This is a genomic window from Paenibacillus sp. V4I3, from assembly GCF_030817215.1.
Taxonomy (GTDB): Bacteria; Bacillota; Bacilli; order Paenibacillales; family NBRC-103111; genus Paenibacillus_E.
Genome location: NZ_JAUSZA010000001.1, coordinates 1,067,571 through 1,298,256 on the forward strand (window position 1 = coordinate 1,067,571; position 230,686 = coordinate 1,298,256).

General features: G+C 46.2%; 191 protein-coding genes, 10 pseudogenes and 2 riboswitches (1 of these 203 running past the window's edge). Of the genes and pseudogenes, 142 read left to right on the plus strand and 59 right to left on the minus strand.

Going from position 1 to position 230,686, the window contains the following annotated elements; genetic code table 11:
• Positions 1-263 precede the first annotated feature (263 nt).
• Positions 264-422: pseudogene (locus QFZ77_RS05095) on the plus strand (EAL domain-containing protein); the annotation flags it as partial.
• Here the strand turns inward: QFZ77_RS05095 and QFZ77_RS05100 are convergent.
• The 3 genes from QFZ77_RS05100 to QFZ77_RS05110 all read right to left on the minus strand — a co-directional run bounded on the left by QFZ77_RS05100 (position 402) and on the right by QFZ77_RS05110 (position 4,232).
• On the minus strand, positions 402-2,138 hold the full coding sequence (locus QFZ77_RS05100) for a glycine betaine ABC transporter substrate-binding protein (protein WP_307436981.1): 1,737 nt from the start codon (positions 2,136-2,138) through the stop codon (positions 402-404). The pseudogene QFZ77_RS05095 and the gene QFZ77_RS05100 sit on opposite strands and share 21 nt — an antisense overlap.
• The gene (locus tag QFZ77_RS05105; RefSeq protein WP_307436983.1) at positions 2,138-3,340 is read right to left on the minus strand and encodes a quaternary amine ABC transporter ATP-binding protein; all 1,203 of its coding nucleotides are present in this window, start codon (positions 3,338-3,340) and stop codon (positions 2,138-2,140) included. Before QFZ77_RS05105 ends, QFZ77_RS05100 begins: the two co-directional genes overlap by 1 nt.
• Before the next feature lie 337 nt (positions 3,341-3,677).
• Complete coding sequence (locus tag QFZ77_RS05110) at positions 3,678-4,232, minus strand: DUF3231 family protein (protein ID WP_307436986.1); 555 nt, start codon at positions 4,230-4,232, stop codon at positions 3,678-3,680.
• Between the two features lie 275 nt (positions 4,233-4,507).
• Between QFZ77_RS05110 and QFZ77_RS05115 the strand changes: the two genes are divergently transcribed.
• The 6 genes from QFZ77_RS05115 to QFZ77_RS05140 all read left to right on the plus strand — a co-directional run bounded on the left by QFZ77_RS05115 (position 4,508) and on the right by QFZ77_RS05140 (position 10,371).
• Positions 4,508-5,821 (plus strand): ATP-binding protein, encoded by a 1,314-nt coding sequence (locus QFZ77_RS05115; RefSeq protein WP_307436991.1) that lies wholly within the window; start codon positions 4,508-4,510, stop codon positions 5,819-5,821.
• Positions 5,796-6,689: a response regulator gene (locus tag QFZ77_RS05120; RefSeq protein ID WP_307436994.1), complete on the plus strand. Its 894-nt coding sequence runs from the start codon at positions 5,796-5,798 to the stop codon at positions 6,687-6,689. The genes QFZ77_RS05115 and QFZ77_RS05120 overlap by 26 nt, the downstream gene beginning before the upstream one ends.
• Before the next feature lie 288 nt (positions 6,690-6,977).
• A complete protein-coding gene (locus tag QFZ77_RS05125; RefSeq protein ID WP_307436997.1) occupies positions 6,978-7,784 on the plus strand; it encodes a transporter substrate-binding domain-containing protein in 807 nt (268 codons plus the stop codon).
• Positions 7,785-7,881: 97 nt separating this feature from the next.
• Positions 7,882-8,538 carry an amino acid ABC transporter permease gene (locus QFZ77_RS05130; RefSeq protein WP_307436999.1) on the plus strand — a complete coding sequence of 219 codons (657 nt, stop codon included), beginning with the start codon at positions 7,882-7,884 and terminating at the stop codon, positions 8,536-8,538.
• Positions 8,535-9,257 carry an amino acid ABC transporter ATP-binding protein gene (locus QFZ77_RS05135; RefSeq protein WP_307437002.1) on the plus strand — a complete coding sequence of 241 codons (723 nt, stop codon included), beginning with the start codon at positions 8,535-8,537 and terminating at the stop codon, positions 9,255-9,257. Before QFZ77_RS05130 ends, QFZ77_RS05135 begins: the two co-directional genes overlap by 4 nt.
• Before the next feature lie 124 nt (positions 9,258-9,381).
• Positions 9,382-10,371: an asparaginase gene (locus QFZ77_RS05140; RefSeq protein ID WP_307437005.1), complete on the plus strand. Its 990-nt coding sequence runs from the start codon at positions 9,382-9,384 to the stop codon at positions 10,369-10,371.
• 30 nt (positions 10,372-10,401) lie between these two features.
• Here the strand turns inward: QFZ77_RS05140 and QFZ77_RS05145 are convergent, their stop codons facing one another.
• The 4 genes from QFZ77_RS05145 to QFZ77_RS05160 form a co-directional block, all read right to left on the minus strand.
• A complete protein-coding gene (locus tag QFZ77_RS05145) occupies positions 10,402-10,911 on the minus strand; it encodes a DinB family protein (protein ID WP_307437008.1) in 510 nt (169 codons plus the stop codon).
• Positions 10,912-10,915: 4 nt separating this feature from the next.
• On the minus strand, positions 10,916-11,311 hold the full coding sequence (locus QFZ77_RS05150; RefSeq protein ID WP_307437011.1) for a VOC family protein: 396 nt from the start codon (positions 11,309-11,311) through the stop codon (positions 10,916-10,918).
• 62 nt (positions 11,312-11,373) lie between these two features.
• A complete protein-coding gene (locus QFZ77_RS05155) occupies positions 11,374-12,348 on the minus strand; it encodes a helix-turn-helix transcriptional regulator (RefSeq protein WP_307437014.1) in 975 nt (324 codons plus the stop codon).
• A 118-nt stretch (positions 12,349-12,466) separates the two neighbouring features.
• A complete protein-coding gene (locus QFZ77_RS05160; RefSeq protein WP_307449259.1) occupies positions 12,467-14,218 on the minus strand; it encodes a sigma-54-dependent Fis family transcriptional regulator in 1,752 nt (583 codons plus the stop codon).
• Between the two features lie 239 nt (positions 14,219-14,457).
• Between QFZ77_RS05160 and adh the strand changes: the two genes are divergently transcribed.
• The 7 genes and pseudogenes from adh to QFZ77_RS05190 all read left to right on the plus strand — a co-directional run bounded on the left by adh (position 14,458) and on the right by QFZ77_RS05190 (position 25,422).
• Positions 14,458-15,978 carry an aldehyde dehydrogenase gene (adh, locus tag QFZ77_RS05165; protein WP_307437016.1) on the plus strand — a complete coding sequence of 507 codons (1,521 nt, stop codon included), beginning with the start codon at positions 14,458-14,460 and terminating at the stop codon, positions 15,976-15,978.
• 12 nt (positions 15,979-15,990) lie between these two features.
• Positions 15,991-16,356 (plus strand): DUF779 domain-containing protein, encoded by a 366-nt coding sequence (locus QFZ77_RS05170; RefSeq protein WP_307437019.1) that lies wholly within the window; start codon positions 15,991-15,993, stop codon positions 16,354-16,356.
• An 89-nt stretch (positions 16,357-16,445) separates the two neighbouring features.
• Positions 16,446-16,568: pseudogene (locus tag QFZ77_RS37720) on the plus strand (RNA polymerase factor sigma-54); the annotation flags it as partial.
• A 337-nt stretch (positions 16,569-16,905) separates the two neighbouring features.
• Positions 16,906-18,102 carry a ParM/StbA family protein gene (locus QFZ77_RS05175; RefSeq protein WP_307437021.1) on the plus strand — a complete coding sequence of 399 codons (1,197 nt, stop codon included), beginning with the start codon at positions 16,906-16,908 and terminating at the stop codon, positions 18,100-18,102.
• Positions 18,099-18,545, plus strand: coding sequence for a hypothetical protein (locus tag QFZ77_RS05180; RefSeq protein ID WP_307437023.1), 447 nt, complete (start codon positions 18,099-18,101; stop codon positions 18,543-18,545). The genes QFZ77_RS05175 and QFZ77_RS05180 overlap by 4 nt, the downstream gene beginning before the upstream one ends.
• Before the next feature lie 34 nt (positions 18,546-18,579).
• Positions 18,580-19,038 (plus strand): hypothetical protein, encoded by a 459-nt coding sequence (locus QFZ77_RS05185; RefSeq protein WP_307437027.1) that lies wholly within the window; start codon positions 18,580-18,582, stop codon positions 19,036-19,038.
• Between the two features lie 351 nt (positions 19,039-19,389).
• A riboswitch (cyclic di-GMP riboswitch) is annotated at positions 19,390-19,482 on the plus strand.
• A gap of 99 nt (positions 19,483-19,581) precedes the next feature.
• A complete protein-coding gene (locus QFZ77_RS05190; RefSeq protein ID WP_307437030.1) occupies positions 19,582-25,422 on the plus strand; it encodes an OmpL47-type beta-barrel domain-containing protein in 5,841 nt (1,946 codons plus the stop codon).
• 134 nt (positions 25,423-25,556) lie between these two features.
• Here QFZ77_RS05190 and QFZ77_RS05195 read toward each other — a convergent pair whose 3' ends face one another.
• The 3 genes from QFZ77_RS05195 to QFZ77_RS05205 all read right to left on the minus strand — a co-directional run bounded on the left by QFZ77_RS05195 (position 25,557) and on the right by QFZ77_RS05205 (position 29,270).
• Positions 25,557-26,471: a phosphotransferase gene (locus tag QFZ77_RS05195; RefSeq protein WP_307437033.1), complete on the minus strand. Its 915-nt coding sequence runs from the start codon at positions 26,469-26,471 to the stop codon at positions 25,557-25,559.
• Positions 26,431-27,489: a phosphotransferase gene (locus QFZ77_RS05200; RefSeq protein ID WP_307437035.1), complete on the minus strand. Its 1,059-nt coding sequence runs from the start codon at positions 27,487-27,489 to the stop codon at positions 26,431-26,433. The genes QFZ77_RS05195 and QFZ77_RS05200 overlap by 41 nt, the downstream gene beginning before the upstream one ends.
• 209 nt (positions 27,490-27,698) lie before the next feature.
• Positions 27,699-29,270: a catalase gene (locus QFZ77_RS05205; RefSeq protein ID WP_307437038.1), complete on the minus strand. Its 1,572-nt coding sequence runs from the start codon at positions 29,268-29,270 to the stop codon at positions 27,699-27,701.
• Between the two features lie 152 nt (positions 29,271-29,422).
• On the opposite strand from QFZ77_RS05205, the gene QFZ77_RS05210 reads away from it, so the two are divergent.
• The 4 genes from QFZ77_RS05210 (at position 29,423) to QFZ77_RS05225 (ending at position 34,919) form a co-directional block, all read left to right on the plus strand.
• Positions 29,423-30,412, plus strand: a complete 990-nt coding sequence (locus tag QFZ77_RS05210; RefSeq protein ID WP_307437041.1) for a substrate-binding domain-containing protein — start codon at positions 29,423-29,425, stop codon at positions 30,410-30,412.
• Positions 30,409-31,872, plus strand: a complete 1,464-nt coding sequence (locus tag QFZ77_RS05215) for a sensor histidine kinase (protein ID WP_307437043.1) — start codon at positions 30,409-30,411, stop codon at positions 31,870-31,872. Before QFZ77_RS05210 ends, QFZ77_RS05215 begins: the two co-directional genes overlap by 4 nt.
• Positions 31,847-33,214 carry an AraC family transcriptional regulator gene (locus QFZ77_RS05220; RefSeq protein ID WP_307437046.1) on the plus strand — a complete coding sequence of 456 codons (1,368 nt, stop codon included), beginning with the start codon at positions 31,847-31,849 and terminating at the stop codon, positions 33,212-33,214. Before QFZ77_RS05215 ends, QFZ77_RS05220 begins: the two co-directional genes overlap by 26 nt.
• 253 nt (positions 33,215-33,467) lie before the next feature.
• Complete coding sequence (locus QFZ77_RS05225; protein WP_307437052.1) at positions 33,468-34,919, plus strand: sugar porter family MFS transporter; 1,452 nt, start codon at positions 33,468-33,470, stop codon at positions 34,917-34,919.
• A gap of 384 nt (positions 34,920-35,303) precedes the next feature.
• On the opposite strand, the gene QFZ77_RS05230 is transcribed toward QFZ77_RS05225, so the two are convergent.
• Genes QFZ77_RS05230 through QFZ77_RS05240 form a run of 3 tightly spaced genes read right to left on the minus strand, consistent with a single transcriptional unit; the run spans position 35,304 to position 37,968 of the window.
• Positions 35,304-36,131, minus strand: a complete 828-nt coding sequence (locus QFZ77_RS05230; RefSeq protein ID WP_307437054.1) for an ABC transporter ATP-binding protein — start codon at positions 36,129-36,131, stop codon at positions 35,304-35,306.
• 2 nt (positions 36,132-36,133) lie between these two features.
• On the minus strand, positions 36,134-36,931 hold the full coding sequence (locus QFZ77_RS05235) for an ABC transporter permease (protein WP_307437057.1): 798 nt from the start codon (positions 36,929-36,931) through the stop codon (positions 36,134-36,136).
• A gap of 32 nt (positions 36,932-36,963) precedes the next feature.
• The gene (locus QFZ77_RS05240) at positions 36,964-37,968 is read right to left on the minus strand and encodes an ABC transporter substrate-binding protein (protein ID WP_307437060.1); all 1,005 of its coding nucleotides are present in this window, start codon (positions 37,966-37,968) and stop codon (positions 36,964-36,966) included.
• A gap of 267 nt (positions 37,969-38,235) precedes the next feature.
• On the opposite strand from QFZ77_RS05240, the gene QFZ77_RS05245 reads away from it, so the two are divergent.
• Positions 38,236-39,186 carry a D-2-hydroxyacid dehydrogenase gene (locus QFZ77_RS05245; protein ID WP_307437063.1) on the plus strand — a complete coding sequence of 317 codons (951 nt, stop codon included), beginning with the start codon at positions 38,236-38,238 and terminating at the stop codon, positions 39,184-39,186.
• A gap of 88 nt (positions 39,187-39,274) precedes the next feature.
• Complete coding sequence (gene speB / locus QFZ77_RS05250; protein WP_307437066.1) at positions 39,275-40,261, plus strand: agmatinase; 987 nt, start codon at positions 39,275-39,277, stop codon at positions 40,259-40,261.
• On the opposite strand, the gene QFZ77_RS05255 is transcribed toward speB, so the two are convergent.
• Positions 40,232-41,116 (minus strand): LysR family transcriptional regulator, encoded by an 885-nt coding sequence (locus tag QFZ77_RS05255; protein ID WP_307449261.1) that lies wholly within the window; start codon positions 41,114-41,116, stop codon positions 40,232-40,234. The two genes, speB and QFZ77_RS05255, sit on opposite strands and share 30 nt — an antisense overlap.
• Positions 41,117-41,214: 98 nt before the next feature.
• Between QFZ77_RS05255 and QFZ77_RS05260 the strand changes: the two genes are divergently transcribed.
• From QFZ77_RS05260 to QFZ77_RS05305, 10 genes are all read left to right on the plus strand, one after another.
• Positions 41,215-42,501, plus strand: coding sequence for an aspartate aminotransferase family protein (locus tag QFZ77_RS05260; RefSeq protein WP_307437070.1), 1,287 nt, complete (start codon positions 41,215-41,217; stop codon positions 42,499-42,501).
• A 22-nt stretch (positions 42,502-42,523) separates the two neighbouring features.
• Positions 42,524-43,957: an NAD-dependent succinate-semialdehyde dehydrogenase gene (locus QFZ77_RS05265; RefSeq protein ID WP_307437073.1), complete on the plus strand. Its 1,434-nt coding sequence runs from the start codon at positions 42,524-42,526 to the stop codon at positions 43,955-43,957.
• Positions 43,958-44,053: 96 nt separating this feature from the next.
• Positions 44,054-45,403 (plus strand): FAD-binding oxidoreductase, encoded by a 1,350-nt coding sequence (locus QFZ77_RS05270; protein WP_307449264.1) that lies wholly within the window; start codon positions 44,054-44,056, stop codon positions 45,401-45,403.
• A gap of 4 nt (positions 45,404-45,407) precedes the next feature.
• Positions 45,408-45,926: a (Fe-S)-binding protein gene (locus tag QFZ77_RS05275; protein ID WP_307437078.1), complete on the plus strand. Its 519-nt coding sequence runs from the start codon at positions 45,408-45,410 to the stop codon at positions 45,924-45,926.
• Positions 45,919-46,683 (plus strand): (Fe-S)-binding protein, encoded by a 765-nt coding sequence (locus QFZ77_RS05280; RefSeq protein ID WP_307437082.1) that lies wholly within the window; start codon positions 45,919-45,921, stop codon positions 46,681-46,683. Before QFZ77_RS05275 ends, QFZ77_RS05280 begins: the two co-directional genes overlap by 8 nt.
• Positions 46,684-46,741: 58 nt before the next feature.
• A complete protein-coding gene (locus tag QFZ77_RS05285) occupies positions 46,742-47,983 on the plus strand; it encodes a Glu/Leu/Phe/Val family dehydrogenase (protein ID WP_373462724.1) in 1,242 nt (413 codons plus the stop codon).
• Between the two features lie 19 nt (positions 47,984-48,002).
• Complete coding sequence (locus QFZ77_RS05290; protein ID WP_307437089.1) at positions 48,003-49,283, plus strand: NAD(P)-dependent malic enzyme; 1,281 nt, start codon at positions 48,003-48,005, stop codon at positions 49,281-49,283.
• A gap of 211 nt (positions 49,284-49,494) precedes the next feature.
• The gene (locus tag QFZ77_RS05295) at positions 49,495-50,334 is read left to right on the plus strand and encodes a transporter substrate-binding domain-containing protein (protein WP_307437094.1); all 840 of its coding nucleotides are present in this window, start codon (positions 49,495-49,497) and stop codon (positions 50,332-50,334) included.
• 11 nt (positions 50,335-50,345) lie between these two features.
• A complete protein-coding gene (locus QFZ77_RS05300) occupies positions 50,346-51,002 on the plus strand; it encodes an amino acid ABC transporter permease (RefSeq protein ID WP_307437097.1) in 657 nt (218 codons plus the stop codon).
• A 21-nt stretch (positions 51,003-51,023) separates the two neighbouring features.
• Positions 51,024-51,746 (plus strand): amino acid ABC transporter ATP-binding protein, encoded by a 723-nt coding sequence (locus tag QFZ77_RS05305; protein ID WP_307449267.1) that lies wholly within the window; start codon positions 51,024-51,026, stop codon positions 51,744-51,746.
• A 95-nt stretch (positions 51,747-51,841) separates the two neighbouring features.
• On the opposite strand, the gene QFZ77_RS05310 is transcribed toward QFZ77_RS05305, so the two are convergent.
• The 3 genes and pseudogenes from QFZ77_RS05310 to QFZ77_RS05320 form a co-directional block, all read right to left on the minus strand.
• The gene (locus tag QFZ77_RS05310; RefSeq protein WP_307437100.1) at positions 51,842-53,041 is read right to left on the minus strand and encodes an MFS transporter; all 1,200 of its coding nucleotides are present in this window, start codon (positions 53,039-53,041) and stop codon (positions 51,842-51,844) included.
• 264 nt (positions 53,042-53,305) lie between these two features.
• Positions 53,306-54,334, minus strand: coding sequence for an NADH:flavin oxidoreductase/NADH oxidase (locus QFZ77_RS05315; RefSeq protein WP_307437103.1), 1,029 nt, complete (start codon positions 54,332-54,334; stop codon positions 53,306-53,308).
• Between the two features lie 46 nt (positions 54,335-54,380).
• Positions 54,381-54,563: pseudogene (locus QFZ77_RS05320) on the minus strand (short chain dehydrogenase); the annotation flags it as partial.
• A gap of 192 nt (positions 54,564-54,755) precedes the next feature.
• Here QFZ77_RS05320 and QFZ77_RS05325 point away from each other — a divergent pair.
• Both QFZ77_RS05325 and QFZ77_RS05330 read left to right on the plus strand, forming a co-directional pair.
• Complete coding sequence (locus QFZ77_RS05325; protein WP_307437105.1) at positions 54,756-55,463, plus strand: DUF421 domain-containing protein; 708 nt, start codon at positions 54,756-54,758, stop codon at positions 55,461-55,463.
• A gap of 116 nt (positions 55,464-55,579) precedes the next feature.
• Positions 55,580-56,951: pseudogene (locus QFZ77_RS05330) on the plus strand (sodium-dependent transporter).
• A 131-nt stretch (positions 56,952-57,082) separates the two neighbouring features.
• On the opposite strand, the pseudogene QFZ77_RS05335 reads toward QFZ77_RS05330, so the two are convergent.
• Both QFZ77_RS05335 and QFZ77_RS05340 read right to left on the minus strand, forming a co-directional pair.
• Positions 57,083-57,256: pseudogene (locus QFZ77_RS05335) on the minus strand (small acid-soluble spore protein H); the annotation flags it as partial.
• Between the two features lie 107 nt (positions 57,257-57,363).
• The gene (locus QFZ77_RS05340) at positions 57,364-57,783 is read right to left on the minus strand and encodes a hypothetical protein (protein WP_307437108.1); all 420 of its coding nucleotides are present in this window, start codon (positions 57,781-57,783) and stop codon (positions 57,364-57,366) included.
• A gap of 245 nt (positions 57,784-58,028) precedes the next feature.
• Here QFZ77_RS05340 and rlmN point away from each other — a divergent pair, with 245 nt between their 5' ends.
• The 4 genes from rlmN to QFZ77_RS05360 all read left to right on the plus strand — a co-directional run bounded on the left by rlmN (position 58,029) and on the right by QFZ77_RS05360 (position 61,268).
• Entirely contained in the window at positions 58,029-59,126 is a 1,098-nt protein-coding gene (rlmN, locus tag QFZ77_RS05345; protein WP_307437111.1) for a dual-specificity RNA methyltransferase RlmN, read from the plus strand.
• A 119-nt stretch (positions 59,127-59,245) separates the two neighbouring features.
• Positions 59,246-59,821 carry a uracil-DNA glycosylase gene (locus QFZ77_RS05350; protein ID WP_307437116.1) on the plus strand — a complete coding sequence of 192 codons (576 nt, stop codon included), beginning with the start codon at positions 59,246-59,248 and terminating at the stop codon, positions 59,819-59,821.
• The gene (locus QFZ77_RS05355) at positions 59,822-60,424 is read left to right on the plus strand and encodes a DNA-3-methyladenine glycosylase (protein ID WP_307437119.1); all 603 of its coding nucleotides are present in this window, start codon (positions 59,822-59,824) and stop codon (positions 60,422-60,424) included. It abuts the gene before it with no gap.
• 136 nt (positions 60,425-60,560) lie between these two features.
• Positions 60,561-61,268: a dioxygenase family protein gene (locus tag QFZ77_RS05360; protein WP_307437121.1), complete on the plus strand. Its 708-nt coding sequence runs from the start codon at positions 60,561-60,563 to the stop codon at positions 61,266-61,268.
• Positions 61,269-61,507: 239 nt separating this feature from the next.
• Here the strand turns inward: QFZ77_RS05360 and QFZ77_RS05365 are convergent, their stop codons facing one another.
• The gene (locus QFZ77_RS05365) at positions 61,508-62,014 is read right to left on the minus strand and encodes a hypothetical protein (RefSeq protein ID WP_307449269.1); all 507 of its coding nucleotides are present in this window, start codon (positions 62,012-62,014) and stop codon (positions 61,508-61,510) included.
• Positions 62,015-62,138: 124 nt separating this feature from the next.
• Between QFZ77_RS05365 and QFZ77_RS05370 the strand changes: the two genes are divergently transcribed.
• A complete protein-coding gene (locus QFZ77_RS05370) occupies positions 62,139-62,375 on the plus strand; it encodes a hypothetical protein (RefSeq protein WP_373462564.1) in 237 nt (78 codons plus the stop codon).
• A gap of 134 nt (positions 62,376-62,509) precedes the next feature.
• Here QFZ77_RS05370 and thrC read toward each other — a convergent pair whose 3' ends face one another.
• Both thrC and QFZ77_RS05380 read right to left on the minus strand, forming a co-directional pair.
• Complete coding sequence (thrC, locus tag QFZ77_RS05375) at positions 62,510-63,898, minus strand: threonine synthase (RefSeq protein ID WP_307437124.1); 1,389 nt, start codon at positions 63,896-63,898, stop codon at positions 62,510-62,512.
• 255 nt (positions 63,899-64,153) lie between these two features.
• Complete coding sequence (locus QFZ77_RS05380) at positions 64,154-65,839, minus strand: hypothetical protein (RefSeq protein ID WP_307437127.1); 1,686 nt, start codon at positions 65,837-65,839, stop codon at positions 64,154-64,156.
• A 291-nt stretch (positions 65,840-66,130) separates the two neighbouring features.
• On the opposite strand from QFZ77_RS05380, the gene QFZ77_RS05385 reads away from it, so the two are divergent.
• From QFZ77_RS05385 to QFZ77_RS05420, 8 genes are all read left to right on the plus strand, one after another.
• Positions 66,131-67,861 carry an ABC transporter ATP-binding protein gene (locus QFZ77_RS05385; protein WP_307449272.1) on the plus strand — a complete coding sequence of 577 codons (1,731 nt, stop codon included), beginning with the start codon at positions 66,131-66,133 and terminating at the stop codon, positions 67,859-67,861.
• Positions 67,862-67,887: 26 nt separating this feature from the next.
• A complete protein-coding gene (locus QFZ77_RS05390) occupies positions 67,888-69,636 on the plus strand; it encodes an ABC transporter ATP-binding protein (RefSeq protein WP_307437129.1) in 1,749 nt (582 codons plus the stop codon).
• A 299-nt stretch (positions 69,637-69,935) separates the two neighbouring features.
• On the plus strand, positions 69,936-70,379 hold the full coding sequence (locus QFZ77_RS05395) for a MarR family winged helix-turn-helix transcriptional regulator (RefSeq protein ID WP_307437131.1): 444 nt from the start codon (positions 69,936-69,938) through the stop codon (positions 70,377-70,379).
• A gap of 85 nt (positions 70,380-70,464) precedes the next feature.
• On the plus strand, positions 70,465-70,866 hold the full coding sequence (locus QFZ77_RS05400; RefSeq protein WP_307437134.1) for a DoxX family protein: 402 nt from the start codon (positions 70,465-70,467) through the stop codon (positions 70,864-70,866).
• A gap of 64 nt (positions 70,867-70,930) precedes the next feature.
• The gene (locus QFZ77_RS05405; RefSeq protein WP_307437137.1) at positions 70,931-71,884 is read left to right on the plus strand and encodes a ring-cleaving dioxygenase; all 954 of its coding nucleotides are present in this window, start codon (positions 70,931-70,933) and stop codon (positions 71,882-71,884) included.
• On the plus strand, positions 71,881-72,489 hold the full coding sequence (locus tag QFZ77_RS05410) for an alpha/beta hydrolase (RefSeq protein ID WP_307437140.1): 609 nt from the start codon (positions 71,881-71,883) through the stop codon (positions 72,487-72,489). The genes QFZ77_RS05405 and QFZ77_RS05410 overlap by 4 nt, the downstream gene beginning before the upstream one ends.
• A gap of 31 nt (positions 72,490-72,520) precedes the next feature.
• Entirely contained in the window at positions 72,521-73,132 is a 612-nt protein-coding gene (locus tag QFZ77_RS05415; RefSeq protein ID WP_307437142.1) for a flavin reductase family protein, read from the plus strand.
• Positions 73,133-73,314: 182 nt separating this feature from the next.
• On the plus strand, positions 73,315-74,475 hold the full coding sequence (locus tag QFZ77_RS05420; protein ID WP_307437145.1) for an FtsW/RodA/SpoVE family cell cycle protein: 1,161 nt from the start codon (positions 73,315-73,317) through the stop codon (positions 74,473-74,475).
• Positions 74,476-74,528: 53 nt separating this feature from the next.
• Here the strand turns inward: QFZ77_RS05420 and QFZ77_RS05425 are convergent.
• Together QFZ77_RS05425 and QFZ77_RS05430 are read right to left on the minus strand one after the other, a co-directional pair.
• Positions 74,529-74,702 (minus strand): annotated as a pseudogene (locus tag QFZ77_RS05425) (MFS transporter); the annotation flags it as partial.
• A gap of 76 nt (positions 74,703-74,778) precedes the next feature.
• Positions 74,779-75,774 (minus strand): LLM class flavin-dependent oxidoreductase, encoded by a 996-nt coding sequence (locus tag QFZ77_RS05430; RefSeq protein WP_307437148.1) that lies wholly within the window; start codon positions 75,772-75,774, stop codon positions 74,779-74,781.
• Between the two features lie 492 nt (positions 75,775-76,266).
• Here QFZ77_RS05430 and desA point away from each other — a divergent pair, with 492 nt between their 5' ends.
• The 20 genes from desA to QFZ77_RS05530 all read left to right on the plus strand — a co-directional run bounded on the left by desA (position 76,267) and on the right by QFZ77_RS05530 (position 102,150).
• Positions 76,267-77,301, plus strand: a complete 1,035-nt coding sequence (gene desA, locus QFZ77_RS05435; RefSeq protein WP_307437152.1) for a Delta(5) desaturase DesA — start codon at positions 76,267-76,269, stop codon at positions 77,299-77,301.
• Between the two features lie 140 nt (positions 77,302-77,441).
• Positions 77,442-78,068 (plus strand): TetR/AcrR family transcriptional regulator, encoded by a 627-nt coding sequence (locus QFZ77_RS05440; RefSeq protein ID WP_307437153.1) that lies wholly within the window; start codon positions 77,442-77,444, stop codon positions 78,066-78,068.
• A 67-nt stretch (positions 78,069-78,135) separates the two neighbouring features.
• Positions 78,136-81,246, plus strand: coding sequence for an MMPL family transporter (locus tag QFZ77_RS05445; protein ID WP_307437158.1), 3,111 nt, complete (start codon positions 78,136-78,138; stop codon positions 81,244-81,246).
• A 259-nt stretch (positions 81,247-81,505) separates the two neighbouring features.
• Positions 81,506-82,468: an ABC transporter permease gene (locus QFZ77_RS05450; RefSeq protein WP_307437160.1), complete on the plus strand. Its 963-nt coding sequence runs from the start codon at positions 81,506-81,508 to the stop codon at positions 82,466-82,468.
• A gap of 18 nt (positions 82,469-82,486) precedes the next feature.
• Positions 82,487-83,368 (plus strand): carbohydrate ABC transporter permease, encoded by an 882-nt coding sequence (locus QFZ77_RS05455; protein WP_307437162.1) that lies wholly within the window; start codon positions 82,487-82,489, stop codon positions 83,366-83,368.
• Between the two features lie 153 nt (positions 83,369-83,521).
• Positions 83,522-85,105 (plus strand): extracellular solute-binding protein, encoded by a 1,584-nt coding sequence (locus QFZ77_RS05460; RefSeq protein ID WP_307437164.1) that lies wholly within the window; start codon positions 83,522-83,524, stop codon positions 85,103-85,105.
• A gap of 90 nt (positions 85,106-85,195) precedes the next feature.
• A complete protein-coding gene (locus QFZ77_RS05465; RefSeq protein WP_307437166.1) occupies positions 85,196-86,236 on the plus strand; it encodes a response regulator transcription factor in 1,041 nt (346 codons plus the stop codon).
• On the plus strand, positions 86,233-88,077 hold the full coding sequence (locus QFZ77_RS05470; protein ID WP_307437172.1) for a cache domain-containing sensor histidine kinase: 1,845 nt from the start codon (positions 86,233-86,235) through the stop codon (positions 88,075-88,077). The genes QFZ77_RS05465 and QFZ77_RS05470 overlap by 4 nt, the downstream gene beginning before the upstream one ends.
• A 352-nt stretch (positions 88,078-88,429) precedes the next feature.
• On the plus strand, positions 88,430-89,197 hold the full coding sequence (locus QFZ77_RS05475) for an SDR family NAD(P)-dependent oxidoreductase (RefSeq protein ID WP_307437176.1): 768 nt from the start codon (positions 88,430-88,432) through the stop codon (positions 89,195-89,197).
• Positions 89,194-91,281, plus strand: coding sequence for a heparinase II/III domain-containing protein (locus QFZ77_RS05480; RefSeq protein ID WP_307437180.1), 2,088 nt, complete (start codon positions 89,194-89,196; stop codon positions 91,279-91,281). The genes QFZ77_RS05475 and QFZ77_RS05480 overlap by 4 nt, the downstream gene beginning before the upstream one ends.
• Before the next feature lie 46 nt (positions 91,282-91,327).
• Complete coding sequence (locus tag QFZ77_RS05485; protein ID WP_307437182.1) at positions 91,328-93,631, plus strand: DUF4962 domain-containing protein; 2,304 nt, start codon at positions 91,328-91,330, stop codon at positions 93,629-93,631.
• Between the two features lie 251 nt (positions 93,632-93,882).
• Positions 93,883-95,235 carry an extracellular solute-binding protein gene (locus QFZ77_RS05490; protein ID WP_307437184.1) on the plus strand — a complete coding sequence of 451 codons (1,353 nt, stop codon included), beginning with the start codon at positions 93,883-93,885 and terminating at the stop codon, positions 95,233-95,235.
• 94 nt (positions 95,236-95,329) lie between these two features.
• Complete coding sequence (locus QFZ77_RS05495; RefSeq protein ID WP_171687942.1) at positions 95,330-96,220, plus strand: carbohydrate ABC transporter permease; 891 nt, start codon at positions 95,330-95,332, stop codon at positions 96,218-96,220.
• Between the two features lie 17 nt (positions 96,221-96,237).
• Positions 96,238-97,119, plus strand: coding sequence for a carbohydrate ABC transporter permease (locus QFZ77_RS05500; protein ID WP_307437187.1), 882 nt, complete (start codon positions 96,238-96,240; stop codon positions 97,117-97,119).
• 84 nt (positions 97,120-97,203) lie between these two features.
• Positions 97,204-99,051, plus strand: a complete 1,848-nt coding sequence (locus QFZ77_RS05505) for a sensor histidine kinase (RefSeq protein WP_373462565.1) — start codon at positions 97,204-97,206, stop codon at positions 99,049-99,051.
• Positions 99,052-99,054: 3 nt separating this feature from the next.
• On the plus strand, positions 99,055-100,251 hold the full coding sequence (locus QFZ77_RS05510) for a response regulator (protein ID WP_307437189.1): 1,197 nt from the start codon (positions 99,055-99,057) through the stop codon (positions 100,249-100,251).
• Between the two features lie 158 nt (positions 100,252-100,409).
• On the plus strand, positions 100,410-100,958 hold the full coding sequence (locus QFZ77_RS05515; RefSeq protein WP_307437193.1) for a C40 family peptidase: 549 nt from the start codon (positions 100,410-100,412) through the stop codon (positions 100,956-100,958).
• Between the two features lie 188 nt (positions 100,959-101,146).
• A complete protein-coding gene (locus QFZ77_RS05520; protein WP_307437197.1) occupies positions 101,147-101,548 on the plus strand; it encodes a pyrophosphohydrolase domain-containing protein in 402 nt (133 codons plus the stop codon).
• A gap of 13 nt (positions 101,549-101,561) precedes the next feature.
• Positions 101,562-101,774: a helix-turn-helix domain-containing protein gene (locus tag QFZ77_RS05525; protein WP_029196808.1), complete on the plus strand. Its 213-nt coding sequence runs from the start codon at positions 101,562-101,564 to the stop codon at positions 101,772-101,774.
• Positions 101,775-101,949: 175 nt separating this feature from the next.
• Positions 101,950-102,150, plus strand: a complete 201-nt coding sequence (locus tag QFZ77_RS05530) for a cold-shock protein (RefSeq protein ID WP_028555213.1) — start codon at positions 101,950-101,952, stop codon at positions 102,148-102,150.
• Positions 102,151-102,285: 135 nt separating this feature from the next.
• On the opposite strand, the gene QFZ77_RS05535 is transcribed toward QFZ77_RS05530, so the two are convergent.
• The 6 genes and pseudogenes from QFZ77_RS05535 to QFZ77_RS05560 all read right to left on the minus strand — a co-directional run bounded on the left by QFZ77_RS05535 (position 102,286) and on the right by QFZ77_RS05560 (position 109,992).
• Positions 102,286-103,566: an ABC transporter substrate-binding protein gene (locus QFZ77_RS05535; protein ID WP_307437215.1), complete on the minus strand. Its 1,281-nt coding sequence runs from the start codon at positions 103,564-103,566 to the stop codon at positions 102,286-102,288.
• A gap of 171 nt (positions 103,567-103,737) precedes the next feature.
• Positions 103,738-105,354, minus strand: coding sequence for a response regulator transcription factor (locus tag QFZ77_RS05540; protein ID WP_307437218.1), 1,617 nt, complete (start codon positions 105,352-105,354; stop codon positions 103,738-103,740).
• Positions 105,332-107,092: a sensor histidine kinase gene (locus QFZ77_RS05545; RefSeq protein WP_307437220.1), complete on the minus strand. Its 1,761-nt coding sequence runs from the start codon at positions 107,090-107,092 to the stop codon at positions 105,332-105,334. Before QFZ77_RS05545 ends, QFZ77_RS05540 begins: the two co-directional genes overlap by 23 nt.
• Before the next feature lie 79 nt (positions 107,093-107,171).
• Positions 107,172-108,023: a carbohydrate ABC transporter permease gene (locus QFZ77_RS05550; RefSeq protein ID WP_307437222.1), complete on the minus strand. Its 852-nt coding sequence runs from the start codon at positions 108,021-108,023 to the stop codon at positions 107,172-107,174.
• Complete coding sequence (locus tag QFZ77_RS05555) at positions 108,020-108,982, minus strand: carbohydrate ABC transporter permease (RefSeq protein ID WP_307437225.1); 963 nt, start codon at positions 108,980-108,982, stop codon at positions 108,020-108,022. Before QFZ77_RS05555 ends, QFZ77_RS05550 begins: the two co-directional genes overlap by 4 nt.
• A gap of 223 nt (positions 108,983-109,205) precedes the next feature.
• Positions 109,206-109,992: pseudogene (locus QFZ77_RS05560) on the minus strand (putative protein N(5)-glutamine methyltransferase).
• A gap of 276 nt (positions 109,993-110,268) precedes the next feature.
• Between QFZ77_RS05560 and QFZ77_RS05565 the strand changes: the two are divergent.
• The 8 genes from QFZ77_RS05565 to QFZ77_RS05600 all read left to right on the plus strand — a co-directional run bounded on the left by QFZ77_RS05565 (position 110,269) and on the right by QFZ77_RS05600 (position 119,446).
• Positions 110,269-111,237, plus strand: a complete 969-nt coding sequence (locus QFZ77_RS05565; protein WP_307437227.1) for a lysylphosphatidylglycerol synthase transmembrane domain-containing protein — start codon at positions 110,269-110,271, stop codon at positions 111,235-111,237.
• 1 nt (position 111,238) lies between these two features.
• Complete coding sequence (locus tag QFZ77_RS05570) at positions 111,239-112,699, plus strand: alkaline phosphatase family protein (protein ID WP_307437228.1); 1,461 nt, start codon at positions 111,239-111,241, stop codon at positions 112,697-112,699.
• Positions 112,692-113,438, plus strand: a complete 747-nt coding sequence (locus tag QFZ77_RS05575; RefSeq protein ID WP_307437231.1) for a glycosyltransferase family 2 protein — start codon at positions 112,692-112,694, stop codon at positions 113,436-113,438. The genes QFZ77_RS05570 and QFZ77_RS05575 overlap by 8 nt, the downstream gene beginning before the upstream one ends.
• Complete coding sequence (locus tag QFZ77_RS05580) at positions 113,435-114,961, plus strand: nucleoporin-interacting protein (protein WP_307437234.1); 1,527 nt, start codon at positions 113,435-113,437, stop codon at positions 114,959-114,961. The genes QFZ77_RS05575 and QFZ77_RS05580 overlap by 4 nt, the downstream gene beginning before the upstream one ends.
• Positions 114,962-115,072: 111 nt before the next feature.
• Positions 115,073-116,089 carry a hypothetical protein gene (locus QFZ77_RS05585; RefSeq protein ID WP_307437236.1) on the plus strand — a complete coding sequence of 339 codons (1,017 nt, stop codon included), beginning with the start codon at positions 115,073-115,075 and terminating at the stop codon, positions 116,087-116,089.
• Between the two features lie 43 nt (positions 116,090-116,132).
• Positions 116,133-117,614, plus strand: a complete 1,482-nt coding sequence (locus tag QFZ77_RS05590; RefSeq protein ID WP_307437239.1) for a copper amine oxidase N-terminal domain-containing protein — start codon at positions 116,133-116,135, stop codon at positions 117,612-117,614.
• An 88-nt stretch (positions 117,615-117,702) separates the two neighbouring features.
• Positions 117,703-118,626 (plus strand): FTR1 family iron permease, encoded by a 924-nt coding sequence (locus QFZ77_RS05595; protein WP_307437241.1) that lies wholly within the window; start codon positions 117,703-117,705, stop codon positions 118,624-118,626.
• 49 nt (positions 118,627-118,675) lie between these two features.
• Entirely contained in the window at positions 118,676-119,446 is a 771-nt protein-coding gene (locus tag QFZ77_RS05600) for a Rossmann-fold NAD(P)-binding domain-containing protein (protein ID WP_307437244.1), read from the plus strand.
• A gap of 280 nt (positions 119,447-119,726) precedes the next feature.
• Here the strand turns inward: QFZ77_RS05600 and QFZ77_RS05605 are convergent, their stop codons facing one another.
• Positions 119,727-121,061, minus strand: coding sequence for a 5'-deoxyadenosine deaminase (locus QFZ77_RS05605; RefSeq protein ID WP_307437246.1), 1,335 nt, complete (start codon positions 121,059-121,061; stop codon positions 119,727-119,729).
• Positions 121,062-121,133: 72 nt separating this feature from the next.
• Positions 121,134-121,233: riboswitch (purine riboswitch) on the minus strand.
• A 100-nt stretch (positions 121,234-121,333) separates the two neighbouring features.
• Positions 121,334-123,442: a multicopper oxidase family protein gene (locus tag QFZ77_RS05610; RefSeq protein ID WP_307437249.1), complete on the minus strand. Its 2,109-nt coding sequence runs from the start codon at positions 123,440-123,442 to the stop codon at positions 121,334-121,336.
• A 341-nt stretch (positions 123,443-123,783) separates the two neighbouring features.
• Between QFZ77_RS05610 and QFZ77_RS05615 the strand changes: the two genes are divergently transcribed.
• The 10 genes from QFZ77_RS05615 to QFZ77_RS05660 all read left to right on the plus strand — a co-directional run bounded on the left by QFZ77_RS05615 (position 123,784) and on the right by QFZ77_RS05660 (position 138,060).
• The gene (locus tag QFZ77_RS05615) at positions 123,784-123,984 is read left to right on the plus strand and encodes a cold-shock protein (RefSeq protein WP_029199448.1); all 201 of its coding nucleotides are present in this window, start codon (positions 123,784-123,786) and stop codon (positions 123,982-123,984) included.
• A 149-nt stretch (positions 123,985-124,133) separates the two neighbouring features.
• Positions 124,134-124,361 (plus strand): cold-shock protein, encoded by a 228-nt coding sequence (locus QFZ77_RS05620; RefSeq protein WP_029199449.1) that lies wholly within the window; start codon positions 124,134-124,136, stop codon positions 124,359-124,361.
• A 107-nt stretch (positions 124,362-124,468) separates the two neighbouring features.
• Positions 124,469-125,875, plus strand: a complete 1,407-nt coding sequence (locus QFZ77_RS05625; RefSeq protein ID WP_307437256.1) for a M23 family metallopeptidase — start codon at positions 124,469-124,471, stop codon at positions 125,873-125,875.
• 261 nt (positions 125,876-126,136) lie between these two features.
• The gene (locus tag QFZ77_RS05630) at positions 126,137-128,296 is read left to right on the plus strand and encodes a heparinase II/III domain-containing protein (protein ID WP_307437259.1); all 2,160 of its coding nucleotides are present in this window, start codon (positions 126,137-126,139) and stop codon (positions 128,294-128,296) included.
• Between the two features lie 122 nt (positions 128,297-128,418).
• Entirely contained in the window at positions 128,419-131,331 is a 2,913-nt protein-coding gene (locus QFZ77_RS05635) for a polysaccharide lyase family 8 super-sandwich domain-containing protein (RefSeq protein ID WP_307437264.1), read from the plus strand.
• Between the two features lie 105 nt (positions 131,332-131,436).
• Positions 131,437-132,834, plus strand: a complete 1,398-nt coding sequence (locus tag QFZ77_RS05640; protein WP_307437271.1) for an ABC transporter substrate-binding protein — start codon at positions 131,437-131,439, stop codon at positions 132,832-132,834.
• Positions 132,835-132,865: 31 nt separating this feature from the next.
• Entirely contained in the window at positions 132,866-133,762 is an 897-nt protein-coding gene (locus QFZ77_RS05645; RefSeq protein ID WP_307437275.1) for a carbohydrate ABC transporter permease, read from the plus strand.
• 23 nt (positions 133,763-133,785) lie between these two features.
• Positions 133,786-134,616: a carbohydrate ABC transporter permease gene (locus tag QFZ77_RS05650; protein WP_307437278.1), complete on the plus strand. Its 831-nt coding sequence runs from the start codon at positions 133,786-133,788 to the stop codon at positions 134,614-134,616.
• Between the two features lie 104 nt (positions 134,617-134,720).
• The gene (locus QFZ77_RS05655; protein ID WP_307437281.1) at positions 134,721-136,415 is read left to right on the plus strand and encodes a cache domain-containing sensor histidine kinase; all 1,695 of its coding nucleotides are present in this window, start codon (positions 134,721-134,723) and stop codon (positions 136,413-136,415) included.
• Positions 136,416-136,434: 19 nt separating this feature from the next.
• Entirely contained in the window at positions 136,435-138,060 is a 1,626-nt protein-coding gene (locus QFZ77_RS05660) for a response regulator (protein ID WP_307437284.1), read from the plus strand.
• A gap of 96 nt (positions 138,061-138,156) precedes the next feature.
• Here QFZ77_RS05660 and QFZ77_RS05665 read toward each other — a convergent pair whose 3' ends face one another.
• Positions 138,157-139,191: a potassium channel family protein gene (locus tag QFZ77_RS05665; protein WP_307437286.1), complete on the minus strand. Its 1,035-nt coding sequence runs from the start codon at positions 139,189-139,191 to the stop codon at positions 138,157-138,159.
• Between the two features lie 148 nt (positions 139,192-139,339).
• Between QFZ77_RS05665 and QFZ77_RS05670 the strand changes: the two genes are divergently transcribed.
• Positions 139,340-141,697, plus strand: a complete 2,358-nt coding sequence (locus tag QFZ77_RS05670) for an ATP-dependent DNA helicase (protein ID WP_307437289.1) — start codon at positions 139,340-139,342, stop codon at positions 141,695-141,697.
• 341 nt (positions 141,698-142,038) lie between these two features.
• Complete coding sequence (locus QFZ77_RS05675) at positions 142,039-142,413, plus strand: VOC family protein (RefSeq protein WP_307437293.1); 375 nt, start codon at positions 142,039-142,041, stop codon at positions 142,411-142,413.
• 15 nt (positions 142,414-142,428) lie between these two features.
• Here QFZ77_RS05675 and QFZ77_RS05680 read toward each other — a convergent pair whose 3' ends face one another.
• The 4 genes from QFZ77_RS05680 to QFZ77_RS05695 all read right to left on the minus strand — a co-directional run bounded on the left by QFZ77_RS05680 (position 142,429) and on the right by QFZ77_RS05695 (position 144,866).
• Positions 142,429-142,791, minus strand: coding sequence for a hypothetical protein (locus QFZ77_RS05680; RefSeq protein ID WP_307437296.1), 363 nt, complete (start codon positions 142,789-142,791; stop codon positions 142,429-142,431).
• The gene (locus QFZ77_RS05685) at positions 142,775-143,086 is read right to left on the minus strand and encodes a hypothetical protein (protein WP_307437301.1); all 312 of its coding nucleotides are present in this window, start codon (positions 143,084-143,086) and stop codon (positions 142,775-142,777) included. Before QFZ77_RS05685 ends, QFZ77_RS05680 begins: the two co-directional genes overlap by 17 nt.
• Positions 143,087-143,183: 97 nt before the next feature.
• Entirely contained in the window at positions 143,184-143,567 is a 384-nt protein-coding gene (locus QFZ77_RS05690) for a VOC family protein (protein WP_307437305.1), read from the minus strand.
• A 135-nt stretch (positions 143,568-143,702) separates the two neighbouring features.
• Positions 143,703-144,866 (minus strand): iron-containing alcohol dehydrogenase, encoded by a 1,164-nt coding sequence (locus QFZ77_RS05695; RefSeq protein WP_307437310.1) that lies wholly within the window; start codon positions 144,864-144,866, stop codon positions 143,703-143,705.
• Between the two features lie 383 nt (positions 144,867-145,249).
• Between QFZ77_RS05695 and QFZ77_RS05700 the strand changes: the two genes are divergently transcribed.
• The 14 genes and pseudogenes from QFZ77_RS05700 to QFZ77_RS05770 all read left to right on the plus strand — a co-directional run bounded on the left by QFZ77_RS05700 (position 145,250) and on the right by QFZ77_RS05770 (position 161,188).
• A complete protein-coding gene (locus QFZ77_RS05700) occupies positions 145,250-145,432 on the plus strand; it encodes a diguanylate cyclase domain-containing protein (RefSeq protein ID WP_307449278.1) in 183 nt (60 codons plus the stop codon).
• Positions 145,433-145,489: 57 nt separating this feature from the next.
• Positions 145,490-145,885 (plus strand): VOC family protein, encoded by a 396-nt coding sequence (locus QFZ77_RS05705; protein WP_307437312.1) that lies wholly within the window; start codon positions 145,490-145,492, stop codon positions 145,883-145,885.
• A 7-nt stretch (positions 145,886-145,892) separates the two neighbouring features.
• A complete protein-coding gene (locus tag QFZ77_RS05710) occupies positions 145,893-146,762 on the plus strand; it encodes a MerR family transcriptional regulator (RefSeq protein WP_307437315.1) in 870 nt (289 codons plus the stop codon).
• A gap of 79 nt (positions 146,763-146,841) precedes the next feature.
• Positions 146,842-147,774 carry an NAD-dependent epimerase/dehydratase family protein gene (locus QFZ77_RS05715; protein WP_307437318.1) on the plus strand — a complete coding sequence of 311 codons (933 nt, stop codon included), beginning with the start codon at positions 146,842-146,844 and terminating at the stop codon, positions 147,772-147,774.
• Between the two features lie 133 nt (positions 147,775-147,907).
• On the plus strand, positions 147,908-149,725 hold the full coding sequence (locus QFZ77_RS05720; RefSeq protein ID WP_307437320.1) for an ABC transporter ATP-binding protein: 1,818 nt from the start codon (positions 147,908-147,910) through the stop codon (positions 149,723-149,725).
• 610 nt (positions 149,726-150,335) lie between these two features.
• Positions 150,336-151,322, plus strand: a complete 987-nt coding sequence (locus tag QFZ77_RS05725) for a Gfo/Idh/MocA family protein (RefSeq protein ID WP_307437323.1) — start codon at positions 150,336-150,338, stop codon at positions 151,320-151,322.
• Positions 151,323-151,521: 199 nt separating this feature from the next.
• On the plus strand, positions 151,522-152,577 hold the full coding sequence (locus tag QFZ77_RS05730; RefSeq protein WP_373462566.1) for an ABC transporter substrate-binding protein: 1,056 nt from the start codon (positions 151,522-151,524) through the stop codon (positions 152,575-152,577).
• Between the two features lie 70 nt (positions 152,578-152,647).
• Positions 152,648-153,562, plus strand: a complete 915-nt coding sequence (locus QFZ77_RS05735; RefSeq protein WP_307437326.1) for an ABC transporter permease — start codon at positions 152,648-152,650, stop codon at positions 153,560-153,562.
• Entirely contained in the window at positions 153,562-154,356 is a 795-nt protein-coding gene (locus QFZ77_RS05740; protein ID WP_307437329.1) for an ABC transporter ATP-binding protein, read from the plus strand. Before QFZ77_RS05735 ends, QFZ77_RS05740 begins: the two co-directional genes overlap by 1 nt.
• A gap of 324 nt (positions 154,357-154,680) precedes the next feature.
• Positions 154,681-156,033 carry a response regulator gene (locus QFZ77_RS05745; RefSeq protein ID WP_307437332.1) on the plus strand — a complete coding sequence of 451 codons (1,353 nt, stop codon included), beginning with the start codon at positions 154,681-154,683 and terminating at the stop codon, positions 156,031-156,033.
• Positions 156,030-157,121, plus strand: a complete 1,092-nt coding sequence (locus QFZ77_RS05750) for a HEAT repeat domain-containing protein (protein WP_307437336.1) — start codon at positions 156,030-156,032, stop codon at positions 157,119-157,121. Before QFZ77_RS05745 ends, QFZ77_RS05750 begins: the two co-directional genes overlap by 4 nt.
• Positions 157,114-158,560 (plus strand): annotated as a pseudogene (locus tag QFZ77_RS05760) (glycosyltransferase family 2 protein). The gene QFZ77_RS05750 and the pseudogene QFZ77_RS05760 overlap by 8 nt, the downstream one beginning before the upstream one ends.
• Before the next feature lie 56 nt (positions 158,561-158,616).
• Positions 158,617-160,956, plus strand: coding sequence for a hypothetical protein (locus tag QFZ77_RS05765; protein WP_307437345.1), 2,340 nt, complete (start codon positions 158,617-158,619; stop codon positions 160,954-160,956).
• Positions 160,957-160,996: 40 nt separating this feature from the next.
• Positions 160,997-161,188, plus strand: coding sequence for a hypothetical protein (locus QFZ77_RS05770; protein WP_307437348.1), 192 nt, complete (start codon positions 160,997-160,999; stop codon positions 161,186-161,188).
• Here QFZ77_RS05770 and QFZ77_RS05775 read toward each other — a convergent pair.
• Entirely contained in the window at positions 161,167-161,745 is a 579-nt protein-coding gene (locus tag QFZ77_RS05775) for a hypothetical protein (RefSeq protein ID WP_307437351.1), read from the minus strand. The genes QFZ77_RS05770 and QFZ77_RS05775 overlap by 22 nt on opposite strands.
• A 374-nt stretch (positions 161,746-162,119) precedes the next feature.
• Here QFZ77_RS05775 and QFZ77_RS05780 point away from each other — a divergent pair, with 374 nt between their 5' ends.
• The 7 genes from QFZ77_RS05780 to QFZ77_RS05810 all read left to right on the plus strand — a co-directional run bounded on the left by QFZ77_RS05780 (position 162,120) and on the right by QFZ77_RS05810 (position 170,799).
• Positions 162,120-164,144, plus strand: coding sequence for an ABC transporter substrate-binding protein (locus tag QFZ77_RS05780; RefSeq protein ID WP_307437354.1), 2,025 nt, complete (start codon positions 162,120-162,122; stop codon positions 164,142-164,144).
• Positions 164,145-164,581: 437 nt separating this feature from the next.
• Complete coding sequence (locus tag QFZ77_RS05785; RefSeq protein WP_307437357.1) at positions 164,582-165,586, plus strand: asparaginase; 1,005 nt, start codon at positions 164,582-164,584, stop codon at positions 165,584-165,586.
• An 89-nt stretch (positions 165,587-165,675) separates the two neighbouring features.
• Positions 165,676-167,019 carry an ABC transporter substrate-binding protein gene (locus QFZ77_RS05790; RefSeq protein WP_307437360.1) on the plus strand — a complete coding sequence of 448 codons (1,344 nt, stop codon included), beginning with the start codon at positions 165,676-165,678 and terminating at the stop codon, positions 167,017-167,019.
• 79 nt (positions 167,020-167,098) lie between these two features.
• The gene (locus QFZ77_RS05795; protein WP_307437363.1) at positions 167,099-167,992 is read left to right on the plus strand and encodes a carbohydrate ABC transporter permease; all 894 of its coding nucleotides are present in this window, start codon (positions 167,099-167,101) and stop codon (positions 167,990-167,992) included.
• A 239-nt stretch (positions 167,993-168,231) separates the two neighbouring features.
• Positions 168,232-168,831, plus strand: a complete 600-nt coding sequence (locus QFZ77_RS05800; RefSeq protein ID WP_307437366.1) for a carbohydrate ABC transporter permease — start codon at positions 168,232-168,234, stop codon at positions 168,829-168,831.
• Positions 168,832-168,860: 29 nt separating this feature from the next.
• Complete coding sequence (locus QFZ77_RS05805; RefSeq protein WP_307437368.1) at positions 168,861-169,562, plus strand: copper homeostasis protein CutC; 702 nt, start codon at positions 168,861-168,863, stop codon at positions 169,560-169,562.
• Between the two features lie 70 nt (positions 169,563-169,632).
• Positions 169,633-170,799: an ROK family transcriptional regulator gene (locus QFZ77_RS05810; protein ID WP_307437369.1), complete on the plus strand. Its 1,167-nt coding sequence runs from the start codon at positions 169,633-169,635 to the stop codon at positions 170,797-170,799.
• 83 nt (positions 170,800-170,882) lie between these two features.
• Here QFZ77_RS05810 and QFZ77_RS05815 read toward each other — a convergent pair.
• Positions 170,883-171,335, minus strand: a pseudogene (locus tag QFZ77_RS05815) (PepSY-associated TM helix domain-containing protein); the annotation flags it as partial.
• 192 nt (positions 171,336-171,527) lie between these two features.
• On the opposite strand from QFZ77_RS05815, the gene QFZ77_RS05820 reads away from it, so the two are divergent.
• Positions 171,528-171,857 (plus strand): helix-turn-helix domain-containing protein, encoded by a 330-nt coding sequence (locus QFZ77_RS05820; RefSeq protein ID WP_307434631.1) that lies wholly within the window; start codon positions 171,528-171,530, stop codon positions 171,855-171,857.
• On the plus strand, positions 171,854-172,690 hold the full coding sequence (locus tag QFZ77_RS05825) for an IS3 family transposase (RefSeq protein WP_307434634.1): 837 nt from the start codon (positions 171,854-171,856) through the stop codon (positions 172,688-172,690). The genes QFZ77_RS05820 and QFZ77_RS05825 overlap by 4 nt, the downstream gene beginning before the upstream one ends.
• A gap of 99 nt (positions 172,691-172,789) precedes the next feature.
• On the opposite strand, the gene QFZ77_RS05830 is transcribed toward QFZ77_RS05825, so the two are convergent.
• Positions 172,790-174,274, minus strand: a complete 1,485-nt coding sequence (locus QFZ77_RS05830) for a DHA2 family efflux MFS transporter permease subunit (RefSeq protein ID WP_307437371.1) — start codon at positions 174,272-174,274, stop codon at positions 172,790-172,792.
• Between the two features lie 118 nt (positions 174,275-174,392).
• Here QFZ77_RS05830 and QFZ77_RS05835 point away from each other — a divergent pair, with 118 nt between their 5' ends.
• Positions 174,393-174,932 carry a PadR family transcriptional regulator gene (locus QFZ77_RS05835; RefSeq protein ID WP_307437373.1) on the plus strand — a complete coding sequence of 180 codons (540 nt, stop codon included), beginning with the start codon at positions 174,393-174,395 and terminating at the stop codon, positions 174,930-174,932.
• A gap of 100 nt (positions 174,933-175,032) precedes the next feature.
• Positions 175,033-175,671 (plus strand): DUF2306 domain-containing protein, encoded by a 639-nt coding sequence (locus QFZ77_RS05840; protein WP_307437376.1) that lies wholly within the window; start codon positions 175,033-175,035, stop codon positions 175,669-175,671.
• Here the strand turns inward: QFZ77_RS05840 and QFZ77_RS37725 are convergent.
• The 4 genes from QFZ77_RS37725 to QFZ77_RS05855 are packed head-to-tail and all read right to left on the minus strand — an operon-like array spanning position 175,625 to position 177,146.
• Positions 175,625-175,798 (minus strand): dihydrofolate reductase, encoded by a 174-nt coding sequence (locus tag QFZ77_RS37725; protein WP_373462725.1) that lies wholly within the window; start codon positions 175,796-175,798, stop codon positions 175,625-175,627. The genes QFZ77_RS05840 and QFZ77_RS37725 overlap by 47 nt on opposite strands.
• A gap of 7 nt (positions 175,799-175,805) precedes the next feature.
• Positions 175,806-176,072, minus strand: a complete 267-nt coding sequence (locus QFZ77_RS05845; protein WP_307437382.1) for a dihydrofolate reductase — start codon at positions 176,070-176,072, stop codon at positions 175,806-175,808.
• A 39-nt stretch (positions 176,073-176,111) separates the two neighbouring features.
• A complete protein-coding gene (locus QFZ77_RS05850) occupies positions 176,112-176,639 on the minus strand; it encodes an AAA family ATPase (RefSeq protein WP_307437385.1) in 528 nt (175 codons plus the stop codon).
• Positions 176,640-176,660: 21 nt separating this feature from the next.
• The gene (locus QFZ77_RS05855; RefSeq protein ID WP_307437387.1) at positions 176,661-177,146 is read right to left on the minus strand and encodes a hypothetical protein; all 486 of its coding nucleotides are present in this window, start codon (positions 177,144-177,146) and stop codon (positions 176,661-176,663) included.
• Positions 177,147-177,309: 163 nt separating this feature from the next.
• On the opposite strand from QFZ77_RS05855, the gene QFZ77_RS05860 reads away from it, so the two are divergent.
• From QFZ77_RS05860 to QFZ77_RS05870, 3 genes are read left to right on the plus strand one after another with little or no spacing between them, the layout of a single operon-like run.
• Positions 177,310-179,007, plus strand: coding sequence for an MDR family MFS transporter (locus QFZ77_RS05860; protein WP_307437389.1), 1,698 nt, complete (start codon positions 177,310-177,312; stop codon positions 179,005-179,007).
• Complete coding sequence (locus QFZ77_RS05865) at positions 178,992-179,669, plus strand: response regulator transcription factor (RefSeq protein ID WP_307437392.1); 678 nt, start codon at positions 178,992-178,994, stop codon at positions 179,667-179,669. Before QFZ77_RS05860 ends, QFZ77_RS05865 begins: the two co-directional genes overlap by 16 nt.
• Positions 179,666-180,751: a sensor histidine kinase gene (locus tag QFZ77_RS05870; RefSeq protein WP_307437398.1), complete on the plus strand. Its 1,086-nt coding sequence runs from the start codon at positions 179,666-179,668 to the stop codon at positions 180,749-180,751. The genes QFZ77_RS05865 and QFZ77_RS05870 overlap by 4 nt, the downstream gene beginning before the upstream one ends.
• A gap of 823 nt (positions 180,752-181,574) precedes the next feature.
• Here the strand turns inward: QFZ77_RS05870 and QFZ77_RS05875 are convergent.
• The 4 genes from QFZ77_RS05875 to QFZ77_RS05890 form a co-directional block, all read right to left on the minus strand.
• The gene (locus QFZ77_RS05875; RefSeq protein WP_307437401.1) at positions 181,575-181,955 is read right to left on the minus strand and encodes an MmcQ/YjbR family DNA-binding protein; all 381 of its coding nucleotides are present in this window, start codon (positions 181,953-181,955) and stop codon (positions 181,575-181,577) included.
• 21 nt (positions 181,956-181,976) lie between these two features.
• Complete coding sequence (locus QFZ77_RS05880) at positions 181,977-182,360, minus strand: DUF2500 domain-containing protein (RefSeq protein WP_307437404.1); 384 nt, start codon at positions 182,358-182,360, stop codon at positions 181,977-181,979.
• A 37-nt stretch (positions 182,361-182,397) separates the two neighbouring features.
• On the minus strand, positions 182,398-182,835 hold the full coding sequence (locus tag QFZ77_RS05885) for a GNAT family N-acetyltransferase (RefSeq protein WP_307437407.1): 438 nt from the start codon (positions 182,833-182,835) through the stop codon (positions 182,398-182,400).
• A gap of 193 nt (positions 182,836-183,028) precedes the next feature.
• Positions 183,029-184,105 carry a M42 family metallopeptidase gene (locus QFZ77_RS05890; RefSeq protein WP_307437410.1) on the minus strand — a complete coding sequence of 359 codons (1,077 nt, stop codon included), beginning with the start codon at positions 184,103-184,105 and terminating at the stop codon, positions 183,029-183,031.
• A 157-nt stretch (positions 184,106-184,262) separates the two neighbouring features.
• Between QFZ77_RS05890 and QFZ77_RS05895 the strand changes: the two genes are divergently transcribed.
• Complete coding sequence (locus tag QFZ77_RS05895; protein ID WP_307437413.1) at positions 184,263-184,988, plus strand: MBL fold metallo-hydrolase; 726 nt, start codon at positions 184,263-184,265, stop codon at positions 184,986-184,988.
• A gap of 21 nt (positions 184,989-185,009) precedes the next feature.
• A complete protein-coding gene (locus QFZ77_RS05900; protein ID WP_307437415.1) occupies positions 185,010-185,579 on the plus strand; it encodes a TetR/AcrR family transcriptional regulator in 570 nt (189 codons plus the stop codon).
• A gap of 611 nt (positions 185,580-186,190) precedes the next feature.
• On the opposite strand, the gene QFZ77_RS05905 is transcribed toward QFZ77_RS05900, so the two are convergent.
• The gene (locus tag QFZ77_RS05905; RefSeq protein WP_307437418.1) at positions 186,191-186,910 is read right to left on the minus strand and encodes a DNA-3-methyladenine glycosylase family protein; all 720 of its coding nucleotides are present in this window, start codon (positions 186,908-186,910) and stop codon (positions 186,191-186,193) included.
• A 165-nt stretch (positions 186,911-187,075) separates the two neighbouring features.
• On the opposite strand from QFZ77_RS05905, the gene QFZ77_RS05910 reads away from it, so the two are divergent.
• From QFZ77_RS05910 to QFZ77_RS05935, 6 genes are all read left to right on the plus strand, one after another.
• Positions 187,076-189,085, plus strand: coding sequence for a GTP-binding protein (locus QFZ77_RS05910; protein WP_307437421.1), 2,010 nt, complete (start codon positions 187,076-187,078; stop codon positions 189,083-189,085).
• A gap of 232 nt (positions 189,086-189,317) precedes the next feature.
• Positions 189,318-189,875 carry a glycerol-3-phosphate responsive antiterminator gene (locus tag QFZ77_RS05915; protein WP_307437424.1) on the plus strand — a complete coding sequence of 186 codons (558 nt, stop codon included), beginning with the start codon at positions 189,318-189,320 and terminating at the stop codon, positions 189,873-189,875.
• Positions 189,876-189,899: 24 nt separating this feature from the next.
• Positions 189,900-191,408 (plus strand): glycerol kinase GlpK, encoded by a 1,509-nt coding sequence (gene glpK, locus QFZ77_RS05920; RefSeq protein WP_307437427.1) that lies wholly within the window; start codon positions 189,900-189,902, stop codon positions 191,406-191,408.
• 133 nt (positions 191,409-191,541) lie between these two features.
• On the plus strand, positions 191,542-193,299 hold the full coding sequence (locus QFZ77_RS05925; RefSeq protein WP_373462567.1) for a glycerol-3-phosphate dehydrogenase/oxidase: 1,758 nt from the start codon (positions 191,542-191,544) through the stop codon (positions 193,297-193,299).
• A 406-nt stretch (positions 193,300-193,705) separates the two neighbouring features.
• Entirely contained in the window at positions 193,706-193,891 is a 186-nt protein-coding gene (locus QFZ77_RS05930; RefSeq protein ID WP_307437431.1) for a hypothetical protein, read from the plus strand.
• 1,000 nt (positions 193,892-194,891) lie between these two features.
• The gene (locus tag QFZ77_RS05935; protein WP_307437434.1) at positions 194,892-195,479 is read left to right on the plus strand and encodes a TVP38/TMEM64 family protein; all 588 of its coding nucleotides are present in this window, start codon (positions 194,892-194,894) and stop codon (positions 195,477-195,479) included.
• Here the strand turns inward: QFZ77_RS05935 and QFZ77_RS05940 are convergent, their stop codons facing one another.
• Positions 195,480-196,361: a LysR family transcriptional regulator gene (locus tag QFZ77_RS05940; RefSeq protein WP_307437437.1), complete on the minus strand. Its 882-nt coding sequence runs from the start codon at positions 196,359-196,361 to the stop codon at positions 195,480-195,482.
• Positions 196,362-196,470: 109 nt separating this feature from the next.
• Between QFZ77_RS05940 and aroA the strand changes: the two genes are divergently transcribed.
• Positions 196,471-197,826, plus strand: coding sequence for a 3-phosphoshikimate 1-carboxyvinyltransferase (gene aroA / locus QFZ77_RS05945; protein WP_307437440.1), 1,356 nt, complete (start codon positions 196,471-196,473; stop codon positions 197,824-197,826).
• On the opposite strand, the gene QFZ77_RS05950 is transcribed toward aroA, so the two are convergent.
• The 4 genes from QFZ77_RS05950 to QFZ77_RS05965 form a co-directional block, all read right to left on the minus strand.
• Complete coding sequence (locus QFZ77_RS05950; RefSeq protein WP_373462726.1) at positions 197,823-198,875, minus strand: ArsR family transcriptional regulator; 1,053 nt, start codon at positions 198,873-198,875, stop codon at positions 197,823-197,825. The genes aroA and QFZ77_RS05950 overlap by 4 nt on opposite strands.
• A gap of 353 nt (positions 198,876-199,228) precedes the next feature.
• Positions 199,229-199,963 (minus strand): DUF421 domain-containing protein, encoded by a 735-nt coding sequence (locus QFZ77_RS05955; protein ID WP_307437449.1) that lies wholly within the window; start codon positions 199,961-199,963, stop codon positions 199,229-199,231.
• A gap of 572 nt (positions 199,964-200,535) precedes the next feature.
• Positions 200,536-201,036, minus strand: a complete 501-nt coding sequence (locus QFZ77_RS05960) for a DinB family protein (protein WP_307437451.1) — start codon at positions 201,034-201,036, stop codon at positions 200,536-200,538.
• A 112-nt stretch (positions 201,037-201,148) separates the two neighbouring features.
• Positions 201,149-202,093, minus strand: coding sequence for a helix-turn-helix transcriptional regulator (locus QFZ77_RS05965; RefSeq protein WP_307437453.1), 945 nt, complete (start codon positions 202,091-202,093; stop codon positions 201,149-201,151).
• 140 nt (positions 202,094-202,233) lie between these two features.
• On the opposite strand from QFZ77_RS05965, the gene QFZ77_RS05970 reads away from it, so the two are divergent.
• Positions 202,234-203,049: a hypothetical protein gene (locus tag QFZ77_RS05970; protein WP_307437457.1), complete on the plus strand. Its 816-nt coding sequence runs from the start codon at positions 202,234-202,236 to the stop codon at positions 203,047-203,049.
• A 73-nt stretch (positions 203,050-203,122) separates the two neighbouring features.
• Here the strand turns inward: QFZ77_RS05970 and QFZ77_RS05975 are convergent, their stop codons facing one another.
• On the minus strand, positions 203,123-204,352 hold the full coding sequence (locus QFZ77_RS05975) for an aminopeptidase (RefSeq protein ID WP_307437460.1): 1,230 nt from the start codon (positions 204,350-204,352) through the stop codon (positions 203,123-203,125).
• 84 nt (positions 204,353-204,436) lie between these two features.
• Between QFZ77_RS05975 and QFZ77_RS05980 the strand changes: the two genes are divergently transcribed.
• The 4 genes from QFZ77_RS05980 to QFZ77_RS05995 all read left to right on the plus strand — a co-directional run bounded on the left by QFZ77_RS05980 (position 204,437) and on the right by QFZ77_RS05995 (position 209,199).
• Positions 204,437-206,101 (plus strand): glutamine--tRNA ligase/YqeY domain fusion protein, encoded by a 1,665-nt coding sequence (locus tag QFZ77_RS05980; protein WP_307437463.1) that lies wholly within the window; start codon positions 204,437-204,439, stop codon positions 206,099-206,101.
• Positions 206,102-206,277: 176 nt separating this feature from the next.
• Complete coding sequence (locus QFZ77_RS05985; RefSeq protein WP_307437465.1) at positions 206,278-206,982, plus strand: response regulator transcription factor; 705 nt, start codon at positions 206,278-206,280, stop codon at positions 206,980-206,982.
• Positions 206,976-208,376 (plus strand): sensor histidine kinase, encoded by a 1,401-nt coding sequence (locus tag QFZ77_RS05990; RefSeq protein WP_307437469.1) that lies wholly within the window; start codon positions 206,976-206,978, stop codon positions 208,374-208,376. Before QFZ77_RS05985 ends, QFZ77_RS05990 begins: the two co-directional genes overlap by 7 nt.
• A 79-nt stretch (positions 208,377-208,455) precedes the next feature.
• On the plus strand, positions 208,456-209,199 hold the full coding sequence (locus QFZ77_RS05995; protein WP_307437474.1) for a hypothetical protein: 744 nt from the start codon (positions 208,456-208,458) through the stop codon (positions 209,197-209,199).
• 523 nt (positions 209,200-209,722) lie between these two features.
• On the opposite strand, the gene QFZ77_RS06000 is transcribed toward QFZ77_RS05995, so the two are convergent.
• Positions 209,723-210,901 (minus strand): winged helix DNA-binding domain-containing protein, encoded by a 1,179-nt coding sequence (locus QFZ77_RS06000; protein WP_307437478.1) that lies wholly within the window; start codon positions 210,899-210,901, stop codon positions 209,723-209,725.
• A gap of 172 nt (positions 210,902-211,073) precedes the next feature.
• On the opposite strand from QFZ77_RS06000, the gene QFZ77_RS06005 reads away from it, so the two are divergent.
• The 9 genes and pseudogenes from QFZ77_RS06005 (at position 211,074) to QFZ77_RS06045 (ending at position 221,232) form a co-directional block, all read left to right on the plus strand.
• A complete protein-coding gene (locus QFZ77_RS06005; RefSeq protein WP_307449288.1) occupies positions 211,074-211,907 on the plus strand; it encodes a DUF72 domain-containing protein in 834 nt (277 codons plus the stop codon).
• A gap of 576 nt (positions 211,908-212,483) precedes the next feature.
• Positions 212,484-213,494, plus strand: a pseudogene (locus QFZ77_RS06010) (ABC transporter substrate-binding protein).
• 148 nt (positions 213,495-213,642) lie between these two features.
• Positions 213,643-214,002, plus strand: a complete 360-nt coding sequence (locus QFZ77_RS06015; protein WP_307437480.1) for a Na-translocating system protein MpsC family protein — start codon at positions 213,643-213,645, stop codon at positions 214,000-214,002.
• Between the two features lie 411 nt (positions 214,003-214,413).
• Entirely contained in the window at positions 214,414-214,554 is a 141-nt protein-coding gene (locus QFZ77_RS06020) for a hypothetical protein (RefSeq protein ID WP_307437482.1), read from the plus strand.
• Positions 214,555-214,717: 163 nt separating this feature from the next.
• A complete protein-coding gene (locus QFZ77_RS06025; protein ID WP_307437485.1) occupies positions 214,718-217,072 on the plus strand; it encodes an FdhF/YdeP family oxidoreductase in 2,355 nt (784 codons plus the stop codon).
• A gap of 5 nt (positions 217,073-217,077) precedes the next feature.
• Entirely contained in the window at positions 217,078-217,926 is an 849-nt protein-coding gene (fdhD, locus tag QFZ77_RS06030; RefSeq protein ID WP_307437487.1) for a formate dehydrogenase accessory sulfurtransferase FdhD, read from the plus strand.
• Between the two features lie 95 nt (positions 217,927-218,021).
• On the plus strand, positions 218,022-220,532 hold the full coding sequence (locus QFZ77_RS06035) for a S1C family serine protease (protein WP_307437490.1): 2,511 nt from the start codon (positions 218,022-218,024) through the stop codon (positions 220,530-220,532).
• A 99-nt stretch (positions 220,533-220,631) separates the two neighbouring features.
• Positions 220,632-220,796 carry a hypothetical protein gene (locus QFZ77_RS06040; protein WP_307437493.1) on the plus strand — a complete coding sequence of 55 codons (165 nt, stop codon included), beginning with the start codon at positions 220,632-220,634 and terminating at the stop codon, positions 220,794-220,796.
• A gap of 181 nt (positions 220,797-220,977) precedes the next feature.
• The gene (locus QFZ77_RS06045; RefSeq protein WP_307437496.1) at positions 220,978-221,232 is read left to right on the plus strand and encodes a hypothetical protein; all 255 of its coding nucleotides are present in this window, start codon (positions 220,978-220,980) and stop codon (positions 221,230-221,232) included.
• 63 nt (positions 221,233-221,295) lie between these two features.
• On the opposite strand, the gene QFZ77_RS06050 is transcribed toward QFZ77_RS06045, so the two are convergent.
• Positions 221,296-222,066, minus strand: coding sequence for a pirin family protein (locus QFZ77_RS06050; RefSeq protein WP_307437499.1), 771 nt, complete (start codon positions 222,064-222,066; stop codon positions 221,296-221,298).
• A gap of 164 nt (positions 222,067-222,230) precedes the next feature.
• On the opposite strand from QFZ77_RS06050, the gene QFZ77_RS06055 reads away from it, so the two are divergent.
• From QFZ77_RS06055 to QFZ77_RS06065, 3 genes are all read left to right on the plus strand, one after another.
• Positions 222,231-222,647, plus strand: a complete 417-nt coding sequence (locus QFZ77_RS06055; protein WP_307437502.1) for a BlaI/MecI/CopY family transcriptional regulator — start codon at positions 222,231-222,233, stop codon at positions 222,645-222,647.
• 2 nt (positions 222,648-222,649) lie between these two features.
• Positions 222,650-223,489, plus strand: coding sequence for a M56 family metallopeptidase (locus QFZ77_RS06060; protein WP_307437505.1), 840 nt, complete (start codon positions 222,650-222,652; stop codon positions 223,487-223,489).
• Between the two features lie 169 nt (positions 223,490-223,658).
• Positions 223,659-224,147: a DUF2231 domain-containing protein gene (locus QFZ77_RS06065; RefSeq protein ID WP_307437507.1), complete on the plus strand. Its 489-nt coding sequence runs from the start codon at positions 223,659-223,661 to the stop codon at positions 224,145-224,147.
• Positions 224,148-224,213: 66 nt separating this feature from the next.
• On the opposite strand, the gene QFZ77_RS06070 is transcribed toward QFZ77_RS06065, so the two are convergent.
• Positions 224,214-224,390 (minus strand): hypothetical protein, encoded by a 177-nt coding sequence (locus QFZ77_RS06070; RefSeq protein ID WP_307437509.1) that lies wholly within the window; start codon positions 224,388-224,390, stop codon positions 224,214-224,216.
• Between the two features lie 557 nt (positions 224,391-224,947).
• Here QFZ77_RS06070 and QFZ77_RS06075 point away from each other — a divergent pair.
• The 3 genes from QFZ77_RS06075 to QFZ77_RS06085 all read left to right on the plus strand — a co-directional run bounded on the left by QFZ77_RS06075 (position 224,948) and on the right by QFZ77_RS06085 (position 229,393).
• Positions 224,948-226,693, plus strand: coding sequence for an ABC transporter ATP-binding protein (locus tag QFZ77_RS06075; protein WP_307437511.1), 1,746 nt, complete (start codon positions 224,948-224,950; stop codon positions 226,691-226,693).
• Positions 226,694-226,727: 34 nt separating this feature from the next.
• A complete protein-coding gene (locus QFZ77_RS06080) occupies positions 226,728-228,782 on the plus strand; it encodes an ABC transporter ATP-binding protein (protein ID WP_307449291.1) in 2,055 nt (684 codons plus the stop codon).
• 296 nt (positions 228,783-229,078) lie between these two features.
• On the plus strand, positions 229,079-229,393 hold the full coding sequence (locus tag QFZ77_RS06085) for a hypothetical protein (RefSeq protein ID WP_307437512.1): 315 nt from the start codon (positions 229,079-229,081) through the stop codon (positions 229,391-229,393).
• A gap of 85 nt (positions 229,394-229,478) precedes the next feature.
• Here QFZ77_RS06085 and QFZ77_RS06090 read toward each other — a convergent pair whose 3' ends face one another.
• Positions 229,479-230,686, minus strand: partial view of an S-layer homology domain-containing protein gene (locus QFZ77_RS06090; RefSeq protein WP_307437515.1) — the 3' portion only. Its footprint extends 1,201 nt past the window's final position; only the last 1,208 of its 2,409 coding nucleotides appear in the window; the start codon falls outside the window, past its right edge; the stop codon is at positions 229,479-229,481.

A 230,686-nucleotide genomic window follows, 5' to 3' on the forward strand; every position in this document is an offset into this window, starting at 1 on the left:
TTATTCATCAGAAAGCGGTCAGGTACTAGGAGTATGTGATCAATGTAAACCACAAGCGGAGCGACGAGCTTTGATGAGAATATAACTAATTATGAAGGCATTCGTTGGTGACATATAATAGTCAAAGAACAGGTCGGGAGAACTTTTTCCTGGGCTGTTCTTTTTGTGTTGATTAAAGATAATTCCTCCCATAATGCTAGAATTATTCAAGCAGGTAATAGGAGGAATCTAGTTGAGTATAATTGGAAATTGTCGTTTTATGAGATTTTGGAACAGGATATTCTTCTTTAAGCTATTTGAAACTTTTTCCCATCGACAGTTTAAAAATCGATCGTTCTTTTGCAAGTAATATCTTTGCGGATTCAAAGGATGCAGCACTTGTTCAAATGCCGCTTCCGTTATTATTTAACCAGATCCTCAATGGAAGTAATGTTCATATATTTCGGAACGACTAGACCGAGCTTGGTTCCTATTAGGTTGGGTCCCAAGTCCTCGAAGTTACCTTTAAACTTCTCATAATAATCTTTATGCGTGGTTGGCAGCCAAGCAGCTACCATGGCATCAGCATCCCCGCTAGCGATGCCGGCCCACATAGGTCCAGCCTCAACCTGAAGCATATCCACTTGGTATCCCAGCTTGCTCTCCAGCACGTATTTAACCACATTTGTACTGGCAATTTCTGAATCCCATGCTACATAGGCAAGCTTTAACTTCTTCCCTTCCACCTTGGGGATACCGCTAATCCACGCATTTACCTTATCCGGGTTAGTCTCCACCCACTGGGCAGCGGATTCCTCTGGCTTCTGGCCATCTTGGATGTTCGCCATCACCATTTCCATATCGGCAGGTTTCCACTGAAATTTATCGAGGAATTGATAGGCCGAAGGTTGATCGGCTTGCAAATGGAGACGTACAATCGTATGAATCTCTTCATCTCCGCCGAATACGTTTTTCGGATCTGCCAAATATTTCAGATCATACTTAGAAAACATCCAGTGTGGTGTCCAGCCTGTCACAATGATGGGCTTGCCTTCCTTATAGGCTTTGTCCAAGGCAATAGTCATAGCTGTACTGGAACCTTCAACTAGCTTCCATGAGGAAAGATTATAGGCCTTAAGTGCTTTGTCCGCAGCATTCATTAAGCCGGAACCAGGGTCAATGCCAATAATGCTGTAATTTACCTGGTCTCCAACAAAAGTACTCGTTGAAACAGGAGATTTCTTCCCTATTCCTATAAAGATAGCAACGACACAGAAAGCGGCTATAGCCGCGATTACCAGGGGCTTCTTTAAGGCGAAAGACTTTTTCCCTGTTCTCTTCTTTCCAATGACGCTCTGTGTTAATCGGTCCAGTAGGATCGCCAAAACGACAACAGCAAGTCCTGCCTCAAACCCCTGTCCTGTCTTCAATTGAGTCACAGCTCGGTATACGTCTGCTCCGACGCCCTGTGCTCCGATCATTGAAGCAATGACTACCATCGACAGAGACAGCATAATGGTCTGGTTGATCCCGGCTAATATGGTTGGCAGTGCCAAAGGAAACTGTACTTTGAAAAGCTTCTGAGCCGGGGTTGACCCAAATGCATCAGCAGCTTCTACTAAATCGGCTGGTACCTGTAGAATACCAAGGTTCGTTAAGCGAATGGTCGGTGGGATCGAGAAAATAACCGAGGCGATAACGCCTGGAACCACGCCAAGACCGAAGAAAGTAACCGCAGGAATGAGGTATACAAACGCAGGCATTGTCTGCATAAAATCCAGCATCGGGGTCAGTGTACTCCTCACCGAGCGGTTTCTGGCACACCAGATCCCGAGTGGCAGTCCAAGAACGATGGAAATAAGGGCGGAGGTTAATACCAAAGCCAATGTGTCCATTGTGGAATCCCAGTATCCGAGATTAAGGATAAGCAGCAATCCGAGCACGGCAAATAGTGCCAGCCGCCACTTGCCGAAATAGTAAGCAAGGAGCGTTAGAAGTATGATAACAACGATAGCGGGGAAGGCATGAAATAAGAAAGTAAATCCGCCTACGATCCCACTAATGACGGATGAGAAGAAGTTAAACAGGAAGGCAAAGTGGGTATTGAACCAACTGATGATGGACTCGACCCAGCGGTCCAAAGGAATTTTCGTGAACATTAGGGGTTCACCTTCTTGTCAGTAGTATCATGGGTGCCTGCGATAGCAGCTAGGACTGCGCCACGAACTATAATGCCTAGTAAACGGCCTTTTTCATCGACCACTGTAACCGGAATTTTGGCACCGCTAATAAGCTCGAAGCATTCATTTAAATGGATATCAGGCGGGACTGTAAGCACATCACGAATGACGATATCCCCAATCGTTTTATGATCTTTGACTGCAAGAACTGCATCTTCTGCAGTAATGGCGCCAATGAGCCGTTTTGCTTTGTCCACAACGTACAGGTTTGAAATCCCACTATCCTGCATTAACTGCAAGGCAACCCTAGGTCCTCGTTCCAAAGTGATTGTTTCTGGCCTGCGCATCACGTGTGCAGCCGTTAATACTTTGGACAGATCGACATCCTCTACGAATCGTTCCACGTACTTGTTCGCTGGATTCATTAATATTTCTTCTGGAGTCCCAATCTGGACAACGGAACCCTCTCGCATAAGAGCGATTCTGTCACCAATTCGCAAGGCTTCATCCAAATCATGTGTAATAAAAATAATTGTCTTTTTCATTTTATCCTGGAGCTCCAGCAGTTCATCCTGCATATCCTTACGAATTAAAGGATCCAGTGCACTGAACGCTTCATCCATGAGCAAAACATCAGGATCGTTCGCTAAAGCGCGCGCTAGTCCAACCCGCTGCTGCATGCCTCCGCTCAGTTGGTCGGGATGGCTGTCCTCCAATCCTTTTAAACCGACAAGCTCCAAAGATTCCAGCGCCTTTTGCCGATTGGCCTGCTTGGAGCCGCCTTGAATCTCCAGTCCAAACTCCACATTCTCAATGATTGTTTTATGCGGAAACAAGGCGAATTTCTGGAAAACCATACTGATCTTGCGACGCCTAACTTGACGAAGCTGTTCATGGTTCATCGAAACAATGTTCTCGCCATCAATGAGAATTGTTCCAGAGGTGGGTTCAATCAGACGATTCAATAGACGGACCAGCGTAGATTTACCGCTTCCGGACAATCCCATAATCACGAAGATCTCGCCCGCCTGTATGGTTAAATTGACCTTATTTACACCAACGGTATGCTTCGTTTCTTCGTATATTTTCTTTTTGGACCATCCTTTATCAAGAAGTAAAAGGGCCTTCTTGGGATCTTGTCCGAATACCTTCGTCAAATTATTGACTTCAACAATATGCATAGCTACCTCCTGTTGTTTAGTTGAAATCAGACTATCCTTAAATCAGAAATTCCCTCTCCGATCAAAAAAGCCGTAATAAAAATATAAACATAATAGCGGGAATTGAAACACGAGGTCTAAAAAGGGATAACAAGTGCGAGAGGTTTTTTTGTTTCTGGATTCTTGGAAAGGCGAAACAGGCGAGCTATATACGAGTATGGTGTAATCATTGACGTACCAGAAAATGAGGAATTATTATTTCTCACAGAGTGAGGCTGATTGGCGAAACGGAGTTCTGCATTTTTATAAAAGGGGCTTTCCTAAGAGTCTAAGACTTAAAAGGTAGCCCCCTAAAGTTTTAAGTTGATGTTTGTTGGGAGCCAGGAGGAATGAAAAACGGCGGCATTTTAATCCACCCGCGTTTCATCATTAATTGTTTTAATTTTGCCCCCAACATGACTTTTTCCGCTTGGAATTGAAGAAACATTAAGCCAAAATCGGTCCGAATCGATTCTGCATTGGCACCTGCGGCACGGAGAATCAAACTAACGATTTTAAAAGATAATTCGTTGGCAAGTACTTCATCCGTCAATTTAACGCCAAGCGGAATACTATTAGGATCCGAGTGAGGCATATTTTCATGAGCAGGAGGTAAAGTAATTCCTTCCTTAAGCATGAATTCATAGAGGCGTTCACGTTGACTATGATTGAGTTCCAAATCATCCTTAAGCATGGCTTTCAGATCCTCATCACTCGTGGTGTTTATACCCGCTTGAACAGTTGCTTTGGCTATTTCAAGGCCTGCTAAGTAAATCCAACAAGCCATCACCTCTCCTACATGAAGAGGTTGGGGTTTTTCTTCATCAGTTAAAGATTTGATTGTAGTAATTGCTGCTTCCAATATGCCAACCATTGTGATTCCTCCCGACATTGTCATTTATTTGCATATTGTTTACTTGGCAATCTTTTTTATTCATACTAAAAGTGTGCCAAGGAGAGACTGATATGCAAACAATTATGATAGTAGAAGACAATCCTAAAATTGCTGAGTTCTTGCAGTCTTACATAAAAAAATACGGCTAAGCTTTTATTCAAATGAGGGATCATGTATGTTAGTATAAAGCATTAGAATTTTAGTTCATGGGTAGCGGATAAAATCTGACCCCCCAAGTAGGTGCGAATCGAAAGATGCAGAATTTGGTCAAAAACGAAAGATTGCAAATGATCGTCATCGCTATAGCTACGGCCACTGGCGCACAATTCAAGATAAATCCTTTTAGCAACGATTATTTTCGCATTGGTCTTGGGGTTAGTATCTTTTTGTTTTTTTTATTGCTCATGCCGCATCTACCCTATGTGAAGACGGGTTTCCTAACGGGGATCGTTAGCATGATCGTTCAGTCTGGAGATTGGATCTCTCACGTGCATTCATTTACGATCTTGGAGAGCTTACAGAATAATGCAGCAGCCGGTTGCTACTATGTTGTATTTGCATTTGGAATGAGTAAGCTTCGAAAAAGATTGAACGAATTTCACCCCCTCATGTTAGGTGGATATATCGCATTAATTGACTTCGTTTCTAATGAAACGGAGCTCTTATTGCGTGGGGTATTCCTTGGTACGAATACCTTTTATTTTAAAGAATGGTTCCTTATAATGGTCATAGCCGTAGTACGCAGTTATTTTGTTATCGGTCTGTACAACAGCATCGTTATTAGTCAGATGCGGTTTCTCCACGCTGAGCAGGAAAAGCGGATGGAGCAGATGCTAAACATCAACTCTGGTTTGTATGGAGAAGCCTTTTATTTAAAAAAAGCAATGGATACCATAGAGGGGATTACCGCGGATAGCTATGACCTCTATCGGAAATTAAATGAGGACAATCTTAAAAGCTATAGTCAGCGTACGCTAGGAATTGCTCAACAAATCCATGAAGTTAAGAAGGACTCCCAACGTATTTTGGCAGGTTTATTAAAATTATTCGATAGTGAAGTTGTCGTTCATATGAGTCTTTCGGAGATCATGCACTTTGTCGTAAAGGGAAATCAAGAATATAGCGAAATGTTAAGAAAAAAGGTTATCATTGAAAAAGAACTGGCATTTAATCTGAACACTACGCACTATGTGCCTTTGCTGACGATCATAAATAACTTAGTTGCCAATGCGGTAGAAGCTATAGATAAAAATGGAACCATACATATTCGGGTCTTTGAAAAAGAAGACGACGTATATGTTATCGTCATAGATTCAGGAAAAGGAATTCCTGATCATAAGAAGGAGCTTATTTTCGAACCAGGTTACACGACAAAATACAATGAAGAAGGGATAGCAGCAACCGGGATCGGTCTTTCTCATGTACGCGATATTGTTCATTCCTTTGGGGGGAGTATCACAGTAGCATCATCGGAGAAAGCAAGCGGTACTCAGTTTGTTGTTCGTCTCCCAATAACAAGTCTAAGTAAAGAGGGTAGAGTCGATGGCACTTTCAATTATGATCGTTGATGATGATGTCGTTTGCAGAAGTATGCTGCAAGATATTATTGATGAATGCGGCATTGGCGAGGTTATGGGGACAGCGGAAGGTGGAATTGAGGGGACTCGAATGATCCTTAAATCGAAACCGGATGTCGTGTTGATTGATTTGCTGATGCCTGATCAGGATGGTATTGAGACAATCACGCAATTAAAAAACAGTGGGTATGACGGAAAATTTATTATGATTTCACAAATTGAGAATAAGGACATGGTAGGAGAAGCTTATCAAAAAGGAATCGAGTTCTTTATTCATAAGCCAATTAATCGCGTGGAAGTAGAGCACGTATTGAGCAAAGTCAATGAGCAGTGGAAATACGAGCGGTATGTTTCAGAGATCAAGCAATCTTTAGCTAAATTAGATATCGCTGGACCGTCCTCTCCTCGTAAAGAACGAAAAGTTCGTGATGTGGTGAAGACAATTCTAATGGATTTGGGAATCATCGGTGAGATAGGCAGTAAAGACATTATAGCTTTAATGGAGAATGCCATCGAACATAGAGAAGCAACTAGTTTCCCTCCTTTAAAAGAATTGTATGAGTCTGTCGCCCACACCTATAAACAAAGCCAGAAAGATATTGAGAAAGAAAGTAAGGCGATTGAACAACGCATTCGACGGACGATCATGGCTGCATTAAATAATATGGCTTCCATTGGTTTAACCGATTATAGTAATCCTAAGTTCGAATATTATGCCCCGCTGTACTTTGATTTCCAGGATATTCGGATGAGGATGAAAGTCATGGACGAAGAACAGCATCCCGATAAAGGAAAAGTAAATATCAAAAAATTTTTACAAGTTTTTTATATGGAAATACTAGAAAAATTAAATAGTTGAGTAAGGAATTCAACCTCTCAAGTCTGGAGATAGTAAGGACTGAAGGTTTGGATTCCTTTTTTTATTTCGCTGTTATATATCATCACATGAGATAGATGCCGATACGAAATGTAATCGGATACAAATTTTTCAAGTAAATTTAATCGTCGCGCATGTAAACTTTATTTTCATGTCGTGTAATTGTTTTTGTAGGATTCTGTATGTTGCTGTAGAGCGGGAGGTAGTATGTAATTACAAACAGATCGAATCCATCGATCTCAATTTTAATAGAAGAAAAGGGGTTCTTACATGAAAAAAGGTTTATCAGTAGTACTGGGAACGGTTATAGCTTTAACACTTAGTGCTTGTGGAAATGGTGCAACTACGGATAATAAGACTACGCAGACTACGCAACCCGCACAAACAGCAACAGCTAAAAAATACACGTTTGGTACAGATGCGACGTATCCCCCTTTCGAGTTTCAAAAAGATGGCAAGTACATTGGAATAGATATTGATTTAATCAACGCAATAGCCAAAGAAGAAGGATTTGAAGTTGACTTAAAACCTATGGACTTCAAAGGAATTATACCTGCTATTACATCGAAACAATTGGATGGCGCTATCGCTGGTATCAGTATTACGGACGAACGTAAACAGGTTGTTAGCCTTTCGGACCCGTATTACCAAGCCGGACTTTCGCTAATCGTTCGAGAAGATAACACAACAATCAAAACTCCTGAAGATTTGAAGGGGAAAGTCATTGCTATTAAAAAAGGAACTTCCGGAGCAAAACTTGCCGATGAATATGGTAAAAAATATGGCGCGACAATTAAGTATTTCGATGATAGTCCGGCCATGTATCAGGAAGTCGCTAATAAAAATGCAGATGTAACGTTGGAAGACTTTCCGGTTATCTCTTATAAGATTGCAGTTGATCCCAATTCCAAACTGAAAATCGTAGGGGATCGTTTGAACGGCGATTACTATGGTATCGCGGTCAGAAAAGATAACGAAGAATTGATGAAAAAAGTTAATGATGGACTCAAGAAGATAAAAGCTAATGGAAAATACGATGAAATTATCAGCACTTATATGGGGAAATCCACAAAATAGATAACACAAGCGCTAACCTTTTGTCACCCAATGTTCGCTGGGCTTCAGAAGGTTAGCGTCATTATGAATTCCATTAAAAAGGAAGGGTTGGGATCCGGTGACTTCCTCGTTGCAGGTTATTTTAGATGCACTACCCATGTTGTTGAAAGGCGCTTTAATCACCTTTAAAATTGTTATCATCTCTTTACCGATCGCTTTTCTTATAGGTCTAATTACGGGTTTGATGAATGTTTCTTCTAGTAAAATTCTTCGGACTATTGCTACCTTTTATGTTGATATCATTAGGGGAACACCGCTATTAGTGCAGGTCTTCTTTGAATATTTTGGTATCCCTGCTTTCTTTGATATTCGAATACCGGCAGAGACCGCAGGTATTATTGCCATCAGTTTAAATGCGGGCGCTTATATATCGGAGATTTTCCGTGCAGGTATTGTCTCTATTAACAGGGGACAGATGGAAGCCGCGCGCTCGTTGGGATTAAGTAAATGGTTGACGATGCGATTGGTCATTTTACCACAAGCCATTCGCCGGATGGTGCCTGCTTTTGTCAACCAATTCATTGTAAGTATTAAGGATACTTCCCTTTTGTCCGTCATTGGAATTAGCGAGTTGACACAGAGCGGGGAGATTATTATCTCTGCGAACTATCGTGCTTTTGAGATATGGGGAGTCGTGGGTGTCATCTACTTTATTATCATCTATGCTTTATCCCGCTTAGCTCGCGTATTTGAGAGGAGGTATGCTTCCAAATGATCGTCGTACAAAACTTGAAAAAGAAATTCGGTACGAACGAAGTACTGAAAGATATTTCTACTACGATCCGAGAGAAAGAAGTGGTTTGCGTCATTGGACCCTCTGGATCAGGAAAGAGTACATTCCTACGTTGTCTGAATCTTCTTGAGGATGTGACGTCTGGAAAAGTTGTGATCGGCGATGTCGAAGTTACTTCACCTAACACGAATATCGATCAACTGCGCCAAAATGTAGGAATGGTATTTCAACTCTTTAACTTATTTCCTCATCTGACCGTATTGGAAAATATCATGCTAGCCCCGAAGCACATTAAAAAGGTAAATAAGCAGCAAAATGAACAAAAGGCCATGGAACTGCTGAACAAAGTGGGCTTGGCCGGGAAGCGGGATGCGTACCCTGACCAGTTGTCTGGTGGACAACAGCAGCGTGTAGCCATTGCCCGTGCGCTGGCTATGAATCCACGCGTGATGTTATTCGATGAACCGACTTCGGCCTTAGACCCCGAGATGGTAGGCGAAGTGCTGCAAGTGATGAAGGATTTAGCCCATGAAGGGATCACCATGATTGTCGTTACGCATGAAATGGGCTTCGCTCGCGAGGTGGCAGATCGTGTAATCTTCATGGATGGAGGGTATATCGTAGAAGAAGGAACACCTTCCGAGTTATTCGATTCCCCCAAACACGAACGTTCTCAAGCATTTCTTAGCAAAATCCTATAAATGGATTTATAATGGTTATAAAAACTCACCTCTAGCAGGTCGCTCATCTTTGAACGGCCTTGATAGAGGTTTTCTACATGTTGCTCTTTTATGTAAGCGGAAACCATGCGAAAGGAACGTTTCTATGAAAAAGATACTTTTGTTAGCTACGGGTGGAACCATTGCATCTGTGGTTGGGGAGGATGGATTGACCCCGGGGATGACGGCCGATGAACTGATAAGCTATTTGCCGGCACAAAATCACCTGTATCAGGTAGACAGTAACGTACTGATGGAAATTGACAGCACGAATATGCAGCCTGAATTTTGGGTCCGTATCGCGGAAGCCATTTATAAGAATTATGATGAGTATGATGGATTTGTGATCACGCATGGAACAGATACGATGAGTTATACATCGGCCGCGCTTTCCTATATGCTGCAAAATATGAGTAAGCCGGTTGTAATTACAGGTTCTCAGGTTCCAATCCACAACAACCACACAGATGCCATCCATAACATGCGCAATGCTGCCCAGTTTGCGTGTGAAGACATTGGTGGTGTATTTATTGTTTTTGATGGCAAGGTGATTAACGGGACAAGAGCCGTGAAAGTGAGAACCCGCAGTTACGATGCCTTTGAAAGCATTAATCATCCTTATGTGGCTTACTTTGAAGGCGATGAAATCAAGTACACTACGTCTGTTGTACCTGAACAAAATAAAGAGATAAAGCTGGATATATCGCTATGTCCCGATGTTTTTTTGTTAAAGCTGCATCCAGGTACGAAGCCTGAACTTTTTGACTATCTGAAACAAAACTATAGAGGCGTGATTATCGAAGGCTTTGGTTTAGGAGGGGTTCCTACCCAAGGTCGCAACCTTCTTCCGAAAATCATTGAGCTTATAGAAGCAGGAGTCGCTGTTGTCATTACGACACAATGTCTGGAAGAAGGCGGCGATCTGACGCTTTACGAAGTTGGGCGACGAGTAGGCAGAGAACAGATTATTTCGTCGAAGGATATGAATAAAGAAGCAATTGTTCCGAAATTAATGTGGGCTTTAGGCAAGAGCAATGACCTCAAAGAGATAAAGGAATTGATGGAAACGTCGATCGCCGATGATACCACTTTATAAAAAGCGACTTATCTCGATAGCGATCTTATTTCACTTATTTACATCATACAAGTAAAACACATAATCACTAGATACACCTGCATGTCCGAGCTGGCGGAGCATAGAAGTGATGTTGCCGCGGTGGTAAGTGCCGTGATTAACAACGTGCTGGATAAGCTCTTCGTTGCTGGCATGCAGGACGCCATAGGTTGGATGCGGAAAGTCTTTCATGGCTTGCCAATCGGCATCGCTATTCAGAAAGGTTTTGTAAGTCTCGGCTAATTCCGAGAAGGCGGCCTCTAGTTGTTTTAAGCTTTTCCCTTTGGTCTTTTCTTCAGCAGTGACGATCAGCTCTCTGGTCTGCTCATAGCTGCTTCCCCTCATGCCGGACAACCAGACAGTATCCACTCTGAAGATGTGCACAAGGCCGGCACAGATGGTTGGAAATACATTGCTCATCTCCTGCAGCAAAATCTCCTCCGGCAGTTCCTCTAAACGAGCGAAAACCCGCTTATTAGCCCATACATGATACTCGTAATTTTTGAGAATTTGAGTAGACATCGGATCAATCCTCCTTCTTATTTGCTTGATAGAGTTCTATTAATGTGCCATCCGCATCCCGAAAATGGGCAAGTCGTCCATTCCATGTCGGATGATTAAATGGTTCTTTGACGAATTCGATGCCTTTATCGGATAAACGATTGTAGGTATCATCTATATTTTCAACTTCAATATTGAGTACAAAATTCGTTGCATAGCTGCCGCTTTGCCCCAAATCTTCTCCCAGTGCTTCGCCCATGGCTTTGCGGGACAGCAGCTCGATACGAGCAGCTCCCGTGTTAAACAAGGCGTATTCCATCGACTCCTCATACCAGTCAGCTTTTAACTCTAATTGATCCCTATAAAAAGCTGCGCTTTTGTGAAAATCATTTACCAAAATACGAACTTGTAATAAATTCATGGTCGTTCCTCCTTAGGTTTCACCTAAGACCCATTGTAGCCCATCTTCACTGACAGAAACGGTCAGTCAAGCTGCGCCGCCGCATAATAATTGTGTAAATTTTTAGTTACCTCAATCATTTGGTTTTGGAGCAGCTGCGGTTCTTTAATGCGAAGGGTCCCCCCATAAGTCAGAAGAAAGTATGGAAGATCATACAGGATGTATCGCTCTTCCAGTTTAAAATGTGCTTCAAGCTGCGAACGTTCTACCAACGCATGGGCCAGAAACCAATGACCACATAGATCATCTAGTGCTTGCTCTCTTCCTGTAATTTTGACAGATATGAGCTCATCTAGCTTATCCGAATCAGGCAGCACACCTGAAAGGATAAATTTGCGTGCCGAGAAATCAGCAGGCCGTTCAAAAGTCTTCTCCGTCGTATCCAACTTTCGAATACGATCGATACGAAAGCTTCGAATTTCTTTGCGAAGATGACAATGCCCTACCACATACCATTTGCTTTTCCAGCAAACAAGCCCGTAAGGATCCAAATGACGAGATTCTGTTACAGATCCGTAGCCTTTTTGATAATGCATAAATATCATTACGCTCTGAGCCACCGCGATTTCCACTTCTTGAAGCAGGGATACTTGCGAGGCATCAGCTTGAGGAAGAATGACGTCAAGACCTTGCTCATGTAGATTGATTTGATGGCGTTGTTCTTCATTGGAATACATTTTGAGCTTAGCGACGGCCTGACTCAATTTCTCTCCAAACGGATACCCCGCCTCCTGGGCAAAAGCGGCCGCATGAATTAACGCTTTTTGTTCATCTAGATCAAATATAAGCGGAGCTTCATTGAACTGACCTAGCAAGCTATAACCGCCATGATGCCCGGAATCGGCAATAATCGGGACTCCGCTGGCACATAATGCATCGATGTATCGATAAACGGTTCGGATGTTAATCTCCAGCTTCTCAGCAAGCTGCTTAGCTGTTATTCGCTTCTGAGATTTGAGCAACCACAGGATAGTAAGCATATGATCTGCTTTTGACATAACCCATATTCCTTTCCGAGGAAATGCTTTCCATATGGGTTCATCATACCACTGACAGACCGATGAAAAAACACCCAATCTCATTGAGATAGGGCGCTGGGTTTATAAAAATATATCGTTAAAATAACGTTATGCCGTACTCCTCAATTTTACGATATAGCGTCGTTCTTCCTATTTTCAATTGTCCGGCGGCCTTACTAAGGTTCCATTCCGAGGCCTTCAGCGCCTTCTTGATCGCCGTGATTTCCGCGTCCTTCAACGTGAGTGTGTGATCTTTGCCTGATCCTGCTTGCACAGACCCATCGGATTCTTCGAACGATAGATGCTCAGCGTCAATCGCCTGGCCTCCAGCTAGGAAGACTGCTTGCATAAGAATGCCGCTAAGCTCTCTTATATTGCCCGGCCAGCTGTAGGTTAACAGCTTTTGCTGCGCTGCTTCCGTTATGAATGGACAGGGCGAAGCATGCTTCTGGAGTAAATGCACGGCTAATGTCAAAATATCGCTTCTTTCTCGTAATGACGGCAGCGTAATATGTATCCCTTTCAACCGGTAATACAGATCAGCCCGGAATCGGCCTGCCTTTATCTCCGTGGCCAAGTCCTTATTCGTTGCTGCAATGACTCTAATGTCAATTGCTTTGCTCTTCGCGCTGCCTACCGGAGTAATCATGCCTTCCTGTAGCACTCTTAATAAAGCAGCCTGCGCACGAAGAGGCATGTCGCCTATCTCATCGAGAAAAATAGTACCCTTGTGCGCGGCCTCGAATTTCCCGGCATTGCCGTCTTTGTTCGCTCCCGTGAAAGCGCCGCGAGCATATCCGAATAATTCACTCTCGACCAGGCTGTCCGGGATGGCGCTGCAATTCAATGCAATGAACGGCTCCGCCGACCGGGTGCTAGCGGTATGAATGGATTGCGCGAACAATTCCTTCCCCACGCCGCTTTCACCCAATAATAAGACGGGAAAATCAGTCGTAGCCGCCTTCTTGGCTAGTTCTTTCTTCTGTATGATGGTCGGACACGTGCCGACAATATCCCTAAACGCATACAAATGCTGCTCGTTTGCCGCTTGCTTCTGAATGGAGACGAACTGCCACAGCTTCTGATGCTCATTATGAATAGTTTTGACAGAAAAGCCTTCCAACTTCGTAAACACTTTGCCAATTGCGTCACTACCAACAATGCGGATGGCGGCATGATTAGCACGAAGGATGCGGTTATCCCGGCTTAGAGAGAGCAGTGGTAAAGGATGATTTTGTGAGGAATGCTCGAGTTCTTTGAGGGTAATGAGATGCTCCTTCTTCGACTCTTCCAGCAGAATTTTGTTCTGCAGGGAATGGGCTGCCATACAGGCAAGTGTAAACGTATAGGCGTGGTAATTCTCTTGTTTGCCGCTAATATTGATGATACCGATCAGCTCGCCGATTGAATTGAAGACGGGTGCTGAGGCGCAGGTCAAGAAGTGATTGGAGTTGAAATAATGCTCTTCGGCATGCACACGTACGGGTTTTTTCTCTGCGAGGGCGACACCAATGGCATTTGTTCCTTTTCTTCTCTCGGCCCAATTTGCTCCTACTTGCAGCTGAACCGCTAACGCCCGGCGGGAGAAATCGATATCTCCGACTGTGTGAATAATGGTTCCCTCCGAATCGATAAGCAGTGCCATCTGGCCGGATTGCTTGATGCTTGTGTGCATTTGCTCGAATATTTGCTCCGTGTAATGTATGGTTTGCTCGTTTTGCCTTAATAGAGATTGAATGTGGTTTCCGGTTAAGATGTCATCGTCAATGGGGTCGGTGGGCATTAAACCAAGTTCGTGACAGCGCTTCCAAGATGACGCCGCCGCTTCTGATAAAAAGTTATTTTCCACGGATAGCAAAAATAAACACCTCCATTGCAATCGGTTTCCTAATCCGATCATATCATAGATGCTTTTATTAATGGAGTACTGAAAGAAAGAATGTCCCAAAATGGAACACTTCCGTTGTTTCAGAGCGGAACAAAAACTAGTAAGCGCTCACCATATTGCCTTATTGGACGGCATTTAATATGTTGGCACGATCCTTGCTTATATATTTAACGTATTCCATTTTAAGGAGGCTGAGCTAGATGATTTATGCACAACCTGGACAAAACGGATCAAAGGTTACGTTTAAAAAACGGTACGAAAATTTTATCGGAGGAAAGTGGACAGCGCCTATTAAGGGCCAATACTTTGACAATCCATCACCTGTAAATAATCGCGTTTTCTGCGAGGTTCCTCGCTCATCTTCAGAGGATATCGAGCTGGCTTTAGATGCTGCGCATGCTGCAAAGGACGCGTGGGGGCGCACGTCCGTTGCGGAGCGTGCCGTCATTTTAAATAAAATTGCCGATCGCATGGAAGCGAATTTGGAAATGCTTGCGGTTGCCGAGACCTGGGATAACGGGAAGCCGGTTCGGGAAACGCTTGCGGCTGATCTGCCACTGGCGATCGATCATTTTCGCTATTTTGCAGGATGCATTCGCGCCCAGGAGGGTTCGCTCAGCCAATTGGATGACAATATGGTGGCTTACCATTTTAATGAGCCTCTTGGCGTCGTCGGTCAGATTATACCGTGGAACTTTCCACTGCTTATGGCGACATGGAAGCTTGCTCCGGCACTTGCGGCCGGAAATGCGGTCGTCCTGAAGCCCGCTGAGCAAACGCCGGCATCCATACTGGTGCTGATAGAGCTCATTCAAGATTTGCTGCCGCCGGGCGTACTTAATATCGTCAACGGTTTCGGACTTGAAGCCGGCAAACCGCTTGCTTCGAGCAGCCGGATCGCGAAAATCGCCTTTACCGGCGAGACGACGACAGGCCGCTTAATTATGCAGTATGCTTCGCAAAACCTGATACCGGTCACCTTGGAGCTGGGTGGCAAGTCGCCGAATATTTTCTTTGAGGATGTGGTCGCAAGTGATGACGCTTTCTTCAATAAAGCGCTCGAAGGCTTTGCGATGTTCGCCTTGAATCAAGGAGAAGTCTGCACCAGTCCGTCACGCGCATTAATTCAGGAATCGATTTATGATCAATTTATGGAAAGAGCCTTGAAGCGAGTCGCTGCCATCAAACAAGGCAACCCTCTGGATACGGAAACGATGATTGGCGCACAAGCCTCGACCGAGCAGGTTGAGAAAATTATGAGCTATATCCATATCGGTGCACAGGAAGGTGCCGAATGCCTGATCGGTGGAGATCGGGCAAAGGTGGATGGAGATATTTCCGAAGGCTACTACATTCAGCCGACAGTTCTGAAGGGGCATAACAAAATGAGAATCTTCCAAGAGGAGATTTTCGGACCGGTTCTTTCCGTTACGACGTTCAAGGATCAGGAAGAGGCGCTGGCGATCGCCAATGACACGCTCTATGGTCTTGGCTCCGGCGTATGGACGCGTGACATGAACACGGCCTACCGGATGGGGCGCAGCATTCAAGCCGGCCGCGTATGGACGAATTGCTACCATGCGTATCCTGCCCATGCGGCCTTCGGCGGCTATAAGAGCTCGGGCATTGGCCGTGAGAATCACAAAATGATGCTCTCCCATTACCAGCAAACCAAAAATCTACTCGTCAGCTACAGCCCCGACGCACTGGGCTTCTTCTAAGAGAGCTGTACGATGACGATAGAAGTGAGCAAGGTTGTTGCTACCGATGCCGCTCTAGAGCTAATCGAAATCGTAAAGGCCAAGCATGGCCCTGTCATGTTCCATCAATCCGGCGGCTGCTGCGATGGCAGCTCTCCGATGTGTTACGCGCAAGGGGAGTTTCTTATCGGCGACAGCGACGTATGGCTAGGGGATATAGGCGGCGCACCCTTCTATATGAGCAAGTCGCAATACGACTATTGGAAGAATACGATGCTCATCATCGACGTGGTGCCCGGCAGAGGCGGGATGTTCTCGCTTGAGGGGCCGGAAGGGCGGCGCTTTCTGACTCGTTCGAGGATGTTCTCGGATGAGGAGCGGCGTGTGTTGGGTCTCTAAGCTTTTTTATAGGATACGATGAAAACCCTGTTCTCTTCCTTGACGAAGGGAGCAGGGTTTTTTGAGCTGCAGCCAGAGTTTTACAGAAAGGCTCCTCTCATATTAGGCCTATGACTATGAAGCAAATCGCAGAAAGGCTGTATGTGCATGATTCAACGGTAAGCCGTACCGTAAATAATGGCAAGTTGTACAGCGTGCAACAATTTCCTTGATTTCTTCCAGGCAAGCTAAGGATGTTGTATGTTGTACAACAATTTAGCCTCTTTATATGAGTTAGAGCTACTTTTGGCAGGAATTGTTGTGTTTTTTGCAACATTCGCAAAGTTTAAACTTTACATTTAAATCCTAAACTTTAAAGCTTATATCTTAACGTTTAAATCGTACAAGTTAAAGCTTAAATCTTAAACTTCAAAGTTTAAACTTTAAACTTTAAACTTCATTCCAACTAGCTGCTAAAAATACCAATTTCTCCAAATACCCTCTCAATTGGCCCTTGTAACGCGAATCTTTATATAAACTCAAATAAGGCCACCGGAGAGGGGAATAGACTTGACAAAGAACGAAGTCTTAACCACTACCATCACGCTGTCTATTGATAATGGCAGCAGTCACGTTAAAGTGATTTACGACCATTTGGACAATAACTTTATTTTCCCTAATGTACTAGCGCAACCGTTTGGTGAACGATTTCTTTTGATGGAACAAGGTGATCCCCTGGATTTTCTTGACGTACAGATTACATCGCCTTCGATAGAGAGCGATCAGTACCGACATGTTTACGTGGGTAACTTAGCGATCGGTGACGAAGGGATTATTCATGAAATTGTAGGGGATAAAGCGGTGCAAAAGAAGGCCCAGAGACCCGAAACAATGGTGACACTCCTTACGGCTGCGGCGTATGCCATTGCCAAGAAACATGAGGATGCCATCAGGCGGGGGAAAAAGCGGATAAAAGCCGCTGTCAACTTGGGTACAGGTCTGCCGATTCGTGAAATAACGAAATTCCGCGAGGAATTTGCTCATAAGATTACAGGAGGCGTACATTCCGTTACATTCGGGACGACCCCCGTATTTAAAGGGATAACGGTGGAAATGGAATTTTCGCTTCCTACCGATATCAGCATAGACGATGTTTCCGGTGTTTACGACCTTGAGGCTACTTCCAAATCACATCTATCCCACAAAGGCTTCGGCATTGCGGATGTAGGCGGTGTCGACATGGATATCGCGTTCTTCAAACCCGGTCTCGATCTGGATCAACGGCACTCAACTGGCGCTAAGATCTACCTCAATGATGCTTTAGAGAGCATTCGCAACGAGGTTAATTCGCAAGGTGAGGAATTGATCGCAAGCACGGCGGAATTGACCCTCATGCTGGTCAACAAAGAGTATGAGATTTATGCGGAGGGTAAGGTTGTTTTTGACATGACAAGCCTTATTAACCGGCATATGCGCATATTAGCGGAAAAAGTGCTGAAATACGCCCGCAACTCTTGGAAGCATGTTCGTTACGCCAATGAGTTTTGGTTTATCGGTGGTGGAGCGGTCGTTTTGCAGCCTTGGATTGAGAAATTAAACGCCGAGCTGGGCCTGCCCATTAAGTTTGATACCGTGGAACACAGCCAATTCCGAAATGTGCGAGGCACCTTTCTTATGCTTGACCACGCACTGAAACATGCGGACGAATCCGCGGCGGCTAGTGCTGATTCTGAAGGAGTATCCGAGAGCGGGAGCGAATCGGATTGAAAAAGCGGAGATCCACCGTTTACGTTCGTTCAGGTAAGGATGTTACCCTGTATATTCCGTCAGACACACCGCCTGAGGTCATCGATTATTTAAACCAATTGAAAATGGAAGGCATTTTCAGTCAAGGAATCATGGATATTTTGACAAGGTATGTTCGAGAAGAGCAATCGGGTAGGAGACCGATTACGGAATTATTTCCCGGGAAAAAAATGGTCTCGGACATGGATGAGGCCGTTTCTCTAGCAGACAGCTATAGTGACATGGAGTCGGCAGAGCCTATTGAACCTGCTCATGAAGCGAATGATGATTTCAACCAGCCAAAGAAGGAGATCCCGGATGCCAATGATCAGAAAAAATTCAGTTTGGCGCAAATATTCCGGCAATCTCGGCACAATTCGGGAAAGCTAGTACAGCCCTCGGATCATGGCAACAATAATGAGTAGGTGAACTCCATGGTAATGAAAAGGAGGACATCAGATGGACAACGGACAAGCTAAGGACGCAGCGCGTCATTTTAATCTTTCAGATGAAGTTTTTCACCATCCCGGCATGGATATTTATACACAAATGACCTTTATCGTCTTGAAATGTTTTTCTTCGGAATCGAACATTCCAGGATTATCTGATATTGCTAAGCTCGGTCGCATGAATCTCAAGCAGGCGACTAAAGCTTTGCAGCAACTCGTAGAGCTGAGAATTGTCTCGCACAAAATATTCCGCCGTATGGTTGGAGATTTCCAAGACGATCGGCTTTCCTGGGCTGCTAAGGGCTTGCTTACGTTTTGCAAAGAGAACCCGAACATCAACCTAGACGATCTAGTGGAACTATCCAGTGAATCGGGCGAGGATGAACATAGCATACGCAAGGCACTTAAGGAATTGAACGAATATGGGTACTTGGAAGAGTACCCTGTATGGAGCAAAATTGCTAACTAAGGTATAGCAGAAGGACAGAATTAATTTTGTGAAACACTCTGGAAGTCTGAGGGTACTTAAAATAGACCATGCTATCTACGTTTGTAGAAGCATGGTCAATTTTTTGTTTGAAAGACTCTAAATAGTTCAATGTTTATCTTGTATACAACATTATATGTAAGGGGTATCAATTCAAATATTGTCGAATTTACAATGTTAGTTTCATAAATATAGGAAAATCATTGAATTTTAACTAATAAAGAAGATCAAAAGTACTAGAATATATGCGGATCATGAACCTTATAGTTAAATTTACCTATTCAAATTACTAGGAATATAGTATTATGGCAGAGATAGAAGTATCGAAATCTCAAGTGAAAAGGGCAAATTACAGGAAACTGTGAGACGCAAAGCCAAGGGCCTGAAACGCGTATTAAAAAACGTGCATGGTAGCCGGTTACCACAGGGAATCATAGTGTTTTTCTATGAACCTTGTTTAAGGTTCTTTTCTTTTTTTGAGATCTATCAATCCTTATTATAAGAAGGGAAGGGAGTCAGATGTCAATGAAGAAATCAAGACAAATGTCTATGGTTCTCACACTGCTTTTATTTGTTCAATTAATCTTTCCAGCCTTACATGCGTGGGGAGCAACAGACAACGGAACCATCTTACCTCCAAGCAATCTTGCTACTCAACTTCTAACGCCTGATGATGTGAAATTAACGTGGAGCCCGGTGTATGGAGCTACAGGATACACTGTATACAGCATCACCTATGGGCAGCTTATTAATGTCGGGACAACGACAACAGCTTCTTTTACCATAAATGACCTGACAGAGGGCTCATACAGTTATGTAGTGTCTACTTTAAGTTCAGGTGGCGAATCGGGCCCATGTGCTCCGGTGAATATCAATATTACTTATCCGGATATGATTGCCCCGGCTACATTAACGTACACCATACAAAATGGTAACAATATCGTTTTGAACTGGGGAACTGCTCCTAATGTACAAACATATAATTTGTATGTAAATCAAGAAGGCGGAAGAAAGTTAGTCTATTCGGGGACAGCGAGAACTTTTACCGTCAACAACGCCGCAGAGGGAATATATACATATACAGTAACAGCTAGCCATCCTTTGTATGGCGAATCTCCAAACTCAACAGCAGTAGAAGCTGCTATAGGATATCTGACGATGACGGCTCCTAGCGGTTTAACGTATACGGTGGCTACCGATGACGTTACACTAAAGTGGAATACTGCTGCTTATGCAACCGGCTATAACGTCTATCAAATTATTGATAATCAAAAAGTATTAAAAAGCAGTAAAATAACGGGAAAAACCGTATCCTACATGAATTTGCCCGCTGGAAATTATACATACATGGTTCACTCTTTCAGTGACCGTTTCGGAGAGTCTGTCGAGGGCAGCACGATTTCATTAACCGTAGGAACGATGGTGCCGCCAAGCAACCTGACTTTTAAACTTCAAAATGTGAACGACGTGGTACTTACTTGGAGTGCTGCGACCAACGCAACCTCTTATAAAGTTTATCAAGTAATCGATGGAGAAAAAGTGTTGAAAAACACAGTAACCGGTACGACGGTTACATTTACGAATATGCTGACCGGCGATTATGTATATGAGGTCCATTCGCTAAGCAACTTGTTCGGCGAGTCAACAGACGGTAGCACCGTTTCCTTGACTGTAGGATCGGTCACGATGACGCCTCCGGCAACGTTAGCTTCCAAATTACAAAACCTAACCGATATCGTGCTGACTTGGACGGTTGCACCGAATGCTACCTCCTACAAAATCTATCAAGTTATCGGTGATGAAAAAGTACTGAAAAGCACGGTAACAGGCACGACAGTTACCTACGTCAACCTGCCTGCGGGTGATTATTTATACGAAGTTCATTCTGTTAGTACCCGTTTTGGTGAGTCTGCCGAAGGAACCCAAGTTGCCTTAACGGTAGGGGAAGTAGTTATGGCTGCTCCTGGTAATTTCGCATACAAATTCCAGAATGTAAATGATGTTGTACTGACCTGGACGGTTGCACCCAATGCTACGGCTTATAAAGTGTATCAAATCGTAGATGGTTCGAAGGTACTTAAAAGTACAGTAGCCGGAACGACCGTGACCTATACGAATCTGGCATCAGGGAATTACACATATGAAATTCACTCCAATTCCACACGATATGGAGAATCGGCTGAAAGTGCCCAGGCAACTTTCTCTATCGTACTTCCAACAATGCTGCCGCCATCTAATTTGGTGCAGAGTGTAACATCGGCTACGGCGTTTTCATTAAACTGGGACGCAGCAGCAAACGGTAACAGCTATAAAGTGTATCAAATTGTTAACGGTCAAAAAGTATTGAAAAGTACAGTAGCGACAACAAAGGTATCTTATAGCAACATGGAGCCTGGTGATTATACGTATGAAGTTCATACGGTTTCAACACGGTTTGGAGAATCTCCAGAGGGAACGATATTGACATTCACTTTGAACGACCAAACGATGCAAGCTCCTGCTAGCCTGACTTACAGTTTGGCGAATGTGAATGATCTTACATTAAAGTGGACCTCTGTACCTAACGCAACAAGTTATAAAGTATACCAGGTTATTGATGGCCAAAAAGTCTTGAAAAGTACGCTGACAGGCTTAACGGTAACCTATGCAAACATTCCTGGTGGGGACTATCAATATGTAGTAGATTCCTATTCAACGATTTTAGGAGAATCCCCAGAGGGAGCAGAGGTTAGCTTCAATTTGATTCTGCCGACAATGGTAGGACCGGGTAATCTGGCAGCTAAGGCGCAGAATGGTAACGACGTGGTTTTAACATGGGTTGCAGCACCTTATGCTAACAGCTATAAAGTTTATGAAATTATTAATGGTGCTGAGGTTCTAAAAAGTACAATGACCACGTTAGCAGTAACGTACACGAATGTGACAGCAGGGGATCATACGTATGTTGTTCACTCTGTTAGTACTAAATTTGGAGAGTCGCTGGAAGGAAGCAAAGTGAGCCTATCCATAGTTTTCCCAGTGATGCAAGCGCCGGGAAGTCTGACCCAGACGATTGCAAATGGTAATGACATTACTTTAAAGTGGGGAACTTCAACTTACGCTACATCTTATAAAATTTATCAAGTAGTTGATGGTGAAAAGGTGTTGAAAAGCACACTGACAGGAACAACTGTAACATATACCAACATGCCAGCAGGTGACTATACCTATGAAGTGCACTCTTATAGCAGTCGCTTTGGTGAGTCTCCGGAGGGAGAAGAGCTCTTATTCAAGCTGGTACATCCGATCATGGAAGCACCGGGTAATGTGACGAAAAGTGTCACGAATGGCAATGATATTACTTTAAAATGGGGAACCGTAACTTACGCTACGGCTTATCGTGTCTACCAAATCGTAGATGGTCAAAGAGAATTGAAAAAAACACAAACGGGTACAACTGTAACGTTTACCAACATGCCAGAAGGTGACTACAATTATGAGGTTTACTCCTATAGTGATCGATTCGGTGAATCTCCGAAGGCAGGGATCTCAACTTTCACTTTAACTTGGCCGGTACTTCAGCCTTCGCAATTGAAAGGAACAGTCACGAATGCTAATAATCTAACATTAACTTGGACGACGGCAACTTGGGCAAATGAATATCGCGTTTATGAGGTGACAGGCGATACTCGCCAATTAATGTACAAAGGTGCGGCTTTAACAACCCAGCTATTCAACCTGACAGAAAAAACCCATTATTACGAATTAGTGATTTATAATACACGTTTTGGAGAGTCTGCACCTTCCAATCGGTTAAATTTTGATATTATTTTCCCTGACATGCAGTCCCCAGTGGCAAGTTCGAGGCTGCTAAGTCAAACGAGCGCTGTAATTACATGGAATTTTGTCACATACGCTAATGGTTATAACGTGTATGAAATTGTAAATGGACAACCGATATTGCTAGTTAAAAACTTAAACAACTTGTCCTATACAGTAAATAACCTATCTTATGCGAACCACCTATACTATGTATCTTCGTATAGTAATTCATTTGGTGAATCGGATCCTTCCAACACAGTTGAGGCAAAGCTGATTGTCGATACTGAAGCACCGGTAACGACAGCAACTGCACCAACGGATTGGACGAATCAAAGTGCTGCAGTAACATTGTCGGCAACCGATAATGAAACGGGAGTAGCAAATACGTTCTATTCATTGAACGACCAAGCTTTCGTACCGGGGACTGCCGTTACTGTTAGCCAAGAAGGATCGAATAAAGTATCTTTTTATTCTGTAGATAAAGTAGGTAACAAGGAAGCGACAAAAATCATTTATGTAAAGATTGACAAAACGGCTCCAGTAACAAAGGCAAGCAATATTCAAGGATGGTCTAAGGAAGCAATTGTGACGCTGGCGGCAACAGATGATCAAAGCGGCGTAGCCAAGACGTTGTACTCCGTGAACGGCGGAGACTATGCAGAAGGCACGAGCGTGACGGTGAGTCAAGAAGGCGTGAGCCAAGTGAGCTTCTACTCGGTTGACCAAGCGGGCAACGCAGAGAAGGCAAAGACCGTAGAAGTGAAGATTGACCGTACAGCACCAGTGACTACAGCAACGGCGACAGAAGGCTGGACGAAGTCCGATGCAATCGTGACGCTGGCAGCTGCGGATAGCCAAAGCAGCGTAGCCAAGACGTTGTACTCCGTGAACGGCGGAGACTATGCAGAAGGCACGAGCGTGACGGTGAGTCAAGAAGGCGTGAGCCAAGTGAGCTTCTACTCGGTTGACCAAGCGGGCAACGCAGAGAAGGCACAGACCGTAGAAGTGAAGATTGACCGTACAGCACCAATGACTACAGCGACGGCGACAGAAGGCTGGACGAAGTCCGATGCAATCGTGACGCTGGCAGCTGCGGATGGCCAAAGCGGCGTAGCCAAGACGTTGTACTCCGTGAATGGCGAAGGGTATGCAGAAGGCACGAGCGTGACGGTGAGTCAAGAAGGCGTAAGCCAAGTGAGCTTCTACTCGGTTGACCAAGCGGGCAACGCAGAGAAGGCACAGACCGTAGAAGTGAAGATTGACCGTACAGCACCAATGACTACAGCGACGGCGACAGAAGGCTGGACGAAGTCCGATGCAATCGTGACGCTGGCAGCTGCGGATGGCCAAAGCGGCGTAGCCAAGACGTTGTACTCCGTGAATGGCGAAGGGTATGCAGAAGGCACGAGCGTGACGGTGAGTCAAGAAGGCGTGAGCCAAGTGAGCTTCTACTCGGTTGACCAAGCAGGTAACGAAGAGAAGGCACAGACCGTAGAAGTGAAGATTGACCGCACAGCACCAGTGACTACAGCGACGGCGACAGAAGGCTGGACGAAGTCCGATGCAACCGTGACGCTGGCAGCTGCGGATGGCCAAAGTGGAGTAGCCAAGACGCTGTACTCCGTGAACGGCGGAGGGTATACAGAAGGCACAAGCGTGACGGTGAGTCAAGAAGGCGTGAGCCAAGTGAGCTTCTACTCGGTTGACCAAGCAGGTAACGAAGAGAAGGCACAGACCGTAGAAGTGAAGATTGACCGCACAGCACCAGTGACTACAGCGACGGCGACAGAAGGCTGGACGAAGTCCGATGCAACCGTGACGCTGGCAGCTGCGGATGGCCAAAGTGGAGTAGCCAAGACGCTGTACTCCGTGAACGGCGGAGGGTATACAGAAGGCACAAGCGTGACGGTGAGTCAAGAAGGCGTAAGCCAAGTGAGCTTCTACTCGGTTGACCAAGCAGGTAACGAAGAGAAGGCACAGACCGTAGAAGTGAAGATTGACCGCACAGCACCGGAAATCACAATGAATTTGAATAACGAGTACAAACTCAACACGATGTTAACAGTAAGTTATTCTACACGAGATATATTGTCAGGCGTTGTTTCCGATAGTGTGACAATTAAAGAGCCAGGCGAATCTGTGGGTAAACCAATTGCTAATGAAAGTGCAATTAAATTGGATAAGCCTGGGACCTATACAATCACAGTAAACGCAAGTAATGCTGCAGGCTTAAGTACTACGATTCAAAAACAGTTTGTTGTTTACATTGCGGGTTCCATTGAAGTAACACCAACAGTAATCAAAGGCAATAATGGTGTGTTTACCGTTCGTGTGAATTTACCGGAAGGGTTCAAAAGCGAAGGATTTGACCTTAATACGGTTACACTTAATGGTGTTAAAGCATTAACAAGCAACAATGGTTACTATAACCAAGCGAAGAACGGACAATTCAAATTCGAACGCTCCGATTTTACTTGGACAGGACCAAATGAAAACCTAGAATACCGAGGCTTTTTAAATGGATTTTTGGTAATCGGTCAGACCATCGTGAAAGTACAAAAGTAATGTGTAAAGAGGGCTGGCAGGTGAAAAGTTACCTGAAGAAGCACTAAAAGAAGCAGATAAGAAAACGAAATAAACGCAAAAATCCCCAAGTTCACTCTAATGTGAGCTTGGGGGTTTTTGCGTTTAAACTCCAATTACAGTAAAGCCCTAAGCTCACGCTGATACTTATTCAAATGCACGACTGTAGGAATAATCTCTTTGGCCGAACGAATACCGCCAATCCGAATGTTCCGGACCACATGATAAGGTGCAGATAAAAGTGCATGAAGAAGGCAGAGATCAGATGAGCTCAATGGACGATATCTCTGATAATAATCAATCCAACGAAGCATCTCCGAACCGTCCCAGAGGCAATTTCGATGAAGAATATGGGACAAATCCTTCATTCTGGTGTGTAGCGAAGTGTTGTCAAAATCGATCAAATGCAGCTTCCGCCGTTTGTCTTTCATGAGATTGGGATAATTGTAATCGCCATGAACAAAGGCAGAAGCTTTTTGTTCCGTATCGATGGCCTCTATCACTTTGGGCTGTTGTAAATGGGCAAGTACGTCTTCACTAAGTGCTGCTAAATGTGCTGTAATTTTGTGTGAACTGAGCAGGGTTTTATATTCGGTAATTTCGTGATCCAGCCCCATATATCGAATTCTTGCTTCCGGAGCTTCGACTGTAGGAAATCCTTCCGCTATGGAATGGAACTTAGCTAAAGTTCGAATGCCTCTCTTTAAGTCTTTCCTCCTCGTAAAGTCCGGCCTCTGTCCATCAACCCAATTCGTTAACGTGTAGAAAAGGCCATCATGAGTCATGTACGGGGAGTGCTCCACTGTAGGAGAAACCTTTTGACTGCGAGTAAAACCACGCTCATCCATATAGGATAGAATCCGGGTAATAAACCGGACCTCCTCTTCTGGGAAAGCGTAACTTTTTAAACAATAAGTCTCGTTCGTGGTCCGAATCTTATAAATATCTTTTATTTGAAAAGTTTCTTTAATTTTTATGCCATATATTTGTTCAACCTGTGACTTCATTGACGACTTCATGGACATCTTCATGCTCATTCTCCTTAGGGATTGATTTTGTCCATTCATCTAATAAATCCATTGCTTTTAACCGGGGATGCCAGGTTTTTTCCAAAATATCAAGCATTTCACGGCTTCTAGAGTGATTAGGGAACCGAGTAGCGTGCCAAGCTTCCCGTGGTAATCCATATAAGGACGAAATTAATTTGCGCTCGGTCTCGTTTAAAGGACGGCGTTCTTCGTACCCCTTTAACAACGCTAATATGAAATCGGGATTGAATTGTGTTGTGTTCATGAGCGCTTTCGCTAGATCCACATAGATGGAACCAACTTTAACACGGTCCCAATCGATAATGAAGAGCTGGCCGTTTTCAGAAATGATGACATTAGGGGAAGTAATATCGTTGTGTATCAATGCGGGATGCTTCGCTTCCTTATCCAAAAGAGTTTTGATCTCGGGGCTGCTTAAGTTAGCCCATGCCCGATTGGTAAGGCGCTTACAGTATTTTCCGTATTTTTTGTACCATTTGCGGTTCCGTTCATGCGTTTGGATAGCTGCTGCCATTCGTCTACGAAAGAGTCGATCTTGGATTTTCCATAATTCGATTTGTTTATACGTGAAGGGCCCTTTAGTGTCAAGGAGACCACTGGATGTAGTATGTAGAGTGGCAAGGGCCCGGCCAAGCTCTTCAAAATCTTCGTTCGTTGCCAGATTTTTTCCGTTTATCCATTCCGTCATATAGAAGGGGCGTCCGCGATGTAAAGTCCATAATTTCCCAGAATGGGTAGCGAGCCATTTGGGCATGTAACTGAATCCGCTATTCATCAAGAGTTCTATATACGCTGCCGTTGTTTTCATTTGATGAACGGTACTCGTGCGGAGGAGTGTATTTCGAAAAAAGGGTTTCATGGCATAGGTGCCAGTTTCCGTTTGTACTTGAATAATAGCGTTTTCTCGGTAAAAGGAAGCAACCATGCCTGATCTCAACGGCAGCAGGCCGAAGCGGCGAGTAATTTTGCGAATTCGGTGTTTCGTATAGGGATTTGCCATGTAGCAACCTCACTTTATTTAAGATGGGTAAGGAGTAGCTAATAGCTAGACTATTCATTAAGGGATACGTCTGTATGGTCTAATACCATGAGTGCAGCAAAAAACTTTCCGTTCGGACAGTGTGGGAAACGAAAAAATGACCGGAAGGCTGTGAGCCTTGCGCGGTCATTTCCTGAAACAAGTGTTTCGTCACTAATTTGTGCTAATCTTTAATATCCATCTGTACGCTTTCCTGAGTTCTCTGCAATTTCAGCTCCATCTCTTTCAGAAGCGGAACCGAGGTGTGCTGAATCGACGTTAGCTTGAGCAAGACCTTCAGAAACACGTCGACCGTAATCAGAATCGGCCTTTGTAAAATGCTCGATCATTGTATTCTGGATAATTGGCTTACATATCTTTAGTGCATTTACCAAATTCGCAATTAATTCATCACGTTCCCAATCTTCAAATTTGCGGTAGGTATCTCCGGCTTGTTTGAAGTCATTGGTTCGGCTAATTTTTTCACGGACTAATTTGTCATTATACATAGGCTGATGTTCTTTACCTGAAGGAGTCGCTTCTTTTAACCCGCCAAGCGAGGAGGGCTCGTAATTCACATGCGGATTCTGCCCGGGTGCCCGATCAACCATGATAGCCATTTGCCCATCCCGTTGGTTCGTGGCTACACGTGTTTTGGGGGCGTTAATCGGCAGCTGAAGATAGTTCGTTCCCACGCGGTATCGCTGGGTATCGGAGTAGGAGAATGTTCGGCCCTGCAGCAGCTTGTCATCGGAAAAATCAAGACCATCTACCAGAACCCCCGTACCGAAAGCTGCCTGCTCGACTTCAGCAAAGTAATTTTCGGGGTTTTTATTCAGCACCATTTTGCCCACAGGTAAAAAAGGAAATTGTTTATGATCCCAAAGCTTAGTCGGATCAAGCGGGTCGAAGTCGAGCTCAGGATGCTCGTCATCACTTAAGATTTGAACGCAGAGCTCCCACTCCGGGTACTCGCCTCGCTCAATTGCTTCATACAAATCCTGCGTGGCATGACTTACGTTTTTCCCCTGTATGCCTTCAGCTTCCTTTTGAGTCAGGTTCTTCATTCCTTGCTTCAGCGGTTCCCAATGATATTTGACTAATTCGGCTTGCCCCTCTTGGTTGACCCACTTGTAGGTATTCACACCAGAACCTTGCATTTGTCTATAGTTGGCTGGAATCCCCCATGGAGAGAAAAGGAATGTAATCATGTGAGTGGCTTCAGGAGAATTCGATACAAAATCGAACATTTTCTCTGGGTTTTGCAGGTTGGTAACAGGGTCTGGTTTGAAGGCATGAACCATGTCCGGGAACTTCAATGGATCGCGAATAAAAAATATCTTCAAGTTGTTGCCGACTAAGTCCCAGTTACCGTCTTCGGTATAAAACTTTGTGGCGAACCCACGGGGATCGCGAAATGTTTCCGGAGAGTAATTGCCGTGAACGACTGTAGAAAATCGGACAAATACAGGGGTCTGTTTACCTGCCTCTTGAAAAAGTTTGGCACGAGTATAGCTAGATATAGGATCATTACCGACTTTACCATAGGCCTCAAAATATCCATGGGCACCGGCACCGCGTGCATGTACAACACGCTCTGGAATTCTCTCCCGATCAAAATGGGATATTTTTTCGATATAGTGGTAGTTTTCGAGCGTTGAAGGCCCTCTATTTCCAATCGTTCGTATGTTTTGATTATCTGAAATCGGATGACCTTGTCGATTCGTTAAGGTCATCCCTTGGTTATCTTTGTCTTTGTCCATTGTCCCCAAATCATCCTTCCTTAAATTGTTAGTAGTACCTTTTGCTATGTATAGGAAAATTATTCATAATCGAATACTAAACGTAATTTCCGTTTTATCTGCAGGCTTTGTATAATAAGTCTATATTTTTTACTAAACCTCGGGGGTGCTCCATGGCAAATAACAAGTGGACTGTGGGGCTGATAGGCATATTTCTTGTTTTCTGTTATTTTTTATTCCAGTTTTTATCTTCCACGCTTAAGATTGATCACCTGGTCGGGCAAATGGAACAGAGCAAGGTAGAGGATAAACGTATCAAGCACGTTGTACTTATAGCCCAAGAGATTGATAATCCATTCTGGAGAACGGTGGAACTGGGAGCAAAAGAAGCCGCGGCGCAGCTGGGTATGAAGATTGATTACATGGGGCCGATTCGCATAAATCCTGCTGAACAAATGAATCTCCTGGAGAAATCGATTGCTGCCAAACCGGATGCCATTATCGTGCAAGGGATAAAGGAGCAGCACTACGATCAACTGATCAGCAAAGCAATAGATCAAGGTCTTCCTGTGATCACAGTAGATGCGGATGAGCCGGAGAGCCGGCGACTTGCCTACGTGGGAACAGATAATTGGGAAGCGGGCAAACGCATGGGAGAGCTTGTAGTGAAAGCTGCTGGCGGGAAAGGCCGTATCGGCGTCATGATCGGAAGCGAACTGGCGGACAATCAACAGCTGCGTCTAGAGGGTTTCCGTTCAATTATTCGAAGTACGCCAGGCTTTGAAATCGTAGCTGTCCACTCATCGAATATTTCACGGATTCAAGCCGCTAAGCAGACAGAAGCTATGTTAAACCAATACGCAAGTATTCAGACGATGGTCGGATTTAGCTCCTTAGATGCTGTTGGTATTGTGGAAGGACTGAAGGCAGCGAATCGAGCAGATGTAAGCGTGTACGGATTTGATGACCTGGAGGAAACCAAGCAGGGTATCTCCCAAGGAGCAATCCTAGCTTCCGTCGTTCAGCAGCCTAAAGAGATTGGATTCAAATCCGTTTATTTGCTGGCGGAAATTTTCAAAGGGAACTCCATTCCGGTCCAGCACTTCACCACTACGGAAATTCTGGATAGAGACCATTTGAAGGCAAGTGTGGGCAGCCCATGAATATACGTAGAATGCTATTTATTGTCATCCCGGTGCTTTTTATCTTGAATAACGCAGTCGCTTATTTCATCTTTGAAAGCGGAAGAACGGTGCAGCAAAGCTATAATGTGATGCTGGATCGGGTATTATTGTACAAGCAAATTGCCGGACAAACGCAGGGGAATCTTCATGCTCTGAATGTTTACTTAATGGATCGAACGGAGAACAGCCGCAAGACATATATAGGTCAGAGGGATGAGCTCAATCATCTGCGGGAAAGCTTGTCTGCACAGAAGACGACAAATACAACTACTGATCTTAGAGTCCGCAGCTATCGCAATATGATCGATACTTTTATAGGGCAAGAAGCGGGTGTAATAGAGGCTTTAAATAGCCAAGGCTCTTTGACATATGCGGCTTTCTACGAAGAGGCTGAGCAGACAGCAGCGTTCATCCAAGATGAAGGACATCATCTTATTGACTTGGAACTCAGTTATTATCAGCCCTTCTACAGACAAATTCTTATCCAAACGGAAGTTATGAATCATTGGGGAGTGGCTATCTTTATCTTGAATACGCTGATAAGCGTGTTGTTTGCTTATTGGATCTCCCTAGGTATTACCCGACCGATCAAGCAGTTGGCCTTAACGGCTCAACAAATTTCAGACGGGAATTTGCAAGCGCCCCCTCCGCAGATTAGCGAGCGTAATGAGTTTGGAATGTTATCTAAGGCTTTTGGGCGCATGCAGGATAATTTGAAAGAACTGATTATGAAAGAGAAAGAAAGCTTGGAAAAGGACAAGCTGGTCAAAGAGTTGGAGCTGGAAGTTTTGCAAAATCAGATAAATCCGCACTTTCTCTTTAATTCCTTGAATGTCATATCCAAGCTTGCTCTGCTTGAGGGTGCTGAGAAAACAAGCGATCTTACGGTATCCATGTCGAATCTTCTTCGGTATAATCTTCGGAAATTGGATCGTCCGGTGACGCTCAGGGATGAGGTCGAGCATGCCAAAGAGTACTTTACCATCCAACAGGCCCGCTTTCGCGACCGGATTCAGTTTGTAACGGATATTGACGAGAGCGGACTGGGTGTGTTTGTTCCCATGCTAACCCTTCAACCGATACTTGAGAACGTCTTTGTCCACGGTATTGAGGGAATGGAAGAAGGGGCTGAGATTAAGCTGGTTATTGCATGCGGACCTGGTGAGGTAAGGGTTGCCATATCGGATAATGGGATCGGTATGAGCGAGGAGGTCCGCGAGTCTCTGCTTCACTTCGAATCCGAACCGCTGCTTGGCCAAGAAAAGGGACAATCCACGGGTTTAGGGACGCGTAATGTGTTTAAAAGACTCGAATTATTCTATGGTAGGAGGAATCTTGTAGATATTCACAGTGAGCCGGGCCGAGGGACGACTGTTCTTATCCGGATGCCTGCTGCAGGAAAGGAGGATGGAGATGTATCGCCTACTGATCGCAGATGATGAAGCTTTAGAGAGAGAAGGCATTGAATGGATTGTTACCCGAATGATGCCGAATACCTTTGAAATTATTCATGCAGAGAATGGTCGCGTGGCTATTCAAAAGGCAGATGAATTTCGGCCGCATATCGTGCTGATGGATATCAGGATGCCGGGCATTCAAGGCCTTGAAGCGTTAAAGGAAATTAAGGCTCATAGTCCGCAGATCAAGATGGTTCTCGTTACGGCCTATGAACAATTTGAATACGCTAAAGAAGCCCTTTCCTTGGGGGTAAAGGAGTACTTGATTAAACCGGCAAAGCGTGATCAAGTCGTCGCACTCCTCCAGCGGATGGTAGCTGAAATAGATCAGGATCAAAGAAAACGCGATGAGGAGTTCGCAATGCGCGATAAGTACTTCCAGCTGCTTCCGCTGGCGGAAACGGAAATGGCTCTGGTCTTTATGTCAGATCAAGTGAATGAAACCGAGGTGGGGTATCTGGCTGATATCCTCGAGCTTGCCATAGACAAAGGATGTGCGCTTGTGCTCGCCTTGCCGGAATTCGGGCATACATCCGAGCAGGAATTAGGCATCGAAAAGAAAAAGGTTTACGAAACGGTAAAAAACTGCGCCAAAGGATTTATCAAGAATAGGGTCGGTTGTGTGGTCAGTTCTATGGTCCATCGGCATATGGTCATTTTTCTTCTCGAGAAGGCAGAAATCAAGGATGAGATACTGCAAGAAGAGGCTCACTTCCTAGGCGCTAAGCTGGTGGAGACACTTCATCAACAACGTAGTATAGACGCGAATGTAGGCATCGGATCCGTCCAAGTGGATATTGAAGGAATAAGGAGATCGTATTTTGAAGCCGTCTTCGCATCTACTTATCCTAAAAATTGGGGTAACCTTTGTTCTTTTGAGAATTTGAAAATGCTTTCCCTAGAAGGGGAGCGGGAAACGGCTGATAAGTTGATTGCAGACAATACTTCTGAACGTACTTACGTGGAATTGGCAATCAAACGAATCCGCGAGGAACGTGAACAGCGAACATGGAGTGTCCTAGACAACGCCATCACGTTCATTCAAGATAAATTCCGTGAGGAGCTTTCCCTCGAAGACGTGGCTGAGCATGTCCACTTGAACCCGTATTATTTCAGCAAAGTATTCAAGCAGCAAACGGGAGAAACCTTCATTGATTATGTGACAAGGCTGCGGATCGAAAGGGCCAAAGAATTCATAAGGGACGGGCAATTCAGCTTAAAGGAAGTCTGTTATAAGGTGGGTTATAAAGACCCGAATTATTTCAGCCGAGTATTTAAAAAGGTAACAGGGGTAACGCCTACCGAATACCGCAACCAACTTTAAAAGAGGGTTCATGCTGAGATGCATGGACTTTTTTGTTTTTACCGAACAAAAATGTGCTAGTCTGCTGCCCTATATCTGACGGTTAATTACAGGCATCAATATTATGCTTGTAAACAACAAATAAGTGAAGGGAATTGGCCCCTAACTTGAACAAAACGCATGGTATAATGAGTCTCGCATTAGACGATTTACGATTTGTTCATGATAAAAGACTCGCATGAAGGTGCGGATAAGTCAGGAGGGATAATCGCTTATGAGCTCACATATAAACAATCAAGACCAACAAGTAAGCATGAAGTTTGTAACGCTAGTTTCGATGGTTGCCGCTTTGGGCGGTTTATTATTTGGATTTGATACAGCTGTTGTGTCGGGTGCAATCGGTTTTATGAAAGAACGTTTCGGCCTCAGTGAGGTGGAAGTGGGTTGGGCGGTCTCCAGCTTAATCATCGGGTGTATCGTTGGAGCAGCAGGAGCTGGTGTGTTGGGGGACAGGTTCGGCCGGAAAAAAGTGCTGATTATGGCTGCGATCCTATTTATTATCGGTTCCATTGGTTCCGCCATTCCAGATACGTTCACCGGTTATATTATTGCCCGCATTATTGGCGGACTTGGGATTGGTATTACCTCAACGCTATGCCCTCTTTATAACGCAGAAATAGCGCCTGCCAAGTATCGCGGCCGTCTTGTAGCCCTCAATCAGTTCGCAACGGTGACCGGTATCTTCCTCGTATATTTCATTAATATGGGCATTGCGGGGTATGGCGACGATGCGTGGGATATTTCAACAGCTTGGCGGTGGATGTTCGGCTTCGGGGTTCTTCCGGGCTTACTCTTCTTAGTACTGCTTTTCTTTGTGCCTGAAAGTCCGAGATGGTTGATCAAGCAGGGGAGAGCAGCAGAGTCTCTTCCGATTTTGCTTAAGATTCACGGCGACGAACTGGCCAGACAGGAAGTATTGGATATCAAGGAATCGTTCATACAGGAAAGCGGATCGATCCGCCAACTGTTCAGCCCTGCTTTGCGGCTTGCATTAATCGTAGGTGTGGGGCTTGCTGTTCTACAGCAAGTTACGGGAATCAATGCGATTATGTACTATGCCCCAGAAATTTTTAAAGCAACGGGTGCTGGCACGAATGCTTCGCTGATTCAGACCATTTTGGTCGGTTTGATTAATTTCCTCTTCACCATTCTTGCTATCTGGCTCATCGATAAGGTAGGACGTAAGGCTCTTTTACTTGTAGGATCTGCCTCCATGACAGTGTGCCTAGTCGTTATAGGCGCCGCCTTTCAAACGGGACAACCTTCAGGGCCATTGGTGCTAATCTTTATTTTACTGTATGTGGCTTCCTTTGCTGTATCGCTTGGGCCTGTCGTGTGGGTGATTATGTCCGAAATTTTCCCGAACCGTATTCGTGGAAAAGCTACGGCGATAGCTTCCATGGTACTATGGACAGCGGATTATATCGTATCGCAGACCTTTCCTCCGATGCTTGGTTCTGCAGGGCCAGCGGTGACATTCTGGATATTCGGTTTCATGTCCTTGCTCACTTTCTTTTTCACTTGGCGTCTTGTGCCCGAGACAAAGGGGAAATCGCTGGAGGAAATCGAAGCCTTGTGGTCTTCCAGAAAAGCTTCTAATTGGAATAAAAGCAAAGAAGAAGAAGGCATCCCATATAGAACTTTTCCCAACACGACTGAATCCTGAGCCCTCGTCGTGGTGCGGTAGGGCGGTTGTCGAGCCCCTTTTACCATGAAAAGGAACGACGGATCGTTATTTTGAGCAAATGAGAGCTAAACAGGCATCTCACGGAACGTGAAGACCTTATTTGTTTAAAAAACACGCTGCAGACGCAAAAACGGCCAAATAACGAATCGTCGTTCCGCTTGAACCCAAATTTGAGCAGATCTCAGTGAAATAACGCCTCCTCGTTCCGTATAGATGGGTGGTATTAGGAACAGGTCACACCTATGATGTGAAAAGAACCTCGACTCCACAAAAGGAGCTTGAGGTTCTTTTTTTCACATCGCATCTAGGTTGAGCCAGGTAACAATTATGAAAATCCCTTGGTTGCTGCCAGTTACTACGGCTTCATAACACTTTAAAGCTTTCTTCCCGAATATAAGAGAGCAATTCCTGCGTCATATCAAAAAACGCTTTGGTATGTTTGATTTCATAGTTTCGGGGCCGATCAAAGGGTACAGCTACGGTTTGCTTAATTTTACCTGGTCTCGCTGTCATGACATGCACAATATCTCCAAGAAAAATCGCTTCGTCGACGTCATGTGTAATGAAGAGAATGGTCTTTTTGGTGCCTTCCCAAGCTTTGAGTAAGATTTCCTGCATAATCAAACGGGTTTGTGCATCCAATGCGCCGAATGGTTCGTCCATCAATAATATTTCGGGATCATTGGCAAGCGCTCGAGCGATGGCAACACGTTGTTTCATGCCTCCTGAAAGCTGGGCGGGAAAGTGATGCTCGAAACCGGTGAGTCCGATTAAGTTCAAATAATGACGGGCTATTTCTCTCCGTTCTGCTTGCCGAATTCCTTTTAACTCTAAGCCGAAGGAGATATTGTCCTCTACGGTCAGCCATGGAAATAGGGTATAGGTTTGAAACACCATGCCACGATCAATGCCGGGTTCCGTTATTTCTTTTCCTTTAAAAGTTACTTTTCCTGAGGAAGCTTGTTCTAGCCCTGCGACAATTCTAAGAATCGTTGATTTTCCACAGCCGGACGGACCAAGAATAGTAATGAACTCGCCTTCGTTGATGGTCAGGGACGTTTCTTGAAGAGCGATAACATCCCCAATTTTCGTAGGGAATACTTTTGATATTTTGTCGATGACGAGTTGATTCTTTTTGACCAAGTGCAGCGAGGCTGGCATCGTTTCTTGTTTTTTAGGTAGAGAAGACAAGTTTATTTCCCCCCTTTATTGAGGTAGGCGAAGGCTTTTTTATAAAATAATTTGAACAGCAAATCAGTGATTAAGCCCAACAAACCAATAATGATAATGCCCATGATGACTTTATCGGGACGCAGAAAGCGAGAGGATTGCATGATCATATAGCCTAAACCTGAGCTTGCACCAACAATTTCTGCCACGATTAGATACGTCCATGCCCATCCAAAGGTAATACGCAGTGTGTCGACAATGCCTGGTTTGGCTGCTGGATAAATGATTTTGCGGAAAATTTGCCAGTTAGTCGCACCTAAGGTATAAGAAATTTCGACTAAATCTTTGGATACATTTTTGGTGACATCCATAATCATTAGCGTTAGCTGGAAAAACGTTCCGAAGAAAATAATCGTCATTTTTTCCGATTCGCCGATTCCAATCCATAGAATGAATAAGGGGATGAAAGCAGAAGCCGGCATGTAACGAATAAAGCTGATCATGGGTTCAAAAAAGGATTGCACAGATCGCAAACATCCCATGAACAAACCTAAGGGAACGGCGATAATGGCCGCAAAGGCAAATCCTAAAACAACCCGCAATAGACTATCCCAGATGTCGCGGTTCAGGCTGCCTTCCTTCATCAGATTCACAAAAGTGTCCAATACTTTGCCTGGTGAAGGTAGAAATATAGGTTTGACCCAGCCGCCGAACGTCATTATTGACCAGAGCAGAATCAGCAGGATAAACGCGGAAACGCCTAACCGCATGGCGGCAGCTTTTGGGATTTCTTTCATAGGTGAGAACCACTTCTTTATCATGGGTTTGCCTCCTTCATCCGAGGGATTATCGATTATTTCAATTCACGAACGAAAGACGGAACAATTAGCTGATTCACATCAGGCGCTTTTTCAATTAACTTTTTGGAAAAGTAGAAATCAGCTGCTGATTTAGCCGTGCTGTAGATAGGACCTGGTTTATCGGCTGTCCCCATCTGTATTTTGTTATCTTCCAATCCATAGAATTTAAGTGATCCTACGGTTGCTTTGAATTCTTCCTCACTCATTTTCAAACCGTTCGCCATGATTTTGACGGATTCGCTATCATTTGCTTTCCAGTAAACCATCGCGTCATTCATAGCAGCTACGAACGCTTTCATTTTCTCTGGTTGATTCTTAATCACATCACTGGCAAAGCTGACCGAATCTACAATGATTCCGGTTAAATCTTTACTGGAAACCAGCACTTTCCCACCGGCAGCCGTCCCTTTGGATAACCATGGCTCCCAGGTTACAGCCGCATCTACCTTGCCTGCCACAAAGGCTGCGCCGGCATCTCCAGCGGACATTTGCACAATTTCCACATCTTTATCGGTCAATCCAGCCTTTTCAAGAACTTTTAATAAGAAAATATGACTGGTGGAACCCACTTCCAAGGCAACCTTTTTCCCTTTCAAATCAGCAGGAGATGCGATTTCTTTCTTAGCCAAGATGCCGTCCCCGCCATAAGAATCATCAAAAACCCAAACGATGCCGAGGGGAACCGAACTGGCAGCTACGGATACAGTAACATCCGTTGCGGTAGCCATTCCCTGAACTTTCCCGCCAGCTAATGCCTGCTTTCTTTCACCTAATCCATCAATAACCGTAAGATCGATGTTAACACCGCGCTGTTTGAAGAATCCTTTTTCTTTGGCCAAGAATAGCGGACCATATCCCGGCCAAGTAGGAAGCGTAACGGTTAAAGCTTTATCATCTGTAGCAACTTTCCCTGTGACTTTATCTGTAGCTGGTTTGGAACTGCAAGCGGTTGTCAATGTAATCATGGAAGCTAATGCAATAAGAAAAATCTTTTTCATGTAGACCCTCCTAATTAATTGTAGTTGTATGCGGTTACAAAGTCATTCGGCTTTTATTGGATTCATCATAACATTGAATGAAAATGTGAAACTAATTGAAAAACTGTATAGTTACCATTACAAATCTCAATGATTGGGCCTCGGTACATCAGCTTTACCAATGGTTACTATTAAGAATTGCAATTTTTTAAACGCTAAAGCCATGTGCTATCCTGAGAAAAACAGCAAACGATCTACGAAATGTTTCAGGCTGGAAAGGAGAGACATATGATTCTGTGCACAACGCTTGATTTTAGTGAGAAGCATTGTCTTCAGGTATTCGAGAAGACTGGAAAACAAATTCAAGTATCCAAAGACTTTCCTTCCATAACGAATAAAGATGAAATCAAAATACTCCTTACTTATGGCAACTACGATGACATCATTACGGAATCCGATCTGGAACAATTGCCTAACTTAGAGTGGATTCAACTATTTAGCGCTGGTTATGATAGTTTGCCGCTTGATGCGATGTTCAGAAGAAATATCAAACTGACGACAGCAAGCGGAGTTCACGCTAAACCGATCAGTGAATATGTGTTAAGTATGATTCTTTATTTCTATAAGGATATTTCGAAATATTTAAATAGTAAAGGCAATCGGCATTGGGACGGTACGGATGAAGCCGAAGAGTTGGAAGGAAAAACCATCGGCATTCTAGGAACTGGCCATATTGGAAGCGAGATTGCAAAGAAATCCAAAGCATTGGGTTTGAGAACCATCGGATTAAATAGGGATGGCAGAATGGTTCAGGATTTCGACGCTGTCTTCCCTTTTCAACAAATTGACGCTCTGCTTAGCGAATGCGATATTGTTTGTTCCGTGCTTCCATCTACTTCATCTACGATTGGACTAATGGACCAAGAACGCTTCCGTGCTATGAAGGACGACGCCATTTTCATTAATGCAGGGCGTGGGGATTTAGTAGTTGAAAGCGATTTTATTGCGGTTATGAAGCAAGGCAAATTGAAAGGGGCGGCTTTGGATGTGTTTGCAGAAGAACCGCTTCCTCCCGATCATAAGCTGTGGGGCATGGACAACTTGATGATTACACCGCATATCTCAGCAAGAACGAACCAATACATGAATCGATGTGTAGATCTATTTTTGAAAAATATGGTGTTATATGAATCCCAAGAATGGGATCAGATGATCAACATCATTGATATTAAACTGTAGAAGTGAGAGACTTTGCGCTACGCTCAAAGATCCCAAAGCGGAGAGACTTTGAGCTACGCTCAAAGATCCCTATATTAGGAGGCATATCATGATTAAATATAAGCCGGACGCATCATTTAAGCAACCTCGCTTTAGCGGGATTACCACATTTATGCGATTGCCGCATGTTCAGACACTAGAGGAAATTGATTTTTTGGTGGCAGGTGTACCTTTCGACACGGGGCAAACCTTTCGTACAGGGGCTCGATTTGGCCCGAAAGCCATTCGTGAATCTTCGGTTCTAACCCGAACATTCTCACCCTATCATCAATTGAACTTGTTTGATTACGTTTCAGGTGTAGATTATGGAGACATTTCGGTGATCCCAGGGTTCATTAAGGAAACCTATGACAAAATGGTAGAGGAATTAACGCCAATTTATGAAAAGGGGATTGTTCCGATTATCATCGGCGGAGATCATTCGATTACTTTGGGAGAGCTGCGTGCAGCCGCCAAAACCTATGGTCCGCTTGCGCTTCTCCAATTCGATTCACACTGTGATACGTGGGATACTTATTTCGGCCAAAAGTATACACATGGCACACCATTCCGTCGAGCAGTAGAAGAAGGACTTATTGATACCGCACATTCCATCCAAATTGGGATTAGGGGATCGTTAAACCATCCTAACGACGTGCAAGATGCTAAAGATCTTGGCTTTCAAGTCGTTACGACAGAAGAACTTGTGGAGATGGGGACGGACAAAATCGTCTCTATGATTCAAGAGAGAGTGCAAGATCGTCCTGTATTTATGACATTTGACATTGACTTTATTGATCCAGCTTTTGCTCCGGGAACAGGCACGCCCGAAGTTGGCGGTGTCATGTCCCGTGAAGCGTTGGCTATCCTGCGCAGGTTGAACGAAATCCGCTTTATCGGCTTTGATCTTGTGGAGACATTGCCTGCTTATGATCATGACCAAATTACTTCCGCTTTGGCGGCAAACCTCATTTTTGAAATGATTTCGCTGATCGCTCTGCAAAAAAGAAAGGAACAAGCACTTGCGTTAGCTTTGGATGTCCCAAACGCCTTGTAATAAATCCGAGAACGACTTAATTGCAGGTTCATGGGCTCGGCTTTTTAAATAAATAACGGATGTTTCCACTTGGTTCGGAAAGCGTTCAAGAACGGTGACTGCACCTGTATTGATCTCTGATTTCATCAAATCTTCACTAACTAAAGCGATTCCCATTTTATTGATAACCGCCTGTTTAATCGTTTCTTCGCTCCCTAGTTCAATGATGGAAGAAGGGGAGTAGGTCATATTGGATAAGCAGCTGTTGACCAATTCGGTAAAATTGCAGCTGTGTTGATAAGAAATAAACGGAAAATTTTTAAAAATAAAGGATAAATCGTTCTCTGGGGTCAAATTGCTTGCTGCGGTCAAGAGCAGATCTTCTTTTTTGAGCAGGATGGCCTCGATTTCTTTAGAGTCGCAAGCACCTGCAATGATGCCGATGTCCGCCGTACGGGAAGAAATCATTTTAATCGTGTCGTGACTGTTGCATGAAACGAGACGCAAATTGATCTGAGGATAAGCTTTCAAGAAATCACTGATGATGAAGGACAAATAATGACTGCAATAAAACTCTGGCGCAGCAATAACAAGGGATCCATGCGGAAGATCTAATTGCTTTAATCCTTCTTCCATTTCTTGAACAACGAGCATCAGCTTGTCCGTATATTGCTTCAGTAGATTTCCAGCGGGCGTTAAAAATGTTTGTTTACCGATACGATGGAATAATTTATGACCGATTTCTTTTTCGAGAAGTTGAATTTGTAAAGTGATAGTTGGCTGCGTATAGCCTAGGTGTTCGGCAGCTTTGGTTAAGTTCATATAGTCTGCAGCGACTTGAAACGATTTTAAGTTTTTGAGTTCGATCGCAAGCAGCCTCCTTCAACTTCAAACAATGTGACTAAATTATAAACGAACCAAGATTGAAAGAGCAATCTGCTGATTAATAAATTTAATGGAAAAGGTGATGGCACATGAACAAACTGCTTCAGAAAACGTTATTTGAACGAGCTGCAGAAGTATTGCCGCCAGCTGCGCTGCGCGCTACAAAATTAGGTGTGATTAAAGGGCAAGGTTCCTATGTGACAACCGAAGACGGCAAGCAATATTTGGACTTTGCAAGCGGTGTGGCTGTAACCAATGTAGGACATAACCACCCGTATGTAGTGGAAAAAGCGAAAGCCCAGATGGAGGAACTAATCCACGGCGGTCATAATGTGGTCTACTACCCAGCCTATGTCGAATTAGCGGAGAAATTGAATGAGTTAAATGGCGGAGGAAATAAAGTCTATTTCTCTAACAGCGGCGCGGAAGTCAATGAAGGAGCCATTAAGCTAGCGAAAAAGGTAACGAAAAGATCAGGCATTATTTCTTTTAAGCGCAGCTTCCATGGCCGTACGATTGCCACAACAACATTAACCGCATCGAACTCGCTTTACCGCAAGGATTATGAAGGTCTGCTGCCGAGCGTGTATTTTGCAGAATATCCTTACGCTTTCCGTACGGGATTGAAAGAGGAAGCTGAAACGAAGCGTTGTCTGGATCAATTGGATGAAGTTTTCCGTTTCTTGATTGCTCCGGATCAAGTAGCAGCCATCATTATGGAACCGATTCAAGGCGAAGGCGGGTACATCGTTCCTCCGAAAGCTTTCTTGAAATCGATTCGCGAAATTTGTGATCAACATGGCATCCTGCTTATCTATGATGAAATTCAAACCGCATTCGGACGTACAGGTAAAATGTTTGCATGGCAGAATTTTGATGTGAAACCGGATATTCTGACGCTGGCCAAAGGCATTGCTAATGGCTTTCCGCTAAGTGCTTTAGTGGCGCGAGCCGAATTGATGGATCAGTGGGCTCCTGGCACTCATGGCGGTACGTATGGCGGCAATCCGATTGCGTGTGCGGCCTCATTAGCCGTAATCGAACTGTTAGAAGGCGGCCTGCTTGATAACGCGGTAGCTATGGGACAGTACTTTATGGACCAATTAAAGGGACTTACGTCAAGCTTTGCGGCAATTAAAGATATCCGTGGTTTGGGTGTCATGATTGGCATGGAGCTTATGACGAAGGACGGCGAGCCTGATGCTCAGTCTGTTACGATGCTGAAAGATAAGGCACTCGAAAAAGGACTTATTCTCTTAACCTGCGGCACAGAAAGAAATGTCATCCGCTTTATGCCGTCGACGGCTGTTTCCAAAGCGGAGATCGATCAAGCCATGACGATTATCAGAGAAGCTCTAACGGTAATATTCGGCTAATCCAGATGAAGGGGGATTTCATATGCTTTATATAAACGGAAAATGGTGTGACGCACAATCGAATCAAACATTTGAGGTAAAAAACCCGGCGACGGGTAATATCGTAGCCTCCGTAGCCAAAGGGGACGCCGTTGATGCGGAAGCGGCAATAAAAGCTGCACAGGCTGCTCTCCAAGCATGGGGGAAGAAGACGGCAAAAGAGCGTTATGCGTATATGAAGAAGGCGGCGGATATTCTTCGCTCCCGAACCGATGAAATCGCGGAACTGGTCACACGTGAGATGGGTAAACCCGTAGCTGAAGCGAAGGGAGAGCTCGGGCTGGCCATTGATTATTTGGATTGGTACGCCGAAGAAGGCAAACGAATCTATGGAGATACGATTCCTGCGTCTGCACCTAATAAAAGAATTATCGTCATTCGACAGCCGATTGGTGTTGTCGGAGCCATTACACCTTGGAATTTCCCGCTGGCTATGATTACGCGTAAAGTTGCTCCTGCTATCGCAGCGGGCTGTACGATTGTGCTCAAAGCGGCATCCGCTACACCATTATCGGCGATTGAAATCTTCAAGGCATTTGATGAGGCTGGGTTGCCGCCCGGTGTTGTAAATCTTGTGAATGGTTCTGCATCAGCGGTTGTAGGGGCGATGATGAAAAGCCCAGTCGTACGCAAAATTACATTTACCGGTTCGACGGAGGTAGGCAAGGAGCTTGTCCGACAATCAGCGGATACGATGAAAAAGGTATCCATGGAGCTAGGCGGGAATGCACCATTTCTGGTCTTCGAAGATGCCGATTTGGAGAAAGCCGCGGAGGGCGCGATCGCAAGTAAATTCCGCAATGCCGGCCAAACCTGTGTGTGTACGAACCGCATTTATGTTCAGAAATCGGTCGCGAAGAAATTCGCCGAGATTATCGCAGAGAAAATGAAATTGTTGGTCGTCGGCAATGGGTTAGATGCGGGAGTAAACATCGGTCCCCTTATCGATAACCAGGCTATTGAGAAAGTAGAAGATCAAATTGCCGATGCTATGAGCAAAGGAGCAACATTGATCAGTGGTGGAAGCAGGCTTATGGAAGGCGAATTTGCCAAAGGGACCTTTTTCCAACCGACGGTGCTTCTGCATACCACACAGGAAATGAAAATTTCCAGAGAAGAAACATTTGGACCTGTGGCTCCGATTTTCGAATTTGAGACAGAGGAAGAAGTGATCCAGAAAGCCAACGATACGGAATTCGGCTTGGCTTCCTACGTATTTACCCAAAACCTATCCCGTATGTTCCGTGTTGCGGAAGCTTTGGAATACGGCATTGTCGGGATCAATGATCCCCTGCCAACCGTTGCTCAAGCGCCATTCGGCGGTGTGAAAGAATCCGGGGTTGGCCGCGAAGGCGGGAAATACGGCATCGAAGATTATTTGGATTATAAGTTCCTCTCGATTCAGCTTGAAATCTAAGTGCAGCAAGGGGTGAATAAAGTGGGCTACAGAAAAGTGGATGCGGCAATCGTACTTGAAATCCGCGAGATCATCCCAGAGCCAAAACGTATCTTCATGGATAAACAAGACTTGGCCAGCTATTCCTTCGACGCTTCATTCGGTATTCATTTTCCCGAAATTGTGATTCAACCTGTATCTACAGATGAAGTGGCTCGCATTGTTAAACTGGCCTATCAACATACAATTCCTATTTGTCCGAGGGGCCAGGCTACTTCGTTATCTGGAGGACCGCTCGCTGTTGAAGGCGGAATTGTACTGGATATGACCAAAATGAATCAGGTGCTGGACATTATGCCTGATGATCTCATTGCCATTGTGTCTCCTGGTATCATCACGGGTGACATTCATCGCGCAGCAGATAAATACGGATTGATGTATCCCCCTGACCCAAGCAGCTCGGCGATTTCTACGATAGGTGGAAATTTGGCGGAAAATGCGGGCGGTCCAAGAGGGTTGAAATATGGAGTAACCAAAGATTATGTGCTCGGTCTGGAAGTGGTCACGCCTCAGGGGGAAGTGATTCGAACTGGCAGTCGAACCGTCAAGAATGTGACTGGCTACGATCTAACAAAGCTAATCGTTGGAGCGGAAGGAACCTTAGGCATCATCACACAGGCGATTCTTCAGCTGATTCCAAAACCGCGTGCAACCGGGACGTTAATGGCGATTTTTGATGATATTGTCACGTCAGGCAAAGCCATTTCGCAAATTTTAACCTCAGGCATTCTGCCTGCAAAAATGGAAATTATGGACCAAGCCTGCATTCAGGCTGTTGAGTCCTATCAACCAAGCGGCTTGCCCATCGATGCGGAAGCGATTCTTCTCATCGAGATCGATGGTCATCCCCGCGCGGTTGAAAAAGAATTGGTTGAAGTTGCCGCCATTTTCGAGAAAATCGGTGCGCGGAAAGTCATTATAGCCAAGACGCAAGAGGAAAGCGACAGTCTGTGGAAAGCCCGGAAAATGGTATCCCCTGCGATCACAAGGGTGAAACCGACCAAAATATCCGAGGATGCAACCGTCCCCCGCAGTAAAATTCCGGATATGTTTGCAAGGCTGAAAGAGATTCGCGATAAGTACAACGTCAATCTTGTTGTGTTCGGGCATGCCGGAGACGGCAACCTTCACCCGAATATTATTGCAGATAAAAGGGACCAAGAGGAAATGAAGCGGGTGGAAATGGCGGTTGCGGAAATTTTCGAAACGGCTATTGCTTTAGGCGGTACACTTTCGGGTGAGCACGGCATTGGTACTATGAAATCGCCTTTCATGGAAATGGAACTAGGTGTAGTCGGACTGGACATGATGAAACGGATTAAAGAGAGCTGGGACCCCAAGAACATTATGAATCCAGGCAAAATATTTCCTAAACCAGGTCAAAAGCTCGTACTGACAGAGGGATGAAGAGATGACAAAACTTCCTTACGATGAAACCATTCAATGTGTGCAGTGCGGCTACTGCTTACCTGCTTGTCCAACCTATGTGTCGATGGGCAAAGAAACCCATTCCCCCCGCGGGCGAATTAATTTAGTAAAAATGGCGGCTGAAGGGCGCATCGCCGTCATGGATATGCAAGAATCGATCGACTTGTGTCTGGGCTGCCGGGCTTGTGAGACAGCATGTCCTTCGGGCGTTGAGTATGGCAAGATTCTAGAAGGAGCCAGAGAGGTTCTGCACGAGCAGAAAGCCCAAAGTGCACCTGTTAAATGGACACAAGATGCATTAATCAATAAATTAATGCCCAATTCTAAACGATTAAACCAAGTGTCGAATGTGCTGTGGTTATATCAATCCTCTGGCTTGCAAAAAATAGTCCGTAAGGGGAAGCTAAGCAGAATTTTGCCGGGCAATTTATCTGCGTTTGAAGAGATATTGCCTACAATCACATCACCGAAAAGCCCGCCGTCAGCGGCCGGATGTGTTTAAGCCGAGTGAAGGGGTTCCAACCAAATGGAAGGTTGCCTTCTTCACCGGTTGTATCATGGATGCGATGTTTGAGAAAATTAATCGACTTTCAATGGAATTGTTAGCGGCAGCAGGCTGTGAGGTCTATGTGATTAAGGAGCAAACCTGCTGTGGCGCGCTGCATGCCCATACTGGAAGAATGGATGAGGCCCGTAATCTGGCGAAGCAGAATATTATGGCTTTTGAATCACTGGATGTAGACTTTATTGTTAACAATGCCGGCGGATGTGGTGCTGCGTTGGTGGAGTATGACCATCTCCTTAAGGGTGATCCGGAATGGGAGGAGCGGGCCGCCGCTTTTGCCAAGAAGAATCGGGATATTAGCCAGCTCTTGGCCCAATGCGAACTCCCTTTCAAACATCCCATCGAAGCGGTCATCACCTATCAGCGGTCATGCCATATGACCAATGTGCAGAAAGTTGTGTCTGAACCTCTAGCGTTGATCAAAAGCGTTCCTGGTGCTGCCTACAAGGAAATGGAAAATCCTCATATGTGCTGCGGCTCTGCAGGCATATACAATATGGTGAACTATGAGGAGTCAATGGAAATTCTAGATGCCAAAATGATCGACTCCAAGAAAACGCAGGCGACTATTATTGTTACGACAAATCCTGGATGCCTCCTGCAAATGCAATTAGGAATTAGGCGAGAAGGATTATCCGGCACCGTTCGGGCCGTTCATGTCGTAGAGCTTTTAGCAGAATCCATGGGGTTATGAGGAGAGATACAAGATGGGGTTAACGACGACTGAAGCCATTACAGAGAAACAGCCGCTCATGGAAAATACAAATGTCTTGGAAAGAACACAAGAGGTGATTCGTGTTGCACTCGAGAAAATGGGGTGCAGCGAAGCCTTTTATGAATTGTTAAAGGAGCCGCTTCGGTTGTTAACGGTTCGTATTCCAGTAAAAATGGATGATGGTTCTGTTCGAATTTTTACGGGTTATCGAGCGCAGCATAATGATGCTGTTGGACCTACCAAGGGAGGCATTCGATTTCATCCTAGTGTAACTGCCGAAGAAGTGAAAGCGCTTTCTATGTGGATGACGATCAAATGCGGCATTGCCGATCTCCCTTATGGCGGTGGGAAAGGCGGCATTCAATGCGACCCGCGTTCCTTGTCGTTCCCAGAACTGGAGCGTTTAAGCCGAGGGTATGTGCGGGCCATTAGCCAAATTGTAGGGCCAACTAAAGATATCCCAGCTCCTGATGTCTATACCAATGCGCAAATTATGGCGTGGATGATGGATGAGTACAGCCGCATTCGGGAGTTTGACGCCCCGGGCTTCATTACCGGCAAGCCAATCGTCTTGGGCGGATCTGCTGGAAGAGAATCGTCGACAGCCATGGGTGTTACGATTTTGATTAGAGAAGCGGCTCAAGTTGCAGGCATTCAGTTAGAGGGTGCGCGGGTCATTATTCAGGGATTTGGCAATGCTGGCAGCTTCCTTGCTCAATTTCTGCATGATGCCGGAGCCCGAATTGTCGGGATTTCCGATGCCAATGGCGCCTTATACGATGCGGATGGATTAGATGTCCAATACCTCATAGACAGGCGCGACTCCTTTGGATCTGTGACCAATTTATTTTCAAATACAATCACGAATCAAGAACTGCTGATCAAAGATTGCGATATCCTCGTGCCAGCGGCGATCGAAAATCAAATCACAGAGGAAAATGCGCCGCATATCAAGGCGAAGATTGTTGTGGAGGCAGCGAATGGGCCTACAACCATGAAAGCAACGGAAATATTAACGGAAAGAGGCATCCTGCTCGTTCCAGATGTGCTCGCCAGCTCAGGCGGCGTGATCGTCTCTTATTTTGAATGGGTGCAAAACAATCAGGGTTACTACTGGCCAGAAGCAGAAGTGAACGAAAAGTTGACACATATCATGATTAAATCCTTCCATAGCGTCTATCAAACTTCTGTCCAGAAAAAGATAGATATGAGATTAGCAGCGTACATTGTCGGACTAAAGCGAGTCGTGGAAGCAACCAAATGGCGAGGGTGGATTTGAATAAAAGGGGGATTTGCCTGTGTCCAATATAGGAGAAGCTCTGATTATGCATAAGAAGTACCAAGGCAAGCTGGAGATGATTTCTAAGGTTCCTATATCGACATCCAAAGATTTAAGTCTTGCTTACTCTCCTGGCGTTGCCGAACCCTGCATGGAAATCTTCAAGGATGCAGACAAAGTTTACGATTATACGATAAAAGGAAATCTAGTCGCCGTTGTTACGAATGGGACGGCAGTTTTAGGTTTAGGCAATATTGGACCTAGTGCGGCAATGCCGGTAATGGAAGGGAAAGCCATTCTGTTTAAATCATTCGCCGGGGTAGATGCCTTTCCGATTTGCTTGGACTCGCTAGATGTGGAACAGATCATTACAACCGTTAAGCTGCTGGCACCTACCTTTGGAGGCATTAATCTTGAAGATATTGCTGCGCCGCAGTGTTTCGAAATTGAAGAGCGACTTGTCAAAGAGTGCGACATTCCTGTCTTTCATGATGATCAACACGGTACAGCAATCGTTACGGCTGCTGGATTAATTAACGCCCTGAAATTGGTTCATAAATCGATGGACCAAATTCGTATCGTTGTGAGTGGAGCGGGAGCTGCTGGGATTGCGATCGTAAAGCTTTTAGACCAAATGGGTGCGAAAAATATGATTCTCTGCGATACCAAGGGAATTATTTATGAAGGACGACTTGAAGGGATGAATCCCATGAAAGAAGTCGTTGCACGGATCACTAACAAGGCGCTAGAAAGAGGTGATTTGGCTGCTGCATTAAGAGGGGCAGATGTATTTATTGGGGTATCAGCAGCTGGGACAGTTACTCAGGAGATGATTAAAACTATGAAAAGCGATCCAATTATCTTCGCCATGGCAAATCCAGACCCTGAAATTATGCCTGCGGATGCAAAAGCTGCTGGTGCTAAGGTCGTAGGGACAGGTCGCTCTGATTATCCCAATCAAATCAACAATGTGCTGGCTTTCCCGGGGATATTCCGTGGGGCTTTGGACGTTCGGGCGAGAGAAATTAATGACGCTATGAAATTGGCTGCGGTATACGCTATTGCGAATTTGATTCCGGAAAATAAGCTGCATGAGAACTATGTGGTCCCTCATCCATTTGATCCCAGGGTTACTCCCCATGTTGCCATGGCTGTCGCCAAAGCGGCGATCACAACAGGCAGCGCAAGAGTATTCATCGATCCGAAGAAAGTGAAAGAAAGAACCGAGAAGCTTACCCGTAAACAGCATGCCGTGGCCTCGTATTATTCTTGGTATTTGGATACGGTGCCCAATGAATAGGTTGTTGAAATATGATAACATCATGTGAGATATTATAACGATGAAGAGCTGGAGTATGACCTTTTATCTCGGTATGTCATTAAAGTTTACAATGGTTACGATTGGATTTTTTAATTAGTTGGGCTTTTAGATACATGTTATGCTGTAGTAAGTGAAGTGAGTGTAAGATATTCTTACACGATTAAGCATAAACAAGGGGAGTGGGCATTTTATGAAAAAGATGACTCTATCAATGATCGTATTAATCACCGCAATTTCTTTAACGGCATGTGGTAAATCAACAGCACCTACGAATGCAACGTCAACAACGGCTACAACAGTTGCAACAAGCAAACCAAGCGAAATTCCTTCAGTGAGCGATGAACTAGCCAAGATCAAGAAAGCGGGGGTCATCAATGTTGGTATTGAAGGAGCCTATCCGCCATTTAACAGTTACGATAATGATAAAAAACTCGTAGGATTTGACGTTGATTTGACCAATGAATTTGCTAAAAGACTTGGTGTAAAGGTGAACTTTGTTGTAACTCCTTGGGACAGCATCATCGCAGGACTGCTTGCTAAGAAATTCGATATCCTTTTGTCGAGTATGGGAATTACGGAAGAACGGAAACAGAAAGTGGATTTCTCTAACCCGTATTATACGACTTATTCTGCATTATTTGTGCCGACGAACTCCGCTATAACAGATCCTAAACAGATGACTGGTAAAAAGATCGGTGCATTACTGGGCTCCAAATTTGCAGACGATGCTAAAGAATTAGGCGGAATCGTAAGCACATATAAAAATGACACACTTGCCCATCAGGATATGTCCCTGGGTCGTCTAGACGGCGTAATCACAGATAAAATCGTGGGTGCGGTTACTGCCAAAGCAAACAATTATCCAGAGAAAAGAATCGACAAGCCTCTGACTACCTACAAAATTGGTATTGCCGTAAATAAAGGCGAGCCCGCTCTTTTGAATGAAATTAATACCGTCTTAAAATCGATCATGGATGATGGCACCTACACCAAAATCAGCACAAAGTGGTTTAACGAAGACATTCGATAAAAGGTGGTTGTATGCTTAATTTCTCAGCGGTAGAGCAAGTATTTCCTTTTTTGTTGAAAGCAACCTTGGTTACCTTAGAACTTTCTATACTTTCGATAATGATTGGGTTAATTCTAGGCTTATTCGCTGCTTTGATGAAAATTTCCAATTCCAAGACCCTTCAATGGATAGCATCTTTTTATATCTGGATCATCCGAGGGACTCCCTTGATTGCGCAGTTACTACTCATTTACTTTGGACTACCGCAGCTCGGCATTCAGATCGGAGCCTTTGAATCTGCCGTCCTTGGTTTAGGAATTAATGCTGGAGCCTTTATTGCTGAGATTTTTAGGGGTGGCATTCTTTCTATCCCAAAGGGGCAAACGGAGGCTGCTGCATCGTTAGGAATGAATTACTTTAAGACGCTTTGGCGAATCATATTGCCGCAAGCGTTCCGGGTGAGTGTTCCTGCATTAGGAAATCAAGCGATTTCGATGTTAAAAGACACTTCACTAGCCTCCGTCATTACGGTTTCTGAATTAATGATGACGTCGCAACAATTTGCGGCTGGTAATTTTGCCTTTATCGAATTTTACATTGCTGCTTCTGCCATTTATTTGGCTCTAACGACCCTTGTGTACGCCGTTTTAAGGAACGTAGAGCACAGGCTATCCGCAAGCGATCAATAAGAGGTGAATACATTGGAATCGATCATTCGCATTGATAATCTTTGTAAAAGTTTTGCTGAATTAAACGTGCTGAAAGGGATTAATCTAACCGTCAACAAAGGTGAAGTGGTCGCTTTAATCGGTTCAAGCGGATCCGGTAAAAGCACATTGCTGCGATGCCTCAATAAACTGGAGTCCAAAACTTCAGGGGAGATCGTCATTAATGGAACGATGTTAGATGATTCAGTTAAGCACATTCATCAAATTCGCAAGGAAGTTGGCATGGTGTTTCAGCAGTTTAACTTGTTTCCGCACATGACCGTTCTCGGTAATATTATGGAAGCACTCGTGCACGTACTTAAAAAAAGCAAAGAAGAGGCAAGGAAAACGGCGCTTGAGCTTTTGCAGAAAGTCGGTTTGTCTGATAAAAAAGATGTCTACCCGAAGAAGCTTTCGGGCGGTCAACAACAGCGTGTTGCTATTGCCCGAGCACTAGCGATGAATCCTAAGATTATGCTGTTCGATGAACCAACCTCAGCGCTTGATCCCGAATTAGTCGGTGAAGTTCTGCAAGTTATCAAACAGCTTGCCAGAGAAGGAATGACGATGCTTATTGTGACGCATGAAATGGCCTTTGCTCGTGAAGTAGCAGATCGTGTGATTTATATGCACAATGGAGTCATTGAGGAACAAGGAGATCCCAAAGTGATCTTCCATCAGCCTACTAGCGAACGATTGAAAGCATTCTTACGCATCGTGCATTAAAAAGAATTACATGAACAGAGTGAATAAAGACCCCAATTAGCTTGTACTCAGGCTGATTGGGTCTTTATGTTTTCCTAGCGATTTGTTTGCTGTGATTACACGTTAGCGGGCTTGCGTTCTGCTAGATAGCATGCAAATCCTAAGATCAGCGCCAGTCCTACGAGTACGGCTCCGACCCAAGGAAGGGCTGTTATGGCCAGATGGGTAATGACCCATCCTCCAATGAAAGCGCCAGCTGCATTTCCTAGATTACCGGCGGAATGGCTAGAGGTAGAGGCAAGTGCTGGCGCCGCCTGTGCTAGGCTCATAATTCGTACCTGCAGCCCAGGGAACACAGCAAAGGAAGCAGCTCCCCACAGAAATATAGTCAATACGGCAGCGGTTGGACTATAAATAGTAAAGGTGAAGAGGGTAAGAAGGACACATATCGAAAGGTAAAGTCCCAGAATGGAAGGCATCAGCTTCCAGTCCGCAAGCTTCCCGCCAACGATATTGCCGATGGTTACTCCACAGCCGAAGAGGACTAGAATCCAAGTTACACTATGTTCAGCAAAACCGGTGACTTGTACAAGCAGTGGCGTAATATAAGTAAATACGGCGAATAGGCCGGCGTTGCCTAGTGCTCCGATCAGCAGATATAGAAGGAGCTTGGGCTTGGCGAGAGCGCTAATCTGCTTAACGATACTCGCTGGTTTGTCATGCCGAATTTGCGGTATGAAGATAAGAATGCCGATTAATGCAATGATTCCCATGATCGCAATCGCGCCAAATGAGGATCGCCACCCCATGTGTTGACCGATAAATGTCCCCAGAGGAACACCGATAATGTTCGCAATGGTTAGACCGGCCATCATAATGGATACGGCCCCGGCACGCTTGTCCGGGCGTACAAGATTGGAGGCGATAACAGCTCCGACGCCAAAGAATGTCCCGTGTGTCAATGCGGTTATCATACGGGCTCCCATCAGAATGGCAAAGCTTGGAGCGAAAACTGAGATTCCGTTACCTAGAATAAATAAAACCATTAGCAGACATAACAGTTTCTTTTGCGGGATTCGGTGGGTGAGAACCGTCAGGATTGGCGCACCGATAGCTACCCCGAGGGCATACATCGTAATGAGTTGTCCTGCGGATGAGATGCTGACATGCAAATCATTAGCGACATTAGGAAGAAGACCCATGATGACAAATTCAGTCATTCCAATGGCAAAGGCGCCAACTGTAAGAGAAAGTATAGAGATGGGGAACGGTTCTTTGGTTACTTGTTCCTTGGTAATACGGTGTGATAACTCCATGATGTCAGTGTCAACCTTTCTATTGTGTGTCCTAAAGCTCCAATCGTAATCAAGTCGTGCCCGATCAATAAGACCTTTTTCATATTATTTAGTTTTCTAAGCTTATAATCAAGAGATTTCTTTTTAAAAAATAGGTAAAGAGGTGCGGTTTTTTGTAAGTGTCAAGGTTTAGTGTCAAGGTTTAGTGGCAACCAGCTCAAAGAATACCAGAAGCAAACAGAAATGATCCACCCTCAGATAACTAGGGTGGATCATTTTTCCATATTAGTAAGCTCGAACATATTGTTTTGGAATATTATTTGGTTCACTTCGAAGCGTAATGGCTGCATGCGTAGCCCAATACGGATCACGCAGCATGCCCCGGGCAATCGCTACGAAGTCTGCGTCTTCACTGCCGATAACGGATTCAGCAAGCGCTGGATCTTCGAGCATACCTACTGCAATGACGGGTACACTCAGTGCCTCACGGATTTTACGTGCGAACGGAACCTGGTAGCCTGGGTAATTGCCGGGTTTTCTCTCTCCGGCTGGTCCTTCTCCGCCTGAACTCACATGAAAAGCATCTACACCTGCAGCTTGGTAGGCTTTGGACAGCTCGATGGCATGATCAATATCATATCCACCATCGGCATACTCCACTGCGGAGATACGGAAGATGAGCGGCATGTCAGAAGGCATTTCTTTTTTGACGGCTTGAATGACTTCTACGCCGAAACGGGCAAGGTCTTGACCATAAATATCATCTCGTTTATTGGTTAGAGGCGATTGGAACTGATGAATCAAATAGCCGTGGGCTCCGTGCAGCTCGATCGTATCCACACCAGCTTGTACAGCACGGCGGGCTGCATGACCGAATTTTTGAACCACGTCTTGAACCTCTTCGGTTGTAAGGGCGCGCGGCATTTTGTAAGCTGAACCAGGAAACTTAATCGCAGATGGGGCAATGGGGACTGCCGCGTCTTCTGCTTTGCGTCCAGCATGTGCGATCTGAATCCCGATTTTGCCATTATGCGCGTGTACACCGTCGATAATTTTGGCGAAGGCCGGAATGTGCTCGTCTGACCATATGCCTAGGTCCAAATCGGTAATGCGGCCATCGGGATCAACATCCGTCATTTCCATGATAATGAGCCCTGTGCCGCCAATAGCGCGGCTAAGATAGTGAACGTAGTGCCATTCATTCGGTTTCCCGTCTTTGGCTGTAACCGAATATTGACACATTGGCGCCATGACGATGCGATTATTTATGTGCAAACCTTTCAAATCATACGAAGCAAACAATTTCTGAGTCATTCTAGTAACCTCCAATGATATATTTATACGCCTGTCTAATTGGTGATTATTGTGGGTTCGTTGTCCAAATTCCAGCGGTTTTCAAGAAAACGCGTGGTGGCAATTTCAGTGCAGCCAGGATGAGCTCCGCTACATCTTCCGCTTGCATCATGCGATCCTCATCGCCTATGGGAAGACCAGCGTTCACAGCTAGCTCCGTATTCACGGTCGACGGTGTGAGCGCGGTCATCAACTGACAATTACTCCATTTATTATTAATGGTATTGCAACTAAAAGCAAGTACCTACTTTTAAGTACTATAGTATCAAAAAGTATACTAAGAGAGTCGTTTTAGCATGGGAAATGGTTCCATCGCGCAGAGGCTTTTTGGTTTTTTCTTTTCCGTTTAGGAGATAATGACAGGGGAGGAGGGGACATAAGTATGCATGCCTACATGGATATTCTAATTCGAACCGTTCTATCTATTTTAGTTCTTCTGTTGATAGCCAAAATGCTTGGTAAACAGACGATTTCCAATATGACGTTTCATGATTTTGTAACCGGTATAACATTAGGAGCTATTGCTGCTAACTTGGCATTCAATGAAACAATAAAGCTTTCGTATTTGATATTATCGCTCATTGTCATAACCGTAACGTCCTATTTGCTATCCGTCATTGCATTAAAGAGCCGCAAAATGAGAAATTGGATATCTGGTTCTCCAACCGTACTTATTGAAGGTGGGAAAATTCTTGAAGATAATATGAGAAAGGTAAGATATACATTGGATTCCTTGGACCAAGCCTTGAGGGAAAAAGGGGTTTTTGACATAGAGGAAGTGGACTATGCCGTTCTTGAAGATAACGGAGTGGTATCGGTATTAAAAAAAGACGAGTACAAATATGTAACTAAAAAGGATATGAAGCTTCTTCCAAACGCCCAAGTTTTTCCCATAGAATTAATTATGGATGGAAAAATGATGGAGAAAAACCTAGAGAATAACGGACTGACTAAGGAATGGTTGGAACTTGAGTTGAAACGCAAGGGGAAAAAGTTATCGGACGTGTTCTATGCGGCAAGAGGTACGAAACAACAGCTTGTCTTTGATTTTTATGAAGATGGTATCCATCAAACGATTGATAAAGAATAGAGGCACAACTCGCATTTCTGCAATTGGGAACTTTGTGAAATTTTACAAGGTGACGCGAGAAGGATTTTCCAGTAACATTATTTCATCTAAATAACGTTAGGAGATATTCATTCATCATGAGTAACGATCAGACATCAAGACAAACAGCAAGCAAGAAAACAGGAACGGTTGAACGATTTACGTCTACTGGTTTTATTTTGGCTGCAATCGGCAGCTCGGTAGGGCTTGGCAACATGTGGAAGTTTCCCTACATTACGGGTAAACATGGCGGTGCCGCCTTTTTCCTGTTGTTCATTATTTGTTTAATAATTGTAGGCTTACCTATTTTGCTTGCAGAGATGACGATTGGCCGCGGCGGCAGAGGGAATGCATCGGTATCCTTCTTTAATCTAACGGGCAAAAAATACTGGGGAGCATTCGGGTTATTATCAATTCTAACCGCTTTCATGATTATGTCCTACTACGCGGTAGTCGCAGGATGGACGCTCCATTATACGGTAGAATCGTTTACTGGCCTCTTGTTCCAAGAAGGCTCCGACTATAAAGAGAAGTTCCTATCATTTGCTTCGGGCTACTGGCCTATCTTCTGGCAGGCTGTTGTTATGTTGGTTACAGGGTGGGTTATTGCCAAGGGGGTTTCTGGTGGTATCGAGAAATTCAACAAAATTTTGATTCCTGGTTTTCTCATCATCCTACTCATTCTTATGTTCCGTTCGCTTACGCTTCCAGGGGCAGCAGCGGGGGTATCCTTCTTCTTGAAACCTGACTTCTCCAAGCTGGATGCGGAGTCTGCGCTAGTTGCTTTGGGACATGCGTTCTTTTCCTTATCGCTAGGGATGGGCTGTATGTTAACCTATGGGTCTTATGTGGAAAAAAGACAATCACTGGGCACGGCGACGCTCGCCATTGGTTTTGGTGATTTGGTATATGCTTTTCATCGCGGGTCTAGTCATTTTCCCTACGGTGTTCTCCTACGGGCTTCAGCCTGGTGAAGGCGTAGGTTTGGCGTTCATGGCGCTGCCTGCAGCGTTCTCGCAAATGCCATTTGGTTTCTTCTTTGGTGGTCTATTCTTCTTGCTTCTAGCCATTGCGGCGTTGACTTCAGCAATTTCCATCTTAGAAGTTCCAGTCGCTTATGCCATGCACAAATGGCAGTGGAGCCGCAAAAAATCTGCAGTTATCTTATCCATACTTTGCTTCTTGGTAGGTGTTCCTTCAGGGCTTTCTGTTGGAGGCGTGCTAGGGGATTTCCATCCTGGGGGTAAAAGCATTTTTGATTGGATGGACTTCATCACTTCTTATGTTCTGATGCCATTCGGCGGGTTAGTTGTTACCTTGTTCACCGGATACGCTTGGAAAAAGGCTGGAGAAGAAGCGGGCTTGAAAGGTTTTTGGTATAAAGCTTGGATGTTCTTGCTGCGCGTGGTAGCTCCAGTACTCATCGTTTGCGTGTTCTTGCATTCGGTAGGTTTAATTAAATTTTCATAGACATGTACCAAATATCATTAGTAAAGAGGATACCACGTGGGTATCCTCTTTCTTTTTCCTACTTCTTTTCAATCATTCGGAGGCAGCGGGCATATCATTTTAACATCTTCCATCTCCAGCATTTGAGAACGCTCGACTAGACTGTTCAAAGGGACACTTTGCTCATTTTCCGGTTGATCCAAAGGATAAATTCTGGCGGTTTCATTCTTTTCGTCGACATTTTGAATGTAGATTGGCGTCCCATTATAAGTGACATCAACCATGACAGGTGAAACAGCAATCTCTTGAGCGCGTTGATTGTTCATTGTTTGTCCTCCTTCACGTACTAGTTACATTATTTGTATATGTGAAAGGATATATTCATAAAAGGCACCCCCAGCTATTTGGAGGTGCCTTATATTTTATTTGATTCTCATACTAAGATGATAGCTCTAGCTACCCAGCTGAATTTATTCAGTTGAGCAGATGAGCCGTTACCAACGGTAATAAATGAACCGGTAAACGTGATCCCGCGGTTGATTGTAGACCTTTGAATATAGCCTTCATAAAGCTGGTTGTTTATTCCTGGGATGCTGCCACCCGGCACAAATCTTAGGAAAGTAATTTTACCAGAAGGAACGTCATACCACCCTCGAATGGTATTCCCGAATACCGTTCCTGTCACAAAGCCATTACGAGCGATAATAGTATTTAGCAGTCCTCTAAATCCATTTGCTTCGATAGACCATGTTGCTTGGATGATGGGGATCTGCTTAGGACGAATACGGCGTTTTTTAAGCAGGACCGCTTGTTTTTTAAAATAAACAGGGAGTTTCTGCGTTTTGGATGCCATGTTTTCTCACTTCCTTTTATCCTATTCTACGTAAAAGTGGTGGGAACTGTATGGATTAATAGATTAGGAGAATAGCGTATTTTTCGAAAAAGGATGGTAAAATAAGAGGTAGATAAAGGAACAGGTATGCCTTCTCACTCCCCTTGTGTTCATGAAGGATTTTTGGCACAATAATAAACAGATGGTACGCTTCGGCTGCTTAGTAGAATAGGACTGTATGTGAAAGTCTTGAAAAGAGGATAACGATGAATAAACAATCCATCTATGGATTAACGTTGGATCAATTGATTGCATGGCTTGAGGAAAATGGACACAAAAAATCGCGGGCATTACAAGTCTGGGATTGGCTATATCGGAAGCGGGTAACCGACTTCTCAGAGATGACGGATGTAAAGCAGGATTGTATTCAGAGTTTGGAAGAGCATTTCGTCATGCAGACATTGACTGAACATACGAGGCAAGAATCAGCGGACGGCACGATGAAGTTCCTTTTCAAGCTGCAGGATGGTAATTTGATCGAAACCGTGTTGATGAGACACAAATTTGGGTTATCCGTATGTGTAACAACGCAGGTCGGCTGTAACATTGGGTGCAGCTTCTGTGCGAGCGGGCTTTTGGCCAAAAGTCGTGATCTATCCAGCGCTGAAGTCGTGGAACAAATTATGAAGGTTCAGTTTCATTTGGACAAAGCGGCCAAAGGTGAACGTGTCAGCCACATTGTTGTGATGGGGATTGGCGAGCCATTTGATAATTTTGAAAATATGGTTGATTTCATCCGCGTTGTGAAAGATCAAAAAGGCCTAGACATTGCCGCTAGACATATTACAGTATCAACTAGTGGTCTTGCTAATAAAATTATCGAATTCGCGGACTCGGATCTGAAGGTAAATCTGGCGATTTCTCTGCATGCCCCGACGAATGAGCTTCGTACCCGGATCATGAAAATAAACAAAGCGATTCCGATTGAGAAATTAATGAAGGCGATCGAGTACTATTTGGAGAAAACGAACCGGAGAATTACATTGGAGTACATTCTACTGAAGGATGTTAACGACGGTAGAGAGCATGCGCTGCAATTAGCAGAGCTTATCCAGCATATTCGCCATCTTGCCAATGTGAACTTAATTCCTTACAATCCAGTGGATGAGCATAGTCAATATCAACGGAGCGAGCGGGAATCCGTACGGGCTTTCTATGATACGTTGAAAAAGCAGGGAATTAGCTGCAGTGTTCGTCTTGAGCATGGAACGGATATTGATGCCGCGTGTGGACAATTAAGAAGTAAACAGATCAAACAAACCACAGGGGATAACTTGGGTCAGGATAGTTTGGTTGTAGGATAATAAAGAAGGCGGGACCCCATCAGATACTGATCGGGTCTTTTTTTCGTAAAGAATAGCAGCTTTGATATAAAGGGAAAAATGACTTAAGACCCATCTGAGATAGGTATAGGAGGCGTAGAATGTCAGATTTCAAAGCCGTTATTTTAGAAGAGGAAACTGCACCTTCTCATGCCATCGCATGCCAGCAATGTGAGCTTTCCAAGCAGCGTCATCGTGTGATTTGGGGGGAAGGTAATCCCGAAGCTCCGATTTTCATTATTATGGATAACCCGGGTGCCCGTGAAGACAAGGAGGGACAAGCTTTCGTATGCGGTACAAGGGAAACTTTACAGATGGGGATGAGGGAAGCGGGGCTGGATTTGGGTTTGGTTTATGTAAGTTATTTATTGAAGTGCCGCCCGATTCGAGCTTATAACAAATCCGTAGCCAAAGAGGCATGCTCTTCCCATTTAAAGCTTCAACTTGAAGAGAAGAAACCCAGTTTGTTGTTTGGACTAGGAAATGTTGTTGTGGATTCTATGTTTCCGGATGTTGGTGCCGATGTAAAAAGCTATAGGGGTAGGTGGCACACATTCCAAGGGTTACCTATTGCTTTCTCTTATCATCCACTCGCTGTACGCCGGAGACCCGTCCTTATGAAATATTTCGTCCAGGATGTTGAGCTTATTACTCAAAGGATCAAGGGAATGACTTAAATGGAGATGAATGTTCTGTCTTCCCAACCCGTAGCTGCTGCGTTTTTTGGGCAACCCACACTGCTCTTGGCTCGTTCACTGCTCGGCAAACTGCTTGTGAAAGAAACCGAATTAGGCATAGCCGCAGGCTGGATTGTAGAAACAGAGGCCTATATAGGGCCGGGAGATCGCGCCGCACATAGCTTTGGCAATCGCAGGACACCAAGAACGGAAGTGATGTTTGGCCCTCCAGGCTATGTTTATACCTATGTGATGCATACCCATTGTCTGGTGAACATTGTTAGCGGGGAGCTCGGCCATCCAGAGGCTGTCTTAATTCGAGCTGTGGAGCCATGTACAGGAATTGATCTCATGTTTGATCGCCGCGGCCAAGATAAAAAGCTAAAGGAACTCACCAACGGTCCCGGCAAACTAACGAAAGCCCTTGGCATTGTAAAAGAGGATTATGGAAGGCCTTTCTTTGAGCGTCCTCTCTTCATTGCCGAAGGAAAAACAGTAGAATCCGTTGCGGCTGGACCGAGAATCGGCATCGACAATAGTGGGGAGGCCAGAGAATATCCGTGGCGATTCTGGGTCGAAGGGAATCCTTTTGTTTCAAAATAGCTACAGAACCGTATTTTCGCCTATTCGTCGCCTAATTTCAGTAAACTTTAAGCCAATCTTCGGCTAAATTTCAGGGAATTTCCCCCAGTTCCATGCTATTCTATTCGTACAAGAGATTGAAATGGGGGGACGACATATGGAAGAGAAGCAAAATGAGTCGAAATCTTCGAGTATGAAAATAACGCGTCGCCGGTTCTTGGTATCCAGTGCTCTAATGGTCACCAGTGCGGCGTTAGCTGCCTGCGGAATCAATTTGGGCGGCGGAGCAACGACTGGCGGAGCAACGACTCAGCCTGAAGGTAATCAAGCGAAGGAAACAGAGAGCGAATCACCGAAAGCTGCGAATCTGGAGCCAACACCTGCGTGTGGTTCACCAGAGGAGATGATGCCAGCTGTTACCGAAGGTCCGTATTTTACGCCTAACTCACCGGAGAAAAGTTCTCTGCTAGAGCAAGGGATGAAAGGATCGAAGCTTACGCTTGTAGGCTACGTGATATCCACGACATGTAAACCGGTTGCGCATGCATTATTGGACTTCTGGCAGGCAGATGCCGACGGTCAATATGATAACAAAGGCTTCACCCTTCGGGGGCATCAATATACGGACGATAAAGGCAAGTTTACGTTGGAAACGATTGTGCCGGGCTTGTACCCAGGGCGAACGCGCCATATTCATGTGAAGGTGCAGGCGCCGAATGGTCAGGTGCTGACGAGTCAGCTTTTCTTCCCGAATGAAGCGGGCAATGCGAAGGATGGCATCTACAACAAGGCACTGCTGATGGATATTAAAAGCAACGCGGATGGCAGCCAGTCGGGCGCCTATCAATTCGTTATAAAGGTATAAATAAAGAGGAGCCCATGAGAAATTCATGAGGCTCCTTTTCGTTTTATACATGTAATTCTATTCCCCGCTTAAGTTGTACAACTTACAACAATTCCTTTAGTTTTTTCTCATTAAGCTGTAAGTGTTGTATGTCGTACAACAATTTAGCCATATTTCAAAGAATTGAGCTAATTTATTGGGAAATTGTTGTATTTTCTGCAACAATCGCGGGGATAACGCGGATTTAGCCTGCGATAGAGTTACATTGATTTCCGATTACGCATAATCATCATTAATCCGCCTGCTATGATGAGAACGATAGCAATGATCGGTTGGTTATGGAAAAATTTGCTGAAAATGGAGCCTATGGAGAAAATGGCGAAGAACAAAAGGGACATGACGGTTAGAATGTTAATCGGGATGAGCAACCATTTATTTCGTCCTCCGAACCAGTACAGTTCGAATAAACCAACAGCAACTGCCAACATAAATCCAGGCCACATAAGGTGCCAGATATCGAACAGCATGGAGATTTGACAGATGACGCCCGTCGTTAAAACAATCCCTCCCGGTACAAGCAGACCAACACCCCGCCGCTGCAGGATGAAGAAGTATAACCAGTGAAAAAATACGCCCACGGGTATGACAAACAAAGTTGGCCAAAAATACTCGAAAATGGTACCAGTATTGAATGTACTATCACCTTTTAGAAACATAAAAACACCTAAAATAATCAATATAGGGCCCAGAAAGGCGCTGCGATTCATATTCAACATCCTCACTCCTAAACGTTATTATCAATTCGCAATTACTTTAAGGATATCATGACAAGGTGGAAGTGTCTTCCTACTAAGGGGGAGGATGGGTATCGGTCGGAGGACTGATTTTTTTATGAATGAAAATAGTCCAGCCAAAGGCGGTAATGCGCCTGATTTCGAGAAGTATAATAAGGAATGGTATCGTAATGCCGACGATATCGCCGCATTTCTCAGCAAGGCAAACCCGAATTGGCCCATGAAAACGCTGCAAGATCTGTTATATGGGCACTTGCAATTGCTCACAAACAATGTGTCAGCTAGGCTTAAAAAAGATTGGGATGCCGATATTGCTGCATTCGATCAAGGCTAGGAGCATATTATTATGCTGGCCGATTTTCTTTCAGATGGGATCATTAAACAATTCCCTAAACAGTTTAAGTAACAGGGATAAACGAGTGTAAAAAAAACCTCGAAGACAGTCGTCTTCGAGGCTTCTTCACATCCTTAGAAAAACTTAACAAGTTGATCCTTAATCACGTCGTTCGTACCGCCAACAACCGTCTGGAACTGCGGCAAGTCGAACAATGCTTGAATTTGCTGCGGATAAGTCTGCTCAATGCTGCGCAAACGGATCGACTCATCGAATTTAGCCGGATGAGCTGTTGAAAGGGCAACCGTCACTTCGCCGTCTACAGCAAGCTTGTCAGCAGCAGCTACCCCGCAAGCTGTGTGCGGATCGAGCAGATACGCGTATATCTTATAGTACTCGCTGATAGTATCCAGGCACTCTTCATTCTGAACGCCATATGCAGCGAAGTCAGCTTGCACAACCTGCAGCTTGTCGGCTGGAATAATAACGCGGCCATCAGCTTTGAATTGATCCATGATAGCCGAGACAGCTTGCGCGTCTTCGCCATAGAGGTAGAACAAGTAGCGTTCGAAGTTGCTAGCCACTTGAATATCCATGGAAGGACTGTGCGTTCCGCGGAACGCACCTGGTTGGTAAACGCCGTCCTGTACGAAACGCTCAAGAATATTGTTTTCGTTCGTTGCGAGAATGAGCTTATGGATAGGAAGGCCCATTTTCTGTGCCAAGTAGCCAGCGAAGATATCGCCGAAGTTACCTGTCGGCACGCTGAAGTTGACCTTCTCAGCCTGATTATTGTTTGCTAATTGGAAGTAAGCATAGAAGTAATATACCGTTTGTGCCAAAATGCGGGCAATGTTGATTGAGTTAATCGCGCGCAAATGGTAGCGGTGCTTGAACTCAACATCAGCGAACAATTCCTTGATAATGCGCTGGCAGTCGTCGAAAGTGCCTTCAACGGAAAGATTCAGCACGTTCGCGTCATCAACGGTGGTCATTTGCAGTTCTTGAACCTTGCTGACTTTCCCGTGGGGGTGAAGGATACAAATCCGGATGCCTTCTTTACCGCGCACACCTTCAATGGCCGAAGCCCCAGTATCCCCAGAAGTGGCTCCAAGAATATGGATAATCGAATTCGTTTTGCGAGAAACGTACGAGTAAAGATTGCCCAAGAATTGCAGAGCAATGTCTTTGAAAGCAAAAGTAGGTCCGTGGAACAACTCCAGCACATACGTACCGTCGTTCAGACGTTTGACAGGTGTCACAGCGTCATCCCGGAAGGTTGCATAGCTGTCGTCAACCAGCTGCTTCAGCTCATTGCGCGGGATTTCGTTATTCACATATAGCGAGAAGATTTCAAGAGCCAACTCCGAGTAGGAGAGCTTTTGCCACTTCTGTAGCGTGTCTGCTGATAATTGTGGGATATGCTTAGGAACAAGTAAACCGCCGTCGTCTGCCAATCCCATCAAGATGGCATCGATGAAGCCGATGGGTTCTACTTTTCCGCGAGTGCTAATGTATTCCATATGAGTCCCCTTACGATTGAATTTTCAGTTATTATATCAAAAAACAGACCATTTGGACAGTGTGGATACTTTACAAATGAGTAAAAAACCCTCCAACAGTGGAAGGTTTCTAAGATTTTTTAATAGTAATAACTTATTCTTGTTTATCGCCTACAACGATTTTCCATGCATTACCGATAGGAGGAAGGCTTTTCGTCAATGCTGGTTCATAAATCCAATGACATTCGCGCCTTTAACAAGAGTGGCTTTCTCCATTTAATCGTTAATACTCAGCAGCTGACTGACACCTGATGCATAATCGGTTTTGAATGCGGCAGCGTCATCTTCGCTGACACTTCCAGCAGTCACGAAAGCATTCATATTCTCGTTCGCTTGAGCTAACAATTTACAGAGCAAGGAATCGGAATCGGTTTGTGCCGCTTGTGCCAAACTCTGACCTTGCGCAACACGCTTCGTCAAATCAGCAGCCTCGATATTCGAAACGGTAGCGACATCATTAATAATACGATCCAAGCGTTCTGCCAAGTAGCTTTTCGCATCAACCGGGACCTTGTAGCCTCGTGTACCGATAGCGTCATTCAGCAATGCATAAGCGTCTTGTTTCGTGGCACTTTTATCACTGGCATTCAACCAGCCATTTTGAACGGCTTTGCTCAAATAGTTATCAACTCTGGATTGCAGAACCCCAAGAAGCTCGCCGTCTGCAAGGTTTGTTGCCTCTACCAGCGTTTTTCCTGAACCTAACGCGGCTTCCAGGTCACCTACAGGAGAACCGATGTACCCAGCGCTATCGCTGATGATGGAGCGTATACTTTCAGCAGCGATTCCTTTGTTACTGCTACCGACAATGCTCTGTCCGTATCCATTTTGTGTGATAGCGTCGCCTAGTTGTTTGGCAGCACTTTGCTCTAGCTGGCTCGCCAATTTAGCAGAGATATTACCAGCTTGCCATTCGGTTTCAAACCCTTGGTTTATGTTGCTCGTTAATTGGGAGAGCAAGTCGTCATAGGCCAGACCCGACGCTGAAACCAAATTTTGTCCTGAGCTCAAAGCGCCGATCACATCGCTATAATCTTTATTTGCGAAGATAGCTGTTGCTTGAATGGTCCAATCCATTTTATCGGCGAGAACAGATTGGCCGTATTTCTCCATCCAGCCCGTTGTTGCTATATCGTAGCCTTTCTCCCTGACAATCTGTCCCACAGCCGCAGCCCCGGTTTGCTCGGCTTTATCGAGAAGGTCGGCTTGGAGCCCACCGGTTGTTACAGCCGCCTGCAAGTCACTATTCAGCAAGGCTGTCAAGGAATCCGTCAATGTACCAGCGTCAATCCCTGCAGCTTCGGCTAAGCTTTGCCCATTGCGAAGGGCAGCCCTTAGCCCAGAGGAGTTAGTATCGGTTGCAATTCCTGCTGTATCCGAGATGATGTTTTGCAGGCGATTATGAATAATAGCAGATCCATTGTTATGTATGGACGTCATAAAGGTCGTTTTTTTCCAACTACCGGAAACGAGATCGTTAATTTGAGAAGTGGCAAGCTGTTGAAGTTGTGTTGATTCTTTCTGCGTGAGTTCGCCTGTTTTAACCTGATAGGCAAGATCTTGTAAGAAGAAATCGGTGAGCCTTGCAACCAAATCTGATTGTCCCAGCCCGGAAGCGGCTACTAGGCTTTGATTATTTGCAATTGCGTTAAGCACATCACTACTATCTGTATCTGCAGCGGCGGCGGTATACTGGTCTAGCTTGCTCAGCCATCTGTTCAATACCAAGGTAGGATAATCTACAGGTATTGATGCAGCATCGTCTGAAGTTGCTGCCTCTTGAGTCTGACTGTCAGGCGTAAGAGCATCACTCGCGTACGCTGAATGTACCGGTAATACAAGGCCGCTAGTCGAGGTGGCTAATACAGCTACCCCCATTAATACAACGAAATGTTTTTTCATAAAAATACGCCATCCTTCCGATATGAATTTTCCAATTTTTTCTTCTGGTTTCTACAATTTGAAGTATAGAATTCCCACCTGAAACTGAAATGAAGGAACCCTGAAAACCAGCTTATTTTCCGCTGAAATATTTCTGAGTAAATGCTGAGGAATGGCTGAATGTGAAATCGACCCTAAACGAGCGGGAAATTTCATTTTAATTTATTTTTGCGTAGACTTGATCATGGGTAAACTATAGAATCAATATGTGCAGACTATAAATGGAAAGGGGTGGAATTCTTGTCTTTTGTAATGAAATTGCGGTGGTTTTTCAAAGAAAGATGGAAATACTACGTGCTTGCTATCAGCTTAATGATTTGTGTGAATTTATTGGCGACAATTCCGCCTAAAATGATAGGGAATACAATCGATCAGATTGGCAGCGGGAGTTTAACGGCATCTAGTCTAAGTCAGACGGTCCTTCTGCTTGTAAGCTTGTCTCTCCTATTATATGTAATTACTTATGTTTGGATCACGACCCTATTCGGCAATTCGGCACTCGTTGAGAAAGTGCTCAGAGGGCGTTTACTGGCTCATCTGACGAAAATGACACCGGCGTTCTTCCAACGCAACAGTACGGGTCAGTTAATGGCATTAGCCACTAATGACGTGCTCGCTATTGGCCAGACTGCTGGTTACGGTGTTATGACACTCGTTCACACGTTGGTCGGGGCCTCTGTCGTCATTATTACGATGATCTCCCTAATTAGCTTCAAATTAATGATTGCGGCGCTGATTCCTCTGCCTTTTCTAGCCTTAGTGATTAGTAAGCTGGGTCAAAAAGTGAGAGTTCGCTTCCTTGCTGCACAGGCCTCTTTTGGCCAAATGAATGACCACGCACTCGAGTCCATCTCTGGTATTCGTGTGATTCGTTCTTATGTTCAGGAAGATCATGATCTAGTCGCCTTCGATAAGGTTACGTCAGAAGTGATGAATAAAAATAGACGCGTGTCTATGTTGAATGCGCTTTTTCAGCCGCTTACATCGTTGATTGTCGGTCTAAGTTATTCGATAGGCATAGGATATGGCTCTTATATGGTCTTTCATAATGAGATCACGCTGGGTCAGTTGATTTCATTTAATATTTACCTAGGTATGCTGATCTGGCCGATGATTTCTTTCGGCGAGTTCATTAATGTCCTGCAGCGCGGAAGTGCCTCGGCTGACCGTCTGGATACAGCGCTGACGCAGAAAGCGGATATTGTGGATGTCGATGCACCGATTGCGGTGAGTGTGCCGGAACGTATCGAGATGAAGGAGCTAACCTTTACGTATCCGACTGCAAACCATCCAAGCCTCGTAAACGTTTCTTTCCAATTAGAAAGAGGTCAGACGCTAGGGATTGTAGGCCGGACGGGTAGTGGCAAAAGCACGCTGCTGAAGCAGCTGCTGCGGCAATTCCCGATCGAACCAGGTAAGCTGCTAATTGCAGGCGTACCGATTGAGAGAATCACCTTGGATCAGGTGAAACGTTGGGTTGCCTACGTTCCACAGGAGCATCTGCTGCTGTCGAAATCCATTCGCGACAATGTCGCGCTGGGTAAGCACGATGCTTCGCCGGAAGAGATTGCGCGGGCCATTGAGATGGCCTCTTTTACCCAAGATATCGAACAAATGTCGGAAGGCCTAGCGACAATTGTCGGCGAAAATGGCGTGATGCTGTCTGGTGGACAGAAGCAGCGTTTGGCAATTGCTAGAGCCCTTCTGATCGACTCGGAAATCCTGCTGCTCGATGACTCGTTATCCGCCGTCGATGCGCGGACGGAAAGCCGCATCCTCCAGCATATCCGCAAGGAACGAGCGGGCAGAACGACATTGATTAGCACGCACCGACTCTCGGCTGTAAGCCACGCGAATTGGATCCTCGTCCTGGATGAGGGGCGAATCGTCGAAGAAGGCACTCACGAAGAGTTAATGCTATTCGGCGGCTGGTACCGTGAGCAGTGGGAGCGACAACAAATGGAAGCGAGTTTGGAAGAATGACAAACATAAGAAGGGAGGAAGACAAGATGCAGAAACCGTCCACGGCGAGAAGGCTGATTTCGTATGCGCTCGTCTATAAGTTCAGGATAATCGGCGCACTGCTCATTCTTTGCTGCGCAGTAGCCGCCGAGCTGGGCGGACCTTATATAACTAAAACCATTATCGATCAGCATTTGTCTACAGACACTCGTACGATGGCGCCAGTACTTAAGCTGCTTGGTCTATACATGGGTTTGCTACTCATAGCAAGCGTTTGTAATTTCTCGCAAGCCTATTTGCTCCAATCTACGGCTCTGCAGATTATTAAAAACATGCGCATGGACTTAATGCAGCACATTCAGCGCATTTCGCTGCGCTATTTCGATAACACGCCGATCGGGCAGGTTGTATCTCGAGTTGCAAACGATACGGAAGCGGTCCGCGACTTATTTATGAGCTTTATGGCAACGTTCGTCGTAAGCATGATGCAGCTAACGGGCATCTTCGTAGCTTTATTCATTCTGGATTGGCATCTCGCTCTTTTTTGCTTGGTGCTGCCGCCTATCTTTGCGTTAATTATGGTCGTTCACTTAAAATATTCTAAAATCTTCATCACCATTATGCGTGCCCGGCTAAGTGATATGAACGCGATGATTAATGAATCGATCGTGGTTATGCCAATTATTCAAGCTTTTCGCCGGGAGAAAGTGACGCTTGAGGAATTCGAAGTACTGAACAAGGATCGCTATGTGAATCAACTTAAGCAGTTCCGCATTTTTTCATTATCCTCTCGTAATATTGTGGGGACCATCGGCAGCTTGGTGACGGCTATGGTCATTTGGTATTTTGGCCGGGAATCGCTGACAACTGCCATTTCTTTCGGGGTGTTTTATGCTTTCATTGATTATCTAGGGCGGATCTTTCAACCGATTATCGGGATCTTCGATCAGTTGACGAATGCGCAAAGAGCCTTTGTATCCGCGGATAAGGTGTTCACCATCCTAGACATGGAAGGTCAAGAGGTGGAGAAGACGGATAAGGTCAGCCGCCCGGAAGGTGTCGTGAAGTTCGAGGACGTAACTTTTGCTTATAAAGCAGGGGAAAACGTACTGAAGCATATTTCGTTCGAAGCTCGCAAAGGGGAAACTGTGGCCTTGGTCGGACATACAGGCTCCGGGAAAAGCTCCATCATGAACCTGCTGCTCGGTTTCTATGAACCGGATGAGGGCAGCATCACGATTGATGGACGGGACATCCGGAAGATGTCCAAGCAAGCGCTGCGCAAGCATATGGGCATTGTTTTGCAGGATCCGTTCTTGTTCGCCGGAGATATCAAATTCAATGTGAGCCTCTATAATGAGGAGATTTCGCTTGAACGCGTGAAAAATGCGCTAAGTGATGTAGGGGCGGCCTCCTTCATCGAGCAGCTGCCTAACGGTTATGATGAGCAGGTCGTGGAGCGGGGAAGCACCCTGTCCTCCGGCCAAAGACAACTCATTTCGTTCGCGCGAGCGTTGGCCTTCGACCCGTCGATTCTCATCTTGGATGAAGCGACAGCCAGCATCGACAGTGAGACGGAAGGGCTGATCCAGCGAGCGTTGAAGGTGGTTAGCGAAGGGCGCACAACCTTGGTCATCGCGCACAGACTGTCGACGATCCGCGATGCGGATCAGATTCTCGTGCTGCACCGCGGCGAGATTGCTGAGCGTGGGAACCATGAGACGCTGATGGCGCTGGGCGGCCGATACGCGAAGATGTATCAGCTGCAGAAGGGCGAGTCGGCTGTTGTGGGCTGACCTAAACGTACAAAGGTTGCCTATAACTGAAGCTTAGGGCGTGTTTCAAAAGGATAAGTCTTTCCCGATAGGGAATGGCTTATCCTTTTGCCATTTTGCCGAGATCAGGTCATATTGTTTAAGATGATGCAATTTAGCGTATTATAAGCAGCATGATAAAGGGGGAAACATTATTTTAAAAATAGTCATTGACATCTATCTCAAATTGAGGTATCTTTAAATCAAGATATTACAAATTAAGATTTTGCAGCGCACCACAGATCACCACAGCAAAAAGATAAAAGAAATGAGGTGAACCAATGAGTGAACAGAGAAATGATTCATTAGACCTCTATATTGCACTCTCCAGAGCAAGCGAATGGGTCAACGCCCATGGGGACCGCGATATTCGTAATCATGGATTGAATCGAACGGAATTCGGTGTTCTCGAGCTGCTTTATCATAAAGGCGCGCAGCCGATTCAACAGATTGGCGGAAAGGTGCTTATGAGCAGCGGGAACATCACCTATGTTGTAGATAAGCTGGAGAAGAAAGAGTTCGTAAAGCGAAAGACATCAACCGAAGACCGCAGGCTCATTTTTGCGGAAATTACGGAAAAAGGGAAGCAATTTATTGAAGAGGTATTTCCCAAGCATACCAAGGTCATTGAGAAAGCGGTGGCTGGACTTACAGCGGAAGAGAAGAAGATAGCTAGTCAATTGTTGAAGAAGCTCGGTAAGTTTGCTCAGGATGGTTTCAAGTAGTTTGCCCTCCCATAAGAGGTGTTAACTACTTAACCTTTTAACTAATATCTTAAAATAGAGATTCTTAAATTGGAGGAGAATGAATATGAGTATCGCATTAGGATTATTAATCATTCGTTTGGTTGTTGGATTAAGCTTTATGGCGCATGGGGCACAGAAGTTATTTGGTTGGTTCGGCGGCTATGGTCCGAAAGGAACGGGCGGCTGGATGGAATCCATCGGTATAAAACCCGGTGTTGCTATGGCGGTTATGGCAGGACTCATGGAGTTCGTAGGTGGTGCGTTATTTGCCGCTGGATTAGGTACAGTCATTGCTTCATTGCTCATCGTCATGACAATGGTCGTTGCGATTGTCAAAGTACACGCTAAGAGCGGCTATTGGGCTACCGCAGGCGGCTATGAATACAACTTGCTGCTGATTGCTATTGCGGTAGGTGTGGCATTAACTGGTGCAGGAGCTTACTCCGTTGACGCTTTATTCAATTAATAATCTTGGATACTTTTAAATCAGGTCTGGACATAATTAAACTAAACTAAAGGAGTTGGATTCAATGACACAACAACAAACAGCAGGTATTCACCATATAACAGCTTTCGTACAAAATGCACAGGAAACGGTAGATTTTTATGCAGGGGTTCTAGGCCTTCGGATGATCAAAAAGACGATTAACTTTGACGCACCTGAAGTGTATCATCTGTACTTTGGTAATGAAATGGGAAGTCCGGGGACAATCATCACTTTCTTCCCATGGGCGCACTCTCGCAAAGGACGTATCGGTGGCGGTCAAGTTGGTATCACAACGTATGCTGTGCCTACAGGCAGTCTGCTATTCTGGGAAGAGCGTCTAGCCCAATTTGATATTTCTTTTGAAAAAACACAAAGATTTACAGAGACATACCTTCAATTCGAGGATCGGGATGGTCTGAAACTTGAAATCGTAGAGCGCGAGCAAGGAGCCCTTAGTCAGTGGTCATTTGGCGGCATTCCAACGGATAAAGCGATCAAAGGCTTCGGCGGCGCTGTTCTCTACAGCACGGCACCTGACAAAACTTCGCAGTTACTAGAACAGGTGATGGGGCTGCAGAAAGTAGGGCAAGAGGGAGCCTACGCTCGGTTCAAATCCTTCGGAGATTTGGGGAACATCGTCGATATTAATGTAACCCCGATGGCCTATGGAGCTGGTGGAGCGGGTACCGTCCATCATATTGCATGGCGTGCCAAAGATGATGCAGAGCATGCGCTATGGAGAAGCCATGTTCAAACGAATGGGTTCCAACCTACACCGGTCGTGGATCGTCAATATTTTAACGCGATCTACTTCCGTGAAGAAGGCGGCATACTCTTTGAGATTGCAACAGATCCTCCGGGCTTTGCACGTGATGAACAGCCTGAGGCGCTAGGTGAGAAACTGATGCTGCCAGAATGGTTCGAGGAGAGCCGTGAACAAATCGAGCGTAATCTTCCGCCGATTCAAGTACGTGTATTGGAGGCGAAAAAACAATGAAGCATATCTATCAAAAGGGAACGGATGTAACGGCTCCGGTACTCGTGCTCTTTCATGGCACGGGAGGCACCGAACGTGATTTGCTGCCGCTAGCTCAGGCGATTTCACCGACATCGTCGGTGCTAAGCGTTAGAGGTAATGTGCTTGAGAATGGTATGCCGCGGTTTTTTAGACGGCTGGCTGAGGGAATCTTCGATGAGGAGGATCTCATCTTCCGTACTAAGGAATTGTACGATTTCCTCGATCAAGCTGCCGTGGAACACGGCTTTGATCGTCAGAATCTCGTAGCCATCGGCTACTCCAACGGCGCAAACATCGCCGGAAGCCTTTTATTCCACTATCCAGATGCACTGCGAGGAGCGATCCTCCATCATCCGATGGTGCCGCTGCGAGGCATTCAACTGCCGGATCTCTCGGGTATTCCTGTCTTTATTGGAGCGGGTCAGAACGATCCGATCTGCTCGCCGCAGGAGACAGAGGAATTACAGAAGCTGTTAAGTGAAGCTGGATCAACTGTCGCTGTTCACTGGGAACAGGCAGGGCATCAACTGACTCGTTCGGAGGTAGAAGCGGCAGCGACTTGGTTCAAGACGAATTTAGCATGAGGCCGAGTCTAGTAAAGGTGGGAGATGCTTAGTGAGATCCATTGATCCCTCAAGTCAAAGTGAGCGGGAAAACTATAAGCTATTGATAGGCAGCATCATTCCTAGGCCGATCGCATTTGTTACATCCCTATCTTCAGAGGGTGTGCTCAACGCAGCACCGTATAGTTACTTTACAATTGTGACGGCGAATCCTCCAATGGTCGCTATCTCCGTGCAGAGGAAGCAGGGTGTTCGCAAAGATACTTCGCGAAACGCCATCGATACTGGAGCATTCGTCGTTCATATCTCTGACGAATCGTACATCGACCAGATTAATCAAACCGCTGCTGCGTTAGCGCCGGATGAAAGCGAAGTTGCTTTAGCCGGACTTACACCCGTCGCGAGTGACAAGATTGCTGTACCAGGTATTGCTGAAGCGAGCATACGTATGGAATGTGTTCTGGAGCAAGTTATAACGCTTGGTGGAACAGAAGATGCTCCTTCAGCTGATTTATTAATCGGGAGAGTCGTACAGTTTCATATCGCTGAATCCTTATATGAGAACGGTCATATTGACCCGAATGGACTTAAGCCAGTTAGTCGGCTGGCCGGCAACTCGTATGCGAAATTGGGAGAACAATTTGCGATGGATCGTCCGGTTTGAATCAATAAATAGGAAAGCCCTTGTGTCCATAATGGATGACGGGGGCTTTTTCTATTTTTCTATCTACAAAGATGGAACTATTTGTAAAACCATTGCGTCTACTCTATGTATCTTTCGTTACCTCATATAGAAATAGGTGATTTGTTATTGAAAGTATTTTCAAGGGAACGCAAATAGCCTTCATGTTGAAGCGGATAATTAAAGGTCTGGATGCCATTATTTTGTTGCTGCTGCTCATTTTTATGATTATCAGCATTTTCTGCATCTACAGCGCGACACGAACAGTTCCAGACTTTTCGCAATCGTATATTAAAATGATGTATTTTTACGGGTTGGGGTTTGTAGTCTTATTTACGATGCTGTTTGTTAACTATAAACTCTTATTGCGGTTTTCGCCGCTGTACTATTTCATTGGGCTGGTACTGCTAGTCTTATTATTTTTTAAAGGAGATACACTCAACAATGCTCAGGGATGGTTCACTCTTCCTGGTGGGATCAGCTTTCAGCCGGCAGAGCTTTGTAAGCTCATTTTAATCCTGTTTTTATCGTATTTCCTGTCCAAAAAAGAAGTTGAGACCCTTAGCTTGTTCAAGGAAATACTGCCGATGGGCGTTATTACATTAGTTCCTTTTCTCTTGGTTCTTATGCAGCCGGATCTCGGTAATTCTATCGGATATCTTGTCATTTTCATTGTCGTCTGTTGGTTCGGCCATATTAACTACAAGCATGCTTTGATCGGCCTAGTCATTATCATAATCGTAAGCGGAAGCTCCCTTTACAGCTATGTAAAATATCATGAAGAAGTAAAGCAATTCATGGCGTCTAAACATAAAGCGTATTGGTTGGATAGGGTTGACGCCGTCCTTTTGCCAGACCAAGCATCTGAGAAAGCAACCTATCACATGAAACAATCGGTCAAAGCAATCGGATCAGGATCCTTAGAAGGAGATGGCTACCTCCATGGAACCTCAGTTCAAAGCGGTCAAGTCCCGTATACCTATTCAGATTCCATATTCGTTGTAGTGGGAGAAGAATTTGGATTTATAGGATCTTCTGCGTTACTCATACTTTACTTTCTTCTTATTTATCGAATGATCACTATCGCGCTGAACATCCGCAGCCAAACAGGCATATACATCATTGGCGGTATTACGGCTATGTTTCTGTTTCAAGTTTTCGAAAATATTGGGATGCTGATCGGTATCATGCCGATTACGGGGATCACCCTTCCCTTTATCAGCTATGGAGGCACCTCTTTATTGATCAACATGATATCTATTGGTTTTGTTCTAAGTATAAAAATCTATGATGATATAGATGTAGAAGATATGAGCATTCATTGATAAGCCATATCAAATAAGGCGAGTCATAATAAAGAGGACACTCCCACGCAGAAGGTGACCCCAAAACCGAACAAGACAAGAATCCATGCCACTTTATGCTCTGAGAAGCCAGTCACTTCTTCCAAGAGAGGAGTTATGTAAGTAAAAACGGTGAACAAGCTTCCGCTTCCCAGAGCGCCCATTAGCAGCATCAGCAGAAGCCTCGGCTGGGTCAACGCACGGAACTGATCGGGAACCGCCCTTTGGTGGCATGGCCCCCAATCGTTGCTTGCTGCTGACTCATAATAATGAATTCCAACCTCTCTAGATCTCTTTGACAACCTCAGCCACAATTTCATAGGACCTCAAGCGAGCCTTGTGATCATAAATTTGGCCGGCGATGATCCATTCATCAGCTGCAGTTTGCTCCTGGAGTTTAGCAAGCTTCTCGCGGACGGTGTCTTTACTTCCTACGATGGAGAAGCTTAAGGCCTTATGAACGTAAGCTTTCTCTTGAGGACTCCATAGGGACTCCATGCTGTCCACGGGTGGGCTCAGCATGCCAGGACGGCCGCGCACGATGTTCAGAAATTGCTGGTGCTGCGAAGTCGCCAAATGCTGAGCTTCCTCATCGGTTTCGGCAGCAATAATGTTAACGCCGACCATCGCGTACGGCTTCTCAAGCGCGCCCGACGGGCGGAACTGACGGCGATACAGATCAAGAGCCGCCAGCAAATAATCCGGAGCGAAGTGGCTGGCGAAAGCGAAAGGAAGCCCCAGCTGACCAGCCAACTGGGCGCTGAAGTCACTCGATCCGAGCAGCCAGATCGGGATGTCTAGCCCTTCGCCCGGCACGGCGCGCACGCCCGGTACACCCGTACCTAGCGCCGGGTCGAGATAGCCGCGGAGCTCGCTCAGCTGCTCCGGGAAGTCATGGCCGTCGCTGCCTAAGCCGCGGCGGAGCGCTCTTGCCGCAGCCTGGTCGGAGCCAGGCGCACGCCCTAAACCAAGATCGATGCGTCCCGGGAACATCGATTCCAGCGTCCCGAACTGCTCGGCGATGACGAGCGGTGCGTGGTTAGGCAGCATGATGCCGCCGGAGCCCACGCGAATCTTCTCCGTAGCCATAGCGACATACCCGATGACGAGAGATGTGGCGGAGCTGGCAATACCCGGCATGTTATGATGTTCGGCGAGCCAATATCTATGATAGCCCCACTTTTCAACGTGTCTGGCTAGATCAACGGAACGGTGAAATGAATCTCTTGGCGTACCGCCAGCAATAACGGGAGCCAAGTCTAAAACGGATATAGGTATCATTGAATAGTCCTCCATTTTTTATATATACTACTATACCAGTATTAAGTAAGGTGCGCATAAATGGGTCAAGCTAGGATACCTCCTGCGACCAGAAATCAATGTTCATTATTTGTTCACTTAGACTTACCTATTTGTCTACAGAAATTTCTTTATAAAATAAACATAATTATTACATATATGGAAACAATTATTTAAGAAATATTTGCAGAAAAAGGCATATGAAAATCCGTATGAGATACCTCTTTTTATGGGAAAATAAGGATTAGGTTGCCATTCGCAGGATGATTTTTGGGCTGTGTAGAATAGTAAAAATATAGCCTAATGCACATATGACTTATATTGCATTTTACAAAAAGCGTTCTGGAACTTATGATGAGAGGGCAATGTAACATTTCTTCTCTTATAATGGAAACTTAATTGAATTCCCAACGTACTACATCAGGTGGCATAAATCAGTCCGGTATGAAACGGAGAGAAGGAGCTTTAATTAGAATGAGTCAACAAAACAAAGGTGGGTGGCGGTCTGACATCGCGCCTTACGAAAGACCACATATCAAGCACAGTGTGTGGCAAATCATCAATACATTAGGACCCTTTTTTATGCTTTGGTATTTCGCCTTCCTAAGTCTTTCGGTTTCTATCTGGCTTACGTTCGTGTTAGACATTATTGCAGCAGGATTCCTGATTCGAATCTTTATTATTTTCCATGATTGCTGCCACAAATCTTTTTTCAAAAATAAATTCGCGAATGAAATTGTTGGTACATTAACAGGCATTTTGACGTTTGTCCCTTATCATCAGTGGCGTCATACCCACTCCGTCCATCATGCATCCAGCGGTAATTTGGATCGTAGAGGTGTCGGCGATATATGGACACTAACGGTTGACGAATATATGGCATCTTCTCCGCTTAGAAGACTCTATTATCGGGTTTACAGAAATCCGATTGTGATGTTTATTGTCGGACCCATTTTCATCTTTTTGATTGATTACCGTTTTAACCGCAAACGCGCAGGAATGAAAGAACGCATCAATACGTACATCACGAACTTGGGTATTATTGGAAGTATTGTACTGCTTTGCTGGGGTATGGGTTGGCAATCATTCCTCCTAGTCCAAGGTCCGATGTTTTTAATTTCAGGTATGGCTGGGATATGGCTTTTCTACGTTCAACACAATTATGAAGACTCGTACTATGAGAATGACGGAGAATGGGATTATATGAAGGCGGCTATGCATGGAAGCTCTTTCTACAAATTGCCTAGAATTCTGCACTGGATCACAGGTAATATCGGATTTCACCATATTCATCATCTGAGCCCGCGAGTTCCTAATTACTATTTGGAAAAGGTTCATAACAAGAACGCTGAGCTTCGCAAAGTGCAGACGATTACACTGAAGACAAGCTTGGAATCCCTTAAGTTCCGTATTTGGAACGAGGAAACGAAGAAATTCATACAGTTCAAAGATCTCAAGCCTTTCAAGTCGAAAAGAATAATCGAGACGCTCAAAACGAAGGCGGAGTAACGCTTAAATAAGAGCCGATGGCCTCAAGTAGCATGCTGCTTAGGTTGTCGGCTTTTTCTCTTCGATTTTATACTTGCAAAAAAGGAAGTACGCAGTTATAATCATTCCATTACGACAAAAAGTGAACGGGTGTTTATTATATGCAGGTTTTAAAAGATGACGTAAAAAAGAGTATCCGCCAAGCGGCATTGTCCGAATTCAAGAAACATGGTTATATGAAAGCTTCTATACGGCATATTGCAGATGCTGCGGGTATTACACCAGGCAACATTTATCGATATTTTAAAAACAAAGAAGACCTATTCTATGAGCTGATTCAACCCGTCTATGAGCAGCTTGCTGCTTACACCCTTGAGATCAAGAATGAGGTTGATTTCAAATTGTGCAAGGAAACTGCTGATCATCTCGTTATTTTGCGTAAAATTGATGCGACGATTTTGCAGCTTTTCAAGCAATCAAGTGTTGAGCTGACCATCCTCCTAAATCTGAGTGAAGGCTCACGCTACGAAACTGTGAAAGAGGAACTCATTATTTTGGTGTACCAAATTTTGGAGAACGTGTTCGCCACCACGAAAGAAACGCCGGCCCCGCTCGAAGTAAATGAGCAGCAATCTGCACGGATGCTAGCTGTTACGCTTATTGAAGGAATGAGCCTTATTCTGCGCGATTATGAGGATGGCGATACGATTAAAGTGCTGGTTGATGAGCTGTTGTACCTGTATTCTGCGGGTATTTCAGAAAAAATAAAGACTCAAGGACTGTGCTAAAATTTTTTAGCTCAAAAATGAACGCTTGTTTACTAACGTTTTGTAAATCGGAGGAGGAATTAGAGAGATGAACAAAATTATTAAATGGCGCTGGACGATTGTCGCCTTGTGGCTGGTAGCCACCGTAGTTCTCACGGTTTTTCAACCCGATGTGAATGCTATTTTAGGACTCAGGGGCCAAGATCCGCTGCCAAAGGACAGTCCGTCCAAGGTCGCTACATCCATTTTGAATAAAATGAATGGGGTTGAGGGAACTAGCGATATCATCGTGTTCCACAACCCGAATAAACTGTCTGATGCTGACATGAAGCAGATCGAGTCAGGTATTGCGAGTATGAAGGACCATCAAGCGGAGCTTGGGTTTGATCAATTGCTTGATCCGTTCTCACTGCCTGACGCGAAGTCTTCGCTTATTTCGGAGGATCAGACTACGTTAATGGCGAATTTTAGTTTGGATAAAAGAGGACGTCATGTCGATGAGATTCAGCAGGAGTTTGAGGCTGTTTTGAAAGAAGTGAACGTGGATTACTACCTCTCAGGTGAGGACTTCATTCAGAACGATTACATCAAAGCATCCGAATCGGGTGTGGCAAAAAGTGCGGCGTTAACGGTTATCTTCATCCTAGCGGTGCTAGTCATTATGTTCCGTTCCGTTGTTATTCCGATTGTCTCGCTGCTTGCTGTGGGTATTTCCTACTTGTGCTCCATGGGGATTGCCGCGCAGCTTATTGATAAGTTTGAGTTTCCAGTGACAAGTGTCACGGAGATGCTGTTAATTTTGATTCTTTTCGGCATTGGAACTGACTATAACATCCTACTGTTCAATCGGTTTAAAGAAGAGTTATCCCACGGTCTGTCCGTGGATGAAGCGATTATTGTGACGTATAAAACGGCTGGGAAAACGATTTTTTATAGTATTTTGACTGTGTTTATTGCTTTCGCGAGCTTGACCTTCTCGGATTTTGGTATTTATAAATCAGGCAATGTGGTGGCTATTGGTACCGCGGTGCTCTTGCTTGAAATTATGACGGTGACTCCTTTCCTCATGAAAGTACTAGGAAATAAGCTGTATTGGCCTTCCAAGTGTGCAACTGGGCATAAGGAAAGTAAATTTTGGGCGAGCTTGACGGCTATTGCGGTGAAAAGACCAGTGATCACAACGCTGCTTATACTGATTGTGATGATTCCGATTGCCCTTTCCAACCATCAGAAATTGTCTTTTGACCAGTTGAAAGAGTTAGGGAATGATCATGAATCCACCAAAGGATTCAGCCTTGTAGCGGATCATTTTAGCCGAGGCCAAGCGCTCCCGACCATGGTCGTGATAGAGAATGAGAAAGCACTTGGTAATAATGACGGATTAGCCGCAATTGATAAGCTAACGGACAAATTGAAGAGTGTTCCGGGCGTGGATAAGGTATCCAGTGTTACACAGCCGCAGTCGAAGCCGATTGATAACTTCTATATTTCGACCCAAACGTCGACCGTCGCAGAAGGAATTACCGCTTCGCAGAAAGGCGTAAATCAAATACAAGATGGTTTGCAATTGATGCAGAGCAAATTGGTCAGTCCAGATTTATCCGGCACTGATCAGTTAGTGGCCGGAACGGGCAAAGTCCAGGATGGCTACAGCCAGATTACTGTTGCGCTGGGGCAAGTATCGAAGGGGATTGCGCAGGGTGCTGACGGCGCTGGGGAGCTAACTGCGGGCATTGCGAGTCTAAAGGATGGCATGATGCAAGTCGATGCTAATACGTCGAAGTTTAGCAGTGGACTTACGCAGCTGCAGCAGGGTTACAGTGCTTTATCTGACGGTTATCGTCAGATTGAAGGGAAGCTTCCTGGCATTCAGCAGGGGCTGACTGGGATGAATGGGCTTATTGGTGGGCTAGGCGAAAAGTACAGCCAGTTGAAGGCAGATGCCGATTACACGAAGCTGAAGCAAACGGGTGAGGGCTTGGAAACAGGACTCGCCCAGCTGAACGGCGGGCTGAAGGAGCTTGGCGCGAATGCCGCCAAGTTGAATGGCTCTTTCGTTGAGGCTGCTGCGGGACTTACGCAGATTAACGGTGCGCAGGCGCAGCTTGCTGCGGGATTGGCTTCTCTGCAGAGCGGCTCGGAGGCGCTCGCGAAAGGGCTGAAGCAAGGCAGCGCGGGCAGTCAAGAGATTGCCACGAACATGGCGAAGCTGAATGACGCGCTGGGCAGCGTCAAGGACGGGCAGCAGAAGCTGAACGAGGGCTTGTCGGGCTTGGCTGGCGGCATGAGCCAGCTGAAGGAAGGCCTCGGTCAAAGCGGTAACGGACTGGGCGATGTGTCCGAAGGGCTCGGCAAAACGAGCCAGTTCCTGACGCAGCTGAACAGTTCGAAGACGTTCTTTATACCGAAAGAAGCACTAACGAGCGCGGATTTCGGCAAATCGCTGGACAGCTTCATGTCCAAAGATCGCAAGAGTACGAAACTCATCGTCATTCTGAAGGATGACCCATACTCGTCAGCGGCTATGGACACCATTGAGGGGATTAACGCCGAGTTAGCGTCTAGTTTGAAAGGCACGGTGCTGGAGAAAGCGAAAGTCGGCGCCGCGGGACCAAGTTCCACGACCTATGACACGAACAAAGCACAGCTGAAATCGTTCAACAGCACAGCGATCATCGTGATTATTGGTGTATTTATTGTCCTGTTGTTCGTAATTCGCTCCTTCTGGCCAGCAGTCTATATCATCGTCTCCTTAGTGATCTCGTACTATGTAGCCATGACCGCTACCAATATCGTTACAGATAAAATCATCGGTGCAGACGGTGTTTCATCTTTCGTACCGTTCTTCTCCTTCATCATCATCATCGCAGTCGGTGTCGATTACAGCATCTTCTTGATGATGCGATATAAAGAACTGGGCGAGTTATCGCCGTCTAAGGCGATTGTTCAAGCCGCTAAGCACATCGGCGGCGTGGTGATCTCCGCTATGGTGATCCTCGGCGGTACCTTCGCGACGTTGGTTCCATCAGGTCTAGTTTTGCTGATTGAGCTAGCCGTTGCCGTGATCGTTGGGCTCGTCGTGCTTTGCTTTATTTTGCTGCCGATGCTGCTGCCGGCTTTGCTCGCTATACCTGAGGCACTGCGGATGAAGCCCAAGTCAGAAGCTAGGCAAGTGTCCACTGAGAGTAGAACCGCTTGAGGATGAAGTGAATGGATTGATTGGGCGCCTCCCACATTTGTGGGTGGCGCTTTTTGTTGTGTTGTGAATGTGATGATATTGAGCAGCAGCCCGACGGTAACGATGAAAAACACACTTACGAGCAGGAAAATTCACATCGCCGCACTTCCCCCACCTAAAAAAAACACAAGTGAGTGAAAAGACAATCCATTGTTGCAAGCGCTTTAGCAGGGTACGATGTAGGTATAACATCAGCGAAGAATAGTGAGGGGGGCCAAGAATGGCGGTCAACGCACAAACGGTAAAAAAGATGAATCAGCGCTCGCAGGTACGTAAAGGTAGATCCTTTCTGCGAACGTTCTGGAAGTATAAGGCGCTATATTTGATATCGCTGCCGGGGATTTTGTATTTTATTGTTTTCAAGTATGTGCCCTTGTTAGGTTCAGTCATTGCTTTTCAAGATTACAACATTTTTGATGGCTTCACGGGGAGTGAATGGGTTGGGTTCGATCATTTTACTCGGATGTTTGCCCATTATGACTTCCTCAAGATTTTGAAAAATACGATTCTGATCGGTATTTACGATTTGGTACTGGCTTTTCCGGCGCCAATCATACTTGCTTTGCTGCTTAATGAGCTGCGCGTTGTCGTGTACAAGCGGTTACTTCAAACCGTTGTTTACATGCCTCACTTCTTATCGTGGGTTATTGTGAGCGGGATTGCGATTGGCATTCTTTCTCCTTCAACGGGGGCTTTGAACCATTTCATCACTTGGCTAGGTTTCGAGCCGATTTATTTCATGGGTGAAGAGTCATGGATTCGTACAGTGCTCATTTCTTCGGGTATTTGGCGGGATTCCGGCTACGGCACGATCATTTATTTGGCCGCATTGGCAGGAATTAACCCGGATCTGTATGAAGCTTCTGAGGTGGACGGCGCGAACCGCTGGAGACAAACCATTTCAATTACGCTCCCGTCACTTCTACCAACCATTATGATTTTGTTCCTCCTTCATATCGGTAAATTTTTGGACTTTGGTTTCGAACGTGTTTACGTATTCCTGAACCCGCTTAATAAAGAAAATGGTGAAATTCTAGACACGTATATCTACACTGCGGGGTTGTTAGGTCAGCAATTTAGCTACACGACCGCGATAGGACTTTTCAAAGCACTAGTTGGCGTGATTTTTATAGTTACTGGCAATATTTTAAGCAAAAAAACAACGGGTGAAGGCTTGTACTAAGACGGAGGTGAACGCTTTATGAATCGCAAGCCGACAGCCGGCTGGCAAGTTTTTAACATCTTTAATGTGCTATTTCTGACTCTTCTATCGCTGGCGATGCTCCTGCCGTTCTTAAACGTGCTGGCTCAATCGTTCAGTTCTTCGGAAGCCATTGTGAATGGGAAGGTATTATTTCTGCCTGTTCAATTTACTTCGATCAACTATCAATATGTGTTTAGCGATGCGGCGATCTGGCGTTCCTTTGGAGTGACCGTGTATATTACAGTAGTAGGTACCCTGATCAATCTGATCGCCACGGCATCACTAGCGTATCCGGTGTCTAGACCCGAGTATGCTGGCCGTAACGTTGTTGTAATCATGGTTCTCATTACGATGGTATTCACAGCTCCGCTGATTCCTAACTTTATTTTGATGAAAAATTTACACCTCACGAATTCGCTCTGGGCATTATTGCTTCCAGGTGCCATCAGTGCCTTCAATTTTTTCATTATGCGGTCCTTTTTCTTGCAAATTCCGAGCGAGCTGATTGATTCCGGACGTATCGATGGCTGCTCCGAGCTTCGTATGATCTGGAATATCATTCTGCCTTTGTCCAAGCCGGTTATGGCCTCTCTGGGGATCTTTTATGCGGTGGGTCACTGGAATACGTACCAAAGCGCGCTGTACTACATTAACAAACCTGCCTTATGGCCGCTTCAGGTAAAGCTCCGTCAATTGATTGTATCTGAGGATATCAGTATTGATCCTAACGCTTCCCAATTCAGCGGACTTGCCCATATGGATCCGGAAGGCATCAAGATGGCGACCATTATTATTGCGACGATCCCCATTATTCTTATCTACCCGTTCTTGCAGCGTCATTTTATCAAAGGAATGATGGTGGGTTCTGTAAAATCTTAAGGAAATAGTACTGTATGAAATCAACAATTTCTACAGCATTCTAAAAAAAAGACAAATCGAACTAAAGACATTCCATATCGGCAATTTGTAAACGCTTTTACAATGAAGGTGTGAAAGCGTTCATATCTCAGTGAAATGAAAAGAGGGGTAGAAATGAAAAAATGGATTCCCACCACGATGGCAGCAGTAATGATGGCCAGTTTGCTGGTTGCTTGCTCTTCTAAAACCGCTGAACAACCGGCGTCAAGCGCGGCGGCGGGCACGTCAAGCACAAAGCCTGCTGAAAAAACGAAATTCTCCATCTCCTTGCGTACACTCGCATTCGGACATGTAGAGAAGTCGCCTGATATTAATCAAGACAAATGGGTGAAAAAGTTAGAAGAGATGACGAACTCCGATATGAATATCGTACTTGTTCCTCACAAAGAATATGAGCAAAAAATGATTCAGATGTTTGCAACCAATGACATTCCTGACGTTGTACAGGGCAGTGGTGGTGTGAACGGTAAAGAAATGGCAGGTTCCGTGAAGGCTGGCGTGTTCACGCCGCTTGATGAATTGCTGAAGAAGTATGGACCGAATCTGCTCAAAAAAGTGCCGAAAGACGCTTGGGATAACGTAACCTACCAAGGTAAAATTTTCGCCATTCCGGAATACTTGTCCAACCCGTCCCGTCGCTCTACCTTCGTTCGTAAAGATTTGCTTGATAAAGCAGGCCTAGGGGTTCCTAAAACAGTTGACGAGTACATGGCCGTACTTCGCAAGTTCAAAGAAATGGGCGTTGAGAACCCGTACATGGGTCGTGAAAACTTCAAGTATTCAGACTCCTTCTTCGGAGCATACGATGTGTTCCCTTACCTATCCATGTTCGAGAAGCAAGGCGATCAAGTTCTGCCTAAGTTCTTCGATACAGAGAATATGACGAAAGCGCTGCAAACATACAAAACGATGTTTGATGAAGGCTTAATCAACAAAGAGTTCGCAACGATCAACGCTACAGTGTTCAAAAACACCATTCTTGCGGGTAAAGCAGGGATGTGGTCCATGAACGCGAATGAATTGCTGCAATGGGAAACACAGCTGAAAACAACTGTACCAACGGGCGATATCGAGATCATCGCATCCCCGACAGGACCAGATGGCAAAGGCGGCCACTACTTGTATGGACCTGCGCCGCGTGCTTACTTCATTAATAAAAATGCTAAAAATGCTGCGCAAATTATCCAGTTCTTCGATTGGATGATGTCGGATGAGGCAGAGAAATACTTTACTTTCGGTATTGAAGGTGACACATACAAAACGGTGGATGGCAAAATCGACTACAAAGCCCCAACGGATACAGCGGGTGTAGACGAGGAGCGTTACCGTCAATCCTTCTTGTGGCTTGTCCAAGATACGACTTATAATAAAGGGACACTTAGCTTGACCGAAGAAGGTAAGAAATTAATGAATGTCTATGATACAACGTTAAAAAATGAAGGACGCGATGGTATCAGCTTCGAGCCACGTCTTGAATCTTTAATGAAAAATCCTGACATTTCACCGCTTTCCGACCAAGCACCTCCAGTCATTCTCCAGCACATGGTGAAAATGGTGTACGGCAAAGAGCCGATCTCCGATTGGCCGAAAGTATTGGAAGAGTGGAAATCCAAAGGCGGTAACGAAGTAATCAAGGAAGCAACAGAGAAATTCAATAGTAAAGATTCCGGTACGACAGTGTCGATGCCGCGTAAATAAAGCTCATCTGCTGAGCATGCCCGCCTCCTCACGTGCCCACCAGCCCGTGGGGAGCGTGCATTTCATAAGGGTTTGAAAGGAGCATTCCTCATGTACCGCATACTCATTGTCGATGACGAACCGATGATACGTAAAGGATTACAGAAACTCGTTGAACAATCGGAGCTCCCCATCGAAAGCCTGCGAACGGCTGAGAATGGCGTTGTCGCGCTGCAGCGGATTCAAGAGGAACGACCTGACTTCCTGTTCACCGATATACGGATGCCTAAGATGGATGGGCTGGAGCTATGTGCTCGTGTTGCAGAAATGGATGCGGACATACAAGTTGTGGTCATATCCGGCTATGGTGATTTCGAATATGCGCAGAAATGCGTGTCTTATGGGGTGAAAGAGTACTTACTGAAGCCCGTTAATATTAAGGGATTTCAGCATGTTTTAGAGAAGCTAATTCGTAATCAAAGTAAAGTAAGCTCCGAATCCTTCGTTGCTGTAACGAAGTTGGAACAGTGGGCAGGCCGTATGGAGCAAGCCGTGTGGATGCTGCAGCAGACGGAATTAAACGGCGTCTTAGAGGAAATTCAGGCGGAGCTGAAGGCCAATAAGCTCAAGCTCAACCGGGTTAGCGATATTTTGCAAGAGATCCACACCCTTCTGCACCAAAGACTAAATGTGAGGGATGTATATTTCATGCAGGGTGAGCTCGATTTAACCGGCGCTGTAAGCGAGGAGGAAGCGTGGCTTCGTTTCACGACTGCGATCAGTGGGTATCTGGAAGAGCTTCGAATCAAACGCAAAGGCAAGCTTAAGGACCCTGTTGAGGAAGCCAAGAACTATATAGAGACGCATCTTGCTGAGGAAGTATCCTTAGAAGAGGTGGCTGACTTTATCGGGCTTAATCCTTCTTATTTCAGCCAACTGTTTAAGCAAAGTACGGCGGAAACGTTCGTGCAGTACCGCACACGCAGACGCATGGAAAAGGCGAAGAAGCTGCTTCAACAGCCGCAGTGGCGAATTACCGATATCTCGGGTGAGGTCGGTTACGCCGATCATCCCCATTTTACAAAAACATTTAAGAAATACGAAGGCTGCCTTCCTTCTGAATATCGGCAACAAATGGGTATCCGTTCATGAAAAGAAAGACGCTGTCAGGTCAAATTTATACGTACTTTCTCATTGTGATCGTGTTGTCCCTTTTGTCCGTAGGCGCTGTATCCTATTGGCAATCATCGCGGGCTTTAGACGACCAAGTGAAGCAGTATATGGAGCAAATGGTCGATAGTGCGAACTATCAGACGGATAGTTATTTGCAGGCTTACGAGCTGCTTAGTAATGCCTTTTCGTCCAACTCTGATGTCAGGAATTTTATGGAAATTAAGCCTGATGACGCGTATGAATATTATGTGTATTCGGATAAAATCAAGAAATTTTCGGAATCTTCCGTTCAAACCGTTGTCACCTTGTACAAACAGTTGAACATGATTTATGTCGTCGGTAAGCATGGGCGTTCCTTCATTTATGAGAATCAGAATCTACTGAACCTCGATCCCGTGCTCGTACAAGAACAATTCGATAACCTGATGAAAATTGCGGGTGACGGCAAAATTGCGCTGCTAAATATGAGCATACGTCCTGTTGATCAAGGCTCTGTCGTGACAATGGCTCGTAAAGTAAGAGGACCTTCCTATGGTGATGAGAATCGCGGGGTTGTCGCTATTGAGATCAAGCTAGATGAACTGGCAAAAACTTGGGATCGTGTGAGTTTGGGGAAAAAGGGCTTTTTCTTCATTGTGGACGATGCCGGTAATTACATTTATCCTCGTTCGATGAGCGAGCGGAAGCCTCAAGATGAACTGTCATCACTCGTTTTGGCGAGTGGCAATCAGACATTCCTTCATAAATACAACGGAGAAGAACGTATGTTTGTATCAAGGAAATCCGGATACTCAGATTGGAATCTTGTCGCATCGATGCCAGTTGAGGAGCTGCGCCGTCCAGCCAATACGATTCGAACGACGACCATCATCGTTGGTTTGGTTACACTGGCTATTGCGTTATGGTTGGCTTATCGTTTTGGTCGCTCGATTATTGCCCCCATTCGAGGGCTGAAAGACAGCATGCGGGAAACCGAAAAAGGAAACTGGCAATACATCGACGAGATTGGCCGAACAGACGAGATCGGTGGACTTATTCATAGCTACAACCTGATGGTAACGCGTCTTTCCGATATGATCGAACGGGTGTATGAGGCCGAGCTGGAGCAGCAGAAGAACCAGCTTGAGCTAGGTGAGACGAAGCTTGAAAGGCAGCGGGCAGAATTTCAGTCTTTGCAGCTGCAGATCAATCCGCATTTTTTATATAACACGTTGGAAACGATCAATTGTTATGCAATAGTTCAGGATTCCGGTGAAATTACAGAGATGGTAGAAGCGATGGCTTTCATGCTCCGATACTCGGTGCAGACAAATTTAGAAGAAATTACAGTAGCGAATGAACTGAATCATGTACGCAACTATATGATTGTTTTGCAGCACCGGACGGGAAAAGAGTTTGAAATTGATGTCGCGATCCCGCCGGGATTGCTATTGGAGAAGATGGTTCGGTTGACTTTGCAGCCGCTCATCGAAAATATTTTTCAGCATGCATTCCCGGATGGTGTGGAACCGCATCATTTCATACGCATCGATGCCCGCAAAGAAGGCGGATTGTTCCAAGTGTCCACCCTGGACAATGGCACAGGCATCAAGCCGGAGAGGCTCGCCGAGCTGCGCACGAAGCTGGAGGAAAACCGCTTGGCAGAGCCGGAAGAGACAGGCGAATCACAAGGTGGCGGCATTGGACTAATGAACGTCCATAGACGGATTCAGATGGTGTTCGGCGAGGCCTACGGGCTGTCCATAGACAGTGAGTGGGGACGAGGGACCTGTTTGACGATGACAATGCCGGAGACAGTGAGGCCTCGGTTGCGTGGGTGAGCTCGAGCGGAACTCAGGGACAGCCATTGGACTCCAGTGTCAAGTGGAGAATAGCAGTCTCTAAAGGCTCTTATCTGAGCAATATTAGCTGAAGAGTGGAAAATAGAAGCTGCTAGAGACTCTTATCTCTCTGTAATTTCGTGAAATTACTTGTTAACGAACGAATAGCAGTCTCTAAAGACTCTTATCTGAGCAATAGTGGCTGAAGAGTGGAGAATAGAAGCCGCTAGAGACCCTTATTCCTCTTTAGATTCGCTAAATTGCCTAATTCACAGTAAGTTTTGCAAAGATAGCTAGTTTTAATTAGGAACATGGAGAAACGGTAAACCACACATACATGGGAGGAATTTATATGAACATCGATTTGACGGGGAAAATTGCACTGGTGACAGGATCTAATGCGGGAATTGGACGCGCAATTGCACTAGCTTTGGCTAGCAATGGGGCGAAGGTTGGTGTGAACTGCTTGAATAACGTTGCACAAGGTCAGGAAGTTGTAGCAGCCATTCAAGCGGCAGGCGGCGAGGCCGTATTGATACAGGCGGATGTTACGAATTTGGAGCAAATCGACAGACTCGTGAGTGTTGTTGAGCAAGCTTTGGGTGGGACGATTGATATTCTCGTGAACAATGCAGGCCATCTCGTTCAACGTGTGGCGAATTCTGAAATGTTTGAAGAGATGTACAACCGTATTATGGATGTAAATTTAAAGAGTGCCGTATTCATGTCCAAAAGAGTGCTTGCCGGCATGAAAGCGAAGGGCTACGGCCGTATCGTGAATATGACATCGGTTGCTGCGCATAACGGCGGCGGACCTGGTTCCAGCATATATGCAGCTAGTAAAGCAGCTGTACAAACGTTCTCCAAGGGATTAGCCAAGGAAGTGGCGGCAAGTGGAATTACCGTCAACAACGTCTCTCCTGGCTTTATCGGCAATACGATGTTCCACGCGACATTTACGACGGACACAGCACGCCAAGCAACTGTGAATGGCATTCCGCTGCAGCGTGAAGGAACACCGGATGATGTAGCAGGCGCCGTGCTTTACCTTGTTTCCGAACTAGCTGCCTACGTAACGGGTGAAACAATCGAAATCAACGGCGGGATGATGATGCGATGAGTACCGCGCTAAGGCTAGGCGAAAAGCTGGGAAAACTGACTTGGGCAGGCCGTACAGCACACATATTAAAAGAGGAAATTGATAGGCTGCAGCAAGCGGGCAGCCTTTCCATTCCTAAGGAACCTGGGGGTTGGTGGCACCAGTATGTCTGTCCACACCATCATACCGAACTGACGTTCGATGCGATGCAGGTGGATGCGTCCGAATTTCTATGCCCGCACGGCTGCAAAATCGAGGGAGAAGCTTACCGAGGCGCTTGGCTCGTGTTCAAGCACCAGTCCCTTGCGCGGGTGGCTTTGCAGTCAGCGGCCGTTTATGCAGCGCTGGGCGAAAAGTCGTACGCGCAGATTAGTAAAAGGCTGCTCGTAGAGTATGCAGAGCAGTTCCCGCTTTACCCCGTGCATCCGGAAGCTCAGAGCTGGATGCTGAAGGGGCGTGCTTTTCACCAGGCGCTCACCGAGGCGATCTGGTCCACGACCTTGATTCGCGCTTACTTGTTATTGCGCGATGAAGGGGTTGTTTTCGAGGCGAAGGAGCAGGCGGCGATTGACGCCTTCCTGGGTTTACTCGCGGGGAGTATGGAAGAATACCGGCACATCCTGATTCATGAGCGGAACAATGCGGAGAACAATTACACCGCTTGGCTGAACGCGTCATTATCTTGTGTATACGCCGCTCGCAGAGAGCAAGCGGCGCTGGAAGCGCTCATTGAAGGCCAAGGTGGCTTCAAGCATCACTTATCGATCGGCGTGAAGGCCGATCAGCTGGAGTTCGAAGGAAGCACGTACTACCACGTATTCGTGCTTCGGGCTTATTTAATCTCCGCGGAGATGGCGCAGCGATTCGGTATCGATCTCTACGCCACGACAGGCGCAGATGGTCAATCTATGCGCGGCATGCTCGAGGCGCTGGCCGATCTGGCCGACGACCAGGGCGCATTGCCCGCCCTGCATGACGGGCCGCTTGCGCGGGACCCTTACGCCCGCGAAATCGCCGAGATCGCTGAGCAGGGGCTCGCGATCTACGGCATCGCCGGGCTCGCGCCGGTCCTGCGCGAAGCGTACCGGCAGCTAGTCGCTGCCGGCGGCGAGCAGCTCGAGGCGCTGCTCTACGGCGCTGGCGAGGCTGCTGACCGCGCGCCTGCCCTAGAGCCGCGGGGGTCGCGGCTCTGGCCGGACGCCGGCTTCGTCATCGGCCGCGCAGCCGGGAACCCGCTGTCGTTCCTCGCCGATTTCGGCGAGCACGGCGGGTCCCACGGCCATTACGACAAGCTGCATCTGACGTTGATGCACGCGGACCAAACCCTGACACCTGATTTCGGGATGGTGCCTTACGGTTCACCCATGCGGAAATCGTGGTTTGCCGAAACCGCCAGCCACAACACCGTGTCGCTGGATGGCCGATCCCAAGCGCCGCATGAAGGGCGCTGCATACGCTATGAAGCTACGGATTCAACCGTGTACGCTTGGCTTCAGTCAACAGAAGCCTACGAAGGGTGCACGTTGAATCGCCATTTGCTGCTTACCGGCGAGTGGCTGCTGGATTGGTTCCAAGTCGAACTCGCAGGCGAAGAGCCGAAGAGCATCGAGTGGTGGATGCATCCAGCTGTTCAAACGTATTCGGAGCAGTTGCGTAGCCGAGATGAAGTTTACAAGCTTCTCATTGAACAGAAGGATGCTGATTCCGATACCGCCACTGTCTCTGCTCAAGATCTGCCGATCATCGGTCAGTTTGTGCCTAGCGATTCCATCGACGCAAGTGGTTCGGCTCAATTATACGTCTCTTATGCCCTTGGCTCTAATCCTAACGGCTCCGCCGCGTCCGTGTACCATACGGCGCTTGTTCAGCCGGGCGATGAGATCCTCGCTGTACGGACACCGGGCGATTCCGTTGATCCGAGTCAGTCGCTTACAGCGATGCTTCACCGTCGCAATGATCGTAAGGCTGACTTTATTCATGTGTATCGTGCTGGCAGCCGTGCTAAACTCACTCGCATTTCCGCACAGGAAATTGCCATTTCAGTCCCGGGACAAACGAACAGCTCAAAACACATTCAATTAACAGCTGATAAAGGCTTGCTTTAAATATAAGACTATTTTCAATAGAGAACCCACCGGGAGGAGAATGGATATGACTTCATTGTCGCCATTATACGAACCGCAGAGCGGCGTTTTAACTGTACAATACGAACCGAATGAGCAGACCGTACTGCTGGAAAACCCACCTCGTTTCACGTGGATTCCCGCACAATTGGAGCATGATCGCTATGTACTGCAAATCTCGCATTCTGAGGCCTTCTCTCAGGCTGACACACAAACGATTAAGCCGATTCCGTATAACTTATATACACCGGATGATGCGCTAACCCCAGGTACCTATTTCTGGCGGTACGCACTTCTCCAGGTAGATGGTTCCCAAACCGTCTGGAGCCTCGTTCGACGCTTCGAGGTGCCAGCCGATTTACCGGAGACGCCACTGCCTAGCAGAGAACGCCGATATGCGGAAGCGTCTTCCCAGCACCCTAGATTGTGGCTGCAATCTTCTGAGCTTGATGACTTCCGCAGTAGGCTAGCAACAGATCCGGCTTATTGCGGGTTTGATATCTTTTACGAGAAATCCGTTAAACCTTGGATCGAGCGTGAGCTGATTGCAGAGCCGCTGCCATATCCGGGCAATAAGCGCGTAGCTAAGCTATGGCGACAAATGTACATGGATACCCAAGAAGCGCTCTATGCGGTTCGTCATCTCGTGATGGCGGGTACGATTCTGAATGACGAAACGCTGCTTGATCGCGCGAAAACGTGGCTGCTCCATCTGTGCAGCTGGGACGTGAACGGTACAACAAGCCGTGACTATAACGACGAAGCCTCCTTCCGTATGGCTGGAGCTATCGCCTGGGGCTATGACTGGCTTTATGCTCGGTTAACAGAGGATGAGCGGAAGCAGGTGCGGCAAGTTCTGCTCGCCCGTACACGTCAAATCGCCCAGCATGTTATTGAGCATTCCAAGATCCATCATGTGCCGTTCGACAGTCATGCGGTGCGCTCGCTATCCAGTGTATTGGTCCCGTGCTGCATCGCGCTCCTGAATGAGGAGCCGGAAGTTCGCGAATGGCTCGATTATACCCTCGAATACTATGCGTGCTTATATTCGCCTTGGGGCGGACCGGATGGAGGTTGGGCGGAAGGTCCGATGTATTGGACGACCGGGATGGCTTTTGTTACGGAAGCGATGAATATGCTTAAGAAATATACAGGCATTAACTTTTATAAAAGGCCATTTTTCACGAAAACAGGCGATTTCCCGCTATACGCATTCAGTCCGGATACCCTTCGCGCAAGCTTCGGCGACCAATCGACCCTTGGTGATCAAGTTAGCTTGAAAACTGGCTTTAACATCCGTCAGTTCGCCGGTGTGACCGGTAATGGTCTGTACCAGTGGTATTTTGAGCGGGTACGTGAGACGGATACCGATTCAGAAATGAAATTTTACAACTATGGTTGGTGGGATTTCCGTTTCGACGAAATGGTCTACCGTCATGATTATCCGCAAGTGGAAGCTATCGCTCCAACCGACGCGAATATCGAGCCGGTCAAATGGTTCCGCTATATCGGCTGGGTGGCATTTCACTCGCAAATGGCCGATCCTGAGCGCCATATCATGCTGCTGACGAAGAGCAGCAAATACGGCTCTGTCAGCCATAGTCATGGCGACCAGAATGGCTTCCTGCTGCATGCTTACGGGGAACCACTTGCCATTGAAAGCGGTTATTACGTAGCATTCAGCAGTACAATGCACATGAACTGGCGCAGACAGACGCGTTCGACGAACAATATTTTGATTGACGGTTTGGGTCAATATGCCGAGAAGAACAAAGTGCTGAACATGGCAGCTAATGGGTTCGTTGAAGTTGCCGAGCAGCGCAAAGGCTACGGGTATTCCCGTAGTAACGCAACCGCAGCATATAAAGAGTACGTTCCTTATTTGGAGCGCTACGTTCGCGAGATCTACTTCTTTGGCACGTACGTTGTTGTCGTCGATCACATCGACTTGTCGCAGGCAGGCTCTGTTGACTGGCTGTTCCAAACGCTGTATGAAATGAAGCTGAACGGGCAGACTTTCAAAGTCCAAGGCCGCAAGGCAGATATGGATGGGCGTTTCGTCTATTGTTCATCCGGTGAGCTGGAGCTGACGCAGCATCAAGGCTTTACGGATGTGGATCCAGCTGAAATCGAGGGATTGCCGCTGCACTGGCATCTGAAGGCAACGACCAAGCCGTCGCGCAGTCACCGCATTGCAACACTCCTTGTGCCGATCAAGCACGGCGAGCCGAAATATGTGTCCTATTTCATGGATGATCAAGGCTTCGACACGCATATTTATTTCACAGAAGACGGTGTAACACAAAGAGTTGAGGTTCCGAAGGCTTACTAGTTTTTAATAGCTGCACTCATATTAATATTTAAAGATCGATCTCTTATTCGCTGAAATAGCGAGAGAGGTTGATCTTTTTTGCCGTATAGGAAGCTATTTTTTTATATAGAAAACTGATTGTTATTGCATCCACTCCCAACATAAACCTATAAAAATCAAACATCATACCTATAGTTCCCACATTGTAAGGGTTACCATTTTCGAGCGATAATAAGGACATCAAGAACAACAACAAACGAGGGGGATTCACATTGGTAACTAAATATAAAGCATTAAGCGTCGTTGCAGCTAGCTTTCTGGCTATCAGCTTAACAGCTTGCGGTGCGGGTGGAAGCACGAACGGCAGCACAACAGATACGAACACAAGCGCGGCACCGACTGCAACAGCACAAGCTAAAAAGCAGGAAAACATTACGATCACGTTCCAAAATATATATCCGGATCCAACAGATCCAAAGAACGGCATGTTGAAGAAAATCGTTAACGATTACCAAACGAAAAATCCGAACATCAAGATCGAGCTTGACTCCCTGAACACAGATCAACAAAAGCTGAAGCTCAAAACACAAGCCGCTTCCAAAGAGGTTCCCGACATCACAATCGTGAATCCGGCAGCACAAATGAAGCCTTTCGTCGATGCTGGCCTGTTCGCGCCACTGAACGACATGGTGGATCAAAACGGATTAAAAGGGACGTTCCAAGAAGGCATTCTGAACTGGTACACGTTCAACAACAACATTTACGCACTGCCTGACGGTAATAACATTGCAGTCGTTTATTACAATAAAGATCTATTCAAGCAAGCTGGTGTTGAAGTGCCGAAGACTTTCGAAGAAATGGTTGCAGCGGTAAAAACACTCAAAGGCAAAGGCATTCAGCCAATGGCGATCGGTGAAAAAGATTCCTGGACAGGTTCCTTCTTGTTCATGAACGTACTGCTTCGCACAAATGGCGGTCCTGGCTTCCTACAATCTGTCGTTGATGGCAAAAAGACGTTCGCTGATCCAGCGTTCACAGAAGCAGTAAGCAGCTTCCAAGACCTAGTTCAAGCTGGCGCATTCCAAGAGGGCGCAACATCTTTTGACTACAACGCAGGTGAAAACTTGTTTAAAACCGGCAAAGCCGCCATGTACTTCATGGGCAGCTGGGCAACGGGCGGAATCGAAACATCTTCCGTTAATGGTAAAGTTGGCGTGTTCAAATTCCCAACGGTTAAAGGTAAAGGGAACCCAGACGAGTTCATGCTTGCTCCAGGAAGCGCGTTCGCCGTATCTGCAAATAGCAAACATTTGAAAGAAACCAAAGATTTCTTGAACTACTTCATGCTGAACTTCCCTAAAGAAGCTTTCGCAGTAAAAGGCGCTGTAGGTATCGCACAAAAAGTAGATGGCGACTTCAAAGCCGCTGGTTACTCCGATATGGCAATGGAAGTGCTTGGCTTGTTCAAACAAGTAAAAGGCGGCGATCTTGCGTTCGATAATACGATGAACCCTGGAACAGCGCAAGGACACTTAACAAGCATCCAAAACCTTTTCGTACAGAAGAAAGAGCCTGCTGAAGTGGGCAAAGAACACCAAACCGCTTACGAAACGAATAAAAAATAAGATGAATTAGCAGCCGAATCGGAATTTATCTTGAGCGCCGCAATGGGCTGAAGGTAAATTCCGATTGGTATATGCCAGGAAGGAGGCGAGCCAAGTGAATGTGTTAAGAGTCTCCAAGTGGACAATTGCCATGTTTGTATTACCGTGTTTGCTGATCTATGTTAGTCTCGTTTTCGTCCCGATTCTCGTGTCTCTTTACAGTGGACTGCTGGATTGGAACGGAATTGGCGAGTCGACATTCGTTGGTCTCAAAAATTTTCAAACCCTGCTATTCGCAGACCCAGTATTCTGGCCGTCTGTTCGCCGTACATTGATGTTTGCTGTGTTTTCCATGGCTGAAATTCCGGTCGCTTTGGGTGTAGCTATTCTCCTGAACCGATTTATCAAAAAACCGAATTTTCTCGTTTCGAGTTACTTCTTACCTGTTATTCTATCCGTCGTCATCATCGGTCAATTGTGGAAAACTATTTATAACCCCGCCGCGATGGGGGGCATGCTCAATCAAGTGCTCGATATGTTGAATTTACATGGTTGGACGAGATCGTGGCTGACAGATCCTAAGATTGCGATGTATTCGCTTTATTTTGTAGCCCTTTGGCAGTACTTGGGTTACCACACGCTGATCCAGTTTACCGGTATTCAGAACATCCCTGCTGATATTTATGAGGCAGCCCGGATTGATGGAGCGGAGGGGCTTAAAGCCGACTGGCATATTACTTTCCCTATGAATATTCCGATTTTTAAAATATCGATCGTCCTCGCCTTCATCGGCTCGCTGCAAGCGTTCGACATGGTCATGGTCATGACCGCTGGGGGACCAGCGCACGCGACAGACGTGATCTCCACGCATATGTACAACATGTCCTTCCTCTCCATGAAATATGGGTACGGAAGCGCGATTGCGGCTTTCTTGGTCGGCATGTGTTTGATCGCAACGGTTATTATTAATGCGGTATTCAACCGACTAGAGAGAAGATTTTCATGAAGGAGGGGAGTGTTACCATGCAGACCGCACGGGAAGTAGCTTCGGCTAAGCCTGCAACCATTCGGAGACGCAAACGCCTCTCTATCGTCAAAATCATCGTGATCGCCTTTCTTTCCCTACTGGTGGTTACGCAAGTATATCCGCTGCTTTGGCTGGCCATTTACTCCTTAAAAAGCAATGAAGAAATCCTGTCGGGCCAATTTTTCGCTCTCCCTCATACGTTGCAATGGAAGAATTTCACGGATGCGATTAAGGCGGGACACTATTTTCAATATTTGAAAAACAGTCTATTCGTCACTTCGGTTACGATGGTGAGCGTTCTGCTGCTTAGTTCCCTTACCTCGTTCGCAATCGCTCGATTCCGTTGGAAATACGGTCAGGTTGTGATGGTTATCTTCCTCATCGGGATGATGGTACCGCTGCAGGCAACGTTATTGCCGCTCATGATTATTTTCAAAAATCTACATGCACTGAACACGCATATTTCGATCATTCTTCCTTATATAGCGTTTCAGACGCCGATTGCAGTCTTTATCCTTAGTGGATTTATGAAATCCATTCCGAGTGAGATTGAGGAATCCGCAGTTATGGATGGCGCAGGGGTTTTCCGGATTTTCCGCAGTATTATTTTACCGATTTCCATTCCTCCAATGATGACAGTCTGTATTTTAACTTTTATTAGCATTTGGAACGAATACATTCTCGCGGCGACTTTCATCTCGTCCGAGCGGCTGAAGACGCTGCCTTTTGGGGTGAACAGCTTCGTCAGTCAATATTCGGTTAATTACGGAGCAATCGGTGCCTTCTTAGTACTGGGCGCATTGCCGGTCATTCTCATCTATTTCTTGTTAGCAGATAAAATTACAAAAGGTATGGTAGCGGGAGCGGTGAAGGGTTAATTTCACCCCTCTCTTTTTGCTGTTTCTTGGGATGCCTATGATAAAATAGGAAGTAGCTTATAACGAAAGGGGACCGACAACGAAGTGACACGAGGCCTACACTCCATTCATAACCGGCTATTTCTGCTATTTATCTCCTGTATGTTAGTTCTCGTTCTCCTGGGAAGCGTGCTCTATTATAAAAAAACAACGCAAATTATCCATAGTAAAATTAGTGATTTGGCGGAGAAAAATATTTCTCAAACGGTAGGTTTATTTGATTTGCTGCTGCAAGGCTATGATAGTATCACGAAATCACTGAACAGCAATTTTGAGATGCTGAGATTAATCCAAGATCGCGACACCAATAAGGATGAAGCTGTTAGCATTATTAATGAGCGCACGATTACCAATATCTTAGGGGCTATCTATTACTCGCGCGATGATATTGTCGGAATTCATGTGATTACGAATGCCGGCAAAAACTATAACTACGAACGAGGATTCCATAGTGTTATGGACACGAACTATCCATCCTCGGAGTGGTACCGGAAGCTGCAGGATTCATCGGGAGAAATGGTATGGCTTGGGCTTTTCCAAGGCTCTGTCATCAATCAGTTTCAGAAGGATCCGTTATTCATATTCGGGCGCAAACTGTACGATTTAACCGACCACCGGGTGATAGGCGTTATGCTCATAGAAACGAATCCGCAGCCGATTCTTGCCGCTCTTTCGAACGTCACCATCAGCCCGAACAGCCAGGTGTACATTGTTGACCGGGAAGATCGAATGATTGCTTCTACCGCGGAAGAGAAAGTCATTCCGCCTTCTTTCAGCGGGCTTCCGCGTCCTCAAACGAATGAGATCATCGTTGATGATCGAACGGATCATCTCCTCGTCGCCGCGAAAGCGAAGATGTCCGATTGGACCGTGCTTGGTTTGACTCCAAAAGAGGATATCAACGCCGAGGTTGTGAGGACTAGAGAGTATTTATACCTCGTTATTATTGCACTGGTCATTCTATCGACGGTCCTGGCAAGCATTATTTCCCGCAACATCGCTTCACCGCTCAAGCTGCTGATTCGCGAGATGAAGCAAGTAGAGATGGGGAATTTTAAAGGCTCGGTGACGGTAAAGTCATTTGAGGAAATTAATTCGTTGGTTTCATCATTTAACCGAATGGTGAACCGGATGGATGAGCTTATCGAGCGCATTACACTCTCTTCCATGAGTGAGAAGAATGCGGAGCTGCAGGCGCTTCAATCGCAGGTTAACCCTCATTTCCTTTATAACACCTTGGATATGATTTATTGGATGCTGGATGAACGGGAGAACGATCGATTGGGCAAGGTTATCTTAGCCCTGTCCCATATGTTCCGCTACAGCAGCGACTGGCAGGAAGCGTCTAAGACGACGCTGCGGCAGGAGCTGGATCAAATGCGGCATTACATCACGATTATTGAAAGCCGTTTGGAAGGTAGAGTTAGTACAGACATACAAATTGATCCAGATGTTCTGGATGTCATCCTACCGAAAATGACTTTACAGCCGATCATCGAGAACGCCGTTAAATATGGGCTGGAACCTCTCCGTGAGCCGGGAATTCTCCGTGTATTTACGGAAGTCCATGATCAAGAGCTTCATATCATTATTAAGGATAATGGAGTAGGTATCCAGGAGAGCATCCTAGAGGAGATGCAGGAGCTGCTGCGTTCGGATACAACGGATGCAGGTGGCGTGGTGGCTTCGATGAAAATGGAGCAGCACATAGCGCCAAGCTCCATCCAAGCGGCAAGTATTTCTGCGAAAACAAGGCGGGGCATTGGACTCACCAATGTTCACCGCCGCATAACGTTAATGTTCGGAGATGCTTACGGGCTCCGTATTCATAGTAAACAAGGGGAAGGAACAACGGTCATCATCGTGATGCCGCTTCCTCGGAAAGGAGTGTAAAACATGGACATTCTCATCGTAGATGATGAAACAGTCATACGCGAGGGCATTCAGCGGACGTTGCAGAACCGTTTCCCCGAGCATCGGATTCATCTGGCTGCGAATGCTGAGCAAGCCGTCACGCTGCTGCGGAGCCATCCGATTCACATCGTTCTCACGGACATTCTGATGCCGGGCATGAACGGCCTAGAGCTTATGAATATGTCTCGTAGCCGGCACCCCCATGTGAAATGGGTTGTCATTTCGGCTTATTCGGAGTTTGCCTACGCGCAGGAGGCAGTGCGGCTAGGGGCTAAGGACTATTTGCTAAAGCCGATCGGCAAAGAGGTTTTGATTGAAATGATCAGCAAGCTAAGCGAAGAAATTACGCGTGAAACGGAGCTGATCGAAGAGGCTGAGCTGCTGAAGGCCAACCGCAAATACTTGCAGGAAGCCGTCTTCCAGCGCTGGGTGCAGGGTTTGGACACGGGTCGCATCGACATGGGACCCTTCATGGAGCAGCACCCTTATTTTCATCTCATCATGGTTAAAATGGAGACCGATAAGCCCGTCTTCCTCGAAAATTTCATTATCGAGAACGTCCTGCTCGAGCTTATCGAGCGCTACGGCAAGGGCTTCGTGACGGTGCACGACAGCAAAAGCCTGCTAGGACTAGTCACGCTGCCGGAAGGTGGCAGCCTGACCCTGCTGATTGATGAGCTGCGCAGTCATCTTGTGAAGTACCTGAAGGTGCCCTTCCAGATGATGAGCTCCGAGCTGATCGAATGCTTCCAGGCGGTGCCGGCAGAGGTACAGCGTATGAGGCAAGCATCTACGACGCAGGTCTACGAGCACCATGCCAGCGGCAGCGATCGCTCCATAGAAGTTGCCCTGCAATATATCCGCACACACTACCATGCCGATCTATCGCTAGAGAAGGTCGCTTCGATCGTTTATCTAAACTCTGTCTACTTCAGTCAGCTTTTTAAGCAGAAGACGGGTCAAGGCTTCAAGGAGTACGTTATTCACCTACGTTTGGAGCAGGCGAAGCAGCTGCTGTTGAATCCCAAGCTCAAGCTCGCTGACGTTGCCGAACGTATTGGCTACCACGACATGCGCCACTTCTCGCAAGTTTTCCGCAAAAAGTACGGCGTAACCCCGTCGGAATATCGCCAGGAAAACGCAGGTGATAAACCGGATAAGTATGTGTCAAGGGAATAATTCTTATTAAATTCTCATGGAATTCTAAGAAATAGCAATAAAGCTAGACGGTTAGCGGCTTTCTCTTTTTTGTGGTAAATATTAGGCGGATAATCTTGTGCTATGGTTGTAGCACAGGTCATACCTAATATTCACGATCAAGAAGGAGGAAATCAATCATGATTTTCATAGATAAGAACCGCCTTAGTAAATCGTTAGTAGGGATAAGCCTTAGTCTTTCCTTGTTGACCGCGGGAGGCGTACTTTGGAGCCCGCAAGCTGCCCATGCTGCTATTGAAACAAGCAGCTCTATAGATACGCTTGACGCTACAAGCACAGCGATAAGTGCGACGCGAGCAGATAGCATTGTCCGTACAGCCAAGTCCTATGTCGGCAAAGTGAGATATCGTTTCGGTGTCCGCGATATCCAACATTTAAAATTAGACTGTTCCGCGTTCACACAGCTCGTTTTCAAAAAAAATGGCATCACGATCCCTTGGGGATCGAGCGCACAAGCAAAAGTAGGAACTCCCGTTAAGTATAAATCGCAATTAAGAAAAGGCGATCTGGTTCTATTTAGCGTGAGCAAACCAGGCCGAATAAATCACGTTGGCATTTATTTAGGGAATGGTAAATTCATTAGCAACACGACAAGCTCCGGTGTAGTTATAAGTGATTTAAACAAGGGATATTGGAAAGATAGATTCATAAAAGGTCGTCGTTTATAAAAATGGACAAGCTGCTAAAGCGCGAAAACAGCGCTTACTTGAGCGCTCCCGCAGCTCACTCGATCTCCTTTCATGGTGAAGCACTTATCACCATCGAGAGGGAATCGAGTTAGGGCTTTTTGTTGACCGAGGGCACTTTTAAATGGTATATAAAAGAAAACCGTTTGCAAGGGAGCAGAAGAAACGAAATGACCTTAAAAAAAGCATTTGAAGATGTTAAAAAGTTTCATGAAACGTTTGAGCATCCAGTAGGCACATCCCCACAGCGCCTTTCCGAAAGCCGCAAAGCGGCTCGTCTAGCTTGGATGGAAGAGGAACTCCAGGAGTTTAAAGAAGCAGCCACACTGGAAGACGAAGTGGATGCGATGATTGATGAGTTATATTTTGTCCTTGGTACATTGGTTGAAATGGGCGTGGAGCCTGGACCGATCTTTGACATTGTTCAGCATGCAAATATGTCTAAGGTATGGCCTGATGGTCAAGTTCATAAAAATGAGACCGGCAAGACCATCAAGCCCCCCCATTGGCAGGACCCATTCGACAAAATTAAAGCTGAAATTCACAGACAGCAAGGCAACCAAAATGGCTGAGGAGGGCGCAACAGTGGCATTTCACACGAAATTAAAAGAGCTCAGACAGCAGCAGAATCTAACTCTCCGTAAGCTCGGAGAGAAGGCAGGAATCAGCTATTCCATCCTTAATTCTATCGAAAATGGTCGAATCGAGCCGTCGAAAGATGTCGCATTAGCACTAGCCATTGCCTTGAAAATAGAGGACAGGGAAGAGTTCTTATCTTTAGCAAGAAATCCCTTCTAGGGACAATTGCATTACACGATATTGTGTGGTAAAGTAATGTTAAGTCTTAAAGATTCACCCTGAATTGCGTATTGCAAAGGGTTATCATTAAGTTAATGAAACCTTTTCCAATGTGTAATTTTTTTGTTCGAAACAAGAAAAAAGACATGTTAATAAAACTTTGGAGGTATTACCCATGGCAGTAGGAACAGTAAAATGGTTTAACGCAGAAAAAGGATTTGGCTTTATCGAAGTTGAAGGCGGCAACGATGTATTCGTACATTTCTCCGCAATCACTGGCGAAGGTTTCAAATCTTTGGACGAAGGCCAACGCGTTGAGTTCAACGTAGTTCAAGGCAACCGCGGACCACAAGCTGAGAACGTTGTAAAACTGTAAGCTTAGCTTGCACAAATAGCATTCTCGAAGAACGGCCTCTTAACATTACGTTGAGGGTCGTTCTTTTTTGCGTCCAGTTCTAAAGGCAGCCACACAAAAATAAAGAGCCTCTTGGAGGCTCCTCATTCATGTAAATTATTGATAATCTTTTGCCTTTTTCACAAGCTCGTCATAAGCAGCTTCCGGCGTTATTTTGCCGAACATCACTTTTTCACCGATACTCTTATAATCTTTAGCTGTATAATTACTCCAGCCTTTAGCTCCAGCATTGAAAGGCTGAGCGTCAGGAGCAACAGTTTTAATGAGTTCAATTTGTAATTTATCTGCGGCAGTTAACTTAGGTGTTAAGTAATCGAGCATTTTTTTGGAAACAGGAACACCTCTTGTTGTCGTTAGAACGTCCGCGGCTTCGCTATCATTCACAAACCAGTCGATGAATTTCTTGGATTCTTCGGCATACTTGGAATCAGCACTTATGGACCAGAACATGGAAGGCTTCAGAAATCCGCTGGATTGTGTCCCTTTAGGCTGAGCAATGAGTGAGTAAGCACCAGGCTTAACACCCTCATAACCAGGGAATAGAGCGGCGAAAGTGCGTTTCATCAATACGCTGTCATTGTTCATTAAATCAAGCTTTGCGTCAGATTCTTTGTCTGTGCTGGCGATTTCTGCAGGAGGAATAACCCCTGCTGTTCGCAGCTCAGCATATTTCTTAACAAAGGTTAGCCACGTATCTTTATCGAAGTTGAATTTGCCGTCCTCGGTTATCGGGTAGCCTTTGCCTTGGCTAATTTGATAAGAAGAATACATGGTATAATCGGATGTCGCATCCATCAACACATATTTGTCTTTATCAAGCTTAGCTTTCGCATCTTTACCAAATTGGAAGTATTCATCCCATGTCCAACCGTTTTTGGGAGGTGTAATCCCTAGTTTATCAACGGCATTCTTATTGTAGATCATACCAGTTGCATTATTGCCTAGCGCGATGGCATAAAGCTTATCTTTAAATTTCCCTGAATCCACGAGCGATTTGTCGATATCTTCGGTACGAATGCCTTTGGATAAGTCAGCCAGCTGGTTTCTGCCTGCATACTCGGCTAGCCATGCCGGATCCATTTGGATAATGTCAGGGGCATTTTTGGCTGCAGCTTGAGTAGCCAGCTTATCCGCGTAGCCATCAAACCCAGAAAATTCTGGCTCAAAGGTCACGTTCGGATGTTTCTTTGTATACGCATCTAGTGCTTTTAATGTAGCGTCGTGCCTTGCCTGTGAACCCCACCATACAATACGAAGCTTAACGGGCTGGGAGGTTGTAGCCGCGGGTGCTGCCGTTGCAGCAGGGCTGCTACCTGTAGTACTTGGTGTATTTCCGGAACCACATGCACTTAGGGACAGCGCTATCATGGCAGTCATCGAGAGCATGCTCCATTTTCTCATCTGCACGTTCATTGAAAATCCCCTTTCACTACCTCATTATCTTTACAAGTTAATTATAGGACAACTGAAAAGAAGAAAAAGGAGAGTAATGAACACACTTCTTTCACTATTGATCACAATATGGCGATGAATAGGTATCATTCCCGATTATAACCCGCTTTTACTTACTTCACTCGGGCTAATACCATTATATTTTTTGAAAATAGAGCTAAAATAAGGGACGTTTTTATAGCCAACTTTTTCGGATATCTCATATATCAAATATTTGCCTTCGGCCAGAAGGGCTTGTGCCTTCTTCATCCGTACTTGTATGACGTAGTTCGTGAAGGTTTCACCGGTCGCTTTCTTGAATATTTGATTCAAATAATTGCGAGACAAGTAAAGCTGCTTCGACATATCTTCCAAGTTGATCTCTTCGGAATAGTGATCGTGTGCATACTGAATCATGAAATCAACCGCTTCTTTATGTTTGGAATTCTCGTTCCAATGGCGGCTGGTTGCAATGATATGAATTTTACCCTGCAGCCATTGCTGCAATTGCTCTGGTGTTTGGATTTGAATAATTTCCGGCTGCAGCTTCATTTCTGGAAACAGTTCATCAAGCACAATACCTACGCTGTATAAGGAATAAGCAAATATGGTCCAAAGCTCTGTACATAAATACTGCAAGTAAGCCGGGGTTATGGTTGACATGGTTTGCAGCCGGTTGATGTAAGCTTCCACAATCTGTGCAGCCGTTTCTTCTTTGGAATACACAATCGCTTCCGCAAGCTCTTGATAAAACTTAATAGGACGAATAGCAAGTTCTTTCTCTGATGGAATCGTAGATGGATGTTCTCGTGCAAGCGGCGGGATAATGGTCATCTGCAATAAATCTAGAAAAGCTTCCTCGGTGGAATCCGATATTTCCTGCCATGATTCCTTCATCTGGCCTAACCCTATACGGATCGTTAGCCGCAGGTACGTAAGGACACAGTCCGTAATTCGCTCACCAATCAATTGAATCCTACGCATCGCGTCATCTGACACACTCGAACGCTCAACATGAAACATAATCGCGGCATGATGGCTGTGAAGCTCAATGAAGTCGGACTCAGGCCAATCTTCGGCCAAAATTTCTCTAATAATATTAGCTAATGCAAAACGAAACAAATTCCAATCGATTAGCGATAGGTTAGCCGTACGAACAGTGCTCATCAGCTCTATACCCATCACGAGGTGGTTTCTGTGCAGCCAGTAGGCTTGTTCAGATAGCTGAATGCTTTCCGCGGCAATCGTTTCATTAAAGGTGCCGGTAATGACCGACTTCAACCATTCTTGCTGCACAAAGGGCTCATACATCATCAGCCTTCTTTTGACTTCTTCTTGCTCTATTTTTTTCAGTTCTTTCGTTTCCAGTTCTTTAACGACTTTGGCTAGCACAGCCCCCAGCTCTTCAATGGTTACGGGCTTGGACAAATAGTCACTCACCTGCAGCCGCAAAGCCTGCCGTGCATACTGGAAATCGGCATAACCGCTAAGGATAATCAGTTCACCGGGAAAGTTAGTTTCTCGGAGCTTTTCAATCATTTCCAGGCCGTTCATCACAGGCATGTAAATATCGGTAATCACGATATCAGGCTGAGTTTGTCGAACCATCTCTAGACCTTCGGCGCCATCACTGGCTTCACCCACTAATTCTGCGTCAATGGACTCCCAGGGAATCGCCTTCTTCATACCTTCCAACACTTGAAAGTCGTCATCAATAATGAGTATTTTCCACATGATACTTCTCCTCGACTTCTTCTTTATTTTGGATTTGCGGCAATAGAATGGTGACTTCGGTGCCCGTGCCTTCCGTACTTGTAATATGGACCCCATAAGGAGGCCCGAAATAAGCCTCAATTCGTTCTTTCACATTTCGCAATCCGTAACCGCCTGTTTTCCTTGCCTTAGGTTGATCCCAATCGGCTCGCAGCCCAACACCATCATCCCAAACTTGAAATTGGATATCTTGTTGAAGCAGCTGCACACTTACTCGGATTTCTCCTTTTTTTCGCCCGTGAAACCCGTGGATGATCGCATTTTCGATAAAAGGCTGCAAGGTTAGCCTCGGTACATAGAGTTCTTTGGCTGTTTCATCGACAGAGATGGTGAATGCCAAGCGATCGCCCCAACGAATTTGCTGAATTTGCAAATAACATTCGACATGGGTCATCTCGTCCGCGATCGGAATCAATGTCTCACCATTGGATAGGCCGATGCGAAACATTTTACCCATTAAGGAAAGGATCTTACTGATTTTAGTTTGACCGGAATCAATAGCTAACCAGTTTAATTGATCCAATGTGTTGTACAGAAAATGGGGATTAATCATGGCTTGCAGCGCCTTAATTTCAGCTTCGCGTTGGCGCTTGTGCTGAGCTTTCAATGAGGTTAAAAGTTCCTCAATTCGTTCCATTTGTTTACGATAGCCGTTAAATAAATTTCCAAACTCATTGGTGTAGTCCGTAGGCAAGTCCGAAACAAAACCTCGATCGGGAAGCTTACTCATAAAAGCAACCAAAAGTCGAATTGGATTGGTGAATTGTCTAGATATAAAGAAAGTGAAAAAGGAAGCGATAAAAATGGCGGATAAGCCAACGGTTAAGAGAATTAGTGCTAATCGAATACTGCCATGGACAATGCTCTTCCACGGTGTCACCTCAACCAATGTCCAATTCGAAGGGGATTTACTCCAAACGAGTAAGGATTCATTTTGTTGTTTGGCTGTTAAATGAACACTTCCGGACTTCTCCTGGATCAACCTAATCTTCTCCAGCTCACTCTCTTGTATGTTGGGATCGCCAATGGCAGCAATCGTTCTGCCGCCAGCATCAACTAATAGTCTGCTTCTTCCCTCCGTTTCACCTCGAATCAAATTCTGGATCTCAGATGATTTCACATTGAGCAAGAGCAAGCCATAATAGATACCAGAGTTATTGTAAAGCTTTCTTGCAAAGCTAGTAACAGATAACGAGCCTTTATTCGTCTGAATGGTTCGTTCTTTTATCCAGGCAAAATCATTATTTTGGATGTCCGAGTACCAATCCTCGTCCTTCACCCTTTTTAAGTCATAAACGCGAACTGGCCCCTGAGCATCTGTCACAAACGGGCGCTCGATATATAATGAAATGGATTGCACCATTGTCGTGCTGTACGTAATGCTGGCAAGAAGCTTACCCAAATCTTCTTTACGTTTGTTTCGTTCAAATAAGTCACTCTCCAACGGATCATACCCAATGATATCGATATTTCTATAGGCTGCGAGAGACATTTGCTCAATAGAGTTCAACTGAGTGACCAAGCGCTTATTCAACTCATTTAACAGATCCTGCTGATAATTAGCCGTATTGTCAGCTAACTCGCGTGAAGTTAGACTGTAGCTGATCCAGGAGGAAATGAGCAACAGCACGGCAATGAATGCGGCGAAGCTTCCAAAGAACAGGCGACCGATTCGAACGCGCTTGAATAAGTTAAACACAGCAGCTCCTCCTCATTTACTTCCATAAAAGTGGAAAAAAGGCTGCAGGTAGCGCAACCTTTTTCATTATTATATTATTCTATCCTTTCACTGCACCTGAAGCAATGCCATCGACGAAATGGCGCTGCGCCATAAAAAAGAGAATCAGTGAAGGAATAATAGAAACGAGCGACATGGCAAGTAATTGTCCCCACGGAAGCGCAGATTGGCTGTCAACGAACAGCTTCAAGGCTAGACCGACGGTGTATTTGCTCACAGAATTGATATACAGCAAGTGTCCGAAGAAATCATCCCAATTCCAAAGAAAACAATAAATGGCGACCGTTACGAGTGCGGGTTTCGTTAAGGGCAGCACAATTCGTAAGTAAATGCCGAACCAGCTGCAGCCGTCCATTTTGGCCGATTCATCCAGCTCCCGCGGAATTCCGCGAATAAACTGCACCAACAGGAAGATAAAGAAGGGTCCTCCGATACCGCCAGCTAGGGCATGTGGAACATAGAAAGGCAGATACGTATTGACCCAACCCCAAGTATTAAACATGATGTACTGGGGAACCAGTGTCACTTGACTTGGCAGCATCAGGGTGACCATCAGAATGGAAAACCAGAAATTTTTCAGCGGAAAATCCAATCGAGCGAAACCAAAAGCCACCAAGCTGCAGGAAATGATAGATGTTATAAGTACTCCAGCAATCAGTTCAAATGTATTCAGATAAAAATGTGTAAAGGTAAACTTAGGAATGGCTACCCACCCTTGGCTGAAGTTACTCCATAACCACTCTGTAGGAAAGAAGCTGGGCGAGCTCATCTCCGCGTTCGATTTAAAGGCTGCTCCAACCCACCATAACATGGGATATATCATGACTAGACTAAACAGTGCTAATAAGAAATGCATTCGGAAAGTCCGTGCTCCAATCAGATGGTTTCTCATTTTCTTCTCCCTCCTTCGGTTTCATAGAATACCCAGTAACGGGATGAGGCGAAAATTAAAGCCGTTACGATCGCAATCACCACAAGGAGTATCCATGCCAGAGCGGAAGCATAACCCATCTCATATCTAGAAAAAGCGCGATCATACAGGTATAAAGCGTACATATACGTGGAGTTAATAGGTCCGCCTTTCGTAATAATGAAGGCTTGGGTAAACATTTGAAAGGAACCGATTGTCTGCAGAACGAGATTAAACAACAGTACAGGCGATAGCATAGGTAGAGTAATACTAACAAACTGTCTGACTTTAGATGCACCATCTACGGAAGAGGCCTCGTATAACTCGGCAGGTATTTGTTTTAATCCGGCTAGGAAAATAACCATCGAAGAACCAAACTGCCAAGCAACCAGAATAATTAAGGTACCTAATGCCGTATTGGGATTGCTAATCCAACTGATTCCCTCAATACCGAAATAACTTAAAAATCGATTGATAAAACCGTTAATACCGAAAATATTTTGCCAGAGAATAGCTACAGCAATGCTGCTCCCTATTAGTGAAGGCAAATAGATGAATGTTCGATAAACAGAAATCCCTTTTATTTTCTTGTTGAGTACCATAGCAACCATTAAGGCGCTGAAGAGTTTGATTGGCACGGATAAAACGACGAAAAGAATCGTTATTTTCAATGATTGACGAAACATCTCATCGTCTGCAAAAATACGCTCATAGTTTCTCAGACCAATCCACTCTGGCGCATCTAACAACGTATATTTAGTAAATGAGTAATACATCGATTGAACCATCGGCCATAAGGTTAACAGGAGAAATCCAAGTAACCACGGGGAAATAAATAGATACCCAGCTATGGGTGATTCCCAGCGCCCTTTCAGGGTGAATGCTGTTGTCTTTTTGCGAGAGGAAAGCTTTTGGTTAGCAATGCTAGTTTCAGGCTTCATCCGGATAAACCGCCTTTCATTTCAATAACACCTTTATGTTTAGTATAAAAGGTATTGCTCACCCGAAAAATGAGAGTAATGAACACAATTCATTCACAATCGAACAAATTGTTCTGAGAAAATAAAATTGTAGATTGACGGTGTTGATTTTTTAGACAATATGTTTCTAATAAACAAAAACCCAGTCAAAACACTAAAATAAAGTGTTTGACTGGGTTCACCTCTAGTTCGCGGACAGGCCTGGCCTGGCTCCTATTACGACTGTGGCGTCAAGTTCGTCTAATCTGGCAACCTGCGGGATCAGCCCGTTGCTAGCGAAAATTTTGGCTGTCTGCGTCGCCTGCCGCTGGCTAGTCTCGACCAGAAGATGGCCACCCGGTGCCAGCCAGATTGGCGCCGCAGCCGCCACCCGGGCGCTGGACGTCAAGCCCATCTGCACCCCCGTCGAGCGCCACCAGCGATTCGTGAATCCGGGCCTCAGGAGGCAGCAGCCTGATCGCCTCGGTGGGGACGTAAGGTGCGTTAGCGACCAAGATGTCGACGCGGCCTCGCAGTATTGCGGGCAGAGGTTCGTAGAGGTCGCCTTCATATACGTGACCACAGGCGGTAGTGACGTTGCGGCGGGCACACCGAACTGCGGCAGGGTCGATGTCGGTGGCGTACAACTCGATCCGTTCTAAGGCGGCAGCCAGTGCTGTGCCTACCGCGCCCGAGCCGCAGCACAGGTCGACCACTACGGCTCCTGACTGTGCGAGAGCTGCGGCCTGGCGAACGAGAAATTCTGTGCGGTGGCGAGGTACGAAGACTCCTGGATCCACTGCTATCTTTAGACCGCAAAATTCTGCCCATCCGATTACATGTTCGAGAGGCAAACCGGCGACTCGACGATCCACCATGGTGATGAGATCGTCCGACGTCCGAGCTGCTGAGATGAGTAACCGGGCCTCATCTTCGGCGAAAACACTACCAGCGGCTCGAAGCCTGCTGACATAGATTGTTTCATTTATAATTTATCTTCACTCTCTTTCGAATAAATCCATCATGTCTCATAATGAACATGATAACAAAACATATAAGGACAATGCGGATAAAGAATCGCTATAGTCATTCTGTCCGGTAGTTAGTAGTCTTGCTGTTGGCAATTCTTTGCATCCCCTACTGGAAATGGTTGGGGTTAATTCAATTAGGTTGACGTAGCCCCCTAAACCGCCTATACTGACCATGATTCTCATTCTCACATTAATTTAGTTTGAGGTACCCTTAACTAAAAGAAGGTCACAACAAATATGCCAACAAAGAAACAAATTGTTCGTTTCATGGCGATGCTTCTGATCGTTTGTTCTATTTTTTTAACATGGCAATGGTTTGATTCGAAGGAATGGCTCAGTGACGTAGAGCTTCTTTTCCGTCAACCCCAATGGTTGGTCTTCATGTTCGTCGTATACCTGCTCTCCTTCCTTCTAAAGGCCGCGGCTTGGCGAATTTATACAGGATCTGAGGTTCGATTCAGCATTTATTTTCATGCCATTAGCTATAGCTTGCTCGTCAATCATCTACTTCCGGTAAAAGCGGGAGATGGCGTTCGTGCTGGCTTATATATGAAGCATGGGGGAAAATCGTGGGAAGAAGCGTTCCATTCCGTTGCGGTCATGCGATTGCTTGATATGCTCGTGCTTGCCGGAATCGGGGGAATTGGCATCATTCGGTTAGGTTTGCCCTCTTCATGGATCTGGGTGACGGTGTTGGCTGGGGGAACGGTGATTCTCGCAACAGCGCATTACCTGCCTGTGATTCGCAAAATTCCGTTCATAGCGAAGCATTCGGCTTATTTTCATCTTAAAATGCTCTCTAGAAAAGGGGCCATCATTATAGGCTTGATTGCGATAAGTTGGATTCTAGAAGCTGGTGTTATCTTTGCTGTAGCTCGCATGATCGGCTTGCAGCTAGGGACAATCTCACTCGTTTGGGCGAATAGTATGACGATTGCTGGACAAATTTTTCATATTACCCCAGGTGGGATAGGTACTTATGAGAGTACAATGAGCGGGTCCCTTGTCTTGCTGGGTGTGAATGGTAAGGATGCTTATAGAGCGGCGCTTGTGTCGCATACATTTAAATTTCTATTTGCTTATACGTTAGGGGTGTATTCACTTGTGCGAATACCCTTACGTTGGCGCGAGATGAAAACCTGGATTGGGCGGCTTACGAGTCACAAAAAACCATCATTGAATGGCAACGCACGGAAGGATGATTAATATGAAAAAAGCTTCATCGTTTGAAATAGTCGCAGCTCGCTGCTGGAATTTGCTCAATGAAGGGAAACCGTTTACCCCGATTTTCGTTGTGGGTGTTTTTCTGCTCTATCATATCGGCGTATGGTCCGATCCTAACTTTTGGAGTGCCGCTGGTTTGGGGCTGCTCGTGACCCTCCCTCTTTTTGTGCTTTATTATTGCTTTGATTTTCCGCTTTTTTTGCGAAATTATTTATGGATGCCGTTAATTGCTGCGCTGCTGATTTGGGAACGGTCTGATTTCTCGCTGTATTTGCTAGCGCTCGGGTTGTTCTACTTCTTTACGGTGTATTTCTGGGGCACTTTTTACTATCATCTACGAATTGGGACGACTTGGTGGAATTTCACACGGTTCTGGAAGCTTGTTCTGAAAAATAGTGACTCAACTAGTGGCAATGCGCAGGAGCAGATGCCTAAGTTCTTGCTGCTGCTTTTCGTATGGAATCATTATTACCGTCAGTTTGAGGCAGGCGTTTCCGCTGATGTGGGTAAAGGGCTTCTATTTGCGGGCGGGTTGCTGATATACAGCTTCATTCTCCACCGTTATTTGTTTGACTGGAAACCAGCCGAAATCCCTACGTACACACGCGATTCAAGCGATGTACAAGCGGGCGGACAAGCGCTGAACAAGAAGGTCATTGTGATTGTCGTGGACGGGATGCGCAAAGAGCGCTTTGAAGAAGCCGACGCGCCATTTATGAAGAAACTGAGAGCAGAAGGCACGGAGTATGCTCAAATGGAAACCGTGTATCCTGCGCGTACCGTGGTATGTTTCTCTTCGATGTTCACGGGTACTTACCCGCGCGAGCACGGTATTCGCTCCAATATGGTTTGGAGGTTGGGTATTCGGGTTGAAAGTATTTTTGATTCGCTCCGTAAGGTTGGGAAAAAAGGACGTCTGCTTGGCATAGCGCACTTAATCGACTCCATGGGAGACGATGTTGAGAGTGTGACCGCTGTGATGCATAACGATGTCGCAGATCGTAATATTATCGAACGGGCGAAGAAGATCATGGCCGAACAAAACCCTGATTTACTCGTTGCTCAATTGATTGGTGTTGACCAAACGGGTCACAGCCGAGGCGTTTTATATGACGATTATACGCAAAAAATCGCAGAAGCCGATAAATTAATTGAAGAATTCGTTGGCTGGCTTGAAGAGCGCGGCATGATGGAGAATACGACACTCATCATTTGTGCCGATCACGGACAAGCTGATGGTATTGGCGGGCATGGCCATTTGGACGAAGGTGAGCGCTATGTTCCTTTCTTCCTGCATGGACCAACCATTGAGGCTGGCCATCGCATTGATGAAAAACATTCCCTCGTATCCATGGCTCCGACCTTAGCTTATCTACTAGGAGCTCCATTCCCGAGCCATAGTCGCGGACCCGTCCTAACGGAGGCTATCAAGCATCATGACTAAGAAGAAAATCATCGTTTTTATGCCTGCGCATAACGAAGAAGAGAATATTAGCGGGGTTATTGCCCGCGTTCCGAGAGATTTCCACCCTCATTATGAGGTGGAGGTGCTGGTGATTGACGACGGGTCCAAGGACCGCACGGTCGCCGTCTCTGAGGAAGCGGGAGCCGACCATATTGTGTCGTTCCCGCACAATAAAGGACTCGGCGCTGCCGTTCGTGAAGGGCTGAAGCAATGCTGCCAGCTAGGTGCCGACATTGGCATCATGATTGATGCGGATAATGAGTATCCGCCGGAGCAAATTCCCGATGTCCTTGCGCCCATCATCGCCGGACGCGCGGATTACACCTTTGGCTCACGCTTCAAAGGGCAAATTCAAGGCATGAAGCTGCATCGCCGTTTAGGCAACTATACCTTCACACTGCTGCAGGCGATTCTGCTGCGCAGATGGATTTATGACGGCCAATCCGGGATGCGCGGATTTTCTCGCGGCGCAATGGAGAATGCCGTTATTGTCCACGATTATAACTATGCCCAGGTGCTCACGTTGAATCTGGTTCGCCAAGGATATTGCTTGGAGGAGATTCCGATCACCTATCAAGTGCGTACGAAGGGTCAATCCTTCATTAAATTCAGACAATATGTAACCTCCGTTCTTCCGGCGATCTATAAAGAAATGAGACGCCCTGTCTCCAAGCGCAATGTGAATCCACAGACGAATCGAGATGATGCGGGCGTATGAGACTTAATGCAATATGGTTGGCGCTGTTCGCAGCTGCGGTTATTGCTGGAGTAACGTGCCTGAGTATTGTCTACGCCAGCCCCTTTGCGCGAACGTGGGACGAGGTCGATTTCACTTTGGCTCTACATAGGTATGATCTACTCGCTATGCAGCCTCATTTTCCGGGTTATCCTTATTTTATTCTAGGTGGATGGTTTATTAACCAGTGGATGAATAACCCCGTCAAAGCTTTATCTGTCTTCAATACCCTAGCAGCTCTAAGCTCCGCGCTTCCGATGTTTTTACTGGCAAACCGTCTGACGGGCAGCGGCATGAAAAGTCTTTTACTGCCTGCGCTCGTACTAAGCAGCCCCTACATTTGGCTCATGTCCTCACGTCCCATGTCGGAGTGTGCGGGTATGGCCTTATTGTGGTGGTTTCTTTGGAGTATCCGCTTTGCGATGGATCGTCCTGGTTCACTGCTTCGCCATGGTCTGGTGCTGCTGATGTTCGGCTTTCTTATGGGTACACGCCTATCCTTCTTTCCATACGGTCTAGCGCTAGTGCCGCTCTGGCACGGAATTTGGCAGTACGGTGCGAGAGGTTGGCGGAGATGGTTGAGACTGGGGTGCTCGGCCTTAACTGCGCTGTGGTTTCAACTGCTTTGGATAGCTGGGTTGGTGCTTTCCGAAGGAACCCTAGCTGGCTTCTGGAAGCTGTCTGTTGCTTTCGTTGAAGGACACTTCTCCGAATGGGGCGGCGGTGTTATCTCTACCCCGATACCGCTTGGTGAACGAATTTACCAGCTCATTGGACACAATTTACTAGGATCAGCCCTATTGGGCGGTTCCGTTTTCATTGGCTTATGGCTTGTCATTATTGTCGTTGCAGCGTTTATTGGTCGGAGATTTGTGTCTGTTAGTGTGCAAGGCAATGAGAATCGACGATATATCTTCTGGCTCGTTGGCTGTGCCGTTTTGTACACCCTATGGGCTCTTTTTGGTCAAAATATTGAGAAACCGCGTCATATCGCTCCTGTCGTTGCTCCGATTTTGCTACTTATGTTTGCTTTTATCATTCGAACGGCAGAGGGATTAAGGACATCCACGCATAGGACGCGTCTATTGAGAATAGCGCCAACGAGCCTGTACGCTCTCCTCATTAGCCTCATAACCATTCAAGTCGTCTACGGGGCTCAGCTTCAGAAACGGCAGGCCGTGGAAGAGCCAGCGGTTTATCAGCTTCATGACTATGTAAGCAGCCTGCAGGGGCCTCTCCTGCTGTTTACATGGGAAGAAACGAGAGTCTTGCAGTACTTGCAGGCCGACTACGATCATCAGCGCATCTATACGTACGAGTACTTTCAAGCGGTGGCTGGGGCGAATTCCGAGCGGCGAGTGCTCCTCACCGATCATGTCGTTCAAGGCTTTGCGCAGCAAGGCAAATCGGTGAAGGAGCATGTTAAGCAGCTTGCTGAGTTTAAGTCGGACGCTCTATTTGATCCGGCATATGCTCACGTCATTTTATATGAGTGGGTGCGTTAAGATGGGGTCCCTCTTTTCAGCTGAGTAAAAAAATGGTTGACACATATATGGACAATGATTATCATTATCAATGACAACGAGATTCCAAACAATCATAACAGGGGTGAAGATATGAAACGATGGCTACTAGCCGGTATGACTTTTGTTCTAGCGGCATTGATTATCCTGCCGTCCTCCGCGCTGGCCTATTCGTATGGTGACGCCAATACAGAAGATGTCGCTGAAACATTTAAACTGGTGCAATCCAGTATTGGAGATGGGGCGAACGATTGGAACGCTGCGGAAGGCGCCTATAAGGAGAGAAGAGCAGAACTCGTATCGCACTTCGGCGAAGGAATAGGTGCCACGCTTGATGCTAATTTCCAGGCCAAAGATAGTAAATTAGTCATTGCTAATTTCAAAGCTGTCCTCGTAATGAACTTGGATCGTCGATTCACCTATGCTACTAAAGGCATTGATGATTATGCAGAGTCTAAACTCTTGCTAGCCAAAGCTAAGGCGACTTTTGACACATTAGAGCCTTATGTGGGAGCGGGTACGAGTGAAATTAATAAAGCTTTCGAAGCCGCGCTTGAAGCGCTAGGGAATCCTGGATTGTTCGGAGTAGGGAAGAAGGATGTACAGCCAGAGGTATTTAAGGAAAAGGTCAACTTTATCTACGGTAAAGTGAAACCGTTGTTCCCTTATACGGCTTACGTCAAACCTGCTGCTCCAAGTGAGTCTACCCCCGTTCCCAAGCCGCAGGCAACAACTGCACCGGTTAAGAACGAGGCAGTGGTCAAGACAGAACAACCAGTATCACCGGTTAAAGATGCTAAACCGACAGAATCAAAGGCACCGGATGCCGCTGCTGCAGTGGAGACGAAGTCGTCTGAGCCTTCTGCGACGGCTAGTGCTAGTCCAGCGCCAACCACGGATGCGGCTCAGCCTACAGCGACTGTAGAAGCGCCCGTTAAAGCAGCGGGTTCAGATGTTAAACAAGCTGATTCGGCAAAAGAAGCGTCCGCACATGCACCTATGGAGCGTTCCGATAAAACGAATCCTTTCATCAGCATAGCTGTTATCGGAGGGGTCATTGTTCTACTGGGTGGGGGCGTATGGTTCGCGCGTAAAAGAAAGTGGATTTAATAGTTAATATAAAAATATAAGATGAATAGAGGAGAAACTTATTATGCGTAAATTTTTAGCTGTTGCTTTAAGTGTTTCACTAGCTTTATCCAGCGTGGTTACGGTTACTTCCGTTGCTTTTGCAGAAAGTAAATTCCAAATCACAGAAGATCAAACGATCGCAGCAAAACTTCAATCTTTTACGGATATTAAAGCACTTTTTACAGACAAAACGGTACTTGCTGATGTTCAGAAATTATATGTAGATAAATTCCAAACGGATGTAAAACGTCTTGATGTGAACATCAAAGCAGATGATCCTAAAATCGATGCGAACATCACTCTTGTGTTGGACAGCGCGATTAAAGGCGATTTGCAAGTTGGCCAAGCGAAACAAGCTATAGACAAAGGCTTGCAATGGTATTTCTTCTTCGCACTTCGCGATCTGATGAGCAACCAAGTACGTCCAGCTATGACCAAAGGTGATGTTGCCGGAGCAAAAGCTGCCTTCGATAAAGCGGTTCAAATCTATGAAGGCGCGCTGCAACCAAACGTAGTGAAACGCGATGCCAAATATAGCTTGAATATGGAATCATTGTTGAAAACAACGATTGAACTTATCCAAAAAGATATTAAAGAGAATAACTTGAATGAATTCAATGTTCACCGTCAATTCTTAGACAAAACGTTGATCAAAAACTACACACTCGCTACTTTTACATACGCAGAAAGCATTGCTACTAAGGCTCCTGCTGATCAACCTGCAGCGATTACAGAAGGTTACTTCCTCTACATGCCGGTATACACATACCTCAGAGGCGGCAGTATCGCAGATGCTAACTTCGTGAGAGATGCGTTCGCATCCGGCGATGCAAGCAAAATCAAAAAAGATGAAATCCAAAATGCGTTACACCGCACAATGATCGGTAAAGTATCCGAATATGTGAAGCAAGCATTTACGAAGCTTGAAGCTGGGGACCTGCAAGGTGCACGCGGATATGCGGCAGAAGGCAACATGTTCCTTGCTAGCCAAGAAGTTTTCTTAGGTAAAGAGAAGTATGCGGCTGCTCTTGAAGTGGCAACGAAATTCTCCTCTGCTGTAGATGCATCTGATCTTGCAAATGCACAAGAGTATGGTTTCCAAGTTCTAGAGTTTCTGGTTGGCAAAGATGGTTCCAGTTTGAAAATTGGCAGCAAGGATTATCAAGTGGATGGAGCTGCTTTCACAGCTGAGAATGCCCCTTTCATTAACGTAGAAAGCAATCGCACATTGGTGCCGGTTCGTGTTATTGCACAAGCGATTCAAGCTCAAGTTGAATGGGTAGATGCAACGAAAACAGTTGTCATCACAAAAGATGGTAAGAAAACAGAAATTACATTAGGATCCGATCAAGTGGTAGAGAATGGTAAAGTGAATGACAAAGTCAAATTGGATCAACCCGTTATTATCGAAAACGGAAGCTCATTCATTCCATTGCGTGCTGTAGCTGAGTTATTCGGTAAACGTGTATTCTACCAAAATGGTGAAATTATCATTCTTCGTTAATCATTTCGTTCATAGCGAAGACACTTGTGCCCATAGGTGCAAGTGTCTTTCAGTATGGAGGAGCAAGGAAGAGAACAGGGGGCAGATTATGGATTTGCAGGCATTTCTCATTACGTTTCGTGAGGCGCTTGAGGCCATTCTCATTGTTGGTGTAATCGTTACGTATTTAACTCGTATTGATGCCGTACACTGGCATAAATGGGTATGGGTTGGTGTTTTTTTGGCTTTGATCGTTAGTTACGGCTTGGCTCTGGCTTTCCAGGTTTTATTGACCGGATTTGCCAGTATGGGCAGTCAAAACTACATGAAAATCGGTATCATGCTCGTCTCTTCCGGGCTGCTGACACATATGATTATGTTTATGGGCAAACAAAATAGCGAATTGCAAGGGAAGGTTCAAAGCAAGGTTGCACATATTCTAACCATTGGCGGCGCCATTAATATGGTCGTCCACTCGTTCTTAGTCGTTGTGCGCGAAGGCGTGGAGACGGTTTTCTTCTTTGCCGCAATTACGGGAGGAAACATACAGAAAGCACTCGAAAGCTGGGGAGCATTGGGTGGACTCATTCTGGCTGTTGTAATTGGCCTGCTTTTTTTCAAAGGGACGAAGAAAATTCGGTTAGGTACGTTTTTCCGCATTACAAGCGTATTTCTCATGATGATTTCTGCGGGTCTGTTCGTGCAAGCAATTGGAATCATGCAGGATTTGGGTATTATTGGAAGTTTATATCGGACAGCGGGACACCAAATCGGTGAAATATATAATATAACGGGATTTATGCCGGAACATCCAATTGATGGTGTGCAATATCTTCGTGACATGGGTAAAGAGCCGCTTATTAACGGCCAAGTCGGCATTTTCTTTAAAGCTTTTCTAGGCTATACGCAGAATCCTTCACTGGAGGAATTCGTCGGTTACTGGGGATACTACTTCTTGGTATTCATCTTGCTTGCCGTTCAGAAGAAGCGTCATGAACAGGAGCAGGTAGAAGAAGAGAAAGTGGCTGCGTGATAGCTGCAGTAGGAATTTCGAACGGCTAAGCATAAGGAGTGAGGACTGAATGACGATGAACATAGGAATTGTTGGATACGGTCATGTTGGGAAGGCAATACACGCTTTGTTTCCAAACGCTGCGGTTTATGATGCACCTATGCAGGTGGGCAGTCAAGCGGAGGTAAACAAAAGCGATGTCGTCTTCGTCTGTGTCCCGACTCCCTCACTCCCGAGCGGCAAATGTGATACGTCCATTGTTGAAGAAGTGATTACGTGGCTGACAGCTAAAGTCATTGTGATTCGCTCGACTGTTCCCGTAGGGTTCACCGACGCTATGAAGGAACGAACGGGGAAAAGAATCGTGTTCCAGCCGGAATACTATGGAGAAACCGTTGATCACCCCTTTTCGGATTTGCGTCATCGGACGTGGCTTACATTTGGAGGCGAATCTGAGGATGTTAGCCATGTGATCCGCGCCTATCAGCAAGTGTACAACGCAGAAGTGAGAATCCGACGGACGGATGCCCGCACAGCCGAAATGGCGAAGTATATGGAGAATTGCTTCCTTGCGCTTAAAGTGTCGTTTTGCAATGAGTTTTATGATATTGCCGGAGCACACGGGATTGATTACAATGAACTTCGGGAAGTTTGGCTCGAGGACCCGAGAATCGGCCGCAGCCATACCTTCGTGTATGAGGATAGTCGCGGGTACGGCGGGAAATGCTTGCCGAAGGATGTTCATGCGTTGATTAGCATGGCGGATGAGAAAGAAGTTAATGCCGATTTAATGAAGTCTGTTCAACGGAAAAATAGCGACCTTCGTGCTTCATTCGAGTGATCCTATAGTAAAGCCTCCATGTCCACGGATCGCTCGTGGGTTTGGAGGCTTTTTGGTCATATGCCGTCTTGAACCACTGTAATGGTGCTCGTATTTCCGACATAGATGCGGTTCGCTTCCTTCGGAAACCCCGACTAAAAAGTGGTTCGTGAGAGGATTGACGATCTCTCCCCCCACTAGTTGGAATTAGCTGATTATGCTGCAAAAGGCGAAGCAAAATAGCCCGCAGCCCAGCTAGCATAATGCTAGTTGGATTGCAGGCTTGTATGATAGCCGCCGCTTAGCGCAGGTTGGCGCGCTTGAGCAGCCGCTGGATGGAGCGGTTCGCTTCGGGCAGGACGATGTCCTTGTCGATCGTCCGCATGATACGGTTTTCCATGACGATACGACCGTTAATGATCGTCGTTTCTACGTCAGCTCGCGTCGCTGAGTAAACGATGCGAGAGATCGGATCCACGTCGAAGGACGGATACGTGTGGAAATTGTTGAGATCGAGAATGGCGAGGTCGGCCTTCTTGCCGACCTCGAGGCTGCCGATCTCCTTCTCCATGCCGACAGCGCGGGCTCCCCCGATGGTCGCCATGCGGAAGACCGTCTGCGCATTCATGGCCGTCGGCCCGTGTATCGGCTTCTGGATAAGCGCAGCCAAACGCATCTCGTTAAACATATCGAGATTATTATTGCACGGCGCGCCATCTGCTCCTAGGCTGACGGAGATATCGAGCTTCAGCATGTCGGGCGTCTCGGCAATGCCTGAAGCAAGCTTCAGGTTAGAGCCGGGACAATGGCTCACATGCACGCCCCGCTCATGGATGATGCGCTTCTCTTCCTCATCAAGCCAAATGCAGTGCGCCAGAATAAGCCGCTCATTCGCCAAACCGAGATGATCGAGATAGACGACATTGCGCATGCCAGTCTCGGCCTGCACAATTTCGATCTCGCCGAGATTCTCAGATGCGTGCGTGTGCACTTTCACTTGGTACTGCTCCGATAGGCTGCGGACCTCACGCAGCAGTTCTTCTGTACACGATATGACGAATCGTGGAGAGAACGCGTACTGGATGCGGCCATCGTCGTGTCCGTTCCATTTCTCCAATAAATCGACACTTTGCTTGAGCGATTCGGAGGTCTTCTCTTGCAAAGCAAAAGGAACCTCGTCCCCTTTGTCCATCATCACCTTGCCGGATAAAGCGCGCATGCCGCTCTCTGCAATAGCTTGAAAAGCAAAGTCGGTGTGATGCACCGTCTCCATATCGACGATCGTCGTTGTACCGCTTTGAATCAGTTCGCCGATCCCAAGCATGGCGGAATAATAGATCGATTCCTCGTCATGCGAGGCTTCAAGCGGCCATATCCGCTTTTTCAACCAATCCATTAATTCCAGATCGTCTCCCTTACCGCGGAATAGGGTTTGGCATAAATGAATATGGGTTTGAATGAAACCTGGAATGATCGTACGGTGCTTGGCGTCAATCACCTTATCCACCTGTGCAGGATTCAAATCCGGCCCAATTGCTGTAATTCGGTCGTTTTCGATGAAAATATCCCCTGTAATCATATCTCCATTGCGGTTCATAGTCACAATTTGCGCATCTTTAATTAGAATGGTTGTCATCGTTAAAAACCTCCTAGTCCTAGTATTGTATGAAGCAATGGACACAAAAAAACTAGCCATGAAAAATATGCCAAACATGCGCACATTTTTCGTAGCTAGAAATTTACGGTTTCTAAGTAGAGACCCTTAATCCAATTATTAAGGTTATACGAAATGGATAGTATTCAGTTCTCGCTTGCTTTCCTCTAGCGTAAACCGATACAGGTCATTTTGTCAACAGCCTATGTTACCTATCCTAACATCCCCTCCCTCTTTTATGAAAACAGAGTCAATCATTCTGGATGATTGATCGTACCGCTTCCTACTGAGAATGGCGTCATAACGCCTTCATACATAAGGTGCATTGTCATTCCTGCTGCAGCATGTACGAGGTTATGGCAATGATCCATCCATAGTCCAGGATTATTTGCAACGAAAGCCACTTCATAAGTTTCTCCTGGCAGTACAGCCAACGTATCGGACCACCAAGGGCTGCCCGTGGAAGGCTTACCATTGCGAGATAGCACCAGCACATGATGACCGTGTAAGTGCATCGGGTGGTCGACGTTTCCGCGGTTAACGATAGTTGTTTTGACCAGATCGCCTTCTTTCACCATTAGCATTGGTGTATTCGGGAATACTTCGCCATTCAATGTATAAAGGAAATCTAGATTACGATTATAGAACCCGAGTTTATTATCCAAGATCAAGGTGAAATTTCTGTCAAAACGGCTATTTGCATCAAAGGGTGTCGCAGTCGGGTCCCCATATTGAAGAGGATCGAAAGCGACCGTTTGAGGAAGCTCTGGAATTTCTCCCTTCCCATCCGGCGACATCAAGATGCCGCTGCTGCGGTTACCGCCAACATTCAGGTACACAGGACGCTCTGGCATGATGAACGTGATGTCATTCCGACCACCTGTAGCCACAACCAAATGCGTATTGGTCAATACACCTGGCTTATTCAGTTCCGTTCCATCAATCGCGGCCACCTCAAAATGAGTGCCGACAAGGGTATATTTTTGCTGCACCCAATCGTCCGTGTTAATAAGTCTCATGCGGACAGGCGTCCCTGGAGCAATTGTCATGCGTTCTAACTGATCTGACGCGCCAATGGCGAATGTATTGCCTTTCCAACGATGTGTCATGACCGTGATGTCCTTCACTTGCTGCAGGGTTTCCACCTTCGGTTCAACGATTAACGCTCCGAAAAGCCCCATGCTAACTGCTTCTTGTGAATCTTGATGGGAGTGATACCAGAAAGTGCCCACTTGCTCCGCACGGAAGCGATATGTGTAGATTTCGCCCGCCATAACGGCATTTTGCGTGGCTCCAGCAACGCCATCCTCGGCATTTGGTACATCCAAACCATGCCAATGAGCAGTAACACCATGTTCGATATCCTCATTGATCAAAGTGACCTCGATTAGCTCTCCCTTTTTCATACGCAGTTCCGGTCCTGGAATTTGCCCATTGTACGTCCAAGCATCCACGGTTTTGCCAGAGCTAAGTGTGACCGTCTTTTTTTGAGCTGTTAGTGTAAAATGGCGATCCGGCGTCCCTTCGCGCGGACCTGTAAGGTCAGCAACAGACACCATTTTGGCAGAGGAGCCGTTCATTCCCTCAATCCCGTGATTATGCGGACTCCTATTCGCCGTTACTGCCTGACCGCCATAATCGTGTGTTCCGCTCGCCATATCGATTTCCGCTGGTAATTGACTGTTGTTCATCGCCAACGTAAACAGATAATAGACAGATCCAGCCACAACAGCCATAACACCTACCATCGTTAAGGCGCGTTTCCAAAAGGTAGGAATGGCGTAAATTTCCATTTTACTTACCTGTTTGAAGCGAATCTGATGTCTCCACCAAAGTCCAACCGTTGCGAGTACAAAGGCAGCCAGAGGTATGGAGATTTCCAACCACCGAAATGGAACCGGAGGCACGAGTGAGAAATATAAAGCGGTTAACGCGCCTAGAGCCGTCATTTGAAAAGGAATAATGAGACCAGGGCTAGCAGCTCTATGGTAAATAGTTGGCTCTATTGCTGCACCAGGCTCGGCTAAGCTTTGCTTCGTTAAGGAACGCAATTTGATCAGTTTAGGAACTGATACGAACCATATGGTCAAAATAGGCAGAACTACCAGGGGCGCTTGAATAAACACGCGGTCTTGCCAGAAGACCGGATCCATGGATTGCTGCATCCAGACAATAGCTCCAATGATAGCAGCAGCAGGAATAGCCGGAAACCATGACCAGAAAAGCAGCTTGCTTGCTTTGCGGTGCATCCGTTCCAGACTCTGGTTATATAGTAATCGGGATGCTTTGACACTCCCTATCCAGGTGAAAATGACGAATAATAAACAAACAAACAGTATGATTTGAACACTTATGCTGTACACAATGAAAACCCTCCTAAGAATCGATAACTTCAGTATAGTTCCCTTGCTTAAAACGGCACACGGTCCAGAGGCTAAGTGAATACCTAGACTTAAGTAGGGGTTAAAAATACATCCGCTGCCATCCGCCCATTTTATGAGGAAAGCGGTTACTTTGTAATAAATTAACTGGAAATAGTTTGCGTTTTCAAGATAGGTATGGTATGATAAATCCAATCGACAAAAAGAACCTGAATTCACATATTGTAAAGGGTTTTCATTTTTGTTAGTGAACCTTTTGCAATGTGTGAATTTTTTCTCTTTGAAGAATAAAAACATGTTAATAATTTTTGGAGGTATTTCTCATGGCTACTGGTACAGTAAAATGGTTTAACGCAGAAAAAGGTTTCGGTTTCATCGAAGTTGAAGGCGGCAACGATGTATTCGTTCACTTCTCCGCAATCCAAGGCGACGGTTTCAAAACTTTGGACGAAGGCCAACACGTTGAGTTCAGCGTTGTTCAAGGCAACCGCGGACCACAAGCAGAAAACGTTGTAAAACTGTAATATAATTAAAAAGACTGCCTTTACTTGTGTAATGGCAGTCTTTTTCAATTTAGCTTATGAGGGCGAAGAACGTTTTGCAAATAGCAAAACGCTGCGTCAATGCTTACCAAGCTAGTTTTACTAACGTAAAACTCTAAGGAGGTTTATCCATGTATTCCAGAAAAAAGTCGCTTGAAGAGATGCCTCTAGAAAATGTGACGGTATGGTCTTGTGAAAAAGAAGGCTGTAAAGGCTGGATGCGAGATAATTTTGCATTCGATCACGTGCCGACTTGTCATTTATGTCAGTCCACTATGGTTCGAAGTGTCAAGTTACTTCCTTTAGTTAATAACACGAATACGGATCAGAAAGCGCTCAAAAAGGGCGTGCAAATTTAATATAACGAAACCCGGAGGCATGGATGTCTTCGGGTTTTTTGTGTTCCCATGTAAGAAGTAAGCATAGAAGAAATAACTCACTTGTAAGCAGGGGAGGAAAAATGTCAATGAAATCAAGAAAACGTCGTCAATGGCCGCTATTGGCCGGCGCCTGCTTACTTGCTACATGTGTGGTGATTTTAGTTGGTAAATCGCCTTTCAGCGCACCATTCTCTTGGAAAGACAATACGCCTGCTGTTGTAGTAGCAACACCGCTGCCAACGCCACCACCGCGAGAGGCTGTGGAATTCCGTATGCTCGACTTTGATCGCGGCTGGGTGAAATATGCAGATGGGATCGCTAGAACAGAGGATGGTGGCGCGCAGTGGCAAGAAGCGCTCGGAATAGACATCACTGCCGAGGAAGCAGGTGGCGCTTTGCCAACAGGCGGGCCGATAATTGAACTGCTTAGCCTAGAAGCAAGTTCAGGCTCGGCCGGTCAAGACAGCCCTAAACCGCTTACGGTCACAGTGGACAATGCCTCTTTTCAAGTGAAGCAATCGCAATTCCTGACGCCTCGCATCGGTTGGGTGCTTCTCGCCAGTACGAAGGATAGTAAAAACCCACTGCTCATCACAACAGATGGTGGACAGACCTGGGTGGACGGTATGACGGCAGAGGTCAAAGAGGCCATTCTGAAAGAGAAAAATCATCTGCAGCAATTGAAGATGGAATCGGCGCTCTACGGAACCAAGGAAGATGCCAAAGCAGTTATCGGTTCGAAGTGGAAGCTCGTTCCGGATAGCGCAGCGCCAGGAGATGTGGTGCTGGTGCGTCATAATGAACCTGGGAGTATCACTTGGTTGAATAAAACGTATACCCTGCAGCCTTACGGAACGGGATACTTTACGTATTTGCCGATTACGATGAGTGCAAAGCCGGGGAAATATCCGATCGGTGATCAGACACTAACCATTCAACCGAAGAAGTTCGAAACGCAGTATCTGAAGGTAACGGCTCAGATGGAAAGCATGAAGCAGGACACGGGGCGCATTGCAGCCGACCAGAAGAAGATTGATCTGGCGCGAAGTAAGTCCGAGCCGGAGTTTCTGTTCAGCGGGCCGTTCGTGCAGCCCGTCGAGGGGATTTTGACGACACCGTATGGGTACACCCGTTATGTGAACGGGAAATACGACAGCTCTCATCTAGCCATTGATCTGGCCGCGAAGGAAGGCACCCCGATCAAAGCTACGAACGACGGGGTAGTCGCGCTGGCGGAAACCCTGTATTTGACTGGCAATGCCATCTATATCGATCATGGGATGGGGCTTTTCTCGCAGTATGCCCATCTCTCGGAGCTGCGCGTGAAAACGGGTGATCGGGTCAAACAGGGCGATATCATTGGGCTTGTCGGCACGACCGGTTTCTCTACCGGGCCGCATTTGCACTTTACCTTTTGGGCGCACAATGTGCAGGTCAATCCGAACTTATTTTTTAATACGACACCGTTTCGCTGGGTTCAGCCGAAGGGGTAAATAGAAATAGGACACCGACTCTTAATATTAATAGAGAGTGTGGTGTCTTTTTTTGAAAGCTTAATCCAGCCCGTTGACAAGCTGCCTGATTAAGTTTATTTGTTGTGTTTACAAAATAGTTTATCCCTTACATATTTTATAATCGAATAGCCGCCCTTAATCGTTGTTATGACGCATTGCAGCTTTTTAATTGTTCAACTATTGTTAATTAAATGTGGAGTAGAAAATGATGAAACCGATCGTTTTATTAAGGGGGAACACATGAATACTACAAGAATGGACAGAGGCAAGCGTAACGCCAAACAACCTCAATTTCAGGCAGCTATGGCTAAAATGAGAAGGGACGCTGAAGAAGCGCTCTCTATCAGCTATAACATTACCGCGAATGAATGCGGTGACTGGGGTCATTACTACCATTGTCATCACGATGGAACGAGGCTTCAATTCGACTGGAAACTACCAAAGCAGCATCGTTGTCCTATTTGTGGGACAGTCTGGACAGGGGAACCATTTGATGCTGCATGGCAATCACATGTGCATGTACAGATCGGTCATGGTATCTATAGCCTTGGAATAATGTACGGAATAGACCCGCAAATAAGGTATGCCGAGAAAGCCAAATCGTTTTTGCTTGCTTATGCCGACCATTATTGTGGATACAAGCCACATGGTGACATCCCCTATAACGGACCAGGGAAGCTTTTCGCACAGACATTAGATGAGTCGCATTGGATTCTTGATCTAGTCGTCGGGTACGGCCTGCTGAGAGTGGTAATGGATCCTGAAGAAGATGAGCGTATTCGGGAAGGGCTGCTTCGGCCATGCGCGAACTTTCTAATCACCCACAAAGAGCAGCAAATCCACAATCATGCCTCTCTGATAACATCGGCTATTTGTTCGTTGGGGGTGATGCTGCAAGATGAGGATTTGCTGCGAAGCGGACTGGATGGCGAGTATGGGCTTATAGATCAAATCAATCGCGGCGCGCTGGGCGACGGTCTCTGGTATGAAGGGAATTTCAATTATCACTTCTATGCTTTTGAGTCGATATTGACGTACTGCTTCCTTGCTGAGGGTACGCAGTGGGATTTACGAAACCATCCAACATTAGTGAAAATGTTCGACTTCCCGCTCGCTTTCATTTTACCGAATGGCTCATTTCCGATGATGAACGATGCCTCTTCGCAGGGCACTATTAAGAGCTACGCGCGTTTTTATGAAATTGCACTAGATTGGCAAGATAAGCCCGAGTACCGAGCCTTACTGAAGACAGCCTACGGAATGACAGAAGCCGCATCCGTGCAAGTAATCGACTTTGAGCCGGGACTGCGAGATTCGGTCTATGCGATTTTGTATGGTCAAGATTTGACGGAACCGTCATCCTTTTTTGATTTTGTATCCATGCTTAGACAAAGCAGCTCTGCACCAGACAGCGGTCTGACGAAGCTGGTAAGAAAAGACGGCTTGCATGCGGTTGTCAAACACAGCAAGTTCGGCGGGGAACACGATCACATGGACCGTTTGGGCATATCGCTGGCTTACGGGAGTATTCCGCTCATGATCGACCCAGGTACGGTCGCTTACGGGGTTCCGGCTCACTATGCCTGGTTTAAGCATACGTATTCTCATAATACGGTGTGCATCGACGGTAAAGACCAGCCCCCGCAAGACGCGCGCATCATCCGATTTGAGGAGACAGCATGGGGAGTATGGGTGGAAACGGCAGTTGATTGGAAAGAGGACAGCTACACGATGAAAGACAAGATCATCCTCCCGCTAGAAATGTGCCCATGGGACGAAGAAGCCTACAGAGGTGCAGAGATTCGGCGTATCAACGTACTTACGGAACAGTATTTGCTCGATATTGTGAGGGTGACCGTACCTTCCGAACGTGAACTGGAACTGTTAGGTCACATCAGCGGGGAGATGCTTCATAACGATTCGCATTACTGGCAGTCGACTGATGAGCGTTTTAGCATACTCTCGCAAGATTTGTTCAAGGATAAGCAACACACAGTGATGCAATCGCCGCAATCATTTCGCTACAAGATGCGAAAGGGGGAACTTGAGCATTGGTGCTGGTGTTCACACCAAGTAGACCTATATACGGCCCGGACACCGGACAATCCGCCCCATCAACAGCGTCAATCCGTTATCCAAAAAGTGCGTACCGAGGGAACGGCTTTATTCGTACAAGCATTTATGTACAAGCAGGAAACGGTTGGCTCACGAGTTGCTTTGATAGAAGAAACAAGAGCGCTGGAGGTCATCGTGGACCAAAGTATTCAACATACCGACCCTGACCAGTCTGGTGCTAACCTTCATATTAAATTGGAATTTAACGGGAAAATTGATACGTATTTGCTCAGATGGTTACAATCTGGGGCCATATTGGATAAAGTTGGGGAAGAAATTCCCTGATAGTTGATTTCTCTCACCTTCAAAATCGTTTTCCCCCCTATTTTATTCATGAGAAACTGTATACGTTATTTGTGAGAAGCGGTTATTTGACCGCTATCCTACTCATGAATGGGGGAAAATGAATGAAACGCATGATCACGTCAGGTTTTCGCATGTTTCTCATCGCCTTATTGTTGTTTGGATTCACTTCATCATTATTTGCAGGACGGGTAGCGGCTGCTGACGAATACGACGTGTTGAGGCTCAAATGGAAGTCATATCTGCTCGGAGGTGACTATATTGCTTCCGATCCCGATATTTCCGTTATCTTGCAAACCCTTACATCGACTGCACAAGGATACTGGGACACAATGGACAAATCGGCTTCTCGCACTTATTTATGGAGTGACTTGAGCGATAGCATCGCTGGAACGGATTTGAATAAATCGAGTTTTATGGCAATTACTTATTCCCGTTTAGACGCCATGGCCAAAGCTTATTCGATGAACGGATCTTCCCTTTATCAGGAGACCACTCTTTTATCGGACATTATCGGCGGTCTCGACTGGATGTATGCCAATACATACAATGAGAACAAAACAAAATACGGGAACTGGTTTGATTGGGAAATCAATGTTCCCCTCACGCTTAATAATAGTACGATTCTGCTGTACGATAGCTTAACCTCCACGCAAAAAAACAATTACATGAACGCGATCAATAAATTCGCTCCTTCTGCGACGATAACGAACGGTACTACAGCAACAGGCGCGAACCGAGTGTGGAAAGCAACTGCCGTAGGCATTCGTGGCATCATCGTCAAAGATAGTGCAAGTATCGCTTCATCTCGCGACGCTTTGACCAACGTATTTGCAAATGTAACAAGCGGTGACGGATTCTACGATGACGGCTCGTTCATTCAACATACTTCCCATCCGTACACGGGAGGGTACGGCAAATCGCTGCTGCAGACGATTGTGCCTTTTGTTTATCTACTTAGCGGCTCATCTTGGGCTATCACAGCACCAGAATCCCAAAACTTATATAAATGGGTCTATGATTCCTTTGAGCCTCTCATGTATAAAGGGGCAATGATGGATATGTCCCGCAGCAGGGAGGCATCCCGGCGTACAGCACAGGATCATATGGTTGGCATGGAAGTCATGAAACCGATCATTCAGCTTGCTCAGTTTGCCCCGCTTTCTGATGCGAATAAACTTAAAAGTATGGTTAAGTACTGGATCCAATCGGATACTTATTATAACTTCTTTGCCAACGCTTCTATCTACCATGTAACACTTGCCAAACAGATCGTTAATGATTCGAGCGTTACAGCTCGGGGCGAACTTGTCATGAATAAACCGTTCCCCAGCATGGATCGCGCTGTTCATCTGCGTCCTGGGTTCGGTTTCGCACTTAGTATGTCGTCAAGCCGAATTTACAATTACGAGTCGATCAATAATGAAAATCTCAAAGGCTGGTACACAAGCGACGGTATGACTTATCTCTACAATAATGATTTGGGTCATTATAGTGATGAATATTGGGCGCTAGTCAATAAATATCGTCTACCGGGTACAACGGTCGATACACAAACCAGAGCAAATTCATCCGGACAAAGCTATAAGAGCAGCAAAAATTGGGTCGGAGGCACACAAGTGGCTAATAAGTATGGTGTTGCCGGCATGGAGTTGGATGCTTGGAGCAGCACGTTGAACGGCAAAAAGTCGTGGTTTATGTTTGACGATGAGATTGTCGCATTAGGTGCCGGTATTACGAGTACTGACAACAGGATGATTGAAACAACCATTGAGAATCGAAAAATAAATACAGCAGGCGACAATATGCTGACGGTCAACGGCGTGGCGAAACCTGCATTCTCCGGTTGGTCCGAAACGCTGAACGGCGTAAACTGGCTGCATATGGCCGGTAACGTGCCTGAATCCGATATCGGTTATTATTTCCCGACAGCATCAACGATCAAGGGGTTGCGCGAAGCGAGAACGGGCGCATGGAGCGATGTGAATACGTATGCCAAAACGATTGATTCCACCGTATTGACCAGGAATTTTCTGACTCTGTGGCAGGAACATGGGACAAATCCATCGAATGCGAGCTATGCGTACGTCATGCTCCCAAACAAAACAAGCGCCCAAGTCAGCGGCTATGCGGCGAATCCCGGCATCGCGATTCTGGAGAATTCTCCAGACGCGCAAGCGGTCAAAGATACGACAAGCCAAGCAGTTGGCGCCAACTTCTGGACGGACACGCTTAAGACGATTCAAGTTAACGGGTCACCGTTCTTGACAAGCAATAAGAAGGCTTCTGTAATGACGCTTGAAACGGCGAGCGATATCGAGGTTGGCGTTTCCGATCCGACACAAGCCAATACAGATACGATTCAACTGGAAATCAATCGAAGCGCCTCTGGCGAATTGATAGCTGATTCTGGTGTTACGGTGACACAGCTTAGCCCGACGATTAAGCTGACCGTCAATACAAATGGTTCCAAGGGAAGAACCTTTAAAGTCAAATTCAGTCTGGGAGCCGTCACTCAAACGCTCCTCTCACCAAATGCTGACGCTTATGTTAGGGATGGAAGCTATGCAGACACGAATTATGGAACAGTGCAGTCTTTGGTAACGAAGAAAAGTACTGCCGGCTATAACAGATACAGCTATCTTCGTTTTGATCTGTCATCTGTTTCAGGGGCGGTGAGCAGCGCCAAAATAAGGCTGATCCCCGTTGGAGTCGGCTCCGCGAGTACGACAAATCAGGCTGAGCTTGTCAGCGACGACACATGGATCGAGTCGTCTATCACATGGAACAACAAGCCGATTGGCAGCACATTGATTCGTTCGTGGTCTTCCATGGTTGTCGACACACCGGTCGACATCGATGTGACGGCACAGGTTCAAAGCGCCCTCGCTGGCTCTAAAATGATTTCCATTCGGGTAAATTCACCTACGGATGTTGGCAGTACTGGCGATATAACCTATGGTGCTCGGGAGAATGCAACAGAAACCAAACGTCCTGTTCTCGTCATTACACAATAGTTGAAATACACCACCGAACAAGTTGCTTTCCCTCGCTCTCACCTGGCGAAATGTACGATATGATAGACGCAGCAGACAAGTTAAATAGAGGGGATGAATGAAACGATGAACAAAGCAATAAAAAAACCGTTAACTGTTTTAGCAGGGATTACGTTAGCCATCAGCATCGCAGGATGCGGTACTGCGGATAGCGGCCAATCGGCCTCAAGATCAACTCCTTCCGGGAGCGCTGCGCCGCAAGCCAAGAAAGAAAAGACAAAGCTGACTTACTGGACCTTCCAACGACATGACGCCGATTACATCAAGCAGAAAATCCAGGCGTTCAACGAGACGAATAAGGACAACATTGAAGTGGAAATGACGATGATGGCGGAGAATTATCCGCAATCGCTGGATCTGGCCTTTACAAGCGATCAGGCTCCTGATGTATTCGCAACGCCGGGTAAACAGATAGAGCTCTATGCCAAAGGTTACTTTGAACCGTTTAACAAATACCTAACAGACGATATGAAGAAAAAATTCGGAAGCTACGTGTTCGAGGGCAACAACCAATTCGATAACAACATCATTTCACTTCCTAACGTAGGCACCACGATTCGACTCATTTATAACGTCGATATGTTTGACAAAGCGGGCCTCAAGCCACCAAAGTCGCTCGATGAAATGGTTGTCGTAGCAAAGAAAATTACTGAAGTGGGCAAGGCTGACGGTATTTATGGCTGGTCGCTTCCTTATAAGAGCCCGGCAAGCGCTTTGGACCGTTCTGTAGCGAAAATGGCTGAAATGAACGGATTCCACAGAACTGGATTTGACTTCAAAGCAGGTAAATATGATTTCGCAGGCTGGAAGCCTATTATCGAATCGTTACGTCAAATGAAAGCAAATGGCAGTGTCCTGCCGGGTTCCGAGGCGCTGGACATGGATCCGATGCGCGCGCAGTTTGCGGAAGGCAAGATTGGGATGTATATCTCTTACTCGGTTGAACCGGGAGTATATAAAAATCAGTTCCCGCCCAAAATTCGCTGGGACGCCGCTTTAGTGCCAACGATTGACGGTGGGGAGCCTAAAGGCGCGATTGATCCTGGTGCAGGTACTTGGCTGTCCCTGAGCAGTAAGTCAAAGCACAAAGAAGAGGCATGGAAGTTCATTTCCTACATGTATCAGGATGAGATTCTTCGCGGGTACCACGAGCAAGGTTTTGGTTTAACGGTGCTTCCTCATGTATTGCAAGGAGCCAAAGAGCCTAGCATTCCAGGCATCAAAAATTTCCTTTTGACTAAAAATGATGCTGCTTGGCCTGTAGCACCGCAAGGCGTTACACCTGAAGGGAAAACATGGCACGAAGAGTTTACGAAGTACATTTTGAGTGGCGGCGATTTGGATAAGACGATCAAAGACGTAACAGCTCGTTATAATGCCGCTTTAGATAAAGCGGTGAGCAGCGGCAGCGTGAAAGTGAAGGCTGATCCGAATTTTGATCCAAAGGCGCTGCAGAAAAAATAAGGCTTGAATAAATACGCTTCTGGAGGCTGCCATGATTCGAAAATGGAAGAACCACGCGGAAGCCTATCTGTTCGTCTCTCCGAGTGTAATCTTAACGATTACACTCGGTATTTATCCGATCTTATGGGCTTTGCGCTACATGTTTTATGATTATAAAGGCTACGGTGTTGCGAAGTTCGTAGGTTTTTATAACTTCAAGCGGATTTTTCGTGACGACGTTCTATGGGATGCAATTTGGAATACGTTCACTTTTGCCGCCGGCAAAATGATCATTACGATACCCGTCGCTTTGATATTGGCCGTCATCTTGAACGGTAAGCTTAAGGGGCGCAACTTGCTGCGTGGCATTTACTTCATGCCCACCATTTTTAGCACAGCAGTGATGGCGGTTGTATTTTATATTATCTTCAACACCTACAACGGTTTATTAAATCAAATATTGAAAATGATTGGGTTACCGACTGTGGAGTGGTTGGGCACGGAGTACGCTTTACTAACCTGCATCCTGATTGCAGCGTGGGGCGGTATCGGTAACTATATGTTATTATTTTTGGCTGGACTGCAAGGCATACCCAAGGATGTTTACGAAAGTGCTGAGATGGATGGAGCTGGGGGTATAAGGCGTTTCTGGTCGATCACCATTCCGATGCTGGGTCCCGTACTGAATATCATCATGATGCTCGCTATTATGAGTGCGCTCGACAGCTATGAGGCGATCATGGTATTGACCGGCGGAGGACCGGCGGGGACTACGGAAGTCATGCACTTATATTTGTACAAATTATTATTCCCTGTTTCTACAGGTGAAACGATGTCTCAAGATATCGGTTACGGAGCGGCGGTGGCCATGTTCCTGGCTTTGATTGTAGGCGTCATAACAGGAATCTACTTATACTTATCAAGAAAACTTAATGATGTTCATTCCTGAGGAATGCGAAAGGAGGGTAATTTATGCCGCGCATATCGGGCAGAATCATCACATGGATATTTCTACTTGCGGTTGCTGCGCTTCTGCTGCTTCCCATTGTGCTCGCCATGCTCGGTTCCTTTAAGACGAATCAGGAGCTAAATGCTGGCACGTCCATACTGCCAAGTATTTGGCAGTTTGAGAACTACATGTACACATGGAAAGAAGCCAAATTCTCCAGATACGTGTGGAACAGCTTGATTTATAGCATTAGTGCGACGATTACGACAATCATCGTTTGTGCCTTGGCCTCCTACGCCGTCGCTCGTAAAGACTTTCCCGGCAAAAAGCTGCTTCTGGGGGTATATTCCGCCATGATGTTTATTCACATGGGCGTAATTACCTTAAAGCCTGCTTATCAAATCATGGTCATGCTCGGTTTGCATAAATCAATTTTTGGATTAATTATTATGATGACCGGAGCGGGTGGAACAACCTTCTTTATTCTATATGCGTTTATTAAAGGGATATCCAAAGATTTGGACGAGGCAGCCATGATCGATGGCGCTGGATCATTCTATATCTTTTCACGAATCATTTTACCGCTTTGCACGCCAGCGATAGGTGTCGTTGCTCTATTCGCGTTCAGGGGAGCGTGGAACAATTACATCATGCCCCTCGTCTTCACTATGTCGCAGCCGAATCTGCAGCCCATTACGGTCGGTCTGGCTAACATTCGCTATGGCTATGGAGGGGCTGTGCAAAGTCACCTCATGCTAACGGGAGCTTGCATTTCCATGGTTCCAATGCTGCTGATCTACTTGCTTGCGAACAAGTCCTTCGTGCAGATGAATGTCGGAGCACTAAAGGGTTGAGGGGTGAGTCTTTGACGTGTTAAGATCAGGGGTATGAACCTAAAGTGAGGCTGGGGATTGACGTGGGCTTGATGTACAGATTGTCCTTTCGCCAGAGGATTTGGATGGCGTTCATACTTGTTGTATCCTTGGCGATCTTAGCTACAGGGTTGCTTGCTTATCGGATCGCCGCAGGTGTAGCTGAACAAAATGCATACCGTCTTAGTCAGGATACACTTAACAAGACTTCGCAAGCATTGGATGAAAAGCTGAACAAAATCAAGACGTCCATTTTCTCTATGATGATGAACACGGATTACAGAAGAGCTGTCGGACTGGAACCCACTTCGGATTTTCAAAATTATTATACGCACCTATCCGCTTTGCAATCGGTGTTCATACAGCTGAAATTGATTGAACCTTTAATTAATTCCATTCTCATTGCAACGCCAGATGGCCAATACTATGAAACTTCGAAAATCGGACTTCCGCGGCAATCCTTTTATTCTACGACACTTTATACCAAGGCCAAATCTGCATCAGACAGGCATCTTGAGTTCTGGATAGCGGGACATGTAGATCCGTTCTATAACGAGAAAAATGATATGGTCTCCTTTTTGACGGAAGGGGCTATGAATGAAGCTTCAAGTGGCAAGTATGTGCTTGCGAATGTGAAAGTAGAGGAACTTAAAAAATACATTAACCAATATTTAGACTGGAACGAAGGGCGTTTCATGCTGCTTTCCCGCGAGGGAGAGATGATTTTCCCTTCGGACATCGGTCTATTTCCAGATTTCAACCAGAATAGTGCTGTTCAGCATGCCCTGCAAAACGATGAAGGCTACTTCGATTATCAGGCCGATGGAAAAGACTATTTCGTCAACTATAGGAGGCTGGGGTCGGCCAAAGAATGGGTCATGTTCAGTGTACTCCCCAAATCGAGTCTGTTGCAGCAGATGGGTAATATCAAGTGGGCAATGATTGCGATTATTCTCATCTGTCTCCTGGTCTCCATCCTGTTTGCGCGACTGTTAACCCGATTGCTGCTTCTGCCGCTGAATCGTCTCCAAACCGTAATGAAAAAAGTGGAGCTTAACCAATTGAATGTCCGATTCGAAAGCGTATTTCAAGATGAAATCACGCAGGTGGGGTATCGCTTTAACCGAATGTTAGATGAAATCAACCGTTTATTCCATGAGGTCAAGGAGGCGGAAACGGAGAAGCGGAAGGCAGAACTGAAAGCGATGCAAGCGCAGATCGATCCGCATTTTCTGTACAATACCTTGAACACGATTTATTGGAAAAGTCAGCTTCAAGAGCATGAACATGTGCAAAATATGGTGCTTTCACTCTCTCGTTTGTTTCAACTCGGCCTGAATAAAGGTCGTGAACTCACTACCCTTGAGAACGAAATTGTCCATGTGACGCAGTATTTGAACATTCAAAAGCAATGCTACACATCCTTGTTTGACTTTCAGGTTGATGTGCAGAGGGATGTGGATATCAAACAACATATTTTGAAAATTTTGCTGCAACCGCTTGTAGAGAACTCGATCCTGCACGGATTTAAAAATAAACAAAAAGGTGGATTCATTCACATACGTATCGTACAGAATGGGAAGCTGCTTGTTCTGGAGGTCGAGGATAATGGGGAAGGATTCTCCACCATAGAGGAACCTGGGAAGGAACTGAATGGATACGCGCTGTACAATGTTCAGAAGCGTCTAAATCTCGAGTATGGCAATGATGCCGAATTGCATCTAGCAAGCGAACCTGGTTTATTTACCAAAGCGACCATAACGATTCCATCTTATCCATGAAGAAAAGGGTGGGAAGAGTATGAAGAATAACGACTGGAAAATGTGTGTTATCGACGACATTGTGGCTGTGATTGAGGGGATTTCCAAGAGTGTGCGGTGGAGTGAGCATGGCATTCATGTGGTCGGTACAGCGACGAACGGTGAAGATGGGCTTCGATTGATCGAAGAGATGTCGCCAGATATCATCATTACCGATATTCGAATGCCAAGAATTGACGGCATGGCCTTAACGGAGCGAGTCAAGGCGAAATATCCAAGCTGCAAAATCATCTTCATAACGGGATTCACAGATTTTGAATACGCCCAGCAGGCACTTAAACTGGGGGCATTCGATTTTATAGCAAAACCGTTCTCGCTGGCTGAGATCGTGGAGGCTGTTCTTAAGGCGAAGCTAGTACTCGAAGAAGAGCGAAGTGAAGCTCGTAAACGCTGGCAGCTGGAGCAGAGGGTTAAGACAAGCATACCGATGTTGCAGCAAGAGTTTTTGCAACTGCTGCTGCACCATCGCGGTGAGGAAGAGAATATACTTAAGCGATGGGAGTTTCTGGAAATACCGCTTGCCAAAGAGAACTTGACTGTCATGGTCCTGGAAATTGATAACTTTGAGGAGCAATGCCTTCACATTCCGGTTCAAGAAGCGGAATTACTGCGATTTGCTTTGCAAAATATCGTTGAAGAAACAGTATCTGCCTATACGTCTTGTATCGTTTTCAGAGAGACGATGGAGCGGTTTGTCGCTGTATTTAATGAAAAAGAGGGAAATAGCAGCATGGTGATCGCGGAAAAATGCTGCCAGCACATTGCGATGTATACGCGATTTACGGTATCCATCGGTCTCGGCTTAGCTATTCCGCGCATCAACGAGCTCGCTAGTTCGTACGATCAAGCTGTTGCCGCTTTATCGTACCATTTTTACACCGGAGGCAATGGTGTGTTTGGTTATCAGGAAGTGACAACGACTGATATCAGACGTATTTATTACTCCGTTGATATGGAGAAAGAGCTTCAATATAGCATACGCAGCAGCAATTCGGAGAAAGCTGCCGCGATCATAACGCATATTTTCGCTGAATTTATGAGTACGGAAGAAATGCCCGAACCTGAATATGTCATTAGTATGTATTATGAGCTCGCCTACATGATGATCCGTGTTTTGTTGGAAATCGTTTCACAAGAAGATGCAATAAGTATTCTACAGAGTGTTCGTGACCGGAGTATGCTGGGGTCAGTCTCTATGGGTAAATTGAAAGGGAAGCTGCAGCAGCTATGTCAGCTGTGCTGCGAGTTGATTGAACGGTCGCGGGCCAGTGAAGCCTCATCCATCATCGAGGAGTCTGTACACTATATCCGCAGCCATCTTCATGAGGATCTATCGGTGCAAAGCAGCGCGAGGCTTGTTCATCTCAGCGGAAGCTATTTTGCCAACCTGTTCAAAAAAACGATAGGTATGCCCTTTATGCAGTTTGTCACGCAAGAGCGGATGGAACTGGCGAAAAACAGGCTGCTTGCCGGTCATCAAGTTCAGGAAATCGCCTATGCAACTGGATATGAGGATAGGCGTTATTTCAGCGAGGTGTTCAAGAAGCATATCGGCATGACACCTTCAGAATTTAGGACGAAGTATATGTCTGGGGATTCGATATGATAAATTTCAAATAACACAACCTAATATGTCCCCACCTCTACAAGTGGGAATAATTGACTTCGGACAAAGGAGGGCAGTAGCCCTCCTTTGTCCGTTTTATGTGTTTGAAGAGATACGCTGATATGTATCGATATCACAGATGACGAACAGCCGCGCATCTTCAGGAATGAGCTGATCCAGCTTGCGGTTGATGTTCAATTGATCGCCATCGGAGATCAGTGTCGCACCTTCTTGGAGCAGCTGCTCGAAAGCGTCACGGTAGGTGCTCCACGATTTTTTTTTGCCAAGAACATGAAGATTATCACCCGATTGTCTAGTTAAAAGCTGTGACACGATGCGGGAAGAGCCCGGTGAAAAGGCAGAGCGAACGGCAAGCTGCGAAATCGTCTCAGAGCCGAGGATGAACTCGTTCACGTTGACATGCAGGAAGTTTTGCATATTTTCGCGGTTTTTAATTTCCACAATGGAGTGCACGTTGCGGTAATTCCGCTCAATGGTCGTGGCAACGAGCAGTGTTTTGCCGTCGACAAAGGAGGGGTCGCGAAGCATGGCCTGGTCTTCCGTTGTTTCATTAGCAAAGATGAACACAGAACGTGCCTTTTTCATATTGGCATTTTCCAACGTTTCAACGAGGGTAGGACTTCCTTGGATATAATGGACGCGATTATGAACGATAGGTGTCTTCTCCAGTGTATCAATGAGAACGATCTCCGTTTCAGAGTCCGTGTTTAGAATTTCTTGAATCGCCAACTCGGCGTTTTTGCTCCAGTCTACGATCACAAAATGCTGTTCGCCCTGATATCTCAATTTGCCCTCTTCCTTTCGCTGTCTATATACGAATAATGAATCGATGACTTTACTGATAGTAACGGAGATCAGACCTATTCCGAAAATGTAGAGAAACATGCCGAGGCATTTGCCTGCAACGGTTTTCGGTGCGTAATCCCCATAGCCGGTTGTCGTGACTGTTGTCATGACCCACCATAAGCCATTGAAGAGGCTGCCAAAGGTGTCTTTTTCCAATAGGTAAGCGCTCACGGAAGATAGGACGATAAACACAATGGCTACGACGAAAATAAACTTGTTATTCATCCGCAGCAGTTTGAGAAAGAACTTGCTGAAATAGAACATATAGGGTCCTTTCTTAAGTCTAAATGGCAAAAAGTAATTGATTGAAATTGTTTGCAACATACTTCCATTTATAGTGAGAAAGGTAGCTATTTAGTACTGGTGCATGCTACAATAAGGAACAAATGTTCTAGGACGGAGAAAAATAGATATGACCCCTAACGTCAACATTTCCGTGCGTTCCTTGGTGGAATATGTGTATCGCAGCGGCAGTATTGAGTCAGGTTTTCGGACAAGTCGGGCGCTGACGGAAGGGACCAAAGCGCACCAAAAAGTGCAGAAGCAATACGGCGAGTCGGACCAGCATGAGGTTTATGTTTCGGCAGAGATCCCCTTTGAGGATCTTTTATTTGTCATTGATGGGCGCTGTGACGGGCTTCTGATGGATGCGGATGGCGAGATGGTTACCGTGGACGAAATCAAATCAACCTCCTCCGATATTGGGCAGATCGAGGAGGATTCCTATCCGGTTCACTGGGCACAAGCGAAATGCTATGCCTATATGGTGGCCAAGGATCGAGGGCTAAGCCGTATGCGAATTCAACTCACGTATGTGCAGGTTGATACGGAAGAGACTCGGCGATTTGTTGTGGAAGTGTCATCGGACGAGCTTGAGCAGTTCATGTTTGACGTAGTGGAGCGGTATTATCCATATGCACAGGCGAGAAATGCGCATGAACAGCGCAGGAATCAGAGCATCAAGGAGCTGTCTTTCCCGTTCCCCAATTATCGTGAAGGGCAGCGTAAGTTGGCCGGTGCAGTGTACAAAACGATAAACGAAGGGCGCAAGCTGTTCGCCAAGGCGCCAACAGGCATCGGTAAGACCATGTCGACCCTGTTCCCATCGGTCAAAGCGATTGGTGAGGGACTGCTGCAGCGGATCTTTTATTTGACGGCGAGAACAACTACCCGCACCGCAGCAGAAGAAGCATATTCGCTTCTGCAGGCTCGGGGACTTCAACTGCAAGTCGTCACGATCACGGCGAAGGAGAAAGTGTGTTTTAAGGAGGAAGTGCGGTGCTCGAAAGAGCATTGTGAGTTCGCCGACGGCTATTATGACCGGATTAATGAAGCCGTGCTCGATCTCTTGAAACAAGAGACCATTATGACGCGTTCAGTTATAGAATCGTATGTGCGCAAGCATCGGGTGTGTCCTTTTGAGTTTTCACTCGATGTCGCTTATGCAGCAGATGCTGTCATTTGCGATTATAATTATATTTTCGACCCTCGTGTGAATTTGAAAAGGCTGTTTGAGGAACAGAAGCGGCAAACCTCGCTCCTTGTAGATGAGGCTCATAATTTAGTGGATCGTGCGCGCGAGATGTATTCCAGCGTTTTAAATAAATCGGATTTCCTTACGCTGCAGCGCGAGTTCAAGGGCGTTCGAGCTGAGCTGCATGATGCGGCCAAGGCTATTAATCAGTACTTTATTGCGATGCGTAAGCAGATCGGGGATCGCCAGATGCAGGTGGAGCCGGAGCTGCCGGAGCTGTTAATCGGGCTGCTGGACGTGTTTATTGCAGCAGCGGAAAAAGAGTTGGCCGGGGCAGGCGCCACAACGCCCACACCCCCTACAGCCCCGCTGCTGCTGGAGGCTTACTTCGGCGCACAGAATTTTGTGCGCATTGCGAAGCTGTACGATGAACGGTATGTGACGTTCATGGCATGTGATAGGAACGAGGTCAGCGTGAAGCTATTCTGCCTCGATCCCTCCCACTTGCTTCGACAGATGGGCAAGGGGTATCGGTCGCATGTGTTCTTCTCGGCGACCCTTTCGCCGCTGTCCTACTTCATGGACACACTAGGGGCTGGGGAGGACGACTATTCCGTGACGGTGCCGTCCCCTTTTTCCAAAGAGAAGCTGGATGTCTTCGTTCAGCCTCTATCAACTCGCTACCAGGATCGCGAGCGCAGTCGTGAGCCGATTGCCCGCTCGCTGTATGAACGGATGGCGAAGCGTTCGGGTAATTATTTGGTGTTTTTCCCTTCGTATGCCTATATGAGCAGCGTATATGAGGCTTTCACTGACCTCGTAGGTGAGCAGGAGGTCCTGCATTCAGAGCAACCGGAAAGGAAGCTCCGAGTTCTCGTACAACAGACGAAAATGTCGGAGGAGGAGCGGGAGAACTTTCTGGCGGAGTTTCAAGCGGGAACGGATAAGACACTTATAGGCTTTGCTGTGATGGGCGGTATTTTCTCGGAGGGCATTGATCTAGTAGGAGACCGACTAACAGGCGTGGCTGTCGTCGGAGTCGGTTTGCCGCAGCTAGGACCGGAACGAAATCTTATCAAGACGTACATGGACAGTACCGGCAAAAACGGCTACGAGTATGCCTATGTGTTCCCAGGCATGAACAAAGTGCAGCAGGCCGGCGGGCGCTTGATCCGCTCTGAAACGGATCGCGGCGTTCTACTGTTGATCGACGACCGCTACCTGCAGCCGCTATATCAACGTCTACTGCCAGAAGAGTGGCGCGATTACACAGTGCTGCAGGCTCAGCGTCAGTAGTGTATGTCATGTTTAGCACTGTAACTTTTAAAGCGAGGCACCAAAAAAAGGCGAAGAACCCTAGAGGGATTTTCGCCTTTCGTTGCAACAGGAAGTAAATCACTGAAATTGGAAAATCAATGCCTTTCCATTGGATAATTCCAATGAAATTACAATTTCCACAGCATGAATAGAAAATCTATTGGATATTTCCAATGAAAATGAGATATCTGACATAACTATAAACTTTTACACTCATTCATGCACAAATAAACGGTGGAATTTATAGGTAGTTATTGATAAAATTAAAGTTAAAATGAAACCACGTTTCACCACGTGGAATTTATCTTGGAGGGTTATGTATGAACTTTTCATTTTATGGGATTGACCATATTCAATTAGCGGCTCCTGAAGGCCGTGAAGATGAGGCGAGAAATTTTTTCGCAAAATTACTAGGCTGGACAGAAATCCCGAAACCTGAAAACTTAAGAAAACGCGGCGGTGTTTGGTTTCAATGCGGTATTCATCAGGTTCACATCGGGGTTCAAAAGGATTTTGTTCCTGCTACAAAAGCTCATCCAGCATTTCAGGTAAGCCAATTAGACGAGTTGCAGAGATATTTGGTGAATCTTAACATACAAACCATTCCAGATGATGCAAGAGACGACGAGGGAGTAAAACGATTCTATTTGAATGACCCATTCGGCAATCGCCTTGAATTTATTGAATGGCTTTAACAAGAATACGCAGCTTTAATGCTCATATTCCTGTTTCCATTTTTGGATAGCTAAAATGAATTCATTTCGATGGTTGCCTGGAAAATGGTCTAAGGCCGTATAATTTGGGGCCTCGGATGTCATTATTTTAGAAGCAGGGACCACACGCAGAATTTCTACGACATCGTTAGTTATCCTAAAAACTATTCGGATACCAGCTTCTTTTAGGGTAATTTCTTTGCAACATGCGCATTTAGGATCGGAATAATGGCTGAGCTCTTCGCCAACTTCATTCGCTCGGTAACTCAATTCATCGATTGCTTGATTGACTTCATCTAATACGGAAATATCCAACTGCCAATACTCCTGAGCTGCTCCTGCATCAAAACGAATAGCCAATCGCTCCTTCGTGTGGTTCTTTGCGGATTTCTTTCCAAATCAAAATAGAGGCTGGATCTTGCGTGATTCGATCTATTCGTTCATTCAGTATTCGCTCTTCCTCTTGTTGTTCTAGCTGAGTCAGTCGTTCAAACATTTGCTCAAAGTAAGGGTATCCAACCAATACGGTGTCGACGATACCGTTATCTGTTATGAATTGTGGTAGATCCTTCGCCTTCTTACGCAGCTCGCCAAATTTCTTGGAAGCCGTGGTGGAACTGACCAATTGATCGGCTGTAAAAGTAAGTTTTGTCATGGATATAGTATGATCCTCGTCGCTTTAAGTATTCAGAAGCTGATGGAGGCGAAAATAAAGAAGAAGTGCAGCACAATGTACGACACTTCCTCAACTGTTATTTACAAACCATAAGCAGGTTACCGTCCGGATCCCGAAAAGCGAACCATTGTTCATTTTGGATTTCCGTAACAAGCTCCACCTCGTTATTTTTCATAAATTCATAAGAAGCTTGAATATTCTCGGTTTGAAACATAAAAGCAGGTGTTTGATAAGTTGGAGGGCCGCCAGGCTCGTTGCCGCCCCACATGGGCATTTGATCAAGCACAAGGGAAGTTCCATCCATAGGAAGAGCGTAGAGGTGTCCGAACAAGATATCCCCGTCAGGAGCTACACCAAGTAACTTACAGTACCAATCACGTGCATTCTCAATATTCCGAACGGGAATAAAGACGTTGCTAATTCGATTCTTAATCGGACTTGACGCACGAACCTCGCTCATATCAACTCAACCTCCATAAAAGGGGTAATTTCCCTTTAAGTATTTCATATGAAATCCTGTCTGTAAATGATTTGCAGCTTTTCCCCCAGAAATAAAAAAGAGTGAACTGACAATAATGTCAGCTCACTCCTAATTTCATAATGACATCCGATAAATGTTCACAACATCTTCGCGAGTCAGCTTCTTAAAGTTGCCAAAATCCCCGTAAACCATGGCTTTATCGGCCATGAGCTCAATTGTCGAGTCGTCGATGTCGTAATCGGATAGTCGACTTGGCGCGCCAATGGAGGCGAAGAATTCACGAAGAGCCGCGATGCCTTCCTCCGCAACTTGGCGATCCGATTTGTCAATCGCATCAATATCAAAGACGTTCTGTGCGAACTGTTTGAACCGTGCCACGTTTGCATCGAGTGTGTAGGTCATCCAGTTCGGAAAGAGGATTGCTAGGCCGCCTCCGTGCGGAATATCGTGAACGGCTGAAACGGCATGCTCGAGATTATGGGTCGCCCAATCGCCGCGAACGCCCATGCTTAGGACTCCGTTAAGCGCCATTGTACCGCTATATAGAATCGTTGCACGTTCTTCCAGATCATCAAGATCTCGCAGCAAGCGGGGAGCCGTATCGATCACTGTGCGAAGGATTGTTTCACAGAAGCCATCCTGCAATGGTGTGTTAGACGTATGATGGAAGTACTGTTCAAACACGTGAGACATGATATCAACCATGCCATATACGGTCTGATTTTCAGGCAAGGAAGTCGAGTGGGCTGGATCTAGAATCGAAAATTTAGGGAATGAGAACGGACTGCCCCAACCGAGTTTCTCTTTCGTCTCCCAGTTCGTAATAACAGAACCGGAGTTCATTTCTGAGCCCGTTGCTGCGATTGTGAGGACAGTTCCCAAGGGCAGCGCACCCGTTGCAGAAGCCTTCCGTGTAACGATATCCCAGAAGTCACCCGTGTACTTCGCTCCTACAGCAATAGCTTTGGCGCAGTCGATGACGCTGCCACCGCCGACAGCAAGAATGAGATCAATGTTCTGGTTGCGGCACATTTCCACACCCCGATGAACAGTTGTTAGTCTCGGGTTAGGCTCTACACCGCTCAGTTCGAAGATATTTGCATCCAAGCCTTTCAGCAGATGAACAACGTTCGTATAAATGCCATTCTGCTTAATGCTCCCGCCGCCATAGACGAGCAGCACGTTCTTGCCATATTTAGGTACCTCAGCTGTTAATTTCTCCAGTTGTCCCTGACCGAAATGCAGTGTGGTTGGATTATGAAATGTAAAATTATTCATCGAATTACCTCCTCAGTGAGTCTGTCTGTAGGTAGAATGTTCTTACCCTTTCATTGTATAGAAGAAACAGTGAAAAACAAAATTTGGCCTCTGCTAAGGAATGACGACAGCCCCGGCCTTGGTTTCCTGGCGCGTGAAAGGCCGATCTCCCAACCAGTAGATAGTCCCATCCTGCGTAACAAAATGATGAAAAAAATAAGCTCTTCCTTCAATCGGGAAATGATAATAAGATGAGTAATAGACGGCGCTCAGCAAGAAAAGTTGTATATTAATTGAACGAGGCAGGACTTCCCATTATTTCCATATAATTTAAATGTGAACAAACCCATATCAGGGAAGTGATGCAGCGTGCTTGTGACTAGAATTATCAATTCTGAGAAAAGCTGCGCGCGCTTGAGTTCGGTACTGACGAGGATAAGTTCCATATTACCATGAGCTTCGGAGCAACGGTTCGTGACAAGGAGCAAAAGGTGACAGAGCTAGTGGCTGCAGCGGATGCGCTTTTGTATGAAGCGAAGGAGCAAGGTAGAGACCGCTTAGTATGGGGATCCTATTCACTTCCCTAGGCAAGAGATGGTATGATCGGTCTGTATCCAACGATTACTAATTAGGAGGGAAGCAGCATGGCAACGTTAACTCCATACATTTACAGCAGTGATGCAAGAAAACAAGCTGACTTTTACGTGAAGGCACTAGGCGGGGAATTGGTTAGTCTGCGTACTTTCGCGGATATGCCGGATGCGGATGAATCAATCAAAAATCGCGTCATGCATCTAGAGCTGCAGGCCCTGGGCCTTCGCTTCTTCATGGCTGATTCAGGTAAGGATACCGTGGATAGAGGCCAAGGTCTGGATTTGACGCTGGAATTTAAGAGCGAAGAAGAAGCGCGCCGTATATTTGATGGACTATCCGAGGGTGGCGTTGTGAAAATGCCTTTCGAACACATGTTCTGGGGGACGATGTTCGGTCGTCTGGAGGATCCTTTCGGTGTGATCTGGCAGATAGCAACTGAATCGTAATCATCTTATGAAAACTATGCCAAATAGGCAGGGATATACTGTTGGACAAACGGCGAAAATATGCCAGACCTCGATCCAGACCCTCCATTTCTATGACAAAATTGGGCTTGTAAAGCCGCATCGTGTGGATGGGCAGAATGGTTATCGGTACTACGCCAGTCAAGATATTCTAGCGATTAAAATCGTTCAGGATCTGCAGGGTATGCAGTTCACATTAGAGCAGATCGGTCAGATTCTCAAAAGCAAAAACATAGACGGTATCCCAGAACTGATGCGTGGGAAAAAGGCGGAAGCGGAAGAAACGATCCGCACACTGGAGACTGTCGTCGGCACGATTGACCAAAGGCTGCGGCATTTGGACGCCCAGCGGCAGCTTCGCAACGAATTCGAGCATACGCAAGTCGTGGTAGAATTGAAGACATATCCGGATCGCTTCGTCGCTTTCGAACGCAAACGTGACGAGTGCGGAATGGAGGCTTCAGTTATGCGCTTCATGGCGCTGATGGACCGGATCAAAGAGAACGGATTGACGATGGATGGACACATTATGACCATCTACCATGAAGATCTACTGACGTTTGACAGGGGAGACTCCGATATTGAGATCTGTGTGCCTCTGCTGCCAAGTAAGCCCGAACCTGCCTTTACCCGGTGGCTGCCAGGCGGGGATTACATATCCGCGGTATACGCTGGTTTTCCTAATGAAGATACGTGCAAATCGCTGTTCCAGCGTTTAAGGGATTGGATGAGCCTGAACGGCTATGTAGAAAATGGTCCTGTGCTGGAGCGGTATTTGATTGATTTTACCCATATGATGAATACAGATGACTTTATTGTTGATCTTCAAATTCCTGTGAAAAGCGTATTGACCCTATAGCTGCTATAGGGTTTATTGTTATTTTCATAAGAAGAAGCCAGCCAGTCAATCTGGCGAAAACCATTTGGGAGGATGCAGCATGGAAGTCATATTGGGAGCGGGTCCGCTGGGCAGGGCCGTCATGAAGGAGCTTTTGAGGAGAGGGAAGAAAGTCAGAATGGTTAACTCCTCGGGCAAGGTAAATGTGCCTGATGGTGTTGAGGTGATGCAAGCAGATCTGATGAGTGAAAGCGGTGCACTAACTGCGCTAAAAGGGGCAAAGAACGTTTTTCAATGCGCTCAGCCTCCATATCATAAGTGGGATGGGTTGTTTCAGAAACTGATGAGTAATATTACGAAAGCATCTGCTTATCATAAGGCGAACCTAATCATGGGGGATAACCTCTATATGTACGGTGAAGTTATAGGATCGATCGATGAAGGGCTAGCCTATAAGGCTTCCACGCGTAAAGGCAAAGTAAGGGCTGAAGTTGCTCGTGATCTGTTGGATTTGCACCAAAAAGGGACGGTGAGAGTTACTATCGGCAGAGGGGCTGATTTCTTTGGACCTCAGGTAGGAAACTCGTACGTTGGCGCGCGTTTTTTCACACCAGTGGCGGCTGGAAAGTCGATTTCACTGCTTGGGAATCCAGATGCGCCGCATACATTTACGTATATAGACGACTTCGGTCGAGCCCTCGTGACCTTAAGTGAGCATGAGGATGCCTTCGGTCAGGTATGGCACGTCCCCAATGCAGATACCGTAAGCGCTCGGCGATTCGCGGAACTTGCCTACGAGGTTGCAGGGCACTCTCCGCGCATTGGCACGATGGGCCGTGGGATGCTCCGTCTGGGAGGTCTATTCATACCGGCGGCCAAGGAGGTTATCGAGATGCTGTATCAATTTGAGCAGCCTTTCGTCGTGGATAGCAGGAAGTTTGTACAGCGTTTTGGCGGAGAGGCGGGACCTACGCCACTGCGGACTGCGCTTACCGAGACAGTGGCGTACTATCGCGAAAGTTTAAAGAAATAGGAGGCTGCTTCTCCGCCTGAGGGCCGATGGGATCTTGTTTACATTCCGTTTAAAATAGAAGTGTATGATACCTAAGTAAGGGATCATACCAGAGAAACGGATGAACATCCAATTGGTAAAGGAGTAGAGATAGATGGCAGCTACAAGGAAAGAAGAGCCTAAGGTTAAGAGCAACTGGCGCGGATTCGCTCGTTTGCTCGCACAAGCTAACCCGCCAAAGCTCGTATTAAGCATAGCATTAGGGTTAAGTATTATTTCAACATTGGTGGGATTGGTGATCCCGCTGTTTACGAAGAATGTCGTTGATAGCTTCTCGATTAGTTCCCTGAATTGGGCACAGATTGGCGGTATGGCAATCGCTTTTGTTGCATCGGCAGTAGCTTCCGGGATTTCGGTGTACTTACTGAACTTTGCGGGACAGCGCGTTGTGGCAGGCATTCGGGATCGTTTGTGGAAGAAGCTGCTCGTGCTGCCGGTTAGATACTATGATAACCATCAGACGGGAGATACGATTTCTCGAATGACAAATGATACAGCTGTCATTAAGGGACTCATTGCCGAGCATATGGCGGGTTTCGTCACGGGGATCATCTCGATCATTGGATCTATTGTGGTGCTCCTGTTTATGGATTGGAAAATGACGCTCATCATGTTCAGTGTATTCCCGATAGCCTTCGTCATTCTTTTTCCGCTAGGGCGGCAAATGTTTAAAATATCCAAGGGCATGCAAGCCGAGACAGCTGGCTTCACCTCCGTACTGAATCGAGTGCTATCGGAAATGCGCTTAGTGAAGGCAGCGAATGCCGAGCCTGTTGAGTATAAAGAAGGGGCTGCAGGGATTCAAAGGCTTTTCAAATTCGGGCTTAAAGAGGGTCGGATTCAAGCATTAATGGCGCCGCTTGTCACCTTTGTCATGCTAATGCTGTTTGTCGTGCTTTTCGGGTATGGCGGCATGCAAGTTGCCTCTGGGGCCATTTCAGCTGGTCAGCTCGTTGCTTTCATGCTGTATTTGTTCCAAATTGTTGCGCCGATTACGCAAATTACGCAGTTTTTCAATCAGGTACAGAAGGCGATGGGGGCAACCGATACGATCCTCAAGGTACTCGATTATGAAGAAGAGAATCCGCATGCCGGAGTACCTGTCACGAATGCTTCGCAGTCGATTCACTTCGAACAGGTATCTTTCAGCTATAAAGAAGGGGACTCTGTTCTGAAAAATGTCAGCTTCACTATGGAAGCGGGCAAGGTAACGGCGATTGTAGGACCGAGCGGCAGCGGGAAGACGACGATGTTCTCTCTTTTGGAAAGATTTTATACGCCGCAAAAAGGTTCAGTCGCGTTGGGGGCTGACCGAATTGATCAATTCTCGCTCATCTCATGGAGGAGTCAGATTGGCTATGTATCGCAGGAGAGTCCGCTGATTGCAGGTACGATTCGAGACAATATCTGTTACGGCCTGCAGCATGAAGTGACGCTGGAGGAGCTGAAGCGGGCTTCACGGATGGCGTATGCCGATGACTTTATCGAGGAACTGCCGCAGAAGTACGAGACCGAGGTCGGTGAACGTGGCATCAAGCTGTCAGGTGGACAACGGCAGCGGATCGCCATTGCGCGAGCCCTGCTGCGGGATCCGAAGATACTGATGCTGGACGAAGCGACATCGAGTCTGGACAGTAAATCGGAGGTCGTTGTGCAGCAAGCGCTGCAAAATTTGATGCAGGGACGTACAACACTAGTGATTGCGCATCGCTTATCGACGGTGGTAGATGCCGACCAAATTATCTTTCTGGACAAAGGCGTCGTGACGGGCAGTGGTACACACCAACAATTGCTGGAGTCCCATGAGATGTACCGCGAGTTTGCTACGCAGCAGCTGCAGCTGCAGCTGCAAGAGCAGACGTCTTCAGATCACACGCAGTTGGAAACAGTGTCTACTGAGGTTCATTCCTAAAATAGGATGACCCGTAGTATTCGGCAAAAGATAACTTAGCACTTGGATGAACAATGAAATTTCCTGATCGAGCAAAATTTAAGCAGCACATATACTCGATATGGTGGAGTAGAATATTTGAAAACATAGTAGAATTTCCATGAGGTCGCCTCGTTTCGGATGTTTGTAGGGGTACACACAGTTTGCCGAATGAGCGGCCTTTTTTTTGCCATTTTTGGATAACCAATAGACCTGCGCGAAATGCAACATTTCACTAATTTGCCCGATTGAACCCACCCAAGTGTTGTATTTTCTGCAACAATTCCCACCCTTAATAGCTATTTTGCAAGCTGATATTGCAGTTTGTACAACAAGAATTCAGACCCATTTGAGGAGAAAACGCCTGTTTGGGGTCGCAATTGTTGTAGATTTTATAACATTGAAGTGAGTGAGGCGGGATGTAGGCAGGAATTGTTGCACTTTCTACAACATCAAACGTTGAGAGTAAGGAGTTATTCATGCGGCGGCCTCTAATGAGCATACATGATTATGGAACAAGGAGGAGGCGATCTCATGTCGAATATGTATGATAAAATCATGTATCACTGGACCTGTTGGGAGGCTTGGATAGATGGATAAGGTACGATGGGGGATTATTGGTTGTGGGGATGTGACTGAGGTCAAGAGCGGGCCTGCCTTACAGAAGGCGGAGGGTTCAGAGCTTGTCGCTGTGATGCGAAGAAATGGAGCGCTAGCTGAAGATTATGCCAAAAGGCACGGAGTTGCTGCATGGTACGATGATGCTAAAGCGCTGGTCAATGATCCGAATGTCAATGCGATCTATGTTGCGACACCTCCAGGTTTTCATCGGGAATATGCCCTGCTAGCCGCACAGGCGGGGAAGCCTGTCTATGTGGAAAAGCCGATGGCGAGGAATCATGCGGAATGTTTGGAAATGATAGCTGCTTGCGAAGAAGCAAAGGTACCTTTATTCGTGGCCTACTATCGCAGAGGCTTGCCGAAATTTGTTGAGATCAAAAGATTGCTTGACAGCGGTATCATTGGTGAGGTCCGATTTGTGCAGACGACTTTTCTCCAAACCATGAGGGAAGATGATGGACAGGAGCAGCCGTGGCGGATACGGCCGGAGCTTTCCGGAGGCGGTTTGTTCGTTGATTTGGCGAGTCATACGCTGGATGTTCTTGATTATTTACTTGGCCCAATCGGCGAAGTGAAAGGTTTTGCCAGAAATCAGTTGGGGCAGTATCAAGTTGAAGATATCGTAACAACGACCTATGCATTTGAGTCAGGTGTTATGGGTGCTGGGATTTGGAGTTTCAATGCATTCAAGCGCAGCGACGTAACTGAAATTACTGGGAGTCTTGGTAAAATTGCCTTTTCAACGTTTAGTGATGATATTCGCTTGGAGATGGCAGATGGTCAGGTCGAGGAGTATGCCATTCCGTATCCGGCTCATGTGCAACAGCCTCTTATTCAATCCGTGGTTGACGAGCTGCGGGGTATTGGTAAAAGCCCTAGTACTGGTCGGACTGCGGCGCGAACAAATCGGGTGATGGATGAATTGCTTCGTGACTTTTATCTTCAACAGCAGTCCTGAGCAATCTTCTCCAAATGTTTACAGAAACATATAAATGCGGATAAAACAATTGACGGAAACCCAAGAGCCCTTTAAACTATGGTTAATTAATATGGAGTCTTGGGTATTTCATATCCTCAAACTTTGTCCCGCAAAAGCGTTAAAGTGGTGAGTGAGCAATGAGTCCAAGCGATAAATGGGAACTTAGAGAGGGGTAATTATGTTGAAAAAGAAAGCACTCGTATCATTTGCATTAACAGCAGCTCTTATGGTCGTAGCAGGTTGTGGGCAGAAGGCAGCTCCGGCTCCAGCAGCAAGTGCTGCGGCTTCAGCAACTCCGGCAGCAACGGCAGCCGCGCAAAAGTCTTATAAAGTAGCGATTTCACAAATTGTAGAACATCCTTCTCTGGATGCAACACGTCAAGGTTTCCTAGCGGCACTTAAAGAGGGTGGTATCGTAGAAGGTACCAACTTGAAAGTCGATTTCAACAATGCGCAAGGCGATCAACCGAATAACTTATCCATTGCTCAAAAAATTGCTTCCGCTGACTACGATTTGGTGCTTGGTATCGCAACACCATCCGCACAAGCTCTTGTACAGCAAGTGAAGAAATCGCCAATTCTTTTCGCAGCTGTTACAGACCCGCTTGCAGCCAAAATTGTTAGCAATGTGGACAAGCCGGGCGGTAATGTTTCCGGAGCTTCGGACACGAACCCAATGGCTGTTGCACAATTAATGGATTTCGTAGCTGCGAACATGCCTAAAGTGAAAACAGTTGGTCTTGTTATTAACGAAGGGGAGCCTAACGCTGTTATCATGGCCAAAAATGCAGAGCAATCCTTAACGAAACATGGTATTAAGCTCATTAAAGCGCCTGTTACCAATACGTCTGAGGTAAAACAAGCTGCGCAATCCCTTGTTGGCCGCGCGGATGCTTTCTTGATTACCCTTGATAACACGGTTGTTAGCGGCGTGGATGGTATCATTCAAATCGCGAATGACAAACACATTCCGTTCTTCTCCAGTGACCGCGATACTGTGGAAAAAGGTGCTTTTGCAACAGTTGGCTTCAAATATTATGATCATGGCTACCAAGTTGGCCAAATGGCTGTCGACATTCTCAAGAATGGTAAAAAACCAGCAGACATGAAAGTAACTGTTCCTGAAAAAATGGATCTGATCTTAAACCTGAAGGCAGCAAAAGCTCAAGGCATTGATGTAACAGACGCTATGAAAAATGCAGTAAAAGATAAAGAGAAAAACATCATTCAGTAAGGTTTAAGACACAAAAGGGGTGAACGTCGCTTTCGTTCACCCCTTTTTTTCAAAGTAGGAGGTTATTCACATGATGGATTCAATGAATGGTGCCGTCGAGCTAGGTCTTCTCTATGCGCTGATGGCGCTTGGTGTTTATATCACGTTTCGCATTCTCGATTTCCCCGATCTAACGGTGGACGGGAGCTTTACAACAGGCGGTGCTGTTGCAGCAATCATGATTGCTCATGGCTATTCGCCGCTGCTAGCTTGTTTGGCTGCTTTTGCCGGCGGGCTTGTGGCTGGAGCTTGTACAGGACTGCTCCATACGAAGGGTAAAATTAATGGGCTTTTATCAGGAATTCTCATGATGATTGCCTTGTACTCTATCAATATGCGCATTATGGGCAAACCTAACATCTCGCTTCTTGGGGTGGATACGTTGTTCACCTCGATGTCGCCGATTGCCGTTGTGCTCATTATTGTCATCGTGTTCAAATTACTGCTGGATGCGTTCCTGCATACCGATTTGGGACTTGCTCTGCGAGCAACGGGTGACAATGCGCGAATGATCCGCAGCTTCGGCGCAAACACGGACAATACCACGATTCTAGGCGTTAGCTTATCAAACGGATTGGTAGCACTATCCGGAGCTCTCATCGCGCAGCAGTCGGGCTTTGCCGACATCTCGATGGGGATCGGGATGATCGTCATTGGACTGGCTTCCGTTATTATTGGGGAAGCGATTTTTGGCGCTCGGACGGTTTTTCAAGCGACACTGGCTGCTGTACTCGGTTCCATCGTGTACCGTATTGTTGTCGCATTGGCACTGCGAGTCGAATGGCTAAAAGCATCAGACTTGAAGTTAATTACCGCGATTATTGTTATTATCGCGCTCGTTCTTCCTTCCGTTCAGCGAGCCATTAAGCAAAAAGCAACAGCGAAACGGCGATCGGCTGAACTCATTGCCCTTGCTGTGAAAATGAACAAGGGAGGTGATCGTTAATGCTTCAGCTCTCGAATGTTTCTAAGCTATTTAACCCCGGTTCAGCGGATGAGAAAATCGCGCTAATCGGTATTAACTTGAACCTGAAGCCCGGTGACTTCGTCACGGTCATTGGCAGTAACGGCGCCGGTAAATCGACGCTGATGAACATCATCTCCGGCGTCATGATGCCGGATGCCGGCGAAGTGCGCATAGGTGGCGAGGTGATCCACCACCTGCCGGAATACGAGCGCAGCCGCTGGATCGGCCGCGTCTTTCAAGACCCCATGGCGGGGACCGCTCCTCGAATGACCATCGAGGAGAATCTCGCCATGGCGTATGCCCGCGGCAAGAAGCGCGGGCTGAGCTTCGGCGTCACCGCGCGCAAGCGCGCGCTGTTCCTGGAACAGCTGCAGCGCCTCGGCATCGGCCTGGAGGGCCGTCTGCGCGCGAAGGTGGGCCTGCTCTCCGGCGGAGAGCGCCAAGCCCTCAGCTTGCTGATGGCGACGTTCACCAAGCCGCAGATTCTGCTGCTTGATGAGCACACCGCCGCGCTGGATCCTTCGCGCGCGGAACTCATCACACGATTGACCGAGGACATCGTGCGCGAAATGAAGCTGACCACTTTGATGGTCACGCACAACATGGAGCAGGCGATTCGTCTCGGCAACCGCCTGATCATGATGGACAAGGGCCGCATCATCCTTGATGTGAGCGAGGAACGGAAGAAGGACCTCACCGTGGAGCAGCTGCTCGGTGAGTTCGAGCACATCAGCGGCAACAAGCTTTCAGATGACCGCGTGGTGCTGGGTTAAAGAGAGAAAGCCTTCGGCGAAAGGGATGGATTCCCTGGGCCGAAGGCTTTTTTATGAAATATCGAATCATACTGGTGGAAGGAACTTGCAGCACAGCAAATTTCTTTAACGTCATTTTTTTGCGAGACTTACGCAAAATTTATTATTTTTCGACCTTTCTATAGGTTATACTAGTTCTAAAGGACTACGTTCGGGTTGACCGTGAACGAGTAGCAGCGTCGGAGAAATTTACCGCTTTCCAAATTTGATTTAAAGTCATAAATTTATCGTACAGTACTTCGTATTTAGGAGAAAATTATGAGCCAGTCAAGGAGTCAATGAAACATGAATGATACCAACCTAAATCATGAAGCAAACGACCGTAGTCATTCAACATTGGAAAACCAGCCTCTTATATTGGTTCTTAATGATGACCCTGAGTTTCTTTCCTTTTACAAAGAACATCTGGAAAAAGAAAACGGGATGGTTATTTTCGAATCGGATAACCAGCCGAAAGCCGCCGAACTCTTCTATCAGTTATACCCTGATTATGTCATTATTAACGCAAGCCTTATAGCAGATGATGGTGTTCATGTATTAAATGGATTCGTTCAACTGTGTCAAGATAACCATGTTCCGATCCTGATATCTTTGGATAAGGAAGATTTGAAGCTGCGTTACGCATGTATGGCCTTGGCAGATGATGTTATAGGTTCCCGCGTTGAACCCGTTGAATTAGTCACAAGGGTGATCAGAAACTTGAGGAAACGAAACCGAATCTTAGATCAGATTCTTATTGATCCGATGACCGGAATAAAAAATTACAATAATCTTCAACAAGAAGTCGAGCATCAACTTAATGATTTGAAACGCTCCCATGAGCCGTTCGCAATGGTCTATGTACAGGTGGATGATCTCTCTATCGTTCAGGAAACGTATGGCTATGCTATAGGACATCAGTTGGTGAAGGAACTAGGGGAATTTATCCAAAATAGCATCCGACCTGCGGATTCCTTATATCGATTTCATAGAGAAGGGTTTGTTCTCGTTCTTCCGAAAACCGTCAAAGAAGATGCTATGAAATTAATGTACCGGTTGATCGAAAGATTTGCTCAGCTCCGTTTCCAGACAACAGCAGGAGAGATCAGCGGTACCTTCTCGGCTAGGGTGTTGGACTTTATGGATCCCTTACAGACCATAGAACAATGTTTAACACTTATGCCTTTTCCGAAGGATCAGGCTGTTGCCGATAGGAAAGCGTGGGTTATGGACGGGATGGCGACTTTCACCTCCGTCACATTGAGGAAGCTGAAAGTCGGAATTATTGATGACGACAGGTTAATTCGTGAAATGTTGAAGCATCAATTAGAGGATATCGCGGATCAAGATTTTGAGGTAGAGATTAGAGCGTATCCGGACGGAGAGGAATTTTTCAACGACCCTTGGCATCGCCAGAATGAACGGTTTCTTCTCATTATTGACAGAATCATGCCTAAGATGGATGGTTTGGAGGTTCTGCAGAAGATCCGCACGCAATACGACCGACGCAGGTATTTGTGCATGATGTTAACCAGCAGGGATTCCGAAGAGGAAATCTCAATGGCGATTCAAAGAGGCGCTAATGATTATATGGTCAAGCCATTCAGCATTAAAGAGCTGCGCGCCCGAATAAGACGATTAATCCGGGGGGCGCGATGATTAATCTCTTCACTGTCATGGTACTCACGGTCGTTTTCTTTCTGCTGCTATGCTTTGTTTATATATATTTGGTTTTGAGAAAAACAAGGACCAACCTGTTTCAGAAACGGAAAAAGGCATGGCTGGAACAGATCATGAACGAGCTTCAAGAATACTTTGTCGCTGGGAAGAGGAATTATTCCTTAATAAGCCGTCGGTGTCGCCCAATTGAACTTTATCAGTTTGAAGCCCTTGAAGACTTTTTCGGCGATTATCTGAGTAATTTCAAAATCGAGCCTAGTTTTAATCCGGTAAAACCATTTGTCGAGGAATATTTTGTTCCGTGGTACAGAAAAAGGCTTTTTCATTCCAAATGGAGTACCCGAATGAATACACTGTATTTCATCGATCTTTTTAAGATTGATAGGATGCAGGACGACTTATTGAAGCTATTGGAGAGCAAGAAGTGTTCATCGGAAGAGAGATATCAGATTTATCTCCTTTTGGCCGATTTCGGATACGTCCATCTTCAGGACCTGTTCAAGGAATCGAAGGGGCTTCCTCCTTTTCTGTTAAACGAGATGATTAGCCTGGTTATTACTACAGATAATTTCGAGAGCTATGTAGATATTTTCTATGATCTCCCTTATGAATGGCAGTTAAGTATGATAGACGTACTTAGAGATAAAAATTTCCGCTCGTTGAAACTTCAAGAATTGTTGGAAAACTTGTTGAATGCAACCGATCAGGAGAAGAGGGTGCGGGCAACCAAAACAATTGCGAGCCTTGGTTATATTAGCTCTCCTGACGTAATTACGCTGATTATTGATGAGCAGTCCCAAAGGGAAGAATGGCAGAGCCCGCAGTACACGGGGGAAAAACTGATGTATGTCAGGCTCATGGGGAATATCAAAACAGAACGTTTTTTGCAGTACCTAGAGCAGTTCATCAGCGATAGAAGCTATGTCATAAGATCAGAGGCTGCTAAAGCCATTCGAAAATACAAGAATGGAAGAGATATCCTTCTCTCTATTACCACGACACACCCTGACAGTTATGCCAGAAACATTGCTAAGGAATGGTTAGAGAGGAGCATAGATTATGAATAATTATTGGGATCTTGCTGTTTTTCTCTTCCAGATCGTGAATCAAGTGATCTTTTTTTATCTTGTATTCGTTTGTTTGTTTTATTTTATCCTTTTCTTTCTGGCTTTCAATCGGTTAAAGCGAGAACGTGGCCTTCATAATGTGGAGCCTTATAAGAAAGTCAAAAAATCTGCGTTCACTCCCCCCTTATCAGTTTTGGTTCCGGCTTACAATGAAGAGATGGGAATTATCGGTACTGTGCTTTCACTAGTCACAGGAAGCGGACGATTGGACTATCGCCGAATATGAGGTCATTGTGGTCAATGATGGATCTAAGGACCAAACACTGCAAAAAATGATTGAACGGTTTAAAATGGTACCCTTGAAAGATAAAGTATTTCAAAAACGCAACGGAATCGAAACCAAACCGATCAAAGCGGTCTATAAGTCGGATATTTATCCTCAATTATTGCTTGTTGACAAAGCAAATGGCGGAAAGTCGGATGCGTTGAACGCGGGTATTAATCTTTCTAAATATCCGTATTTTGCTTCTATTGACGGAGATACCGTATTGGAGCCGGATTCTTTCCTCAAGATTATGAAGCCGATCATAGAAAATACCGAACAGGAAATTCTCGCTGCGGGAGGCAATGTGCTGATTGCGAACGGAAGCACGATCGTTCATGGGCAGATGAAGGAAATGAGGCTGTCCAGGAATCCTTGGGTCATTATGCAAACAATCGAATATATGCGCGCTTTCCTTATGGGGAGAATCGGATTGAGCAAAAATAATCTCCTTCTCATCATTTCCGGTGCATTCGGAGTATTCAAAACAGCAAGAGTCATTCAAGCGGGCGGCTATAAGCTGGGAACAATTGGCGAGGATATGGAGCTTGTTGTTCGTCTTCACAGAATGAACATCGAGAATAAATGGGGAGCTAAAATTGAATACGTCGCGGATCCAGTGTGTTATACCGAAGCGCCTGAGGAAATAAATATATTGAGAAACCAGCGGGTAAGGTGGCACCGGGGGTTATTCGAAAGCTTGTGGACTCATCGAAAAATGGCTCTTAATCCAAAATATGGGAGAATTGGATTAATCGCTATTCCGTATTTTCTTTTTGTGGAGTTATTCGGTCCTATCATTGAAATGATAGGTTATCTTGTCGTATTAATCGGTTGGATCTTGGGGGAAGTCAATATTCAATATTCGTTGGCTTTACTTCTTTTCATGGTTATGTACGGGTCATTCCTGTCCATGGGCTCCGTGCTTCTTGAGGAATGGAGGCTAGGAAAACATAAGAGGGTATCCGAACTCAATCGCTTATTTTTCTTTGCTTTGTCGGAGGCGTTTTGGTATCGGCCGATTATGACATATTGGCGGGTAAAAGCACTCATGTCAGCGATAATGGGGAAAAAACAGAGTTGGGGCGAGATGAAGCGAAAGGGCGTTTCATCATAGGTATCTGGACTTGTTGAACGATCGAAAGAGAAAAGAAAGTAGGGGGAAGTTTAGGTATGGGGTTGTTTAAAGGGAAAAATGCACTGGTAGTCATCATGTTGGCTCTTGTGCTGGGGGTTCTTGCTTATATTGTGCTGCGAGGAAATAAAGATGTAGGACCAATAGTACCTGAAACATCTGTTCAGCCAATATCGACGATAACACCAGTAACCATAGATGGAGTTAAAATTCCCGCTAAAGTCGGGGGTTCCTACATACAGATTAACCATAATGGCGAGTGGCAGGATATGCTGATTAAAGGTGTGAACTTAGGGGCTACCAAACCGGGTTTATTCCCTGGGGAAATGGGGATTGCCAAGGCTGATTACTTGCGGTGGTTCAAACAAATGGGGGATATGAATGTAAATTCCATAAGGATTTATACATTGCATCCACCAGCATTTTACGAGGCTTTGCTAGAGTACAATTCGAAAGCGAGCCAGCCCATTTATTTGTTTCATGGCATATGGGTCGATGAAGAGGATATGGTTGCGTCGAAGGATGTATTTATCGGTCATACAGCGGATGACTTTAAGAAAGAAATGCAGAATGTAGTGGATGTCATTCATGGACAAGTCAATTTGCCTGAACGGGCGGGGCATGCCGCTGGTGCATACAAAGCCGATGTCTCCTCTTATGTCGTAGGCTGGATCTTGGGTGTTGAGTGGGGCCCGACAGTAGTCGACTCCACCAACAACAAGCATAAGGGCATGGAGAATTATAACGGACAATATTTTAGGACAGAAAATGCACAACCTTTTGAGATCTGGCTCGCGGATAAAATGGAGTCAATCACCGTCTATGAATCAGATCGTTATCAGTGGCAAAGACCAATCAGCTTCACTAACTGGGTAACAACCGATCTGATGCAACACCCCACGGAACCTTTGGAAACAGAAGATATGGCTGTCATAAACCCGAATCTCATTAAAGAAAATCCGAGTTATAAAGGGGGATATTTCGCATCCTATCACGTGTATCCCTATTACCCCGATTTTCTTAATTATGAACCTAAATATACAAATTACATCGATTTTCGCGGTGAGAAGAATAATTATTCCGGTTATTTAAACGATCTGAAACAAAATCACCAATTGCCTGTTTTAATCGCAGAATTTGGGGTACCCTCTTCCAGGGGGATGGCCCACCGAAATGTAGCCGGATGGAATCAGGGGCATCATGATGAAACGGAACAAGGGAATATCGATGCGAGACTGTTTGAGGATATAAACCACGAAGGTTTGGCTGGTGGATTGCTCTTCAGTTGGCAGAATGAATGGTTTAAGCGAACATGGAATACGCAAGAACTGGATAATAGCGACCGTCGTCCATTCTGGTCAAATATGCAAACCGGAGAGCAGCATTTTGGATTGCTAAGTTTTGACCCGGGTCCAGCTGATAAGTCGATTTATGTGGATGGTGAGACTAGTGACTGGGACTCCAAGAAAATAAATCCGATCCAATTAAATGGCTCTTCCGCTAGTTCCACTAATCAAGTCGATGGACAAGCGTCCCTGAAGCAATTTTTTGTCACAAGCGACGAAGGCTATGTTTATTTCCGCTTGGATTTCAATAGAACAGAACAACCGCTAGATTGGTCACAAATAAATACGATGCTGCTGCTCAGTACAATTCCAAATCAAGGGCAGCACCGTGTTCCGGGGGATTCAGATCTCACGACGGAAGAGGGTATAGATTTCGTGATTGATTTGAAGGGAGATAAAACTTCAAGAATCTGGGTAGACAGCTACTATGATACGGATTATTTTACCTACGGGCATACCTTAGGTATGATGCCTAAGCTAGACTATCCCAAGAATAAGGACAATGGCATTTTCCATACCATGCGGCTGGTCTTAAACAAACCGCTGACGATTCCCAATATAAAAGGGAAGCCTATTATGTTGCCGTTGGAAAGCTACGAAACCGGGTTGTTGCTTTCAGGGGATGGGAATCCAAATCATCCAGGCTTTAATTCGTTAACGGATGTAGCTTTGAATGCCAAGGATCATGTGTTAGAATTACGAATTCCATGGCAATTGCTTAATTTTAGAGATCCAAGCAAACACGAGACAATCGGGGACATCTGGGGTAAAGGACTGGGTGCTTCGGAAATCATAAAAGAAATTAAGATGGCGGTAGTAACCTATAAGCAAGATTGGATGCAACAAAAAGAAAGTCCTGGAAGCGGAGCATCTATCTATACATATCCTCAAGCAAGCGATAGTAAGATCAGTTCCTCCGATATGTATCGTTATCAATGGGCAGACTGGGATATCCCACAATATCATGAGAGATTAAAGAAATCGTACTATATTATGAAAGACCTCTTTGGGAGAATCTCTATAAAACATTAGTTATGGATCAAGCATCTGAATGAGCAGGGAGGGAGAATAGTTGAAGCAAATAGCATTCAAGATCATGCTTCTTATTGCATGTTTCATGATCATGCTTCCGTCTCTCCCAACTCAAATAGTGAAAGGCGAGGCGTTGAGTATTGGAGGCAGGAAATCTGCAGCTAAGCAACAGGCGCTAAATTGGTTAAAGAAACAGTTTGACACCGAAGCTCAGCCAACTGAGGTGGCTTGAGTCTCCTGATTCCAGACTACCTGAAGCAGCTTGTAGCGCTCTTTCCCGTTACGATCAAGCGAATACCAATTGCCGTTGTTATCCTGAAAGTATATATGCTCGGCAGCATCATATTGGAGAGAGCTTGGAAGAATCTGATTGGTCTCAGGAAGTGAGTAGGTCCAGAGTGCTTTTTGATCTTCGAACAGGGTCAGACTGCGCTCGGTTGCTTTCAAATTTAGCGAAATCAGCGGTTTCAAGGCCTCGGGGAGCTTAGCGCTTTGCTTAACCGGCAGCCGTTCTCCGCTTGGAAGTACAGATTTCCATTGACCATCGGACTGGTAATAGGCCGTGCTGTCATTAGCAATAAATAGCTCTTGAGGAGAAGAGTCCTGCAATCTCCAAGCGACCTCAAATTGGTCTGCACCCTGGAGAGAGGCGTTAATAGGCTCCAAGATTGAAGTAATTTGCGAACGGAATTGCAATAATTCTATATCTGGATTATGGGTTTCTGAAGGGGAGTCAGCCCCTAGCAGGAAAATGATAGGTAGGGATGCAATAAAGGGAATCCACCGCATGTTCTCATCCTCTTCGAAGTGAAATTGAAACGGTGGCAAAAGGTTACACCGGATTTCTACTTCTAATATAGCAAGAATCCTAGTTGATTTAAATCAAATTCACAATGGTACGTCTGCATGCCTATCCAATCTCTTCAAATCTATTTATTTTGTATGAAAGAATTTCATCGAATTCCGTTGTTTTGTGTCAAAAATCACAGAATATAAAGGAAATACCTGTTATTCTCAAAAAAAATGTAGAAAGTTGATACTTTTTAGAATATTATGGAAGTCAAATAAATCTACAAGACTACTTGGTAGATAAATCTACCTAAAAAAGTGAAATGAACAAAGGTAAATCCATCGAAAGGTGGATCGGGAGGGGTTTGTAAATTTTGATCAGAAAAAAATTAATTCAATATTGTGTGATCTCATTATCTCTTTTATTCGGGCTGCAGGCTGGTCTTCCAACTGCGTTTGCAGCAGATCAATCCGATTTTAGGAGTCATGCTATCATTCTTTTAGTTGGAAGTCATCATGCACTTGTGAAAAAAGAAATGAAACAAATGACAGCCGTTCCCAAGGTCGTTAATGAAACGACCCTAGTTCCCATTCGATTTATTTCCGAGCAATTCGGGGCGAAAGTTAGCTGGAATGGGCAAGATCAGCGCATTGAGCTTCAAAATCAAACCAGCAAGGTTCTCATTCAAATCGGTAGTACCGACATGCTTGTTAGTGGAAAGTCGGTCACGCTAAATGTTGCTCCGCAAATCATTGGAGAAAGCACCTACATTCCTTTGCGTGCGGTTTCAGAGGCGCTTGACAAACGCGTTGATTATGAAAATGGGCTTATTCTATTAAGTGATAATTCCAATGACGCCTTTGCCAGTGTGGATGAGGACGTTAAGGATCTGTTGGTCAATCAACTTTCTCCACAGAAGATAGCGATCAATTTTACAGCAGAGCCACAATTATTGGACAGTTCCAAGGCCACCGCGAACGCGTCTTTTACGTTCATTAATTTGTTTAACGAAGGTCTCTACAGAATGAATGAGGCAGGTCAGCTTACACCTGCTCTAGCCCAAGCTCAGCCTCTTATTTCTAAAGATGGATTAACGTACACGATTCAACTGCGAGACGGTCTGGAGTGGTCTGATGGTGCCCCATTAACTGCACAAGATTTTGTCTACTCGATCCAAAGAACGAAAAATCCTCGAACGAAAGCGCAGTATTCATTTATGGCTGACTGGATCGACCAGATTGAAGCTCCTGATGAACATACACTAATCATCAAACTGTTTGAACCTAGACCGCAAATGACGCAGTTACTCGCTTTCGCCATCTTTTTTCCTCAGCGTCAAGACGTGGTGGAATCCCAAGGAGATCAATACGGGAAAGAAGCCGGCACCGTGGTAGGTGCAGGTCCTTTCATTCTCAAGAAATGGGAACACGGAAAGGGACTCACTTTTGAGCGAAATCCGCGATATTGGGATGCCGAGAACATTCAACCGGATCAAGTGAGTATCAATTTATCTAGCAATGTATACGAAGGGGCAAATCAATTTATCAAGGGGACTACAGATGTAACCGAAATCAACCGGGATATAGCTGACATAATTCCTAAAAAACTAATGGTCACCAAATATGAGTTGACGAATTCTTACGTCATGTTTCAAGAAAGGAAAGTACCGGCTTTTGCAAATGCCAATATTCGAAAGGCGCTTGCCCTTGCTATAGATAGAAAAAACCTGATACGTGAGATCATGACTAACGGATCTGTCGAAGCGACTGGGTTAGTACCGGCGGGTACATCGGATGGCAACAGGGGTGAGTTTCGAAAAACCGCAGGAGATGCCTTGCCTCCTTATAGTCCAGATGATGCGAAAAAGCTGCTAGAGAAAGGGTTGGAAGAGCTAGGGCTGGAATCACTGCCCCCTTTTACCTTAATATCTGATGATACAACTACTGCCAGACGTATAAATGCTTATATTGTAGGCAACTGGAAAAAAATTTTAGGAATCCAAGCAAGTTCTCTGCCGATTGCGCATGCAGAACGTGTCAGTAAACAAGGCGAACATGATTATGAAGCGGCATTAGGACTTTGGGGTGCGGATTATAATGATCCAATGACCTTCATGGAGATGTATAAAACGGATGGGACCTTTAACGAAGTGGATTATTCAAACAAGGCGTATGATGTACTTCTTCTCGCAGCCAATAAAGAAGTAGATGGGGCAAAACGGGCGCAAATGCTTGTAGAAGCAGAAAAGCTGTTGCTGGACGAGATGCCAGTGGCGCCTTTGTATTTTAGAAGCCGTATCTATTTAAAAAATCAACAGGTCAAAGGGATGTTTTTGCCATCCTTTAGTTATGAATGGGAGATTCGTTGGGCATCAAAACCGTTCTCGCCAACTAATTAATTAAAAAGCCTTCCATCAAGCATTTAGCTTGATGGAAGGCTTTTGCTTATTGCTCAGCAGACATTTTGGCGGAATTCTCGTTACTACCGTTATATTGAATCAAGGTATGAATTTTTTGTAGTTCTGAGTTAACTTAGTTGACATGAGTTGATTTTATAATTGTCTCTTATTCTGTTAAACTTCACTACGAAAGCGCTACCTGTTAGTTTACTTAACAAAAAAGCAAAAAGTGTTTGACAACAGATAGGTGAGTTGTTAATATTTAATTATTAACATCAGTGGAATAAATAAAAGATAAATTCCGTGTTATTAGTCAATTTTATCTGGAAAAATTATTATTTCATTATTTTATTTCGACAGTTAATAACATACGTGGAATAATTGGCCTCACAACAACAGTAGACCATGAAATTATACGCAAAAGAGGGGAAGACGAAATGGATAAAACATTAGTTGAAGAGTATCGTGGAGGTGCGTTGGAATGCGTGCATAGCGGGCATATTTGCGGAGTCTCCATCTCGGGTGCTGTTAGATACGCAGTTGGGGATGTAGAATCATTAACATATTTAAGGTCATCCGGAAAACCATTTCAAGCTATTCCTGTCATTAGGCATGGCGCGGATAGAAAGTTTGGCCTATCTGATAAAGAAACGGCTATTATGATCGGGTCCCATCGTGCGGAGACCTTCCATGTTGAAGCATTGGAATCCATGCTTACCAAGATTGGGGTGGGAGAGGAAGCGCTTGTATGTCACCCCACTTACCCCTTGAGCGTACCTGCTTCGGAAGCCATGCTTAGAGCGCAGAAGCCTAAACGTTCGATTTATCATAATTGTTCAGGAAAGCATCTTGGCATCCTTGCTTTATGCAAAACAATGGGATATCCGACCGAAGGCTACTTCGAACCTGAACATCCTGCTCAAATCGAGATCGTAGACACGCTCGCATACTTATCTGAATGTCCTAGAGAACAAATTCACTTAGGTACGGACGGTTGCGGTTTTCCCGTGTTCGCTATTCCTCTTAAGCATTTAGCGACTGCCTTCATGAAACTGGCCTGTCCAGAGGTGATTGAAGATCTTGAAATTCGATCCGCCGTCATCCGAATAACTGCTCTAATGAACGAGCATTATGAGATGATTGCCGGTTCAGATCGAATCTGTTCCAGTCTCCTTATGGATCCCAATATTGTTGCTAAGGGCGGAGCTAAAGGCGTGTACTGCTTTGGCTTGAAAAAAGAAAAGCTAGGTTTCGCGCTTAAAGTGATGGATGGTTCTGAGGATGAGTGGCCCATCATTACGGCGTCCATCCTTGAGCAGATTGGTTATAGTAACCAAGAGACGATTGATCGAATGTATCAACTCACGCCAACGGACATTATTAACGATAATCGTAAGATCATCGGAGCGAACAAAGCAGTGTTTACCTTAGAAATCATATAGAAACCCAGGCTTAGTTACTAAATTATGTTGAGGAAACTATCTTCAGCAAGATTTTATAACATAGATCAAATTACAGGAGGGGTTATAAAATGAAGAAAAAAGCTACGATTCTAGCCTTATGCACAAGTCTTGTACTTACTTTTGCCTTAGCAGGCTGCTCTACGAATGGCGGGCAGAATGAAGCGGCAAAAGCCACTGGAGCAACAGGAGAAGCCATAGGCAAGAAAGCGAAAATTTCGTATCTCGATCCGCTTCCAAGCCCGGAAAGAACAGCGCTTATGCAGGGGCTTTTGAAGCAATTTCAAGAGAAAAACCCGAATATCGAAGTTGAATATACGTCTGTTCCTTGGGATGATGCGAATAAGAAATGGATGACCATGGGTGCAGCGGGCATTCTTCCCGACGTATTGAGTATTGATGATACTTCCTTAGTAGCCATGGCTTCAGCTGGTTATATCGAGAACCTGCAGCCCTTTTATGACAAATGGGATCAATTAAATAATTTGACGGAAGCAACCAAACAAGCGAGAAACAAATTCAAAGGGAATGTCTATGCGATTCCAGATGGATTCCTGCTGCAGGGCTTATTTATCAGAAGCGATTGGTTTAAAGAACTGAATATGCCCGAGACGATCGCGACATGGGATGATTACTTTAATCTAGCGCAAAAATTCACAGATTCTGCGAAAAACAGATACGGGATTTCCTTTAGGGGAGGAGCTAACGGCGTTATTCGAGCCATGGAATATGTGATGGCGGCGGTCCACTCTGACAGTTGGTTTGATAAGGATGGCAAATCAATTTTGTATAAACCTGAAGGCGCTGCGGCCTTTAAGAAATTTTATGATGTTTACTTAAACGGGAATGCTCCTAAAGAGTCTGTCAATTGGGGCTTCAACGAAATGGTTCAAGGATTCTTAAACGGTCAAACTGCTATTTTAAATCAAACGCCTGAAGTCATTATTACAGCTCAGAAAAATATGAAAGAAGGCACATGGAATGTAGTTCCAATGCCAAAAGCAGATGACGGAAAACGGTATATTTTCTGGGGTTACACAGCCGCTTACGCCATGTCTTCCAAATCACAAAATAAAGAGGCTTCTTGGAAGTTGATCGAATTCTTAAGCTCTCCTGAGAACAACTTAGCGTACAGCATTAAAAATTCTACGATTCCTATTTACAAAGAAAACCTGAAAGATCCGTTCTTTAGCAAAGGCGCTATTGCTGGGTATGCGGGTTCCATGGCGGATTCCAACATTGTGTTTGCAGGCCCTCCGAGCCATTTAACGAAGCTTGGTCAATTCACGGGAACGTTCGCAGTAGAAGAGACGCAAAAGTATTTGACAAAAGCGCAATCGCTCGAGGATACTGTTAAGCATCTTGCAGATTTTCTAACAAAAGAACAACAAGCTTATATGAAGGAAAATCCATAAAAAAGAAGGCAGATAACCGGGGACACGGATGAATCCCCGGTTATCTATTCTGAAGTATTGAAAAGGCGGGGAGAGAAGCATGCTAAAAGCAATTCGATGGAAATCATTCGAGCCCTATTTATTAATCACTCCTGCTGTTCTAATTATTCTAGCTTTTTTTGCTTATCCTTTACTATCAGGACTTAAGCTTGCTTTTATGCATTATGTCTTATTTGAACCGGGGGATATCCACTTTTCAGGTTTTGAAAATTTTAGATCTTTGCTGGCCGATAAGAATCTCCCTCAAATATTAGGTAATTCTGTACTTTGGGTCATCTTAACGGTAGGTTTGCAATTCGTACTTGGATTTATTTTGGCACTAGCGCTAAATAAACAGTTTAAAGGGAAAAACATCTACCAATCTATTGTTTTTCTACCTTGGGCCGTGTCTGCTTTTTTAATCGGGATGATTTTTAAATGGTTGTTTAATGAACAGAATGGGCTTATTAATTACTTATTGGTGAAACTCGGAATTCTGGAAAAAGGCATCCCCTTTTTGGCTATTCCACATGTCTCTATTTTCCCAGTCATCGCTGCTATGGTTTGGTATGGAGTGCCTTTTTTCGGGATTATGATTCTTGCTGCTCTACAAAACGTACCTAAAGACATCTATGAATCAGCTGATATGGATGGGGCAGGCCGAATGACCAAACTGTTTCGGGTTACGATTCCTTATATCAAACCGACGATTATTATTACATTGCTGCTTCGCGTGATTTGGGTATTCAATTCAGCTGATTTGATCTACATCATGACCAACGGGGGTCCAGCTAATACTTCTCATAATTTGCCTTCCTATATATTTAATAAAATCTTTTATACGACAGACTATGGGCAAGCCTCCGCATTGGGAATTATGATGCTAGCAATACTTATTCTTTATACGTTAATTTTCTTGAAAACGACTAAATATGATGATGCAGGTGATTTCTAATGGTCTCCTATGTTCGGAATGTAGCCCCGACAGTTTCTCGAGTCATTACGTTAACATTGTTCCTAATCGGTGCTTTGTTTCCATTTTATTGGATGTTAGTCACTTCTCTAAAGGATAGACAGGAAATTTATAGCGGAAAGCTAACTCTTTGGCCCCAAAATTTAACTTTTTCGAACTATATAGATACTTTCCAGAATTCTAGCTTTCCGCTTTATTTTATGAATAGCTTTATTGTGAGCATGAGTAGTTCAATCCTGGTGTTGTTTGTATCCATTCTAGGTGGCTATAGTATGGCCAGATATTCATTTCGAGGCAAGAAGTTATTTCTAATTTCCTTTTTGGCTACCCAGATGATTCCTGTGATGGTCATTTTAGTTCCACTCTTCATTACATTCAGCCAGTTACACTTGCTAAATAAGCTGCCTTCGTTGATCATTACCTATACGGCCATGAACATTCCTTTTTGCTTACTGACGATGTCCAGTTTCTTTCAGAGAATTCCCGTATCTCTCGAGGAAGCGGCTCTTATTGATGGGTGTAATAAATTTCAAACGATGACCAAAATTATTCTGCCTATTATGCGGCCGGGAATTGTTGCTACCCTTGTATTCGCATTTACAGGCGCGTGGAATGATTTGTTTTTCGGGGTTATGTTTACAAATAGCGAAAGCACCAAAACAGTCCCTGTAGGACTAAGCAGCTTTGTGCAAAAATTTGATATTAACTGGGGACAAATGAGCGCAGCGGGTATTTTATCTTTGATTCCGGTTGTGATTATGTTCGCTTTTGCCCAAAAATACATTGTATCAGGTCTTACAGAGGGTGCAGTCAAAGGATAACGACTTCAATAGGTGAAAGGGGGAGAATCATGCTGCTGGAAGTTATTGCAACTACAGTGAAAGATGCTTTATTGGCCGAACAGAGCGGTGCGGATCGTATCGAACTCGTAACTGGGATTCTAGAGGGTGGGTTAACACCTAGCTACGGGTTAATTGACGAGGTTGTGCATAGCACAAACATCCCTGTTCAAGTGATGATTCGCCCGCATAGCCAATCTTTTTACTATGACCCGAGAGATCTGGGCGTGATGATGAAAGATATACAGACTGTAAAACGGATTGGGGCGCATGGCATTGTGCTTGGGGCGCTTACCCCAGACCGTAGGATTGATCACGAGACGCTGCGTCGATTGTTAGATGAGGCGGAAGGATTATCCGTGACTTTTCATCGTGCATTTGACGAAGTAAGCAATCTGGAGAAAGCTTTAGAGGAACTTCTATCTTATAGCCAAATTGACCGGGTGCTCACATCTGGCGGAAAGCCAAACGTTCTTGATGCGCAAGAAGAGATAAGCCGGCTTGTTAAACAAACGGAACATTCGCACCTGCAAATTTTAGCCGGAAGTGGATTGACGGTAGGTGCAATTCCCTCCTTCCTTCAATCGACAGGTGTTACAGAGATTCATTTCGGAAGAGGGGTACGGGTGGATCATAATCCGTTAAATGAGATCGATACAGAAAAAATTAAAGATATAAAAAATATAGGTAGGGATCATGTTGCTAATGGTTGACTGCGGTGTATAGGATGGTTAACATTAGGTTTATTAACATGGGTGGAATAAAGAAGAGGAATCCAAGTAAATGAAAAAAATTGAAAAGCATGACCAAGATGTTATCAGACTGCACAATAAGCAGATGATTTTGGAAATCATTAAAAAGAGTCGGCCCATCTCCCGTGCGGAAATCACCAAAATCACCAAGTTGAGTCCTACATCTGTTGGGCGTATCGTAGGCGAGTTATGTGAACAAGGATTGGTGAGAGAAACCGCGTTAACCTCGGTAGGCGTTGGACGTAAGGCGATTATGTTAGATATCGATCCCCAGGCGGTTTTTACAATCGGGGTAGACATCGGTAAAAAGGTGATTAAGTTCGGCGTCATGGAGTTCAGCGGCGAACTTCTCCATGAGGAGCGAGTTGAACATATCGCTCTGCAAACAACCCCTGAAGCTACGGCGGCCATCATCTCCGAAACGATTAACTTGATAATTGCGCATAAAAATCTCGACAAGTCTAAAATCATTGGCATCGGCATAGGTGTGCCCGGCGTGATCGACCATGAACGGGGAATCGTCCAATATTCATCGACATTGGGTTGGAGAAATATCCCTTTCGCCCAGTTCATCCAGGACAAGCTGCATATTCTTACGGTCATTGATAATGACTTGAAAGTGAAAATCCTTGCTGAGTATTTACTAGGCTCCGCCCGCGGATCGAGAAAGACAGCATTGATTGAGTTGGGCACCGGAGTTGGCTCCTCTTTGATCATTGATGGTGACATTTTTCGTGGGGGTTCAAACAGTGCCGGGGAGTTAGGACATACCACGCTGGATCCGAATGGCAACATGTGCGAATGTGGCAAAAGAGGATGTCTGCAAACGTATATCGACGAGTCGGCTATTCTGCATGAAGCAAACCGAATCAAGGAGACCGCCGATATCCAGCAGCTGTTCGCTGCGGCACAGAACGAAGAGAACTGGGCCCAAGATATTATATCCAGAACTTCGCTTTACATTGGCATAACCATAAACAATATCGTCTGCATGTACAATCCCGATGCCGTCATTTTGTGTGGTGATTTGGTGGAAAACTACAGTGAGATTGTGCCTTTAATCGAAGAACAGTGCGGTCAGGTGGTATGGGAGCCTTTTCGTGATACGTTCAAAATCCTGACTTCCGAATTGAAGAGCAAATCGATCGTTGTAGGCGCAGCCATGTTAGTGATGAATAACTACGTTGATAAATCTTAAAATAAAAGCGTTACGGACGTTTGAGGCGGCAGCCCACGTCCGTAACGCTTTTTTTATGGAAATGTACAAAATGATACGATATCTTAAGCTTCTAAAGCCCGGCGTTTCTTCCTTTGAATCCCTTGAGCACGAAGCGTCTTGATCGATAAAGTAATGCCTGTAATCGTGAGGAAGATCATACTTATTGCCGTTATGTCGACAAGCCATTTCACATTGGTATTCCCGATTTTCCCCTCATGAAGTCCCTTGATGATACCTGTCAGACTGTTTGCTCCTTCCTGACCGGGGCCAGAGCCGTTAAATGCAGGTCTATTTCCCTGCATAGCTCCGGCTGTTCCTTGATCGCCCGCGGCAGAAGGAGTCATCGAAGTAGAGGATTGAGACATAGCCCCAGGAGGTCGCATCTCTGCTCCACCTGAGCCTGTCAGCCACTTCTCGGATAAGAGAAGTCCCGTAATCGATTGGATCAAAATAAAAACCGAGCAAATCAGGCCAATCCATAAATGTAGTTGACGTGTTCTTTTCATGTGAAACCCACCTTTTCCAAATTTGTTGGTATAGGTGTAGTATAGAGGCTTATCCTGAAAAGAATCTGAGACCTAGCTGAGGGATTGCTGAGTGTAATAAACGCAAAAAAACCTACTGATGCATGTTGAAGTGCACCCTTTAGAATAGACATTGGAAAAACCCTAGGGTTAAACCGATGAAATTCTAGGGGGTGTTTTTTTATGGCTTTGAAAGGGCAAAAGTTTAAGCATTATCCTGAATCACTTAAGATGGAGGCAATTCGTCTTCACACGGTGGAGGGCTGGAGTCAGAGGTCCATTGCTATTCATTTGGGAGTTCAGGATAAAGATCGAATTAAGGTATGGGTGAGGAAGTATCGGGAAGTTGGAGACACCGCATTTAAGGATGGTCGGGGAGATCCAAAACGAACGGAGACCGAACAAGAGCGCGAACTCCGTAGGCTACAATTGGAGGTAGACGTGCTAAAAAAGTGGTTACAAATCTTGAATCAGGAGGTGCATACTGTAAGCACATCGTTGTCGACCAAATGAAGAACAGACAAAGCATAAAAGGATTATGCCAATACCTTGGCATCAGTCGTAGTGGATACTATAGCTATCTGAAAAGAAGCAACCATGATCCTGACGAAGATCTGAAACTGCAAATTACAGCCATATTCGAACGGCGTAACAAGACTGTCGGCTACCGACGCGTACAGGATGAGTTGTACCGCCAGCATGGCCTTGTGGTTAATCACAAGAAGGTATTGCGTTTAATGCAGGAGCTGGGCATTCAGGCTGTTATCCGCCGCAAATATGTTCACCGTACAAGTCAGCAAGCAGCCGTAGAGGATGGCCGAATCGCAGAGAATCTGTTACAACGGAATTTCAATGCAGACGCCCCCAATCTAAAATGGGTAACCGACGTAACCCAGTATCGGGTATTGGATGAAAGAATCTATCTGTCAGCCGTTAAGGATCTCTGGAATAACGAAATCATTGCCTACCATATAAGTAGGAACAACGACAATCCACTTGTTCTAGAGACCTTTAAGAAGGCATTCAAAAAACATAAAGACGTGACTGGATTGATCATTCACAGTGATCAAGGAAGCCAGTACACGTCTCATGCTTATCACGACATGCTGCCACAGGTTGGAGCCCAAATCAGCATGTCACGCCGAGGAAATTGTTATGACAACGCCTCGATAGAAAGCTTCTTCTCTCATCTTAAAGTCGAAGCACTCTATCCCTATGATATACGATCTATTGATGAGGCACAAAGGCGAATCGAGGAATTTATCCAATTTTACAATGAAGATCGTGCTCAACGAAAACTAAACAAGCTGACACCGGTTGAATACCGGCGCCAGCTTGTTGCATAGGGCTTTTTCCAATGTCCACTAAACGGGGTCTTGACCATGTTGCATACAGTAGGTTTTTTCAATATGTTACTAGGCTGCCTATGTCGGCCGCTGCCCTTCTTATTCAGCTGGTTTGGGTTGAACAACGGCGGGAGTCGGAGCAGCAGTAGATATCTCCGCAGGCGCAGTCTGCTTGCCAATAAACAAGCTGAGCGGCAGCGCGGCTAGCACGATGAATGTGGCTAGCAAGTAGACATCATTCACACTCATTGTGAAGGACTGCATCCCGATCTGTACCTTATCCTTCAAACCGCTGCTGGCCAATTCCTTGGCATGCGTGGCTGTTTGGGTTGAAAGGACAGAAGTAAACAAGGCAATAGCAAAGGAGCCGAACACATTGCGTACCCAGTTGCTAATTGAAGTCGCATGACCGGACAACGTTCTCGGAATTTGCTCCATCCCAGCATTACTCGATGGCATGGTGGCAAAGGCGATCCCAAGGTTCCGAACGATCATCCAGAACACGATATAACCGCGAGATACATCGACACTTAGCCAGCTGAGCGTTAATGTTCCTATAGCGATTAAGGAAATACCGATGAATATGAGAATACGCGGACCTACAATACTATATAGTTTGCCCACAATTGGCATGCTTAATGCCATCACAAGTGAGGCAGGGAGCAGGATTAAGCCCGTATCAAGCGGTGTCACGTGCTGAATATTTTGCAGAAAAATAGGAGTCAAAAAAGTGCCTGAGTATAAACTAATCGTAACAATACTAGAAATAATTAGTGTTAGTGTATAACGTGAATTAGATAATACGCGAATATTCAGCAGCGGTGTTTCTACGCGGAGCTCTCTCCAGATGAAGAGCAGAAGCACAAGAATACCGAGCGCGAACAAGCCAATAACTTTACCTGACGTCCATCCCCAAGCATGACCTTGAGAGAATGCAACGAGTAAGGAAAGACTGCTTACGATGACCGTTAATAAGCCAAGTAAATCAAACTTTTTCGGTACAGAGAGACGATAGTAAGGAATCAATTTAAATACGAGAAGAATGGCAATGATACCGACAGGCACGTTCATGAGGAACAACCAGTGCCAGCTCCAATTTTGCAATAGCCAACCGGCCAAGGTAGGCCCAATAGCAGGAGCCATCATGGCAGACAAGGACCAAAGGGAAATCGCAATCGGCTGTTTATCCCGCGGTATCACTTGGTACACAATGGTCATGGTCGCCGGCATGATGAGTCCGCTGAAGGCGCCTTGCGCAATGCGGAAGGCAATGAGAGAAGGAGCGTCCCAAGCGACTGCACATAAAAAGGAAAACACCGTAAAGCCAGCGAGTGCCGTAGCATATAGAAGTTTATAGCTGAACCGCTCACCCAAATAGCCTGTAATTGGGGCGATCGTACCGCTAGCGAGCATGAAGCCTGTAATCGTCCATTGGATTTTGCTTAAATCGCTCTGGAAATGTTCACTTAAAATCGGTATCGCAATATTAATTGTACTCATACTCAGGATCGCAACGAACGACCCGAAGAAAATGGCTATCATGATCGGCCAAAAACGAACCTGCTTTAACTCATCTTTACTCAAAGTAATGCCTCCACTCTATCCATTGATCTTATCCGTAGTATTCTCTATAATTTGAATGAAAATTATCATACTACCAAATGAATGTATATGTCAATAATGACATAACAAAGGAGTGGCTATGAATACCCTTTCATATGGCTTACTAAGCCTTTTAACCAGAAATTCCCGAACTGGCTATGAACTTATGCAGCATATTCAACCTTTTTGGCAAGCTAAGCATAGCCAAATATACCCACTCCTTGCTCAATTAGAGCAGAAGGGGTACGTTGAATTTGTGCATGTTCCACAATCGGATAAACCGGATAAAAAAGTGTATTCCCTAACGGATAATGGCAGGGAAGCGCTCCGACAATGGATTGCGCAGCCTACAGATGAGCCCATAGTAAGGGATGAGTTGGCACTGAAGGTATTCTGCATTGGCCTTGTAGACAAGAAACAAGCACGGAAAATGCTTCATGAGCGTGAGGTATACTACCAGAAGAAGAAAGAGCGGTTTACACAATCTTATGAACGAGTTAAACAGGATAGTGCTAAACCGCTCGAGGAACTGGAGATCCATGATCCGTTATTCGGGCTCTATGTGCTGATCCAGAAAGCAACGATGAAAGTAGACGCAGACTTGGTCTGGTGCGAATGGATGAAGTCGAAGCTGAAATAAATGTAACGAGTTTATATTTATTTAAGGATTAATTTAGAAGGGTTTTAGACCGGGGAGGTAAGATAGCAGAAGAAGTGATGAACATAAACGGGGGCTGTATATGAGTAAAAAGCTAGGGATTTTCTTTGTAATCATCATCGTAGGCGTGGCGATTGCCGCGATATTTCCCTACGTCACCTTGAATCCGGCCGACAGCCGAGTAAAGCTGAATACGGCATTTTCCCTACACTATACCGTACTTGTTCTACATATTGGATTCGCGTTCGTTGCGCTCGTTAGCGGTTTATTTCAATTTCATAAGCGCTTCCGCACCAACTATCCGGCATGGCATAGAGCTTTGGGGCGCGTGTATGTCATCAGCGTTATGCTAGGCGGTCTCTTGGGACTCGTTATGACCTTGTATATCGAAAGCTTTACGAAGGCCATGGCATTTCTAGCACTGAGTCTACTTTGGCTACTTACAACATGGAAAGGCTTCCGATACGCTTTAAAAAGGCAATTTGATGAGCACCGTGTATGGATGATTCGCAGCTACGCCATTACGCTCGTCGCCACATCGGCAAGGCTGATTGTACCGATCTGTATTTTGCTGTATATCGCAAAGATGGGGTTCCATCTTCCCGCAGGCGGTCGTGAGCAAGTGGTCGCTGACATTTTAGAAATAAACATCTGGATCGGTTTACTTATCAATCTCATTGTTGTGGAATGGTTCCTATTAAAACCTCAGAAAGGTAAGTAGATGCATCCTTTTCGAATTCAGGGAAATAAATATTACCTTCGATTTCTTGCTCAACAACCGTAAGATACAATTTGTCGGCTGAGGGCAGCGCTTCTTTATAAATTTCTCCACCGCCAGCGATGAAAATCTCTTCTTCATTTTAACAGCTGATACGCTTCATCTAATGATGTAACAGTTATACAATTCGTATCCGTAATTTGCTGAGTTCTCGAAATGATAACAGTCTTCCTTTGAGGTAAAGGCTTGCCAATGGACTCATACGTTTTTCTCCCCATAATAATGGATTTTCCGAGAGTCAGCTCCTTGAAACGCTTTTGCTCACCTGGTATGTGCCATGGAATAACCTCATCCATCCCTATCACGCCGTTGATTGATGCTGCTGCTATTAATGAAACGACCACTGAGATAACCCCCATTTTTGAGTTCGCGTAGGTAAGATGTTATTTGGATATTTTCTTTAAAATAAGGCGAATGATATCTCCCGTTTCCAATTCATCCGTCATAATATGATCCTCAAAAACAGGGTCCTTTAAGGCGGCTACACACTTGTCCACTTGCTGAAATTGCCATCCCCCCGGCTCATCACCACGTTTGGTTAAACGTCTATGTAGTGTTTCCGCGGAAGCGCTGAGGCAGAAATGAAAGACATCCTTGTCTATATCCTTGAATCCATCATAGATATAGTCGAAATTTTGGCGTTTATAAATCGTCATCGGCACGATGAGATGCTTGTTGTACGTCAATTTCAACTCAGCAGCAGTCTTGACCGTGAGAACCCTCCACAGCTCCATATCTTGAAAATCATCCGTTCGCTCATGAACGAGTCGATCATCTACATTAACTAGCTTTCTAAGCATATAACCGATTTCTTCCGGGTCAAAAATCATGCAGTTTGGGACGAAGGGAAGAAGCCCATTGGCGGCTGACGTCTTACCTGCTCCGAAAGCTCCATTAATCATGATAATCATGGTATCCCTCCTAATTTTAGATCAACCGCCAACCTCTTGAATGACCGTTTGGATCTTCTGCAGCCGGATATACTCGGACTTTTCCAGTTGAGGCCGGAAGTAGGCGTACAGATAGGCGGCGTCATGGAATTCCAGACCGGGGTAGCAAACAACCTCTTGTACCGCTTGAGGGTTGTCCATAATAACCTGCCACTCGCCTTTGCGGTCTGTTGGAGATATGGTAGATAAGACATGTTTTTTCGCTGCTAAAGTAGCTTTGAGTTCAGGCCAAATGCATTCCCACGAGGGGCTGAAGATAACCGGCTCAGGGAACAGGCGGCTTGCTTTGGCGATGGTCCTCTCAATGCCTTCGATGTCAGCATCCCCAGCTGTTTTGATCGCCTCCGTCATGCCATCTAGCAGTCGGCGAAACCCGGAGTATCCCTCGGAGAGGACTTCATTTTGAAACGCTTTTTCTGCTTCGTTGGTGGAAAGCGTTTTGAAATCTGCATATGAATGATTGGTCATATAGGTACGTACCCCCAAACAGTTCCTTTTCCCAAAATGTATCACAAAAATTTTTCCAATAAAAGCCTTTACATAATAAATTGCCCACTCTGGTTTAAATTCAGTTTATAAATGTCCCTTATGCTAATTTCATTCGAAGGAAATGGCAAAGGAGCGATTAGCAATGAGTAGTGAACCAAAGAAAGTAGCGTGGATTATAGTAGGACTAATGCTTGGGATGCTATTGGGAGCCCTGGATCAGACGATCATCTCGACGGCGATGCCGACGGTTATTCGAGATCTGGGCGGGATTGCGATGTACAGCTGGGTGTTCTCCATCTACATGTTAACCTCGACGACGAGTATGCCCATCTTTGGGAAGTTGGCGGATCTGTATGGTAGGAAGCGTATTTACCTCGTAGGGATTGGTATTTTCGTAATAGGCTCTGCGCTATGCGGGCTGGCGACGAACATGACGGAGCTAATCATCTACCGCGGTCTGCAGGGCATTGGCGCCGGTGCATTAATGCCGATAGCAATGACGATTATTGGCGATATTATGCCAGTAGAGAAACGTGGAAAAATGCAAGGTTTGTTCGGCGGTGTAATGGCTTTATCTAGCATTATCGGGCCAGCAATCGGCGGCTTTATCGTGGAACATTTGAACTGGAGCTGGATTTTCTATGTGAATCTTCCGTTTGGTATCGCAGCGATGGTGATTATCGGTTCAGCACTTAAAGAAAGCCGTACCACTGAGAAGCGTTCCATAGATTGGTTGGGTGCACTCACATTAAGCGGAGCTATTGTTTCAGGTTTGCTCGGTCTGGTTCTAGGGGGCGATCCCGAGGCAGTTGGTAGTCTCCATTATGCGTGGGGCTCTCCACAAATTATCGGTCTTTTCTCAGCGTGTGCCATTCTTCTGGGTTTGTTCCTCTGGGTTGAAACCAAAGCCAAAGAGCCAATGATCCCCCTGCATTTGTTCAAAAATAAAGTCATTTCCGTCACCAGCATGATTGCCGTTTTGATGAGCGTAGGCATGTTCGGTGCAATTACCTACATTCCTTTATTCGTGCAAGGCGTCATTGGCGTCAGCCCTTCGATTGCGGGATATATCCTGACGCCTCTTATGTTATCCGTTGTGGCAACAGCCATTATTGGCGGGAGGCTGTCGAGCAAAGTTTCCTATCGTACCTTAATAGGTACGGGGATGATCCTCATAGGTATCGGTTTCACCTTCATGTCGACCATGGATGCAGGTACTTCCAAGCTCTTCATTATCCTCTATATGATCGTGGCTGGGCTTGGTATGGGTCTTATTATGCCAACACTAAACATTGCAGTTCAAGGTGAAGTTGGAGCAACTAGTCGCGGTATCGTAACATCGCTCGTTCAGTTTTTCCGTTCCATCGGCGCAACAGTGGGGGTGAGCATCATGGGGGTCATGATGACGAATCGAATGGCAGATGGCCTTTCCGGTATGGGCGAAAAGTTCCGCCAAATCCCTGCGGAGCAGCTCAAACAATTCGCCAATCCACAGCTGCTGCTGGATGCGAATGCGCGAGCGAAGCTGCCTGCCGACATTTTGACAGAGCTGCAGCATGTGTTTGTTCATGGTTTGAGCGGCATATTCTTGGCAGGGAGTCTCATTGTTTTTGCCGGAGTCATTATCACCTTCTTCTTAGGTAAGGCAAGAATACTGCCGCAAGAGACAAAGCCTACCGATAACGATGTAAGACCGAATAAAGACTCGATGCTGCAGCAATCTGAATTCGTCTCTAAACCCGTTTGCTGTTGTATGCTAGAAAGAATAGAGAATGAAACAAGGCTTAAAAAAAGGAAACAAGACTTAAAAAGAGAGGCTACAATATGGCACCCATTATGATCGTAGATGATGATCCTTATATACGCGAGCTGGTCCGCGTCTTCATGCTGAAAGAAGGCTTCGATGTCATCGAAGCCTCTGACGGCGCAGATGCGCTCAAACAACTCGAAAGCGTCCAAGTCGACATGGTGATCATGGATATCATGATGCCGAATATGGACGGGTGGGAGCTGTGCAAAGAGCTGAGGGAGCATTACGATATCCCTCTGCTCATGCTAACCGCCAAAGGCGAAACCTCGCAGAAGGTCAAAGGCTTCGAGCTGGGCACCGACGATTACCTCGTCAAGCCATTCGAGCCTGTGGAGCTGGCGATGCGAGTGAAGGCACTGTTGAAGCGTTACAAAATTGCTTCTTCCCAAACGGTTCAGGTCGGAGACCTGAGCATGAACCGTAAAACCTACGAAGTAGCAGTAGGCTCGGAGAGCGTCACCTTACCGCTCAAAGAATTCGAGCTGCTCTATAAGTTGGCGAGCTACCCAGGCAAAACCTTCTCGCGCGACCAGCTGATCGAGCAGATTTGGGGTTTCGATTACGAAGGTAACGAACGCACCGTAGATGTGCACATTAATCGGCTCCGTGAGCGGTTTCCCGAGGAGCTGCATGCTTTTCGGATCGCAACAATTCGCGGATTAGGTTATCGGATGGAGGTGCTGCGAACATGAGAATGAAGAAACGAAAGAGGTTAGTGAAGAGCAAAATGACAAAAGCTCAGCGGGTACGTGGCTTTTTGTTTACTGTAAGCATTTTTGTGCTTATTATTCTTTATTGGTTGGCAGCCTTTTACGGGACAGAATGGCTATTTACGTCTATCAACAAGCGCCCTTCAGCTGTCGTTGTCCAATTGATTAATTCGCTCGGCGGCATGTTTCTTTGGGGAATAACCATGGCCTTCCTGAGCAGGTTTTTCCGCAGTAAGCAAATGCTCTTCTTTCAAACGATGGTTCAGGCGATTCAAAGTATGTCTAGAGGGGATTTCAATGTGTCCGTCGATAATAATCCACATGGTGGTCCTTTCGTGGAGCTGGTGGATTCGATCAACAACATGGCCGTTGAATTAGGGCAGTTAGAGAAAATGAGGCAGGAATTCATCTCCAACGTATCCCACGAAATACAGTCGCCCTTGACCTCGATTAGCGGCTTCTCCCGCGCTCTACAGAATGACCAGATTACGGCTGCGGAACGTAAACATTATCTAGAAATCATTGAAGCTGAGAGTACACGGCTATCTAAGCTTAGCGATAACTTACTGAAGCTATCATCGTTAGAATCGCAGCACCACCCATTTGAGCCGAAAAGTTACCGGCTGGATAAGCAAATACGCAATCATATTCTGACCTGCGAACCGCAGTGGGTAGATAAAGACATAGAGATGGATGTTGAACTAGAAGAGATTACGCTAATTGCTGACGAGGACCTGCTGAGCCAGGTATGGACCAATCTGATTCATAACGCAATCAAATTCACGCCAAATGGCGGAACGATCGGCGTTCATCTCATAAGCAGCAGGGACGAAGCGGTTATCCGAATTTCGAATAATGGGGCGGGAATTTCGGAGGAGGATCGAGCGCATATTTTTGAACGTTTTTATAAAGCAGATAAATCCAGAAATCGAATGTCTGGCGGCAATGGACTTGGCCTGTCTATCGTGAAGAAAATTACCGAAATGCATCAGGGAACTATTGCCGTAGTCAGTGCGCCCGAAGAGAAGACCACATTTACAGTTCGACTCCCGCTGCCAAAGTAAGGGGTGAACGCAAATAGAGACCCCCGCTTATCTATGATAACCGGAGGTCCCTAAGGATCACTAATGGTATTCAATTGTACCTACACAACTCCAATCAATCAACTAACGTTGCAAATTACGACTTTACTTACGAACGGATCCTTTCCTCGAATAAACGCTATTCACATTTACCGTGTTGGATTCCCACATGCCCGATGAACGTAGACCGTTCCCGCACCTTTTCTTCCGTCGTTTGAAGTAAAAGTGGGCATGTTTCGCTAACGTGGTCCATTGGACTATCCCCTTCCCTAAGTTGAGAATATCCTGGCTCCTATCGGGGTGCCGTACCGTCTGTGCGGCTTGTCCTTCAAGTGGGCCTGCTCTTACTATAGCCAATTATTAAAATATTGTAAATATTCAGATTATTCGATAAAATCCAATTTTTGCCGACAAATTTAGGTTATTCATGGAATTCCTTCCGTATACTTTGTTTTTAAGCGAAATCCTTATTTCTTGTTTATGACCGCTAAGTGAACCGGTAAATCCAGGGCGGAACTAACTTTGTGAGCGTGGATGTCGTGATGGGACTGCTCGAACACCATTTGATGTAAAACATGCAGTTAATTTCGCTGGTTTTCACGCTCTACCAAGCTGTCTTTCATAACCTTTTCTTCCAACCGCAGCACGATCCAACTGACGCCATTCCTATCGACTCGGCTCTCTAATGTGAACTCTCCTGCTTGTAAGCGTGTTTTTCATCGTTAAAGTAGAGATGCAGCTCAATATCATTACTTTAACGATGAAAAACATCGTTATACTGGCGAAAAACCGCCCAAACATGCAGCTATTTCCGAGTTGCTTGCAGCTGGTTGAGGAGCTTTTTCGGAGCTGTCCGGGCATATCCTTCCATTATCAGGTCTTCGATTTCCGTCCAAGGAACCTTGTCTGTAATTGATACCCAGCCATGCTGTCCAATGTAGGCCGTTTTGTGGTAGGGTGTATCCTCTTGTTGAAGGAGGAACTCTTGTGTTGTCAGGTTCGTTTTAATGGCAGTAGATGGTTGACCATCCGTCTCGCCCATCATCACGAAGGGTTTATCTTTCACACGGAAGGTGATATGACCAAAGCCATCCACCTTTTCTTCAGCTTCCGGCAGTTCCATGCAGAAAGCCCTAACTTTGGCAACCAATTCTAAGCCCTTAATGCTCACAAACTGATGTGTCATATGAAGTACTCCTTCTGAATTTTATAATAGAGGACGAAAGAATTCCTTGAACCTTGTGCCCTGATACGTTAGTGTTCCCTGGTCACCCTCTACGATATAACCAAACTGTTCCCGTCCCACCCATAACTCAAGCCTGCTACGGTCTTCAAATTCAAAGGTGGCATAATAACTAGTACTTGTACTTGAATCTCCAGAGCCACCGCTGACATGCATTCTTTTGGCTACGACCTTACTGTTCCGGCTTTGGATGGGAGAGGCATTATTGGATGACCATGTCCTAAGTGATTTGATAATCAAAATGATAAAAGTGCCAATGACGAGAACGAATACACTCGTAAAGATAATTAGAAAAAGATTTCCGCCACTTCCACCAGGAAAAGGCCCCATGTTAAACCCAGATGACATGTTTTTCACTCCTTAGCGCAAGCATATTCCCGATTTTCTAGAGAAATCGTTTAACGAATCGGTAACCCGTTTCATGAAAGCTTAATGGCTCCTTGGCGGCCCGTGACTCGTCGTTCTTCTCTGAGCCGGTAATCCACCACATACCGGAGCAAGCGTGTTTGCTGGTTAGCTGCTCGGCATAGCTTTTTAATTTATCTGCGGCTGCTTGTCGGCTCTTCGTTTCATCCACAGAAATAACGGAGATTTCACTGAATTTCAAAATCATATCGGCACCATGGCGAATGCGAAAGCCTAATGTACCGAGAATTTGATTCTTCTCCTCATATACATAGAGTGATTCGTCCGGGTTCTCACGTATAAAATGCAGCCTATTTTCAATGTGTAAAGGTGAAATGGCCTTGCCGGTACGCTCTGAAACAAAGCTGCTAATTTGTTTGGTATCTTGGGATGTAGCCTCACGAATGGTATACGTCATAGTCGTCCTTCTTTCTATAATCCAATGATTCTGCTAATTATACCATATATTGGAACATGGGTTCTATATTTGTCTCCCATCTACAGAAGAAAGTAGCGATGAATCAAAACAAAAAAGCAGTTGAGCAAGAAATACATTCTGCTCAACTGCTTTTTCTGCTAAATCTTATTGGAAAGCTTTAAAAAGAATGCGATTACGCTTGAGCGTGGATCGTATTCAATGTTGTGCGATCGCTCGCTTGCACGAGCTTGATCAGAAGTTCCTTCGCGGCGGCATAGTCATCTACGTGAAGAATGGACGCAGATGTATGAATGTAGCGCGCGCAGACTCCGATGACGGCAGAGGGAATGCCGCTGCCTTGCACGTGCACCTGTCCGGCGTCTGTCCCGCCCGCCGAGATAAAGTACTGATACGGAATCTTATGCGTCTCCGCCGTATCGAGAATGAACTCGACCATCCCACGGTGGGTAATCATCGTGGGATCAAAAATACGCAGCAGCGCACCGCGCCCTAGCTGCCCAAAAGCATTGCGGTCGCCGGTCATATCCCCGGCGGCGCTGGCATCCAGCGCGTAGAACAAGTCCGGCTGAATGAGGTTCGCAGCCGTGCGTCCGCCGCGCACGCCAACCTCTTCCTGTACGGTTGCACCGGCGTACAGGATATTCGGGAGCTTCGGCCCGCCGTGAAGCTCCTTCATCAGCTCAATCGCCAGGCCGACGCCGTAGCGATTGTCCCAAGCCTTGGCCATAATCCGCTTCGGATTGGCCAGGGGTGTGAATGGGCAGATGGGAACAATCTGCTGCCCAAGACGAACGCCGATGCGCTGCGCATCGGCTTTATCTTCAGCGCCGATGTCTACATACATCGTCTTGATGTCTGCAGGCTTGCTGCGTGCCGCTTCGTCCAGCAAGTGCACGGGCACCGAGCCGATCACGCCGATGATCGGCCCTTGATCCGTCATAATCTGCACGCGCTGCGCGGGCAGTACTTGACTGAACCAGCCGCCTAGCGGCTGGAACTTGATCGTGCCATGCTCCGTGATGCCGCTCACAATGAAGCCGACCTCATCGAAATGGCCGGCTACCATGATCTTAGGGCCTGTTTCGTAGCCGCGCAGAATACCGAACAAGCTGCCGAGTCCATCCTGAACGAACTCGTCTGTATATTTCTCCAATTCACCGCGAACATACTTGCGGATTTCACGTTCAAAACCGGGCGCTGCTTGCATTTCCGTCAGCGTCCGAAAAAGCTCTAACGTTTCTGTATTCATGTGGGGTTCCTCACTTTATCGAAATAGGCTTTGGTGCAAATATGAGATCTATTTTACCATAATGGAGAAAAAAATGAATTTAAGGTAATTTCCCTCTTTACAAAACTAATGTCATTAGTTATTATACTAATATAAATAGTAAACGGGAGGCGTTATTATGAAAATGACACGTATTGGTTCTTTGTATCAACTGGCTTTTATGCCGAGATTTTTTCCGGTGAATTGTTATTTGGTGGAGGAAGAGAATGAATTAACGCTTATTGATGCGGCGCTGCCGTTCAGTGTCAAAGGCATTCTTCAAGCAGCAGAACAAATTGGAAAGCCGATCACTCGCATCGTCCTTACACATGCACATGGAGACCATATTGGGGCACTTGACGGTTTGAAAAAGGCGCTGCCGAATGTTAAGGTCTATATCTCAAGAAGAGATGCCAAGCTGCTGACGGGCAGTAAAGAATTAGAAGTTGGCGAACCAAATTCGCCGATTAAGGGAGATGTTCCTAAGTCTGTACAAACGAAGCCGGATGTACTGCTGGAGGATGGCGACCTTGTAGGATCGCTGCAAGCTGTATCAGCTCCTGGGCATACTCCAGGGATGATGGCTTTCCTAGATGTGCGCAGTCGGGCATTGATTGCTGGGGATTCTTTTCAAGTTCGTGGCGGTGCAGCGGTCTCGGGTGTTATGAAATTCTGGTTTCCGTTCCCAGCGATGGCGACGTGGAATAAAGAAGTGTCGTTGGAGAGCGCACGCAAGCTGAGACAGCTAGAGCCAAGCCTTCTAGCCGTCGGACACGGACGGATGATTGAGCAGCCGATCCCGACCATGGATCGCATTTTGGAAGAAGCGGCTAAAAAGTTTCATACAGATGCAGCAGCAATTTAGAGACAGAGAAGAGGAACTATCGTGGCATACAGACAGGGGTTAGACGCAGAGACTGTGCTCCAAGCAGCTATTGAAATGGCTGATTTACAAGGTGTTGAGCAGCTGACACTAGCCGCATTAGCTGCTAAATTGAACGTAAAAACACCGTCACTATACAATCATATTAAAGGCTTGCCAGACCTCAGAAAGCAGCTTTCCCGTCGCGGCCTCGTACTCATTAAAGAGGCGATGGTCGAGGCTGTTATTGGCAAAGCTGAAGATGACGCGCTGCTGGCGGCAGGCTTCGCTTACGTCATATTCGCTAGGAAACAGCCGGGATTATACGAGGCGATCTCCTCATTGCCTGACTACGAGGATCCTGAGTTGAAAGAGGCAGGCAGCCAAGTTGTGCTTTTCTTGCTGCGCATTTTAGAGCCATATGGACTCAGTGAAGAAGATGCGCTGCACGTGGTACGCGGATTTCGGAGCATGGTGCATGGCTTTGCCTCCCTCGAGCATAGAAACGGCTTCCGGATGGAGCTGGAAAGAGACGAGAGCCTGCGGCGTTTGCTTCAAACGTATTTAAGAGGATTACGAATAGCAGTTAATTGAGAAAAAGCGCGAGGAGCCGTTGTGGCTTCTTGCGCTTTTCTGATTGTATGTTTTGGAATGGGGGATAAGCGAGGCTTATCCTCTATTCAGCTTGTTTAGCAATGTATTTTGCTGGACATAACTCCAAAATTCGATTTTTAGAGGCTCATTTGTTGCGAAATGGCCTGTATGGAGCCTATTTGTTGTACATTATGCAATATCGACGAGAGATTGGCGGGATCTACGGCAATAATTGTTGCACTTTCTGCAACATCATTCGACCTAGAATGTGGATTCATTCATATGCTTATTCACTCATTTACTCATTTACTTACTCACTCATTCCCTCATTCACATTACTCATTCAATCGGCAACCTCAAATGAGCATATCTGACGATGGATTCCGACTTAAGACAATTAATCTAGAACAAGATTGGAGGAATGAATCGACGGTCATGGGACTAGCATATCTATGTTGTAAAACGTTCAACTGAACTTGATTCAACGATAGGGAGATTACCGACGGTACCCGCCGCTTTCTTCTTCAACAACCTACTGCCTTGACTAAAGGATCGAGAATATTAGTGGTGGCGAAATAAACGCGCTAGTCCAAAAGGACGACCTCAGTCGGTTATCCCTGCTCCAAGTTGGGTTTCGTACAAGCTTCCACCTGCAGGCCTGAATCCACAAACCCCATATCAATCGCTCGCCATAAGTATAACGAGGCAAAGCTGCGATAAGGCGCCCAGTTCGGAGCGATTTCACCTAAGTAGTTACCGTCCTTCCGATCGGCAAGGGTATGCAGCCATTTGGCCGCACGTTGGAGGCCGGCATCGCCAATAGACATGACATCGGGTCTGCCTAATGTGAAAATGAGGAACATTTCCGCTGTCCAGGCGCCGATACCTTTGACACTTGTGAGCTGTTTGAGCAGCTCTGTGTTATCTAAATCTTGCAGATTATCGAGTGTCACCTCGCCGGATACCACCTTTGTGCTAAGGTCCCGGATGTAGCGGATTTTGGGATAGGAGACCCCGCATTGTCTGATGGCTTCCTCTTCCACAGCGAGCACAAGCTCAGGCGTGACGTCCGGTATAACGAGCTTCACTCTGGCTTTAATCGTTGCAGCCGCTTTTGCAGAGAGTTGTTGGGAAATAATCGACATCACGAGCGACTCAAAGGGCTTGTAGCTGGGTGTGAGTGTAAGATCACCGATCAGTTCAATGAGACTTGCTAGCTTGCTGTCTGCTTGGGACAAGGCCGTTATCGCAGGATGCATTTTATTCAATAGTATTGTAGTTACCTCAGGTTGGATAGACTGGCTTGACTCCTCAAATTCCGTAGTTTTCATGGCGAAAAAACCTCCTTAGGCTCAGTATTTCCATCATAATGGTTAACAGGCTATGAGGCCTAGTAAAATTTGTAAAAAGTTTATTGGTGACAGGGATGCTTATCCAATCGTACGCACTTTAGTATAATGAAAGTATGATAGTGATAGAAAGGAATTCGAGCTCTGATGAGGGATGATAATCAAGCAATATCCAGAAGAAATGTGGGCATTTTTGCGCACGTGGATGCGGGTAAGACGACGACGACAGAGCATATTCTTTATCATAGCGGGCGAATTCGTGCGCTGGGTAGTGTAGATAACGGGACTGCGCAGACGGATTCTATGGATGTGGAAAGAGAGCGGGGGATTTCGGTTCGCAGCGCGACGACCTCTTTTTCATGGAAGGATACGTTGATTAACCTTGTAGATACGCCAGGTCACGTCGATTTCTTGTCGGAAGTGGAGCGTTCACTTCGGGTAATGGACGGGGCAATTCTTATTGTTTCTGCGGTAGAAGGCGTGCAGTCACAGACGGAAATGATCTGGCACACGCTGCAATCCCTCAAGATACCAACTTTGCTGTATATGAATAAAATGGACCGCGTCGGCGCGGATCCCGAGCGCGTGCTGCGCGACATTCACAAGCAGCTCACGGAGATGGCGGTGCCGATCTATGCACCACTTGGTCGAGAGGACACGTTCCGCGGTGCGGTGAACGTGTTGGTGGATGATGCGGCGGATGCGGTCGCCGCGGATGAGGTGCGCGGATTCGACTTGGCATCCGCGGTGGAGAAGCTATCGGAGCTCGACGAGCGGATGCTCACGAGCTACATCGAAGGCGCGCCCGTCGAGGCGCGCGAGGTGAAGGCAACCCTGCAGCGGTATGCGCGGCAGGGGGCGGCTTTTCCTTTGCTGGTGGGCGCCTCCAGCAAGGGGCTCGGTATCAAGGAACTGATGGAAGCGATCCTTGATTATTTGCCTGGGCCGAGTGGCTCTGCGGAGCAGCCGCTTTCGGCCGTGGTGTTCAAGGTCGAACGGGACAAGACCATGGGGAGAATGGCGTACGTCCGCCTCTACGAGGGGGCGATCCGCAACCGGGACACCGTCGTCAATGTCACGCAGAGCGTGGAGGAGAAGGTGACCCAGATTCGCAAAATCGACGGCCGTAAAGCCGAAGACATCGGGTTTGTTACGGCCGGCGACATTGCGGCCGTCTGCGGCTTGACGCAGGTACGGATCGGCGATGTGCTGGGCCGGGTAGATAGCGTGCCTCCTGCGCCGCAGATGGCGGTTCCGCTCTTGACTGTGCAGGTTCACGCCGAGGGTGAGGCGCAGTATCCGGCGCTCGTCGCAGCGCTGCAGGAGCTGACCGACGAGGATCCGCTGCTCGATCTGCAGTGGCTGCAGGAGGAGCGAGAGCTGCATGTGAAAGTCATGGGCGCGATCCAGCTCGAGATTCTCACGAGTCTCTTGAGCTCGCGCTTTGGGCTCCAAGTAAGGTTCGACCAACCTTCCGTGATCTACAAAGAAACGCCTTCGCAAGTGGGCGAAGGCTTCATTGCCTATACGATGCCCAAGCCGTGCTGGGCGATCTTACGCTTTCGCATCGAGCCTGGGGCGCCGGGCAGCGGGCTCGTGTATGAGTCGCTGGTACGGGGCGAGCATCTGCTCGTACAGTACCAGAACGAGGTGGCGCGCCGCGTGCCGGAGGCGCTCCAGCAAGGGCTGCTCGGTTGGGAAGTCACCGACTTGAGGGTGACGCTTATAGAGGGCGAGCACCACGTGTGGCACACTCACCCGCTCGACTTCGCTGTCGCTGCGCCGATGGGCATCATGCAAGGCCTTGCGCAGACGGGCACGACGCTGCTCGAACCAATGCTGCAGGTTCGCATCACCGTGCCTGAAGAGTTCGGAGGCAAGGTACTTAGTGACCTTGTGCAGATGAGAGCGGTTTTTGATCCGCCGCAAATTACAGGAGGCAGATTCGTAGTCGAGGGTCGTCTGCCTGTCGCTACGTCACTGGAATATCCAGTGAAGCTGAGTGCAATGTCAGGTGGACGAGGTGTAATAACATCCTCTTTCGCAGGCTATCAGCCAAGTCCTCCGGACGTTCATGCGGAGCGTAAGCGGCGTGGAGTCAATCCGCTCGATCAGTCGAAGTATATTTTAGCTGTGCGTAAGGCATTGTCGACCTAAGTTAGCTGGATGATCATTGTCATTGACATGATGTACTCGCCTCAGTACAATGAAGGTAAGTTAATAACATGTGACGGAGAACAGGAGACTCACTTGGATTGCCCATTGAATATCATTGGCAATACTTGGTGAGTTTTTTTGCTGTCATTTCCGCTCATTCTGGACTTGTTGCTTGCAGGCAAACTGTGTCCAAGGCACAGATGTTCATTTTAAAGAAACGGGGGCGATGGTAATGTCTTTGCAAGAGCAGTGCATTTTACCAGCCATTCGCAAAATGAGAGACCTAGAAAAGCTATTTAAGTCTAATTATACGTATATTGTTCTGTTGGATTGTCATATTGGGCAGTTGAAAAGCATCGTGGATCTGGGCAAAGCAAACGGAAAGAAGCTGCTGCTGCACGCTGATTTAATAGAAGGGCTCAAAAACGACGATTATGCGGCGGAATTTCTGTGTCAAAGTATTCGTCCTGCCGGTATCATTTCGACGCGGGGGAATGTGATTATGAAGACGAAACAGAATGGCTTGATCGCCATTCAGCGGCTTTTTCTCCTGGACAGCAGTGCCTTGGATAAAAGCTACACGCTTTTGGAGAGGACCAAACCCGATTTCATTGAGGTGCTTCCCGGTATTATTCCGCATATTATCACGGAAGTGAAGGAGCGTTCGGGCATTCCTATTTTTGCAGGAGGACTCATTCGTACAGTGGAGGATGTGGAGCTTGCGCTAGGAGCTGGAGCAACGGCAGTGACTACGTCGAATACGGAGCTGTGGCAGCACTATCATCAATGATCCTGAACATTTGGAGGCAAGGCAATGGCAATCACGGGGACAAAACCTTCTTATATCCTTTCCCTCGATCAGGGAACAACAAGCTCTAGAGCTATTTTATTTAATCAAAAAGGGAGTATTGTGCATGTAGCCCAGAAGGAATTTAAGCAGTATTTTCCGAAGCCGGGTTGGGTGGAGCATGATGCGAACGAAATTTGGCTGTCGATTCAGGGAGTCATGTCGGCGGTTTTATCGGAATCTGGGGTGCAGCCTGCAGAAATCGCGGGAATTGGCATCACCAACCAACGGGAAACAGCGGTTGTCTGGGATCGGCACACAGGGATGCCTGTGTATCATGCGATTGTGTGGCAGTCGCGGCAGACGGCAGATATTTGTGAAGAGCTGAAGACGCAGGGGCTTAGCGACCTGTTTCGGAAGCGTACGGGACTGCTGATTGATGCGTATTTTTCAGGAACCAAAATCAAGTGGATTCTCGACCACGTTGACGGTGCCAGAGAGAAAGCGGAACGTGGGGATTTGCTTTTTGGCACGATGGATACGTGGCTGATCTGGAAGCTGACAGGCGGGAAAGCGCATGTGACGGACTATTCGAACGCTTCGCGTACGCTTATCTATAACATTCACGAGCTGAAGTGGGATGAGGAGCTTCTGGGGCATTTGGACATACCAGCTTCCATGCTGCCGGAAGTTCGATCCTCTTCTGAGGTGTATGGATATACGCAGGAAAGCTTCTTTTTCGGTTCGGCGATTCCAATTGCGGGTGCTGCAGGGGATCAGCAGGCGGCTTTGTTCGGGCAAGCTTGTTTTGAAAAAGGGATGGCCAAAAATACGTATGGCACAGGCTGTTTTATGCTGATGAATACGGGCAATCACGCGATTCCATCGCGCAGCGGACTTTTGACCACCATTGCTTGGGGATTGAACGGGAAAGTGGAGTACGCGTTGGAAGGCAGTATTTTCGTGGCAGGATCGGCGATTCAGTGGCTGCGGGACGGGCTGCGGATGATTAAATCTGCGAAGGATAGTGAAGAGTACGCGAAGCGCGTTGCTTCAACAGAGGGTGTGTATGTCGTACCAGCGTTTGTCGGACTAGGTACACCTTATTGGGACAGCGACGTTCGGGGCGCGGTATTCGGGCTTACTAGGGGGACGTCGAAGGAGCATTTCATTCGGGCAACGCTCGAATCACTCGCGTATCAGACCAAGGATGTGCTGCAAGCGATGGAGGATGATTCCGGCATTCAGCTCACGAAGCTGCGAGTGGATGGTGGTGCTGTGAAGAACGACTTTCTGATGCAGTTCCAGAGCGACATGCTGGGAGTTACGGTGGAACGTCCGATGATTAGTGAGACGACAGCGCTTGGTGCGGCTTTTCTGGCGGGTCTGGCTGTAGGTTTTTGGAAGGATCAAGCGGAGATTGCGGCGCAGTGGCAGGTGGATAAGGCTTTTGAGCGGGGAATGGAAGCTGAGCTTCAAGAGAAATTGTATGGCGGTTGGAAAAAAGCGGTAAATGCCGCAATGGCTTTTAAATAAGCGTGTGCAGTGATATACTAATAACAAGTTAATATTCGGTTGGAGACTAGGAGAAGCCACGGCGGCCTATACGTGTATACGTATTAGGTATGTTGTGGTTTTTTTATTTTATATCTGCGAAGGAGAGATTGGGATGACGAAGGAACTTAAGCAAACTAATGATAAAGGGCAACAACAGGGGTTTAATGCGCTGAAAAGAACAGAAATGCTGCAGGCCATGTCTGAGCAAACGCTTGATCTGATTGTAATTGGAGGGGGGATTACGGGAGCGGGCATTGCGCTGGATGCACAAAGCAGAGGGCTTCGCACCGCGTTGATTGATATGCAGGATTTCGCTGCGGGAACGTCGAGCCGTTCGACCAAGCTGGTTCATGGCGGGCTGCGCTATCTCAAACAGCTGGAGGTGAAGGTTGTTGCTGAGGTCGGTAAAGAGCGTGCAATTGTGTATGAAAATGGCCCGCATGTGACGACGCCGGAGTGGATGCTGCTGCCTTTCTATAAGGGGGGCACGTTCGGGAAGCTGTCCACCTCGCTGGGTCTGCGGGTTTATGATTTCTTGGCTGGTGTCAAAAGATCGGAGCGCCGCAAGATGTTTCGCCCAGAGGAAACCCTTGCTCATGAGCCTCTTTTGAAGAAGAAGGATCTTAAAGGCGGCGGTTACTATGTGGAATACCGCACAGATGATGCGCGTTTAACCATTGAAGTCATGAAAAAAGCTGTCGAGCTGGGGGCTCTGGCGGTGAATTACGCTAAGGTTGAAGAGCTGCTGGTGGAGAATGGCAAGCTGGTTGGTGTGAGTGTGGTGGACCAGATTGCTGGCGGTGGGGCTGGTGAGACATCTGGAAAGACGTCTGGAAAGACGTCTGGAAAGACGGCATACTCGCTGTACGCAAGTAAGATTGTTAATGCGGCTGGGCCCTGGGTCGATACGCTGCGCGAGATGGACCGATCCAAGCACGGCAAAACGCTGCACCTGACCAAGGGGGTGCATCTGGTGTTCGATCAGAGCAAGTTCCCGCTGCGGCAGGCGATTTATTTTGATACGCCGGATGGGCGGATGGTGTTTGCCATTCCGCGGGACGGCAAAACCTACATCGGGACGACGGACACGAATTACAAAGGGGATATTGCCAATCCCCGTATTACCGAAGCGGATCGCGCCTATGTGCTGCGTGCCGCGAACGAGATGTTTCCGTCCCTCGGGTTGACGGAGGCTGACGTCGAATCGAGCTGGACCGGGCTGCGCCCTCTGATCCATCAAGAGGGCAAAGACCCTTCTGAGATTTCGCGACGCGACGAAATCTTCGTCTCGGACTCCGGCCTCATCTCGATGGCCGGGGGCAAGCTGACCGGCTACCGCAAAATGGCGGAGTCGGTCGTGGACAAGATCGCCGCGATGCTGCTGGCGGAGGGCAAGGTCTCGGCGGCGCTGCCGCCGAGCCGCACCCGGACGCTGCCGATCTCCGGCGGCGATGTGGGCGGCTCCGCGAAGCTGGCGCCGTTCTTGCGGGGCAAGGTCAGCCAAGGCCTGCGGCTGGGGCTGACCGAGGCAGAGGCTGCGCTGCTCGCGCACAGGTACGGCTCCAACGTGGACGCCGTATTCGAGCTGCTGGAGCAGCACCGGGCTGAGGCGGCGCAGCGGGGCATGCCCGCCGCCGTGCTCGCTGCGCTCGTGTACGCGATCGAGCGCGAGATGGTCGTGAAGCCGGTGGATTTCTTCATCCGCCGCACGGGCGCCCTCTTCTTCGACATCGCGTGGGCAAAGCAGTGGAAGGCGCCTGCGATCGCCTTCATGGCTGAGCGCTTCGGCTGGGACGAAGCGCAAACAGCAGCCTACACCGCTGAGCTGGAGCAGCTGCTCCATGAAGCGGTGAACCCGCTGGAGGCGTAAAGCTCCAGCGGCGCCAGCTATTTCAGCTGTTCAGCATTTCCAGCTATTGCTCCACAGCTACTTTTCACGCAAATAGCTCACTGGTTGCTCCATGAGAAGGTCCATGCCCACCAATGGGCATGGACGAGTAATGCTGCATTTCGTACAACAATTTGGAGAAATTCTGGCCAATTAGGTGAATTGTTGCAAAAAATTAAAACAATTTGGCCACTTTCCGGCATAACGTCCGAGAAGGACCTCTCAGTTGCTGAGTGAAAGCAAGTTATCGGGGTTTGCAGCCTGAGAAGGCAGAAAAGGCTGTCTCGGAGGCTCGAATGTAGCGAAAGAGGCGCGAGACGTCTGAAAAAGACCTCTCATCTGCTGAGAGCAGTCAAGTTAGCGTGTTTGCAGCCTGAGAAGGCAGAAAATGCTGTCTCGAAGGCTCGAATGGAGCGAAAGTGGCGCGAGACGTCTGAAAAAGACCTCTCATCTGCTGAGAGCAGTCAAGTTAGCGGGTTTGCAGCCTGAGAAGGCAGAAAATGCTGTCTCGAAGGCTCGAATGGAGCGAAAGAGGCGTGAGACGTCTGAAAAAGACTTCTCATCTGCTGAGTGAAAGCAAGTTAGCGGGGTTTGCAGCCTGAGAAGGCAGAAAAGGCTGTCTCGCAGGCTCGAATGGAGCGAAAGTGGCCTGAGACGTCTGAAAAAGACTTCTCATCTGCTGAGAGAAGGCAAGCTAGCGTGTTTGCAGCCTGAGAAGGCAGAAAAGGCTGTCTCGCAGACTCGAATGTAGCGAAAGAGGCGCGAGGCGTCTGAAAAAGACCCCTCAGTTGCTGAGAGAAGGCAAGTTAGCGTGTTTGCAGCCTGAGAAGGCAGAAAAGGCTGTCTCGGAGGCTCGAATGTAGCGAAAGAGGCGCGAGACGTCTGAAAAAGACTTCTCAGTTGCTGAGAGCAGGCAAGTTAGCGTGTTTGCAGCCTGAGAAGGCAGAAAAGGCTGTCTCGGAGGCGCGAATGGAGCGAAAGTGTCCTGAGACGTCAGAAAAAGACTTCTCATCTGCTGAGAGAAGGCAAGTTAGCGTGTTTGCAGCCTGAGAAGGCAGAAAAGGCTGTCTCGGAGGCACGAATGGAGCGAAAGTGGCTGAGACGTCTGAAAAAGACCTCTCATTTGCTGAGAGCAGACAAGTTAGCGGGTTTGCAGCCTGAGAAGGCAGAAAAGGCTGTCTCGGAGGCTCGAATGTAGCGAAAGAGGCGCGAGACGTCTGAAAAAGACCTCTCCGGAATACAACTTTGTAGGTTAAGATAGAGCGGACGAGGATGTATTATTATACAGAACGACGGTTAGCCAGTGAATGTCAGCAAACATACATCATACTTTGCTTAACATAAGCATCCGCAGGCGAAATCATTCATGTGTCAATTTCGTGTTTTTCACTTAAAAATAAGCAGCCAGAACCTCCATGTGCTATTATGCCTATGGAGGTTCTTTTTTTCAGTTGATTCGAATTTATAAGTTTGTACATTCGCTTGTTTCGCATCAGCTTTGGCCTTATCCTTCGTTAATTCGTAAGTTTATCCTAGTCTTCAACTAATTGTTAAGCGAGTAGGTGTGCATACATATGGGAATAACAGAACTCTTGTCCTACCTCACGGAAGAAAATTTGGCAATGATCTTGGACAAGTATCGATCACTCGGCCCATTACCAGGTCTTCTTCTACCTTTCATGAAATCGTTCGTTCCGCCGCTCCCTACACTTGTCATTATTAGTGTAAATGCAGCGGTATATGGGCTATGGCTCGGTTTTCTTTACTCTTGGATAGGTATTGTGTGCGGGTGCTTGGTGACTTTTGCGATCGTCAAAAAAGTAGCCGGCCATCCTTATCTAGAGCGCTGGGCACAAAAGCCCAAAGTCCAAAAAAGTCTCCTCTGGGCGCGTCGTCAGGCCTTCAACTATGTGTTTATACTCAGTCTTTTTCCGATAGGACCCTTCGTTGTGATTAATATGGCTGCCGGGCTGGTCGGCATGAAGTTTCGTTCTTTTTTGGTTGCGGTTGCGGCGGGAAAAGCGGTCATGGTGCTGTCGGTTAGCTTCATTGGCCACGATCCTAAGCGATTCATTGAGAATCCGTATGAGTTGATCTATGTGGCTTTATTTATTGTGATCTCACTTATGATTAGCAAAAAAGTCGAGAGGCGGTTTATGTAATTAAGACGAAAGCATCTCAAGAAATTTAGCCGCTGCAACAGACGATGTCATATCTCGGCGGGTCGTGATTCCGATGCTGCGGGCGGGAATGGCTTTGGCAGGCTTTAGCTCATGCAGCGTACCTTCAGCCAATTCTTTGACGGCATAAGACCGAGGAACGAAAGCAACGCCGAAGCCGAGTTTTGCGAATTCGATAAGCAGATCAATGCTGCCGAGCTCAGTGTCGGCTTCGATGGTGACATCTTGGGCAGCAAACCATTGCTCAATGAAGCGCCTAGTGCTGCTTCCGGGAGATAGAAGCAGTAAGGGGAATTGGCTGATATCCTGCGCGGAAAGTAAGTGGTCTGCTTGATCACGGTAGGCTTCACCGCCCACAAAGCAGTCTTGGAGGGTCATAACCGTTTGGACATCGAGATGAGGATCATCGGCAGTTGGCAAATGAATAAGCCCAAAATCGATGCTGCCCTCTTTGACACGAGCTGTAATCTCGGATGTTTTGCCGTGAGAAAGCCTGATGCGGACATCGGGATATTGTTTATGATAGGTATCCAGATAAGGGAATAAGAAGTGCTTGAATAACGAATCACTCGCTCCGACACGAAGTTCGCCTCCTGTGAGGTGCTTGAGTGCGGACATTTTTTTCTCCCCAGCCTCCAAAAGCGCAAAGGATTGCTCCACATAAAGCAGTAATTGCTTCCCCTCAGTTGTTAATTCCACACCCTTGGATTGCCGATGAAAAAGCTTCATGGATAACGCCTGTTCCATTTGTTTAATCGCATAGCTGACGGATGGTTGGGTAATGTAAAGCTCCCCGGCTGCTTTGGTTAAATTGCCCGCTTTGGCGGCATGTAGGAATATTCGGTACCATTCTAAATGGATCATGATATAGAGCTCCTTTATGGGAAGGTGCTTATTTGGTGATTTCATCTATGCCTGCTCCTCCCATTATAATTGGCTTATAAGATACGCACAATTGGAGAGGGTGGATGAAATGCAGGATTGGGCGAAGCACGAGCCAGATCGGAGAGCTAGATCACCATGGTCACAACATCTGGAAGGACAGGAGGTACGGCTGTCGCCGCTTCAAGGAGCGGTCGATGCGACTATCACGATACCGGGCAGCAAAAGCTTCACTAATCGCGCACTCCTTATTGCTGCACTTGCGAAGGGGACCACCCGGCTGCAGGGTATTTTACAAAGCGATGATTCCTATTGGTGTATGAACGCTCTCAGAGAGCTGGGAACTGAAATTGAGATGGATGGGGATACAGTTACAATCCATGGAAACGAAGGACATTGGTCAGTCGCGAAAGCAGATTTATACGTGGGAGCTGCTGGTACGGTTGCACGCTTTTTACCTGGGGCACTTGTCGTTGGTCATGGGGAGTGGACACTTGATGGCAGTAAGCGTATGACAGAAAGACCTCTTGCACCATTATTGGATGCGTTATCCAGTTTGGGAGCGGATATCCGATATAAGGGTAATCCTGGATGTGTACCGCTGACGCTTCATGCGGACGGTCTTAATGGAGGAGAAGTAACGGTTTCTGGAGCGGTTTCCAGTCAGTTTATTAGCGGCTTGCTGCTCGCAGCTCCTTATGCCAAAGAAACTCTAACCATTCAGATCGCTGATCAAATTGTGCAGCGGGACTACGTCGAGATGACATTGGATATGATGTGGGCGTTTGGTGTGAGACCAGAGGTTCATGAGGATGGGCAAGCGATTACGATTCAGCCGAGTGTTTATGAAGCACGTACATTCATGCTGGAGCCCGATGTATCAACTTGCGGTTACTTCTGGGCTCTCGCTGCCCTGACGAATGGACGTGTACGTATTGAGGGTATTTCCGCGCAGACGCGACAACCGGATATAGAGCTATTGTCTGTTTTGGAGAAAATGGGCTGTTCGGTGACGCGTGGTGAACATTACATTGAAGTTCGGGGTACAAAACGTCTTAAAGGCGGCTTCACAGTGAGCATGCAGCGTTGGTCGGACCAGACGCTGACACTAGCTGCACTGGCCCCCTTCGCGGATGGTCCAATTACACTGACGGATGCTGCGCATATCAGGCATCATGAGTGTGACCGCATTGCGGCGATGTGTGAGGAACTTGGGAAGCTTGGCATTCAGGTGGAGGAACATGCAGATGGGTTAACGGTGCACCCAGGGGAGCCGCAACCCGCGCTTCTCGACCCCCACGACGACCATCGAATGGCGATGGCGCTTTCGCTGATCGGCGCAAGGGTAGATGGCGTCAGGATTGCGGATCCGGGCTGTGTTTCGAAGACATGCCCAGACTTTTTTGATCGATGGCGGGAGCTGGGTGTCGGGGTGGAGGTTATTTAAGCAAGATCACTCCACACCTGAATATTCAGCTTCGGATATAAAACGGCAAAATCCCCAGCTTGTTTCTCAAGCATGCTTAGCTCAAATGATTTGCTAAAAATATCGCGATCTGGCAGGAAGGTAACACTCGTTCCTGTTTCCTTGGTCACGCCTACTGTTTGGAGCTCGCTTTGCGGAATCCCATGCTTATAGTGCTGTTGGAACACTCGACCGTCGCGCTTGATCTCAACGGAAAGCTTGAGTGATAGCGCGTTGACGACGGGCATGCTGATGCCTTTTTCACTGCCGAGTGCTAAGAAAATAGCACTTGTACTTAGTCGGCTCATGTCTGTAAGAACAGTCTGAACACGTGGGTGTTCACTACCAGGAAGCGCTTGAACGGGAATACCACGTCCATTGTCTGCAACTGTGATGCTGCCATCCGCATGCAAAAAGAGGCTAACCTCGCTGCAGGTGCCGTGCAGGTGCTCCAGAATGCAGTTCTCGACAACAGCCCACAGCAGTAAGTGTGGATCATATATTTCTTGTGCTCCGCCCAAATAAGCATGCGCATTCGTTCTTGCTTCTGTCATAGCTAAATAGTCACTAGTGTCCATGAGGTCGGAAGCCGCCGCCAGCAGTAATAAAAGTGGAAGTGCACGGGGGCCTGGAATGGTATACTTGCCGCCTCTCTCTTCTTGAACGAGAAGGTCTGCTCCTACTAATGCTTTGATGTGATGGTAGAATTGTCCCGTTGTCCCCATGTTCAGACGTTCTACCAGATCCGGTCCGGTAAGAGGTTCTTGCAAGACTGATCTTAAAATATCCAGCCGCTGCTTATGAGCAAGAGCACCCAAGATTTTTGCTGCTTTATCGCCGTCCAGTTGGATTAACTGCCGGACATGCTTTTCTTGAGGCTCCCACCGGAAACTAGCCTGATCTCCCCGATATTGACCAGAGTAAAATACACTCCCAAGCTCAGCTGCTGAATTGTTTTTCTCAGTAAACATTTTATTATTCTCATCTTGGTTAGGAATCAATTGTCTGACAAGTTGCTGAAGATCATTCATCTGTGCCTGCAGCGCATCTAGCTCGGTGCCATAATCCCGTGTTGTGGTCAAAAGGATCACCTCATCTAAATTATTTAATTACGTAATTACGTAATTAAATAATAACATAAATTGTGGTGATCGTACAGTTTTATATTCCAAATTAAGGAATAATTAGGAATGCTGATTAGCCTAACTCGGTGCAATCTAAGTATAAATGACGTAAAGTCCGATATGGTACAGCAACAAATGGAAACGTGAAAGAAGCTTCGGGGAATGCAGCTGCGTTAAACCAAGTTTCGAACGAACTGCGAGTACAGATCCAACGCTTTCTCATCTAAAAAGCCAAAAGACGAACAGACGAAAAGACGCTATCAGGACAGCGTTTGCTCGTCTTTTTCATTGGAGTCTAAATCAGTATATACACGTATTTGGTCTTGATCATCTATGGTAGCTAGTTCAACATCCTTCATATCGAGATGTGCAGCGTGAATCTGAGCTTCCAGCCATGCGTGGTCTTTTCCCAGCTGAGCAAGCACCTTATCATCACTGGACCCTTCAACAATAATCGGCTTCACGAGAGAGAACGACGATGTAGGTATGTACATATCTTTCGCGGTAATAGGGTGATACTGAGGCTCGAGGAACACAGAAATGATTCCTCCTGGCTCCCACAGAGCAAGTGCGACTTTGGCTATATCCTCAATCTGCTGCTTACGCAGCTCAGAGAAGAGGTGATCTACAGAAATTTTGGCTTTGCGCAAACTTTTCATTTGAATCTGTCCATTTTTAATTAACCTAAGCGGCGGCGGGTCTAAATAATGCTTAAGGAAATTCCATTTTAAACTTAGCCAGGAGGTTGTCAGATATAGGACTACGATTACAATCGTGGTGATCATGGATCCGGTTAAACCTAAATGCTCGTCCGAAAGCGGGTGGGCAATAATATTTCCTAAGATTAGAGCAATAATGAAATCCAGAAAACGCAGTTGTGAGATGGATCGCTGCCCCAAAGCTTTGGCCGTAATTAATAAGAAGAGATAGGCTGCAACAGCGCGCAAAATCCATTGGATCGTGGTTAGAGATTCTTGGCTATGAAAGAAGTCCAATTCACGTCACACTCCGAAAATGGGGTAAATGCTCGTATAATGTTTCCTCGTTTTCCCGTTTTTATCCATGATGGGTGGTTGGAGTGAAGGGATTCTAGGGGGCTACCAACGTCTACTCTGTGGCTGGTGTTAATCCTACTTCGCGTTCACTCCAAATCCAAAACTGACGAGCTAGCTCCTCGTTTTGGGCTCTAGCTGAGACAGGCGCGATCTTCCGCCTGTAGTAGTACTCGCCGCTGACCGTCCGTACGTCCGGGCTCGCAGCCATTGTCCTAAAAGTAGGTAAATCTACTTGAGGACAGCCCTTTAAGGTCTTTTGTCCTTATGGAACATTCGAATCAGTATTCAGCATGAAATTAATACTTCCATTGGAGTTTTCCAATGGAATCGACTCAAATGCTCCAAAAAGCGCAATTCCATTCGAAGACGTTCAACAATATTTATGTGTTATACAATTCTTAAATGCCAAAAAGAGCACAGGGATGTGCCCTTTCATCTTTTTCAAGCTCTTCATACTCTTCCACAGACAAGCTTATTCCCAACGACTTCATACTACATGCATCTACTTTAAATCACACCAACGGCTGCATGCCGCGCTCCAGCCAATCCTCGCGAGTCGGCCCATAGATGTCCGGGACTCGTAGTCCGGCTTGACGCATCAAGACGATCATTTCACCACGATGGTGAATTTCATGCGAAATGAGGATGCGCAGTGTTAAGCCATTGAGCCACTGCTCGCCATACATGTCAGTGCTTTCAGTGAGCTTAGCATCTGTCCACTGGGCCTGGATTGCTTCGGCTAGCCCGGCTGAGGAAGAGCGGTAGGTGTCAGCAATAGTCTTGGCGGACGCTGGCGCGTGTTCTTCGCCTTCGGGAGCATTGAACGTAAGACCAGTACGTGAGGTCATCTCGTGAATAGTAGTCGCGATATGCCAACCCAATTGTCCTAGCGAGCGGAAGTCGGGCGCGATTTGCTGTTTAAGTGAAGCATCTGTCAAAGTGTCCAGCACGCGCTGGGTAGCTTTTGCTTCATTGTTCCATTCATTTACAAAATCTTCGATTGTTCTAAACATGGGTGAGCCTCCTTAGAGTTTTCGCCAGAAAAACTGGCATCGTAAGCAGTCATCAATTGGTTTCGCCTACTTCATAACCTCATTATAGACAACCACCACTGACAACGTCCTGTCAGTGTTCTTTTGCATAGAGTTGAACAATTTTTTCAGCTTTATCTTTGATGATGGCAGCAATATGGGCCGGCTCGAGAATACGCAGGTTGGGACCATAGCTAAGAAGCAAGCCATGAAGCCACGATTCATCCGGTTGAGTGGCGGTAATCATCAAAGTGCCGTCAGCTTGAACAGTAATTTGCTCAGGACGGAAATAATCCTCTACTTGAGCGCGAACGTTCGGCTGCGCATGCAGTACGAGTTTGATGAGCGTGGAGGGATCTCTTTTGCCCCAGTTATGATCAAGCTGTTCTAAGGTTCCTTCTTTGCGTTCAAATATTCTCTGAAGCACTTCAATATCTTTCATACGAGATAATCGGAAGACACGAAAATCTTGACGCAGCAGGCAGTAGCCGTACAAGTACCAGCCAAAGCCTTTAACCACAATGCCCATAGGCTCTACTGTTCGCACAGACTGCTCACTTTGAGAAGTAATATATTGAAAGGAAATCAGTTTGGATTCCTTAATTGAAGTGCGCAGGATACTTAGCTTCTCTTTGTCCTGATTGCTGCCACGCCAAGGATTCATATCAATAATAAGTTGATTGTTTAGGTTAGCGACGGTGTTCTGTTCCGATTTCGCCACGAGAGCGCCTACTTTATCAAGAAGGTTGCTGATCTCTTGGTCGCCGACGGTAGAGCGGATTCCTTTGAGGCCGACAATAATAGATTGCAGCTCATCGAGGGACAGAAATTGGCGATCCAACCGATATTGGTCCATAATTTCGTAACCACCGCTCATCCCTGCATAAGAAACGACAGGAACGCCAGCTTGGTTAATGGCCTCAACGTCTCGGTAAACCGTACGTAAAGACACTTCAAATCGCTCCGAAAGCTCTTTAGCGCTGATTCTTCTTCGGTTTAGAAGCAGCATAGTAATGGCAAGCAGACGATCAATTTTCAAGAAAAGCACCTCATCGATTCATATATGTAACTTTAACATTCGATTCCGGAGAAGGAATTCCTTTGTGGAGTTCCGCATACCCCATGGGAAATTTTGAAATAATAAGCCGAATTCAAATCTATGATTAGGAGTCGGATTACATGTTTAGAAAATACGTTAAAATCGTCGTGCACACAGCAGTAATTAGTTTACTATTGAGCAGCTCATTCTTATGGAGAGGTGGATTCGTATTCGCTGAAGAGTTACCGCCACCGCAGCCACCACAAACTGCACAGCAAGGCGAGCTTATACAAACGCGTGAGATTGATGTCACTGGCGACGGCAAGCCAGATACGGTATCCCTGATAGGGATGAAGTCGGATAATAGCAGTCCGTACTATGATAAGCTATTCATTACCGTCGTAGGACCGGTTCAGACCCAAGTTGTCATCCCGCTTGAGGGTGGATATAACCCACAGATGGATTTTTGTGACTTTATTCAGGACAAGCTTCCTCAAATCTATGTATCCGCCGAAACAGGGGGCAGTGGGGGGCTATCCTATTACTATATTTACTCACTGAAAAATAATGTTCCGACTGCTATCCCGCTGCCTAGTCCCCTTCATGTAAAGGCATCCTTTAAGAAAAATTATGTGGTAAAGATGAAACTTGAAGAGACAGGGAAGTCTTTCAAAATTGATATCAAAGACCGTAAGGACGATTACGAGAAATTCGGTGTGTACAAAAATGGTATGGTAGTGAAGCCCATTATTGTGAGTGTCAACGATTATGGCGCTCTGAAGCCTTTGGATGTAGATCGGGATGGGTACTGTGAGCTGAGGGGTGTTCAGCGAATCACCGGTATTGCGAATGCAGATACACTTGGATACGCCATCTCTGTTTGGAAATGGAAAAAAGGGAAATGGATTTTAAAAGACTCCTCAATTGTCAAAACGCTGTCTGGCAAGTTACGTTAAAAAAAGACCGCCATCTCACGGTGAAGTTGTACCATGAGATGGCGGTTTTTCTATGAAGTCCTGCTTGCCGTTCCTATGCCCAGTTACCTTTGCGGAATAAAGGTTCGCGGCTTCCATCTGCCAGAATGCCATCGATCTCCATGTCAGCTGCGCCGATCATGAAGTCAACGTGGATTAGGCTTTTATTGTAGCCATTCTGAACTAGCTCCTCGGGGCTCATCGTCGTTCCGCCTTCAATTGTGAACGGATAAGAATTGCCTAGCGCTACGTGACAGGAAGCATTTTCGTCGAATAATGTGTTGTAATAAATGAGTCCTGACTGTGAAATGGGGGAGTCATAAGGCACAAGTGCCACTTCACCCAAGTAACGAGCACCCTCATCCATGTCCAGCATCTTATTCAGCACTTCTTGCCCCACCTCAGCGGTTGCTTCGACAACTCGGCCATTCTCGAATTTCAGGCTGAAGCCATTGATTAGGGAGCCTTGATAACTCAGCGGCAAAGTGCTGCGAACGGTTCCGTTCGTGCCATTTCGTGCAGGCATCGTAAAGACTTCTTCCGTTGGGATGTTCGGCACGAAGAAGATGCCTCGCTCCGACTCGCTGCCTGCGGCAACCCATTGATGCTTAGTGGCTAGCTCTATGTATAAATCTGTACCAGGAGCTCTGAAATGCAGCTGCTTGTACTTTTTGTTGTTCAGCAGGTTCTGCTTGTCTGTCAGCGTCTCGATATGCTGTTTCCATGCTGCAACCGGATCTTCTTTATCCACACGAGTAAGTTTAAAAATCTGCTCCCACAGTTTCTTGATGCGCTCGGCTTCGCTCAAATCCGGGAATACCTTAGCTGACCATTCCGCTGTCGGGAAGGAGACCATCAGCCAATTCACCTGATTGCTGCGCAGATATTTCAGGAACCCTTCACGCGCAGTAGCCGTTGTTTTGCTAGAGATGGCGATCCGCTCAGGGTCTACATCTTTGAGCAGATCGGAGTTAGGCGCGTAGATTTGGAGGAAGGCTGCACCGTCCCTTGCCATCTCTTCCAAGCCGCTTGCTCGCCACATGGGGTACTCACGCAGCGTGGACTCCGGAGCGTGCTTGAGGCGCAGCGCTTTCACTTCGTCGTCGTCCCAGTCGATGACGACATCTTTGGCGCCAGCGTCGTAAGCCTTTTTCGTTAGCTTGCGCACGAAGTCAGCGCAGGCGATCGGCGTCATAATGACGACAGTCTGATCCTTTTGTACATTTAATCCGACACGTATGGCAAGCTCTGCATATTTATCTAAGTAATGTTCGAATGTCTCCATCTCGCTGGCTCCTTTATATTTGAGTAACTTTTAGTGTATGATAGAAAATAAAACTTTAACCCGTGGGAGAAAGGCTGGGAACATATGGAAACGAAGAGCGCAGTAGTAAGCACGCCATCTAATTTCATTAAGAACATTGTAAACGAAGATCTGAAATCAGGCAAAGTCAGTCAGGTAGTTACCCGATTTCCCCCGGAGCCGAACGGTTACCTTCATATAGGACATGCGAAGTCGATTTGTCTTAATTTTGAGCTTGCGGATGAATTCAAGGGGTTAACGAACCTTCGCTTTGACGATACGAATCCGGTGAAGGAAGATACGGAATATGTGGAATCCATTAAAGCTGATGTCGCTTGGCTCGGTTTTCAATGGGACGGTTTGTTTTTTGCTTCCGATTATTTCGAGGAAATGTTCAAACGTGCGGTGGTTTTGATCAACAAAGGTTTAGCTTTTGTGGATAACCAAACAGCGGATGAAATCCGTGAAACCCGCGGGACGCTTACACAGCCGGGTACGAACAGTCCTTACCGCGAACGCAGTATCGAAGAGAATCTCGCCTTGTTTGAGCGTATGCGTGCCGGTGAATTCAAAGATGGAGAGCGTGTTCTTCGTGCTAAGATCGATATGTCTTCGCCGAACATCAACCTTCGCGATCCAATTATCTACCGTGTCGTGCATGCCCATCACCATAATACGGGAGATGCTTGGTGCATCTACCCGATGTACGCTTTTGCGCATCCACTGGAAGATGCCATTGAAGGTGTTACGCATTCTATCTGTACGCTCGAGTTCGAAGACCAACGCCCGTTCTACGATTGGGTTATTCGTGAGTGTGAGATGCCGAATGTGCCTAGACAGTATGAATTTGCACGCCTTAACCTGACGAATACGGTGATGAGTAAAAGAAAGTTGAAACAGCTTGTCGACGAGAAAGCCGTTGACGGTTGGGACGATCCGCGGATGCCCACCATCTCTGGTCTGCGCCGCAGAGGCTTTACGGCTGAATCAATTCGTAATTTCGCTCGCGAAATCGGCGTAGCTCGAAGCTACAGCGTCGTCGATGCGAAGATGCTGGATCATTTTATTCGCGAGGATTTGAAGTTGAAGGCGATGCGTACGATGGGTGTTCTGAATCCGCTCAAAGTCGTGATCACGAACTATCCTGAGGATCAAGTCGAAATGCTGGATATGGAGAACAACGCAGAGAATCCGGAAATGGGCAATCGCCAAATTCCGTTCTCCCGCGAGATCTACATCGAGCAAGACGATTTCATGGAAAATCCGCCGAATAAATATTTCCGGTTATTTCCCGGCAACGAAGTGCGGTTGAAAAACGCCTACTTCATCAAGTGCAATGATTTCATCAAAGATGAGAACGGCAAAGTGATTGAGCTGCACTGCACTTATGACGTGGAAACGAAAAGCGGCAGCGGCTTTACTGGTCGTAAAGTCAAAGGAACGATCCACTGGGTGGATGCGAAGAGTGCAGTACCTGCGGAGTTCCGCCTGTATGAGCCGCTGATTCTCGATAACCAAGAGGACGAGGATGCTTCGTTCTTGGAGAATTTGAATCCAAACTCGCTGCAAATTGTGCAAGGTTTCGTGGAAGACAATATGAAGCAAGCGCAGCCGCATGATAAGTTCCAATTTTTCCGACACGGCTATTTCAACGTAGATCCGAAACATACAACAAGCGACAAACTGGTGTTTAACCTGATTGTCTCGCTGAAGAGCTCGTTTGAAATATAAGATTGGGCTCATTTGAGTTCATATAAAGATTAGACAGGAGATCCTAGTGAAAGCTAGGATTTTTTGTTGTGCAGGAAGCCTGTCGCGGTAAAAAACGATTTTGAAAAAATAAATTTTTTGTTCACAAATATCCAGTAATATAAATGATGAATCCTATTTCTTAAGGAGAGTGCCGCGTGACAACCGTATTGGTGGTAGATGATGATCTTAATATTTGCCGGATTACGAAGTTATATTTGGAGAAAAATGGCTATGCGGTGGTAACGGCAAATGACGGTGAGCAGGCGCTAACCCAGTTCGATGAGCTGCGTCCAGACTTCATTGTACTCGATATTATGATGCCCAAACGCGATGGCTGGGAGGTCTGCCAGAAAATTCGTGCGAAGAGTGATGTTCCTATTCTCATGCTGACGGCAAGAGGTCACGTGGATGAGCGAATTGAAGGTTTGCAGATGGGCGCTGATGATTATCTAGTGAAGCCCTTTGATCCGAATGAGCTGGTTGCTCGTGTGACCACAATTCTTCGCAGGACGCTGCTCCGCACAGAAGCTGCTGCGCCTGCTCATCTATATGAAGTAGGCAGCTTGCGAGTGGATAGCCTGTCCCATGATGTGACTGTAGAAGGGCAATTCGTTGCTTTACCCAAGAAAGAGTATGAGCTGCTGCTGTTTTTCGTGCGAAATCCGAATCAAGTTTTTACCCGGGAGGACCTGATCGCCAAGATATGGGGTTGGGATTTCGAGGGTGAAGACCGCGTCGTGGATTTATATATTAAACGTTTGAGACAAAAGCTTTCTGCTTTGACGGAGAGGAAAGAGGACTGGAGCATTCGTACCGTTTGGGGCGTCGGGTATAAGTTTGAGGGGCCTGGTGTATGCTGAACTCCTTTTATCGCAAGCTATTATTTATTTATATTTCGATTACCGTTGTGTCCATTCTTGCCATTTCAGGAACCATTGGCTATACGATGAAACAGAAAACCTATGAGCGCAGCGAGAAGCTCCTACTCGAGAAGGTAGAGCAAGTCGATGAACTGGCCAAGGATTTGTTCGATAACTCGACACTTCTGAAGGATTTTCGTAAGCAGATTAGCGCCATTGAGAAATCCTCGAACGTTCGCGTTGCCGTTATCAAGCATCCCAGAGCAAATCTGGATAAGATTCAGTCGGTGGGCGAGGCCCCAGCACGTAAAGAATGGGTGGATAAAGTGCTGTCGGGTAATCAAGTGACGGTGCAAAGCAATTTTGCTCAAAATAGTACGGTGAAAATGCTCATTGTCGGGCGACCTGTCATGCAGGAGAACCGGGTCATTGGCGGGATATTCTTATACACTCCAATAGTGAATATTCAAGGCACTATCAATGGCATTAATCGGGCGATATTCCTATCTGCACTAACGGTTGCGTTACTTGCGATTGCAGTCCTGTACTTTGTTTCCAGACATTTTATGAAGCCGATTCAGCTCATGAGTAAAACCGCAGAGGCTTTGGCTTTGGGGGATTTCAGCGGAAGGGTGCCCGTTAGAGGCAAGGACGAAATCGCCTCGCTGTCAGGATCTCTGAATCGCATGGCCGGTAAACTGCAGAAGGTAGAAGAGGGGCGCAAGCGATTTCTATCCGAAATTTCTCATGAGCTGCGGACGCCCTTGACGACAATTCGAGCCTCTCTGCAAGGGATAACGGATGGCGTTGTTGAGCCTGAGGATGCGAAGGAATTCATCCAAGTTTCTCTTCAGGAGACCCTTCGACTGAGCCATTTAGTTGATGATTTGATGGAGCTGTCGTCTTTTGAGGAGAAGCAGGTCAAATTAAACCTCCAGGATATCGATGTACCTGACTTAATAGGGCTGGTGGTTACCCAACTCAAGATGAAAGCTAAAGCAAAGCAAATCGAATTGAGCTCAGAGGCGGAGGGGCCTTACTTGGTTTATGCGGATGCAGATCGGTTGAGGCAGGTGTTAATCAATTTGCTGGACAACGCCATTAACCATATTCCTGAGGGGTCATCGGCGGGTATCCGAGTAAAAGTAGTCAAGAACGAACGCTGGATCGAAGTGTGGGATAACGGTCTAGGTATCGCACCAGAGAAGCTGCCGCATCTATTCGATCGTTTCTATAAAACGGACGAAAGCCGCAACCGTTCCGGCGCAGGCCTCGGTTTGACGATCTGCAAACATATCATAGAAGCTCATGGCGGTTCGATTCGAGTGGAATCTCAACTTCAAATGGGTACGGTTTTTAAAATATTTTTGCAGTCACCTATGATCGCCGCATGACAAACTTATGACATAACTATTCGGTAAGATAGGGTTCGTAAGGTAAACATAACCATAAACGAATCGAGGAGCGATACTTATGTTGAAAAAATTAACAGGACTTGCGTTGGTTGGAGCAATAGTATTAACAGTTCCGATTGCGGCTTTTGCCGAGAATGAACAGGGGGCTGCTGCTGCAGCGCCAACAAGCAAGTCCACTAAACCAGTTAAGCAGCTGCTTCAGGATAAAGCGCAAATTTTTGGAATATCAACAGATGGCAAAACAAGTGAGCAGATCAAAGCTGAGCTTAAAGCTTTAAATGCGGCCAAACACACAGAGCAATTGAACAAAGCGGCAGCGAAGCTGGGTATTAGCACAGACGGCAAAACAGCGGAACAGCTGAAAACTGATATTCAAGCTGCTGTTCAAGTGAAGCTGAGAGAGAAGGCAACCAAGCTTGGTGTTAGCGCGGATGGGAAAACGAATAAAGAGCTGAGAGCAGCTCTTAAAGCAGCTGTTTTACCGAAACTGCAGGAAAAAGCGACTAAGCTCGGTGTTACCACCGATGGAAAAACAAATAAAGAAGTTAGAACTGAGCTACAAGCGGCTGCTTTGACGAAACTGCAAGATAAAGCAACAAAAGCGGGTGTTGCAACGGAAGGCAAGGCAGCCAAAGAAATACGCGCTGCTTTAAAGGCGAGTAAAGAAAGTAAAAGGGCAGAAGCAGTGAATAAAAAAGCTGCTAAATTAGGTATCTCCACGGAAGGTAAGACATCCGAGCAGGTATTTGCTGAAATAGAAAGTGCGCTGAAAGCGAAATGGGAGAAGCAAGCGCAGAAATAGGGTGGAGAAGTATAGGAGAGGTACAGGAAAAGTGCAGGAAGAGTACAGAGAAAGTATAAGGACTGTGCAGATAAAGTAAGGAAAAGGGTAAGGATAGGAACAAACCTCGAGGGCGGCCTCGAGGTTTGTTTTTTCGAGTTCATGGATAAATGAACTCTCACTCGGTGAGTGATTTTGTTTTGAGTGTGTCAGTCTTTTTCGGCTTAAATGGGCTAAAGTTGTACAACGTACAACAATTTCGTGTTTTTTTTGTCACCAAGCAGTAGTTGTTGTATATCGTGCAACAATTTAGCTTCATTTCATCAAATAGAGCTACTTTTGGGAGAAAATGTTGTATTTTCTACAACATTCGCGGGGATAACGCGGAATAGCTAGCCTATTGTTGTATAAAATACAACAATTCCCTGTGATCAAACATGGGGACGAGCATTTAATTGTATAATTTCAACTTGGGTATAACCTGGGTAAACTAAGGGCAACAGTTCCCCATGAAAATTGAAAATCTCGAGGGCAGCCTCGGGGTTTATTTTTTTTGATTAGTAAATACAATATCTCGCGTATTGGCATCAGGGGCGATGAAATCAAACAGGCGTTCCGCTTCCTCGGCAACCTCTGCGTGATCAACTTTGGATAATGTCTCGAATAAGTTGATGGTCAAAATAGCCGATTTGCGTTTCTGAGTGATGGACCAAATGCCGCGAACAAAACCATCAACAATCAGTGTAGCCCGGATGATGCCATTGTCCGTGAACACCAGATGCTTATCTTCATCGCGCATGATGCGGGTGCGATCGTCGTAGGACAGGAGCATATTGTCAAACTCCGATAGGAAACGCGGCGGAGCTGGGGCTGCAGGGTCCGGCCGAGGAGCATCCGGCAGGTCGAACAGTTCGTTTCCTTGCTCGTCGCGAAAGGAGAGCAGGCTTGGGCGCAGCCGCTCGATCACCTCGCGCAGCCGAGTAAGCCCGGACCAGACCTGCATATCCTTGACAGATGCAGGTCCGAAGGCCGCCAGGTAGCGCAGCAGCATGGCTTCGGGGTCTTGCCCTTGTCCCAGCGGGCGGCCGAGCCAAGCCTCCGCTGTGGTGTGGGCGGCCTGCCCGCTGGCGCCCCAGATGCCGCGGGGCGGCACCTGGATAAGCGGTAGGCTGCAGCGCACCGCTTGAGAGAGAGCAGTGGCATCGCTCTGCGACCACTGGGCTTGGAGGCGCTTGCCGAGCTCACTAAAGGTGAGCGGCTGCGCCTCCAGGAGCGTTCGCCCGGCGGCAGCGAGCGCGTCTAGATCCAGTTCGGCAAGCTTCTTGCCGAACGTGCCCTTTAAGGCGCGGTCCTGCACGGACTGCAGGACGGGGCGCAGCGTCAGGCAGTCTTCGGCCGTGACGAGGTGGATCGTCGAGCGCATGAGGGCGATGCGCACGATGCTTCTGTCCATGATGAGCTGAGAGAGCTCCTCATGACGAAAGTTCTGCAGTCTAGTCCACAAAGCCACGTAGGGTGGGTTAGGAGCTTGCGCCTGCAGGCCGACGAGGTGCTGGACAGCCTGGAGGACGGGCATGTCCGAGCGCTCGAGTAGCAATTGCCGAGCTAATAGTGCTCGGTTTAAGGCACGCTGACTGAGGACGGGGCTGGCACAACCGATCATGTCGGTTTTAGAAATGTCCATTTTAGCGCTGCCCTCGTCTGAAGAATTGATTAACGACATGTGGATATGCCTCCTACGATTTGAACGATCATTTGCTATATAAATTCCATTATATAACAAGTTACTGACAACGTAATGTCAGGGAGGAAGCATGTTTTATGACCAGACAAGTTGTTTCTGTGGGTATCAGCACGATACAATGGAATTAACGAATATCCGAGAGGTGAAAGGCATGATCAACATCGGTCTAGCCGGCTGGGGCGACCATGAGTTAGGCGGCAGCAAAGGGAAGCTGCGAGAGTATGGAGCACACTTTCCGATTGTGGAAGTGGATACTTCTTTTTACGCGATCCAACCGGGGCGTAATTATATAAAATGGAACCAAGAGACGCCAGAACGCTTTGGTTTCATTATTAAGGTATACCAAGGAATGACGGGTCATCTGCGGGGAGAGAATCCTTTTGCCGGTGGGATGGAGCAAATGTTTGAGGTTTTCTTACAGTCGATCCGACCTGTTCAAGAAGCGGGGAAGCTTAAAGCTGTTCTGTTTCAATACCCGCCATGGTTTGATTGCAACAAGACGAATGTGGATGTGCTGCGTGATGCTAAAGAAAAGATGGGTAATGTACCCGTAGCGCTGGAATTCCGCCATCAGAGTTGGTTTACGGAGGAAATGCGCGAAAAGACGCTCACTTTTATGCGGCGAGAGGGTTGGATGCATAGCATCTGTGATGAGCCGCAGGCAGGGGTTGGTTCGGTGCCAACAGTGCTGGAGGCTACACACCCCGAGATGACGATGGTTCGATTCCACGGCCGCAATGTTGGCGGTTGGGTGCAAAACAACGAGGTGAACTGGCGCGACGTACGGTACTTATACCATTACAATCAGCAGGAGTTGCTGGAGTGGAAAGCGTGGCTGCTAGAGCTGCAGCAGCAAACACAAGAGGTATGCGTGATCTTCAATAACAATTCAGGCGGACATGCCGCTGGGAATGCCAAGGAATTGATGGGGCTGCTCGGTTTAGAATATGAAGGGCTGGGACCACGGCAGTTGGATTTGTTTTAGCAATAGGGCTTGTTTGTTTGCGTGTTTAAAGATTTTTGAGCTATAGTAAGGGTAATAATTAATTGGGGCTGAGTATAAGCAAAAGAGGAGAGTTAGACAATGGTTGGTGCCATCATCTTAGGTATTATTGCCCTTTTGATCATAGTAGGTTTGACATTCTGGGTAACGAAGAAAGCGTACTCCTGTAAATGGGATGAAGAGGATAACGATTAGACACTGATTTACTAAATGGAATGCTAAAGCGCCAGCCTTCAAATGAAGGTTGGTCTTTTTTTACCACATAAGAAAGTATAAGTTTTTTCTAAAAGAAAACCTGACTTTCTTATTGGCGATAAAACCTAATATAGGGATCTTTGGTCGTAGAGCAAAGTCTCTCCGCATATAGGGATCTTTGGTCGTAGAGCAAAGTCTCTCCTCGTTAAACGCGGTCGCTCATCTTCGAATGGCCTCGATAGAGGTTTTCTCATCAAAAGGGGCATTAGCCTGTAGAGATATTGACATGTGTTAGTAAAGGAATTAGGATATTATAGATAATGATAATCATTCTCATAATATTCGAAGGAGAGATAACTATTTATGCATACCCATTTTTCTGCTACAAATCGTACATATGGAATTAAGCTGCTTGTTCTTGTTACGATGATCATGCTGATCTTAGCTGGCTGCGGACAACAAACGGATACTTCGAAGTCAGATGCTGCAGCTACCACGAATACAAAGAAAGAAAGTCAACCCGTTCAATCCGGAGAATATACCGTTAAGCATGCCATGGGCGAAACAAAGATAAAAGGCACTCCCCAAAAGGTTGTCGTGTTAACGAATGAAGGTACGGAAGCCGTTCTCTCGATGGGGATTAAGCCTATTGGTGCGGTGAAGTCTTTCACATTGGGTGATTGGTATGATCATATCAAAGAGGATATGGAAGGCGTGAAAATAGTTGGGGACGAAAACCAACCGAATTTAGAAATGATAGCTTCCCTAAAGCCTGATTTAATCATCGGAAATAAGGTGCGTCAGGAAAAAGTATATGAGCAGTTGTCTGCAATTGCTCCTACCGTATTTTCGGAGAGATTATCAGGGGATTGGCAGATCAACTTCAAGCTGTATGCAGAAGCTTTGAACAAAAAAGCTGAGGGTGACAAAATCATTGCAGATTTTGAGAAACGTATCACAGATTTCAAAGCAAAAGCAGGCGATCAGTTAAAGACGAAGGTTTCGATTGTTCGTTTTATGCCGGGTAAGGTTCGTATCTATATGAAGGATACATTCTCTGGGGTTATTCTCAATAAACTGGGCTTCCAGCGTCCTGCTTCACAGAATCAAGATAAATTCGCAGATGAACTGACGAAAGAACGGATTCCCGATATGAATGGGGACATTCTATTCTACTTCACATAGGACAACGAAAAGGGAGAAGCGAACAAAATCGAGCAAGAATGGACGAATGATCCACTTTGGAAAAATCTCGAAGTCGTGAAACAAGGTAAGGTGCACAAAGTAAGTGATGCGGTTTGGAATACGGCAGGCGGAATTAAAGCTGCTAATCTATTGCTGGATGACTTGGAGAAATATTTTCTGAAAAAATAATTCGCTTAAAGCAGAATTACCTATAGTAGGAAGTGAGAGAGTGGACAAAGTTGTCCGCTCTTTTTTATTAAATGAGTCTAGCGGTTCGGTTGTCAGGTATACGCTTTCTTGCTATGATTGAAGCAGTAAATATAAAGGTGGCTGGCCGATGAACCGAATAGAGGCCGAATTTAGTAACCTAGTGAAGGCTTACCGCAAAAAGCATATGGGCAAGGGGCCAGAGCGCGTGATGACGACCTTTTGTAAATGCTGGGCGATATGCGAAATGGCAGGAAACCTCTCTCCCGTTGAAAAGTTTATGGCGAAAACTGGCGATGGCAGACAAATGCTCCGCACGGCTCGCACGGAAATGGTGAAAGAGATTTATAAGGACCACCCCCCTGTCGAGATGGAGGAGCTGCTTGGCGCGAAGTTCGTTAAGCTGTTCGTCGATATCGATATTGAGCTGGATGAGGGGATGTCGGTGTTCGTTTTTGATCAGGATCTAGAAAAGAAGTTTAGTAAGTAAAGATGTTGGCGTCATTGACGTGGACATCTTGACCTTGTGAGGCAACTTGAGTTGCTTGGTAGTGTAGCAACCTGATAACCCGCCTACTTGATAACTGGTAACTGGTAACTAGGCAACCCGACAAGTCAACTACCTGGCTTCCGGCTTGAGTTGATGTAAAAAGTGTATCTATTTTCGGAAAAGTAGCTGCATCAAATTCATTGAATCTAGGAATTTAAGCCCGATTTGCTGCACTTTATGCAGTTTTCGGCTCAGATGAAGGTAATTAAGTAAGAAAAATTCTGTAAATAACAGCTCGATTAGCAGCATATAAATAGGTAAAGGTGCTTGGCACTTGGTAGCGAACCTGCTGGAGACTAACCACTGTGAGACATGACTTGAGGCTTCCTCTGATGAGAGGAGGTCTAGGGATTGTTTTGCGGTGGTTTTTTGCTTGCTGGGGTGATGTTAGGGCAGCTATTGGGTGACGGAGTATGGAGAAACGATAGTGATAGGATGCTGCGCGAGATGGAAGTGGGGGAAGCGACTCCGGAATCTGAGCCAATGGGATAGTGGCTAGAGTAGGGTGTGAGCAAGTGTTATAGAGAGTTGATCGCAGGCATGAGGATGCAAAATTACATAGAGTAAGAGTAAGAGTAAGAGTAAGAGCAGGAGTAAGAGCAAGAGCAAATGGGTGGAAGAGATAAAAAAATAGAATTAAAGGAGCGTTCTTAAGATGGGGAAAACGAAGCATACTGGGCCAATCAAGCTGCCAGCTAAACCAGATCCGAAGCTGTGGGTCAGCAAGGTGCCGTTTGGACTTGGGAAAATAAAGCCGCAGCATATTCGCGAAACGGCAAAAATTGCTTGGCAAAATCGCGATAATCTGCCCTATGCGTACCGCATTCTGACACAAGGCGTGTGCGATGGCTGCGCGCTAGGCGTGTCAGGGCTCTACGACCAAACGCTGGCGGGGCCGCATCTATGTACAACGCGGCTTAATGTGCTGCGTTTGAACACGATGCCGGCGATTCGCGAGGAGCTGCTGCATGCGGACATTGACGAGCTGAGCCGTATGAGCAGCACTGAGCTCAGACAGCTCGGGCGTATCCCTTATCCGCTTATCCGCCGCCATGGGGAGCGGAAATTCAGTCGAGCCACATGGGATGAGGCGATGGACTCGATTGCAGGAAAGATGCGGACGATTGATCCGAAGCAGATGGCTTTTTACTTGACGGCTCGGGGAATTACGAATGAGTCGTACTATGTGGCAGCGAAGGTGGCTAGGTTGCTCGGTACGAACAACATCGACAACGCCTCGCGTATCTGCCACTCCCCGTCGAAGACGGCACTTAAGCGCTCCGTTGGCGTGGGCGCTTCGACGTGCAACTACAAGGACTGGATCGGCACGGACGTCCTTGTGTTCTGGGGCAGCGTGGCCGCGAATAATCAGCCGGTCTCGACGAAGTATATGTACGCGGCCAAGCGCAAAGGGACGAAGATCATTGTCATTAACCCGTACTACGAGCCGTCGATGGAGCAGTACTGGATTCCTTCGATTCCCGAATCGGCGTTATTCGGGACGAAGCTGGCCGACGATGTGTATCAAGTGAACATCGGCGGGGATATCGGCTTCATGAACGGCGTCATGAAGGTGTGGTTCGAGATGGAGGAGCACCAGCCGGGCTCCGCGATTGACCATGCGTTCGTGCAGGCGCACACGAACGGGCTAGAACAGCTGCGCGCCCACGTGGCGCAGCAGGACTGGACGACGCTTACGCAGTCGTCCGGCCTCACCCGCGAACGCATACGCGAGTTCGCGGAGCTGCTGGCGCGTGCCAAGAGTGCGGTTTTCGTGTGGAGCATGGGGCTCACACAGCACCGCTTCGGTACGGACAACATCTCGCAGGTGGCGAATCTCGCCCTCCTGCGGGGCTTCCTCGGCCGCGAGCACTGTGGGCTGATGCCCATCCGCGGCCACAGCGGTGTGCAGGGATCCGGCGAAATGGGCGCCGATCCCTTCAGTCTGCCGGGCGGCGAAACCGCCAGCGCCGCCGACCGCGCAAGAATCGAGCAGCTCTGGGGGTTCGAGCTGCCGAAATGGCAGGGTGACATTGTCGGTGTCACCCTAGAGAACGCGCTCCTGCCTGAGGAGCAGGAGCGGAAGCTCCGGATGTTTTACACATCCGGCGGCAACTTCCTTGAGACGATGCCGGATCCGGCATTCGTCCGTGAAGCCCTTACAAGCATTGATGTCCGTGTTCACCAGGACATCATCTTGAACACCTCCACGCTGCTTGACGCGCGGGAGGCTGTGGTGGTGCTGCCCGCGATGACTCGCTACGAGCAGCCCGGAGGGGGCACGTCCACCTCCACGGAGCGGATGGTGTACTTCTCACCCGAGATCGCCGGCCCCCGCATCAGCGAAGCCCGCGCGGAATGGGCGATCTACGTGGATCTCGCCCGCCGCGTGAAACCGGATGCCGCCGAGCAGCTGGGCTGCGGCAGTGCAGAAGCCATCCGCGCGGAAATTGCTCTGGCCGCGCCGAGTTACAACGGTCTCCAACACCTGCGTGAGCGCGGTGATGTCTTTCAGTACGGCGGCGCGTGGCTGTGCGAGGACGGTGTCTGTCCGACGCCGGATGGCCGCGGCGCGCTGCTGCCGATTGAGCTTCCGGAGCTGCGGAAGCCGGAAGGGCATTTCGCGGTGACGACGCGCCGCGGCAAGCAGTTCAATTCGATGATCTACAGCGACATCGATCCATTCAATGAAGCAGATCGCTACGATGTGCTTATTCATAACGACGACGCTAGCGCTCTCTCTTTGAATGAAGGTGAGGCGATCGTCATCTACAACAGCTACGGCAGCATGCACGGAAGGGTAAAATGTGCCGATGTCAAACCAGGCAACATCGAGGTGCATTGGCCCGAAGGCAACTCCTTGATTCCCAAAGGTGTGTATGAGAAGTATGCAGGCATCCCTGAGTATAATACAGCAGTCATTGTAGAGAAGGCAGAAACCTACCACGCTCACAAGGATACACGCTACGCCCAGCGGCGCATTCAAGAGCTGGAGACAGAAGTGGAGTGAAGACGATGAACGACGAACAGGATAACTCTCACGCTCCTAATGGGGGCACAGTACCTCATTCTCCACTTCAATCAAAAACTTCATGGGCGATATACCGCTTTAATGGGACAGAGGTACTCTCTCAAGAGGATACCATCGCGACAGAGGCACCGCTCACCATCAAAATTGATGGCGAGGAATTCGCAACACTCGTGTATACACCGACCGATACCATCGATCTAGTCACAGGCTTTTTAGCCTCCGAGGGCCTGATTCGATTCGTAGATCAGATCGAGTCGCTCACGCTGGAAGAGGAGCGGGGCTTCGTTCATGTTAAGCTGCGTCATCTCCATCAATTAAGTCAAAAGATGGTGTCCAAGCGCTTCATCGGTTCCTGCTGCGGGAAAAGCCGCCAGTTCTATTTTCACAACGACGCTCGCACCGCCAAAACCGTTAGAACGAACCTCCAACTATCGATTCACCAGTGTTTTTACCTTATGAATCAACTGCAGGAGCAATCGGCTGATTTTCAAGCGACGGGAGGTCTGCATAATGCAGCTCTTTGTACGGCGAACGAACTGCTTATCAGCAGGGCGGACATCGGCAGACATAACGCACTAGATAAAATTTATGGACACCTTTTAAGGCAGCGAATTCCTGTTCGTGATAAAGTCATAGCCTTCAGCGGAAGAGTCTCTTCCGAGGTCGCTCTCAAGGCCGCCAAAATCGGCGTCGGTATCCTTTTGTCGAAATCTGCCCCGACAGATCTGGCACTTCGCTTGGCTCAGGATCTAGGGATTACGGTGGTTGGCTTCATCCGCAGGGATCAATTATCGGTATATACGCACCCGGAACGCATAACAGAATGTCGATAAAGCCCTCTTTTTGTGGAAATATTTGTATTGTTTCTCTATCTTAATTATGCTAGATTCTAGCTATTGCCATCTTTTGTTAAGAGAGGAACACAACAATGGGGAATTGGAATACTTTTACGAAAAAAGGGATCACCGTGCTGCTTGCAGCCTTCTTACTTATCTCTCTGCAAGGTCCTGCGCGATCTTATGCAGCCGAAGTGAATGCTGAGGTTCCGAAGGTCATTGAGAAGACATCACCTTCTGTTGTAGCCATTATTGGAAAGCCTTCATCGGATTCGGATAAATCGTTAGACAAGAACCGCTTTAATCTCGCGCACGGTACGGGTGTCATTGTGGAATCGAACGGTGTCATCGTGACGAATGCGCATGTGGTCAAAGATATGAAGAATATCGTCGTCGTTACGTCGAACGGTACAACTTATAATGGACGTGCTACGAATATCGACGAGGAGAGCGATTTAGCTTTAGTCAAAATCGATGCCACCGGCTTATCGCCTGCGAAATTCGCCTCTTCCGCAGATATCAAAGTGGGTGAAACCGTAGCCGCAATCGGGACTCCGATTTCTTTCGCCCTAAGAAACTCTGTCACCGTTGGGATTGTCAGCGGGCTTGACCGCTCCGTGAACTCGCAATATCAGCTTATTCAAACGGATGCGGCCATTAACCCTGGTAACAGCGGTGGTGCTTTGATCAACATGAATGGTGAAGTCATTGGTATTAATACGATGAAATATGCGGATATCGGCGTCGAAAATCTCGGGTTCGCGATTCCGGTAGATACCGTCAAATATGTTTTAAAGCATTTCCAGCTTTATGGCAAAGTAAAGCGCCCTTATCTCGGTCTGGAGCTGGAAGAGAGCTGGGAAGCGGTTGTTGGTTTACCGAGTTCTATTGGTTTAAGAGTTGCTTATGTAGATCCGGATTCACCAGCGGCTGGGGCTGGCATTCAGCAAGATGACCTATTCGTATCGATCGGCACAAGTAAAATGAAGACGCTGGTGGATTACAATGAGGCGATTAAGAAATATTTGCCGGGTGAAACGATCGAAATAACCATACAATCTGGTAATTCTACCAAATCGAAGTCGGTTACACTCGGAGAAGCGCAGCAGCAGGAAACGAAACATACGCATGACGCTGAGGGTTCTTACTTGGATGCGGACCGCGGCAAAACAAAAATCGGCGACAGCCACTACGGATGGTCCATGAAATACCCCGCGGGCTTAGTGAAAGGTCATCAGTCCGATGATGGCGACTCCGTCAGTTTCGTGGATGCGAAGGGGGACTTCTCCCTAACGATTAAAGTAGAAAGCAATCAAAGCGACGAACTGTCTCCTTCAGCGCTGCTGAACAGATTGGCCAGTGATGATGAGGACGAATATTCCGGTGCGGCTGGTAGCCTTTTGGAGCGTCAGTATGTGAAGCGCGAAGGAAATCCCTATGCCAAAATTGTTGGTCGATCAGGGGATGAAGGCTATATCCAGACCCGAGGATACCTTCACCAAGGAAGCTTATACACGGTGCAATTATTTGTATCGAAAGAGCATTACAATAACAATTTTAAGCAAAATAGCTACAACGATCTGCTGGATAGCTTCAAGCTTTCCTTTAATGATAAGGATGAGTCGCTTAAAGATATATCAGTCTACTCTGGCGGCAACACAACCTACTCGAACGAGTATGGCTTATCCTTTGAGCTGCCCTCCAATTGGCAGCAAGACGGTTATACGGGCGGCTCCTCCTTCTTTAATGATGACTATTCCCAAATGCTTCATGTCGGCGTAACATCAGCTTCTTCCGGTGATACGCTGGGAGCGTGGGTGGATCGTCAGCGTAAACAGTTTGAAGACTCATATGCCCCCAAATACCGCAGTATGGAAGAACCCAAAGATCTAACCTTAGCCGGAGTCCCTGCTCTGAAAGTAACCTATGCGAGTACGTTAGGCGATAAGTGGAATGCAGGCTATTCCCTCTTTTTTATTAAGGATAAGTATAAATATGAGGTGGATGTGAACTATCCGCAAGAGGAAGAGGGGGCAACGCGAGAGGATCTCCTGAAAACACTAACTGCTACGATCAACGTGGATAAAGACAGCATGGATCAAGAGCTTGGCTTCATTCAGGATCTGGATGAACTCATGGATCCCAATCGTACGGTTGCTTACAAAAATGAGAAATTCAAATACGCGATGCAAATTCCTGAGATCTGGACCAGCAGCAAGTCGTACGATAACAAAGATCAAGTGAATAAGACGTTCCTCTTCACAGGCGGGTACTTGAGCGTTGGTGCAGAAACGAAAACGACTTACGAAGAAATGGTTAAAGAGGAAGACGCCGCTCAGAAGAAGAGTCAAGATAACGATAATGACTATACGTTTACAGATACGGAAATCTCGCTTTTTGGTGATGTGAAAGCCAAGAAGTATGAGATTAGTTATGCCAGCGCCAAGATTCCTTACAAGGAAACGATTTACATTTTCAGTCAAAATAATATTTCTTACACAGCTACGCTTCGTATGGATGATGCTGTCCGCACCGATGCCAATCAGGCTCGGCTGAATAAGGCTTTTGAGTCGTTTAAATTTTTGGACGGTGTGAAAAAATAGCTCTGCACTAATTGAGAAACCTCTCATCGGTTTAAACTGAAGAGAGGTTTCTTTGTTAACCTTAGATGGATTCTCTAAAGGGGATAGGGGATATTAACCATGAATATCAAGCTCGCTCGGCCGCTCATCTGGCTGCTTTTCATAGGCTACACGAGCTGTTTGCTGTATTGGATGTTTCTAGGCTTCGGGCGGAATATGCACACTTCAGGTCAACTTGCTTATAATATCGTCCCTTTTCGGACTATTGGTATGTATGTGCTGTAGGCAGCTTCGATGTCGATGATGTGATATTGAATGTGCTTGGCGCCAGTATATCCTTTGTTCTTTTCGCGGCTGTTAAACGAAGCTTGGAAGAGAGAGAATCAAAAAGAAGGTATAAAATGTGACCAAATGCCTCACCATAGCGGGTGTAACGAATTAACCCCAAAGGAGGAATTTAATCACCATGACACAGCCAGATTCAAGTCTACAATCACAAAATCCGATATCCTCAGCGCAAAACTCGGTAGAAAATGTCCATGCAGCCGTTTCTCGTGCGATGTCTCATCCAACATCTCAGACGAAGGAAGAAGCTCAAAATTCAATCACTCATGCGGAAAGAGCGCTGGAGCAGGCATCGAATCATTCCGATTCGCCAGCTTTGCAGCAAGCCGTTCAATCATTGAACGATGAGAAAGCTAGGCTCCAGAATATCCAATAATACAAACAGCCCCGATTCCTACCAGGATCGGGGCTGTTACGTTTTTGCTGCCTAATCTGCTTATTATTTATGATATAACGTATAGCCGGGATCTTCCGGAACTTCAATGGCAATGATACGCATGCCTTGATCGCTGTCAGCTTTAAGGTGAAGAGTTTCACTTTCCGTGGTAGCTTGGACTATCGCGAAGTCCTTGTGTGACCATGCTTGAAGCTCCTCCGCGGCGATTTCGCTTGTACCTTGCCCTCGAATAACGAGGAAGGCTAGCGAGCGGCTTGGCACAAGTGTGTAGCTGAACTCGGAACCAGGCTCAAGGCTCCAATCGTACATGTTAACGTCCGTATCCAGCTTAATGGGAGAATCCCCGCCGATTACGGTTTTCATCGTTGCTCCGCCGTTATGGCGGACTGAGAATTTCTCATGCTCATATTGATGGTAAGCGGCAGGCTTTTTCACAGTCTCACTAAGGTGCGGCTCGAACCAGATTTGCATCGCTTCGCTGCCTGCTCTGCGAAACGCCTCCGCATGATAAACACCGGAGCCGGCTTGAATAACTTGAGCGCCACCATTTGTCACTGTTTCCAAGGAACCAAGGGAATCTTTATGTTCTACAAGACCATCAATGACATAAGTGACAATTTCGAACGCTTTATGAGGATGCATACCGATCTCCGAAACCTCGGAAGCCTTACCCCAAGCCCAGTAGAATAATGGACCGACGCGGTCAACAGCCGTTTTCTCACCCGGAAAGCTGATGGCTCGTTGTTCCAGGAATTTGCCTCCGTCAAAAGCGCCAACGCCCTGTTGCTCAGCTGAAAATACTTGAATTTTCATAGTAACAACCCCTTCGCTATAAAATATTTAACTACTTACTATATGTAAGTATTATAAATCTTTTCTATCTGTCTGTCAAAGCCCTACTGCAGGTCAAACTTGGGTAGATCTTGACTTCGCATCTATCCCGAACTACAATTTCTTATGTAAGGAGTGTGCCTATAATGAAAATGCAAAATTTTAAATATGAAGGAAGCGGACTTAACCGCTTTTTCGGCCCCTTAGAAGCAAAAATTATGGAAATTCTCTGGACCAACTCCCTTGAAATGACGATTAAAGATGTCCAACAGAAGTTGGATCAAGCCAAAATCATTAATTTCAATACCGTTATGACCGTTATGAATCGCTTGGTAGCCAAAGGAATTCTGCAAAAGAAATCCGTTGTAAGATCGTTTAAGTATAAACCCGTCGTTACGAGAGAAGAGTTCATGGAAGCCCAATCCAAAGAGCTTGCTTTTGACCTAATCGAAGAATTCGGTTCTTTGGCAGTCACCCATATGGTGGATGCGCTTGATAAAGTAGACCCCGATCTGCTTGACAAGCTGGAGCAAAAAATTAAAGAAATCAAAAAGGATCGATAAGGATGATGGAAACGCGTTTTAAATGGTTGTATGCAGCGTCACTCGCCTTATCGGGGGCTATTCTAGGACAAATGTTACTCTTTGCTCTTCAATATATCTATAAATGGAAATCGTTATATAATATATTTGATTTGTGTGTTATTTTATTTAAATATCTTCATGTACCTGCACCTATTGCTTGGAATGTAGTGAACGCTCTTATCCTCTACTCGTTTAGTGCAATCCTTTGGATATCAGCTCGGCATGCCCTCGGCTCCATCAAAGCGATGAAGCTCGTTGAGAAGTATCAAGACCCTCTGTTATCAGAGCAATACCCCGAAAAAATTCAGTTGGGTGAAGGTCAGTTCCAGATTATTTCTTACAAAGCTCCCATCGCGATGACGATAGGGCTGTGGAAGCCGCGGATGATCTTATCATCCGGACTTATGGACATGCTGGAACCTAATGAGCTGCGCGCCGTCATCGAGCATGAGAAGTGCCATATGATGCACAGAGATCCGCTCGCGATCTTCCTGCTTTCGATGATATCCAAGTCGATGTGGTACATTCCAATATTCGGTTGGATGGCAGAGAAATACCCCATTATGATTGAACTTCGGGCAGACAAATATGCCATTACACAAATGAAACAGTCCGCACATTTAGGCAGTGCTCTCCTCAAACTACTCAAACAAGCACCAACACCGCATGTATCCTTATCTCACGCCTCATTCGCCGAAACATCAATGAATGTTCGCATCATGCATATTCTCGATCCACAGATGAAAATCTCATTCAAATGGCCCCTTGTAAGGCTACTCATTTCGCTCTTAACAATTATTTTACTTGTGGGACTTATCTAAGATAGGATACCCTGATAACAATGGTTCACATTTAGCAGTCGAAGCCCATGTTAGAGAAGTTGACGGGCTTCGACAAAAACTGCAGAAAAGGCTTGACTTTTCGGATTTCCAAAACTACACTTTGTAGTGTGAAAAATTACACGGCTTTTACTATGGGGGAGAGAGATTAATGGATTATATCTTGAAAAATTTACACTACATCGTAACACATGTACCAATTGCACTTCTTGTTTTTAGTTTTATTTTTGATTTAATCGCAATTATCGCGAAAAAACGTGAATGGCACTCCGCTGGTATGCTTTGCCTTGTTGTGGGCGCACTCGGAGCTATCGCAAGTGTCCTAACAGGCCCATCCCCATGGCGTAATCCTCTAGTGGTCCCGCATGAGTTTTATGCGAAATTAACGATGTTTTTGGCTATCGTGCTAGCGATTGTACGTGTTGGCTTACTGATCTGGAAAAAGAAAGAATTGGGTCGTAACCCAATCTACTTGGTTGGTTCGCTCGCGGCAGTTATCCTTGTTGGTTATACAGGGCACATTGGTGGTCAAATGGTACATAAACCGGTTCCAGCGAAGACGGCTGTTCCAGTTGCATCACCAGGAGCATCTCCAGCAGCATCCACTGCACCGTCGCCTACAGTAGCACCAGCGAAATAATGAAAAGGGCTATCCAAAGGCTTGATGCCTTGTGGATAGCCCTTTTTTTGTTTTGATTGGTCATAGCTACTTGTCCCGAACCAACTCCAGCTCCTCCAGTGTATAACGATGCTCCCACAAAAATGTCATATCGTACTCTGTCGAATCACTTTCGACAAAGCGGGCGATGCCTGCGATGACTCCTCCAATAACAACTCCAAAAACGACAATCCAACCCATCAGAGCAAACACTTGATCGACCATGCACATCCACTCCCTTATGCGCTATGAACCTGTATACTATGGATATGCCGCCATATTATGAAACATGTGTGACAATTCTGATGGGGCAAAAGAGCGAGTAAATTCATCCGAAATGTCGAGGTAAGATAGTTCGGTTATAGTCTTTCTCTCCGATTGACACAGACTCGCCAAGGATGGTAAGATCACCTCTGTAAGCACGAATATACAACATTTGGAAAAGAAGCTAAGTACGATGCAAGTTTTCTTACAACAACACTAAAGGAGGGTTTCAAAAATGATTGATATGGTTATGGATCCTATTGCTCATCGCAGATTTACAGATAAAAACCATACAATTTCATATTTTGTAACCCGATTGTTAGCCGGAAGCGCATGATTTGTGCTTGTTCGGCTGCTGCCGCCCCTTCACATACGCTAATTAAAGCGCGGGTTACGAAGAAGTTCGTAACGAGCGCTTTTCTGTTTCATAGAAGGCATATCGCTGCGTGCGGTGTGCCTTTTTTGTGTGGATTTTGGTTATTTTGGACTGCACCATTTGAGAGGAGTGACATGATTACATGTTTACGGTATTAAAAAAGTTAGCTTGGTTTTTCCGAATGAATTGGATACGTTACACGATCGCCATTGGACTGCTTATTATTGTTGGAATCATTGATGTAATTCCACCGAAATTGATTGGCTACGCGATTGATGGTATACACATGGGAACTTTAACAGGCAGTAAATTGATCCAATTGCTCGCTTTTTGGGGGGCGTTAATTGTAGCTGGGTATGGGTTATCCTACGTCTGGCTGTATCAGCTATTTGGCGGCGCTTTCGTGCTGGAACGCATTCTTCGATCCCGGTTAATGAGACAGCTGCTGCGGATGACGCCTACCTTCTATGAGCGCAACCGCACGGGTGACCTGATGGCGAGAGCAACGAATGACCTGCAAGCGGTGTCGACGACAGCGGGCTTTGGGATTTTGACCTTTGTAGACTCGACGCTATTCATGCTTACCATCCTAGGTATGATGGGCTTCTTCATTAGCTGGAAGCTGACGATCGCTTCGATTCTCCCGCTGCCGATTATGGCAGTTGCGATTACGATCTATGGGGGACGCATCCATGAAAGGTTTTTACTTGCTCAGAATGCCTTCGGACAGATGAATGATCGGGTGTTGGAGACGATAGCCGGTGTTCGCGTTATCCGTGCTTTTGTACAAGAGAAAGCCAGTGAACAAAGCTTCAAAACAATGACAGACGATGTCTATCGCAAAAATATTGCGGTTGCCGTGATCGACGCCCTTTTTGAACCAACGGTCAAAATCCTAGTGGGCATTTCCTATTTAATCGGATTATGTTACGGCGGATATTTGGTGTTTCACAGTGAACTGACGCTCGGAGAGCTCGTGTCTTTCAATACTTTTCTTGGGATGCTGATCTGGCCGATGTTCGCAATTGGCGAGCTAATGAACATTATGCAGCGCGGGAATGCCTCCCTCGATCGGGTGAATGAAACACTTGGTTACAAGCCGGATGTAAAAGAAGACCCAAAAGCGACGACCCTGCTGCTGCCGAATTCGATTAGTTTTAAAGAAGTAACGTTCCGCTATCCTTCTTCTTCTATTGATAACTTGGTGAATATTTCATTCCACCTGCAGCGTGGGCAGACGCTCGGTATTGTAGGGCGTACTGGAAGCGGAAAAACAACGCTGCTTAAACAGCTGCTGAGAGAGTATCCATTAGGTCAAGGTGCGATTGCTATTTCGGAAACGCCGATCGAGAAGTTAACCATCGACACTCTTCATGGCTGGATTGGTTACGTGCCGCAAGAGCCGATTCTTTTCTCCAAAACGGTGAAAGAGAACATCATGTTCGGGCGCAGCCAAGGAACGGAAGAAGAGCTGTTGCAGGCGCTTGAGCTGGCCGCGTTCCGTAAGGACGTGGAGTTCTTACCAGAAGGCCTTCAAACGTTGGTAGGTGAAAAAGGCGTCGCCTTATCCGGTGGTCAGAAGCAGCGCGTTTCCATTGCACGGGCGCTTTATGTAGACCCTGAAATCCTTATGCTGGATGATGCGCTTTCTGCGGTGGACGCCAAAACAGAGGCTGAAATCATTCGTGGCATTCGGTCGGAACGAGCCGGCAAAACGACACTCATCACGACGCACCGACTCTCTGCTGTTCAACATGCGGATTGGATTCTTGTGCTGGATGAGGGGTATATCGTGGAAGAAGGTACGCATGAGCAGCTTGTCGCGCTCGGCGGCTGGTATAAAGAGCAGTATGACCGTCAGCAGTTAGAAGAGCAGACGAAGGTTTAGTAAATAGATATCCGATGAAAAGAAGGTGAGAACCCTGAAACAGACAGGTAAGCGATTATTTCAATACGCGGCGTTATTCAAAAAGCCCCTGCTCATTGCGCTTTTATTCTTATCGATCGCGGTGGCAACGGAGCTGGCAGGACCTTTTATCGCGAGACAGATGATTGATACACACATTCTCGGTATCGAGAAGCCGTGGTACGAGACTACATCTGCGACGCAGACTGGCAAGGCTGTCCCTGCGAATGGGATTTTTTATAAGCGAAGCGATAACTTTGCGGAAGGCGAGCCGAAGGGGAAGGAAGTTCGCATTTTGCAGGTGGGCAGCCAGTTCGTATGGGTTGATCAGCCGATTGCATTTGATGGCGTACGCAAGCTAGCAGACGATGGTAAGCTAACAATTACACAAGGGACCGAAAAAGCTGAGTATGTGGTTAAGAAGCTGGGTATTCAAGAGCTCTATACGTTCTATAAACCAGAATTTATCAGTCTAATGAAACTGGCAGGCTTGTATTTGTTGTTAATCATTATTGGTGCAGGCTTTACCTATGGACAAAAGTATTTACTTCAATCGGCGGCGAATCGGATTATTCAGCGCATGAGAAGTGATGTTTTTGCACAAATTCAGCGACTGCCGATCAACTATTTTGATAATCAGCCTGCGGGTAAAATTGTATCGAGGATTACAAATGATACGGAGTCTGTCAGGGATCTGTATGTACAGGTGCTTGCGAACTTTTTTACAGGTACGATCTATATCGTGGGCATCATCGCGGCTTTATTCGTTCTAGATTACAGATTGGCTTTATTCACACTCCCGGTTATTCCGCTGCTTTATATATGGATCATTGTTTACCGTAAATATGCCTCCTTCTATAATCATGAAATTCGGGAACGGATCGGCTCGATCAATGGGATCATCAATGAGGCGATTCAAGGCATGACGATCATTCAAGCTTTTCGCCGGCAAAAGGAAACGATCCAAGAATTCGAACAATTGAACGATGAATATACGAGATATCAGAATAAATTGCTTAGCTTGAACTCGCTGACCTCTCATAACCTGATGAATGTAGTTCGAAATTTGTTCTTCTTCGGTCTGATCTGGTATGTCGGGGGTAGTTCAATCAACACATTGATCACCGTCGGTGTGCTGTACGCTTTCGTCGATTATCTGAATCGGATGTTTCATCCGATGGTCGGGATTGTGAACCAGCTGCCGAATTTGGAGCGTGCCCTTGTATCCGCTGACCGTGTATTCGAGCTGCTGGATGAACAGGGCATCGACGTGGCTGCGGAGAAAGCGGATCGCTATCTGGGCAATGTGAAATTCGAGCACGTTAGCTTCGCCTACAAAGAAGGGGAGGATGTGCTCAAAGACATCACCTTCGAGGCTAAACAGGGGCAGACGGTGGCGCTTGTTGGCCATACCGGATCGGGCAAAAGCTCGATCTTGAATCTGCTCTTCCGCTTCTACGATGTGAATGAAGGCCGGATCACGGTGGACGGCCGCGATGTGCGGGAGATGCCCAAACAGCAGCTGCGTCAGCATATGGGCATCGTGCTGCAAGATCCGTTCCTGTTCACAGGGACGATCGCGTCCAATGTCAGCCTGGACGATCCGTCCATTACCCGGGAACGGGTGGAGGCTGCGCTGCGCGAGGTTGGCGCAGATGAGATGTTCAAGAGCTTGCCGCACGGCATCGACGAGCCCGTGATCGAGAAGGGCAGCACGCTGTCTGCTGGGCAGCGGCAGCTGATTTCTTTTGCCCGGGCGCTAGCGTTCGACCCGGCGATTTTGATCCTCGATGAGGCGACGGCCTCCATCGATACGGAGACCGAGGCCATCATTCAGGCCGCGCTCGAAGTACTTTCGAAGGGGCGGACCACCTTCATCATTGCCCACCGCCTGTCGACGATTAAGAGCGCCGACCAGATTCTTGTGCTCGACCACGGCGAGATCGTCGAGCGTGGTAATCATGAGGAGCTGATGGAGCTCCTCGGTCGGTACTATCAGATGTACCAGCTGCAGCAGGGACATCCGGAAACAGCCTCGGCCGCTGAGAGCGAAGTGCGCAGCGGCCGGTAGGGCTGGCGAGCCCCAACAAGGGATAAGGGAAAGGGGACGTCGGACGTGAGACGTCTCTTTCCCTTTGTCATCTTCGTCTTGACGCCGGGTTTGACTGAACCAGAATTGATGTAAAAAGTGCAGCTATTCGTCCTTTTTACCGCCAATTCTCTGAAGCCAATTACCTGTACAGACTGCAGCATCATGACGCGCACACCCTCCATTTTGCGGACAAAGCTCATTAACAAGGTTAAAGACTATCTGTCGGGGCTATGCTACAATAAGTAATATTTCCCTATTTGAAATGGAGGAGCATCATGCGTCCAGAAACGATTCGATTGTTAAACTTGCTTCAGCTGCTGTCCGAAATTGCTATTGCTGTCGGATACTTGCTTGGTCTTATTCCGTTTGTATATTTGTGGTCGTGCTCGTGGGTGATCCCGCTCGTGTTTGTCAACCTGGTTTTTGCCATACTTACAAGCAATGGGACCACGACAAAGACGGTCATCAATATTGCTATGGCTTTCTTGAGTTTTATTCCAGTAGCGGGGTACCTTTTCCGTGTGATTGGGATTGTTGTTTCATGGATCAACATCCAGGCATTGGCGAAAGGAAGAAGCAGAGGTTACTAGTTGTTCGTACTAAAAAAGACGGGTGGAGGCCGGTTTAACTGGCTTCCATCCGTCTTTTTTCAATTGCTTTTTTAATTAGTCTTTTTTATGGAGCGGCATTAATTGTTATTGGGAAAGAATTGCTGCCATATATCATAACTTGATAGTTACCTGGTTCAAGACCAATTGTGGGAATATCAACATCTACATTGGCTTTGTCCGTATCGATAACAACTTTGATTGCTCGCTTAGCAACGACTTCATTTTCTAAATCAAATCTAGTATTGTAATAAAAATTAGAACGAATTAGATATACTGTTTCTGCTTGATTCACTCGTACAGTAACTGTTTGTCCAGCTTGGAATGTAGATGCATTTGACATTTTTTTAACAAGTGGTACTGCTCGAATAGGCTTCGAAATTAGTTCTTGATCAAATACATGGTTAAAATTATCTTTAATGGACCCAGCATTCAATTTTAGTTTATTGTTAGTTCCTGTGTAATACACGTCGAAAGTTACAGATATTGTATTACCTTCAAAAACAACCTCATCCTTATTACTCAAAGGTTGAAAACTAACGGAATCATTAGAGAAAGAGATAGCTGCTTTTAAAGCATTCATGTCGGCAAGATTGTTTAATATATCCTTATTAAAATACATTCCGAATTTTTTATTTGTGTAATCACCTGTAAAGTAAATAGTATCTCCGTACTGTAAGGGATCCGATGGGCCAGCGTATAATTTAATATGGCTAGGATCTGATATCTTTCCCTCAGAACTAACAGCAACAACAACAAAATGAACTTTCGTTTTGCTCAATCCAGTTGTATTTATGTAGGAGCCTATGTTAGCTTTTGTTTTAATTTTTACACCTTTGCCACCTTTAACTGCTTCATCAAGAATGATAGAATTTCGCGTAGTTCCATTCTCAACAATATAAATCCAACCATCCAGGTCACTCACCGCATAAACGTTCTCACCAACAGTATTTTGATAAGTTACCTTAGATAAAATTGGAGTAGGACCCGACGGTATAGGGGTAATAATTGGACCGCCTCCTGTTCCAGGAGTTGTATCATTGCCTGGTGTTCCATTTCCATTGGAGTTGTCCCCGCCTCCTGAAGGTGCAGTACCCGATGCTGGTTGCTCGGCTTTTACTTCATTCCCGCCAACCTTAAGTTTAACATCGCTCGGGACATCGGCACCTCTTGTCGTTTTCTCGGGTGCTTTTTCCATCGATACGCCTTCAGAGTTTACGGTTGCGTTTGAAATCTTGCCTTGGCCGCTAATATTTGTTGCAGCATTAAGGATTA

Bases quoted from the DNA above. Each gene is read 5' to 3' on its own strand.
- QFZ77_RS05665 (WP_307437286.1), bottom strand. From the start codon at position 139,191: ATGTTCTATTTCAGCAAGTTCTTTCTCAAACTGCTGCGGATGAATAAC.
- QFZ77_RS05410 (WP_307437140.1), top strand. From the start codon at position 71,881: ATGAAGCATATCTATCAAAAGGGAACGGATGTAACGGCTCCGGTACTC.
- QFZ77_RS05325 (WP_307437105.1), top strand. From the start codon at position 54,756: ATGCATGCCTACATGGATATTCTAATTCGAACCGTTCTATCTATTTTA.
- QFZ77_RS05355 (WP_307437119.1), top strand. From the start codon at position 59,822: ATGGAGATGAATGTTCTGTCTTCCCAACCCGTAGCTGCTGCGTTTTTT.
- QFZ77_RS06065 (WP_307437507.1), top strand. From the start codon at position 223,659: ATGGATTATATCTTGAAAAATTTACACTACATCGTAACACATGTACCA.
- QFZ77_RS05925 (WP_373462567.1), top strand. From the start codon at position 191,542: ATGACGAAGGAACTTAAGCAAACTAATGATAAAGGGCAACAACAGGGG.
- QFZ77_RS05310 (WP_307437100.1), bottom strand. From the start codon at position 53,041: ATGGAGTTATCACACCGTATTACCAAGGAACAAGTAACCAAAGAACCG.
- QFZ77_RS05630 (WP_307437259.1), top strand. From the start codon at position 126,137: ATGAATACTACAAGAATGGACAGAGGCAAGCGTAACGCCAAACAACCT.
- thrC (WP_307437124.1), bottom strand. From the start codon at position 63,898: ATGGAATACATTAGCACTCGCGGAAAAGTAGAACCCATCGGCTTCATC.
- QFZ77_RS05960 (WP_307437451.1), bottom strand. From the start codon at position 201,036: ATGTTTAGAACAATCGAAGATTTTGTAAATGAATGGAACAATGAAGCA.
- QFZ77_RS06060 (WP_307437505.1), top strand. From the start codon at position 222,650: ATGATGGAAACGCGTTTTAAATGGTTGTATGCAGCGTCACTCGCCTTA.
- QFZ77_RS05270 (WP_307449264.1), top strand. From the start codon at position 44,054: ATGGATAAACAAGACTTGGCCAGCTATTCCTTCGACGCTTCATTCGGT.
- QFZ77_RS05360 (WP_307437121.1), top strand. From the start codon at position 60,561: ATGGAAGAGAAGCAAAATGAGTCGAAATCTTCGAGTATGAAAATAACG.
- QFZ77_RS05875 (WP_307437401.1), bottom strand. From the start codon at position 181,955: ATGACACATCAGTTTGTGAGCATTAAGGGCTTAGAATTGGTTGCCAAA.
- QFZ77_RS05715 (WP_307437318.1), top strand. From the start codon at position 146,842: ATGGAAGTCATATTGGGAGCGGGTCCGCTGGGCAGGGCCGTCATGAAG.
- QFZ77_RS05155 (WP_307437014.1), bottom strand. From the start codon at position 12,348: ATGTCAAAAGCAGATCATATGCTTACTATCCTGTGGTTGCTCAAATCT.
- QFZ77_RS05590 (WP_307437239.1), top strand. From the start codon at position 116,133: ATGCGTAAATTTTTAGCTGTTGCTTTAAGTGTTTCACTAGCTTTATCC.
- QFZ77_RS05445 (WP_307437158.1), top strand. From the start codon at position 78,136: ATGAACAAAATTATTAAATGGCGCTGGACGATTGTCGCCTTGTGGCTG.
- QFZ77_RS05835 (WP_307437373.1), top strand. From the start codon at position 174,393: ATGAATACCCTTTCATATGGCTTACTAAGCCTTTTAACCAGAAATTCC.
- QFZ77_RS05620 (WP_029199449.1), top strand. From the start codon at position 124,134: ATGTATTCCAGAAAAAAGTCGCTTGAAGAGATGCCTCTAGAAAATGTG.
- QFZ77_RS05775 (WP_307437351.1), bottom strand. From the start codon at position 161,745: ATGCGGTGGATTCCCTTTATTGCATCCCTACCTATCATTTTCCTGCTA.
- QFZ77_RS06055 (WP_307437502.1), top strand. From the start codon at position 222,231: ATGAAAATGCAAAATTTTAAATATGAAGGAAGCGGACTTAACCGCTTT.
- QFZ77_RS05555 (WP_307437225.1), bottom strand. From the start codon at position 108,982: ATGAAGCCTGAAACTAGCATTGCTAACCAAAAGCTTTCCTCTCGCAAA.
- QFZ77_RS05220 (WP_307437046.1), top strand. From the start codon at position 31,847: ATGTATCGCCTACTGATCGCAGATGATGAAGCTTTAGAGAGAGAAGGC.
- QFZ77_RS05580 (WP_307437234.1), top strand. From the start codon at position 113,435: ATGAGACTTAATGCAATATGGTTGGCGCTGTTCGCAGCTGCGGTTATT.
- QFZ77_RS05595 (WP_307437241.1), top strand. From the start codon at position 117,703: ATGGATTTGCAGGCATTTCTCATTACGTTTCGTGAGGCGCTTGAGGCC.
- QFZ77_RS05240 (WP_307437060.1), bottom strand. From the start codon at position 37,968: ATGAAAAAGATTTTTCTTATTGCATTAGCTTCCATGATTACATTGACA.
- QFZ77_RS05200 (WP_307437035.1), bottom strand. From the start codon at position 27,489: ATGGCAAATCCCTATACGAAACACCGAATTCGCAAAATTACTCGCCGC.
- QFZ77_RS05455 (WP_307437162.1), top strand. From the start codon at position 82,487: ATGAATCGCAAGCCGACAGCCGGCTGGCAAGTTTTTAACATCTTTAAT.
- QFZ77_RS05515 (WP_307437193.1), top strand. From the start codon at position 100,410: ATGATTTTCATAGATAAGAACCGCCTTAGTAAATCGTTAGTAGGGATA.
- QFZ77_RS05980 (WP_307437463.1), top strand. From the start codon at position 204,437: ATGGAAACGAAGAGCGCAGTAGTAAGCACGCCATCTAATTTCATTAAG.
- QFZ77_RS05365 (WP_307449269.1), bottom strand. From the start codon at position 62,014: ATGAATCGCAGCGCCTTTCTGGGCCCTATATTGATTATTTTAGGTGTT.
- QFZ77_RS05675 (WP_307437293.1), top strand. From the start codon at position 142,039: ATGAACTTTTCATTTTATGGGATTGACCATATTCAATTAGCGGCTCCT.
- QFZ77_RS05915 (WP_307437424.1), top strand. From the start codon at position 189,318: ATGTCTTTGCAAGAGCAGTGCATTTTACCAGCCATTCGCAAAATGAGA.
- QFZ77_RS05615 (WP_029199448.1), top strand. From the start codon at position 123,784: ATGGCTACTGGTACAGTAAAATGGTTTAACGCAGAAAAAGGTTTCGGT.
- QFZ77_RS05705 (WP_307437312.1), top strand. From the start codon at position 145,490: ATGGCAACGTTAACTCCATACATTTACAGCAGTGATGCAAGAAAACAA.
- QFZ77_RS05785 (WP_307437357.1), top strand. From the start codon at position 164,582: ATGGATAAAACATTAGTTGAAGAGTATCGTGGAGGTGCGTTGGAATGC.
- QFZ77_RS05575 (WP_307437231.1), top strand. From the start codon at position 112,692: ATGACTAAGAAGAAAATCATCGTTTTTATGCCTGCGCATAACGAAGAA.
- QFZ77_RS05150 (WP_307437011.1), bottom strand. From the start codon at position 11,311: ATGAATTTATTACAAGTTCGTATTTTGGTAAATGATTTTCACAAAAGC.
- QFZ77_RS05670 (WP_307437289.1), top strand. From the start codon at position 139,340: ATGACCCCTAACGTCAACATTTCCGTGCGTTCCTTGGTGGAATATGTG.
- QFZ77_RS05935 (WP_307437434.1), top strand. From the start codon at position 194,892: ATGGGAATAACAGAACTCTTGTCCTACCTCACGGAAGAAAATTTGGCA.
- QFZ77_RS05645 (WP_307437275.1), top strand. From the start codon at position 132,866: ATGATTCGAAAATGGAAGAACCACGCGGAAGCCTATCTGTTCGTCTCT.
- QFZ77_RS05535 (WP_307437215.1), bottom strand. From the start codon at position 103,566: ATGACTGCCATGATAGCGCTGTCCCTAAGTGCATGTGGTTCCGGAAAT.
- QFZ77_RS05600 (WP_307437244.1), top strand. From the start codon at position 118,676: ATGACGATGAACATAGGAATTGTTGGATACGGTCATGTTGGGAAGGCA.
- QFZ77_RS05975 (WP_307437460.1), bottom strand. From the start codon at position 204,352: ATGGAGACATTCGAACATTACTTAGATAAATATGCAGAGCTTGCCATA.
- QFZ77_RS05140 (WP_307437005.1), top strand. From the start codon at position 9,382: ATGAAAAAGATACTTTTGTTAGCTACGGGTGGAACCATTGCATCTGTG.
- QFZ77_RS05740 (WP_307437329.1), top strand. From the start codon at position 153,562: ATGCTTCAGCTCTCGAATGTTTCTAAGCTATTTAACCCCGGTTCAGCG.
- QFZ77_RS05710 (WP_307437315.1), top strand. From the start codon at position 145,893: ATGAAAACTATGCCAAATAGGCAGGGATATACTGTTGGACAAACGGCG.
- QFZ77_RS05470 (WP_307437172.1), top strand. From the start codon at position 86,233: ATGAAAAGAAAGACGCTGTCAGGTCAAATTTATACGTACTTTCTCATT.
- QFZ77_RS05825 (WP_307434634.1), top strand. From the start codon at position 171,854: ATGAAGAACAGACAAAGCATAAAAGGATTATGCCAATACCTTGGCATC.
- QFZ77_RS05735 (WP_307437326.1), top strand. From the start codon at position 152,648: ATGATGGATTCAATGAATGGTGCCGTCGAGCTAGGTCTTCTCTATGCG.
- QFZ77_RS05510 (WP_307437189.1), top strand. From the start codon at position 99,055: ATGGACATTCTCATCGTAGATGATGAAACAGTCATACGCGAGGGCATT.
- QFZ77_RS05385 (WP_307449272.1), top strand. From the start codon at position 66,131: ATGAAATTGCGGTGGTTTTTCAAAGAAAGATGGAAATACTACGTGCTT.
- QFZ77_RS05295 (WP_307437094.1), top strand. From the start codon at position 49,495: ATGAAAAAGATGACTCTATCAATGATCGTATTAATCACCGCAATTTCT.
- QFZ77_RS05910 (WP_307437421.1), top strand. From the start codon at position 187,076: ATGAGGGATGATAATCAAGCAATATCCAGAAGAAATGTGGGCATTTTT.
- QFZ77_RS05720 (WP_307437320.1), top strand. From the start codon at position 147,908: ATGGCAGCTACAAGGAAAGAAGAGCCTAAGGTTAAGAGCAACTGGCGC.
- QFZ77_RS05655 (WP_307437281.1), top strand. From the start codon at position 134,721: ATGGCGTTCATACTTGTTGTATCCTTGGCGATCTTAGCTACAGGGTTG.
- speB (WP_307437066.1), top strand. From the start codon at position 39,275: ATGATTAAATATAAGCCGGACGCATCATTTAAGCAACCTCGCTTTAGC.
- QFZ77_RS05185 (WP_307437027.1), top strand. From the start codon at position 18,580: ATGGACAACGGACAAGCTAAGGACGCAGCGCGTCATTTTAATCTTTCA.
- QFZ77_RS05685 (WP_307437301.1), bottom strand. From the start codon at position 143,086: ATGACAAAACTTACTTTTACAGCCGATCAATTGGTCAGTTCCACCACG.
- QFZ77_RS05275 (WP_307437078.1), top strand. From the start codon at position 45,408: ATGACAAAACTTCCTTACGATGAAACCATTCAATGTGTGCAGTGCGGC.
- rlmN (WP_307437111.1), top strand. From the start codon at position 58,029: ATGAATAAACAATCCATCTATGGATTAACGTTGGATCAATTGATTGCA.
- QFZ77_RS06070 (WP_307437509.1), bottom strand. From the start codon at position 224,390: ATGGTCGATCAAGTGTTTGCTCTGATGGGTTGGATTGTCGTTTTTGGA.
- QFZ77_RS05210 (WP_307437041.1), top strand. From the start codon at position 29,423: ATGGCAAATAACAAGTGGACTGTGGGGCTGATAGGCATATTTCTTGTT.
- QFZ77_RS05350 (WP_307437116.1), top strand. From the start codon at position 59,246: ATGTCAGATTTCAAAGCCGTTATTTTAGAAGAGGAAACTGCACCTTCT.
- QFZ77_RS05135 (WP_307437002.1), top strand. From the start codon at position 8,535: ATGATCGTCGTACAAAACTTGAAAAAGAAATTCGGTACGAACGAAGTA.
- QFZ77_RS06000 (WP_307437478.1), bottom strand. From the start codon at position 210,901: ATGTCGTTAATCAATTCTTCAGACGAGGGCAGCGCTAAAATGGACATT.
- QFZ77_RS05370 (WP_373462564.1), top strand. From the start codon at position 62,139: ATGAATGAAAATAGTCCAGCCAAAGGCGGTAATGCGCCTGATTTCGAG.
- QFZ77_RS05440 (WP_307437153.1), top strand. From the start codon at position 77,442: ATGCAGGTTTTAAAAGATGACGTAAAAAAGAGTATCCGCCAAGCGGCA.
- QFZ77_RS05215 (WP_307437043.1), top strand. From the start codon at position 30,409: ATGAATATACGTAGAATGCTATTTATTGTCATCCCGGTGCTTTTTATC.
- QFZ77_RS05865 (WP_307437392.1), top strand. From the start codon at position 178,992: ATGGCACCCATTATGATCGTAGATGATGATCCTTATATACGCGAGCTG.
- desA (WP_307437152.1), top strand. From the start codon at position 76,267: ATGAGTCAACAAAACAAAGGTGGGTGGCGGTCTGACATCGCGCCTTAC.
- QFZ77_RS05450 (WP_307437160.1), top strand. From the start codon at position 81,506: ATGGCGGTCAACGCACAAACGGTAAAAAAGATGAATCAGCGCTCGCAG.
- QFZ77_RS05420 (WP_307437145.1), top strand. From the start codon at position 73,315: ATGTTGAAGCGGATAATTAAAGGTCTGGATGCCATTATTTTGTTGCTG.
- QFZ77_RS05765 (WP_307437345.1), top strand. From the start codon at position 158,617: ATGGGGTTGTTTAAAGGGAAAAATGCACTGGTAGTCATCATGTTGGCT.
- QFZ77_RS06015 (WP_307437480.1), top strand. From the start codon at position 213,643: ATGAACCGAATAGAGGCCGAATTTAGTAACCTAGTGAAGGCTTACCGC.
- QFZ77_RS05115 (WP_307436991.1), top strand. From the start codon at position 4,508: ATGCAGAATTTGGTCAAAAACGAAAGATTGCAAATGATCGTCATCGCT.
- QFZ77_RS05105 (WP_307436983.1), bottom strand. From the start codon at position 3,340: ATGCATATTGTTGAAGTCAATAATTTGACGAAGGTATTCGGACAAGAT.
- QFZ77_RS05120 (WP_307436994.1), top strand. From the start codon at position 5,796: ATGGCACTTTCAATTATGATCGTTGATGATGATGTCGTTTGCAGAAGT.
- QFZ77_RS05125 (WP_307436997.1), top strand. From the start codon at position 6,978: ATGAAAAAAGGTTTATCAGTAGTACTGGGAACGGTTATAGCTTTAACA.
- QFZ77_RS05285 (WP_373462724.1), top strand. From the start codon at position 46,742: ATGGAAAATACAAATGTCTTGGAAAGAACACAAGAGGTGATTCGTGTT.
- QFZ77_RS05145 (WP_307437008.1), bottom strand. From the start codon at position 10,911: ATGTCTACTCAAATTCTCAAAAATTACGAGTATCATGTATGGGCTAAT.
- QFZ77_RS05750 (WP_307437336.1), top strand. From the start codon at position 156,030: ATGATTAATCTCTTCACTGTCATGGTACTCACGGTCGTTTTCTTTCTG.
- QFZ77_RS05195 (WP_307437033.1), bottom strand. From the start codon at position 26,471: ATGAAGATGTCCATGAAGTCGTCAATGAAGTCACAGGTTGAACAAATA.
- QFZ77_RS05820 (WP_307434631.1), top strand. From the start codon at position 171,528: ATGGCTTTGAAAGGGCAAAAGTTTAAGCATTATCCTGAATCACTTAAG.
- QFZ77_RS05690 (WP_307437305.1), bottom strand. From the start codon at position 143,567: ATGAGCGAGGTTCGTGCGTCAAGTCCGATTAAGAATCGAATTAGCAAC.
- QFZ77_RS05400 (WP_307437134.1), top strand. From the start codon at position 70,465: ATGAGTATCGCATTAGGATTATTAATCATTCGTTTGGTTGTTGGATTA.
- QFZ77_RS05940 (WP_307437437.1), bottom strand. From the start codon at position 196,361: ATGATCCATTTAGAATGGTACCGAATATTCCTACATGCCGCCAAAGCG.
- QFZ77_RS05260 (WP_307437070.1), top strand. From the start codon at position 41,215: ATGAACAAACTGCTTCAGAAAACGTTATTTGAACGAGCTGCAGAAGTA.
- QFZ77_RS05640 (WP_307437271.1), top strand. From the start codon at position 131,437: ATGAACAAAGCAATAAAAAAACCGTTAACTGTTTTAGCAGGGATTACG.
- QFZ77_RS06025 (WP_307437485.1), top strand. From the start codon at position 214,718: ATGGGGAAAACGAAGCATACTGGGCCAATCAAGCTGCCAGCTAAACCA.
- QFZ77_RS05190 (WP_307437030.1), top strand. From the start codon at position 19,582: ATGAAGAAATCAAGACAAATGTCTATGGTTCTCACACTGCTTTTATTT.
- QFZ77_RS05540 (WP_307437218.1), bottom strand. From the start codon at position 105,354: ATGTGGAAAATACTCATTATTGATGACGACTTTCAAGTGTTGGAAGGT.
- QFZ77_RS06040 (WP_307437493.1), top strand. From the start codon at position 220,632: ATGAATATCAAGCTCGCTCGGCCGCTCATCTGGCTGCTTTTCATAGGC.
- QFZ77_RS05860 (WP_307437389.1), top strand. From the start codon at position 177,310: ATGAGTAGTGAACCAAAGAAAGTAGCGTGGATTATAGTAGGACTAATG.
- QFZ77_RS05660 (WP_307437284.1), top strand. From the start codon at position 136,435: ATGAAGAATAACGACTGGAAAATGTGTGTTATCGACGACATTGTGGCT.
- QFZ77_RS05475 (WP_307437176.1), top strand. From the start codon at position 88,430: ATGAACATCGATTTGACGGGGAAAATTGCACTGGTGACAGGATCTAAT.
- QFZ77_RS05205 (WP_307437038.1), bottom strand. From the start codon at position 29,270: ATGGACAAAGACAAAGATAACCAAGGGATGACCTTAACGAATCGACAA.
- QFZ77_RS05480 (WP_307437180.1), top strand. From the start codon at position 89,194: ATGAGTACCGCGCTAAGGCTAGGCGAAAAGCTGGGAAAACTGACTTGG.
- QFZ77_RS05850 (WP_307437385.1), bottom strand. From the start codon at position 176,639: ATGATTATCATGATTAATGGAGCTTTCGGAGCAGGTAAGACGTCAGCC.
- QFZ77_RS05725 (WP_307437323.1), top strand. From the start codon at position 150,336: ATGGATAAGGTACGATGGGGGATTATTGGTTGTGGGGATGTGACTGAG.
- QFZ77_RS05340 (WP_307437108.1), bottom strand. From the start codon at position 57,783: ATGGCATCCAAAACGCAGAAACTCCCTGTTTATTTTAAAAAACAAGCG.
- QFZ77_RS05805 (WP_307437368.1), top strand. From the start codon at position 168,861: ATGCTGCTGGAAGTTATTGCAACTACAGTGAAAGATGCTTTATTGGCC.
- QFZ77_RS05870 (WP_307437398.1), top strand. From the start codon at position 179,666: ATGAGAATGAAGAAACGAAAGAGGTTAGTGAAGAGCAAAATGACAAAA.
- QFZ77_RS05855 (WP_307437387.1), bottom strand. From the start codon at position 177,146: ATGACCAATCATTCATATGCAGATTTCAAAACGCTTTCCACCAACGAA.
- QFZ77_RS05245 (WP_307437063.1), top strand. From the start codon at position 38,236: ATGATTCTGTGCACAACGCTTGATTTTAGTGAGAAGCATTGTCTTCAG.
- QFZ77_RS05530 (WP_028555213.1), top strand. From the start codon at position 101,950: ATGGCAGTAGGAACAGTAAAATGGTTTAACGCAGAAAAAGGATTTGGC.
- QFZ77_RS05235 (WP_307437057.1), bottom strand. From the start codon at position 36,931: ATGATAAAGAAGTGGTTCTCACCTATGAAAGAAATCCCAAAAGCTGCC.
- QFZ77_RS05840 (WP_307437376.1), top strand. From the start codon at position 175,033: ATGAGTAAAAAGCTAGGGATTTTCTTTGTAATCATCATCGTAGGCGTG.
- QFZ77_RS05650 (WP_307437278.1), top strand. From the start codon at position 133,786: ATGCCGCGCATATCGGGCAGAATCATCACATGGATATTTCTACTTGCG.
- QFZ77_RS05430 (WP_307437148.1), bottom strand. From the start codon at position 75,774: ATGATACCTATATCCGTTTTAGACTTGGCTCCCGTTATTGCTGGCGGT.
- adh (WP_307437016.1), top strand. From the start codon at position 14,458: ATGATTTATGCACAACCTGGACAAAACGGATCAAAGGTTACGTTTAAA.
- QFZ77_RS05745 (WP_307437332.1), top strand. From the start codon at position 154,681: ATGAATGATACCAACCTAAATCATGAAGCAAACGACCGTAGTCATTCA.
- QFZ77_RS05110 (WP_307436986.1), bottom strand. From the start codon at position 4,232: ATGGTTGGCATATTGGAAGCAGCAATTACTACAATCAAATCTTTAACT.
- QFZ77_RS05315 (WP_307437103.1), bottom strand. From the start codon at position 54,334: ATGACTCAGAAATTGTTTGCTTCGTATGATTTGAAAGGTTTGCACATA.
- QFZ77_RS06085 (WP_307437512.1), top strand. From the start codon at position 229,079: ATGCGTCCAGAAACGATTCGATTGTTAAACTTGCTTCAGCTGCTGTCC.
- QFZ77_RS05800 (WP_307437366.1), top strand. From the start codon at position 168,232: ATGAGTAGTTCAATCCTGGTGTTGTTTGTATCCATTCTAGGTGGCTAT.
- QFZ77_RS05695 (WP_307437310.1), bottom strand. From the start codon at position 144,866: ATGAATAATTTTACATTTCATAATCCAACCACACTGCATTTCGGTCAG.
- QFZ77_RS05265 (WP_307437073.1), top strand. From the start codon at position 42,524: ATGCTTTATATAAACGGAAAATGGTGTGACGCACAATCGAATCAAACA.
- QFZ77_RS05570 (WP_307437228.1), top strand. From the start codon at position 111,239: ATGAAAAAAGCTTCATCGTTTGAAATAGTCGCAGCTCGCTGCTGGAAT.
- QFZ77_RS05930 (WP_307437431.1), top strand. From the start codon at position 193,706: ATGCTGTCTCGAAGGCTCGAATGGAGCGAAAGTGGCGCGAGACGTCTG.
- QFZ77_RS05635 (WP_307437264.1), top strand. From the start codon at position 128,419: ATGAAACGCATGATCACGTCAGGTTTTCGCATGTTTCTCATCGCCTTA.
- QFZ77_RS05585 (WP_307437236.1), top strand. From the start codon at position 115,073: ATGAAACGATGGCTACTAGCCGGTATGACTTTTGTTCTAGCGGCATTG.
- QFZ77_RS05465 (WP_307437166.1), top strand. From the start codon at position 85,196: ATGTACCGCATACTCATTGTCGATGACGAACCGATGATACGTAAAGGA.
- QFZ77_RS05730 (WP_373462566.1), top strand. From the start codon at position 151,522: ATGTTGAAAAAGAAAGCACTCGTATCATTTGCATTAACAGCAGCTCTT.
- QFZ77_RS05380 (WP_307437127.1), bottom strand. From the start codon at position 65,839: ATGAAAAAACATTTCGTTGTATTAATGGGGGTAGCTGTATTAGCCACC.
- QFZ77_RS05995 (WP_307437474.1), top strand. From the start codon at position 208,456: ATGTTGAAAAAATTAACAGGACTTGCGTTGGTTGGAGCAATAGTATTA.
- QFZ77_RS05225 (WP_307437052.1), top strand. From the start codon at position 33,468: ATGAGCTCACATATAAACAATCAAGACCAACAAGTAAGCATGAAGTTT.
- QFZ77_RS05605 (WP_307437246.1), bottom strand. From the start codon at position 121,061: ATGACAACCATTCTAATTAAAGATGCGCAAATTGTGACTATGAACCGC.
- QFZ77_RS05395 (WP_307437131.1), top strand. From the start codon at position 69,936: ATGAGTGAACAGAGAAATGATTCATTAGACCTCTATATTGCACTCTCC.
- QFZ77_RS05520 (WP_307437197.1), top strand. From the start codon at position 101,147: ATGACCTTAAAAAAAGCATTTGAAGATGTTAAAAAGTTTCATGAAACG.
- QFZ77_RS05300 (WP_307437097.1), top strand. From the start codon at position 50,346: ATGCTTAATTTCTCAGCGGTAGAGCAAGTATTTCCTTTTTTGTTGAAA.
- QFZ77_RS05970 (WP_307437457.1), top strand. From the start codon at position 202,234: ATGTTTAGAAAATACGTTAAAATCGTCGTGCACACAGCAGTAATTAGT.
- QFZ77_RS06005 (WP_307449288.1), top strand. From the start codon at position 211,074: ATGATCAACATCGGTCTAGCCGGCTGGGGCGACCATGAGTTAGGCGGC.
- QFZ77_RS05950 (WP_373462726.1), bottom strand. From the start codon at position 198,875: ATGAATGATCTTCAGCAACTTGTCAGACAATTGATTCCTAACCAAGAT.
- QFZ77_RS05460 (WP_307437164.1), top strand. From the start codon at position 83,522: ATGAAAAAATGGATTCCCACCACGATGGCAGCAGTAATGATGGCCAGT.
- QFZ77_RS05905 (WP_307437418.1), bottom strand. From the start codon at position 186,910: ATGAAAACTACGGAATTTGAGGAGTCAAGCCAGTCTATCCAACCTGAG.
- QFZ77_RS05895 (WP_307437413.1), top strand. From the start codon at position 184,263: ATGAAAATGACACGTATTGGTTCTTTGTATCAACTGGCTTTTATGCCG.
- QFZ77_RS06075 (WP_307437511.1), top strand. From the start codon at position 224,948: ATGTTTACGGTATTAAAAAAGTTAGCTTGGTTTTTCCGAATGAATTGG.
- QFZ77_RS05810 (WP_307437369.1), top strand. From the start codon at position 169,633: ATGAAAAAAATTGAAAAGCATGACCAAGATGTTATCAGACTGCACAAT.
- QFZ77_RS05880 (WP_307437404.1), bottom strand. From the start codon at position 182,360: ATGTCATCTGGGTTTAACATGGGGCCTTTTCCTGGTGGAAGTGGCGGA.
- QFZ77_RS05405 (WP_307437137.1), top strand. From the start codon at position 70,931: ATGACACAACAACAAACAGCAGGTATTCACCATATAACAGCTTTCGTA.
- QFZ77_RS05885 (WP_307437407.1), bottom strand. From the start codon at position 182,835: ATGACGTATACCATTCGTGAGGCTACATCCCAAGATACCAAACAAATT.
- QFZ77_RS06045 (WP_307437496.1), top strand. From the start codon at position 220,978: ATGACACAGCCAGATTCAAGTCTACAATCACAAAATCCGATATCCTCA.
- QFZ77_RS05790 (WP_307437360.1), top strand. From the start codon at position 165,676: ATGAAGAAAAAAGCTACGATTCTAGCCTTATGCACAAGTCTTGTACTT.
- QFZ77_RS05565 (WP_307437227.1), top strand. From the start codon at position 110,269: ATGCCAACAAAGAAACAAATTGTTCGTTTCATGGCGATGCTTCTGATC.
- QFZ77_RS05170 (WP_307437019.1), top strand. From the start codon at position 15,991: ATGACGATAGAAGTGAGCAAGGTTGTTGCTACCGATGCCGCTCTAGAG.
- QFZ77_RS05485 (WP_307437182.1), top strand. From the start codon at position 91,328: ATGACTTCATTGTCGCCATTATACGAACCGCAGAGCGGCGTTTTAACT.
- QFZ77_RS06035 (WP_307437490.1), top strand. From the start codon at position 218,022: ATGGGGAATTGGAATACTTTTACGAAAAAAGGGATCACCGTGCTGCTT.
- QFZ77_RS05550 (WP_307437222.1), bottom strand. From the start codon at position 108,023: ATGAGAAACCATCTGATTGGAGCACGGACTTTCCGAATGCATTTCTTA.
- QFZ77_RS05390 (WP_307437129.1), top strand. From the start codon at position 67,888: ATGCAGAAACCGTCCACGGCGAGAAGGCTGATTTCGTATGCGCTCGTC.
- aroA (WP_307437440.1), top strand. From the start codon at position 196,471: ATGCAGGATTGGGCGAAGCACGAGCCAGATCGGAGAGCTAGATCACCA.
- fdhD (WP_307437487.1), top strand. From the start codon at position 217,078: ATGAACGACGAACAGGATAACTCTCACGCTCCTAATGGGGGCACAGTA.
- glpK (WP_307437427.1), top strand. From the start codon at position 189,900: ATGGCAATCACGGGGACAAAACCTTCTTATATCCTTTCCCTCGATCAG.
- QFZ77_RS05500 (WP_307437187.1), top strand. From the start codon at position 96,238: ATGCAGACCGCACGGGAAGTAGCTTCGGCTAAGCCTGCAACCATTCGG.
- QFZ77_RS05625 (WP_307437256.1), top strand. From the start codon at position 124,469: ATGAAATCAAGAAAACGTCGTCAATGGCCGCTATTGGCCGGCGCCTGC.
- QFZ77_RS06050 (WP_307437499.1), bottom strand. From the start codon at position 222,066: ATGAAAATTCAAGTATTTTCAGCTGAGCAACAGGGCGTTGGCGCTTTT.
- QFZ77_RS05100 (WP_307436981.1), bottom strand. From the start codon at position 2,138: ATGTTCACGAAAATTCCTTTGGACCGCTGGGTCGAGTCCATCATCAGT.
- QFZ77_RS05890 (WP_307437410.1), bottom strand. From the start codon at position 184,105: ATGAATACAGAAACGTTAGAGCTTTTTCGGACGCTGACGGAAATGCAA.
- QFZ77_RS05795 (WP_307437363.1), top strand. From the start codon at position 167,099: ATGCTAAAAGCAATTCGATGGAAATCATTCGAGCCCTATTTATTAATC.
- QFZ77_RS05990 (WP_307437469.1), top strand. From the start codon at position 206,976: ATGCTGAACTCCTTTTATCGCAAGCTATTATTTATTTATATTTCGATT.